235 protein-coding genes, 3 tRNA genes, 2 pseudogenes and 1 riboswitch (2 of these 241 running past the window's edge) are annotated in these 222133 nt (G+C 68.0%); of the genes and pseudogenes, 157 read left to right on the top strand and 83 right to left on the bottom strand.

Features of this window, described 5'->3' with window-relative positions; genetic code table 11:
• From rplD to MQH31_RS01550, 22 genes are all read left to right on the top strand, one after another.
• On the top strand, positions 1-359 hold the 3' portion of the coding sequence (gene rplD, locus MQH31_RS01445; RefSeq protein ID WP_134534171.1) for a 50S ribosomal protein L4. Its footprint begins 292 nt before the window's first position; the window shows 359 of its 651 coding nt (coding positions 293-651); its start codon lies beyond the left edge, outside the window; it ends in the stop codon at positions 357-359.
• Positions 359-661 carry a 50S ribosomal protein L23 gene (rplW, locus tag MQH31_RS01450; protein WP_104100968.1) on the top strand — a complete coding sequence of 101 codons (303 nt, stop codon included), beginning with the start codon at positions 359-361 and terminating at the stop codon, positions 659-661. The genes rplD and rplW overlap by 1 nt, the downstream gene beginning before the upstream one ends.
• A 25-nt stretch (positions 662-686) precedes the next feature.
• A complete protein-coding gene (gene rplB, locus MQH31_RS01455; protein WP_134449887.1) occupies positions 687-1526 on the top strand; it encodes a 50S ribosomal protein L2 in 840 nt (279 codons plus the stop codon).
• A gap of 9 nt (positions 1527-1535) precedes the next feature.
• Positions 1536-1817, top strand: coding sequence for a 30S ribosomal protein S19 (gene rpsS / locus MQH31_RS01460; RefSeq protein ID WP_134449888.1), 282 nt, complete (start codon positions 1536-1538; stop codon positions 1815-1817).
• 26 nt (positions 1818-1843) lie between these two features.
• Entirely contained in the window at positions 1844-2209 is a 366-nt protein-coding gene (gene rplV / locus MQH31_RS01465) for a 50S ribosomal protein L22 (RefSeq protein WP_134449889.1), read from the top strand.
• Complete coding sequence (gene rpsC, locus MQH31_RS01470) at positions 2209-2970, top strand: 30S ribosomal protein S3 (RefSeq protein ID WP_134449890.1); 762 nt, start codon at positions 2209-2211, stop codon at positions 2968-2970. The genes rplV and rpsC overlap by 1 nt, the downstream gene beginning before the upstream one ends.
• A 2-nt stretch (positions 2971-2972) precedes the next feature.
• Positions 2973-3392, top strand: a complete 420-nt coding sequence (gene rplP / locus MQH31_RS01475) for a 50S ribosomal protein L16 (protein ID WP_134449891.1) — start codon at positions 2973-2975, stop codon at positions 3390-3392.
• Positions 3392-3736, top strand: a complete 345-nt coding sequence (gene rpmC, locus MQH31_RS20515) for a 50S ribosomal protein L29 (protein ID WP_134449892.1) — start codon at positions 3392-3394, stop codon at positions 3734-3736. Before rplP ends, rpmC begins: the two co-directional genes overlap by 1 nt.
• A 2-nt stretch (positions 3737-3738) precedes the next feature.
• Positions 3739-4038 (top strand): 30S ribosomal protein S17, encoded by a 300-nt coding sequence (gene rpsQ, locus MQH31_RS01485; RefSeq protein ID WP_134449893.1) that lies wholly within the window; start codon positions 3739-3741, stop codon positions 4036-4038.
• A gap of 33 nt (positions 4039-4071) precedes the next feature.
• On the top strand, positions 4072-4440 hold the full coding sequence (gene rplN / locus MQH31_RS01490) for a 50S ribosomal protein L14 (RefSeq protein ID WP_134449894.1): 369 nt from the start codon (positions 4072-4074) through the stop codon (positions 4438-4440).
• A gap of 3 nt (positions 4441-4443) precedes the next feature.
• A complete protein-coding gene (gene rplX / locus MQH31_RS01495; RefSeq protein WP_134449895.1) occupies positions 4444-4803 on the top strand; it encodes a 50S ribosomal protein L24 in 360 nt (119 codons plus the stop codon).
• Positions 4803-5402 (top strand): 50S ribosomal protein L5, encoded by a 600-nt coding sequence (gene rplE / locus MQH31_RS01500; RefSeq protein WP_134534169.1) that lies wholly within the window; start codon positions 4803-4805, stop codon positions 5400-5402. The genes rplX and rplE overlap by 1 nt, the downstream gene beginning before the upstream one ends.
• Before the next feature lie 109 nt (positions 5403-5511).
• On the top strand, positions 5512-5910 hold the full coding sequence (rpsH, locus tag MQH31_RS01505; RefSeq protein ID WP_066597609.1) for a 30S ribosomal protein S8: 399 nt from the start codon (positions 5512-5514) through the stop codon (positions 5908-5910).
• Between the two features lie 6 nt (positions 5911-5916).
• Entirely contained in the window at positions 5917-6453 is a 537-nt protein-coding gene (rplF, locus tag MQH31_RS01510; protein WP_134449897.1) for a 50S ribosomal protein L6, read from the top strand.
• Positions 6454-6455: 2 nt separating this feature from the next.
• A complete protein-coding gene (gene rplR / locus MQH31_RS01515) occupies positions 6456-6827 on the top strand; it encodes a 50S ribosomal protein L18 (RefSeq protein ID WP_134449898.1) in 372 nt (123 codons plus the stop codon).
• A 35-nt stretch (positions 6828-6862) separates the two neighbouring features.
• Entirely contained in the window at positions 6863-7534 is a 672-nt protein-coding gene (rpsE, locus tag MQH31_RS01520) for a 30S ribosomal protein S5 (protein ID WP_104101028.1), read from the top strand.
• Positions 7534-7716, top strand: coding sequence for a 50S ribosomal protein L30 (gene rpmD, locus MQH31_RS01525; protein WP_174774564.1), 183 nt, complete (start codon positions 7534-7536; stop codon positions 7714-7716). The genes rpsE and rpmD overlap by 1 nt, the downstream gene beginning before the upstream one ends.
• Entirely contained in the window at positions 7716-8261 is a 546-nt protein-coding gene (gene rplO / locus MQH31_RS01530) for a 50S ribosomal protein L15 (RefSeq protein WP_134534167.1), read from the top strand. Before rpmD ends, rplO begins: the two co-directional genes overlap by 1 nt.
• A 94-nt stretch (positions 8262-8355) precedes the next feature.
• Positions 8356-9678, top strand: a complete 1323-nt coding sequence (gene secY / locus MQH31_RS01535) for a preprotein translocase subunit SecY (protein ID WP_134534165.1) — start codon at positions 8356-8358, stop codon at positions 9676-9678.
• Positions 9675-10286: an adenylate kinase gene (locus tag MQH31_RS01540; RefSeq protein WP_174775058.1), complete on the top strand. Its 612-nt coding sequence runs from the start codon at positions 9675-9677 to the stop codon at positions 10284-10286. Before secY ends, MQH31_RS01540 begins: the two co-directional genes overlap by 4 nt.
• Before the next feature lie 22 nt (positions 10287-10308).
• Positions 10309-11139, top strand: a complete 831-nt coding sequence (map, locus tag MQH31_RS01545) for a type I methionyl aminopeptidase (RefSeq protein ID WP_134534163.1) — start codon at positions 10309-10311, stop codon at positions 11137-11139.
• A 229-nt stretch (positions 11140-11368) separates the two neighbouring features.
• A complete protein-coding gene (locus tag MQH31_RS01550) occupies positions 11369-11698 on the top strand; it encodes a PTS sugar transporter subunit IIB (RefSeq protein WP_134534161.1) in 330 nt (109 codons plus the stop codon).
• A gap of 14 nt (positions 11699-11712) precedes the next feature.
• Here MQH31_RS01550 and MQH31_RS01555 read toward each other — a convergent pair whose 3' ends face one another.
• Positions 11713-13623 carry a BglG family transcription antiterminator gene (locus MQH31_RS01555; RefSeq protein ID WP_134534160.1) on the bottom strand — a complete coding sequence of 637 codons (1911 nt, stop codon included), beginning with the start codon at positions 13621-13623 and terminating at the stop codon, positions 11713-11715.
• A gap of 168 nt (positions 13624-13791) precedes the next feature.
• Here MQH31_RS01555 and MQH31_RS01560 point away from each other — a divergent pair, with 168 nt between their 5' ends.
• From MQH31_RS01560 to rplQ, 12 genes are all read left to right on the top strand, one after another.
• On the top strand, positions 13792-14094 hold the full coding sequence (locus MQH31_RS01560) for a PTS sugar transporter subunit IIB (RefSeq protein WP_243010662.1): 303 nt from the start codon (positions 13792-13794) through the stop codon (positions 14092-14094).
• 42 nt (positions 14095-14136) lie between these two features.
• The gene (locus MQH31_RS01565; RefSeq protein WP_134534156.1) at positions 14137-14445 is read left to right on the top strand and encodes an HPr family phosphocarrier protein; all 309 of its coding nucleotides are present in this window, start codon (positions 14137-14139) and stop codon (positions 14443-14445) included.
• Positions 14442-16142 (top strand): phosphoenolpyruvate--protein phosphotransferase, encoded by a 1701-nt coding sequence (ptsP, locus tag MQH31_RS01570; protein WP_279238315.1) that lies wholly within the window; start codon positions 14442-14444, stop codon positions 16140-16142. The genes MQH31_RS01565 and ptsP overlap by 4 nt, the downstream gene beginning before the upstream one ends.
• Positions 16143-16207: 65 nt before the next feature.
• Entirely contained in the window at positions 16208-17698 is a 1491-nt protein-coding gene (locus MQH31_RS01575; RefSeq protein WP_243010663.1) for a PTS mannitol transporter subunit IIBC, read from the top strand.
• A complete protein-coding gene (locus MQH31_RS01580) occupies positions 17695-18135 on the top strand; it encodes a PTS mannitol transporter subunit IIA (protein WP_134534150.1) in 441 nt (146 codons plus the stop codon). Before MQH31_RS01575 ends, MQH31_RS01580 begins: the two co-directional genes overlap by 4 nt.
• Positions 18132-19283, top strand: a complete 1152-nt coding sequence (locus MQH31_RS01585) for a mannitol-1-phosphate 5-dehydrogenase (protein ID WP_243010664.1) — start codon at positions 18132-18134, stop codon at positions 19281-19283. The genes MQH31_RS01580 and MQH31_RS01585 overlap by 4 nt, the downstream gene beginning before the upstream one ends.
• Before the next feature lie 229 nt (positions 19284-19512).
• Positions 19513-19734: a translation initiation factor IF-1 gene (gene infA, locus MQH31_RS01590; protein WP_022883252.1), complete on the top strand. Its 222-nt coding sequence runs from the start codon at positions 19513-19515 to the stop codon at positions 19732-19734.
• 67 nt (positions 19735-19801) lie between these two features.
• Complete coding sequence (gene rpmJ / locus MQH31_RS01595; protein ID WP_035834639.1) at positions 19802-19915, top strand: 50S ribosomal protein L36; 114 nt, start codon at positions 19802-19804, stop codon at positions 19913-19915.
• A 160-nt stretch (positions 19916-20075) separates the two neighbouring features.
• Positions 20076-20450 carry a 30S ribosomal protein S13 gene (rpsM, locus tag MQH31_RS01600; protein ID WP_134534147.1) on the top strand — a complete coding sequence of 125 codons (375 nt, stop codon included), beginning with the start codon at positions 20076-20078 and terminating at the stop codon, positions 20448-20450.
• Between the two features lie 44 nt (positions 20451-20494).
• Positions 20495-20893 carry a 30S ribosomal protein S11 gene (rpsK, locus tag MQH31_RS01605; protein WP_022883249.1) on the top strand — a complete coding sequence of 133 codons (399 nt, stop codon included), beginning with the start codon at positions 20495-20497 and terminating at the stop codon, positions 20891-20893.
• A 173-nt stretch (positions 20894-21066) separates the two neighbouring features.
• Positions 21067-22056, top strand: coding sequence for a DNA-directed RNA polymerase subunit alpha (locus tag MQH31_RS01610; RefSeq protein WP_134449911.1), 990 nt, complete (start codon positions 21067-21069; stop codon positions 22054-22056).
• Between the two features lie 47 nt (positions 22057-22103).
• Entirely contained in the window at positions 22104-22616 is a 513-nt protein-coding gene (gene rplQ / locus MQH31_RS01615; RefSeq protein WP_134534145.1) for a 50S ribosomal protein L17, read from the top strand.
• 70 nt (positions 22617-22686) lie between these two features.
• On the opposite strand, the gene MQH31_RS01620 is transcribed toward rplQ, so the two are convergent.
• Complete coding sequence (locus tag MQH31_RS01620) at positions 22687-24648, bottom strand: acyltransferase family protein (protein WP_243010665.1); 1962 nt, start codon at positions 24646-24648, stop codon at positions 22687-22689.
• Positions 24649-24709: 61 nt separating this feature from the next.
• On the opposite strand from MQH31_RS01620, the gene truA reads away from it, so the two are divergent.
• The 4 genes from truA to glmM all read left to right on the top strand — a co-directional run bounded on the left by truA (position 24710) and on the right by glmM (position 28163).
• Positions 24710-25621 (top strand): tRNA pseudouridine(38-40) synthase TruA, encoded by a 912-nt coding sequence (gene truA, locus MQH31_RS01625; RefSeq protein ID WP_243010666.1) that lies wholly within the window; start codon positions 24710-24712, stop codon positions 25619-25621.
• A gap of 179 nt (positions 25622-25800) precedes the next feature.
• Positions 25801-26247: a 50S ribosomal protein L13 gene (rplM, locus tag MQH31_RS01630; RefSeq protein WP_134449915.1), complete on the top strand. Its 447-nt coding sequence runs from the start codon at positions 25801-25803 to the stop codon at positions 26245-26247.
• 49 nt (positions 26248-26296) lie between these two features.
• Complete coding sequence (rpsI, locus tag MQH31_RS01635) at positions 26297-26782, top strand: 30S ribosomal protein S9 (protein WP_134449916.1); 486 nt, start codon at positions 26297-26299, stop codon at positions 26780-26782.
• A gap of 19 nt (positions 26783-26801) precedes the next feature.
• Positions 26802-28163 (top strand): phosphoglucosamine mutase, encoded by a 1362-nt coding sequence (gene glmM / locus MQH31_RS01640; protein ID WP_134534139.1) that lies wholly within the window; start codon positions 26802-26804, stop codon positions 28161-28163.
• Here glmM and MQH31_RS01645 read toward each other — a convergent pair.
• The 3 genes from MQH31_RS01645 to coaA form a co-directional block, all read right to left on the bottom strand.
• A complete protein-coding gene (locus tag MQH31_RS01645; RefSeq protein WP_243010667.1) occupies positions 28160-28918 on the bottom strand; it encodes a YidC/Oxa1 family membrane protein insertase in 759 nt (252 codons plus the stop codon). The genes glmM and MQH31_RS01645 overlap by 4 nt on opposite strands.
• A gap of 84 nt (positions 28919-29002) precedes the next feature.
• On the bottom strand, positions 29003-29296 hold the full coding sequence (locus tag MQH31_RS01650; RefSeq protein WP_243010668.1) for a DUF6412 domain-containing protein: 294 nt from the start codon (positions 29294-29296) through the stop codon (positions 29003-29005).
• Positions 29297-29367: 71 nt separating this feature from the next.
• A complete protein-coding gene (coaA, locus tag MQH31_RS01655; protein ID WP_134534134.1) occupies positions 29368-30324 on the bottom strand; it encodes a type I pantothenate kinase in 957 nt (318 codons plus the stop codon).
• Between the two features lie 33 nt (positions 30325-30357).
• Here coaA and glmS point away from each other — a divergent pair, with 33 nt between their 5' ends.
• The 10 genes from glmS (at position 30358) to MQH31_RS01705 (ending at position 38437) form a co-directional block, all read left to right on the top strand.
• Complete coding sequence (gene glmS, locus MQH31_RS01660) at positions 30358-32208, top strand: glutamine--fructose-6-phosphate transaminase (isomerizing) (protein WP_243010669.1); 1851 nt, start codon at positions 30358-30360, stop codon at positions 32206-32208.
• 37 nt (positions 32209-32245) lie between these two features.
• Complete coding sequence (locus MQH31_RS01665; RefSeq protein WP_134534130.1) at positions 32246-32602, top strand: holo-ACP synthase; 357 nt, start codon at positions 32246-32248, stop codon at positions 32600-32602.
• Complete coding sequence (alr, locus tag MQH31_RS01670) at positions 32599-33807, top strand: alanine racemase (RefSeq protein WP_243010670.1); 1209 nt, start codon at positions 32599-32601, stop codon at positions 33805-33807. The genes MQH31_RS01665 and alr overlap by 4 nt, the downstream gene beginning before the upstream one ends.
• A complete protein-coding gene (gene tsaE, locus MQH31_RS01675; protein ID WP_243010671.1) occupies positions 33804-34373 on the top strand; it encodes a tRNA (adenosine(37)-N6)-threonylcarbamoyltransferase complex ATPase subunit type 1 TsaE in 570 nt (189 codons plus the stop codon). The genes alr and tsaE overlap by 4 nt, the downstream gene beginning before the upstream one ends.
• A 9-nt stretch (positions 34374-34382) precedes the next feature.
• Positions 34383-35015: a tRNA (adenosine(37)-N6)-threonylcarbamoyltransferase complex dimerization subunit type 1 TsaB gene (gene tsaB, locus MQH31_RS01680; RefSeq protein ID WP_243010672.1), complete on the top strand. Its 633-nt coding sequence runs from the start codon at positions 34383-34385 to the stop codon at positions 35013-35015.
• Entirely contained in the window at positions 35016-35555 is a 540-nt protein-coding gene (gene rimI / locus MQH31_RS01685; RefSeq protein WP_243010673.1) for a ribosomal protein S18-alanine N-acetyltransferase, read from the top strand. It begins immediately after the preceding gene.
• Entirely contained in the window at positions 35552-36619 is a 1068-nt protein-coding gene (gene tsaD / locus MQH31_RS01690) for a tRNA (adenosine(37)-N6)-threonylcarbamoyltransferase complex transferase subunit TsaD (protein ID WP_134534122.1), read from the top strand. The genes rimI and tsaD overlap by 4 nt, the downstream gene beginning before the upstream one ends.
• Positions 36620-36762: 143 nt before the next feature.
• Positions 36763-37242 carry a DUF4190 domain-containing protein gene (locus MQH31_RS01695; protein WP_166792581.1) on the top strand — a complete coding sequence of 160 codons (480 nt, stop codon included), beginning with the start codon at positions 36763-36765 and terminating at the stop codon, positions 37240-37242.
• 88 nt (positions 37243-37330) lie between these two features.
• On the top strand, positions 37331-37987 hold the full coding sequence (locus MQH31_RS01700) for a hypothetical protein (RefSeq protein WP_243010674.1): 657 nt from the start codon (positions 37331-37333) through the stop codon (positions 37985-37987).
• A gap of 42 nt (positions 37988-38029) precedes the next feature.
• On the top strand, positions 38030-38437 hold the full coding sequence (locus MQH31_RS01705) for a hypothetical protein (protein WP_243010675.1): 408 nt from the start codon (positions 38030-38032) through the stop codon (positions 38435-38437).
• Positions 38438-38441: 4 nt separating this feature from the next.
• Here MQH31_RS01705 and MQH31_RS01710 read toward each other — a convergent pair whose 3' ends face one another.
• Positions 38442-39656 (bottom strand): class I SAM-dependent methyltransferase, encoded by a 1215-nt coding sequence (locus MQH31_RS01710; protein WP_243010676.1) that lies wholly within the window; start codon positions 39654-39656, stop codon positions 38442-38444.
• A gap of 150 nt (positions 39657-39806) precedes the next feature.
• On the opposite strand from MQH31_RS01710, the gene groES reads away from it, so the two are divergent.
• The 4 genes from groES (at position 39807) to MQH31_RS01730 (ending at position 43540) form a co-directional block, all read left to right on the top strand.
• On the top strand, positions 39807-40103 hold the full coding sequence (gene groES / locus MQH31_RS01715) for a co-chaperone GroES (protein WP_092339382.1): 297 nt from the start codon (positions 39807-39809) through the stop codon (positions 40101-40103).
• Positions 40104-40282: 179 nt separating this feature from the next.
• Positions 40283-41212, top strand: coding sequence for an EamA family transporter RarD (rarD, locus tag MQH31_RS01720; protein WP_243010677.1), 930 nt, complete (start codon positions 40283-40285; stop codon positions 41210-41212).
• 45 nt (positions 41213-41257) lie between these two features.
• Complete coding sequence (locus MQH31_RS01725) at positions 41258-42019, top strand: type 1 periplasmic-binding domain-containing protein (protein WP_243010678.1); 762 nt, start codon at positions 41258-41260, stop codon at positions 42017-42019.
• A 186-nt stretch (positions 42020-42205) separates the two neighbouring features.
• Positions 42206-43540, top strand: coding sequence for an ABC transporter substrate-binding protein (locus MQH31_RS01730; protein ID WP_134534110.1), 1335 nt, complete (start codon positions 42206-42208; stop codon positions 43538-43540).
• Positions 43541-43943: 403 nt separating this feature from the next.
• Here the strand turns inward: MQH31_RS01730 and MQH31_RS01735 are convergent, their stop codons facing one another.
• Genes MQH31_RS01735 through MQH31_RS01750 form a run of 4 tightly spaced genes read right to left on the bottom strand, consistent with a single transcriptional unit; the run spans position 43944 to position 48117 of the window.
• On the bottom strand, positions 43944-44726 hold the full coding sequence (locus MQH31_RS01735) for an ABC transporter ATP-binding protein (protein ID WP_134534108.1): 783 nt from the start codon (positions 44724-44726) through the stop codon (positions 43944-43946).
• A 2-nt stretch (positions 44727-44728) separates the two neighbouring features.
• Positions 44729-45724, bottom strand: a complete 996-nt coding sequence (locus MQH31_RS01740; RefSeq protein ID WP_243010679.1) for an ABC transporter ATP-binding protein — start codon at positions 45722-45724, stop codon at positions 44729-44731.
• A complete protein-coding gene (locus tag MQH31_RS01745; RefSeq protein WP_134534104.1) occupies positions 45714-46703 on the bottom strand; it encodes a branched-chain amino acid ABC transporter permease in 990 nt (329 codons plus the stop codon). Before MQH31_RS01745 ends, MQH31_RS01740 begins: the two co-directional genes overlap by 11 nt.
• Positions 46704-46716: 13 nt before the next feature.
• Positions 46717-48117 (bottom strand): branched-chain amino acid ABC transporter permease, encoded by a 1401-nt coding sequence (locus MQH31_RS01750; RefSeq protein ID WP_241976154.1) that lies wholly within the window; start codon positions 48115-48117, stop codon positions 46717-46719.
• A 252-nt stretch (positions 48118-48369) separates the two neighbouring features.
• Between MQH31_RS01750 and guaB the strand changes: the two genes are divergently transcribed.
• Positions 48370-49872: an IMP dehydrogenase gene (gene guaB / locus MQH31_RS01755; protein ID WP_243010680.1), complete on the top strand. Its 1503-nt coding sequence runs from the start codon at positions 48370-48372 to the stop codon at positions 49870-49872.
• A gap of 54 nt (positions 49873-49926) precedes the next feature.
• Here guaB and MQH31_RS01760 read toward each other — a convergent pair whose 3' ends face one another.
• The 3 genes from MQH31_RS01760 to MQH31_RS01770 all read right to left on the bottom strand — a co-directional run bounded on the left by MQH31_RS01760 (position 49927) and on the right by MQH31_RS01770 (position 53837).
• A complete protein-coding gene (locus MQH31_RS01760) occupies positions 49927-51069 on the bottom strand; it encodes a MalY/PatB family protein (RefSeq protein ID WP_243010681.1) in 1143 nt (380 codons plus the stop codon).
• Between the two features lie 129 nt (positions 51070-51198).
• Positions 51199-53133, bottom strand: coding sequence for a clostripain-related cysteine peptidase (locus MQH31_RS01765; RefSeq protein WP_243010682.1), 1935 nt, complete (start codon positions 53131-53133; stop codon positions 51199-51201).
• Positions 53134-53144: 11 nt separating this feature from the next.
• On the bottom strand, positions 53145-53837 hold the full coding sequence (locus tag MQH31_RS01770; protein ID WP_243010683.1) for a hypothetical protein: 693 nt from the start codon (positions 53835-53837) through the stop codon (positions 53145-53147).
• Between the two features lie 106 nt (positions 53838-53943).
• Between MQH31_RS01770 and MQH31_RS01775 the strand changes: the two genes are divergently transcribed.
• Positions 53944-55062, top strand: coding sequence for a GuaB3 family IMP dehydrogenase-related protein (locus MQH31_RS01775; RefSeq protein ID WP_134534095.1), 1119 nt, complete (start codon positions 53944-53946; stop codon positions 55060-55062).
• 39 nt (positions 55063-55101) lie between these two features.
• Entirely contained in the window at positions 55102-56862 is a 1761-nt protein-coding gene (locus tag MQH31_RS01780; protein ID WP_134534093.1) for a glycerol-3-phosphate dehydrogenase/oxidase, read from the top strand.
• A gap of 661 nt (positions 56863-57523) precedes the next feature.
• Here the strand turns inward: MQH31_RS01780 and MQH31_RS01785 are convergent.
• A complete protein-coding gene (locus MQH31_RS01785) occupies positions 57524-58507 on the bottom strand; it encodes a hypothetical protein (RefSeq protein WP_243010684.1) in 984 nt (327 codons plus the stop codon).
• A gap of 739 nt (positions 58508-59246) precedes the next feature.
• On the opposite strand from MQH31_RS01785, the gene MQH31_RS01790 reads away from it, so the two are divergent.
• The 7 genes from MQH31_RS01790 (at position 59247) to MQH31_RS01820 (ending at position 65877) form a co-directional block, all read left to right on the top strand.
• A complete protein-coding gene (locus MQH31_RS01790) occupies positions 59247-59774 on the top strand; it encodes a cation:proton antiporter regulatory subunit (RefSeq protein ID WP_134449944.1) in 528 nt (175 codons plus the stop codon).
• A gap of 3 nt (positions 59775-59777) precedes the next feature.
• Complete coding sequence (locus MQH31_RS01795; protein WP_243010685.1) at positions 59778-61553, top strand: cation:proton antiporter; 1776 nt, start codon at positions 59778-59780, stop codon at positions 61551-61553.
• A complete protein-coding gene (locus MQH31_RS01800) occupies positions 61550-62338 on the top strand; it encodes an SURF1 family protein (RefSeq protein ID WP_243010686.1) in 789 nt (262 codons plus the stop codon). Before MQH31_RS01795 ends, MQH31_RS01800 begins: the two co-directional genes overlap by 4 nt.
• A gap of 9 nt (positions 62339-62347) precedes the next feature.
• The gene (locus MQH31_RS01805) at positions 62348-62782 is read left to right on the top strand and encodes a DUF3817 domain-containing protein (protein WP_134534087.1); all 435 of its coding nucleotides are present in this window, start codon (positions 62348-62350) and stop codon (positions 62780-62782) included.
• Positions 62779-64398, top strand: coding sequence for a glutamine-hydrolyzing GMP synthase (guaA, locus tag MQH31_RS01810; protein WP_243010687.1), 1620 nt, complete (start codon positions 62779-62781; stop codon positions 64396-64398). The genes MQH31_RS01805 and guaA overlap by 4 nt, the downstream gene beginning before the upstream one ends.
• Positions 64399-64670: 272 nt before the next feature.
• Positions 64671-65066: a hypothetical protein gene (locus tag MQH31_RS01815; RefSeq protein WP_243010688.1), complete on the top strand. Its 396-nt coding sequence runs from the start codon at positions 64671-64673 to the stop codon at positions 65064-65066.
• A 148-nt stretch (positions 65067-65214) separates the two neighbouring features.
• Positions 65215-65877 (top strand): response regulator transcription factor, encoded by a 663-nt coding sequence (locus MQH31_RS01820; protein WP_243010689.1) that lies wholly within the window; start codon positions 65215-65217, stop codon positions 65875-65877.
• A gap of 149 nt (positions 65878-66026) precedes the next feature.
• On the opposite strand, the gene MQH31_RS01825 is transcribed toward MQH31_RS01820, so the two are convergent.
• Positions 66027-66833, bottom strand: a complete 807-nt coding sequence (locus MQH31_RS01825) for a Bax inhibitor-1/YccA family protein (protein ID WP_134534081.1) — start codon at positions 66831-66833, stop codon at positions 66027-66029.
• 77 nt (positions 66834-66910) lie between these two features.
• On the bottom strand, positions 66911-67486 hold the full coding sequence (locus MQH31_RS01830) for a hypothetical protein (protein WP_243010690.1): 576 nt from the start codon (positions 67484-67486) through the stop codon (positions 66911-66913).
• 36 nt (positions 67487-67522) lie between these two features.
• Here MQH31_RS01830 and MQH31_RS01835 point away from each other — a divergent pair, with 36 nt between their 5' ends.
• The 9 genes from MQH31_RS01835 (at position 67523) to MQH31_RS01875 (ending at position 77646) form a co-directional block, all read left to right on the top strand.
• A complete protein-coding gene (locus MQH31_RS01835) occupies positions 67523-68551 on the top strand; it encodes a glycerophosphodiester phosphodiesterase family protein (RefSeq protein ID WP_243010691.1) in 1029 nt (342 codons plus the stop codon).
• A gap of 90 nt (positions 68552-68641) precedes the next feature.
• On the top strand, positions 68642-71131 hold the full coding sequence (locus MQH31_RS01840) for an ATP-dependent helicase (protein ID WP_372488092.1): 2490 nt from the start codon (positions 68642-68644) through the stop codon (positions 71129-71131).
• Positions 71131-72243, top strand: coding sequence for an FUSC family protein (locus MQH31_RS01845; RefSeq protein WP_243010692.1), 1113 nt, complete (start codon positions 71131-71133; stop codon positions 72241-72243). Before MQH31_RS01840 ends, MQH31_RS01845 begins: the two co-directional genes overlap by 1 nt.
• 55 nt (positions 72244-72298) lie before the next feature.
• The gene (locus MQH31_RS01850) at positions 72299-73738 is read left to right on the top strand and encodes a ferredoxin reductase family protein (protein ID WP_243010693.1); all 1440 of its coding nucleotides are present in this window, start codon (positions 72299-72301) and stop codon (positions 73736-73738) included.
• The gene (locus MQH31_RS01855; RefSeq protein WP_243010694.1) at positions 73735-74265 is read left to right on the top strand and encodes an FMN-binding protein; all 531 of its coding nucleotides are present in this window, start codon (positions 73735-73737) and stop codon (positions 74263-74265) included. The genes MQH31_RS01850 and MQH31_RS01855 overlap by 4 nt, the downstream gene beginning before the upstream one ends.
• A 126-nt stretch (positions 74266-74391) precedes the next feature.
• Positions 74392-75795: a ferredoxin reductase family protein gene (locus tag MQH31_RS01860; protein ID WP_241976148.1), complete on the top strand. Its 1404-nt coding sequence runs from the start codon at positions 74392-74394 to the stop codon at positions 75793-75795.
• Positions 75792-76370: an FMN-binding protein gene (locus tag MQH31_RS01865; protein WP_243010695.1), complete on the top strand. Its 579-nt coding sequence runs from the start codon at positions 75792-75794 to the stop codon at positions 76368-76370. The genes MQH31_RS01860 and MQH31_RS01865 overlap by 4 nt, the downstream gene beginning before the upstream one ends.
• Positions 76371-76409: 39 nt before the next feature.
• Positions 76410-77219 (top strand): FAD:protein FMN transferase, encoded by an 810-nt coding sequence (locus MQH31_RS01870; RefSeq protein WP_243010696.1) that lies wholly within the window; start codon positions 76410-76412, stop codon positions 77217-77219.
• A gap of 148 nt (positions 77220-77367) precedes the next feature.
• A complete protein-coding gene (locus tag MQH31_RS01875) occupies positions 77368-77646 on the top strand; it encodes a hypothetical protein (RefSeq protein WP_243010697.1) in 279 nt (92 codons plus the stop codon).
• Between the two features lie 12 nt (positions 77647-77658).
• Here MQH31_RS01875 and MQH31_RS01880 read toward each other — a convergent pair whose 3' ends face one another.
• Positions 77659-78138, bottom strand: coding sequence for a MarR family winged helix-turn-helix transcriptional regulator (locus MQH31_RS01880; RefSeq protein WP_134534071.1), 480 nt, complete (start codon positions 78136-78138; stop codon positions 77659-77661).
• A 133-nt stretch (positions 78139-78271) separates the two neighbouring features.
• Here MQH31_RS01880 and MQH31_RS01885 point away from each other — a divergent pair, with 133 nt between their 5' ends.
• Both MQH31_RS01885 and MQH31_RS01890 read left to right on the top strand, forming a co-directional pair.
• Entirely contained in the window at positions 78272-78913 is a 642-nt protein-coding gene (locus tag MQH31_RS01885) for an NADPH-dependent F420 reductase (RefSeq protein WP_243010698.1), read from the top strand.
• Between the two features lie 200 nt (positions 78914-79113).
• Positions 79114-79716 (top strand): DUF6518 family protein, encoded by a 603-nt coding sequence (locus MQH31_RS01890; RefSeq protein WP_243010699.1) that lies wholly within the window; start codon positions 79114-79116, stop codon positions 79714-79716.
• 2 nt (positions 79717-79718) lie between these two features.
• On the opposite strand, the gene MQH31_RS01895 is transcribed toward MQH31_RS01890, so the two are convergent.
• Positions 79719-80120: a DUF3054 domain-containing protein gene (locus MQH31_RS01895; RefSeq protein WP_243010700.1), complete on the bottom strand. Its 402-nt coding sequence runs from the start codon at positions 80118-80120 to the stop codon at positions 79719-79721.
• A gap of 15 nt (positions 80121-80135) precedes the next feature.
• Positions 80136-80846, bottom strand: coding sequence for a VIT1/CCC1 transporter family protein (locus MQH31_RS01900; RefSeq protein WP_134534063.1), 711 nt, complete (start codon positions 80844-80846; stop codon positions 80136-80138).
• On the opposite strand from MQH31_RS01900, the gene MQH31_RS01905 reads away from it, so the two are divergent.
• On the top strand, positions 80845-81948 hold the full coding sequence (locus MQH31_RS01905) for an EamA family transporter (protein ID WP_243010701.1): 1104 nt from the start codon (positions 80845-80847) through the stop codon (positions 81946-81948). The two genes, MQH31_RS01900 and MQH31_RS01905, sit on opposite strands and share 2 nt — an antisense overlap.
• A gap of 12 nt (positions 81949-81960) precedes the next feature.
• Here the strand turns inward: MQH31_RS01905 and MQH31_RS01910 are convergent, their stop codons facing one another.
• On the bottom strand, positions 81961-84720 hold the full coding sequence (locus tag MQH31_RS01910; protein ID WP_243010702.1) for a hypothetical protein: 2760 nt from the start codon (positions 84718-84720) through the stop codon (positions 81961-81963).
• Between the two features lie 203 nt (positions 84721-84923).
• Here MQH31_RS01910 and sucC point away from each other — a divergent pair, with 203 nt between their 5' ends.
• The 9 genes from sucC (at position 84924) to MQH31_RS01955 (ending at position 97170) form a co-directional block, all read left to right on the top strand.
• Positions 84924-86093, top strand: coding sequence for an ADP-forming succinate--CoA ligase subunit beta (gene sucC, locus MQH31_RS01915; protein WP_243010703.1), 1170 nt, complete (start codon positions 84924-84926; stop codon positions 86091-86093).
• Between the two features lie 13 nt (positions 86094-86106).
• Positions 86107-86994, top strand: coding sequence for a succinate--CoA ligase subunit alpha (gene sucD, locus MQH31_RS01920; RefSeq protein ID WP_134449963.1), 888 nt, complete (start codon positions 86107-86109; stop codon positions 86992-86994).
• A 118-nt stretch (positions 86995-87112) separates the two neighbouring features.
• Positions 87113-88555, top strand: coding sequence for a cell division protein PerM (locus MQH31_RS01925; RefSeq protein WP_243010704.1), 1443 nt, complete (start codon positions 87113-87115; stop codon positions 88553-88555).
• Between the two features lie 9 nt (positions 88556-88564).
• The gene (purN, locus tag MQH31_RS01930) at positions 88565-89158 is read left to right on the top strand and encodes a phosphoribosylglycinamide formyltransferase (RefSeq protein WP_134534055.1); all 594 of its coding nucleotides are present in this window, start codon (positions 88565-88567) and stop codon (positions 89156-89158) included.
• Positions 89155-90831 carry a bifunctional phosphoribosylaminoimidazolecarboxamide formyltransferase/IMP cyclohydrolase gene (purH, locus tag MQH31_RS01935; RefSeq protein ID WP_243010705.1) on the top strand — a complete coding sequence of 559 codons (1677 nt, stop codon included), beginning with the start codon at positions 89155-89157 and terminating at the stop codon, positions 90829-90831. The genes purN and purH overlap by 4 nt, the downstream gene beginning before the upstream one ends.
• A gap of 82 nt (positions 90832-90913) precedes the next feature.
• Positions 90914-92116 (top strand): mechanosensitive ion channel family protein, encoded by a 1203-nt coding sequence (locus MQH31_RS01940; protein ID WP_243010706.1) that lies wholly within the window; start codon positions 90914-90916, stop codon positions 92114-92116.
• Positions 92117-92179: 63 nt separating this feature from the next.
• On the top strand, positions 92180-92968 hold the full coding sequence (gene ddaH / locus MQH31_RS01945; RefSeq protein WP_134534050.1) for a dimethylargininase: 789 nt from the start codon (positions 92180-92182) through the stop codon (positions 92966-92968).
• A 465-nt stretch (positions 92969-93433) separates the two neighbouring features.
• The gene (locus tag MQH31_RS01950) at positions 93434-95368 is read left to right on the top strand and encodes an ABC transporter ATP-binding protein (RefSeq protein WP_243011651.1); all 1935 of its coding nucleotides are present in this window, start codon (positions 93434-93436) and stop codon (positions 95366-95368) included.
• A complete protein-coding gene (locus MQH31_RS01955) occupies positions 95365-97170 on the top strand; it encodes an ABC transporter ATP-binding protein (RefSeq protein ID WP_243010707.1) in 1806 nt (601 codons plus the stop codon). Before MQH31_RS01950 ends, MQH31_RS01955 begins: the two co-directional genes overlap by 4 nt.
• 103 nt (positions 97171-97273) lie before the next feature.
• On the opposite strand, the gene MQH31_RS01960 is transcribed toward MQH31_RS01955, so the two are convergent.
• Both MQH31_RS01960 and MQH31_RS01965 read right to left on the bottom strand, forming a co-directional pair.
• Positions 97274-97768 carry a PTS sugar transporter subunit IIA gene (locus tag MQH31_RS01960; protein WP_243010708.1) on the bottom strand — a complete coding sequence of 165 codons (495 nt, stop codon included), beginning with the start codon at positions 97766-97768 and terminating at the stop codon, positions 97274-97276.
• Entirely contained in the window at positions 97765-97998 is a 234-nt protein-coding gene (locus tag MQH31_RS01965; RefSeq protein ID WP_134534046.1) for a PTS sugar transporter subunit IIB, read from the bottom strand. The genes MQH31_RS01960 and MQH31_RS01965 overlap by 4 nt, the downstream gene beginning before the upstream one ends.
• 264 nt (positions 97999-98262) lie before the next feature.
• Here MQH31_RS01965 and MQH31_RS01970 point away from each other — a divergent pair, with 264 nt between their 5' ends.
• The 4 genes from MQH31_RS01970 to nagA all read left to right on the top strand — a co-directional run bounded on the left by MQH31_RS01970 (position 98263) and on the right by nagA (position 102322).
• Positions 98263-99009: a GntR family transcriptional regulator gene (locus MQH31_RS01970; RefSeq protein ID WP_243010709.1), complete on the top strand. Its 747-nt coding sequence runs from the start codon at positions 98263-98265 to the stop codon at positions 99007-99009.
• Between the two features lie 58 nt (positions 99010-99067).
• Positions 99068-100312 carry a PTS transporter subunit EIIC gene (locus MQH31_RS01975; RefSeq protein WP_134534043.1) on the top strand — a complete coding sequence of 415 codons (1245 nt, stop codon included), beginning with the start codon at positions 99068-99070 and terminating at the stop codon, positions 100310-100312.
• A gap of 83 nt (positions 100313-100395) precedes the next feature.
• The gene (locus MQH31_RS01980) at positions 100396-101181 is read left to right on the top strand and encodes a glucosamine-6-phosphate deaminase (protein ID WP_134534041.1); all 786 of its coding nucleotides are present in this window, start codon (positions 100396-100398) and stop codon (positions 101179-101181) included.
• A gap of 4 nt (positions 101182-101185) precedes the next feature.
• Positions 101186-102322 (top strand): N-acetylglucosamine-6-phosphate deacetylase, encoded by a 1137-nt coding sequence (gene nagA / locus MQH31_RS01985; protein WP_243010710.1) that lies wholly within the window; start codon positions 101186-101188, stop codon positions 102320-102322.
• Between the two features lie 28 nt (positions 102323-102350).
• Here the strand turns inward: nagA and MQH31_RS01990 are convergent, their stop codons facing one another.
• From MQH31_RS01990 to MQH31_RS02005, 4 genes are read right to left on the bottom strand one after another with little or no spacing between them, the layout of a single operon-like run.
• Positions 102351-102788: a cupin domain-containing protein gene (locus tag MQH31_RS01990; protein WP_198415887.1), complete on the bottom strand. Its 438-nt coding sequence runs from the start codon at positions 102786-102788 to the stop codon at positions 102351-102353.
• A gap of 32 nt (positions 102789-102820) precedes the next feature.
• Positions 102821-103240, bottom strand: coding sequence for a cupin domain-containing protein (locus tag MQH31_RS01995; RefSeq protein WP_243010711.1), 420 nt, complete (start codon positions 103238-103240; stop codon positions 102821-102823).
• Between the two features lie 44 nt (positions 103241-103284).
• Positions 103285-103608: an MGMT family protein gene (locus tag MQH31_RS02000; protein WP_134534039.1), complete on the bottom strand. Its 324-nt coding sequence runs from the start codon at positions 103606-103608 to the stop codon at positions 103285-103287.
• Positions 103609-103633: 25 nt separating this feature from the next.
• Positions 103634-104086: a GNAT family N-acetyltransferase gene (locus tag MQH31_RS02005; RefSeq protein WP_134534037.1), complete on the bottom strand. Its 453-nt coding sequence runs from the start codon at positions 104084-104086 to the stop codon at positions 103634-103636.
• 143 nt (positions 104087-104229) lie between these two features.
• Between MQH31_RS02005 and MQH31_RS02010 the strand changes: the two genes are divergently transcribed.
• Entirely contained in the window at positions 104230-105444 is a 1215-nt protein-coding gene (locus tag MQH31_RS02010; protein ID WP_134534035.1) for an NADP-dependent isocitrate dehydrogenase, read from the top strand.
• A 69-nt stretch (positions 105445-105513) separates the two neighbouring features.
• Here MQH31_RS02010 and MQH31_RS02015 read toward each other — a convergent pair whose 3' ends face one another.
• Positions 105514-106308, bottom strand: a complete 795-nt coding sequence (locus MQH31_RS02015) for a putative protein N(5)-glutamine methyltransferase (protein ID WP_243010712.1) — start codon at positions 106306-106308, stop codon at positions 105514-105516.
• 120 nt (positions 106309-106428) lie between these two features.
• Here MQH31_RS02015 and MQH31_RS02020 point away from each other — a divergent pair, with 120 nt between their 5' ends.
• The 4 genes from MQH31_RS02020 to MQH31_RS02035 all read left to right on the top strand — a co-directional run bounded on the left by MQH31_RS02020 (position 106429) and on the right by MQH31_RS02035 (position 112466).
• On the top strand, positions 106429-107019 hold the full coding sequence (locus MQH31_RS02020; protein ID WP_243010713.1) for a hypothetical protein: 591 nt from the start codon (positions 106429-106431) through the stop codon (positions 107017-107019).
• A 148-nt stretch (positions 107020-107167) separates the two neighbouring features.
• The gene (locus tag MQH31_RS02025) at positions 107168-109090 is read left to right on the top strand and encodes an oxidoreductase (RefSeq protein WP_243010714.1); all 1923 of its coding nucleotides are present in this window, start codon (positions 107168-107170) and stop codon (positions 109088-109090) included.
• Positions 109091-109204: 114 nt separating this feature from the next.
• Complete coding sequence (locus tag MQH31_RS02030) at positions 109205-111106, top strand: heavy metal translocating P-type ATPase (RefSeq protein WP_134534028.1); 1902 nt, start codon at positions 109205-109207, stop codon at positions 111104-111106.
• A 133-nt stretch (positions 111107-111239) separates the two neighbouring features.
• Complete coding sequence (locus MQH31_RS02035; protein ID WP_243010715.1) at positions 111240-112466, top strand: MFS transporter; 1227 nt, start codon at positions 111240-111242, stop codon at positions 112464-112466.
• Positions 112467-112857: 391 nt separating this feature from the next.
• On the opposite strand, the gene MQH31_RS02040 is transcribed toward MQH31_RS02035, so the two are convergent.
• Entirely contained in the window at positions 112858-113214 is a 357-nt protein-coding gene (locus tag MQH31_RS02040; RefSeq protein ID WP_243010716.1) for a YrdB family protein, read from the bottom strand.
• 188 nt (positions 113215-113402) lie between these two features.
• On the bottom strand, positions 113403-114275 hold the full coding sequence (purU, locus tag MQH31_RS02045) for a formyltetrahydrofolate deformylase (RefSeq protein ID WP_243010717.1): 873 nt from the start codon (positions 114273-114275) through the stop codon (positions 113403-113405).
• Positions 114276-114430: 155 nt separating this feature from the next.
• Here purU and MQH31_RS02050 point away from each other — a divergent pair, with 155 nt between their 5' ends.
• Positions 114431-115897, top strand: a complete 1467-nt coding sequence (locus tag MQH31_RS02050) for an MFS transporter (RefSeq protein WP_243010718.1) — start codon at positions 114431-114433, stop codon at positions 115895-115897.
• Between the two features lie 143 nt (positions 115898-116040).
• Here MQH31_RS02050 and MQH31_RS02055 read toward each other — a convergent pair whose 3' ends face one another.
• The gene (locus tag MQH31_RS02055) at positions 116041-117654 is read right to left on the bottom strand and encodes an amino acid permease (protein ID WP_243010719.1); all 1614 of its coding nucleotides are present in this window, start codon (positions 117652-117654) and stop codon (positions 116041-116043) included.
• Positions 117655-117784: 130 nt separating this feature from the next.
• Between MQH31_RS02055 and MQH31_RS02060 the strand changes: the two genes are divergently transcribed.
• From MQH31_RS02060 to MQH31_RS02095, 8 genes are all read left to right on the top strand, one after another.
• Positions 117785-120754, top strand: coding sequence for a Na+/H+ antiporter subunit A (locus MQH31_RS02060; protein WP_243010720.1), 2970 nt, complete (start codon positions 117785-117787; stop codon positions 120752-120754).
• Entirely contained in the window at positions 120751-121293 is a 543-nt protein-coding gene (locus MQH31_RS02065) for a sodium:proton antiporter (RefSeq protein ID WP_243010721.1), read from the top strand. The genes MQH31_RS02060 and MQH31_RS02065 overlap by 4 nt, the downstream gene beginning before the upstream one ends.
• Complete coding sequence (locus MQH31_RS02070; RefSeq protein WP_243010722.1) at positions 121290-122858, top strand: Na+/H+ antiporter subunit D; 1569 nt, start codon at positions 121290-121292, stop codon at positions 122856-122858. The genes MQH31_RS02065 and MQH31_RS02070 overlap by 4 nt, the downstream gene beginning before the upstream one ends.
• Positions 122855-123529, top strand: coding sequence for a Na+/H+ antiporter subunit E (locus MQH31_RS02075; RefSeq protein WP_243010723.1), 675 nt, complete (start codon positions 122855-122857; stop codon positions 123527-123529). Before MQH31_RS02070 ends, MQH31_RS02075 begins: the two co-directional genes overlap by 4 nt.
• A complete protein-coding gene (locus MQH31_RS02080; RefSeq protein ID WP_243010724.1) occupies positions 123529-123792 on the top strand; it encodes an MrpF/PhaF family protein in 264 nt (87 codons plus the stop codon). Before MQH31_RS02075 ends, MQH31_RS02080 begins: the two co-directional genes overlap by 1 nt.
• Positions 123789-124145, top strand: a complete 357-nt coding sequence (gene mnhG, locus MQH31_RS02085) for a monovalent cation/H(+) antiporter subunit G (protein WP_241976138.1) — start codon at positions 123789-123791, stop codon at positions 124143-124145. The genes MQH31_RS02080 and mnhG overlap by 4 nt, the downstream gene beginning before the upstream one ends.
• 5 nt (positions 124146-124150) lie before the next feature.
• Positions 124151-124240: riboswitch (ZMP/ZTP riboswitch) on the top strand.
• 24 nt (positions 124241-124264) lie between these two features.
• The gene (glyA, locus tag MQH31_RS02090) at positions 124265-125563 is read left to right on the top strand and encodes a serine hydroxymethyltransferase (protein ID WP_308196403.1); all 1299 of its coding nucleotides are present in this window, start codon (positions 124265-124267) and stop codon (positions 125561-125563) included.
• A 170-nt stretch (positions 125564-125733) separates the two neighbouring features.
• Entirely contained in the window at positions 125734-126615 is an 882-nt protein-coding gene (locus MQH31_RS02095) for a bifunctional methylenetetrahydrofolate dehydrogenase/methenyltetrahydrofolate cyclohydrolase (RefSeq protein ID WP_243010725.1), read from the top strand.
• A gap of 214 nt (positions 126616-126829) precedes the next feature.
• Here the strand turns inward: MQH31_RS02095 and MQH31_RS02100 are convergent, their stop codons facing one another.
• Positions 126830-127366, bottom strand: a complete 537-nt coding sequence (locus MQH31_RS02100; RefSeq protein ID WP_243010726.1) for a gamma carbonic anhydrase family protein — start codon at positions 127364-127366, stop codon at positions 126830-126832.
• 210 nt (positions 127367-127576) lie between these two features.
• On the opposite strand from MQH31_RS02100, the gene MQH31_RS02105 reads away from it, so the two are divergent.
• On the top strand, positions 127577-128065 hold the full coding sequence (locus tag MQH31_RS02105) for a YbaK/EbsC family protein (protein ID WP_243010727.1): 489 nt from the start codon (positions 127577-127579) through the stop codon (positions 128063-128065).
• 111 nt (positions 128066-128176) lie between these two features.
• Here the strand turns inward: MQH31_RS02105 and galK are convergent, their stop codons facing one another.
• Both galK and galT read right to left on the bottom strand, forming a co-directional pair.
• Positions 128177-129337 (bottom strand): galactokinase, encoded by a 1161-nt coding sequence (gene galK, locus MQH31_RS02110; RefSeq protein ID WP_134533999.1) that lies wholly within the window; start codon positions 129335-129337, stop codon positions 128177-128179.
• A complete protein-coding gene (galT, locus tag MQH31_RS02115; RefSeq protein ID WP_243010728.1) occupies positions 129334-130494 on the bottom strand; it encodes a galactose-1-phosphate uridylyltransferase in 1161 nt (386 codons plus the stop codon). Before galT ends, galK begins: the two co-directional genes overlap by 4 nt.
• Before the next feature lie 97 nt (positions 130495-130591).
• On the opposite strand from galT, the gene MQH31_RS02120 reads away from it, so the two are divergent.
• A complete protein-coding gene (locus tag MQH31_RS02120) occupies positions 130592-131419 on the top strand; it encodes a DeoR/GlpR family DNA-binding transcription regulator (protein WP_243010729.1) in 828 nt (275 codons plus the stop codon).
• Between the two features lie 9 nt (positions 131420-131428).
• A complete protein-coding gene (locus MQH31_RS02125; protein ID WP_243010730.1) occupies positions 131429-132367 on the top strand; it encodes an aldose 1-epimerase family protein in 939 nt (312 codons plus the stop codon).
• Here the strand turns inward: MQH31_RS02125 and MQH31_RS20950 are convergent.
• A complete protein-coding gene (locus tag MQH31_RS20950) occupies positions 132279-132470 on the bottom strand; it encodes a hypothetical protein (protein WP_372488125.1) in 192 nt (63 codons plus the stop codon). The genes MQH31_RS02125 and MQH31_RS20950 overlap by 89 nt on opposite strands.
• Between MQH31_RS20950 and MQH31_RS02130 the strand changes: the two genes are divergently transcribed.
• Positions 132378-133808 carry a DUF445 domain-containing protein gene (locus MQH31_RS02130; protein WP_243010731.1) on the top strand — a complete coding sequence of 477 codons (1431 nt, stop codon included), beginning with the start codon at positions 132378-132380 and terminating at the stop codon, positions 133806-133808. The genes MQH31_RS20950 and MQH31_RS02130 overlap by 93 nt on opposite strands.
• A 158-nt stretch (positions 133809-133966) precedes the next feature.
• Here the strand turns inward: MQH31_RS02130 and MQH31_RS02135 are convergent, their stop codons facing one another.
• The 6 genes from MQH31_RS02135 to MQH31_RS02160 form a co-directional block, all read right to left on the bottom strand.
• Positions 133967-134428: a hypothetical protein gene (locus MQH31_RS02135; RefSeq protein WP_134533990.1), complete on the bottom strand. Its 462-nt coding sequence runs from the start codon at positions 134426-134428 to the stop codon at positions 133967-133969.
• A gap of 342 nt (positions 134429-134770) precedes the next feature.
• Entirely contained in the window at positions 134771-135949 is a 1179-nt protein-coding gene (locus MQH31_RS02140; protein WP_243010732.1) for a cation:proton antiporter, read from the bottom strand.
• Positions 135950-135991: 42 nt separating this feature from the next.
• On the bottom strand, positions 135992-136375 hold the full coding sequence (locus MQH31_RS02145; protein ID WP_243010733.1) for a hypothetical protein: 384 nt from the start codon (positions 136373-136375) through the stop codon (positions 135992-135994).
• Positions 136376-136453: 78 nt separating this feature from the next.
• Positions 136454-137215, bottom strand: coding sequence for an SDR family oxidoreductase (locus MQH31_RS02150; protein WP_243010734.1), 762 nt, complete (start codon positions 137213-137215; stop codon positions 136454-136456).
• A gap of 101 nt (positions 137216-137316) precedes the next feature.
• Entirely contained in the window at positions 137317-138015 is a 699-nt protein-coding gene (locus MQH31_RS02155; RefSeq protein ID WP_243010735.1) for a TetR/AcrR family transcriptional regulator, read from the bottom strand.
• Between the two features lie 69 nt (positions 138016-138084).
• A tRNA-Lys gene (locus tag MQH31_RS02160) sits at positions 138085-138157 on the bottom strand.
• 153 nt (positions 138158-138310) lie between these two features.
• Between MQH31_RS02160 and MQH31_RS02165 the strand changes: the two genes are divergently transcribed.
• The 4 genes from MQH31_RS02165 (at position 138311) to MQH31_RS02180 (ending at position 141569) form a co-directional block, all read left to right on the top strand.
• Entirely contained in the window at positions 138311-138955 is a 645-nt protein-coding gene (locus tag MQH31_RS02165; protein WP_134533981.1) for a DNA-directed RNA polymerase subunit beta, read from the top strand.
• A gap of 201 nt (positions 138956-139156) precedes the next feature.
• On the top strand, positions 139157-139741 hold the full coding sequence (locus MQH31_RS02170) for a sigma-70 family RNA polymerase sigma factor (protein WP_241976136.1): 585 nt from the start codon (positions 139157-139159) through the stop codon (positions 139739-139741).
• A complete protein-coding gene (locus MQH31_RS02175; RefSeq protein WP_243010736.1) occupies positions 139738-140661 on the top strand; it encodes an anti-sigma factor in 924 nt (307 codons plus the stop codon). Before MQH31_RS02170 ends, MQH31_RS02175 begins: the two co-directional genes overlap by 4 nt.
• 20 nt (positions 140662-140681) lie before the next feature.
• Entirely contained in the window at positions 140682-141569 is an 888-nt protein-coding gene (locus tag MQH31_RS02180; protein ID WP_243010737.1) for an aminodeoxychorismate lyase, read from the top strand.
• Positions 141570-141598: 29 nt separating this feature from the next.
• On the opposite strand, the gene pstB is transcribed toward MQH31_RS02180, so the two are convergent.
• The 8 genes from pstB to MQH31_RS02220 all read right to left on the bottom strand — a co-directional run bounded on the left by pstB (position 141599) and on the right by MQH31_RS02220 (position 150641).
• The gene (gene pstB, locus MQH31_RS02185; RefSeq protein WP_134533973.1) at positions 141599-142378 is read right to left on the bottom strand and encodes a phosphate ABC transporter ATP-binding protein PstB; all 780 of its coding nucleotides are present in this window, start codon (positions 142376-142378) and stop codon (positions 141599-141601) included.
• 37 nt (positions 142379-142415) lie between these two features.
• Complete coding sequence (pstA, locus tag MQH31_RS02190; protein WP_243010738.1) at positions 142416-143516, bottom strand: phosphate ABC transporter permease PstA; 1101 nt, start codon at positions 143514-143516, stop codon at positions 142416-142418.
• Complete coding sequence (gene pstC, locus MQH31_RS02195; RefSeq protein WP_243010739.1) at positions 143516-144460, bottom strand: phosphate ABC transporter permease subunit PstC; 945 nt, start codon at positions 144458-144460, stop codon at positions 143516-143518. Before pstC ends, pstA begins: the two co-directional genes overlap by 1 nt.
• Before the next feature lie 153 nt (positions 144461-144613).
• A complete protein-coding gene (pstS, locus tag MQH31_RS02200; RefSeq protein ID WP_134533967.1) occupies positions 144614-145711 on the bottom strand; it encodes a phosphate ABC transporter substrate-binding protein PstS in 1098 nt (365 codons plus the stop codon).
• Between the two features lie 158 nt (positions 145712-145869).
• The gene (locus MQH31_RS02205) at positions 145870-146820 is read right to left on the bottom strand and encodes an NUDIX hydrolase (RefSeq protein WP_243010740.1); all 951 of its coding nucleotides are present in this window, start codon (positions 146818-146820) and stop codon (positions 145870-145872) included.
• A complete protein-coding gene (locus tag MQH31_RS02210; protein WP_243010741.1) occupies positions 146817-148991 on the bottom strand; it encodes an RNA degradosome polyphosphate kinase in 2175 nt (724 codons plus the stop codon). Before MQH31_RS02210 ends, MQH31_RS02205 begins: the two co-directional genes overlap by 4 nt.
• Before the next feature lie 56 nt (positions 148992-149047).
• Positions 149048-149974, bottom strand: coding sequence for a mycothiol synthase (mshD, locus tag MQH31_RS02215; protein WP_243010742.1), 927 nt, complete (start codon positions 149972-149974; stop codon positions 149048-149050).
• Positions 149949-150641, bottom strand: a complete 693-nt coding sequence (locus MQH31_RS02220) for a winged helix-turn-helix transcriptional regulator (protein ID WP_243010743.1) — start codon at positions 150639-150641, stop codon at positions 149949-149951. Before MQH31_RS02220 ends, mshD begins: the two co-directional genes overlap by 26 nt.
• 73 nt (positions 150642-150714) lie before the next feature.
• Here MQH31_RS02220 and MQH31_RS02225 point away from each other — a divergent pair, with 73 nt between their 5' ends.
• The 4 genes from MQH31_RS02225 to MQH31_RS02240 all read left to right on the top strand — a co-directional run bounded on the left by MQH31_RS02225 (position 150715) and on the right by MQH31_RS02240 (position 153909).
• Positions 150715-150978: a hypothetical protein gene (locus tag MQH31_RS02225; protein ID WP_243010744.1), complete on the top strand. Its 264-nt coding sequence runs from the start codon at positions 150715-150717 to the stop codon at positions 150976-150978.
• Between the two features lie 191 nt (positions 150979-151169).
• Entirely contained in the window at positions 151170-151868 is a 699-nt protein-coding gene (locus tag MQH31_RS02230; RefSeq protein ID WP_243010745.1) for a heme-binding beta-barrel domain-containing protein, read from the top strand.
• Between the two features lie 67 nt (positions 151869-151935).
• Positions 151936-153117 (top strand): CAF17-like 4Fe-4S cluster assembly/insertion protein YgfZ, encoded by a 1182-nt coding sequence (gene ygfZ / locus MQH31_RS02235; protein WP_243010746.1) that lies wholly within the window; start codon positions 151936-151938, stop codon positions 153115-153117.
• Between the two features lie 45 nt (positions 153118-153162).
• Positions 153163-153909, top strand: coding sequence for a phosphoglyceromutase (locus MQH31_RS02240; RefSeq protein ID WP_134533955.1), 747 nt, complete (start codon positions 153163-153165; stop codon positions 153907-153909).
• Positions 153910-154001: 92 nt separating this feature from the next.
• Here the strand turns inward: MQH31_RS02240 and phoU are convergent, their stop codons facing one another.
• Positions 154002-154664, bottom strand: a complete 663-nt coding sequence (gene phoU, locus MQH31_RS02245; protein WP_134533953.1) for a phosphate signaling complex protein PhoU — start codon at positions 154662-154664, stop codon at positions 154002-154004.
• Positions 154665-154844: 180 nt separating this feature from the next.
• On the opposite strand from phoU, the gene MQH31_RS02250 reads away from it, so the two are divergent.
• Together MQH31_RS02250 and MQH31_RS02255 are read left to right on the top strand one after the other, a co-directional pair.
• A complete protein-coding gene (locus MQH31_RS02250; RefSeq protein WP_243010747.1) occupies positions 154845-155999 on the top strand; it encodes a sensor histidine kinase in 1155 nt (384 codons plus the stop codon).
• Positions 155996-156676, top strand: coding sequence for a response regulator (locus MQH31_RS02255; RefSeq protein ID WP_134533949.1), 681 nt, complete (start codon positions 155996-155998; stop codon positions 156674-156676). Before MQH31_RS02250 ends, MQH31_RS02255 begins: the two co-directional genes overlap by 4 nt.
• A gap of 82 nt (positions 156677-156758) precedes the next feature.
• Here MQH31_RS02255 and MQH31_RS02260 read toward each other — a convergent pair whose 3' ends face one another.
• Complete coding sequence (locus MQH31_RS02260; RefSeq protein ID WP_243010748.1) at positions 156759-157238, bottom strand: hypothetical protein; 480 nt, start codon at positions 157236-157238, stop codon at positions 156759-156761.
• A gap of 178 nt (positions 157239-157416) precedes the next feature.
• On the opposite strand from MQH31_RS02260, the gene MQH31_RS02265 reads away from it, so the two are divergent.
• The 4 genes from MQH31_RS02265 (at position 157417) to rlmB (ending at position 161778) form a co-directional block, all read left to right on the top strand.
• Entirely contained in the window at positions 157417-157899 is a 483-nt protein-coding gene (locus tag MQH31_RS02265; protein ID WP_035879449.1) for a CarD family transcriptional regulator, read from the top strand.
• Positions 157900-158012: 113 nt separating this feature from the next.
• The gene (gene ispD, locus MQH31_RS02270) at positions 158013-159272 is read left to right on the top strand and encodes a 2-C-methyl-D-erythritol 4-phosphate cytidylyltransferase (RefSeq protein WP_243010749.1); all 1260 of its coding nucleotides are present in this window, start codon (positions 158013-158015) and stop codon (positions 159270-159272) included.
• Positions 159269-160684, top strand: coding sequence for a cysteine--tRNA ligase (cysS, locus tag MQH31_RS02275; RefSeq protein ID WP_243010750.1), 1416 nt, complete (start codon positions 159269-159271; stop codon positions 160682-160684). The genes ispD and cysS overlap by 4 nt, the downstream gene beginning before the upstream one ends.
• Complete coding sequence (rlmB, locus tag MQH31_RS02280) at positions 160684-161778, top strand: 23S rRNA (guanosine(2251)-2'-O)-methyltransferase RlmB (protein WP_134450028.1); 1095 nt, start codon at positions 160684-160686, stop codon at positions 161776-161778. The genes cysS and rlmB overlap by 1 nt, the downstream gene beginning before the upstream one ends.
• Before the next feature lie 60 nt (positions 161779-161838).
• On the opposite strand, the gene MQH31_RS02285 is transcribed toward rlmB, so the two are convergent.
• On the bottom strand, positions 161839-163161 hold the full coding sequence (locus MQH31_RS02285) for a DUF4032 domain-containing protein (protein WP_134533939.1): 1323 nt from the start codon (positions 163159-163161) through the stop codon (positions 161839-161841).
• 147 nt (positions 163162-163308) lie between these two features.
• Positions 163309-164406: an ABC transporter ATP-binding protein gene (locus tag MQH31_RS02290; RefSeq protein WP_134450030.1), complete on the bottom strand. Its 1098-nt coding sequence runs from the start codon at positions 164404-164406 to the stop codon at positions 163309-163311.
• A 255-nt stretch (positions 164407-164661) separates the two neighbouring features.
• On the opposite strand from MQH31_RS02290, the gene MQH31_RS02295 reads away from it, so the two are divergent.
• Together MQH31_RS02295 and MQH31_RS02300 are read left to right on the top strand one after the other, a co-directional pair.
• Complete coding sequence (locus MQH31_RS02295) at positions 164662-165582, top strand: DsbA family protein (RefSeq protein ID WP_243010751.1); 921 nt, start codon at positions 164662-164664, stop codon at positions 165580-165582.
• 121 nt (positions 165583-165703) lie between these two features.
• Positions 165704-165779: transfer RNA gene (locus MQH31_RS02300), tRNA-Thr, on the top strand.
• 57 nt (positions 165780-165836) lie between these two features.
• Here the strand turns inward: MQH31_RS02300 and MQH31_RS02305 are convergent.
• Positions 165837-167081, bottom strand: a complete 1245-nt coding sequence (locus tag MQH31_RS02305) for a tyrosine-type recombinase/integrase (RefSeq protein ID WP_243010752.1) — start codon at positions 167079-167081, stop codon at positions 165837-165839.
• Between the two features lie 958 nt (positions 167082-168039).
• Here MQH31_RS02305 and MQH31_RS02310 point away from each other — a divergent pair.
• Positions 168040-168372 carry a PadR family transcriptional regulator gene (locus tag MQH31_RS02310; RefSeq protein WP_243010753.1) on the top strand — a complete coding sequence of 111 codons (333 nt, stop codon included), beginning with the start codon at positions 168040-168042 and terminating at the stop codon, positions 168370-168372.
• Positions 168359-168940: a DUF1700 domain-containing protein gene (locus MQH31_RS02315; protein ID WP_243010754.1), complete on the top strand. Its 582-nt coding sequence runs from the start codon at positions 168359-168361 to the stop codon at positions 168938-168940. The genes MQH31_RS02310 and MQH31_RS02315 overlap by 14 nt, the downstream gene beginning before the upstream one ends.
• Positions 168941-169273: 333 nt before the next feature.
• On the opposite strand, the gene MQH31_RS20520 is transcribed toward MQH31_RS02315, so the two are convergent.
• From MQH31_RS20520 to MQH31_RS02325, 3 genes are all read right to left on the bottom strand, one after another.
• Positions 169274-169408 (bottom strand): hypothetical protein, encoded by a 135-nt coding sequence (locus tag MQH31_RS20520; RefSeq protein ID WP_279238317.1) that lies wholly within the window; start codon positions 169406-169408, stop codon positions 169274-169276.
• Between the two features lie 352 nt (positions 169409-169760).
• Complete coding sequence (locus MQH31_RS02320; protein ID WP_243010755.1) at positions 169761-170432, bottom strand: hypothetical protein; 672 nt, start codon at positions 170430-170432, stop codon at positions 169761-169763.
• Positions 170433-170497: 65 nt separating this feature from the next.
• Entirely contained in the window at positions 170498-170803 is a 306-nt protein-coding gene (locus MQH31_RS02325) for a hypothetical protein (protein WP_243010756.1), read from the bottom strand.
• Between the two features lie 701 nt (positions 170804-171504).
• Between MQH31_RS02325 and MQH31_RS02330 the strand changes: the two genes are divergently transcribed.
• The 7 genes from MQH31_RS02330 (at position 171505) to MQH31_RS02360 (ending at position 176638) form a co-directional block, all read left to right on the top strand.
• Entirely contained in the window at positions 171505-171882 is a 378-nt protein-coding gene (locus tag MQH31_RS02330) for a hypothetical protein (RefSeq protein WP_243010757.1), read from the top strand.
• A 115-nt stretch (positions 171883-171997) separates the two neighbouring features.
• Complete coding sequence (gene murJ, locus MQH31_RS02335) at positions 171998-173572, top strand: murein biosynthesis integral membrane protein MurJ (RefSeq protein ID WP_243010758.1); 1575 nt, start codon at positions 171998-172000, stop codon at positions 173570-173572.
• Positions 173573-173799: 227 nt separating this feature from the next.
• Positions 173800-174393 (top strand): hypothetical protein, encoded by a 594-nt coding sequence (locus MQH31_RS02340; protein ID WP_243010759.1) that lies wholly within the window; start codon positions 173800-173802, stop codon positions 174391-174393.
• A gap of 4 nt (positions 174394-174397) precedes the next feature.
• Positions 174398-174646: a helix-turn-helix domain-containing protein gene (locus MQH31_RS02345; protein ID WP_134533929.1), complete on the top strand. Its 249-nt coding sequence runs from the start codon at positions 174398-174400 to the stop codon at positions 174644-174646.
• A 160-nt stretch (positions 174647-174806) separates the two neighbouring features.
• Positions 174807-175043 carry a hypothetical protein gene (locus MQH31_RS02350; RefSeq protein ID WP_243010760.1) on the top strand — a complete coding sequence of 79 codons (237 nt, stop codon included), beginning with the start codon at positions 174807-174809 and terminating at the stop codon, positions 175041-175043.
• A gap of 172 nt (positions 175044-175215) precedes the next feature.
• Positions 175216-175506 carry a DUF4287 domain-containing protein gene (locus tag MQH31_RS02355; RefSeq protein WP_243010761.1) on the top strand — a complete coding sequence of 97 codons (291 nt, stop codon included), beginning with the start codon at positions 175216-175218 and terminating at the stop codon, positions 175504-175506.
• Between the two features lie 199 nt (positions 175507-175705).
• On the top strand, positions 175706-176638 hold the full coding sequence (locus MQH31_RS02360) for a cytochrome b/b6 domain-containing protein (protein ID WP_243010762.1): 933 nt from the start codon (positions 175706-175708) through the stop codon (positions 176636-176638).
• 50 nt (positions 176639-176688) lie between these two features.
• Here the strand turns inward: MQH31_RS02360 and MQH31_RS02365 are convergent.
• Positions 176689-176969: pseudogene (locus tag MQH31_RS02365) on the bottom strand (mycothiol transferase); the annotation flags it as partial.
• 440 nt (positions 176970-177409) lie between these two features.
• On the opposite strand from MQH31_RS02365, the gene MQH31_RS02370 reads away from it, so the two are divergent.
• The gene (locus MQH31_RS02370; protein WP_243010763.1) at positions 177410-178705 is read left to right on the top strand and encodes a glycoside hydrolase family 16 protein; all 1296 of its coding nucleotides are present in this window, start codon (positions 177410-177412) and stop codon (positions 178703-178705) included.
• A gap of 47 nt (positions 178706-178752) precedes the next feature.
• Here MQH31_RS02370 and MQH31_RS02375 read toward each other — a convergent pair whose 3' ends face one another.
• From MQH31_RS02375 to msrB, 3 genes are all read right to left on the bottom strand, one after another.
• The gene (locus tag MQH31_RS02375; RefSeq protein WP_243010764.1) at positions 178753-179139 is read right to left on the bottom strand and encodes a hypothetical protein; all 387 of its coding nucleotides are present in this window, start codon (positions 179137-179139) and stop codon (positions 178753-178755) included.
• Positions 179140-179343: 204 nt separating this feature from the next.
• Positions 179344-179922, bottom strand: coding sequence for a nitroreductase family protein (locus MQH31_RS02380; RefSeq protein ID WP_243010765.1), 579 nt, complete (start codon positions 179920-179922; stop codon positions 179344-179346).
• A 3-nt stretch (positions 179923-179925) separates the two neighbouring features.
• Positions 179926-180327, bottom strand: a complete 402-nt coding sequence (gene msrB, locus MQH31_RS02385; protein WP_134533916.1) for a peptide-methionine (R)-S-oxide reductase MsrB — start codon at positions 180325-180327, stop codon at positions 179926-179928.
• Positions 180328-180577: 250 nt separating this feature from the next.
• Here msrB and MQH31_RS02390 point away from each other — a divergent pair, with 250 nt between their 5' ends.
• The 5 genes from MQH31_RS02390 to groL all read left to right on the top strand — a co-directional run bounded on the left by MQH31_RS02390 (position 180578) and on the right by groL (position 184888).
• Entirely contained in the window at positions 180578-180892 is a 315-nt protein-coding gene (locus MQH31_RS02390; RefSeq protein WP_243010766.1) for a DUF3263 domain-containing protein, read from the top strand.
• Between the two features lie 70 nt (positions 180893-180962).
• Complete coding sequence (locus MQH31_RS02395) at positions 180963-181544, top strand: LytR C-terminal domain-containing protein (protein WP_134533912.1); 582 nt, start codon at positions 180963-180965, stop codon at positions 181542-181544.
• Between the two features lie 225 nt (positions 181545-181769).
• Positions 181770-181973: a cold-shock protein gene (locus tag MQH31_RS02400; protein ID WP_134362230.1), complete on the top strand. Its 204-nt coding sequence runs from the start codon at positions 181770-181772 to the stop codon at positions 181971-181973.
• 158 nt (positions 181974-182131) lie between these two features.
• Positions 182132-183139, top strand: coding sequence for a DUF3048 domain-containing protein (locus MQH31_RS02405; RefSeq protein WP_243010767.1), 1008 nt, complete (start codon positions 182132-182134; stop codon positions 183137-183139).
• Between the two features lie 129 nt (positions 183140-183268).
• Positions 183269-184888 carry a chaperonin GroEL gene (gene groL, locus MQH31_RS02410; RefSeq protein WP_134450050.1) on the top strand — a complete coding sequence of 540 codons (1620 nt, stop codon included), beginning with the start codon at positions 183269-183271 and terminating at the stop codon, positions 184886-184888.
• A gap of 44 nt (positions 184889-184932) precedes the next feature.
• Here groL and MQH31_RS02415 read toward each other — a convergent pair whose 3' ends face one another.
• The 3 genes from MQH31_RS02415 to MQH31_RS02425 form a co-directional block, all read right to left on the bottom strand.
• On the bottom strand, positions 184933-185283 hold the full coding sequence (locus MQH31_RS02415; protein WP_243010768.1) for a WXG100 family type VII secretion target: 351 nt from the start codon (positions 185281-185283) through the stop codon (positions 184933-184935).
• A 118-nt stretch (positions 185284-185401) separates the two neighbouring features.
• On the bottom strand, positions 185402-187135 hold the full coding sequence (locus MQH31_RS02420; RefSeq protein ID WP_243010769.1) for a sensor histidine kinase: 1734 nt from the start codon (positions 187133-187135) through the stop codon (positions 185402-185404).
• 31 nt (positions 187136-187166) lie between these two features.
• The gene (locus MQH31_RS02425) at positions 187167-187859 is read right to left on the bottom strand and encodes a response regulator transcription factor (protein ID WP_134450053.1); all 693 of its coding nucleotides are present in this window, start codon (positions 187857-187859) and stop codon (positions 187167-187169) included.
• Positions 187860-188034: 175 nt separating this feature from the next.
• Here MQH31_RS02425 and MQH31_RS02430 point away from each other — a divergent pair, with 175 nt between their 5' ends.
• The 3 genes from MQH31_RS02430 to MQH31_RS02440 are packed head-to-tail and all read left to right on the top strand — an operon-like array spanning position 188035 to position 190984.
• Positions 188035-189366 (top strand): NAD(P)/FAD-dependent oxidoreductase, encoded by a 1332-nt coding sequence (locus MQH31_RS02430; protein ID WP_243010770.1) that lies wholly within the window; start codon positions 188035-188037, stop codon positions 189364-189366.
• Between the two features lies 1 nt (position 189367).
• Positions 189368-190264, top strand: a complete 897-nt coding sequence (gene folP, locus MQH31_RS02435; protein WP_243010771.1) for a dihydropteroate synthase — start codon at positions 189368-189370, stop codon at positions 190262-190264.
• A gap of 3 nt (positions 190265-190267) precedes the next feature.
• Positions 190268-190984: a pyrimidine reductase family protein gene (locus MQH31_RS02440; protein WP_243010772.1), complete on the top strand. Its 717-nt coding sequence runs from the start codon at positions 190268-190270 to the stop codon at positions 190982-190984.
• A gap of 23 nt (positions 190985-191007) precedes the next feature.
• On the opposite strand, the gene MQH31_RS02445 is transcribed toward MQH31_RS02440, so the two are convergent.
• Genes MQH31_RS02445 through MQH31_RS02455 form a run of 3 tightly spaced genes read right to left on the bottom strand, consistent with a single transcriptional unit; the run spans position 191008 to position 194923 of the window.
• Positions 191008-192684 (bottom strand): DNA repair helicase XPB, encoded by a 1677-nt coding sequence (locus MQH31_RS02445; RefSeq protein ID WP_134533899.1) that lies wholly within the window; start codon positions 192682-192684, stop codon positions 191008-191010.
• A 54-nt stretch (positions 192685-192738) separates the two neighbouring features.
• Positions 192739-194643 (bottom strand): helicase-associated domain-containing protein, encoded by a 1905-nt coding sequence (locus tag MQH31_RS02450; protein WP_243010773.1) that lies wholly within the window; start codon positions 194641-194643, stop codon positions 192739-192741.
• Between the two features lie 4 nt (positions 194644-194647).
• Entirely contained in the window at positions 194648-194923 is a 276-nt protein-coding gene (locus MQH31_RS02455; protein WP_134533895.1) for a hypothetical protein, read from the bottom strand.
• Positions 194924-195016: 93 nt separating this feature from the next.
• On the opposite strand from MQH31_RS02455, the gene MQH31_RS02460 reads away from it, so the two are divergent.
• Positions 195017-195397, top strand: coding sequence for a cold-shock protein (locus tag MQH31_RS02460; RefSeq protein ID WP_243010774.1), 381 nt, complete (start codon positions 195017-195019; stop codon positions 195395-195397).
• Positions 195390-195980: a DUF3027 domain-containing protein gene (locus MQH31_RS02465; protein WP_243010775.1), complete on the top strand. Its 591-nt coding sequence runs from the start codon at positions 195390-195392 to the stop codon at positions 195978-195980. The genes MQH31_RS02460 and MQH31_RS02465 overlap by 8 nt, the downstream gene beginning before the upstream one ends.
• A 25-nt stretch (positions 195981-196005) precedes the next feature.
• Here the strand turns inward: MQH31_RS02465 and MQH31_RS02470 are convergent, their stop codons facing one another.
• Together MQH31_RS02470 and serC are read right to left on the bottom strand one after the other, a co-directional pair.
• The gene (locus MQH31_RS02470) at positions 196006-196239 is read right to left on the bottom strand and encodes a DUF2530 domain-containing protein (protein ID WP_243010776.1); all 234 of its coding nucleotides are present in this window, start codon (positions 196237-196239) and stop codon (positions 196006-196008) included.
• A 9-nt stretch (positions 196240-196248) separates the two neighbouring features.
• Complete coding sequence (serC, locus tag MQH31_RS02475) at positions 196249-197367, bottom strand: phosphoserine transaminase (protein WP_243010777.1); 1119 nt, start codon at positions 197365-197367, stop codon at positions 196249-196251.
• A 70-nt stretch (positions 197368-197437) separates the two neighbouring features.
• Here serC and MQH31_RS02480 point away from each other — a divergent pair, with 70 nt between their 5' ends.
• The 5 genes from MQH31_RS02480 to MQH31_RS02500 all read left to right on the top strand — a co-directional run bounded on the left by MQH31_RS02480 (position 197438) and on the right by MQH31_RS02500 (position 201321).
• Positions 197438-198145: an iron-dependent transcriptional repressor DtxR gene (locus tag MQH31_RS02480; RefSeq protein ID WP_134533887.1), complete on the top strand. Its 708-nt coding sequence runs from the start codon at positions 197438-197440 to the stop codon at positions 198143-198145.
• Positions 198146-198417: 272 nt separating this feature from the next.
• Entirely contained in the window at positions 198418-199269 is an 852-nt protein-coding gene (locus MQH31_RS02485) for a C40 family peptidase (protein ID WP_243010778.1), read from the top strand.
• Positions 199270-199659: 390 nt separating this feature from the next.
• Positions 199660-200157, top strand: a complete 498-nt coding sequence (locus MQH31_RS02490) for an HNH endonuclease (protein ID WP_134450064.1) — start codon at positions 199660-199662, stop codon at positions 200155-200157.
• Positions 200158-200353: 196 nt separating this feature from the next.
• Positions 200354-201211, top strand: a complete 858-nt coding sequence (locus MQH31_RS02495) for a CHAP domain-containing protein (RefSeq protein WP_166792577.1) — start codon at positions 200354-200356, stop codon at positions 201209-201211.
• Positions 201212-201249: 38 nt separating this feature from the next.
• Positions 201250-201321: transfer RNA gene (locus MQH31_RS02500), tRNA-Arg, on the top strand.
• A gap of 129 nt (positions 201322-201450) precedes the next feature.
• Here the strand turns inward: MQH31_RS02500 and MQH31_RS02505 are convergent.
• The 3 genes from MQH31_RS02505 to MQH31_RS02515 all read right to left on the bottom strand — a co-directional run bounded on the left by MQH31_RS02505 (position 201451) and on the right by MQH31_RS02515 (position 203424).
• Positions 201451-202047: a GNAT family N-acetyltransferase gene (locus tag MQH31_RS02505; RefSeq protein WP_243010779.1), complete on the bottom strand. Its 597-nt coding sequence runs from the start codon at positions 202045-202047 to the stop codon at positions 201451-201453.
• A gap of 163 nt (positions 202048-202210) precedes the next feature.
• Entirely contained in the window at positions 202211-202495 is a 285-nt protein-coding gene (locus MQH31_RS02510) for a transcriptional regulator (RefSeq protein WP_308196404.1), read from the bottom strand.
• A gap of 38 nt (positions 202496-202533) precedes the next feature.
• Complete coding sequence (locus MQH31_RS02515) at positions 202534-203424, bottom strand: hypothetical protein (RefSeq protein WP_243010781.1); 891 nt, start codon at positions 203422-203424, stop codon at positions 202534-202536.
• A 117-nt stretch (positions 203425-203541) separates the two neighbouring features.
• On the opposite strand from MQH31_RS02515, the gene MQH31_RS02520 reads away from it, so the two are divergent.
• Entirely contained in the window at positions 203542-204252 is a 711-nt protein-coding gene (locus tag MQH31_RS02520) for an AAA family ATPase (RefSeq protein ID WP_243010782.1), read from the top strand.
• Positions 204253-204716: 464 nt separating this feature from the next.
• Here MQH31_RS02520 and MQH31_RS02525 read toward each other — a convergent pair whose 3' ends face one another.
• The 3 genes from MQH31_RS02525 to MQH31_RS02535 form a co-directional block, all read right to left on the bottom strand.
• On the bottom strand, positions 204717-205085 hold the full coding sequence (locus MQH31_RS02525) for a GntR family transcriptional regulator (RefSeq protein WP_243010783.1): 369 nt from the start codon (positions 205083-205085) through the stop codon (positions 204717-204719).
• Positions 205082-205978, bottom strand: a complete 897-nt coding sequence (locus MQH31_RS02530) for a hypothetical protein (RefSeq protein ID WP_243010784.1) — start codon at positions 205976-205978, stop codon at positions 205082-205084. Before MQH31_RS02530 ends, MQH31_RS02525 begins: the two co-directional genes overlap by 4 nt.
• Before the next feature lie 274 nt (positions 205979-206252).
• The gene (locus MQH31_RS02535; protein WP_243010785.1) at positions 206253-207104 is read right to left on the bottom strand and encodes an SDR family NAD(P)-dependent oxidoreductase; all 852 of its coding nucleotides are present in this window, start codon (positions 207102-207104) and stop codon (positions 206253-206255) included.
• Positions 207105-207209: 105 nt separating this feature from the next.
• On the opposite strand from MQH31_RS02535, the gene MQH31_RS02540 reads away from it, so the two are divergent.
• Complete coding sequence (locus tag MQH31_RS02540) at positions 207210-207803, top strand: TetR/AcrR family transcriptional regulator (protein ID WP_243010786.1); 594 nt, start codon at positions 207210-207212, stop codon at positions 207801-207803.
• A gap of 151 nt (positions 207804-207954) precedes the next feature.
• Here MQH31_RS02540 and MQH31_RS20955 read toward each other — a convergent pair whose 3' ends face one another.
• Both MQH31_RS20955 and MQH31_RS20960 read right to left on the bottom strand, forming a co-directional pair.
• A complete protein-coding gene (locus tag MQH31_RS20955; protein WP_372488126.1) occupies positions 207955-208692 on the bottom strand; it encodes a sugar O-acetyltransferase in 738 nt (245 codons plus the stop codon).
• Positions 208693-208749: 57 nt separating this feature from the next.
• A pseudogene (locus MQH31_RS20960) lies at positions 208750-209961 on the bottom strand (MFS transporter); the annotation flags it as partial.
• A gap of 147 nt (positions 209962-210108) precedes the next feature.
• Here MQH31_RS20960 and MQH31_RS02555 point away from each other — a divergent pair.
• Complete coding sequence (locus MQH31_RS02555; protein WP_243010787.1) at positions 210109-211125, top strand: LacI family DNA-binding transcriptional regulator; 1017 nt, start codon at positions 210109-210111, stop codon at positions 211123-211125.
• 98 nt (positions 211126-211223) lie between these two features.
• Here MQH31_RS02555 and MQH31_RS02560 read toward each other — a convergent pair whose 3' ends face one another.
• The 3 genes from MQH31_RS02560 to MQH31_RS02570 all read right to left on the bottom strand — a co-directional run bounded on the left by MQH31_RS02560 (position 211224) and on the right by MQH31_RS02570 (position 213790).
• Positions 211224-211931, bottom strand: a complete 708-nt coding sequence (locus tag MQH31_RS02560) for an SDR family NAD(P)-dependent oxidoreductase (protein ID WP_243010788.1) — start codon at positions 211929-211931, stop codon at positions 211224-211226.
• Between the two features lie 105 nt (positions 211932-212036).
• Positions 212037-212348 carry a Dabb family protein gene (locus MQH31_RS02565; protein ID WP_243010789.1) on the bottom strand — a complete coding sequence of 104 codons (312 nt, stop codon included), beginning with the start codon at positions 212346-212348 and terminating at the stop codon, positions 212037-212039.
• Positions 212345-213790: an amidohydrolase family protein gene (locus MQH31_RS02570; RefSeq protein ID WP_243010790.1), complete on the bottom strand. Its 1446-nt coding sequence runs from the start codon at positions 213788-213790 to the stop codon at positions 212345-212347. The genes MQH31_RS02565 and MQH31_RS02570 overlap by 4 nt, the downstream gene beginning before the upstream one ends.
• A 150-nt stretch (positions 213791-213940) precedes the next feature.
• Between MQH31_RS02570 and MQH31_RS02575 the strand changes: the two genes are divergently transcribed.
• The gene (locus tag MQH31_RS02575; protein ID WP_243010791.1) at positions 213941-214969 is read left to right on the top strand and encodes a ketopantoate reductase family protein; all 1029 of its coding nucleotides are present in this window, start codon (positions 213941-213943) and stop codon (positions 214967-214969) included.
• Positions 214970-215057: 88 nt separating this feature from the next.
• Positions 215058-216065, top strand: coding sequence for a ketopantoate reductase family protein (locus MQH31_RS02580; protein ID WP_243010792.1), 1008 nt, complete (start codon positions 215058-215060; stop codon positions 216063-216065).
• Positions 216066-216123: 58 nt separating this feature from the next.
• On the opposite strand, the gene MQH31_RS02585 is transcribed toward MQH31_RS02580, so the two are convergent.
• On the bottom strand, positions 216124-216342 hold the full coding sequence (locus MQH31_RS02585) for a hypothetical protein (RefSeq protein WP_243010793.1): 219 nt from the start codon (positions 216340-216342) through the stop codon (positions 216124-216126).
• 255 nt (positions 216343-216597) lie between these two features.
• On the opposite strand from MQH31_RS02585, the gene MQH31_RS02590 reads away from it, so the two are divergent.
• The 4 genes from MQH31_RS02590 to MQH31_RS02605 all read left to right on the top strand — a co-directional run bounded on the left by MQH31_RS02590 (position 216598) and on the right by MQH31_RS02605 (position 219472).
• Entirely contained in the window at positions 216598-217098 is a 501-nt protein-coding gene (locus MQH31_RS02590; protein ID WP_243010794.1) for an SDR family NAD(P)-dependent oxidoreductase, read from the top strand.
• Between the two features lie 426 nt (positions 217099-217524).
• A complete protein-coding gene (locus tag MQH31_RS02595; protein ID WP_134535347.1) occupies positions 217525-217773 on the top strand; it encodes a hypothetical protein in 249 nt (82 codons plus the stop codon).
• A gap of 516 nt (positions 217774-218289) precedes the next feature.
• Positions 218290-218883, top strand: coding sequence for a GNAT family N-acetyltransferase (locus MQH31_RS02600; RefSeq protein ID WP_243010795.1), 594 nt, complete (start codon positions 218290-218292; stop codon positions 218881-218883).
• A 115-nt stretch (positions 218884-218998) separates the two neighbouring features.
• Positions 218999-219472, top strand: a complete 474-nt coding sequence (locus MQH31_RS02605) for a DUF1990 family protein (RefSeq protein WP_243010796.1) — start codon at positions 218999-219001, stop codon at positions 219470-219472.
• Positions 219473-219599: 127 nt separating this feature from the next.
• On the opposite strand, the gene MQH31_RS02610 is transcribed toward MQH31_RS02605, so the two are convergent.
• Positions 219600-220538: an LLM class F420-dependent oxidoreductase gene (locus MQH31_RS02610; RefSeq protein WP_243010797.1), complete on the bottom strand. Its 939-nt coding sequence runs from the start codon at positions 220536-220538 to the stop codon at positions 219600-219602.
• Between the two features lie 53 nt (positions 220539-220591).
• Between MQH31_RS02610 and MQH31_RS02615 the strand changes: the two genes are divergently transcribed.
• Positions 220592-221011 (top strand): hypothetical protein, encoded by a 420-nt coding sequence (locus MQH31_RS02615; RefSeq protein WP_134535352.1) that lies wholly within the window; start codon positions 220592-220594, stop codon positions 221009-221011.
• A complete protein-coding gene (locus MQH31_RS02620; protein ID WP_243010798.1) occupies positions 221008-221571 on the top strand; it encodes a GrpB family protein in 564 nt (187 codons plus the stop codon). The genes MQH31_RS02615 and MQH31_RS02620 overlap by 4 nt, the downstream gene beginning before the upstream one ends.
• An 80-nt stretch (positions 221572-221651) precedes the next feature.
• Here the strand turns inward: MQH31_RS02620 and MQH31_RS02625 are convergent, their stop codons facing one another.
• Together MQH31_RS02625 and MQH31_RS02630 are read right to left on the bottom strand one after the other, a co-directional pair.
• Positions 221652-222053: a DUF6855 family protein gene (locus MQH31_RS02625; RefSeq protein WP_243010799.1), complete on the bottom strand. Its 402-nt coding sequence runs from the start codon at positions 222051-222053 to the stop codon at positions 221652-221654.
• 43 nt (positions 222054-222096) lie between these two features.
• On the bottom strand, positions 222097-222133 hold the 3' portion of the coding sequence (locus tag MQH31_RS02630; RefSeq protein ID WP_243010800.1) for a fructose bisphosphate aldolase. It continues 848 nt past the right edge of the window; only the last 37 of its 885 coding nucleotides appear in the window; the start codon falls outside the window, past its right edge; it ends in the stop codon at positions 222097-222099.

Raw genomic sequence — 222133 nt, forward strand, 5'->3', positions numbered from 1 at the left:
ACGAACAGCGCACCCCCAAGAAAATGATCGCGGCAGCACTGCGCGGATCGCTTTCCGACCGCGCTCGTGGCGACCGTCTCCACGTCGTCACCGCACTGTTCACTGCAGAGACGCCCAGCACCAAGGGCGCCATCACGCTGCTCAGCCAGATCGCCAGCAGCAAGCACGTGCTGGTCGTCCTCGAGCGCACCGATGAACTGACACTGCGCAGCATCCGCAACCTCCCGACGGTGCACGTGCTGTCCTGGGACCAGCTGAATGCCTACGACGTTCTCGTCAGCGACGACATCGTCTTCACCCTGGGCGCGTTCGACGCGTTCGTGGCGAGCAAGACCAAGAAGGAAGAGGTGTCCGCATAATGGCTACCCCGATCAACAAGGATCCCCGCGACGTCATCATCGCTCCGGTCGTCTCTGAAAAGAGCTACGGCCTGATCGACGAGGGCAAGTACACCTTCATCGTGGACCCGCGCTCGAACAAGACCGAAATCAAGCTCGCGATCGAAAAGATCTTCAAGGTGGAGGTCGCTTCGATCAACACCATGAACCGCATCGGCAAGACGCGTCGCACGAAGTTCGGTCAGGGCAAGCGCAAGGACACCAAGCGTGCCATCGTCACGCTCAAGTCCGGTTCCATCGACATCTTCACGGCCGTCGGCTAAGCGGCGCGGACTAGAGGAATAAGAAATGGCTATTCGTAAGTTCAAGCCCACGACTCCTGGTCGTCGCGGTTCATCTGTTGCGGACTTCGCAGAGATCACCCGTTCGACCCCGGAGAAGTCCCTGCTTCGCCCCCTGTCCAAGACCGGTGGCCGTAACAACCAGGGTCGCATCACCACGCGTCACATCGGTGGTGGACACAAGCGTCAGTACCGTCTGATCGACTTCCGTCGTAACGACAAGGATGGCGTCAACGCCAAGGTCGCTCACATCGAGTACGACCCGAACCGCACGGCGCGCATCGCGCTCCTGCACTTCGTTGACGGCACCAAGCGCTACATCATCGCCCCGAACAAGCTGAACCAGGGCGACATCATCGAGTCGGGTTCGGGTGCTGACATCAAGCCCGGCAACAACCTGCCGCTGAAGAACATCCCCACCGGTACCATCATCCACGCGGTGGAACTGCGTCCGGGCGGCGGTGCCAAGATGGCCCGCTCCGCCGGTTCGTCGGTTCGCCTCGTTGCGAAGGATGGCATCTACGCCCAGCTGCGCCTTCCGTCCGGAGAAATCCGTAACGTCGACGCCCGCTGCCGCGCCACGATCGGCGAGGTCGGCAACGCCGAGCAGTCGAACATCAACTGGGGCAAGGCCGGCCGGATGCGCTGGAAAGGCGTTCGCCCGACCGTTCGTGGTGTTGCCATGAACCCGGTCGACCACCCGCACGGTGGTGGCGAGGGTAAGACGTCCGGTGGACGTCACCCCGTCAGCCCCTGGGGCCAGAAAGAAGGCCGTACCCGGCACCCGAACAAGGAAAGCGACAAGCTCATCGTTCGTCGCCGTACTGTCGGCAAGAAGCGTAAGTAGGAGTAGACGATGCCACGCAGTCTCAAGAAAGGCCCTTTCGTTGACGACCACCTGCTTCGCAAGGTTGTCCGGGCGAATGAAGCCAGCAGCAAGAACGTAATCAAGACCTGGTCGCGCCGTTCGATGATCATCCCCGACATGCTCGGGCACACCATCGCGGTTCACGACGGACGCAAGCACATCCCGGTGTTCGTCACCGAGAGCATGGTCGGGCACAAGCTCGGCGAGTTTGCGCCCACCCGCACCTTCCGTGGTCACGTGAAGGACGACAAGAAGGGCCGTCGCCGCTAACGCGGTGACGTGAAGGAGGAGAAGAAATGGTGGAGTCGATCGCACGCGTGCGTCACATCCGCGTTACCCCCCAGAAGGCTCGTCGCGTCGTCAACTTGATCCGCGGCAAGCAGGCCCACGAGGCCCTGGGAATCCTGAAGTTCGCAGCGCAGGGCGCCAGCGACCCGGTGTACAAGCTGGTGGCCTCGGCCATCGCGAATGCACGAGTCAAGGCCGATGCAGCGAACACATACCTGGACGAGCAGGACCTTTTCGTCAGCCAGGCATTCGTTGACGAGGGTACGACCCTCAAGCGTTTCCAGGCCCGCGCACAGGGTCGCGCATTCCAGATCAAGAAGCGTACGAGCCACATCACTGTTGTGCTCGCCACTCCTGAGGAGGGTACGAAGTAATGGGTCAGAAAGTAAACCCGTATGGCTTCCGTCTGGGAATCACGACCGACCACGTGTCGCGTTGGTTCTCTGACAGCACGAAGCCGGGACAGCGTTACAGCGACTTCGTCGCTGAAGACGTCAAGATCCGCCGCCTGCTGAGCACGACCCTCGACCGCGCGGGAGTTTCGCGCATCGAGATCGAGCGCACCCGTGACCGTGTCCGCGTCGACATCCACACCGCCCGTCCGGGCATTGTGATCGGTCGTCGTGGCGCCGAGGCCGAGCGGATCCGCTCCGACCTCGAGAAGCTCACGAGCAAGCAGATCCAGCTCAACATCCTCGAGGTCAAGAACCCCGAAGTCGACGCCCAGCTCGTTGCCCAGGGCATCGCAGAGCAGCTCTCCGCTCGTGTGGCTTTCCGCCGCGCGATGCGTAAGGGCCTGCAGGGCGCCCAGCGCGCCGGCGCCAAGGGTGTTCGCATCCAGGTGTCCGGTCGTCTCGGCGGCGCTGAGATGAGCCGCTCGGAGTTCTACCGCGAGGGACGCGTGCCACTGCACACCCTGCGTGCGAACATCGACTACGGCTTCTACGAAGCCAAGACCACCTTCGGCCGCATCGGCGTGAAGGTCTGGATCTACAAGGGCGACATCACCAACAAGGAACTCGCCCGCGAGCAGGCCAACGCTAAGTCGTCCCGCCCCGAGCGTCGTGACGACCGACCCCGCCGTGCGCCCCGCGCAGAGGCCGCGGCGCCGGTTGCAGCAGGAGTTGAGGCATAACCATGTTGATTCCACGCAGAGTCAAGCACCGTAAGCAGCACCACCCGGGCCGTACCGGCCACGCAACCGGTGGCACCGAGCTGTCGTTCGGCGAGTACGGCATCCAGGCCATCACCCCCGCGTATGTGACCAACCGTCAGATCGAGTCCGCTCGTATCGCGATCACCCGTCACATGAAGCGCGGCGGCAAGGTCTGGATCAACATCTACCCCGACCGCCCGCTCACCAAGAAGCCGGCCGAAACCCGCATGGGTTCCGGTAAGGGTTCTGTGGAGTGGTGGGTCGCCAACGTGAAGCCGGGTCGTGTGCTCTTCGAAATCGGCGGTGTCACTGACATCGTCGCCAAGGAAGCGCTCACCCGCGCCATTCACAAACTGCCGTTGAAGGCACGCATCATCAAGCGCGAGGAGGGCGACGCATAATGGCGATCGGATCCAAGGAGCTCGCCTCAGTCGAGCTCGACACTTTTGAAAACGAACGACTGTTCGACGAGCTGAAGAAGGCCAAGGAAGAGCTGTTCAACCTGCGCTTCCAGTCGGCCACCGGTCAGCTCGAAAGCCACGGCCGCCTCCGCGCGGTCAAGCGCGACATCGCTCGTATCTACACGGTTCTCCGTGAGCGCGAGTTGGGCATTCGCCCGACGCCCGCACCGGTCGAAGCGGCCGTCAAGGCCGACAAGGCAGAGAAGAAGCCCAAGAAGGCCCCCAAGGCTGCAGAATCCGAAACGGATGCTGTCGCCGAGGCCGTCGAAACGAAGGAGGCCTAGTCATGGCGAAGACTGACGAAACGGTCGTCGCAGCCGAGGCAGAAGCTCTCGTTCGCGGCTACCGGAAGACGCTGCGCGGCTACGTGACCAGCGACAAGATGGACAAGACCATCGTTGTAGAGGTCGAAGACCGCGTGAAGCACCCGTTGTACGGCAAGGTCATCCGCCGTACGTCCAAGCTGAAGGTCCACGACGAGGCGAACATCGCCGGCGTCGGCGACCTGGTCCTGATCAGTGAGACCCGTCCGCTGAGCGCCACCAAGCGCTTCCGCCTGGTCGAGATCCTCGAGAAGGCCAAGTAAGCCTCGCGCTTACTTGATAGAAGGGTATAAAAAGTGCTTCAGCAAGAATCACGACTCAAGGTTGCCGACAACACGGGTGCCAAGGAACTGTTGACCATCCGCGTCCTCGGTGGCTCCGGTCGTCGTTACGCAGGCCTCGGCGACACCATCGTCGCCACCGTCAAGGACGCGATCCCGGGCGGAAACGTCAAGAAGGGCGACGTCGTCAAGGCCGTCGTCGTTCGCGTCAAGAAGATGACCCGTCGTCCAGACGGTTCGTACATCAAGTTCGATGAGAACGCCGCAGTGATTTTGAAGAACGACGGTGACCCCCGGGGCACCCGAATCTTCGGACCGGTCGGTCGCGAGCTTCGCGACAAGAAGTTCATGAAGATCATCTCGCTGGCACCGGAGGTTATCTAAATCATGGCCAGACTCAAAAAGGGTGACCTCGTACAGGTCATCAGCGGCCGCAGCCAGGCACGCGGCGGCGACCGTGGCAAGCAGGGCAAGGTCATCGCCGTGCTCGTGGAGAAGAACCGTGTCCTCGTCGAGGGCATCAACTTCGTCACGAAGCACGTGCGTGTCGGCCAGACCCAGCGCGGCACCAAGACCGGCGGCATCGAGACCATGGAGGCGCCGATCCACGCGTCCAACGTGGCCATCGTCGACCCGGAGACCAAGAAGCCGACTCGCGTCGGCGTCCGCATCGAAGAGGTAACGAAGGACGGCGTCACCAAGACGGTCCGCATCCGTTACGCCAAGAAGTCAGGGAAGGACCTCTGATGACCGACACGATCGTTGCTGCGGGCGAAGCGCCCGTCAAGACGCTTCCGCGTCTCAAGCAGAAGTACCGCGACGAGATCTCCGCCAAGCTCGCCACCGAGCTCGGTTTCACGAACGTTCACCAGATTCCGAACCTCGTGAAGATCGTCGTCAACATGGGTGTCGGCGAGGCAGCTCGCGACGGCAAGATCATGGATGGCGCCGTTTCGGACCTCACCAAGATCACCGGCCAGAAGCCGCAGGTCACCAAGGCCCGCAAGTCCATCGCGCAGTTCAAACTGCGTGAAGGACAGCCCATTGGAACCCACGTCACCCTTCGCGGCGACCGCATGTGGGAGTTCCTGGACCGGCTTCTGAGCCTCGCCCTTCCCCGTATCCGTGACTTCCGCGGCCTCTCGGACAAGCAGTTCGACGGTGCGGGCAACTACACCTTCGGTCTCACCGAGCAGGTCATGTTCCACGAGATCGACCAGGACCGGATCGACCGTCTTCGCGGTATGGACATCACTGTCGTGACGACCGCCAAGAACAACGAAGAAGGCCGCGCGCTGCTCAAGGCGCTTGGCTTCCCCTTCCAGACGGCCGAGAACACCAAGTAGTACCGGCTAGTTTTAAAACCCTGGGGCTGGACAACCGTCCAGCCCCACCACGACCAAGGTCGTCACCCGTGTAACGGATGAACGAAACCAGGCGAGAAAGGCACCACAAATGACAATGACAGATCCGGTCGCAGACATGCTGACCAGACTGCGCAACGCTAACTCGGCGTACCACGACACAGTGTCGATGCCGCACAGCAAGCTCAAAGCGCACATCGCAGACATCCTCAAGGCGCAGGGTTACATCTCCGCCTGGGATGTCAAGGATGCAGAGGTCGGAAAGACCCTCACGCTGAACCTCAAGTTCGGTCCGAACCGCGAGCGTTCCATCGTCGGCATCAAGCGGGTTTCCAAGCCCGGCCTGCGCGTGTACGCAAAGTCGACCGAAATCCCCACCGTTCTCGGTGGCCTCGGCGTTGCCATCCTGTCCACCTCCAGCGGTCTGCTCACCGACCGTCAGGCCGAGAAGAAGGGCGTAGGCGGAGAAGTTCTCGCCTACGTGTGGTAGTCGACAATGTCACGTATTGGAAGACTCCCCATCCCGATCCCCGCGGATGTCACGGTTGCCACTGAGGGTCGCCTCGTCAGCGTCAAGGGCCCGAAGGGTGAGCTCGCGCTCACCGTCGCCAACCCGATCCAGGTGTCGATCGAAGACGGCCACGTTGTCGTCACCCGTCCGGACGACGAGCGCGCATCGCGTTCGCTGCACGGCCTGACCCGCACCCTGATCGCCAACCAGATCATCGGGGTGACCGTGGGTTACACCAAGGGCCTCGAGATCGTCGGTACCGGTTACCGCGTCGCCCAGAAGGGCACCGCGGTCGAGTTCGCCCTTGGCTTCTCACACCCGGTCCTCATCGAGCCGCCCGTCGGCATCACCCTGACCGTCGAGGGCGTCAACCGCCTCACGGTCGGTGGCATCGACAAGCAGGCCGTCGGCGAGGTCGCCGCCAACATCCGTAAGATTCGCAAGCCTGAGCCCTACAAGGGCAAGGGTGTGCGTTACGCCGGCGAGATTGTTCGCCGCAAGGCCGGAAAGAGTGGTAAGTAACCATGGGTCTCGGAACTAGAGGTAAGAGCAAGGCCGCTGCCCGCGGACGCAGGCACACACGTCTTCGCAAAAAGGTCGTCGGTACGGAGCTTCGTCCCCGTCTCGTCGTCACCCGTTCGGCTCGCCACGTCTTCGTGCAGGTCGTCGACGACAGCAAGGGTTTCACCCTTGCGTCGGCATCCACGCTCGAGACGGACATGCGCACCTTCGATGGTGACAAGACCGCCAAGGCCCGTAAGGTCGGTGAACTCGTCGCCGAGCGCGCGAAGGCCGCCGGTATCGACGCCGTCGTATTTGACCGTGGCGGCAGCAAGTACGCGGGACGCGTCGCTGCCATCGCCGAGGGAGCTCGAGAGGGTGGATTGAACCTGTGACCGCTGAAACCAGTAACACAGCAGCCAAGGAGACCGTGGTGGCCGCTGAGGCACCCGTCGAAACCGCTGCGTCAACCGCTCCGGCACAGAACGAGCCTCGTGAGGCTCGTCGTGGTGGCCGTGAGCGCAACCCGAACAAGGATCGCGGAAGCCGCGACGCCGACAAGAGCCAGTTCCTGGAGCGCGTTGTCACCATCAACCGCGTTTCCAAGGTGGTGAAGGGTGGTCGTCGCTTCAGCTTCACCGCCCTCGTCGTCGTCGGTGACGGCAACGGACTCGTCGGCGTGGGATACGGCAAGGCCCGCGAGGTCCCGACCGCTATCTCCAAGGGCGTCGAGGAAGCGAAGAAGAACTTCTTCCGCGTTCCCCGCGTCGGCCTGACGATCCCGCACCCGGTCCAGGGCGAAGCCGCAGCCGGCGTTGTCCTGCTGCGTCCCGCCGCTGCCGGTACCGGCGTTATCGCCGGTGGCCCCGTCCGCGCCGTGCTCGAATGCGCCGGCATCCACGACGTCCTGAGCAAGTCGCTGGGTTCGTCGAACACCATCAACATCGTCCACGCCACCGTCGAGGCACTGCACCAGCTCGAAGAGCCGCGTGCCGTTGCCGCCCGTCGTGGCCTCGCGTACGAAGACGTGGCCCCGGCCCGTTTCCTGCGCGCCGACGCCGCGGCTGCTGCTGCAGCAGCGGCAGCAAAGGCAGGTGCCTGATGGCTCGCCTCAAAGTGACACAGATCAAGTCCAAAATTAGTGAGAAGCAGAACCAGCGCGACACGCTTCGCAGCCTGGGTCTCAAGCGCATTGGCGCTGTCGTGATCCGCGAGGACAACTCGCAGAACCGCGGCTATGTCAACACGGTTGCTCACCTCGTGAAGGTCGAGGAGATTGACTAATGGCTGACGAGAAGGACGCTGCCGCCAAGGCAGCAACCAAGCCCGCCACCGCAAAGAAGGCTGCCCCCAAGGCTGCCGCCGCGAAGACTGCACCCGCTGAGAAGCGCGAGCAGGTGCTGAAGGTCCACCACCTTCGCCCCGCTCCCGGTTCGAAGAAGGGCCGTATGCGCGTCGGTCGTGGTGAAGGATCCAAGGGTAAGACCGCGGGTCGTGGCACCAAGGGCACCAAGGCACGCTACAACGTGCGCATCGGTTTCGAGGGTGGGCAGATGCCTCTGCACATGCGCACCCCGAAGCTGCGCGGGTTCAAGAACCCGTTCCGCGTCGAGTACCAGGTCGTCAACCTCGACCGTCTTGCCGAGCTCTACCCGAACGGTGGCGATGTAACCATCGCCGACCTGGTCGCCAAGGGCGCCGTTCGCGACAACGAAAAAGTCAAGGTGCTCGGTAACGGTGAAATTGCCGTTAAGCTGAACATTGCGGTCGACAAGGTCTCCAGCTCAGCTGAGCAGAAGATCGTCGCCGCGGGTGGCTCAATCAAGTAAGTCCGTAGACGCTGATCGAGCTTGTCGGGCGTCGCCATCGTTTATTCGATAGCGGCCCCGGCAGGCTCGTTTCACGTTAGTAACTGGAGGCCTTTTGTTCAGCGCCATAGCGCGGATCTTCCGCACGCCCGACCTTCGCAAGAAAATCGGATTCAGCCTCGGTATCGTGGCTTTGTTCCGACTGGGCTCGTTCATCCCCTCTCCCTTTGTGGACTTCGGAAACGTGCAAGCGTGTCTCGCGGCGAACCAGGGCACCAGCGGCCTCTATGAGCTCGTCAACCTGTTCAGCGGTGGCGCGCTGCTGCAGCTGTCGGTCTTCGCGCTCGGCATCATGCCGTACATCACGGCCTCGATCATCGTGCAGCTGCTGCGCGTGGTCATCCCACACTTCGAGACCCTCTACAAAGAGGGCGCGTCCGGGCAGAGCACGCTCACCCAGTACACGCGTTATCTCACGATCGCCCTCGGCATCCTCCAGTCGACGACGCTCATCACGGTCGCCCGCAGCGGCGCGCTGTTCGGCACCTCGTCGAGCTCCGAGTGCTCGCAGCTCATCACCAACGACGCCTGGTACGCCATCATGCTCATGGTCATCACCATGACGGCAGGCACCGGCGTCATCATGTGGATGGGTGAGCTCATCACCGAGCGCGGCATCGGCAACGGCATGTCGCTCCTCATCTTCACGTCCATCGCGGCGCGCTTCCCGAACTCCCTCGGCTCGATCCTGAACCAGAAGGGCCTCGACACCTTCCTGATCGTCATCGCGGTCGGACTGCTCGTCGTCGCCGCCGTCGTGTTCGTCGAACAGTCGCAACGACGCATCCCGGTGCAGTACGCCAAGCGGATGGTCGGACGTCGCACCTACGGCGGCAACAACACGTACATCCCGATCAAGGTCAACATGGCCGGCGTGGTCCCCGTGATCTTCGCGTCCTCGCTGCTGTACCTGCCGGCCCTGATCGCGCAGTTCAACCAGCCATCCGCCGGACAGGCACCAGCGGCCTGGGTCTCCTGGGTCACCAACAACCTGACCAAGGGCGACCACCCGCTCTACATGCTGATGTACTTCCTGCTCATCGTCGGCTTCACCTACTTCTACGTCGCGATCACCTTCAACCCCGAAGAGGTCGCCGACAACATGAAGAAGTACGGCGGATTCATCCCCGGCATCCGCGCGGGACGCCCGACGGCCGAGTACCTCGACTTCGTGCTGACCCGGGTGACCCTGCCCGGTGCGCTCTATCTCGGGCTGATCGCGCTCCTGCCGCTGATCGCCTTCTCGGTGATCGGCGCCGACCAGAACTTCCCGTTCGGTGGCGCGAGCATCCTGATCATCGTCGGTGTCGGTCTGGAGACCGTCAAGCAGATCGACTCGCAGCTGCAGCAGCGCCACTACGAAGGGCTGCTCCGATGACCCGCCTGCTCGTGATCGGCCCGCCCGGCGCAGGCAAGGGCACGCAGGCCGTTCGCCTGGCCGCCGCCTTCGGGATCCCGGCCGTCTCGACCGGAGATATCTTCCGGTACAACGTGACCAACCAGACCGAACTCGGCCTGAAGGTCAAGTCCTTCATGGACAAGGGCGCATACGTACCCGACTCCCTGACCAACGAGATCGTCGCCGACCGGCTCGCCCAGGCGGATGCCGCAGACGGCTTCCTCCTCGACGGGTACCCGCGCACGCTCGACCAGGTGCACGAGCTAGACCGCCTGCTCGAATCCGACGGCGCCGCACTCGACGTCGTCGTCCAGATCTCAGCGGACACCGACGAGGTCGTCGCCCGTCTGCTCAAGCGCGCGGCCGAACAGGGCCGCGCGGACGACACGGCCGACGTCATCCGTCACCGTCTCGAGGTTTACTCGGAGCAGACTGCTCCGCTTATCGACGTGTACGGGGCCCGCGGGCTCGTTGTCACCGTTGACGGCCTCGGTGCCGTCGACGCGGTGACCGAGCGCATCCTGAGCGCCCTTGCGGAGCGCGAGCTCCGCGCCGTCGACAACCCGGACGCACCGAGCGCGTCCTGATCCGTTTGCGGGGAACCAGGCAATGAGCCTTCGTCGATCCATCTACAAGTCGCCGGCACAGTTGCGGCTGATGATCGCACCGGGCCTCGCGACCGCCGCGTCACTCGACGCTGCCCGCGCGTTGATGCGTCCGGGTGTCACGACCCTCGAGCTCGACGCGGCCGCTGAGGCTGCGATCGTGGCCCGCGGCGGCCTGCCGAACTTCAAGCTCGAGCACGGCTACTTCCACACGGTCTGCGCGAGCGTGAACGAGGACGTCGTACACGGCATCCCCGGTGCCCGTGTCCTCGGCGCCGGCGACATCGTGTCGATCGACAGCGGCGCGATCCTCGACGGCTGGAACGGCGACGCCGCGTTCAGCTACGTGATCCCGGACCCGACCCGGCCCGAGATCGTCGCCGAAAGGCAGAAGCTCTCGGACGTCACAGAACAGTCCCTCTGGCACGGCATCGCCCGCCTCGCCGAGGCGCGCTACCTCAACGAGGTCGGCGACGCCATCGAGGACTACGTCGAGTCCCAGGGCAGCTACGGCATCCTCACGGACTACGTCGGCCACGGCATCGGCCGGTCCATGCACGAGGCCCCTCCCGTGTTCAACTACCGGGTACGCCAGAAGGGCCCGGAGGTCAAGCCCGGTCTCGTCGTCGCCATCGAGCCGATGGTCGTGCTCGGCTCGATCGACACCTTCGTCCGCGACGACGAGTGGACCGTCGCGACGAGCGACGGCCTCGCGGCCGCGCACTGGGAGCACAGCGTCGCCGTGCACAAGGACGGCATCTGGGTGCTCACCGCAGAAGACGGCGGAGCCGCGCAGCTCGCCCCCCTGGGCGTCACCCCCGTCCCCATCCCCTAACCCCGCCCCTCGGCGCTCTGCTGCCCTCACCGCGCGCCCGTCCCACGCGCGTCTATCCCGCGAGAGTACGAATTTGGCCCTTAAACCGCGAGTTTAAGGGCCAAATTCGTACTCTCGCGGTGGGGAACGGTGGGCTGCGGCGCGCCGGGACGCGGCATCCGCTAGCCAAAGTCCCCGAATAGCGGGAGGATGGAAGTGGGCAGAGCCCGCTGAAGGAATGAGCAGGTCAATGAGGATTCTCGTAGTTTGCGGTGCCGGAGCGTCCAGCGCCTTCGTCGCACATCGCGTGCGCCGTACCGGTGAGGCCAGGGGCCTCGAACTGACGGTTCACGCCGGCAGCGAATCCGACCTTCCCGGGTCACTCGACCCGATCGACGTCTTGCTCGTCGGCCCGTACCTCGCGCCGCGTTACGCGAAGATCCGCGCCCAGGCGATCAAGCGGGGCGTCGGCGTCGCGCTGCTTCCCGACACCGTGTTCGCGTCCCAGGACGGCGACGAGGCACTCGACCTCGCCATTTACGCCTACAAGTCGCGCGACTGGGCGGAACTGACCGCCTGAGCTCGGTCGCCCGGCTACTGGTCCATCAGGTGCACGAGTTCGTCGATGAAGGATGCGAAGTCGACAGACCTGCGGACCAGGCGCTGAACATCGTTGCGGTCTGAGAAGACCTCGACGAACTGGTCGAAGACATCCTGGAAGCTCTTGCGACCCGCGGCGCTGAACGCGACGAGCGCGACGACGTTGACCCGGGCCTCTCCCCAGTCCATCGGGGTGTCGTTGATCACGATCGCGATCGACGTGCGGTTCGCGGTCATCGACATCGAGTGCGGCACGGCGAGGTTGTCGGTGAACGCCGTCGAACTCATCAGTTCGCGCTCGATCGCGCCGTCGATGTACTCCGGTTCGATGATGCCCTGCTCGGCCATCCGCTCGCCGAGCGCGCGGATCATGGCGTCCTCGTCGCTCGCGTAGAAGTTGTGTGAGAACAGCGAGGCGTCGAAGAACTGGAGCAGGTCGTCCTTGAGGTGCGCGCGCCTGCGCAGCCTGCGCACCCGGCTCGCGGCCTTCCGGATCCGCTCGATGTCGGTCTCGGTCAGGAACGGCTGGATCACGATGATCCCGTCGCCGATGCGGCCGGGGTCGATCGTCGTGAGCACAAGGTCGGCCTCGAGGCCGTTCCAGTCCACGTCGCTGCGCGTGACGACCGAGACGACCTCGAGCTCGTCGCCGAGGACCCGTTCGATGCGCTCACGCAGCAGGACGTGCATGTCGTAGTAGTTGGGGCAGACGATCGCACAGCTGACCAGGTCGACCCGGCGGGACTGCTGCTGCAGGTGCGCGCCGACATGCATCGCGATGTACGCGATCTCGTCGTCGTTGATCACGATCCGCTCCTGGCGCTGCAGCTGGCTCGCGATGTACACCGCGAGCTCGTAGATCATCGGGTAACTCGTCTTGATCGACCGGGTGAGGGGGTTGTGGGCGAACGACCGGTCCTGCGCGCGGTTGATCAGGTTGCGCACGTGCAGGGTGAGCCGCACGATGAACGTCTCCTCGGTGAGGTCGACGAGGAATTCCTCGCTCGCCCGCGTGACGATCTGCCGGACCGTGTCGAGGTCTTCCGGACGCACGAAGTTCTCGATCAACTTCGTAGCGGGCTGGTCGTGCCCGGGCGTGATCACGCGCGTGGTGAGGAGGAGCCCGATGTAGTCGAGGTCCCCGATCGCAAGCTCGACGTCGAAGTGCCGTTTGATCAGCACGGCGAGGGCCTGTGTCATCTCGTCCGGGGGAGTGGCCTGCGGCTCCGCGGGCAGCGGGGCCGCGCGTTTCGTGACGCGGTCGACGGCGATCGCCACGTGCAGCAACACGTCGTTGGTGCCGTACTCGTTCACGAAGTACCCCTGGGCGTCGAGCATGGCGATCAGGTCGGTCTTGAACGCGCTGAGGCTCTTCGACGCGAACTCGCGCTGGATCGTCTCGAGGTTGAGCATTCCGCGGTCGGTCTCCTCGCGGAACATCCTGCTGAGCAGCCGGCGTCGGTCGGTCTCCGAGCCGGCCAGGGTGACGACGCTACCGCGCCGCCCGAGGGTGAGCCCGGTCTCCGGCAGCAGCGACCGCACCCGGGCCAGATCGGCTTCGATCGTCGAATCGCTCACGAACAGTTCCGCGGCGAGGCTGTACACGTCGAGACCGTTGTCGGACTCGGTGAGCCGCCGGACGAGGGCGTAGAGCCGGTTCTGCTTGGAATCCGGGTCGGCCGGCTTGTGGCTCGACCGGAACGCGGCGTACGCCTCGAGGTCCAGCCGGTACCCGGCCGTCCCCGATTCGATCACATCGAGCGGATGCGCCGCCGCCTTCACGTTGGTCACGTAACTGCGCACGGTCCGAGGCGTGACCCCGAGGTGGTCCGCGAGTTCACCGGCGGTCACCCAGACCGGCGTCTGCGACAGATACTCCAGCATCCGCGTTTGTTTGTCGCTCATCGCACAAAACTCCACATTGTCGTCACTAGTCAATCACGTCGCACCCCTTCGGTATTCCCGAACCGTATTCCCGCGCCGTGTTTCCGGGGGTGCGGAAACAGCTCTACTGGCCGGCGCACGGCAACACGACGAAACTGAATTCAGTCGATACACCGAAAGGCCGAGTCAATGAGGATTCTTGTGATCTGTGGTGCGGGCGCGTCCAGTACCTTCGTGGCACTGCGGATGCGGCGGACCATTTCCGAGCGCGGCCTGACCATTGCGGTCGCGGCGGCGAGCGAAACAGAACTCCCCGACGCCCTCGACGGCATCGACGCACTGCTCGTCGGCCCGCACCTGGCCGGACGCTTCCCCGAGATCCGGGCGCAGGCGGCCGAACTCGGCGTGGGCTGCGCGCTCCTGCCCGACACGATCTTCACCGCCCGTGACGGATCAGAAGCACTCGACGCGGCGCTCGCAGCCGCGGCATGACCCAGTACAGCACTCCACTCTCCACCGGAAGGAACCCCACCGATGATTGAACGACAGGTTCGAATCGGCTCGGCAAACGGCCTGCACGCGCGCCCCGCAAAACTCTTCACCAAGGCGGCAGCCGACTCCGGCGTCAAGATCACCATCGAAAAGGCGGGCGGCAAGGCCGTCAACGCCGCCAGCATCCTCGCCGTCATCTCCCTCGGCCTCGCCAACGGGGACGAGGTCACGCTCGCGACCATCGACGACGAGGCCGGTGCCGCCCTCGACACCCTCGTCGCCCTGCTCGCCGCAGACCACGACCTGCCGGCCGCGGATGCCGCTCCCGCAGAGACGCGGGTCGCGGTATGAGCCTCGCACCGGCATCCGCCACGGCAGGCGTCGACCTGACCGGCACCGGCATCGGCCAGGGCGTCGCCATCGGCCGCGTTCTGCGGATGCCCGAACCGCTCCCTGAACCCACGGACACCCGCAGCGCACTCACCCCGGAGGACGAGGGCGCTCGCGCCGCGTCCGCCCAGCGTTTCGTCGCCGTCGACCTCGAGGCCCGCGCCGAACGCGCAGGCGGAGCCGCCCAGGAAGTCCTCGAAGCCCAGGCCATGATGGCCGAGGACCCCACCCTCGTCGACGACCTCACCGAACGGCTCGCGACCGGCAAGACCGCCGAGCGCGCCGTGTTCGAGGCCTTCTCCACGTTCCGCGACCAGCTCACCGAGCTCGGCGGCTACCTCGCCGAACGCGCCGCCGACCTCGACGACGTGTCCCAGCGGGTTATCGCCCAGTTGGGCGGCCGCGCCGCCCCCGGCGTGCCCGAGCAGGAAGAACCGTTCATCCTGATCGCCCACGACCTCGCTCCCGCGGACACCGCCCTGCTCGACCTCACCCGCGTGCTCGGCCTCGTCACGAGCGACGGCGGCCCGACGTCCCACACCGCGATCCTCGCCCGCGACAAGGCGATCGTCGCGATCGTCGGCGCCACCGGCGCCACCGACCTCGCCGACGGCACCCTCGTGATCGTCGACGCCGCCTCCGGCACCGTGACCGTGTCCCCGACCGAGGCCGAGGTCGAAACGGCCGAAGCCCGCATCCGTGCCCGTGCCCTGCGCGCCCAGGCCCCGACCGGCCCCGGCCGGCTCCGCGACGGCACCCCGATCCCGCTCCTCGCGAACCTCGGCTCCGCCGACGGCGCCGCCCAGGCCGTCGCCCTGGGCGCGGAAGGCGTCGGCCTGTTCCGCACCGAGTTCCTGTTCCTCCATTCCCACAACGCGCCGACGATCCTCGAGCAGGCCGAACAGTACGCACGCCTGCTGCACGCGTTCCCGGGCAAGAAGGTCGTCGTGCGCGCCCTCGACGCCGGCAGCGACAAGCCGCTCGCCTTCCTCAACGACGCCGAGGAGGAGAACCCCGCACTCGGCCTCCGCGGCCTCCGCGCCCTGCGCGCCTCCGAGGACATCCTCCGCGAACAGCTCACCGCGCTCGCCGAAGCGGATGCCGCGACCGACGCCGACGTCTGGGTGATGGCGCCCATGGTCGCAACGGTCGAGGAGACCGCCTACTTCGTGGAGCTCGCCCACAAGCTCGGCCTCAAGACGGCCGGCGTCATGGTGGAGATCCCGTCCGCCGCGCTCCTGGCCGACCGGATCCTGCAGCACGCGGACTTCGCGTCGATCGGCACCAACGACCTCACCCAGTACACCCTCGCCGCCGACCGTCTCCTCGGTTCCGTGGCGGGCTACCAGAACCCGTGGCACCCCGCGGTCCTGCGCCTGATTGCTGAGGTGGGGGCCGCCGGCCGCGATCTCGGCAAGCCGGTCGGGGTATGCGGAGAAGCGGCGGCGGACCCCCTGCTCGCCGTCGTGCTCGTCGGACTGGGGGCCACCAGCCTGTCCATGTCGTCAGCGGCACTTTCCGACGTCCGGGCGGAACTCGCCCGGTTCAGCGCGGAGGAGGCCCGGCAACTCGCCGCGGTCGCCCTCGCGGCAGACGGCGCGGCATCCGCTCGCGCCGCGGCGACGCACCTGGCCGCCACCTTCTCTCCCACGGACTAGTCCGTGCGAGTCGTTTCACCACTCACCCGCAATCACAACCCGAACACACAACGAAAGGCAGAGAAATGACGACGACGTCAACTGACACGAAGAGCGGAGGCGGCGCGCGCGTCCACGTGCAGCGCTTCGGCACCTTCCTCAGCGGCATGATCATGCCCAACATCGCGGCGTTTATCGCGTGGGGCCTCATCACCGCGTTCTTCATCCCGACCGGCTGGACCCCGAACGAGACCGTCGCCAAGATGGTCGACCCGATGATCTTCTACCTACTTCCGCTCCTGATCGCCAACACCGGTGGCCGCATGGTCTACGGCGTCCGCGGCGGCGTCATCGCGTCGATCGCCACCATGGGTGTCATCGTCGGCAGCGCGATCCCGATGTTCATCGGTGCGATGATCATCGGCCCGCTTTCCGCATGGCTGCTCAAGAAGCTCGACGGCCTGTGGGCGGGCAAGATCCGCCCCGGCTTCGAGATGCTCGTGGACAACTTCTCCTCGGGTATCCTCGGCGCCATCCTCGCCCTGGGCGCGTTCTTCGGAATCGCCCCGGTCGTGACCGGCTTCAGCACCATGCTGGAAGGCGGAGTCAACTGGCTCGTCTCCAACAACCTTCTGCCGCTCGCGAGCATCCTCGTCGAGCCCGGCAAGGTGCTGTTCCTGAACAACGCCATCAACCACGGCGTGTTCACCCCGATCGGTGTGCAGCAAGTTGCCGAATCCGGTAAGTCGCTCCTCTTCCTGATCGAGGCGAACCCCGGCCCCGGCCTCGGACTGCTCCTCGCGTTCTCGTTCTTCGGTGTCGGACTTGCCAAGGCCAGTGCACCCGGCGCGATCATCATCCAGTTCCTCGGTGGTATCCACGAGATCTACTTCCCGTACGTTCTGATGAAGCCGATCCTCATCCTCGCCACCATCGGCGGCGGCATGACCGGCGTTGCGATCAACGTCGCGTTCCACACCGGCCTCCGCGCCCCCGCCTCGCCCGGCAGTATCTTCGCCGTGCTTCTCCAGACCGCACCGGACAGCTACGTCGGCGTCGTCCTCTCGGTCCTCGGCTCCGCAGCCGTGTCGTTCCTGATCGCCTCCGTCATCCTCCGTGCCAGCCGCAAGCGCGACCTGGCCGCAGGCCTCGACGGCGACCTCAGTGACGCCGTCGCGAAGACCGAAGCCATGAAGGGCAAGTCCTCCAGCGTCCTCGGCAACCTCGCCGCTGCGGGCACCACGGATGCCGCGACCGCGGCCGCCGCTGGCCACCAGCTGAAGAACATCGTCTTCGCCTGCGACGCCGGCATGGGTTCGAGCGCCATGGGCGCGTCCGTCCTGCGGAACAAGATCAAGAAGGCCGGCATCGAAGGCATCACGGTGACCAACCAGGCCATTGCGAACCTCGACGGCACCGCCGACCTGGTCATCACCCACCAGGACCTCACCGCGAGGGCCCAGCAGAAGTCGCCGGCATCCGTGCACGTTTCGGTGTCGAACTTCATGAACAGCCCGAAGTACGACGAGGTCGTTGAATTGCTGCAGAGCAAGGCGGACACAGAGGCCACACTGTGACCGATCAGATCCTCGAGCCCGGCAACGTGGTGGCCGCGGGAACGGCCACCACGAAGAACGACGCCATCACGGAGGCCGGCGCGTTGCTGGTCGCCGCGGGCGCCGTGACCCAGGCGTACGTCGATTCGATGTTCGACAGGGAGGCGAGCGTGTCGACCTACATGGGCAACTTCCTCGCCATCCCGCACGGCACGAACGAGGCGAAGGAGTCGATCCTTCATTCGGCGCTGTCCCTCGTCCGCTATGACACGCCCATCGACTGGGACGGCAACCCGGTCCGGTTCGCAGTCGGGATCGCGGGGCTCAACAACGAGCACCTCGCGATCCTCTCGAAGATCGCCATCGTCTTCTCGGACGAGGACGAAGTACAGAAACTGATCGATGCAGGAAATGCAGGAGAGATTTACGCTCTCCTCGAGGAGGTCAACGCAGAATGAAAGCAATTCACTTCGGTGCAGGCAATATCGGTCGCGGATTCGTCGGCCTCCTGCTTCACGACGCCGGATACGAGGTGGTCTTCGCCGATGTGAATGCTTCCCTGATCGACGCCCTCAAGGCCGCGACGACCTACTCGGTGCACGAGGCGGGGGAGGAGTCGACCACTCGCGTGGTCGACAACTTCCGCGCCATCAACAGCGCGACCGACGAGGCCGCCCTGATCCAGGAGATCGCGACGGCCGATATCGTGACGACCGCCGTCGGCCCGACCGTGCTGCGCTTCGTGGCACCGGTCATCGCCGCGGGCCTCGCAGCCCGCGACGCGTCGCTGCCCCCGCTTGCCGTGATGGCGTGCGAGAACGCGATCAACGCGACCGACGTGCTCGCGGAGCAGGTCTGGCTCAACGTGGCGGAGGGAGACCGTGCGGCCATCAATGCACGCGTCGCCTTCGCCAATACAGCCGTTGACCGGATCGTTCCCGGACAAGCGGAGGGCAGCGGCATCGACGTCACCGTCGAGGCCTTCTACGAGTGGGTCATCGAGCGCGGCGCCTTCAACGGCGCCGTGCCCGTGATCCCCGGCGCGACCTTCGTCGACAACCTCGCGCCCTACATCGAGCGCAAGCTGTTCACGGTCAATACGGGTCACGCCACAGTCGCCTACCTCGGCTCCGTCGCCGGCGTCACGAAGATCTCGGACGCCCTCCTGGTGCCCGAGGTGCTTGACGGCGCCCGGCGCGTCCTGGAGGAGACCAGTGCCCTCCTGGTGGCCAAGCACGGCCTCGACGAGGCCGCCCAGCGCGCCTATCGCGAGAAGATCCTGGTTCGGTTCAAGAACCCGGCACTTCCCGACACCGTGCAGCGCGTCGGACGCCAGCCGCTCCGCAAGCTCAGCCGGCATGAGCGGTTCATCGGCCCGGCCGCGGAGATCGCCGAACGCGGCACCCGCCCGACGGCACTGCTCGAGGCGGTCGGCGCAGCCCTCCGCTTCGACGTGCCGGACGACGAGCAGAGCGTCGAACTGCAGTCGAAGCTCCGCGTTCTCGACGCGGAGGCCTTCGTGACGGAGGTCTGCGGCCTGGACGCGACGCATCCGCTGTTCTCGGACGTGGTCACCGTCGTCGCGGGCGTGCAGCGCACGCTCTAGGTCGCCGACGCTCAAAAGAGCACCATCGGCTCCACACGCAGAAAACTGGACGATTCCGCACTGAAACGGGCGGCGGCAGCAGTATTTGCCAAGGATTATAGGGAAGAATTGCCAAAAGGCAACTTCATACCATAGAGTAAATCCTTGGTGTCTGATGCCGTCGCCTGCGGCGTGTCTAGAGCACCACATCCCCGCACGACCAGCAATCAATACCTAGTGATAGTGAGTTATGGCCAAAAAAGACGGTGTCATCGAAATCGAGGGCGCAGTAGTCGAAGCTCTTCCCAACGCGATGTTTCGCGTTGAGTTGACGAACGGCCACAAAGTTCTTGCCCACATTTCGGGCAAGATGCGTCAGCACTACATCCGCATCCTCCCCGAGGACCGCGTGATCGTGGAGCTGAGCCCTTACGATCTGACTCGCGGCCGGATCGTCTACCGCTACAAGTAAGAAGTTGCTGTAAGTAACGGCCCGCGGCATTCCGCGGGTACGAAGACAGCGAATACAAGGACACACCATGAAGGTCAAGCCCAGCGTCAAAAAGATCTGTGACAAGTGCAAGGTCATCCGCCGTAACGGCAACGTGATGGTCATCTGCGAGAACCCGCGTCACAAGCAGCGTCAGGGTTAGCCGGTGTGAGTTTGTCATCCGACAGGCTCACCCTGGTGAACGATTCAACTGAATACAGAAAATAGCAGTGCCAAGAACCTCGCAAGGGGGGACACCATCGGTTGGAGGCCGATGAACGGGCACTGCTACAGACCTCCACTCATATACAGGAGAAGCCATAATGGCACGTCTAGCCGGCGTTGATATTCCCCGCGATAAGCGCGTGGAAGTTGCACTGACTTACATCTTTGGTGTTGGCCGCACGAGGGCACTCAAGACCCTCGCCGACACTGAAATCGATGGAAACATCCGAGTCAAGGACCTGACCGACGACCAGCTCGTCGCCCTCCGTGACTACATCGAAGGAACCTTCAAGGTTGAGGGTGACCTCCGCCGTGAGGTTGCCGCCGACATCCGCCGCAAGGTCGAGATCGGTAGCTACGAGGGAATCCGCCACCGCAAGGGCCTGCCCGTCCGCGGCCAGCGCACCAAGACCAACGCTCGCACCCGCAAGGGCCCGAAGCGCACCGTAGCCGGCAAGAAGAAGGCGCGCTAGGCCTCGGCCTGGCCCGTCTCGCCTTTAGGATTCAGGAGAAATTCATGGCAGCACCCAAGTCGGCCGTTCGGAAGCCGCGCAAGAAAGAAAAGAAGAACGTCGCCGTGGGCCAGGCCCACATCAAGAGCACGTTCAACAACACCATCGTCTCGATCACTGACACCACCGGTGCGGTCATCAGCTGGGCGTCCTCAGGTGGAGTTGGCTTCAAGGGTTCGCGCAAGTCGACCCCGTTCGCCGCACAGCTGGCCGCCGAATCGGCTGCCCGCCAGGCGCAGGAGCACGGTATGAAGAAGGTCGACGTGTTCGTCAAGGGACCCGGCTCAGGCCGCGAAACCGCGATCCGCTCCCTTCAGGCCGCCGGCCTCGAGGTTGGCTCGATCAACGACGTCACGCCCCAGGCTCACAACGGCTGCCGTCCGCCGAAGCGTCGCCGCGTCTAAGCACCCGCACTGGCCGGGTCCGTCCGTGTGACGGGCCCGGCCGACGCGGATCGCCGGGCCTGGTTCGCTCCTCACGGAGCGACCCAGGCCCCGCGCGATTCTCTTTTCTTTCACACTCAACACCTCGCCTCGCAAGTGTCATATAGCGGACACTTTGCCGAAAGGAATCAATAGTGCTTATCGCACAGCGCCCCACGCTCACCGAGGAGAACATCTCGGAGTTCCGGTCCCGGTTCATCATTGAGCCGCTCGAGCCTGGCTTCGGTTACACCCTCGGCAACTCCATGCGCCGCACCCTGCTCTCCTCGATCCCCGGAGCCGCTGTCACCAGCATCCGCATCGACGGCGTGCTGCACGAGTTCAGCACGGTCCCCGGTGTCAAGGAAGACGTCACCGAGATCATCCTGAACATCAAGGGACTCGTCATCTCGAGCGAGCACGACGAGCCGATCACGGCGTACCTGCGCAAGCAGGGTGCCGGCCAGGTCACCGCCGCCGACATCTCGGCTCCGGCCGGCGTCGAGGTGCACAACCCCGAACTGGTCATCGCCACCCTGAACGACAAGGCGAAGTTCGAACTCGAACTGACCATCGAGCGTGGCCGCGGCTACGTGTCGGCCACCCAGAACCGCAACGAGTACTCCGAGGCCGGCCAGATTCCGGTCGACTCGATCTACTCGCCCGTGCTCAAGGTGACCTACCGCGTCGAGGCAACCCGTGCCGGTGAACGTACCGACTTCGACCGCCTCGTCGTCGACGTGGAGACCAAGTCGGCGATTTCGCCTCGCGACGCCATCGCATCCGCCGGTCGCACCCTGACCGAGCTGTTCGGTCTGGCCCGCGAGCTGAACACCGCGGCAGAGGGCATCGAAATCGGCCCCGCGCCGGTCGACGCCGTGCTGTCGACCGAACTGTCGATCCCGATCGAAGACCTCGATCTGTCGGTTCGTTCGTACAACTGCCTCAAGCGTGAAGGCATCAACAACGTCAGCGAACTGGTCGCCCTCTCGGAGACCCAGCTGATGAACATCCGCAACTTCGGACAGAAGTCGGTGGATGAGGTCAAGGACAAGCTCGTCGAGCTTGGCCTGTCACTGAAGGACTCGGTGCCCGGATTCGACGGCGCCCACTTCTACAGCGGCTACGACGAAGAAACCATCTAAAAGCAGTCTCCCGACTGACTTTTGACTTTTGATACTGGAGATTACTAATGCCCACGCCCACTAAGGGAGCACGCCTCGGTGGCGGCCCGGCACACGAGCGCCTCATGCTCGCCAACCTTGCCGCCTCGCTGTTCACCCACAAGTCGATCAAGACGACCGAAACGCGGGCCAAGCGCCTTCGTCCGGTCGCCGAGCGACTGATCACGTTCGCGAAGAAGGGCGACCTGCACGCCCGTCGTCGCGTTCTGGCCACCATCGGCGACAAGACCGTCGTGCACGAGCTCTTCACCGAGATCGCACCCCAGGTCGCCTTGCGCGAGGGCGGCTACACCCGCATCACGAAGCTCGGCTTCCGTAAGGGCGACAACGCCTCGATGGTCCAGATGGAACTCGTTCTCGAGCCCGTCACGCCGAAGGTCAAGTCCGCGAAGACGACCGCCGCTGCAGCTGCTGTAGTCGCACCCGTCGTCGTCGAGGCCCCCGCCGAGACCGAGGCCGTCGTCGACGCCCCGGCCGAGGACGAGGTCGTTGTCGAGGCTCCCGTCGAGGAAGCCAAGTAACCCACGCTTCACCCGCAACACCTGGAAGGGCCCGACTTCGGTCGGGCCCTTCTTTCGTGTCTCCCCGGAGTTATGCCGCGGGACGGAGGAGGGCGGGGTCCGGGCCGATTCGGTAGGGGTCCCGGCCGTGCAACGGATGCTGGGGGGCGAGCACGTCCAGTGCCGCGGCGATGCAGTCGGCGTAGATCCGCCCACCGGTGGGGCCGGGGTGGATGTTGTCCCCGGCCAGGACGTCGGTGTGCGGCGCGATCGCGTCGTGCCAGCCGGCGATCCCCACGAGGCGGTGGTGGGTCGCGAAACCGGCGAGCGCCTCGTTCACGCCTGCTGTCCAGTCCCGGTCGGCGAACGCCGTCACGAGGACGAGCTTCCGGTCGGGGCCGATCACGGCCTCGATCGCGACCAGTTCGTCCGTGGTGATCGGCCCGTTGGTGCCGAGCCCGACGACGATGACCGGGCGGAGCGTTCCCGCACTGGCCTGGGCGGCGAGGATGTCGGGAGCCGCGCGCATCCCCCGGGACACCGCGGCGTCGATCAGGATCCCCGGGAACCGGTCTTCGAGTTCCGGAGCGGAGGCGAGCATGACGGAATCACCGACGGCCGTGATCAGGTCGCCCGGGGCGACCGGCGTCGGCGCCGCGGTCGGGTCGCTCCTGCGCTCGGCCTCCTCGCGCTTTCGGTCGGCCTGAGCGGCATCGAGCAGCTGGCGGCCGCGGGTGATCTGGGCCTGCGCGCTCGTCTCGGCGGGGGCGACGACGACGGCGGCCGTCGTGCCGCCGACGAGGACCAGCCCGAGCATCGCGGCGACGCCGACGACCCAGAGCCGCGACCTCGACTCGGTCGCGAAACCCGAGAGCGAGCGGATGCTGCCGCGCAGGCCCCTGCGCCGCACCGGCTGCTCGAGCCACCGGTACGAGGCCGCCGCCACGAGTACGGCAACGGCGGCGACGAGCAGTTCCACTCCGACGCCCGCGGCCGGCCAGGCCACGCCGGCGAGCACGAAGACGGGCCAGTGCCAGAGGTAGATGCCATAGGACCGTTCGCCGAGCCAGCGGAGCACAGGGGTGTCGAGCCACCGGCCGAACCTGGCGCCGCGTACGGCGGCCCAGATGACGACGCCGGAGAGCACGCTGATGCCGAAGAGGCCGCCCCGGTAGGCCAGGGGGCCTTCCGCGGGCAGCCAGGCCGCCGCAGCGCCGATGCCGGCGAGTGCGACGACGCCGAGCCAGGGGCGCAGCCGGCCGGGGGAGGGGAGCCGGGCCGCGAACCGGGTGAAGCCGCCCGAGCCGGCGCGGGCGACGGCGCCGCCGGGGTTCACCGCGCCCAGGCCGGTGGGGCGGCGCAGCAGGAGAGCGAGCGCCGCACCGGCGAAGAGCCCGAAGCTATGCGTGTCCGAGCCGTAGTAGACCCGGGTCGGATCGGCGCCCGGCTGGAACAGGAACCCCATCCACACCACCGAGCTGACGGCGAGGGCGCACACGAGCGCGAGCCGGAACCGGGCGGAACGCACGAGCATCAGGGCGAGCAGAACGAACGGCCAAACCAGGTAGAACTGCTCCTCGACGGCGAGCGACCAGAGGTTGCGGAACAGTTCGGGGCTCGTCGCGGAGAAATAGCTCGCCGAGCCTGCGATCGACGCCCAGTTGTAGCCGAACGTCACTGCGCCGAGCACCTGCCAGCCGAGGCCGACGAGCACATCGCCGCCGAGCAGCCAGGCCGCCGTGCAGCAGAGCAGCACGAGCGGCACGAGCGGCGGCACGAGCCGGCGCACCCGGCGCCCCCAGAAGCGACGCAGGGAGATCCGGCCCGACCGGGCGTACTCGTCCGCGAGGAGACCGGTGATCAGGAACCCGCTGATCACGAAGAACACGTCGACGCCGACGAAGCCGCCGGGGAGGATCCCCGGCAAGAAGTGGAAGACGAGCACGATACTGACGGCGATGCCGCGCAGGCCGTCGAGGCCGGACAACCGGCGCGCATCCCGGGTCCCGGAGTCCGGGCGCAGGGAGGCGGGGGTGCGGTAACTGAGTTTCATAGCGGTGAGCGGAGCCGGTCCGGGTTCAACGATACCCGGCCCGGCACTTACACTTACCTCCGTGAATCTTCCTGCCGCCCCCGTTGTCTCCCCGCTCCCGGAGAACACCCGGATCAGGCTGGACATCGCCTACGACGGCACCGATTTTTCGGGCTGGGCGATTCAACCGGAGCTCCGCACCGTGCAGGGGCAGATCGAGGCAGGGCTCGCGGCGATCCTGCAGAGCTACCCGCCGTATCCGTCTCTCGTCGTCGCTGGGCGAACGGATGCAGGGGTGCACGCCCTCGGCCAGGTCGCGCACTTCGACCTCACCCCCGAGCAGGTCGCGAGCCTGCTCCGGCGGGGCAGGGGCCGGACCCCGGCCTCGCTTGACGTGATGGTGCAGCGGAGGCTCGGCGGGATCCTGGTGACCCAGCCGGAGATCGTGATCAAGGCATCCGCTGTCGCACCCCCCGGATTCGACGCTCGGTTCTCGGCGAACTGGCGCCGCTACGAGTACCGGATCGCCGACTCTGTGCTCGGGCACAACCCGCAGGACCGGCTGCGCACGACCTGGCACGGCTTCGCGCTCGACCTGGAACCGATGCAGGTGGCCGCGGCGTCCCTGCTCGGGCTGCACGATTTCGCGACCTACTGCAAACCCCGGCCGGGCGCGACGACGATCCGCACCCTTCAGGAGTTCAGCTGGCGGCGGGACCCGGACGGCGTGCTCGTCGCCACGGTGCAGGCGGACGCCTTCTGCCACAGCATGGTGCGGGCGCTCGTCGGCGCGTGCGTCGCGGTCGGGGAGGGGCGACTCGCGGGGGAGCGGCTCGCGACACTGCGGATCAACCGGGCCCGCACGAGCGAGTTCAAGGTGATGCCGCCGCAGGGCCTGACCCTGCTCGCGGTGGACTACCCCTCGGACGACAAGCTCGCAGCCCGCGCCCTCGAGACCCGCGCCCGGCGCTCCCTCGACGAGGACGAAGAATAGCGCCCGCGCGCGATCGAATTGCGCCGACGCTCCCGGCGGACTAGCATTGACCCTTGGTGTCTGTGCGTTGCAGCCAGGCACGCGAACGTGAGCCCTCCATCGATCGTGTTCCCCGTCGGGGAACACACCCGGAGCGGGATTCACGAACACCTCCGTTCGAACAAGAAAGCAGCACAACAGTGACGCGCACTTATACTCCCAAAGCAAGCGAAGTCCAGCACGACTGGGTCGTCATCGACGCCACAGACATCGTGCTCGGTCGTCTTGCCAGCCACGCCGCCGTTCTCCTCCGGGGGAAGCACAAGGCAACGTTCTCTCCCCACATGGACATGGGAGACTTCGTCATCATCGTCAACGCCGAGAAGATCGCCCTCACCGGCAAGAAGCTCGAACTGAAGATCGCATACCGCCACTCCGGTTACCCGGGCGGCATTTCCGCCCAGAACTACTCGGAGATGCTCGAGAAGCACCCGACGCGTGCGGTTGAGAAGGCGATTCGCGGCATGCTGCCGAAGAACTCGCTCGGTCGCGCCCAGCTCGCGAAGCTCAAGGTCTACGCCGGCCCGGAGCACCCGCACGCTGCGCAGCAGCCCAAGCCGTACACCCTCTCCCAGGTCGCTCAGTAGCGCCGGCCACCAGACTTCTCGACTCTAAGAAAAAAGGATTCACACCATCGTGGCGAAGATCGCAGATCAGATTGACCAGGCTCCGGAGAGCTACTCCACCGAGACCCCGGCCGAAATCGTAACCAAGGCGCCCCGCGCCGTCCTCAACGTTCCCGGCGCAGCCGTGGGTCGTCGCAAGCAGGCCATCGCCCGCGTGCGCATCGTTCCCGGCTCCGGCACCATCACGGTGAACGGTCGCGAGTTCGGGGACTACTTCCCGAACAAGCTTCACCAGCAGCTCATCAACGACCCGTTCAAGGTCCTCGACCTGATCGGCAGCTACGACGTCATCGCGCGCATCACCGGTGGTGGCCCCTCCGGCCAGGCCGGCGCCCTGCGCCTCGGCATCGCGCGTTCGCTCAACCAGATCGACGAAGAGAACAACCGCGCCATCCTCAAGAAGGCCGGCTTCCTCAACCGTGACGCTCGCGTCAAGGAGCGCAAGAAGGCCGGACTCAAGAAGGCCCGTAAGGCGCCTCAGTTCTCGAAGCGCTAGATCGATAGTCGGCGCCGACATGCCTCGACTTTTCGGCACCGACGGTGTTCGGGGCCTGGCCAACCGTGATCTCACGGCTGGCCTGGCCCTGGGCCTCGCCCAGGCGAGTGCCGCCGTACTGACCCAGGGTCGCCGCGCCGAATCGCGCCGTGCCGAGGGTCGACGCCCCGTGGCCGTCCTCGCACGCGACCCCCGTATTTCCGGTGAATTCCTGGCCTCGGCCGTCGCCGCGGGCCTTGCCAGTTCCGGTGTCGACGTCCTGGACGCCGGCGTCATCCCCACGCCCGCCGCGGCATTCCTGATCGCGGACATCGGCGCGGACTTCGGCGTGATGATCTCCGCCTCGCACAACCCCGCCCCCGACAACGGCATCAAGATTTTCGCCTTCGGTGGTACCAAACTTCCCGACGACGTCGAGGATCGCATCGAGGCCCACCTCGACCACGACAAGCTCACGCCGATCGCGGGCGACGTCGGCCGGATCTCCCGCTTCGCGGATGCAGAAGACCGGTACGTCGTGCACCTCCTCGGCACCCTCCCGCACCGCCTCGACGGTATCCACGTCGTGCTCGACTGCGCCAACGGCGCGGCGGCGGGCGTGTCCCCGCAGGTCTTCACGGATGCCGGTGCGCGCCTGACCGTCATCGGCGCCAACCCGAACGGGCTCAACATCAACGACGGGGTCGGCTCGACCCACCTCGACAACCTGGCCAAGGCCGTCCTCGAGCACGGTGCCGATGTCGGCATCGCCCACGACGGCGACGCCGACCGATGCCTCGCCGTCGACCGGAACGGCAACATCGTGGACGGCGACCAGATCATGGCGATCCTCGCCGTGTCCATGGCCGAGCGGGGCGTCCTCAAGGACCGCACCCTCGTTGCCACCGTGATGAGCAACCTCGGCCTCCGGAAGGCCATGGCGGCCAACGACATCCGCATGATCGAGACCAAGGTCGGCGACCGCTACGTGCTCGAAGAGCTCAACGCGAACGGCCTGTCCCTCGGCGGGGAACAGTCCGGCCACGTCATCATGACGGAGTTCGCCACGACCGGAGACGGCATCCTCACCGGCCTGCACCTCGTCGCCGAGATGGCGCGCACCGGCAAGCCGCTCCACGAGCTCGCCTCCGTGATGACCGTCTTCCCGCAGATTCTGGTGAACGTGCGCGGCGTCGATCATCACGCGCTGAAGTCCGACGATGTCATCGCCGACGCCGTGCGCGAGGCCGAACTCGAACTCGGCGAGACCGGTCGGGTGCTGCTGCGTCCGTCCGGCACCGAGCCGATGGTGCGCGTCATGGTCGAGGCGGCCGACCAGGCCACCGCTGACCGGCTCGCGCACTCGCTCGCCGACGTCGTGCGCGAGCGCCTCGCCCTCTAAGACCCGGGTCCGGTCGCCGCGAACGAACGGTAGAGGATGCCGCGTTCGACGAGCGTCCACGCCGTGCTGACCGTGAGGTAGAGCGTCGCGGCCAGCGGGACCACGCTCGCGAACCCGACCGTGAGGAACGGCAGCCAGCTGAGGAGCGCGGCGAGCCGTGTCGCGGCGGGCTGCGCTGTCGGCACGACCGGCGAGGCGTATCTCGCGGCCAGCCGTCGGGAGAACGCTGCGGTCACGGCGATGACGGCCAGGAGCGCGACGAACAGCACGAGTCCGGGCCAGAAGGCCGGCGTGGCGCCCAGAAACGCCAGGAACGACGTGCCCAGCGGCACGCCGCCGAGCTCCTGCGCGAGCAGCGGGTTCGGCTGCCCGTTGATGCTGGCGAGGACGAAGAGCGCGTACACGGTCGACACGATCGGCGCCTGCAGGAGAGTCGGCAGGCATCCGGCCAGGGGCGACGCCTTCTCGGCCGCGTAGAGTTCGGCGGTCTTTCGGCTGAGGAGCGCGGGGTCGCCCCGGTACCGGCGTTGCAGCTCCCGGAGCTGGGGCGCGAGGCGTCGGCGGACGAACTCGGCGCGCACCTGGGCGCGACCGACCGGAACGAGTGCCGCCCGGAGGAGGAGCGTGACCAGGACGATCACGAGTGCGGTGCTGCTCGCGCCGGAGAGGGGAGCGAGCGCGGAGGAGAGGGCGGTGACGGCCGCGACGGCGGCCTGGAGCAGGGCTGCGACGGGCGCAACGGAATAGAGGTCCACAGAAGAGGTCCCAACGATCGGAGGAAGAGGGGGCGCGTCTGCGGTCGCGCGGCCTCGCCCTGCGTCGGGGCTGCCGGCTGAGGACTAGGCGACCGCGGGCTGCCCGGCCGGTGCTCGCGGGCGCGCACGCCCCGCGGTGTTGGGGTGGCTGGGTGCGGCGAGCCGGCTGAGCACCTCGCGGTGCTGGTGCGAGCGGCGGCCGACCGTGAGCTCGAGGGCCACGGTCGCCGTGAGCCGGTAGCGCGTCCCGATCACGACCGCGAGGCCGAGCACGGCGACACCGGCGAGGAACAGCATCCCCGGTTCGGCCGGCACGAGGATGAGCGCGAGCAGCGGGCCGGTCAGGTACAGCACCAGCGCGGCATACGCGGCTCTCACGATCGCGCCTCCAGGCGGGTCGGCCAGAACGATGGGTGAGCCGACTCTACACCGCGGATGCTGCGCGCGGCTCAGAGCTTGCGGAGCAGCACCTTCGACACGGCGTGGTTCTCGTCCTTGCGCAGCACCAGGGTCGCCCGGGAGCGCGTCGGCAGGATGTTCTGCACGAGGTTCGGCTCGTTGATCTCGTCCCAGATCCGGCGGGCCTCGCGGCGGGCTTCGTCCTCCGTCATCGTCGCGTACCGGTGGAAGTACGACTTCGGGTTGCTGAACGCTCCGCGCTGCAGGCGCAGGAACCGCTCGACGTACCAGCGGGCGATGTCCTGGGTGCGGGCATCCACGTACACGGTGAAGTCGAAGAGGTCGCTCACGGTGAGTCCATGCCCCGTGGCCGGCGGCGCGAGCACGTTGAGGCCTTCGACGATGAGGACGTCCGGCTGGCGCACCACGATCTGCGCGTCCGGCACGATGTCGTAGTTCAGGTGCGAATAGAACGGGGCCCGCACCTCGGCGGCACCGCCCTTGACGGCGGACACGAAGCGGAGCAGCGACCGTCGGTCGTACGACTCCGGGAATCCCTTGCGGGCCATCAGGCCGCGCCGGGCCAGTTCGGCGTTCGGGAACAGGAACCCGTCGGTGGTCACGAGTTCGACCCGGGGGGTGTCCTCCCAGCGGGCGAGCAGCTCGCGCAGGAGCCGGGCGATCGTCGACTTGCCGACGGCGACGGATCCGGCGACGCCGATCACGAACGGGGTGCGCCGGGCGCGTTCGCCGAGGAAGTCGCTCGTCGCCCGATGCAGCTGACTCGCGCCAGCGGCGTAGAGGTTGAGCAGGCGGCTGACGGGCAGGTAGACATCGGTCACCTCGCCGAGGTCGAGCGGCTCACCGAGGCCGCGCAGCTGCACGATCTCGGTCTCACGAAGGGGGAGCTGGGTCGTGGGTGCAAGGGCCGCCCAGTCCGCTCGATCCAGCTCGACGAACGGTGTGGTGTGGCCGTTGTTCCAGAGGCTCGCGGCTGGATCGGACATTCCACACAGTTTAGTCGGACTAAAATCGAGGCCATGTGCGGAATCGTAGGTTATGTAGGGGAAGACAAGAGCGTCGAGGTCCTGATGAGGGGGTTGCGGAGACTGGAATACCGCGGTTACGACTCAGCGGGCATCGCCGTCATCGACGATGACGGCGTGCTGAACACCAGGAAACGGGCTGGAAAGCTTGCCATCCTGGCCGGAGACCTCGAGGCCAATCCGATCAACAATGGGCGGACCGGTATCGGGCACACCCGCTGGGCCACCCACGGCGGACCGACCGACGCGAATGCGCACCCGCACCTCGGCGACAACGGCAAGCTCGCCCTGATCCACAACGGAATTATCGAAAACTTCTCTGTCCTCAAGGACGAACTCCTCTCCGAGGGCTTCACCTTCGAGAGCGAGACCGACACCGAGGTCGCCGCCGTGCTCCTCGGCCGTGAGTACCAGCGCCTCGGCGACCTGAGCGCCGCGTTCCTGAGCGTCGTCGGCCGCCTGGACGGCGCCTTCACCCTCCTCGCGGTGCACCAGGACCAGCCCGGCGTCGTCGTCGGCGCCCGGCGCAATTCCCCGCTCGTGATCGGCCTCGGCGACGGGGAGAACTTCCTCGGCTCCGACGTCGCGGCGTTCGTCGAGTTCACCCGCCGCGCCGTCGCGGTCGGCCAGGACCAGATCGTCACGATCACCCCGCAGGTTGTCACCATCACCGACTTCGAGGGCAACCCCGTCGAGTTCGAGGAATTCGACATCGCCTGGGACGCCTCCGCCGCCGAAAAGGGCGGTTGGTCGAGCTTCATGGCCAAGGAAGTCTCCGAGCAGCCCGACGCCGTCGCCAACACGCTCCTCGGCCGCATTCACGAGGGCCAGGCCGTCGTGCCCGAGCTCGAGGCGTTCGGAGACGACGTGCTCGCGAGCATCCGCCGGATCGTCATCGTCGCCTGCGGCACCGCCGCGAACGCCGGCTACGTCGCCAAGTACGCGATCGAGAAGTGGACCAGGGTCCCCGTGGACGTCGAACTCAGCCACGAGTTCCGTTACCGCGACCCGGTGCTGAACGCCGAAACTCTGATCATCTCGATCAGCCAGTCCGGCGAGACCATGGACACCCTGATGGCGGTCAAGTTCGCCAGGGAGTCCGGCGCCAAGGCCATCTCGATCTGCAACACGCAGGGTGCGACCATTCCCCGCGAGTCCGACGCCGTGATCTACACGCACGCCGGTCCCGAGGTCGCCGTGGCCTCGACGAAGGGCTTCACCGCCCAGATCGCCGCCCTTTACCTCTTCGCCCTGCACCTCGCCCGGGTGCGCGGCAGCATCAACGCAGCGGATGCCGCGGCTCAGGTCGTCGAGCTCCAGGCGATTCCCGCGAAGATCGCGACCGTGTTGCTCCAGGAGAGCGCCGTGCACGAACTCGCCGCCTGGATGTCGGACACCCGCGCCGTGCTGTTCCTCGGCCGCCACGTCGGTTTCCCGATCGCGCTCGAGGGCGCACTCAAGCTCAAGGAACTCGCGTACATCCACGCGGAGGGCTTCGCGGCCGGCGAGCTCAAGCACGGCCCGATCGCGCTGATCGAGCCGGGCCAGCCCGTGTTCGTCGTCGTTCCGAGCCCGCGCGGTTCCGCGCACCTGCACCCCAAGGTGATCTCGAACATCCAGGAGATCCGGGCCCGCGGCGCACGCATCATCGCGATCGCCGAAGAGGGCGACGTTGCCGTGCTGCCGTTCGCGGACACCGTGCTGCGGATCCCGCTCGCCGCGCCGCTCTTCGAGCCGTTCCTCGCGGTCGTGCCGATGCAGATCTTCGCGATGGAACTCGCAACGGTCAAGGGCCTCGACGTCGACCAGCCGCGCAACCTCGCGAAGTCGGTCACGGTCGAATAGGCACGGGCGGAGTGAGGACGGGCAGGCGGGCGCCGGCGTGATTCGCGGCATCGGTGTCGACATCGTCGACCTCGACCGGTTCGACCGGCAGGTGCTGCGCACGCCCGGACTCGTTCCCCGGCTGTTCGCGGCCGGAGAACGTGGCCTGCCCACCCACTCCCTCGCGGCCCGGTTCGCGGCCAAGGAAGCACTGATCAAGGCGCTCGGCGACAGTGCGGGCACCAGCTGGCAGGAGATGGAAGTCGTGAACGACGCCCACGGTAACCCCGGGTTCCGGCTCAGCGGGGTCATGGCCGACGTGCTGCGCGCACGCGGCGTCGATTCCGTGCACCTCACGATGACCCACGACGCGGGCGTCGCCTGCGCCTTCGTGGTGCTCGAGGGCGCGTCGTGAGCGAGTTCCGCGAGGCGGTCGTCGACCTCGGCGCGGTCGCCGCGAACGTCGCCCACCTGCGCGCCGTGATCGGCACTCCGCATTTCATGGCCGTCGTCAAGGCCAACGCGTACGGCCACGGCGTGGTCCCGGTCGCCCGCACGGCCCTCGCCGCCGGTGCCGACTGGCTCGGCGTCGCCGACCTCACCGAGGCGCACGCGCTCCGCGACGCCGGCATCGAGGCCCCGCTCCTCGCCTGGCTGCACGGCCCCGACACCGATTTCGCCCCCGCGATCACCAGGGACATCGACCTGGGGGTGTCCTCCGCGCGCCAGCTCCGCGCCATAGCGGATGCCGCAGGCCGGCTCGGCCGCGTCGCGAACGTCCACCTGAAGCTCGACACCGGCCTCAGCCGCAACGGTCTGAACGCGCCGGACTGGGCCGAGGTCTTCGCGCTCGCAGCCGGCTTCGAACGGGACCGCCTCGTGCACGTCCGCGGCATCTTCAGCCACCTCTCCAACGCCTCGCCGGCCGCGGACGACGAGGCCGTCGCCCGCTTCTGCTCCGGTCTCGACCTCGCCGCCGCGGCGGGACTGGCCCCGGAGCTCGCGCATCTCGCGTCGACTGCGGCGGCGCTGCGCCTGCCCGCCGCCCGGTTCTCGATGGTGCGCATCGGCATCGGCCTCTACGGGCTGTCGCCCTTCGACGACGCGACCCCGCGAGAACTCGGCCTCGCGCCGGCGATGACCCTCCGCGCGAGCGTCGCAGCCGTGCGCCGGGTGCCTGCGGGAGCCGGCGTCTCCTACGACTACCTGTGGCGTGCCCCCGAAGACGGCAACCTCGCCCTCGTCCCCCTCGGCTACGCGGACGGCGTGCCCCGCGCGGCGTCCGGCTCCGCCCGGGTGAGCATCAACGGCCAGGGCTACCCGATCGTCGGCCGCATCGCGATGGACCAGTTCGTCGTGAGCGTCGGCCAGGACAGCGTCGAGGTCGGCGACGAGGTCGTGCTCTTCGGCGACCCCGACGCCCGGCCGGTACCTTTCCGGTCGAGAGTTACCGGCATACCGGCCACTCTCGACCGGAAAGGAACCGGGGCGGACAAGTGGGAGCCGGTGCCGAGTGCGGCCGACTGGGCGGATGCCGCTGGCACGATCAACTACGAGATCGTCACCAGGATCGGGCACCGGGTGCCGCGCAGCTACCGGAACGAGGAACCCGCCGGATGAGCGGTCGGGTGGTCCGTCGGGTGATCCCCGATGCCGCTGCGATGCACGAGTTCGGCGTCGCCGTGGCCGCGGAGCTGCGCGCGGGCGACCTGGTCGTGCTGACCGGCCCGCTCGGCGCGGGCAAGACCACCTTCACCCGTGGCCTCGGCGCGGGACTCGGCGTGCGCGGCGCGGTCACGAGCCCGACCTTCGTGCTCGCCCGCGCGCACCCGAACCTCACGGGTGGACCGCCGCTCGTGCACGTCGACGCCTACCGGCTGCAGAGTGCGCTCGAACTGGACGATCTCGACATCGATTTCGAACACTCCGTCGTCGTGGTCGAGTGGGGGCGGGGCCTGCTCGACGGCGTCGCCGAGTCCTGGCTCGACATCGAGATCGAGCGGCCGACCGGCGCGCTGCAACCCCGGCCCGCGGGCGCGGGCGAGCCGGGACAGGCATCCGCTACGCCGGGCGTCGGTGCCCCCGGCCTGGACCTCGACGTGGATCTCGACGAGCCGCGCACCGTGACGATCACCGGATTCGGCCCTCGCTGGCCCGGGTTCGAGGGCGGTCTGCGCGGGGAATAGGCTGAACGGGTGCTTCTCGCCATCGATACCTCCGCCGGAACCAGCGTCGCGGTCGTCGACGGGGTCCACGGCGTGCTCGCCGACATCGACACCGCGGACACCATGCGGCACGCCGAAGTGATCGGCAGCCTCATCAGCGAGTGCCTCGAGCGTGCGAACGTGCGCGTCTCCGACCTGACCGGCGTCGTCGGCGGCATGGGTCCCGGCCCGTTCACCGGCCTCCGCGTCGGCATCGCCGCCGCCCGCGTCTTCGCGCTCGGCGCCGGCCTGCCCTTCCTGCCCGTGATCAGCCACGACGCCATCGTGCTCAATCGCTACCTGGCCGGCCACACCGGCGGCCTCGTCGTCGTGACCGACGCCCGCAGGCGCGAGGTCAACTGGTCCGCGTACAGCGGGGTGGATGCCGCGGGTCTGCCCGTGCGCCTCGCCGCGCCCGGGGTCGCGAAACCGGCCGTCCTGCTCGAGCCGGACTGGGTCTACGCGGATCTCGACCGCGCGGACGCCGTGACCGTGCCCGCCGCCGACCTCGGCCGGGTCGCCGAGCTGCTGCTCGCCAACGACCGCGCCTTCGCGACAGACGCCGCCTTCTACCTGCGCTCACCCGACGTCACGCTGTCTGCCGGGCCGAAACGGGTGAGCTGAGTGACCTGGCAGCTGCGTCGCGCCCACGCGGGAGACCTCGACGGCATCATGGCCCTCGAGATCCGCCTCTTCGAGAACGACGCCTGGTCCGCGGAGGGCATGCTCCGGGACATCACGGACCCGGACTGCTACTACCTCGTCGCGGTCCCGCCGGACGAACCCGACCGCATCGAGGCATACGCGGGGCTGCTCGCCCCGCGCGGGGCCCTCGAGGGCGACATCCAGACCATCGCCGTCACCGAGACGGTCCGCCGCCACGGGCTCGGCGGCACCCTGGTGCAGAGCCTCGTCACCGAGGCCCGCAAGCGCGGCATCCGCGAGGTGTTCCTCGAGGTCCGTGCCGACAACCCCGGCGCCCAGCGGGTCTACCTCCGGCTCGGCTTCGAGGAGATCGGCGTGCGCCGCGGCTACTACCAGCCCGACAACGTCGACGCGCTCGTCATGCGCCTCGCGGTCCCTCCGGCGGAGGCGGCGCTCGCCGCGCCCGACCCGGTGCAGCCCCCGACCGACCCGACGGATGCCGCGGAGGCGACCGAATGAACCGCGACAACCCCCTGGTGCTCGGCATCGAAACCTCGTGCGACGAAACCGGCATCGGGATCGTCCGCGGCACCCGGCTGCTCTCGAACACGATCGCCTCCTCGATGGACGAGCACGCCCGCTACGGCGGCGTCGTCCCCGAGGTCGCGGCGCGCGCCCATCTCGAGGAGCTCGTCCCGATGATCCGCGCCGCAACCAGCGACGCGGGCATCCGCCTCGAGGACGTCGACGCGATCGCCGTCACCTACGGACCCGGCCTGTCCGGCGCCCTCATGGTCGGCGTCGGCGCAGCGAAGGCCCTCGCGATCGCCCTCGGTAAGCCGATCTACGCGGTCAACCACCTCGTCGGCCACGTCGGCGCCGACGTGCTCCAGACCGAGGCCGACCCGGGAACGGAGCCCCTCGAATACCCGACGATAGCCCTCCTCGTCTCGGGAGGGCACACCTCGCTCCTCCTCGTGCGCGACCTCGTCTCCGACGTGGAACTGCTCGGCGAGACCATCGACGACGCGGCGGGGGAGGCCTTCGACAAGGTCGCCCGCATCCTCGGCCTGCCCTACCCCGGCGGTCCACAGATCGACCGCGTCGCCGTCGGCGGCGATCCGGCGTTCATCCGTTTCCCGCGCGGCCTCAGCCACCACAAGGACATGGAGCACCACCGCTACGACTTCTCCTTCTCCGGGCTGAAGACGTCGGTGGCCCGCTGGGTCGAGCAGACCCGCGACGCGGGCGAGACCGTGCCGCTCGCGGACGTCGCGGCGAGCTTCCGCGAGGCCGTCATCGACATCCTGCTCACCAAGGCCGTCGCCGCGTGCACCGACCTCGGCGTTCCGCGCCTCCTCCTCGGCGGCGGGGTGATCGCGAACGCGCGACTCCGTGAGCTCGCCGTCGAACGCACGGATGCCGCCGGCATCGCCCTGCGCATCCCGCCGCTCTCCCTGTGCACCGACAACGGCGCCATGATCGCCGCGCTCGGGGCCCAGCTGATCATGGCAGGCCACGAGCCGTCAACCCTCGTCTTCGGCGCGGATTCGACGCTCCCCGCTTCCGTCATCCAGGGGTGAAAACCGCGCCCCATCTCAGGTTCCTGTGCATCCGCGATACGCTGGGCACAACAGACATGGCGAGTCATGGGCGTTGACACCCGTTCAATGAGGGTGCCACTATGGCACCGCCAGCTGATCGAAGCCCAAAGGAGCCGTTAGTCATGACCGACCCGAACCAGCCCCCGGTTACCCCGCCCCCGGTGAACCAGCCCCCGATCTACCAGGCTCCCGAAGCGCCGGCATATCAGGCGCCCGCCGCACCGGCGTACCAGGCTCCCGAAGTTCCGGCATATCAGGCCCCCGCCGCACCGGCGTACGGCGCACCCGACGCATACGGCCAGCAGCAGCCCTACGGCCAGCAGCAGTACGGTCAGCAGCCCTACGGCCAGCCCCTCGCCCAGGACAAGTACAACGTCCTCGCGATCGTCTCACTTGTCTCGGCGTTCTTCATTTCCCTCGCCGCGATCATCACCGGCCACATCGCGCTCAGCCAGATCAAGAAGACCGGGGAGAAGGGTCGCGGCCTCGCGATCGCCGGCCTCGCGCTCGGCTACGTGCGCCTCGTCGCCGAGATAGTCCTGATAATCCTCTTCATCGTCCTGATCGCCACGACCTCGAACAGCGGATACTCCAGCTACTGAGGCCCCAGCGGCCCGTCATCGCTGACCCGTCGTTGACGCTGACCTGTCGTGGCCACCGGCCCGCCAATGCAGTGGAAAGGAACAGCTCATGAGTGATGTGAATGCTCCGCGCGCCTCGGGACTCCCTCCGGTTCCGGAGGTCCCGCAGGTGCCCGATGTGCCGCACGTGCCCGAGGTGCCCGAGGTCCCACAGATTCCGCGTGGCGAGTCCGCCGGAACGCCCCCCGCGGATTCTGCCTCCGGCCCGCCCGCCGGCCCGCCCTTCATGGGTTCTGCCGCCGGCCCGCCGCTCGGGGACTCTTCCGTCGGCCCGCCTCCCGTCGGCCCGCCTCCCGCCGGTCCTCCCGTCGGCCCGCCTCCCGCCGGTCCTCCCGTCGGCCCGCCGGAGTCCGGCCCGTCGTCACCGCAGCCTCTCGGTTCCGGGTACCCGTACCCTCCCGCCCCGGGGGCGCAGGCGGCGACCCGCCAGCCGGTGCTCAGCATCCTCTCGCTCGTCTCGGGCGTCGTCGGGCTGCTGGGCCTCCCCGTCGCCTTCATCCCCTTCGTCGGCGGGGTGCTCGCCCTGCTGCTGCCGGCCGCGGCGATCGTGCTCGGGGCCCTCGGACGCACCAAAGAACCATACGCCAGGGGGCTCTGGCTGACCGGCCTGATCACCGGCATCGTCGGCGTCGCCCTCGCCCTGTTGAGCATCGTCGTCTGGGTGCTCATCTTCGCAAGCATGCCGAGTACCAACTACTATCGCTGAGAGCCCGTTCCCTGGGCGCAGTGACCGGACCGGGAGGCCGCAGTGACGGATGCACGACACCCGGCCGCCGGCGACGACCTCCGGTTCGCGCTGACGCGCCCGCCGGAGGAGGTCACCGGCGAACTCGACTACGCGTCAACCGTCACGGCCCCCACCGAGTGGGTGCCCTACGTCTATACAGAGTCCGAGCTGCGCGCCCTCGCCAGACGGCGCGCGCTCTCCGTCGCGTCCCTCGGGTTCGGCGCCGTCGGCCTGGCCGGTGCCGTTTTCGTGGTCTGGACCGCGCCGCTCTCGCTCGCCGCCGTCGTGCTCGCCATCTGGGCGAGCCGCACCGAACGCCCGGCCGTCTCGATCTGGGCCTGGGGCCTCGGTACCGGCCTCGCCGGCCTCGTCATCGCCGCGGGCTGGATCGTGCTGATCAGCCAGGGCATCAGCCCCGTCCCGCACTGAGCGCTCAGCGCGGCGGCTGCACCCGCTCCACGAGCAGGGCGAGCCTGCGCCCGCCCGCCCGGGTGAGCACCAGCGTCGCCGACTCGGGGCCGTGCAGCTTCAGCCGGGTGCGCAGCACGGCCGGATCCACGTCCACGCCGCGCTTCTTGATCTCGAGCGTGCCGATCCGGCGCTCCTTGAGCGCGAGCCGCAGCTTCTTCTCGTCCACCGGCAGCGACTCGAGCACCCGGAACGCGGTCGCGAACGGGGTCTCGTGCAGGGATTCGGAGCTGAGATAGGCGATGCCCTCCCCGAGCATCAGCGCGTCCATGCTGCGGGCCAGATCACCGATCAATCGCGCCCGGATCACGGCCCCGTCCGGTTCGTAGAGGTAGCTCCCCGGAACGCCCGCCGCGCCGGCCACACTGTCGACGTCGACGCTGTCGGCCGCCGCGGTGAGCTCATGACTGCCTGCCCTGCCCAGAAGCAGCGCCGAGCGGCGGATGCCGTCGCGAGCGAGGGCGCCGAACCAGAGTCCCATCTCCACGAGCTTTCCGTCCACCGACACCCACTGTGCTTCCGCGGCTGCGGGAATGGCGTCGCGGTCGTGGCCCGGACCGAGTTTCACGCCGATCGGCATCCGCTCGCTCAGGCCGAAGACGAAGTCGAGATTCGGCGAATAGTCTTCCGGACGGGTCAGCCGGGAGGTGTTGCTGTGCCCGGCCGTGCGACGGGCCGGGTCGAGCCAGGCCGCGTCGAAGCCGGTCAGGTCGAAGGTCTCCGCGTCACCGTGCACGACGCTCGCATTGTCGAAGGGAGCGAGGTTGTAGCTTGCGACCGCTGCCGTGACCTCGTCGGTGTCCACGGCGGTCACCCGGATGTCGAGGGCGGCGAGGGCCATCGAGTCGCTGCCGATCCCGCTGCCGAGATCGGCGACCCGGTTCAGGCCGGCCGCGGCGAACCGGCCGGCGTGCAGTGCGGCGACGTTCAGGCGGGTGGCCTGTTCGAGACCGGCCTCGGTGAACAGCATCCGCCCGGCGAAGTCGCTGAACTTGGCCACGGCCTTCGCGCGCAGCCGGGACTGGCCGAGCACCGCGGTCACAAGACCCTGCGGGTGGCCGGCCTTCCGCAGGTCGCTGACCAGGCGCACCACATCGGAGGCGTTGTCCCAGGGCGGAAGCGAGTCCAGCAGGCGCAGCCCATCGGGGGACAAGAGGTCGACAAGCTCGGAGCGTTCCATTGTCCAAACGATATCAAGCCGCGGCCGCCGCGCCCGGAACGCCCGAGTCTGGCACTCACATTGCGTGAGTGCCAGATGCGCCCTAAACTCGCTGTTAGCACTCTCGCTGTGAGTCTGCCAACCAAGTCTTAGCTAAGAAAGAGGTCAACCGTGTCGGTCTCCATCAAGCCGCTCGAGGATCGCATCGTCATCAAGCAGGTCGACGCCGAGCAGACCACCGCATCAGGTCTGGTCATCCCTGACACTGCCAAGGAAAAGCCCCAGGAGGGCGAAGTTGTCGCCGTCGGCCCCGGCCGCATCGACGACAACGGCAACCGCATCCCGCTCGACATTGCCGTGGGCGACAAGGTCATCTACTCCAAGTACGGCGGAACCGAGGTTAAGTTCGGTGGCGACGATCTCCTCGTCCTCTCCGCACGCGACGTGCTCGCCGTCGTCGTCCGCTAGGGAATCCTCCCAGGCGCCACGCACGATCGCAGTATAAGTACGAACAACACAAAATCCCGGATGGCCTGTTCATCCGGGATTTTGTGTTCCCCAGGCCCGCTTCGACGCGGCACGCAGCACCCAGGGCACGCCAACGCAGGGCACGCCAACGCAGAGCACGCCCGTGAAGGGGAATCGTCGTGAGCAGGACACGGAACCAGCCGGTCGAGCCGACCAGCGGACTCGGATTCGCGATCGCAGCGTACGGCCTCTGGGGCCTGCTCCCGCTCTTCTTCCTGCTGCTGCACCCCACTGGACCCTTCGAAGTCGTGGCCTGGCGGGTGCTCTTCTCGCTCGTCTTCTGCCTCGCCCTGATCACTGCCACCCGGGGCTGGCCCGCCCTGCTCGTGGTGCTCCGCCGCCCGAAGACGGTCTGGGTGATGGGCCTGGCCGGCCTCCTGATCTTCGTCAACTGGCAGACCTACGTCTTTGCGACGCTGACCGGGCACGTCGTCGAGGCCGCCCTCGGCTACTTCATGAACCCGATCGTCACGGTGCTGCTGGGCGTGTTCGTTCTGCACGAGCGCTTGCGGCGCATCCAGTGGATCGCGGTGGCGATCAGCGCGGCCGCCGTGCTCGTGCTCACCATCGGCTACGGGGCGCTGCCGTGGATCTCGCTCGTCCTCGCCCTGTCCTTCGGGTTCTACGGGCTGATCAAGAAGAACGTCGGCCCCGGCGTCGGGGCACTCACCGGCCTCACCCTCGAGACCGCCTGGCTGATGCCGATCGCGATCGCGGAACTCCTGATCGTGGGCGCCATGACCGGGCTCACCTTCGGAACGGTGTCGCCCTGGCACACCGTCGGCCTCGTGTCGACGGGCGTCGTGACGGCCGTCCCGCTGTTGTTCTTCGCCGCGGCCGCCCGCCGCCTGCCGCTCAGCCTGCTCGGCCTCGTGCAGTTCGTGGCGCCGGTGCTGCAGTTCCTCGTCGGCGTGTTCATCCTGGGCGAGCCCATGCCGCCGGAGCGCTGGGTCGGCTTCGGGCTCGTCTGGGTCGCGCTCGTGATCCTCACGGTCGACATGGTCGCCACCGGACGCGCCCCGCGGCGAGCATCCCCCGAACCCCTCTGACCGGCGATACGCTCGAGGCATTCCCCACCTGTGAAAGGACCACGGATGCCCTTTCCGCCCACGACCCTCACCTCGCGCCCCCGGGGCCGCACGTCTGCCGGCCTCACGCTCACCGTGGCCGCCGCGCTGCTGCTGACCGGCTGCACCGCGAGTGGCGCCCCTGCCGCCGTGACGAGCACCCCGAGCGTCGCTGCAACGATTGCGCCCACCGGCGACGGCACCCTGTTGATCGGCACGCTGTTCCCGATGACCGGGGAAGCGGGAGTCGCCGTGACCGGTGCCGCGCAGGTCGCGGGCACCGAGCTGGCCGCCCGTGAGATCCTCGAACAGGCCCTGCCCGGCACCCTGCCGATCCAGCTCGTGCATCGGAACTCGACCGGCAATGCCGCGGTCGCGGTCGCCGACCTGGTGGCCCGACACGTCGACCTCGTTCTCTGGGACGCGACGAGCGCCGTGCCCGCCGAGGTCTCGGCATCCGTGGTCGCCGCGGGAATCGCCCTCCTGCCGCTGGACGATTTCACGAACGGCGGCACTCCGCTCGCGGCGGACGAAGCCTTCGCGGTGCGCCTGCGCACCTCGGATCCTGGGCTCGCCGACACCGCCGGAGGCGGGGAAGCCTTCGACGGGGTGGTGCTCGCGGCGCTCGCCGCGGCCGAGGCAGGCGACGATGGCGGGCCCTCGATCGCCCCGGCCCTCGATCGGGTCAGCCACGGTGACTCGGTGTGCACTTCTTGGGCAACATGCCGCACCGCGCTCGGTGAAAAGAAGCAGATCGCCTACCAGGGCGTGACCGGACGACGCTCTTAGTACAGGACCTCGTCGGAGGGCGTCCCCCAGAGCAAGTGCCGGTGGTGTCACGAATCGCTAACGATGTTCTCTTTGCACGGCAAGAAAACATCCTCGAAACAAAGTGATCCTAGGTTGGAGCCTAATAACGCGAGTGGGCCTCACCCGGAGGCGTACTGACGCGTGCAAGATGAAAGGGTACCCAGGATGATTAAATCCAAGCACGCCCTCCGGACCGCCATCGTGGCGGGAGCAGGCGTCATCGCCGTCATGCTCTCCGGTTGTGCATCCGGCGGCGGTTCTACCGCTACCACGACCTCGGCCGCGGCCTCGTCCTCGTACACCGACGCAGCTTGTGCGAGCGGAGCGTCCACGGACAAGTCGCTGGTCGTCGGCTCGATCCTCCCGATCACCGGTAGCCTCGCCTATCTCAACCCGCCGGAACTCGCCGGAGTTGGCCTCGCCGTCTCCGACATCAACGCCGCCGGCGGCGTCGACGGCAAGGACGCCTGCGTCCTGGCCACCGACTCCGGTGACAGCACGGACCTGACGATCTCGACCGCATCGGCCCAGAAGCTCATCGCGGCCAAGGTTTCCGTCGCCATCGGCGCGGCGTCCTCGAGCGTTTCGCTCAACGTCGTCGACTCCTTCGCCTCCGCGAAGATCGTCCAGATCTCCCCGGCCAACACCTCGGCCAAGCTCAGCGGCTACGGTCCGTTCTACTTCCGCACCGCACCGCCGGACTCGGTCCAGGGTTCCGCGCTCGGCCAGCTCATCACGGGTGACGGCAACGCCAAGGTCGCCTTCCTGGTCTTCAACGACTCCTACGGCACCGGCCTCCGCGACTTCACGCAGAAGAGCATCGAAGCCTCCGGCGGAACCGTCGTCTACGGCGGCAAGGGCAACGGCCAGGAATTCCCCCCCGGCCAGACCACGTTCTCGTCCGAGGTGACCGCCGCCAAGGCGACCACCCCCGACGCGATCGTCATCCTCGCCTTCGACGAGACCAAGTCGATCATCCCCGAGCTCAAGGCCCAGGGCGTCGACCTCTCCAAGGTCTACCTGTCCGACGGCAACACCGCCGACTACAGCAAGGACTTCGAAGCCGGCACGCTGACCAGCGCACAGGGCACGATCCCCGGCGCATACCCGGCCGACGAATTCAAGGGCAAGCTCGTCTCCTGGTACAAGGACACCCAGAACGCAGCCCTGGGCGACTTCTCCTACGCTCCTGAGGCCTACGACGCGACCACCCTCTCCGCCCTCGCGGCGCTGAAGGCCAAGTCCACCGTCTCCGCCGACATCCAGGCGCAGCTCGCGGCCGTCTCCGGCGCGAGTGGCAAGGGCACCAAGTGCAAGAGCTACGCCGAGTGTGCACCGCTCGTCACCGCCGGAACGGACATCCAGTACGTCGGACAGTCCGGCGTCGGCCCGTTCAACTCGCACAACGAGCCGTCGAGCGCCTTCATCGGCATCTACAAGTTCGACAAGGACAACAAGCCCGTCTGGCAGTCCGCCATCGAAGGACAGACCTCCTACTAGTCGGAGAGTGCTGATCTTCGGCTGAGGCCGTAAGAACACAGGGAGCGGGGTCGGGCGAAAGCCCGGCCCCGCTCTTTCGTGCGCCCGCCTCCGCGCGTGCGCCGGTGCGGCAGCATCCGCTCGTCTGCTGAGGTGTCGCACATCGACGTTCGCCGGGCGCACGAACGTCGATCTGCGACACCTCAGCGACGCCAGCCGCGCCCGCGCCGGTTTCGGCGGTCCGCGCCCGGTTGACGTCGAGGTCGCGCCGGTTTCGGCAGGCCGCGTCCGCCGTTTCGGGAGCGGGCTGCGCAGACGGGCGCGGTTGCAGGCGGATGCTGGCGGGGACGTGAAAAGGCCCGTACCGGCCCTCAGTGGGCTGGCACGGGCCTCTCGGTCGTGCGGGTGGGTCGGAAGACCCGGGTCAGGCGATGGTGACGGGCTTGTCGTCCTTCTCGGCGTCAACATCCTTGGCGAGGGTGCCGAGGTAGAGCTCGATGACCTTCGGGTCGTCCGCGAGTTCGCGGCCGGTGCCCGTGTACGCGTTGCGGCCTTGGTCGAGCACATAGCCGCGGTCGCAGATCTGCAGGCAGCGGCGGGCGTTCTGCTCGACCATCACGATCGTCACGCCGGTCTTGTTGATCCGGCGGGTGCGGATGAAGGTCTCGTCCTGACGCACGGGGGACAGTCCGGCGGACGGCTCGTCGAGGAGCAGCACGGAGGGGTCCATCATGAGTGCGCGCGCCATCGCGACCGACTGGCGTTCACCACCGGAGAGCGAACCGGCCCGCTGGGTGCGGCGGTCGGCGAGGGCGGGGAACAGGTCGAAGATCGCGTCGAGGCGTTCGCTGAGCAGTCGGGGCCGCAGGTACAGGCCCATCTGCAGGTTCTCCTCGATCGTGAGGGAGGGGAACACGTTGTTGTTCTGGGGGACGAAGCCGACACCGGCCTGCACGAGGCGGTTCGCCTTGAACCCGGTGATGTCCTCGCCCTTGAGCGTGACGCTGCCGCTGCGGACGGACACGAGTCCGAACAGCGCCTTCAGCAGCGTCGACTTGCCGGCGCCGTTCGGGCCGATGATTCCGATGAGCTCACCCGGGTAGACATCCAGGTTGCAGCCATTGAGGATATTGACCCCGGGAACGTAGCCGGCGACGAGATCCGTCGCCTGCAGGACCGGAGCGGGGGAGCCTGTGGGTACAACCATGACTACGCGTCGCCTTCCGTGCGGTTTTCGAGTTCGACCTCTTTGGCCAGTTCCTCCGCGACTTCGTCCGTGAGGAGAGAGTCGTCGCCGAGGTCGGTGTCGTGGTGCGCGCCGAGGTAGGCGTCGATCACGGCCTGGTCGTCCATGACGGTCGCCGACGGGCCTTCCGCAACGACCTTGCCTTCGGCCATCACGACGACCCAGTCGGAGATGTGCCGCACCATGTGCATGTCGTGCTCGACGAACAGGACGGTCATGCCCTCGTCGCGGAGCGACTTGATGTGGCCGAGCAGCGACTGGGTGAGCGCGGGGTTGACCCCGGCCATCGGCTCGTCGAGCATGATCATGGTCGGTTCGCTCATGAGCGCCCGCGCCATCTCGAGGAGTTTCTTCTGGCCGCCGGAGAGGCTGCCGGCCATGTCGTTCTTCTTCTCGAGAAGCTTGAAGCGCTGCAGGAGGTCCTCGGCCTGCGCCGTGATCTCCCGTTCGCGGGCCGCCCAGAGTGGCTTGATCACCGCGGCGAAGAGGTTCTCACCCGGCTGGTCCTTCGCGCCGAGGAGCATGTTCTCGAGAACGGTGAGCCGGGACAGCGCCTTGGTCAGCTGGAAGGTGCGCACCATGCCGCGTTGGGCGACCTTCGCGGCTCCCATGTTGTTGACGGACCGCCCATTGAACATCGAGCGGGCGGCATGGTCGGACTTCGGCCCGCCGATGAGGCGCGGGGCGGAGCTCGGCTTGTCGAAGCCCGTGATCAGGTTGAAGAACGTGGTCTTACCCGCGCCGTTCGGGCCGATCAGGGCCGTGATGATTCCGCGCTGCACCTCGAGGTGCGGCACATTGACGGCGGTCATGCCGCCGAACTGACGCACGATGTTGTCGACGACGAGGATCGGGTCCGGCTTGGGGACGCCGGGCAGGGGCGAGACGGCGGCGACGCTCGCCGTGGCGGCGGCCGCGGCTTTCGTCGGGGCGGGGGTGACTCCGAGATCAGTTGACATTGAAGCTCAGCTCCTTCTTGTTGCCGAGTACGCCCTGGGGTCTGAAGATGACCACGAGCATGAGCACCACACCGATCAGAATCCAGGAGAACTGTTCGGCCTGCTGGCCGTTCATGATGCTGTCCGGCACGAATTGGCCGGCGATGCCCTGCACGAACAGGCGCAGGGCGAAGAAGATGATCGAGCCGAGCACGGGCCCGAACACGGTCGCGGCGCCGCCGAGCAGCAGCGCGGTCCACACGAAGAAGGTCATCGACCGACCCATGCTGTCCGCCTGAACGGATGCCGGCAGCACGTAGATGATGCCGCCGAGCGCTCCGATGGTGCCGCCGAGGATGAGCGCCTGCATCTTGTATGCGTAGACGTTCTTGCCGAGGCTGCGGATCGCATCCTCGTCTTCGCGGATGCCGCGGAGCACGCGACCCCACGGGCTGCGCATCAGCAGGAACACGAAGAGGCAGAGGATCCCGACGATGGACCACGCCACGAGGCGGACCCACCAGCCGTTCGACCCGGTGTTGTCGTAGGTGAACGGGCCGAGGGTGGTCTGGCCGTCGCCGAGGAAGGAGAGGTCGGTGAACGGGCCGCGGTAGCTCTGGCCCGTGAGGCCGTTGGAACCGCCGGTGATGTCGGTGAGGAGCGAGGAGCGCCCGATCATCCGGACGATCTCGGCGGCCGAGATCGTCACGATCGCGAGGTAGTCACCGCGCAGCTTCAGGGTCGGGACACCGAGGACGAGCGCGAACACCGCCGCGGCGACGAGTGCGATCAACACGGCGGGGAACAGCGGGATCCCCGCGACGATGGAGATGGCGAAGGCGTATGCGCCGACGAGCATGAACCCGGCCTGGCCCATGTTGAGCAGCCCGGTGTAGCCGAAGTGGATGTTGAGTCCGATGGCGGCGATGGCGAGTGCCGCCGTCGATGGCGAGAAGGCGGAGGCGGCGATCGCCGTCAGGGTCGTCAGAAATTCATTCACGGTCTTGTCCTTCCTAACCGATGCGCTCTCGGCGCCCGAAAATGCCTTGTGGCCTGACGAGCAGGACGAGGATGAGAATGAGCAGTGCCGTGGCGTACTTGAAGTCGCCCGGCAGCACGAGGTTCGTGAGCTCGACGACCATGCCGATGATCATTGCGCCGGCGAGGGCGCCGAACGCGGTGCCGAGCCCGCCGAGGGTGACCGCGGCGAACATCAGCAGCAGCAGCTGCAGGCCGGTCTGCCAGTTCACGCCGTTGAGTACGAGTCCGAGCATCACTCCGGCGAGGCCGGCGAGGCCGGCAGAGGCCGTCCAGACCAGGCGGATGATGGCGTCGACGTCGATCCCGGAGGCCGCGGCGAGCGAGGGGTTGTCCGAAACGGCGCGGGTGGCCCGGCCGATGCGGGAGCGGAGCAGGAACAGCCCGACGAGGATGATGACCGCGACGGCGATGCCCATCGCCCAGAGCGATTGCACCGAGAGGGTGATCGGCCCGATTTCGACGGTGACCGGGTTGGCCTTGTCGATCCGGACGGTCTTGGCGCCGATGAAGAACTGGAACGCGTACTGCAGCGCGATCGAGAGCCCGATGGTCACGATCATCAGCTGGGTGTTCGGCAGGCCGCGCTTGCGCAGCGGTTTCCAGATCAGCGCGTCCTGGAAGTACCCGGTCGCCGCGCAGACGACGACGGTGAGGAAGGCGGCAAGGAAGAGGTTGAGGCCGAGCTGGTTGGCCAGCACGAAGGCCAGCAGTCCGCCGAGGGTGACCTGCTCGCCGTGGGCGAAGTTGCTCAGCCCGGTCGTGCCGTAGATCAGCGAGAGGCCCACGGAGGCGAGGGCGAGCAGCAGCCCGAGGCGGATGCCCGACGCGGCCTGCTGGAGGAAACGCTCCCAGGTGACGGAGCCGCCGGTGGCCGCGCTCGTGTCGCCCGTGGTCGGCGCGGAGGTCGAGCCGCTGGAACTGCCGCCGCTGCCGCTGAGCTTGAAGATGGTGCCCGTGTTGCGACCCAGACCGCCGGTGACGGTGGCCGGGTTGGTGACGCTCGGATCGAGCGTCTCCCCGCTCGGCAGGGTCGTGGTGTCGAGGGTCACGGTGTAGGGGCCGGCGACCGTGATGGCCACGCCCCACTTGCCCGCGGCATCCGTGGTGAGCGTCTCGGGGGCGTCACCGCCGGCGATGGTCAGCTTGACGCCGACAGCCGGGTCACCGTTGGACTGCTTGATGGTGCCCTGGATGCAGCCCGTCGTCGCGTCGGCGACGCACTTCGTCGTCGGCGTGGCCGTCGCGGCCGAAGCACTGGTCGCGCCGAGGCCCATCAGGCCCAGACTGGCGACTCCGATGAGAAGGAGACCGGCGAGCATCCGCCGGGACGACAGGAGGCCTGCCGTGCGGGTTCGCTGCGTGAATGGTGTCAAAACGTAACCTCCGTGAACGGGCGGGGCCTCGGGGTGGTCGAGGGGAAAAAACTCGGGTAAACCGGCCCCTGCCAACTTCTTCGTCGACAGTACGTCCCGATTATGTCGCAAATGTTTCGGACTGGTCTTGGGAATCGGTTCGGTCATCAAGGAATGCGCATGCGGAGAAGTCGCTTAACATTGGTAAACCGGTCGTTTCGACGAATTCCCGGACTTTTCTGTAATTACTCTGCACCAGTTAAAAGGGGTTCCATGGATCAGCCAGATCCGTTCGGTTTCACCGGGCTTACCTACGACGACGTCCTGCTTCTGCCGGGCCACACCGACGTCATTCCCAGTGAAGCAGTGACAATGTCGCGGTTGACCCGCAGAATCAGCGTCGCGACGCCGCTGCTCTCGAGCGCCATGGACACGGTCACCGAGACCAGGATGGCCATCGCCATGGCCCGTGAAGGGGGGCTCGGTGTTCTGCACCGCAACCTGTCGATCGCGGACCAGGCCGAACAGGTCGATCTCGTCAAACGCAGCGAATCCGGAATGATTACCAATCCGGTAACAACTTCGCCGGAGGCCACTGTTGCGGACGTCGACGCGCTCTGCCGGCAGTTCCGGATCAGCGGACTCCCCGTCGTCGACGGTGACGGTGTGCTCGTCGGCATCATCACGAACCGCGATATGCGCTTCGTCACGGCCACCCAGAAGCACACCATGCGGGTGCGCGAGGTGATGACGCGGATGCCGCTCATCACCGGCAAGGTCGGCATGGCCCCGATGGACGCGGTCGCCATCTTCGCCACCCACAAGATCGAGAAGCTTCCCCTCGTCGACGACGCCGGCAGGCTCACCGGCCTGATCACCGTCAAGGACTTCGACAAGAGCGAGGAATACCCGCACGCGACGAAGGACGACGCCGGCCGGCTCCGGGTCGGAGCGGCCATCGGCTTCTTCGGCGACGCCTGGCAGCGCGCGACCGCGCTGCTCGAAGCCGGGGTCGACGTGCTGGTCGTCGACACCGCCAACGGCGACAGCGCCGGCGTGCTCGAGATCATCCGCCGGCTCAAGACCGACCCGGCCTTCGCGGACGTGGACGTCATCGGCGGCAACGTCGCGACCCGGAGCGGAGCGCAGGCACTCATCGACGCCGGCGCGGACGCGATCAAGGTCGGGGTCGGTCCCGGCTCCATCTGTACGACCCGCATCGTCGCCGGTGTCGGCGTCCCCCAGATCACGGCCGTCTACCAGGCCTCCCTCGCCGCCCGCGAGACCGGGATCCCGGTCATCGCCGACGGTGGCCTGCAGTACTCCGGTGACATCGCCAAGGCGCTCGTCGCCGGCGCGGACACCGTCATGCTCGGCTCGCTCCTCGCCGGCTGCGACGAGAGCCCGGGAGAGCTCGTCTTCGTCAACGGCAAGCAGTTCAAGACCTACCGCGGCATGGGCTCGCTCGGCGCGCTGCAGACCCGCGGCAACAAGACGTCCTATTCCAAGGACCGGTACTTCCAGTCGGACGTGCCCTCCGACGACAAGCTCATCCCCGAGGGCATCGAAGGACAGGTCCCATACCGCGGCCCGGTGTCCGCCGTCGCGTACCAGCTCATCGGCGGCCTCCGCCAGTCGATGTTCTACGTCGGGGCGCGCACGATCGACGAACTCAAGCAGAAGGGCAAGTTCGTGCGGATCACCTCCGCCGGACTCAAGGAATCGCACCCGCACGACGTGCAGATCGTGGTCGAGGCCCCGAACTACCGCCGCTGAGCCTCCCGGCGGGTGGCGGGTGGCGGATGCCGCGGCGCGGGGCCCGCGCGCGGCTCAGGTCGCGGCGGCGATCCGCGACACGGCCTCGCTGAGCACCTCGGGTGAGCAGCCGAAGTTGAGCCGGGCGAAACCGGCGCCGGCAGCGCCGAAGAGCAGTCCGGGCATGAGTGCGACTTTCGCGCGCTCGAGGGCGACGGCCGCCGGGTCGTCGCCCCAGCCGAGGGAGCGCAGGTCCAGCCAGGCCAGGTAGCCGGCCCGCGGTTGTTCGTAGCCGACACCGCCGAGGTGTGCGTCGAGGAGCCCGGCCAACAGGCCGCGGTTTTCCTCGAGCGCCGTGCGCGCCGCGTCGAGCCACGGGCCGCCGTCCCGGAACGCGGCGGTGCTCGCGAGCAGCCCGAGGTGGCCGGTGCGCTCGCGGATCCCGGGCGGCAGGGCGGAGGTGAGCAGACGCATCCGCTCGGAGGCCGTGACGATGAGCGCGCAGGTGAGGCCGGCGAGGTTCCAGGCCGTGCTCGCGCTCGTCACGCAGACGCCGTGCCGCGCCGCGGCGGGGGACACCGTGAGGTACGGCGTGAAACTCTCGGCGCCGTAGGTGAGCGGGGCGTTCACCTCGTCGCTGACCACGAAGGCCCCGTACCGTTCGGCGAGCTCGGCGAGTGCCGTGAGGTCCTCGATGCCGTGCGGGTGGCCGAGCGGGTTCTGCGGATTGCAGAGCAGCACGGCGCGGGCGCCCCGCCGGAGCGCGGCCTCGAGGCCGTCGAGGTCGAGCGTCCAGCCGGTCTGCCCGTGCAGCAGCGGCACGTCGATGACGCGGCCGCCCGCCTCGGGCACGAGGTCGAAGAACGGCGGGTACACCGGCGGAGTGATCACGACCTCGTCGCCGGGCGCGAGGATCATCCGCAGCACCTCGACGACGGCCGAGCCCACCTCGTTCGTCGCGACGACCTGCCCGGGGTCGACGTGCCAGCCCCAGCGCCGGGCGGCGAAGGCGGCGAACGCGTCGGCAAGCGGCGCAGCGGATGCCGCATAGCCGGTGTCGCTCCGCCGCACGGCTTCGAAGAGGGCGTCCCTGATCGGCTCGGCGAGCGGGTAGTCGAGTTCGGCGACGAAGAGGGGCAGCACGTCGTCGGGGAATGCGCGCCACTTGAGGCTCGTGCGTTCGCGCAGCAGGGACAGTGGTTCGGCTTCGATGTCCATGACAGCAGCTTGCACCTTCTGTGCGCCGCGCGCACCGATCGATTGCCTCGCTGAGGTGTCGCAGATCGAGGTTCGCGGGCGCAACGAACGTCGATCTGCGACACCTCACGACAGCGCGGGCCGTGCGGGTCAGGGGACGGTGGCCGTGCCGCTCACGCTGGCGCTGTTGCCGCCGAAGTCGGTCACGGTCAGGTCGATCCGCAGTCGGCTGCCGGAGGGGAGCCTGGCGAAGGCGTAGTGCAAGGCAGGGAGGTCGGCGTAGAGGCCGTAGTCGCTCGTGCCGACCCAGCTCTCGGTGCCGTCGCCCTGCACGTTGAGCCGCTCGGGCACGATGATGCCGGTCGGGTCAGCGGTGAGCTCGCCGTAACTGCCGAGCTTGTCGTCGTACGCGAAGTAGGTCTCGTTGCGGATCTCTCCACTCGCGCCGTCGAGGGTGAGGCTCAGGAGCACGTCCTGGTAGGTCTCTCCCGCAACGTCACCGGGCGAGTAGTACGCCATCGGCACGTCGACCGTGACGGATCCGGATCCGGGTCCGGACGCGGCAGCGCCCGTGTCGTCGCCGAACTGCGCGTATGCGGGCGTCGTGTCGGTGCCGTCGCCCAGGGTGAGCTGGGTGAGGTCGTAGCCCCCATGCACCCGCCCGGACCCGCCCGTATCCACCGTCGCCGGTCGCTCGCCGAGGTAGGTGACCGAGCCGTCCGCCTCGATGAGGCCGTATCGCACGGATGCGCTCGCCGCGTTCCCGAGCCCGGCCGGGTCGAGCGTGGCGCTGATGCTCAGGCCGTCCGCGCCGAAGGAGACCTCGGCGCCACTGTCGGTGAACCGGGCCTTCTCTCCGCCGGGGATGGCACCGCCGGCCGCGTAGTAGGAGGTCAGGAAGTCGAGCCAGCCGCCCGCGGTGCCGAGTGCCCGGTAGTCGTCCGCGAAATAGGCCTTTTGGGGTGGGAAGTAGATCGACAGCCCGGTGGCACCCGCGGTGGACTGGCCGTCGACCTTGTCGACTGCCGCTGAACTGATCGCCCGCACGAGTGTCCCGGCCGCGTCGGTTTCCGCGGTGTCGCCCTGGCCGATCTCGCCGGCGAGGATGCCGAGGTCGGCCATGAAGGAGTCCTCGGCCGGATCGGGGCTGCGCCCGAAGCCGAGGGTTCCGGCGAGGGTGCGGCCCACGACGGGGGCGATGCCGGACCCGCGCTCGACCAGGCCGTTGCTGAAGGCCGCGAGTGCGGCATCCACTGCCGGCAGCTTGCCGAGGTCGACGAGCGAGAGGGTGATTTCTGCCGCGTCCCCTTCGGTCTCTGCCTGGGACTGGAACCCCTGGATCAGGGCTGACCCGAGTTCGTCGACGGTGGCGCCTTGTGCGGCAGGCTCGAGGGCGGTGTAGTTCCAGCCGTGACCTGGCTCGAGCTCCTGGGAGGCGAGCAGGCGGTCCGCGCGCGGTGCGAGGGTGCTGGCGACCTCGTAGGTCGCCATCAGGCACGCGTCGAAGCCGAGCAGGTCGAGCTTCGCGACGCCGGCGGCGCTCAGGCCGCTGCCGATCGCGTCGTTCAGCTCGGCGAGGCTCAGCGGGTCACCGTCGGCAGACTCGTCGCCGCCGACTCCCGGCCAGGATGCGCCGTGGTCGGAGACGATCACGGCGTAGTGTTCCGCGGGGAACGCCGTGATGCCGCGCGTGATGAAGGAGGAGAGCACGGCGGGGTCGCCGGTGTCGACGGGGCCGAGGTCGTCCATCACCTCGGCGCCGCCTGGCAGCACGTGCAGGAGCTTCCCGCCGGTCCAGTCGGCCTGGCCGAGCACGGGTTCGGTGCTGTAGTCCGCCGAGCGGTCGACGAGGGCGACGAGGTTGAGCCCGTCGTGCGAGCCGACCTCGCCCATCTCACCGAGGTCGGCCATCATGAACGGCTCGAGATCGGTATCGGCGATCGAGTAGGTGAGCACGGTCCAGCTGCCGGCCGCCGGGCCGTCACCGCCGTTCGGGGCGACCGGGCCGCCGGTCGTGCACGCGGCCAGGCTCGCCAGGAGCGCCAGCGCGGCAACCGCCGCGACAGCCTTACGTGCAGCTCGCACGGCTCGCGCCGCTACAGGCCGACGTAGGGGATCACCGCGGTCAGCGCGGCGGCGGCGAGGAAGATCACCACGCCGGTCGACATCAACACGAGCTGCACCTTGAACTGTCGCACGAGGGCGGCGATGCCGAGCAGGAAGAGCGAGATGGACATCAGCACGGTGTTGAGCGTGAGCCGGTCGCTGAGGCTGTTGTACTCGTCGCCCTGGCTGATCGTCGCGACCGACTTCGCCTGCCCCTCCGCATAGCTACCGAACAGGGTGCTCTGGTATTCCTCGTCGTCGAGCGGGCTGTGGTAGACCGTGGCGTCGGCCGTGTTGGCGGCGTCGGCCCGGGCGATGGCCGCGGCGAAGTCCGTCGAGACCGCCTGGAAAGTCAGGGTGTCGTACTTCCCCGTCGCGTCCGCGGCGATCGCGGCATTCGTGCTGTCCTTCTCGATATCGAGCTCGGCGAGGCGGTTCCAGACCTGGGTGTCCTCCAGGAACTGCTGGTTGGCCTCGAGGTAGAGCGACTCCGCCTCGGTCGACTGGGTCGACCCCTTGGTGTACGCCCCGGCCATCTGGCTGTCGTAGAGGGCCGCCTGGAATGACGCGTACGCCGTGGCGATCGAGACAAGGCCGAGGAGCACCGCGATCACGAGCTCCAGGTTGCTGAACATCAGGTTGAGGCGGGGCTTCGCGGACTCGGTGGGTTGTTCGGACGACATCGGGTGCTCCTGGTGCATCGGGCAGGTTTGCGGGTCTCACCTGCAGGATTTGCGCCAGCTTAGTGGTTCACCTCCTCCGGTTACGGGCTGCGCCTAAGCTGGGGGTATGGAAATCGAGATCGGCCGCTCCAAGCGCGCTCGCCGCGCGTACGCCTTTGATGACATCGCGGTCGTGCCCAGCCGGCGCACCCGCGACCCGGAAGACGTGAACGTCAGCTGGACGATCGACGCGTACGAATTCGCGATCCCCTTCCTCGCCGCTCCGATGGACTCCGTGGTGTCGCCGACGACGGCGATCATGATGGGCCAGCTCGGTGGCATCGGTGTGCTCGACCTCGAGGGCCTCTGGACCCGCTACGACGACCCGGAACCGCTCCTCGCCGAGATCCGCGAGCTGCCGGCCGACCGTGCGACCGCCCGTATGCAGGAGATGTACTCCGAGCCGATCAAGCCGGAGCTCGTCACCGCGCGGCTCGCCCAGATCCGCGCCGCCGGGGTCACCGTCGCCGGAGCCCTCTCCCCGCAGCGCACCCAGGAACTGTACGAAACCGTCGTCGCCGCCGGCGTCGACCTCTTCGTCATCCGCGGCACCACGGTGTCCGCAGAGCATGTCTCGCTCAACCAGGAGCCGCTCAACCTCAAGAAGTTCATCTACGAGCTCGACGTTCCCGTCATCGTCGGCGGTGCGGCCACCTACACGGCGGCCCTCCACTTGATGCGTACCGGTGCTGCCGGTGTGCTCGTCGGCTTCGGGGGCGGCGCGGCCTCGACCACGCGGGCCTCGCTCGGCATCCACGCCCCGATGGCCACGGCCGTCGCCGATGTCGCCGGCGCTCGCCGCGACTATCTCGACGAATCCGGCGGACGCTACGTGCACGTCATCGCCGACGGCGGCCTGAGCACCTCCGGCGACATCGTCAAGGCGCTCGCCTGCGGCGCGGACGCCGTCATGCTCGGCACCACGCTGGCCAGGGCGACGGATGCCCCCGGCGGCGGATTCCACTGGGGCGCCGAGGTACACCACCCGCAGCTGCCCCGGGGCAAGCGCGTCGAGGTCGGCACCGTCGCCCCGCTCGAGACCATCCTCTACGGGCCGACTCCGATCGCGGACGGCACCGCCAACCTGGTCGGCGCACTCCGCCGGTCGATGGCGACCACCGGGTATTCGACGTTGAAGGAATTCCAGCGCGTCGAGGTGGTTGTCGCGCCGTACCGAACGAACTAGCGTCGAGGTACGCACCACCATCTCGATGGGAGTACCCACATGGCAACAGGGAATTCGGTCACGCGGTCGAACAAGCTGGGACCGGCGGAACGTGCCGCGGCCATTGAACGGCTGAAATCCAAAGAGGTCGACATTCTCGTCGTCGGCGGCGGGATCGTCGGCGCGGGCAGCGCCCTCGATGCGGTCACCCGCGGACTGAGCGTCGGCATTCTCGAGGCACGGGACTGGGCCAGCGGCACGTCGAGCCGGTCGTCGAAGCTCGTGCACGGCGGCATCCGCTATCTCGAGCAGCTCGACTTCCGCCTCGTCCGGGAGGCGCTCACCGAGCGGGGGCTGCTCCTCCAGCGGATCGCCCCGCACCTGGTCAAACCGGTGCGCTTCCTGTACCCGCTGAAGAAGCGAGTCACCGAGCGCTTCTACGTCGGCGCCGGCATGCTGCTCTACGACATCTTCTCCTACACCGGCGGTCGCCCGCCCGGCGTTCCGCACCACCGGCACCTGTCCAAGCATCAGGTGATGGGCATGATCCCGAGCCTCGACGCCGACGCGACGGTCGGCGGCATCACCTACTACGACGCGCAGGTCGACGACGCCCTGTACACGGCGTCGCTCGTGCGCACCGCGTCGTTCTACGGCGCGCACGCGGCGAACCGGGTGCGGGTCGAGGGCTTCATCAAGGTCGGCGAACGGGTCGTGGGGGTGCGGGCGCACGACCTCGAGACCGGCGAACGTTTCGAGGTACGCGCGAAGCAGGTCGTGAACGCGACCGGCGTCTGGACGGACGACACCCAGCGGATGGTCGGTGAGCGCGGCACGTTCAAGGTGCGGGCGAGCAAGGGCATCCACCTCGTCGTGCCGCGGGACCGGTTCCAGTCGGCGATGGGGCTGCTGCTGCGCACCGAGAAGAGTGTGCTCTTCGTGATCCCGTGGGGCAGGCACTGGCTGATCGGCACCACGGACACCGACTGGCACCTCGACAAGGCGCACCCCGCCGCGACGGCCGCCGACATCGACTACCTGCTCGAGCACGTCAATGCGGTGCTGCGCGTGCCGCTGACCCGCGAGGACGTCGAGGGTGTCTACGCGGGCCTCCGGCCGCTGCTCGCGGGGGAGTCGGAGCAGACCTCGAAGCTGTCCCGTGAGCACCTGGTCGGGCACTCCGTTCCGGGTCTCGTCGTGATCGCCGGCGGCAAGTGGACCACATACCGGATCATGGCGAAGGACGCCATCGACGCCGCCGTGGACGCCCTCGACGGGAAGATCGCCCCGTCGACGACGCACGAGATTCCGCTGCTCGGCGCGGAGGGATACAAGGCCGCGTGGAACAAGCGCACCCGGATCGCCACCGCCTTCGGGCTGCACACCGTGCGGGTCGAGCACCTGCTCAACCGGTACGGCACCCTCACCGACGAACTGCTCGACCTCATCCGTGAGCGCCCTGAGCTGATCGAGCCGCTGCCGGGAGCCGACGACTACATCCAGGCCGAGGTCGTGTACGCGGCCGGTCACCTCGGTGCCCTGCACCTGGACGACGTGCTCGCGCGGCGCACCCGTATCTCCATCGAGGCGTGGGATCGCGGCGTGTCCGCGGCGCCGGTCGCGGCCCGACTGATGGCCGGGGTGCTCGGCTGGGACGCCGAACACGAGGAACGCGAGGTCGCGGTCTACCTCAAGCGCGTCGCCGCGGAACGGGCCTCGCAGCTCGAACCCGACGACGAGTCCGCCGACCGGGTGCGCCTCGAGGCTCCCGACATTGTCCTGACCGAGCGGTCGGCGATGGGCGACGCCGTCACGAACTGACGCGGCAGCACCACCCCCTGGCGGATGCCGGGCGCACGACGTGCGCCCGGCATCCGTTTGCGCCCCGGCTCCCTGCTCGGTCGTTCGCGCCCGCGCCGGTTTCGACAGCGCGCGCCGGTTTGTGTTCACGCCCGCGCCGGTTTGGGCAGGCCGCGCCCGCCGTTTCGGGTGCGGTTTGCGGAAACCGGCGCGGCGGTGCCGGCCGGGTGCGGGGCCTGCCCGGGTTTCCGTGGCCGCCCGGCGGGGTGTGAGGTTCAGGCTCACGCTCGTGCCGGCGCTGGTTTGTGCTCGCGCCCGCGCCGGTTTCGGCAGCGCGCGACGGTTTGTGTTCGCGCCCGCGCCGGTTTGGGCAGGCCGCGCCCGCCGTTTCGGGTGCTGCTTGCCGAAACCGGCGCGGCGGCGGGGCCGGTATTGCAGCGCGTGAGCGGATGTGGGGCATCGGCCCGTGTCTGGCATCCGTTCGGCCCGTGGCCTGGCCTGTGGCCGTGCCATTCCCGCGCCGGTTTCGGCTGGCCGCGCTGGTTGTATTCGTGACCGCGCCGGTTTGGGCAGGCCGCGCCGGCCATTTCGGGTGCGGCTTGCCAAAACCGGCGCGGCGGCGGTTTACGGATACGTGCCGGACCCGATGTCGCGACCGTACTCGCGTCGTCGTGCCGGGCCGTCAGCGCACCTGCGGAACACCCCGGGCAATGAGGAATCGGCCGAATGCGGAAGGCTCCCTGAGTAGGTCCCAATCCCAGCGAGAGACCGTCGGGCCGCAGGCTCGCACCCGGTCTTCGCGGCGTTTTTCGTCCATGATGACCTCGACCGTCGTGCGTCCCTTGGTGAATTCCTCTTTGACGTACTTGCCGAAACCGTCGAACTCGCCGACTTTCGAGATTTTGCGCCAGAAGAAGTCGACGAAGGCGATGAAGCCGGCCTCATCGTCGAAGCGCACCTGCAGTTCTGGCATCAGGAAGCCCAGCATGAATATCAGCGCGCGGCTCACGGATTCGCCCGCCGAACCCGATTCCGGGCTGGCGAACTCGACCGCCCGGAATGCCGCGGACCGCCCGTTCACCCGCGCACGGTGCGGAAGCCCCGCGAGGGCGACTTCGAGTTCCTCACGGGTAGCCAGGGCCGTGCCGTGTCGTGGTGTGTGGATCGCCTTGTCGACGATCGCGACGGCGGCAGGAAAGGAGACCACTCGCGCGAGCGCGACGGCGGTGTCAGCCGGGGAAGTGACGAGGAGACCGTCGTGTTCGACTATGGAGACCGGTCCGTCCTGGAACCGCCGGAATGTGCCGTGTTTCGACCGGCCGCCGCTCGCCGTAGCTGTCAGGACCTCGATGCCCGCCGGCCAGCGGCCCACGACGGGGAGATCCCAAATCGCGGCGGCCGAGTGGTGCGAGAAGACGACCGGTGCTTCGCTCATCGCGGCCAGCGCGCGAACGCGGAGCAGGTATTGCTTCTCCGGCTTGAGAAGTCTCCATTCGACGGCGAGCGTGTAGGCGCCCCACCGTAGCCGAACGAGCTGACCTCGCTCGATCTCGGAGCGCAGTTCGCGCTGCAGGCCAACCGCCCGCGCGTCGCGGCTGAGGATAATCCCGTCAGGACGGGCGATGGCAACAAGGAGGGAGAGGGGCGTCACGGCTGAGATTGACATGTGCCGAGGTTCCACCTGGGAGGCCAGGCCCGAGGGCGTGAGCTCCGGGACTGTGCAGAAACTCCCCGTCGGCGACCCTGTTGAGGGGAGCCGGGCCGGCCTCGCATCGCCCGAGCCGCGGCATCCGCGCCGCCACTGGCTCGTGCCCGCGCCGGTTTCGGCAGGGCGAGCCAGTTTGCGTTCGCGACCGCGCCGGTTTGCGCAGGTCGCGCCCGCCGTTTCGGGTGCGGCCAGCAGAAACGAGGGCGGTGGTGGGGCCGGGGCTGCAGCGCTTGAGCGGATTTTTGGTGGCGGCCCGAGACTGACATCCGCTGCCCGCGCCGGTTTCTGGAGGCCGCGCCCGCTTGTGTTCGCGCCCGCGCCGGTTTGCGCAGGCCGCGCCCGCCGTTTCGGCCGCGGCCTGCCGAAGCGGGGTGGTGTGACCAGTGGAATGTGGGGCGGTGCTGCCGCGCCTGAGCGGATGCTTGGCGCGGCACCGTCGCCGCGCATCCGTTCGCGCTCGCGTCGATTTCGGCGGCCCACGCCCGACATCCGTTCGTCTCCGCGCCGGTTTCGGCAGGCCGCGCCTGGTTGCGTTCGTGTCCGCGCCGGTTTGCGCAGGCCGCGCCCGCCGTCTCGGGCGCGGCTTGCCGAAACCGGCGCGAGCGCGTGGGCGGATGCACGGGGCCGCCCCGGCCGGGGCCACGGACGGCATCGGTAGACTGGGTCCACTTGCCCTTAATCTTCAGGAGTCGTAACCATGGTTGACGTTCGGCGGGTCAAGCTTCCCGGAGTGGGTGTGCTGCACACCTTCATCACCGATGACGGCGGCAAGGTCGGCGTCATCGCCCACCGCTCCGGACACAGCGACCTCATCACCTTCGCGGACGACGAGGGCGGCCCCGACGCGAGCAAGGTCTCCCTGCGCCTCAACGAAGACGAGGCGCACACCCTCGCCGAACTCCTCGGCGGCACCCAGATCACCGAGTCGCTCACCGCGCTCGACCAGATCCCCGGTCTCAGCATCGACTGGTTCACGGTCGACTACGAGGACCACATCGCCGGCCAGACCCTCGGCAATCCCGCAGACCGCGGCATCGCCGGCCTCACGGTCGTCGCCGTCGTCCGCGGCGAGTCTGCGAACCCAGCACCGGCCCAGGACTTCCGGGTCTTCCCCGGTGACACGCTTGTCGTCGCCGGGTCCCCGGAGAAGGTCGCCAAGGCGTTCACGTTCTTCCGCACCGGTGAGCTCAAGGCCAAGACCGTCGACGCGCCCCCTGGGGGCTAACGGATGAACCTCGGCACGGACCTGATCACACTCGGCATCCTGCTGGTCGTGGCCTATGTGCTCGGTCGCGCCGCAAAACTGATCGGCCTGCCGTCCATCCCGATCTACATGATCGTCGGCCTGTTCGCGAGCCCGTACACCCACTGGTTCCCGCTCGATTTCCACTCCGCCGACATCGAGCTCATCGCCGTCTTCGGGCTCATCCTGCTCCTGTTCAGCCTCGGCCTCGAGTTCGACCAGGAGGAATTCTTCAACGATGCCGGGAAACTGCTGCTCTCCGGCGGCTCCTACGTCGTGATCAACATGGGCATCGGCTTCGCCTTCGGCATGATGGTCGGCTGGGGTACCCGCGAGGCCCTCGTTATCGCGGGCATGACCGGCACCTCCTCGAGCGCGATCATCACCAAACTCCTGATCGAGCTGCGCCGCCTCGCCAACAAGGAAACGCCGATGATCCTCGGCGTCACCGTCGTCGGCGACATCTTCATCGCGGTGTACCTGTCGATCGTCTCGGTCGTGCTGAGCGGCAAGACCGAGATCTGGCCGATCGTGCTGCAACTCAGCATCGCGTTCCTCTTCCTCGTCGTGATGTTCTCCCTCGCCCGCTGGGGCGGCCGGGTCGTGTCCCGCCTGGTCCGCACCAAGGACGACGAACTCTTCACGATCCTGTTCTTCGGGCTTGCCGTGCTCTTCGCCGGCATCGGCGAGATCATCGGGGTGACGGATGCGATCGGCGCGTTCCTGATCGGCGTCGTCCTCGGCGCGAGCACCTACCGCACCCGGCTCGAACGTGTCGCGGTCCCGTTGCGGGACATCTTCGCCGCCTTCTTCTTCCTCAACTTCGGCCTCGCGCTGCACATCGCGGAGTTCGGTTCGGTCATCCTCGTCGTGCTCGCGGCGGTCGTGATGACCTTCGTGCTCAACCTGATCTCGGGGATGCTGCTGGCCCGGTTGCACTCGATGGGAATCTCCGAGGGGCTCAATGCCGCCGCGATCCTGGTGAACCGCGGAGAGTTCACGCTCATCCTCGCGACCCTCTCGGTCGGGGCGGGCCTGAACGGCCTGCTCCAGCCGTTCGCGGGCCTCTACGTGCTCACCATGGCCATCCTCGGTCCGCTCTTCGCCGCGAATTCGGAACGGCTCGGCGCCCTGCTGCCCGGTCGTCGCCGGAAGCGCGCGGCAATCCGGCCCGACCGCGACCCGATGCACGCCGAGGAGTTCCGGCTCGTCGACGCGGCGACAGCCGGCGCACTGAGCGACCAGGACGCGCAGCGCGCCGCCGCCCACCTCGGCGAACAGCCGCTGCCGCCCGTGCGGCCGGAGCCGCGGAAGCGCACGGACCACGACCGGCGTGCCGACCACGACGAGCGGGCGGAACAGGCCGAGCGCGGCGAGTACGTCAAGCACGTTGTGGACGACGGCATCGACGAACTCGACGGTCCGACGCCACTGCCGACGCAGGGACGCCCGAACGTCGCCGCGCGCCCAGGCGCGAACCCGAATGCAAACGCACACCCGGACGCCGATGGCGGTGCCGATGCCGGTGCCGGTGCCGATGCCGATGCCGGGACGCAGGCGCACTCTCCTGCCGACGTGCACTCGTCTCTCGGCGTGGACTCGGACACAGATCCCGGCCCAGGCCCCGGCACCGACTCCGGCTCCGAGTCCGGCCAGGCCTCAGGCGCCGACCCGATGGCCGAATACGCCAAACGACTTTCGCGCACTCGCGCCCAGAGGGACAAGCCGGCACCCGACGCCGGGACAGGTGACTACCAATGATCCGCATGATGTTCCGCCCCCGCTGGATTCTCGCGCTCCTCCTCGCTCTCGCCGTCGCGGCCGGCTTCGCGGCACTCGGGCACTGGCAGCTCGAACGCGCCGTCGCATCCGGCGTGGTCGTGGAGCGGAGCACGGAGACCGTGAAACCCCTCGACGAGGTCGTGACCCCCGGCGGAGCTCCGCGCGATTCCGCGACCGGCCAGCTCGTGACCGTCGACGGCAGCTACGTGCCCGGCGACGAGCAGCTGATCAGCGACCGTTCCAACGACGGGACGAGCGGGTACTGGATCGTGAGCCACTTCATCGTCGGTGCCGGCGGCGGCAGCAGTGCGGGAGCGAGCATCGCCGTCGCGCGCGGCTGGGTGGCGGACGAGGCGGCGGCCCGGTCGACGATGGGCAGCCTCGCGGCGGTCCCCGCCAACCAGGTCATCACCCTGGCCGGCCGGTTCCTCCCCACCGAAGCCCCCGTCGTTCCCGCGGACGGCCGAGACCCGCACAGCATGACGACGGTGTCCACTGCGGCCCTGATCAACCTCTGGGCCGGCTTCGACGGCACCGCGGTCTACCCGGGCTACATCGTCGACGGGGCCGCGGCATCCGGTCTCACCGCAATCGATTCGCCCGCACCGCTCACGGATGCCTCCCTCAACTGGCTGAACATCTTCTACGCCGTCGAGTGGGTCGTCTTCGCCGGCTTCGCCGTGTTCCTCTGGTACCGCCTCGTGCGGGATGCCTGGGAGCGCGAGGAGGAGCTCCGCGAGGAAGCGGCAATATCCGCCGGTTAGAATTGGCGCATGCCACTCGAACCCAGACCCGCTGATGTTCCCAGCATCCCGGGGGCGCTGAAGCTCTACCAGACCTCCTCGATCATCACCGGCGTCTTCCTGCTGCTGCTCTGCGCCGAGGTCGTCCTGAAGTTCGTCTTCCAGTACGAGCTCGAGCTGGGCGGTCCGTACGGGCTGCTCGTCCCGAGGGACACCGTCACCGCGTTCAACCTGAGCACCGCGATCCTGATCATGCACGGCTGGTTCTACGTGCTCTACCTGTTCGCGGACTTCCGGCTCTGGAGCCTGATGCGCTGGCCGTTCACCCGGTTCCTGCTGATCGCCCTTGGCGGCGTGATCCCCACCCTGTCCTTCTTCCTCGAGGGCCGCGTCGCCCGCGAGGTTCGTGCCTGGCTTGCCGCCAGGGCGCTTTCCGACGCCGAGGGTGCGGAGGCCCATTCATGACTTCAGTTGCCGACCCGACCGCGGTCGTGACCCCGACGGAGGCGTCCGGCATCGACCGCCCCGTTCTCGTGGTGGACTTCGGTGCCCAGTACGCCCAGTTGATCGCGCGCCGCGTGCGTGAGGCATCCGTCTACTCGGAGATCGTCGCGCACTCGATCACCGCCGCGGAGGTCGCCGCGAAGAACCCGGTCGGGATCGTGCTGAGCGGAGGACCTTCGAGCGTCTACGCCGAGGGCGCCCCGACCTTCGACCCGGCGATCTTCGACCTCGGCATCCCCGTGCTCGGCATCTGCTACGGCTTCCAGGTGATGGCGACCGCCCTCGGCGGCGAGGTCGCCCACACCGGGCTCAGCGAATACGGCTCGACCCCCGTGACGGTCGCGACCGGGGAGAACGTCCTCCTCGCCGGGCAGCCGAACGAGCAGACCGTGTGGATGAGCCACGGCGATTCCGTCTCGCGCGCCCCCGAGGGCTTCGCGGTGCTTGCCTCGACCGATTCGACCCCGGTCGCCGCGTTCGCGAACGACGACCGCCGCCTCTACGGCGTGCAGTGGCACCCCGAGGTCAAGCACACCGAATTCGGCCAGGACGTGCTCGAGAACTTCCTGCACCGGGCCGCCGGGATTCCCGCCGACTGGAACAGCGGCAACGTCATCGCGGAACAGGTCGCGAAGATCCGCGCCCAGGTCGGCACCGGAAAGGTCATTTGCGGGCTCTCCGGCGGCGTCGACTCCGCCGTCGCGGCCGCCCTGGTGCACAAGGCCATCGGCGACCAGCTCGTCTGCGTCTTCGTCGACCACGGCCTGCTCCGCCAGGACGAACGTCGCCAGGTCGAGGAAGACTACGTCAAGGCAACCGGTGTGCGCCTCGTCACCGTCGACGTGCGCGAGCAGTTCCTCGCCGCGCTCGAGGGCGTCAGTGACCCGGAGACCAAGCGCAAGATCATCGGCCGCGAGTTCATCCGCACCTTCGAGCAGGCCCAGGCCGAGCTCATCAAGGAAGCCGCGGAGCTGGACGGCGACCCGATTCGCTTCCTCGTGCAGGGCACCCTGTACCCCGACGTCGTCGAGTCCGGCGGCGGCAGCGGCACCGCGAACATCAAGAGCCACCACAACGTGGGCGGCCTGCCGGAAGACCTGAAGTTCGAACTCGTCGAACCGCTCCGCACCCTGTTCAAGGACGAGGTGCGCGCGATCGGCGCCGAACTGGGGCTGCCGCCGGAGATCGTGCAGCGCCAGCCGTTCCCCGGACCCGGCCTGGGCATCCGCATCGTCGGTTCGATCACCTTCGAACGGCTCGAACTGCTGCGCCACGCGGATGCGATCGTGCGCGCCGAACTCACCGCCGCCGGCCTCGACGGGGTCATCTGGCAGTGCCCGGTCGTGCTCCTTGCAGACGTCCGCTCCGTCGGCGTGCAGGGCGACGGCCGCACCTACGGCCACCCGATCGTGCTGCGCCCGGTCTCCTCTGAGGACGCGATGACGGCCGACTGGACCCGCCTCCCGTACGACCTGCTCGCCCGCATCTCGAACCGCATCACGAACGAAGTGGATGGCGTCAACCGCGTCGTTCTCGACGTCACGTCGAAGCCGCCGGGAACCATCGAGTGGGAGTGACCCTCTCCCGGTGAAGTACGGACGAAGCACCCTCGTTGTCACAATGAGGGTGCTTTTTCCGTACCTCGGGAGACGGGGTCGCTCCGAGGTGACAGCTGTCATGGGGGAGCGGTGACAGCGGGTACTTCCCGCGCCGCGGCATCCGCGTGAGGATGAGGGGGAAGCGTCGACGGGAGCCGCTTCGGCTCTCCGGCGATCCCGCGGAGGTCTTTCCGCGGCATCGGCCGGCCGGGTATTCCGGCCGGGGCGCCGTCCCGACGAAGGTGACGCCCATGAATTCCACGGTTTCGGAAACGTACGGGTTCGATGATGAGCCAGGCCCGTCGTTCACTGCGCCCCGGAGCGGCCCTGCCGAAACGTCCGCTCCCCGGCATCGCGTCGCCGCCGATGGCGACGAGATCGCACCGGAGGCCCTCGCCCTGTTCCGGAACGCGGCGGCCCGGCCGCGTGTCGAAGCCGTGTACACCGGCGTCGACGGCTGGGTCGACGTGCCGGGCCGCGCCGTGTTCACCCGCGCGCTCGCCGAGCACTACCGGCAGTCCGGCATCGCGATGGTCCGGTTGTCCTGGCGGTTTCGCACGCGCACCTTCTCGATGAGCCGGGCGAGCTCGCGCTCCCGGGGGCCGGACGAGCAATGGCGCGTGGAGGCCTCGTCATCCCAGCGCTGACCGCTCCGTCTGTGATCGGGACTTCTCTGCAGATTCTCACCCCGTTCGGGGGGTTTTTCGGCGCCAGGGTTTGCTAGAGTCCATACGCGACCTTCCACCTCACAACTGCCGTGATCGCGGGCAGTCGACCGACGTGGGGAGGTACTGGATGAGCTTCGACCCCACCGAGCCCGCGCATCCTGCCCCGGCACCGGTGCCTGGCTCGCTGATCCGGGTGCTGCTCGTCGAGGATCACGTCCTCCTGCGTACGGCGCTCGTGGCGGTCTTCTCGCTCGAAGCCGATATCGAGGTCGTTGCCGCGATCGGCGACGGCGCTGAGGTCCTGTCGACGGTGCGCCGCACCGCTCCCGACGTCATCGTCCTCGACATCCACCTGCCCGGGATCGATGGCCTCGGGCTGCTCCCACTGATCCAGGCCGCCGACCCGCGGGTCAAGGTTCTGCTGCTCGCGAGCCATCCGCGGCCCGGTGACGTCCGGCGCGCCATCCGGGGCGGCGTGGATGGCTTCCAGCACACGGACCTGGCCTCAGGACGCCTGCTCGCCGTGATCCGGGAGATCCAGGCCGGCGAACGCGCGATCGACCCGCAGCTCGCGATCAACGCGATGATGTACGGCGAATCGCCGCTCACCGCGCGGGAGACCGAGGTCTTGCTCCTCGCGGCCGAGGGGCGGAGTGCCCCCGAGGTCGCGCGTTCGCTGCACCTGAGTCCCGGGGCCATCCGGAATTACCTCTCGGCGGCATCCGCCAAGCTCGGGGCGCGCAACCGGTCAGAGGCGATCCGCACCGCGACGGACAAGGGCTGGATCTGAACCGGACTCCGTCGCCACGCCGCCCGCTTTAACGACGTGAAGTCGGGGATCTTCCCGACACACCCTTCATCCGGCCTGCGGATGCGGCGTGTCGCGAGAATCTCCGACTTCACGTTCTGTGCGGGAGCTCGCGCCCGCGCGGGTCCTGCTTAGTTTCGCGAGATCGCGAAGAGGCGGAGCAGTTCGACGTAGAGCCAGACGACGGTGACCATGATGCCGAACGCGCCGGACCAGCCGTACTTGCGTGCGACGCGGTTGTTGACGCCGCGCTGGATGAAGTCGAAGTCGAGAACGAGCGAGTACGCGGCCATCAGCACCGCGAGGATGCCGATCGCGACGCCGAGGGGGATGCCGAAGATCTTCACGTTGCTGCTGAGGCCGAACGGGCTGTCGACGGCTCCGAAGGCGACGAGGCCGAAGTTGAGCAGCGAGAACACGAAGTAGCCGACCATCGCGACCATGAACACCTTCGTCGCGCGCTTGGACGCGCGTACCTTGCCGCTCGCGAACAGCGCGAGGGTCACGCCGACGACCACGAGGGTCGCGAGCACGGCCTGGACGACGACGCCCGGGTAGATCGCCTCGAAGATGTACGAGATACCGCCGACGAAGAGGCCTTCCGCCGCCGCGTAGCCGAGGATCAGGCCGGGGGACGGCTCCTTCTTGAAGGCGTTGACGAGGCCGAGCACGAGGCCGACGATCATGCCGAGGAACGGCAGGAACGGCATCGTCGGGGTCAGCAGCCAGGATGCGGCCGCCGCGACGAGCAACAGGGCGAAGCTCAGCGTGGTCTTCACGATGGTGTCTTCGTAGGTCATCCGGCCGGTGTCCTGTGAGCCTGCGGACGGCGCTTCGTAGATGCGCTGCAGGTCAGCTTCGGTCAGGCTGGTCGCTGCCGCTGATCCTTGTGCGGCAAAGGCGGGATTGCGCGAGAATGCGGGGTTTGAGGATGCCATGTTCCTAAGATCTCAATCAGGTCGGATATTGTCAACGCCGGGGATCCGGCAACGCGCCGGTGGGCGTTTCTGAGAGTCTATTCAGCCCTGCTGGGCGTCTGCCGAGTAGATCCTGAGGGATTGTCCCCGGCGTCACCCGGTCCGGCCGTTTCACCGGCCGGCGGCGGATTGAGCCGCGCCCAGCGCCGCTGCGCGAGCCACCGGGCGAGCCACGCCGAGGCGATCACGGTGACCGAGCCGGCCACGTCGCCGACCCAGTTCTGCGAGGAGTTGTGCAGCGACAGCTTGAGGATGAAACTCACCACGACCGGGACGAGCAGAACCAGGTAGCTGATGCCCGGCCGGTGCCGCACGAACAGCCAGCACGCGAGGAGCACGGCGAACGCGCCGGTGAAATCGGGTCCGGCCAGCAGCGTGAGCGCGGCGATCTCCGCGGGGAGGATCACGAGCAGCCGCCGCCAGAGCGCACCGGGCATCGCGAGCCAGCCGAGCAACTGCAGGGCCGGACCGAGGGCGAGGAAGAAGAGACTGTACGTGCTCGTGAGGTTCGTTGCGGCCACGCCGAGCGCGACCAGGGAGACTCCGACTGTCAGGCGGGCGCGGTACACGCCCGGCGTGTGGCGCCGGGTGTCGGGTTCGCTCCAGAGTGTCATCGCTTCGAGTCTGCCAGCAGCGCGTATGGTCAGGGCATGCAACCGATCGTGATCGGTCACCGCGGGGCGAGCGGTTACCGGCCGGAACACACCCGCGGCGCCTATGAACTCGCGGTTGCCCTCGGCGCTGACGCGGTCGAACCGGACGTCGTCGTCACCCGGGACGGTGTACTCATCGTGCGGCACGAGAACGAGATCTCCGCGACGACGGATGTCGCGGCGCACCCCGAATTCGCCGACCGCCGTACCCGGAAGGTCATCGACGGCATCCGCATGACGGGCTGGTTCACCGAGGACTTCACCTGGGCCGAACTGCGCACCCTGCGCGCGAGGGAACGACTGCCGGCCCTGCGCAAGGCCAGCGCGTCCTTCGACGGTCGTTTCCCGCTGCTCCGGTTGCGCGACGTGTTCAAGCTGATGGACCGGGTGTCCAGCCGGGCGAGGCGCCCCGTCGGCGTCGTCGCCGAGATCAAGCACGCGAGCTACTTCGAGTCGATCGGCTTCCCCATTGACGAACTCTTCGCCGCAGAGGTCAACACCGCAGGCTGGAACGCGGGCGACGGACGACTCACGATCGAGAGCTTCGAACGCACCCTGCTCGACCAGGTCTATGCGCGCGGCATCTACGGAAAACGGATCTTCCTGCTCGAGGCGACGGGGAAGCCCGCAGACCAGGTTCGCCTGGTCGGCCGGGCCGCTCCCGACTATGCGGACTACCTGACCGACCAGGGCCTATACGGGCTGAGCGGACTCGTCGACGGGGTCAGCGTCCCGAAATCGCTCATCCTCGAGATCGGGCAGGACGGGCACGTCACGGGCGCCTCGGACCTCGTCGACGCCGCCCACGCCGCCAACCTCGAGATCTACTGCTGGACCCTGCGCCCGGAGAACGTGTTCCTCGCGAAGACCTTCCAGCGCGGGCGGTTCCGCGCCGACTTCGGCGACTGGCAGACCGAGTTCCGCACGATCATGGGCACGGGGATCGACGGAGTCTTCGCCGACCACCCCGACCTCGCCGTCGCGGTCCGCGACGAACTCGCCGCCGAGGCCCGCGAGGACCGCTGAACCGGGCGGCATTCAACTGAGCTGCGGTCGGTCACGCCCGCCGGGGCGCCTCGGCCGGTGTCAGGGGCACCGCTTAGACTTGGAGGCGAGATGATGACGCCCTTCGACCCGGACAACACCCCCGTACGCACTCCTTCGGCAACGCCGATAATCCTCGACGGCTATGGCGCCGGTTATGGCGCCGGCCCCGGCGGCCCCACCGGAGATACCGGCCACCGGCAGAGCCCCCTGCTCGACGGGCTCAACCCGCAGCAGCTCGAGGCCGTCGAATACCGCGGGCCGTCCCTCCTCATCATCGCGGGCGCGGGCAGTGGCAAGACGAGTGTGCTGACCCGCCGCATCGCGAGCCTTCTCGAGACCCGGGAGGCCTACCCGAGCCAGATCCTCGCGATCACCTTCACCAACAAGGCCGCCGCCGAGATGCGCGAGCGCGTCAAGGTGCTCCTCGGCGAGGGTGCCGAGGGAATGTGGATCTCGACCTTCCACTCCTCCTGCGTGCGCATCCTGCGCCGCGAGGCCGAAAGCGCCGGTCTCTCGTCGAGCTTCAGCATCTACGACTCCGCGGACACGAAGGTCACCCTCAAACGCATCATCAAGTCGCTCGACGCCGACAGCTACGGATTCACCCCCGGCAACGCCGCCGCGAAGATCTCCAAGCTCAAGAACGAGCTCGCGGACGTCGATTCCTACGCCCGCAACGCCAACCTCAGTGACCCGCAGGAGGTCATGTTCATCGAGATCTTCCGCCAGTACACGCAGCGGCTGCGTGCGGCGAACGCCCTCGACTTCGACGACCTGATCGGCGAGACGGTCTACCTCTTCCGCGCGTTCCCCCGCGTCGCCGCAACCTACCGGCGCCGCTTCCGGCACATCCTCGTCGACGAATACCAGGACACCAACCACGCCCAGTACTCCCTCGTGCGCGAGCTCACTCTCCCCGTCACGCCCGAGCTCGCCGACGAGCTCGAGGCGACCGGCGTGCACGTGCGCAACCTGCGCGAACCGAGCGGCGGCATCCCCGGTGCGTCCCTGACCGTCGTCGGCGACTCCGACCAGTCCATCTACGCCTTCCGCGGTGCCGACACCCGCAACATCAGCGAATTCGAACGCGACTTCCCCGGCACGAAGGTCATCCTGCTCGAGCAGAACTACCGCTCGACCCAGAACATCCTCTCCGCGGCGAACGCCGTGATCGGCCACAACTTCGACCGCAAGGAGAAGAAGCTGTGGAGCGCGGGCGGCGACGGCGAGAAGATCGTGGGCTACACCGCGTACAACGGGCACGACGAGGCCCAGTTCGTCGCGGACGAGATCGAGACCCTGCACGGGGCGGGCATGGCCTACCGGGACATGGCCGTGTTCTACCGCACCAACGCCCAGACCAGGGCGCTCGAGGAGATCTTCGTCCGCGCCGCCGTGCCGTACCGCGTCGTCGGCGGCACCAAGTTCTACGAGCGCGCCGAGATCAAGGACGCCCTCGCCTACCTGATCTCCGTCGCCAACCCCGACGACGAGCTCGCCCTGCGGCGCATCCTGAACACCCCCAAGCGCGGCATCGGCCCGGCCACCGAGACCGGGCTCAGCAGCTTCGCCGAAGCGAACCAGATCAGCTTCCGCGAGGCGATGCGCGACTCCGCATCACTCGGACTCGGCCCGAAGGTCACCGGCGCCATCCTGCAGCTGGCCGGCGTGCTCGACGAGGCCGCCCTCAAGATCGACCCCGCGTATCCCGGCGGGCCGGTCAACGTCTCCGAGCTGCTGACCTTCGTGCTCGAGGGCAGCGGGCTGCTCACGGTGCTGCGCAACAGCCGCGACCCCCAGGACGAAGCGCGAGCGGAGAACATCGAGGAACTCGTCGCGCAGACGAAGGACTTCAACCGGGAGAACCCCGACGCGGGCCTCGTCGACTTCCTCACCCAGGTGTCGCTCGTCGCTGCGGCCGACGACCTCGACGATGCCTCGGGCACCGTCTCCCTGATGACCCTGCACACCGCGAAGGGCCTCGAGTACGAGGCCGTGTTCCTGACCGGGGTCGAGGAGGGGCTGCTGCCCCACCAGATGTCGGCGAATGAGCCCGGTGGACCCGCCGAGGAGCGTCGCCTCTTCTATGTGGGCATCACCCGGGCCCGGCAGCGTCTCTACCTCTCGCTCGCTATGACCCGCGCCCAGTTCGGCGAGATCAACGTGGCCATGCCGAGCCGGTACCTGCAGGAGATCCCGGCCACGCTGATCGACTGGAAGCAGTCGCCCGGCATGGCCAATTCGCGGAACGGCACCCAGTCGCGTGCGCTCAACCGTCGCGACGGTTTCGGCGGCGGCTTCAACTCCACGCGCAGCGGTTTCAGCGAGCTGCCGCCCGCCCCGAAACCGAAGACCGAGTGGGCGAACACCGTCACCCAGGTCCGCGACAACGGCGACCTCGAGCTCGCTGCCGGCGACCGGATCCGGCACTCGAGCTTCGGCGACGGCCGCGTCAACCAGGTCACCGGCGAAGGCACCAAGCGGGTCGCCCATGTCCAGTTCGACACGGCGGGCGCAAAGAAGCTCCTGATCAAGATCGCGCCGATCGAGAAGATCTAGTGCCGGGAGCGCTCGCTCCCGAGATTCCGGAGACTCCGGAGACCCTCCTCGCCCGGCTCAGGTCCCTGCGCGCACTCGACGTCGAGGTCGCGCTGCGGGCCAGCCTCGCCGTGGCCATCCCCCTCATCGTGCTCATCATTGCCGGGCGGATCGACTGGACCGCATACGCATCCTTCGGGGCGATGACCGCTCTCTACGGCCGCGGAGAGCCCTACCGGCTCCGGGCGCGCACGATCACGATCGCCGGCGCCTTCCTGCTCGGCAGCATCGCCCTCGCCCTCGGCGTCGCCGTCGCCGGGCTTCCGCTCCTCGTCGGCGGCCTGCTGCTCGTAGTCATCGGCGGCATCCTCGTTGCGACGACGGCCGGGCTCGTGCCCGGTACCCCGCTGTTCTTCGTCTTCGCGTTCTCCGTGTGCGCGCAATTGCCGACTCCGCCCGGCGAGGTCGGCGAGCGGATGCTCGTCGCCGTCGCCGCGGCCGTGCTCGCCTGGCTGCTCACCATGTCCGGCTGGGGCCTCCGCCGGATGTTCGAGCCGCATTCGACCGGCCTGTTCAAGGACCTGCCGCGCGCTCCGCGGCTTCGCCCCGCCACCTACCGCGACCCGCAGGTCTGGCTCGTGATCCTGCAGAATGTGGTCGGCGTGCTCCTGGCCGGTGGCCTCGCCATGATCGTGGGCATCGGGCACCCCTACTGGGCCGTCGTCGCCGTCGTCGCGGTGCTGCCACCGCCCCGGGCAGCCCACTCGATCTCCCGCGCGGTGCACCGCGTGGTCGGGACCGCACTCGGCGTGGTGGTGACCGGTCTCGTGCTGCTGCCTGGGCCATCCGTCGCCTGGCTCGTCGTCGTGATCACGGTCAGCCAGTTCGGCGCCGAGATCCTGGTCGGCAAGCACTACGGTGCCGCTCTGCTCTTCATCACCCCGCTCGCGCTCTCCGTCGTGCACCTCGGTAGCCCCGTTCCGGTGCCTGCCCTGCTCGTCGACCGGGTCGTCGAGACCGCACTCGGGGCCGGGGTCGCGATCCTGCTCGTGCTGTTGTTCCGGTTCGGGGCCGGAGCCGCCGCCCAGCGTCGCGAACGTCGGGGACCGACGGAAGCGCCCAGCGGCTCATAGCCGGTTCATAGGCTATCGAAAGCCTCCGCATGGGAGGTGGCCCGATGCTCGGAACATGAGCCTCGACACCAGACCCCTGCTCCTCCAGCAGCGTCTCCCCGAGACGACGCACATCCGCCGTCGACCCGCCCCGCGCGTCAACCCGAACTACCCGAGACGGATGCGCCTCGCCGACACCCTGCAGGTGCTCTGCATCGTCTCGGTCGCGCTCGCCGTCGCCCTCTTCCTCGGCTCCGGCGGGCCGGCCCGCTTCGGCACCCTCGCGGACACGCTCACCTCGATCGGCATCGTGACCGGCCTCGTCGGCACCGACCTGCTCCTCGTGATGCTGCTGCTCGCCGCCCGGCTGCCCGCGATCGACCGGGCCTTCGGCCATGACAGCGCCATGGCGCTGCACCAGTCGCTCGGCAAACCTGCCCTGTACCTGCTCTTCGCCCACGCGGTGTTCCTGATCATCGGCTACGCACTCTCGAGCGGGGTGAACGTGTTCGCCGAGACCTGGAGCATGCTCACCGGGATGCCCGACATGCTCCTGGCCTTCATCGCCCTCGGCCTGCTCGTCGTCGTAGTCGTCACCTCGCTCGTCATCGTGCGTCACCGCCTGCCCTACGAGGTCTGGCACATCGTGCACCTGCTCTCGTACGTCGCCGTGCTCGCCGCGCTGCCGCACATGCTGACCGCGGGCACGGTCCTGGTCGCCGGTTCGCCGCAGTGGTACTACTGGCTCGCCCTGTACGTCGGCGTGGCCGGATCCGTAGTGGTCTACCGGGTGGTGCTCCCCATCGTGCGGTCGCTGCGCTCCCGGCTCGTCGTCGCCGGCGTTGATCGTGAGGCGCCCGGTGTCGTGTCGATCCGCCTCTCCGGACGCAAGCTGCACCACCTGCAGGCGACCGCAGGCCAGTTCTTCATCTGGCGGTTCTGGACGCCCGGGCAGTGGTGGCAGGTGCACCCGTTCTCGCTCTCCGCCGCGCCGGCCCACAACTCCCTCCGGGTCACGGTGCGCGCCCTCGGCGACGGTTCGACCGACCTCGCCTCGGTGCCGGTCGGGACCCGGGTGAGCTTCGAAGGCCCGTACGGGTTGTTCACCGACCGGGCCAGGACGAGCCCGCGGATCGTGCTCGTCGCGGCCGGCATCGGGGCCGCTCCGATCCGCGCGCTCCTCGAAACGGCGACCTTCGCGCCGGGGCAGGCGACCGTGCTGCTGCGCTCGCACTCCGTCGCCGACAGCTACCTCGTCGAGGAGATCGCCGAGCTCTGCCGCCTCCGGGGTGCCGAGTTCCGCATCATCACCGGCACGCGTGCTCCCGGAGCCCACAGCTGGCTGCCCGGAGACGCCGTGAACGCGCGGATCTCCCTGAACACCCTCGTTCCGATGCTCAGCGAATCGGACGTCTACATTTGCGGTCCACGGCGGTGGACCGACGAGGTCGTGCGGGATGCCCGCTCGGCCGGACTCCCCACGCAACAGATCCACTTCGAAAGGTTTGACTGGTGAGAAAACGAGCAGCGGCTGCGGCCGCAACAGCGTCCCTGTCCGTACTGGCCATCGGCTGGCTGGTCGGCACGCCGGCCATCGCCTCCCTGCAGGACACCCTGGGCGGGACCGCGACGGATGCGACGGTGTCGGCCGCAGCATCCGCCCCCGTCGCGTCGACCCCGGCGGCCGCGGCAACCGCGACCGCCACCGCGGCGCCGGCAGCGACGGCGACCCCGACCCCGACGGCGACCCCCGCGGCGGCCGGAATCACCGGGACCTTCACCGGCTCTGTCGTGGCCACCCGGTTCGGCAACATGCAGGTGTCGGTCACCCTCGCCGACGGCACGATCACCGACGTCACGGCGCTCCAGCTGACCGACAAGGACTCCAGGTCGGTGCAGATCAGCAACCGCGCGGCCCCCGTGCTCAAGGCCGAAGTGCTGCAAGCCCAGTCCGCCGCGGTGGCGAATGTGAGCGGCGCAACGTACACGACCCAGGGGTACCTCACCTCGCTGCAGGCGGCGCTCGACGCCGCCGGGTTCTAGCCGCGGGCATCCGTTCTGCAGCGGACGAGGGGAACCTGTGAACTCGTGCAGCGCACATTGGCGACACACAGGTTACTCTCAGGTGCTCGATAGAGATTCACTGGATTCTCCGGGGATGCTCACCGTATGAGCCTCGACACGCGTGCACGACAGCACAACGCCCCGCCGCGCATCCACCCGAATTACCCGCGGCGGATGCGTCTGGCCGACAGCCTGCAAATCCTCGCGGTGGTCTCGGTGGCGCTCGTCGTCGCGGTCTTCCTCGCCGACGGGGGAGCGGCGAGGATCAGCACACCGGCCGACGCCATCACGGCACTCGGAATCGTCACCGGCCTGGTCGGCACCGACCTGTTGCTCGTGATGATGCTGCTCGCCGCGCGTCTGCCCGCAATCGACAGGGCCTTCGGCCACGACAGCGCGATGGCGCTGCACCAGTCGCTCGGCAAGCCGGCGCTCTACCTGATCCTCGCCCACGCCGTGCTGCTCACCATCGGCTACGCGCTCGTGCAGCCCGCCGGGTTCTTCGACGAGGTATGGATCATGTTCTCGTCGCTGCCGGACATGCCGCTCGCGTTCCTCGGGGTGGGCCTGCTCATCGCCGTGGTGATCACCTCGCTCGTCATCGTGCGGCACAAGTTCCGCTACGAGGTGTGGCACCTCGTGCACCTGCTCTCGTACGTTGCGGTGCTCGTCGCGATTCCGCACCAGCTCAGCGTCGGCACCCTGTTCCGCGAGGGGTCGCTGCAGCGCTACTACTGGCTGGCCCTGTATGCCGGCGTTGCCGGGTCCATCATCCTCTTCCGCTTCATCGTGCCGATCGTGCGCTCGCTGCGGGCTCGCCTCACCGTGGTCGGAGTCGACCAGGAGGCTCGCGGGGTCGTCTCGATCCGCCTCTCCGGCCGCCAGCTGCGCAGCCTCAAGGCGAAGTCCGGCCAGTTCTTCATCTGGCGGTTCTGGACCCCCGGGCTGTGGTGGCAGGCGCACCCGTTCTCGCTCTCTGCCGCGCCGACCCACAATTCCCTCCGCATCACGGTGCGCGGGCTCGGCGACGCGTCCTCCGCGCTGCCCCGCGTGCCCGTCGGCACCCGGGTGAGCTTCGAAGGCCCGTACGGACTCTTCACCGACTTCGCCCGCACCTCGCCTCGGATCGTCCTGATCGCCGCGGGCATCGGGGTCGCCCCGATTCGCTCGCTGCTCGAGACCGCCACGTTCGCACCCGGGCAGGCGACCGTGCTCCTCCGGTCGAGCACGGTCGACGACACCTACCTCGTCGATGAACTCGCGGCCCTGTGTCGGGCCCGCGGCGCCGAACTGCGCATCATCGCAGGCAAGCGCGCCCCCGGAACCAGCAGCTGGCTCCCCGGCGACGCCGTCCAGGCCCGGATCACCCTCGCGACTCTCGTGCCCAAGCTCCGTGAAGCGGATGTCTACATCTGCGGGCCACGCAAGTGGACGGACGAGGTCGTGCGGGACGCCCGGTCAGCCGGCCTGCCGACCCGGCAGATCCACTTCGAAAGGTTCGACTGGTGAGGGCCCGCGCAGTCAGCCTGGCCACCCTGGCATCCCTGTCCGTGCTCGCCGTCGGCTGGCAGGTCGGCGCCCAGGCGAATGCGTCGATGCAGGCGCTCTCGGCGCCGCAGGCGGCGCCAGCGACGATCCCCGCGCCGAGCGCCGGCCCGGCAACGCCGACGCCGACCGCCTCCGCACCGGCCGTCTCCGGCCCGGCGACGGTGTCCGCGGGCTCGACCGCGCCCGCAGCGGCACCCGCCCCTGCGGCACCCGCCCCGGTAGCGCCGGCCCCTGCAGCGCCAGCCCCGGCGGCCCGGCCGACCGGAACCTTCACGGGGTCGACCGTGCAGACCCGTTTCGGCCCGGTGCAGGTCTCCGTCACGATCGCCAATGGCACGATCACCGAGGTCACCGCCCTGCAGCTGACCAATGACGGCGGCCGCTCCGTCGCGATCAGCGCGCAGGCCGCCCCGATCCTCCGGTCCGAGGTGCTCTCCGCCCAATCCGCGAAAGTCAGCAACGTCAGCGGCGCCACATACACCTCGAAGGGGTACACCACCTCCCTGCAGGCGGCGCTCGACACGGCCGGGTTCTAGATCGTGCTTCCGGCAATCGGCGCCGCTAGCGTGGGTGCCATGGACGTGCAGACCTTCGAGACCATGGGCACCGTCGTGAGCCTTCGGATCGGCGGCGCGGCAGGCGGGACGTCCGGTGCGGCGGTCGGTCGCGCGGCGGCAGACGGAGGCCGCGCAGGAGTCCCCGTGCCGGAAGAGGCCCTCGCCGCCGTCCGAAACGTGTTCACCCGCTGGGACGAGCGGTTCAGCCTGTACCGGCCGGACTCGGAGATCAGCAGGATCGCGCGCGGCGACATCCGCCTCACCCAGGCGAGCGCCGACCTGCGCGACTGCTACGCGATCGCGCTCGACTGGCGCGACCGCACGGACGGCGTGTTCACACCGCACCGCGCCGACGGCGTGCTCGACCTGTCCGGGGTCGTGAAGAGCCTCGCGATCGCGGAAGCGGGGGAGGCCCTGCTGGGTCTCGGCCTCTCGGCGTGGTCGGTCAACGCGGGAGGCGACCTGCTCGTGAGCGGCGACCAGTCACCCGGCCAGGACTGGGTCGCCGGCATCGTCGATCCGGCGAACCGGCAGGAACTCCTGGCCTCCGTGCCGCTCGTCGCCCCGGTGCGGGCCGTCGCGACCTCGGGAAGCGCCGAGCGCGGCGAGCACATCTGGACGAGCGCGGGCGGCGGAACCGCACCGTACCGGCAGGTCAGCGTGATCGGGCTCGACATCGTGACCGTCGACGTGCTCGCCACGACGATCGTGGCCGGAGGGGAGGCGGCGCTGAACCGCAGCATCGAGACCTTCCCGATCGAGGTGCTCGCCGTCCTGCGGGACGGCTCGCTCGTCGCCACCGCAGGGCTGCGCTCCGGCCCCGGCTGAGCAGGCCCGGCACCGTTCGCGCCCGATTCCCGCCGGTTATGAACAGGGTCCATCCGGCCCTTGTCGGTGGCGGGGCGGTGGCGTACCGTTGCTCGCGCGGGGGGCACCCAGCGGGGGACGTCCCTCTTCCGACGAGGAGGCAGCGACTATGAGAATTGACCCGGACGGGCTCTGGCCACGGCGAACGGACTCCGGCAGCGACGGCCTGGACGAAGATCGCGACATCGACGACGTCGGGCTCACCCTCGAGGACGACCTGGTTCCGGAGGACGACCCGGACGATGATCTCGATTGGACGATCGACGCCGACGATCGCGCCGTCGAACAGGACGACGAGGACGAGGACGACCGCGGCGTCGACGAGCACAGCATCATCGACATCGATGATGCCGACGATTTCGACGACGTCGACGACTACGAACGGTAACCCGGGGCGCGCTCAGCTCGGGCGGAGCAGGCGGTGGTCGGGGTCCAGGGTTCCCAGCAGGCTGCCGCAGATCTCGGAGAGCTGGCCGACCTGCCCGGGGGTCAGGGAGTCGAAGACCACCGAGCGCACCTCCTCGACATGGCCGGGCGCGCTCGCGACGACCTTCGCCCAGCCCGCCTCGGTCAGCTGGGCGATCGAGGTGCGACCGTCGCTCGGCGAGGCGCACCGGGTGAGCAGGCCCTGGACTTCGAGCCGGGCGATCACGTGCGACAGGCGGGACAGCGACGAGTTCGTGCGCGCGGCGAGCTCGCTCAGGGCCAGCGACCGGTCGGTGCTCTCGGAGATCATCGCGAGCACGTAGTACTCGAAGTGGCTCAGCCCGGCATCCCGCTTCAACTGCGTCTCGAGTCGTCCCGGAAGGAGCATGGTCACGGCCATCAGGCGCAGCCACGCTTCGCGTTCGTCATCTGTCAGCCAGCGCGGTTCGGTCATGACGAGAATTCTACCGGTTAACTTGACGGTTCAACTAAAAAGTCGTAACCTTTAGTTGTTGCTTCAAGTAATTGTGACGGGGATCCCGCCGGAGGCAGCATCCACTCGACACTTTTCCGGAGGAAGAACGACTATGACGAACATCACGATCATCGGCAGCGGCAACATGGCTCGCGGCATCGGCACCCGTGCCGTCGTCGCCGGAAGCGGCCTCCAGATCCTCGACCGTGACCCCGCCAAGGCGGCGGCGCTTGCCACCGAGCTCGGCGCCGAGGTCACCTCCGGGACGCTGACCAGCCCGCTGACCGGCGACATCGTGGTGCTCGCACTCCCGTTCGACGCCGCCAAGGACGTCGTCACCGCCCTCGGTTCCGCACTGTCCGGCAAGACCGTGATCGACATCACCAACCCCGTCGATTTCAGCACCTTCGACTCCCTCGTCGTCGCCCCCGGCACCTCCGCCGCCGAAGAGCTCGCCGCACTCGCCGCACCCGGAGCGACCATCGTCAAGGCCTTCAACACGACCTTCGCAGGCGCCCTCGTCGCAGGCACCGCCGCCGGCCTCCCGCTCGACGTGTTCATCGCCTCCGACTCCGACGAGGCCAATGCGGCCGTGGCCGCCTTCGTCACCGATGCCGGCCAGCGCCCGATCGTCGTGGGCCCGCTGCGTCGTGCCCGCGAGCTCGAGGGCTTCCAGTTCCTCGTGATGACCCTGCAGGTCAACCCGGCATTCGAAGACTTCAACTGGAACACCTCCCTCAAGGTTCTCGTCTAACCGACCGCCCCTGCCGCAGCCAGCGTCCGCACCCGCGGGGCGCTGGCTGCGGCATTTCGTCGTTGCCGAGGCATAACTCCTGCACATTCTGCCGGAGGGACTCCCGAGGCCCGGAAACACGCGGCGGCTATCCCGCCGTCTGGAGATGTGCAGGAGTTATGCCGACCAGGGCGGGTGGGTCGGGGACCTAGGCTGGGGCCGTGACCTCCCGAGAGCCCGTACCGCGCCGCCGGGGTGCCGGGTACCTCTGGGCCGCCGCCGCGGGAGTCGCGGCCGGGCTTCTCGCCCGGCTGTCGTTCGCGGTGCTGCCCGCGCCGTGGGACACCCTCGCGAACACGAGTGCGCTCTGGGGCCTCGTGCCGTTCCTCGTCACCGCAGCGCTCCGGGTGCGCGGCCGGACCGCGGCCGGAGTCGGGGCGCTCGCCCTGCTCACGATGGTCTCCGCGTGGGTGCTCCTGGCGCCGCAGCCGGCATCGCCGCGCATCCTGCTGCTCTGGGGCGTTGCCGGCGTCGCCGCAGGGACACTCTGCGGTTGGGCCGGCGCGCTGGCCCGCAGCGCCCTGCCGCGGCAGCGGATCGTCGCCGCGGCGATCGTCGGAGGACTCATCCTCGGCGAGGGCCTGTACGGCATCGTGCTCATCGGCGGCCCGCAGTGGTGGTGCGAGGCCCTTGCCGGGGCCGGGTTCGCCGTCGCCTTGGGCCGCAGCCCGATGGAGCGGATGCGCGCGCTCGCCGCAGCGGCGCTCGTCGCGGCCGTGCTCTTCTCGGCCTTCCTCGGCTACGACGCGATCGCGGCCGGCTGAGGCTACCGGACCGGCGTCGCGGTCTGGCGACGCGCACGGATCCGGCGCACCAGCACCGCGATGCCGCGCCAGCCGACCAGGAACAGGCCGAGCACGATCGCCGTCACGACGATGAAGCTCGGCTGAATGCCCTGACCGCTCACGACCCGGAGGAGCAACCCGCCCGCGACCGTCCACAGCCAGACGCCGAGCCCGGTGTAGACGATCCGCTGCGGGGCGTGCCAGGCGCGCATGATCAGCCAGCCGATCGTGAGGCCGCCGAGGAACGGCCACCAGGTCGTCAACACTCCCAGCAGGTCCTCTCCGTGGCTCGCGCGGCCGATCGCGGCGAAGACGAGCACGAGGGCGGCGTCGATGCCCGCCGCGAGCAGAGCGGATGCGGGGAGCGTGCGTGGTGAGGACATGGCACCAGCCTACGGTCAGATCGAGGTGCCGATCAGGGCGCCGATCGCCCAGGTCACGGCGAGGGCGAGCAGGCCGCCGACGAGGACCCGGGCGATCGCACGGCCGCGGGGGCTTCCGCCGAGGTACGCGCTCAGCCAGCCGGTGATCGAGAGCGCGACCGCCACCGCGAGGAAGGTGGCGGGCAGCCGCCACGCAGGCGGTGGCAGCAGCACCGCGAGCAGCGGCAGGATCGCGCCGACGGTGAACGCGAGTGCGGATGCGAACGCCGCGTGCCACGGGTTGGAGAGCTCCTCGGTGCCGATGTGCAGTTCGACCTCGAGGTGCGCGGCGAGGGCATCGTGCGCGGTGAGCTCGTCCGCGACGCGGCGGGCCGTCTCAACGCTCAGCCCCTTCGCCCGGTACATCTCGGCGAGTTCGGCGAGTTCCTGCTCGGGCAGGTTGGCGAGCTCCCAGCGTTCCTTGGCGATCAGGGCGCGTTCGGTGTCGCGTTGGCTGCTGACCGAGACGTATTCGCCGAGGGCCATCGAGATCGCCCCGGCGAGCAGGCTCGCGACTCCGGCGATCAGGATCGCCGCGGCATCCGGGGTGGCCGCGGCGACGCCGACGACGAGTGCCGCGACGGAGACGATGCCGTCGTTTGCTCCGAGCACGCCGGCGCGCAGCCAGTTGAGCCGTTCGGCGTGGCCGGGGGCGTGCGGTTCGATGCCGTGATCGAGTTCAGTCATGCCCGAAGTCAAGCAGCCCCGGGGCGTTCGCGCTACTCACGCCAGCCCGGCCCCGGCCCGGTCCGGCCATGCCCCGACCCTGGCCCCGACCCGGGCCCGACCCGACTCCGCCGTCCTTCGCCGTCCCCGGGTCCGCCGTCCCGGCTCTGCCGGCCCGAACGAACGCGGTGCGTCGGCCGCGCACGCGGCATTGCCGCGCCGGGCCGTCGTGCTGGAGGATGGTCTCGTGATTCTGGTGGTCGTGCTGACGCTCGCGTCCGCGCTGTCCTATGGCATTTCGGATTTCTTCGGAACCCTCGGCGCACGGCGGTTCGGAGTGCTGCCCGCGACGACCCTGACCTACCTGTGGGCGACGGTCGCGCTCAGCGCGGGCCTGCTCGTCGTGGGCGGAACCTGGTCGGAGGGCGCGGTGTTCTGGGGTGCGGTCTCGGGGGTGGCCGCCGTCGTCGGCTTCGTGCTGTTCTACCAGGCGCTCACGGTGGGTCCCGTGAGCGTGCTCTCCCCGGTGATCGGCCTCCTCGTCGCCGGGGTGCCGGTCGGCGCCGCCACCGTGGCGGGCACGCAGCTCTCCGGCGCCGCCTGGGTCGCCGTCGGTCTCGCCCTCGCGAGCGCCGTGCTGGTGTCGACCTCGCGCCGCGAGGGAAGCGCACGGGTGTCCCGCCAGGCCTGGATCGTCGGCATCGGATCCGGGATCGCGTTCGGCCTGTCCACGGTCGCGCTCTCCTTCGCCCCCGGGTCCGCCGGGCTCGTCCCGGCCTTCGTGGAGATCGGCATCGGCCTCCTGCTGCTGCTGGCGCTCGGGATGTGGCGCAGCAGGTCCGCCGGTGGACGCCCGTTCGTGCTGGGCCGGCTGCGGTCGGCCGGGCCGCGCTGGATCGCCGGGAGCATGGTCGCCGGAGTGCTGCTCGGCGTCGGGGACGCCCTCCTGCTCGTCGCCCTGTACTCCGGCAACCTCGCCGTGGTCGGCGTTCTGGTCGCCCTGTATCCGGTGGCGACGATCCTGCTGTCGATCGCGGTCCTCGGGGAGCGCCTCACGCTGCCGCAGTCCATCGGCGTCGGCACCGCGCTCGCCTCCTCCGCCCTCTTCGCGCTCGGCAAGTGAGTCTCGCGGAGGCTAGGCAGGGAGGGTAGTGCCGGCGAGGTCGGCGAGGGCGTCGTGGTACTGGCGGGTGCGGTAGTACTCGCCGTGGGTGCCGACCGCGCCCGTGTACCCGCTCGTGTCGATCTCGTCGGCGAAGCGGTCGATCGGGTTGCCCGGCGCCCGGTTCGACCAGGCCGGGAATCCGAGCGGATCGGTCGCCCGCCACAGGCTGATCCAGCGCCGCACCGGGAGCGCGGCAGCGGGCGAAGCCGGTTCCGGCGGCAGCGGGGTCGCCCGGGCGTCGGCCAGCCACGGGTCGGCGCTCCACAGTCGCGGGCGCTGGCACGGCAGGGTGCCGAGCACGTCCGGCCCGAGGATCTCGGGAAAGAACCGTCCGAAGAACGGCCGCACCTGCACGCCGAAGCTCAGCAGCGAGACCCGGTCCCGCCGCGCCGACCAGTCCGGGTGCGCGGCCAGCGAGAAGAGCGCGGCGATCGCGACGACCGTGCCCATGCTGTGGGCGGCGAGCACGACCTCCCGCTGCCGCGGCGGCGTGCCGTCCGCCCGGCCGTCCAGCCACCAGAGCACCCGGCGGCAGACCTCGGGCACGGCCCGCTCGGTGTAGCAGGGAGCGCCGAGCGGATGCCCGGCACGCGGCAGGAAACAGGCGAGGTCCCAGACGATCGCGAGCGGCCTCGTCGCCCGCCCGGGGGCCGGACGAAGGACGAGCCCGGCGAGCACGATCACGGCGACGCCCGCCCAACCGGCCATCGACACGTCGAGCCAGGCGAGCAGCCCGGGCGGGGCGGTGATGCCGTCGGTCGGGACGGACCCCGGTGCCGGTGTCGCGGCATCCGCCGGCACCAGCCGGGGCACGACGAGGGTGAGGACCTCGGTCGCGAGGAGGGCGAGGAAGCCGGCCCCGGCGAGGATCCCGGTGACCGGTTCGACGAGGTGCAGGCGAGCCGCGAGCGCCCGCTTCCGGTCGCGCACGGGACGGAGCAGTGCCACGAGTTCGGCCTCTGATCCCGCCGGCATCGGGGTCTCGCCACCGGGGGCGCCCGGGCCGCCGGGTCCGCCGAAGCCGGGCTCTCCCGCGTCGTCGCCGGTCGTGGCGGGGACGGCTCCCGCCGTGCCGCCTCCGGCGCCGACCGTGCTCGCCGGACCCGGTCCGACGCCGCCGGACCCGGGCGGGCTGTCGTCCGGGCTCCACTCCGCGACGCGCGGGCCCACCCGGCGCGGTCGGATCATGGCGCAGGCAATGGAGAGCGCCGCCGCGGCGAGGAGCGCGAATGCGAGCCCCCCGAACCACGGGTACACGCCAGGCACGGTCAGGACGGGCGTCGCCGGCGACCCGGCCGCGTTCGCCGGCGCACCGAGCAGGGCGCTCGCGCCGGCCCCGCCGTTCAGCCAGGTGCCGACCCCGACCGTGAGGAGGCTCGACAGGATGAGCCCGACGGTGAGGGCGATGGTCAGGAACACGGCCGGCGCGAGGCCGTGCCACGCCTCGAACCGAAGTCGGCCGTGCGGGGCGGGGTAGCGGAACGCGGCGCTCGCCGCGATGCAGGCGAGCATGCCGCCGAGGAGCGCGAGCAGCGTGATCGAGGAGATCGAGGCGACGGAGGCCGCCGCCTCCCCGGTCGGTCCGGGGCCCGCCGCGCCGCCGTCGCCGGGGAAGGGCGGGGCAAGCCCGAGGACGACGAGCGCCGCGAGGTGCGTCACGATGCCGAGCAGGACGAGCGCGGTGTGCCACCGGGCCGCCGTCGTGCGTGCGATGGGTTCGACGGGAAGAGTGCGCGTGCAGAACGCGGTCACGAGGGCCGCCAGGAGCAGGGCCCCCGCGACCAGGACGACGACGCCCGCCGCCGTTCCGGACGCGCCTGCGCGCACCGCGGCTCCTCCAGCGCCGCCGGCGAGGGCGGCGCACGAGAGCAGCGAGCTGAGGCTCAGCCCGGCCGCGAGGTGGGTGAGCGAGAGCCGGTGCGTTTCGCCGCGCCGATTCCAGAGCTGCGGCGACTCCAGCAGCGGCGGGGGCGCGACGGTCGGCGTGCCGGGTCGCCCGTCCGCCGGTCGCACGCCCGGTCGTGCCGCCGCCGGCCGGGCAGCGAGGTAGCGGTCGGCGACGTCGTACCGCAGCCGTGCCCCGTTCGAGAGCTGCCAGATGCCGAGGATCATCGCGATCGGCGCGAGCGAGAAGACGGCCATCCGCTGCCCGGTCGTCCACGCGCCGAGGCCGCCGAGTGCACCGGGCAACCCGGAGCAGACCAGCGCCCCGTCGACGTAGCACTGCCGGGCCAGCAGGTCGACGCCGAGGTTCGCGACCGTCGCGACGAGCAGGAGCGTGAGCAGCACGCCGAACAAGCGGATGACCCCGGCCCGCACGCTGAGTCCGCGCGGCACCGCCTGGGTCGGGAGCCGCCAGCACCAGGCGGCAGCGTTGGCGATCGAGAACGGGAGGAGCAGCGCCCAGCCGATCCGGGCGAGCGCGGCGAGGACCGCCCAGACCGGCCCGGCCCCGCCGGGGGTGCTGCGCACCAGCCCGCCCCAGGAGTACGCCTCGCGGCGGATCCGGCGAGGGACGTAGCCGCGCTGCTCCGCGGCATCCGCTGCCCGGCGATGACGCCGGAGGGAGTCGTCCGTCGGCGTCCAGAAGCTGCCGAGCACGTCGCCGGCGGCGAGCTCGACCTCGTCCGGCGGCAGGTCGAGCAGCGCGAACGGCGAGGTGTTGTTGATGCCGTGCACCCGCAGTTCGAGAATATGCGGGGGAGCGGATGTCCTGAACGGTCCGGCCATGCGCGGTCCCTTCCGGGTGTCGGGGGGTGTGGCTGGCATGGTACTGCCGCCCTGACGGTTTGGCGAGGCGGGGGTTACGTGTGACGCTAGAGTTTGAACTGGTCAGATTGTCTCGACGTCGAGCTACATTCGATGCCGGACGCTGTGCCGTCACACCCCTCGTACCCTGCAGGAACGCTCAGTCGTGGATTGGAAAGAGCAGCGTGGACCTTTACGAATATCAGGCAAGAGACCTGTTTGAGCAGTATGGAGTCCCGGTTCTGCCGGGCATCATCGCGGACACACCCGAGGAGGTGCGCGCCGCTGCCGAGAAGCTCGGCGGTGTCGTCGTCGTCAAGGCCCAGGTGAAGGTCGGCGGTCGCGGCAAGGCCGGCGGCGTCAAGGTCGCCAAGACCCCCGACGACGCCTTCGCGGCAGGCCAGGCGATCCTCGGACTCGACATCAAGGGGCACACCGTCAACCGGGTCATGGTCGCCGGCGGTGCGCGCATCAAGCAGGAGTTCTACTTCTCGGTGCTGCTCGACCGCTCCAACCGCTCCTACCTCTCGCTCGCGAGCTACGAGGGCGGCGTCGAAATCGAGGTTCTCGCCGTCGAGAAGCCCGAAGCGCTCGCGTACGTCGCGATCGACCCGAACCTCGGGATCGACCTCGACACCGCACGCCGGATCGCCGTCGAGGCGAAGTTCCCCGCCGAGCTCGTCGAGAAGGTCGCCCCGGTCTTCGTGCAGCTCTACAACGTCTTTAAGGGCGAGGACGCGACGCTCGTCGAGGTCAACCCGCTCGTCCTGACCGAGGAGGGCGACATCATCGCCCTCGACGGGAAGGTCACCCTCGATGAGAATGCCGGCTTCCGCCACCCGAAGCACGCCCTGCTCGAGGACGCGGCCGCCGCTGACCCGCTCGAGGCCAAGGCCAAGCTCAACGACCTCAACTACGTCAAGCTCGACGGCGTCGTCGGCGTGATCGGCAACGGCGCCGGTCTCGTGATGTCCACGCTCGACGTGGTCGCGTACGCGGGCGAGAACTTCGGCGGCGTCAAGCCGGCCAACTTCCTCGACATCGGCGGCGGAGCATCCGCTGAGGTCATGGCGGCCGGACTCGACGTCATCCTCGGCGACCCCCAGGTCACGAGCGTCTTCGTCAACGTCTTCGGCGGCATCACCGCCTGCGACGCGGTCGCCCGCGGCATCGTCGGCGCGCTCGCCGAGCTCGGCAGCGCCGCGAACAAGCCCCTCGTCGTGCGCCTCGACGGCAACAACGTCGAGGAAGGCCGCCGCATCCTCACCGAGGCCAACCACCCGCTGGTCACCTTGGCCGCCACCATGGACGAGGGCGCCGCCAAGGCCGCCGAGCTCGCCTACGCCGCGAAGTAAGGGATTTTCGAACATGTCTATCTTCCTCAACAAGGACTCCAAGGTCATCGTCCAGGGCATCACCGGCGGTGAGGGCACCAAGCACACCGCCCTCATGCTCAAGGCAGGCACCCAGGTCGTCGGCGGCGTGAACGCCCGCAAGGCCGGCACCACGGTCGTGCACGGCGACGTCGAACTCCCCGTCTTCGGCTCGGTCGCCGAGGCCATCGAGAAGACCGGGGCGGATGTCTCGATCGCCTTCGTCCCGCCGGCCTTCACCAAGGACGCCGTCATCGAAGCCATCGACGCCGAGATCCCGCTGCTCGTCATCATCACGGAGGGCGTCCCGGTCCAGGACTCCGCCGAGTTCTGGGCGTACGCCAAGGCCAAGGGCAACAAGACCCGCATCATCGGGCCGAACTGCCCCGGCATCATCACGCCGGGCGAAGCGCTCGTCGGCATCACACCGGCGAACATCACCGGCAAGGGCCCGGTCGGCCTCGTCTCCAAGTCGGGCACCCTGACCTACCAGATGATGTACGAACTGCGCGACCTCGGCTTCTCGACCGCGATCGGCATCGGCGGCGACCCGATCATCGGCACCACCCACATCGACGCGCTCGAGGCCTTCGAGAACGACCCGGAGACCCTCGCGATCGTCATGATCGGCGAGATCGGCGGCGACGCCGAGGAGAAGGCGGCCGACTACATCCGGGCGCACGTCACCAAGCCCGTCGTCGGTTATGTCGCCGGCTTCACCGCGCCGGAGGGCAAGACCATGGGCCACGCCGGTGCGATCGTCTCCGACGGAGCCGGAACCGCCCAGGGCAAGAAGGAGGCCCTCGAGGCCGCCGGTGTCAAGGTCGGCAAGACGCCGAGCGAGACCGCGACCCTGCTGCGCGAGGTGCTCGCCGCGCTGTAGCCCGGCATCCGCTCGCAGAGCCCAAAGGGGGCCCGCCACCACGGCGGGCCCCCTTTTTTTCGCGCGTCGCGGCGGGGGCGCGGGGACCGGTCAGCCGGGCGAGGTAGGCTCCCACCGGATGAACCGCTTAACGACAGCCCTGCTCGCCGCACTCGAGGCGCTCATTGTCGTAGCCATCGGAGTCGGCGTCTCCCTCGTGCCCCTGACCATCCTGTGGGCCACCCAGTACGGTCTCGCGGTCGACTGGCTCGTCTTCTGGCGCGCCGCCGTCAACGTCTGGCTGCTCGGCAACGGCGTCGACCTCGCCGTCCAGCTGGACCCCACGGTCGTCGCCGCGCTCGGCCTGCCCGGCGCGGAGGCCCCGTTCTCGCTCACGATCGCGCTCCTCGGGTTCGCCGTGCTCGCCCTGTTCCTCGGCAGGCACACCGGCCGTCGTGCGGCGGACTCGCCGCACCGCTGGACCGGCGTCCTGACCGCGATCCCCGTCTACGGGCTGCTCGCGACCCTGCTCACCCTCACCGTCGGCACGGATGCCCTGCAGCCGTCGATCCCGCAGGGCGTGCTCCTGCCCACAGCCGTGTTCGCCGCCGGGGTGTTCATCGGCGCGCGTCATCGGACCGAGTCGCCGGAGCACCCGGTCTCCGGCCAGGCGCCTCACCTTCCCGGGGCATCCGCGCACCCGGCACCCGGTCGCGGGGCCACCGGCCGCCCCGCAGCGGCCGGCACCGGTGGGGGATCCGCGGGCGCGGCATCCGCTTCGCGCACGACGCGCCCGGCCTGGCTGCGCGCCCTTCCCGCGTTCCCCGCGCTTCCCGCCCTGCCGCGACTGCCCCGGCCGCCGGAGGTGCCTGCCGAATGGCGCTCGATCCTGGCCGGCGCCCTCCGTGCCGGCTTCGGTGCCGCGACCGGGACGATCGGCGTCGCGGCCCTCGCCGTCTTCGTGCTCGTGCTCAGCAACTTCGCGACGATCATCGGACTCTACGAGACCGTGCAGGCCGGCGTGATGGGCGGCATCACCCTGACGATCGCCCAGCTCGCCCTCATTCCCAACCTCGTGATCTGGGCGGCGGCCTGGTTCGTCGGACCCGGCGTCGCCGTCGGCCTGGGCTCGAGCGTGTCCCCGGTCGGCACCGTCCTCGGCCAGGTGCCCGGCCTGCCGCTGCTCGGGGTGCTCCCGCACGGCAGCCTCGCCTTCGGGTATCTCGGGTTGCTCGTGCCCGTGCTCCTCGGCTATCTCGCGGCCGTCGCGACCCGGCAGCGCCAGTACCGTGCGGGCGGGGCCGGCGTCGGTCGCGGCCGGCTCGCGCTCACCGGCGTCTTGGCCGGCGTCGTGGCCGGAATTGTCCTCGGAGTGCTGGCCTGGTGGTCCGGCGGGGCGCTCGGACCGGGCCGTCTCGTCGACGTCGGACCGAACCCGATGCTGGTCGGCGCTTTCGCCGCGCTCGAGGTCGGCGTCGCCGCGGTGCTCGGTATGCTGACGCCCCCGATCCGGACGCGCGGGGCCACCTCCCCTGCCTCGGCCCCCGCCCCGGCCTCACCGGCGAGGACCGGCAAACGATAGGCTCGACCAGTGCTGTCATTGGTCGTATTGATTTCCGGCGGGGGATCCAACCTCCGTTCCCTCCTGGAAGCGTGCCAGGATGCCGAGTACCCGGCGCGGGTCGTGGCGATCGGCGCCGACCGGGACGCGGACGGCCTCGACCTCGGTGAAGAATTCGGCGTGTCCACCTTCACCGTGCCGTACAGCTCCTTCGACTCCCGTGAGGCGTGGGGCGACGAGCTGCTCGCCGTCATCCGGCAGTGGTCACCCGACCTCGTCGTGCTGAGCGGTTTCATGCGCCTCCTGCCCGCCCGGGTCGTCGCCGCGCTGTCCCCGAACCTGCTCAACACGCATCCGGCCTACCTGCCCGAGTTCCCCGGAGCCCACGGGGTGCGCGACGCGCTCGCCGCGGGCGTTCCCGAGACCGGAGCCAGCCTCATCGTCGTCGACACCGGTGTCGACGACGGCCCCATCGTCGCGCAGGAACGGGTTCCGGTGCTTCCGGACGACACCGAGGACTCCCTGCACGCCAGGATCAAGATCGTCGAACGGCGCCTGCTCGTGCAGGCCGTTCTCGACATCGCCAACGGAAACACGAACCTCAAGGAGCACTCCCAGATATGAGCGGGCACAGCAACGACCAGAGCCTTTACCGCGAACGCGACGTCGTCCCGGTGCGGCGGGCGCTCATCTCGGTGAGCGACAAGACCGGCCTGGTCGAGCTTGCGGCCGCCCTCGTGGCGACCGGCGTCGAAATCGTGTCGACAGGGTCGACCGCGGCGAGCATCCGTGCCGCCGGCTTCGCCGTGACCGATGTCGCCGCCGTCACGGGCTTCCCCGAGTCCCTCGACGGCCGGGTCAAGACCCTGCACCCCGGAGTGCACGCCGGCATCCTCGCCGACCTGCGCCTCGCCGCCCACGAGGCCCAGCTCACCGAGCTCGGCATCGCGCCCTTCGAACTCGTCGTGGTGAACCTGTACCCCTTCGTCGAGACCGTGAACTCCGGCGCCCCCGCAGCGGAGGTCATCGAGCAGATCGACATCGGCGGCCCCGCACTCGTGCGCGCTGCGGCGAAGAACCACCCGAACGTCGCGATCGTCGTCGACCCCGAGAACTACGGCGAGATCGTCGCCGCCGTCGAGGCAGGCGGCACGACGCTCGAGCTGCGTCGCAAGCTCGCTTCCCTCGCCTTCGAGCACACGGCCGGCTACGACCTGAGCGTCTCCGCCTGGTTCACCGAGAATGTCTACGACCAGTGGCAGGACGACACCGAGGCCCTCGACGAGGCCATCCTCGACGAGTTCGACGCCGTGATCGGCACCGCATTCGACGACGAGGGCCCCTTCCCCGCCGCCCTCGCGATCGAGGCCACCCGCGGCAGCGTGCTCCGCTACGGCGAGAACTCGCACCAGGCCGCAGCGCTGTACCTCGGCGACGGCGGAGAAGGCATCGCCCAGGCCGTGCAGCGCCACGGCAAGGAGATGTCGTACAACAACTACGTCGACGCCGACGCGGCCGTGCGCGCCGCCTTCGACTTCGCCGAACCCGCCGTCGCCATCATCAAGCACGCCAACCCGTGCGGCATCGCCGTGGCCAACCCCAAGGCACCGGATGCGATCGCCTCCGCCCACAAGCGGGCTCACGACTGCGACCCGGTCTCCGCGTTCGGCGGGGTCATCGCGGCCAACCGCATCGTGACCCTCGGCATGGCCGAGACGGTCAGCCAGATCTTCACCGAGGTCCTCGTCGCACCCGGCTTCGAACCCGCCGCGTTCGAACTGCTCAGCCAGAAGAAGAACATCCGCCTGCTCGAGCTTCCGGAGAACTACGACCGGTCCTCGCTCGAGCTGCGCCAGATCTCCGGCGGGCTGCTCGTGCAGGAGACGGACTCCTTCGAGGACTTCGACTCCTCGACCTGGACCCTCGTCGCCGGCGAGGAGGTCGACGCGGCCACCCGCGCCGACCTCGAGTTCGCGTGGAAGGCCTGCCGCTCCGTGAAGTCGAACGCGATCCTGCTCGCCCGCTCCGGGGCATCCGTCGGGGTCGGCATGGGCCAGGTCAACCGGGTCGACTCGTGCCACCTCGCCGTGCTGCGCGCCGGGGACAGGGCCGCCGGCTCCGTCGCGGCGTCCGACGCGTTCTTCCCGTTCGCCGACGGCCTCCAGGTGCTCCTCGAGGCCGGGGTCACCGCGGTCGTTCAGCCCGGCGGTTCGGTGCGCGACCCCGAGGTCATCGCCGCGGCCACCGAGGCCGGCGTCGCGATGTACTTCACCGGGGAGCGTCACTTCTTCCACTGAGCCGCGGAGGCTCCTGCCAGCGGGATCTGGCACGATGGAAGTGTCCGGGTCGCTAGCCGGTGTTCCGGGCGAAGGGACACCCGTGCCATTCCTCGATGGTTTCATCGAACCCGCCTTCTTGATCGCGATCGTCATCGCGGTGGTCGCCGCGCTCGCGATCACCGCGATCGCCGCGTTCGTCTTCCGGATGGCCGCGCGCAAGCGGGCCTGGGCGCGCACGTTCATCCGCCTGTGCCGGCGCCCGTTCCGGATCGTGATCCTGATCGGAGCCCTCTGGATCGCGACGTCCGTGTATCTCGTGACGACGCCCGAGCTGTCCCGCGCGGTCGACTTCACCATGCGCGCCCTGTTCATCGCGGCGGCGACCTGGCTCGTCGCGGCGCTGATGTACTTCTTCGAGGAGGTCATCGCCGCGCGTTACCGCATCGACGTGCGGGACAACCGGGTGGCCCGGCGGGTCCGCACCCAGTTGCGCATGCTCCGCCGGATCAGCGTCGTGGTGGTCATCGTCTGCGCGATCGGCACGGTGCTCCTGAGCATCCCGGGGGCCGCGGCGGTCGGGGCGAGCCTCTTCGCCTCGGCGGGATTGCTGAGCGTCGTCGCCGGCCTCGCCGCCCAGTCGAGCCTCGCCAACGTCTTCGCCGGCATGCAACTGTCGTTCAGTAACGCGCTGCGCGTCGACGACGTCGTCATCGTCGAGAACGAATGGGGCAGGATCGAGGAGATCACCCTCACCTACATCGTCGTGCACATCTGGGACGACCGGCGGATGGTGCTCCCCTCGACCTACTTCACGACCACGCCGTTCCAGAACTGGACCCGTCGCACGAGCGAACTGCTCGGCTCCGTCGAGTTCGACGTCGACTGGCGGGTCAGCGCGGTGGCCATGCGCGAGGAACTCAACCGGATCGTCGCGCAGACCGAGCTCTGGGACCGGCGCGTCGCCGTGCTCCAGGTGACGGATGCCGTCGGCGGTTTCGTCCGCATCCGCGTGCTGGTCTCGGCGGGGGATGCCGCCATGCTCTGGGACCTGCGCTGCATCGTGCGGGAGAACCTGGTCGCCTGGCTCGTCGCCGAGAACCCCGAAGCCCTCCCGCTCGGCCGCGTCGAGGTACGGCAACCGGGCCGCCGACCGTCCGGGTCCGCGGCGCCCAGGCCCGCAGGGGCCCAACGCCCGGTCACCGAGGCGCCCGGCCTGTTCTCCGGTGACTCCGAGGCCGTGCACCGTGGCGAGGAATTCACCCGCTCGATGCCGATCCAGGAAGTCAACGACCAGAAATTCTGACCAGGCGGGCACGGCGGCGAGCACCCGGCGAACCCACACCCGGCGGACCCATACACTGTCGGGATGGACATCCCCGCACTCGACCCCGCCGCCCGCCGGATCGCCCTGGTTCGCCGCCCCGCCGACAACCTCGCCGAGGGCCAGCTCACGCACATCGAGCGTGTGCCCGTCGACCTCGGTCTCGCGCGCACGCAGTGGGACGGCTACGTCGCGGCACTCGCCGCGGAGGGGTGGGACATCGTCGAAGTCGAACCGGCCCCGTCGCTGCCAGACTCGGTCTTCATCGAGGATGCCGTGATCTCCTTCGGCGACGTGGCCGTCCTGACCAGCCCGGGTGCCCCGACCCGCAGGGACGAGACCTCGGGGGCCGAGGCCGCCGTGCGCAGCCTCGGCGTCCCGGTGCACCACCTCGTGCTGCCCGGCACCCTCGACGGCGGCGACGTGCTCAAGATCGGACGCGACGTCTACGTCGGCCGCAGCCTGCGCACGAACGACGCCGGAATCGACCAGCTCCGCGACATCCTCGCCCCGCTCGGTTACACGGTCGTCCCTGTCCCGATCAGCAAGGTCCTGCACCTCAAGTCCGCCGTCACCGCCCTCCCCGACGGAACCGTGATCGGCTATCCGCCCCTCGTCGACGACTCCACGGTGTTCGATCCGTTCCTGCCCGTCCCCGAGGAATACGGCACCGCCGTGGTCGTGCTCGCCCCGGACGCCGTGCTGATGTCGAGCGCGGCTCCGCTCTCCGCCGCCCTGTTCGCCGCCCGCGGCTACCGCGTCGTCACCGTCGACATCTCCGAATTCGAGAAGCTCGAGGGCTGCGTCACCTGCCTGAGCGTACGCATCCGCTGACCCGAAGCCTGCCCCTCAAACGGGTGCTTGCTTCCAGACGCGGTGTGGTCGTAGTCTGGAAGGCTGCCTGACCCGGGGAGCACCACGAGAATCGACGCGCTCAGGAGGCCGACATGACACAGACAGCACAGCCACAGCTCGCTCAGGATGCGATCACCGGCGCTGGCTCTGCCGTGGGCCTCCGCGACAGCGCGGCCTAGCCACTCGATCCGCACCGCGCGCCGGCTCCCTCCTCCAGCACCCCGCCCGTAACCCGCAGCCCGCGACCGGCATCCCGCCGTCGCGCTCGTATGGAAGCGCCCAGCTTCCCGCCCCACTGTCGATCGCGACCCTGACGCGACGTCTTCGACTCCTCGACGCCCACCGCAGCCCGGTCGGCTACCTCGGCACCATGTATCCGAACAGGCTCCACTCGTGACCCAGATCACACCCACCACTCCTCTCGACACCACCCCGCACACTCCCATGGACACGACCCCGAACCCGGCAACCGCCTCCACGACCCCGGCCGCGGCCCAGACCGCGTCTACCCGCAAGCGTGCGAGCACGCTGCGCACCCTGCTGCGCCTGTTCCCCTACGTGCGCCCCGCGCTGCCCCGGCTCGTCCTCGGCATGATCGCGGCCCTCCTGGCCGCCGTCGTCGCCCTCGCGATCCCGCAGGTGCTGCAGGGCCTCGTCGACGGCGCCCTTTCCCGGCAGGATCCCGCCGGGATCTGGCCTGCCGTCCTGCTGATCCTCGGTCTCGGCGTGCTCGAGGCGATCCTGATCGCGCTCCGCCGCTGGTTCGTGCTGGTTCCGGGCACCCACGTCGAGGCGAGCATGCGCAACGCGCTCTACGCGCGCCTGCAGGACCTGCCGGTCTCCTTCCACGACCGCTGGCCGAGCGGGCAGTTGCTGTCCCGTGCGGTGAGCGACCTCAACCTGATCCGGCGCTGGATCTCCTTCGGCCTGGTCCTCCTCGTCGTCAATATCGTCACGATCGTGATCGGCGCCGCTGTGCTCGTGTCGATGAACTGGATCCTCGGCGTCGTGTTCATCGTCTGCTCGATCCCGCTCTGGATCGTCGGGTACCTGTTCGAGGAGAAGTACTCCGTTGTGGCCCGGCGCAGCCAGGACCAGGCTGGCGACCTCGCGACCGCCGTCGAGGAGTCCGTCCACGGCATCCGTGTGCTCAAGGCCTTCGGGCGCGGCAGCTTCGCGCTCAAGAACTTCTCCCAGCAGGCCGAGGACCTCCGGGGCACCGAGATCGAGAAGGCGCGTGCGATCGCCGGCATCTGGCTCTGGCTCCTGATGGTGCCCGACGTCGCGTTCGCGCTGTGCCTCGTGGCCGGGGTCTGGCTCGCCGCCCAGGGCGAGCTCAGCGTCGGCGGCCTCGTCGCGTTCTTCGCGACGGCGACGGTGTTGCGCTGGCCGGTCGAGTCGATCGGGTTCCTGCTGTCGATGACCTTCGACACCCGCACCGCGACCGACCGGTACTTCGACGTGCTCGACGCCCCGAACAGCATCACGGACCCCGCCAGGCCGGTCACGCTCGCCGCGCCCCGCGGCCGGCTCGCCTTCGAGGACGTGCACTTCCGCTACCCGGACTCGCCCGCGCGTTTCCCCGACCTGCTCGACGGCGTCAACCTCGTGCTGCAGCCGGGGGAGACCATGGCGCTCGTCGGCCTGACCGGGTCGGGCAAGTCCACCCTCACCGCGCTCACCACCCGCCTCTACGACGTCACCCAGGGTGCGGTCACCCTCGACGGCGTCGACGTGCGCGCGTTCGGCCGCGAGGAACTGCGCGGCCATCTCGCGATGGCATTCGAGGACGCGACACTGTTCTCGGCGTCCGTGCGCGACAACGTGCTGCTCGGCCGGCCCGAGTTCGCCGAGCGGTCGCCGGCAGCGGATGCCGCGCTCGACGAGGCCCTCCAGGTCGCGCAGGCCGGTTTCGTGCGTGACCTGCCCGACGGTGTCGACACCCTCGTCGGCGAGGAGGGCATGAGCCTCTCCGGCGGTCAGCGCCAGCGGATCGCGCTCGCCCGCGCGGTCGCGGCGAAGCCGGCGGTGCTCGTGCTCGACGACCCGCTCTCCGCGCTCGACGTGGACACCGAGTCCCTCGTCGAGGCCGCGCTCCGCGAGGTGCTCGCCTCGACGACGGCGCTCATCGTCGCGCACCGGCCGTCGACGGTGACGCTCGCCGACCGGGTCGCCCTGCTCGAGGACGGCCGGATCACCGCGGTCGGCCGGCACTCCGAGCTCCTGCGCACCAACGAGCACTACCGGTTCGTGATCTCGAGCCTCGAAGACGAAGAACGGCGCGACGCCACCCGGCAGGTCGCCAGGGACGAATCGACCGCACGCGCAGAGCGGATCGCACGAACAGAACAGATCGCACGAGAGGAGGCCGCACGATGAGCGTCACCGGAGTGGAAGGCGAAGAACGCAACAACTTCACCACGGCCGAGAGCAAGCAGATCCGCGCGCGCTCGCTGCGCCTGCTCGGTTCGCTGCTCCGACCGGTGCGCTGGCGGGTCACCGCGGCGATGCTCGTCGTGGTGCTCTCGACCGCGGCGCAGGTCGCAGGTCCCGCCCTGATCGCGTACGGGATCGACCGGGGGCTGCCTGCCCTCCTCGCCCAGGACTGGTTCCCGCTCGCGGCGACCGGCGGGGTCTACCTCCTCACCGGCGTGATCGGGGCGATCCTGATCGCCTGGTACACGATGATGTCGGCCAGGATCAGCCAGGCGGTGCTGATCGACCTCCGCAAACGGGTGTTCCTGCAGACCCAGCGGCTCAGCCTCGAATTCCACGAGTCGTACACCTCCGGGCGGATCATCTCCCGGCAGACGAGCGACCTCGACGCGATCCGCGAGCTGCTCGACTCGGGCATCAACCAGCTCGTGCAGGGCCTGTTGTACATGACCTTCACGGCGATCGCGCTCGTGACCCTCGACGGCATCAGCGGCCTCGTGCTTCTGGGCTCCCTGATCCCGTTGTTCGCGCTCACCCGCTGGTTCCAGGTGCGCTCGCAGACGCTGTTCCGTCGGTCCAGGACCGCATCGGCGAGCCTGATCGTGAAGTTCGTCGAGACCATGACGGGCATCCGCGCCGTCAAGGCGTTCCGCGCGGAGAAACGCAACGAAGAGGTCTTCGGCGGCCTCGTCGAGGACTACCGGAAGGTCAACGGCCGGGTCATCCAGCTGTTCGGCATCTTCGATCCCGGGCTCATCCTGATCGGTAACATCGCCGTCGCCGTCGTGCTCCTCCTCGGCGGGTTCCGCGTCGTCGACGGGCAGCTCGCGATCGGCGCGCTGCTCGCGGCACTGCTCTACACCCGGCGGTTCTTCGACCCGATGGAGGAGATGGCGATGTTCTACAACTCGTACCAGTCCGCCGCCGCTGCGCTCGAGAAGATCTCCGGAGTGCTCGAGGAACACCCGGGAGTGCCGGACCCGGTCGCCCCCGTCGACCTGTGGGAGGCGCACGGCGCCGTCACGTTCGAAGGGGTGCGCTTCGAGTACCAGGCAGACCGCGTGGTGCTGCCTGCCTTCGACCTCCGGATTCCGGCCGGCCAGACCATCGCCCTCGTCGGTTCGACCGGGGCGGGCAAGTCGACGCTCGCCAAGCTCATGGCGCGATTCTACGATCCCACCGACGGCACGGTGCTGCTCGACGGGGTCGACCTGCGCCGGCTGCACCCGAAGGACCTCCGCCGCGCCATCGTGATGGTCACCCAGGAGGCCTACCTGTTCAGCGGGTCCGTCGCAGACAACATCGCGATCGGCAAGCCGGATGCGTCCCCCGCCGAGATCGTCGCGGCGGCGAAGGCCGTCGGTGCGCACGAGTTCATCGAGAACCTCCCCGGCGGCTACGACACCGACGTGAACAAGCGCGGCGGCCGGGTGTCCGCGGGGCAGCGCCAGCTGATCTCGTTCGCACGGGCCTTCCTCGCCGACCCGGCGGTGCTGATCCTCGACGAGGCGACGTCCTCGCTCGACATCCCGAGCGAGCGGCTCGTGCAGCAGGCGCTGCAGACCCTGCTCGCCGACCGCACGGCCGTCATCATCGCGCACCGGCTGTCCACGGTCGCGATCGCCGACCGGGTGCTCGTGATGGAGCACGGGATCATCGTCGAAGACGGCGCCCCCGACGACCTGATCGACGGCACCGGACGGTTCGCCCAGCTGCACGCGGCCTGGCGGGAATCACTCGTGTAGGAGCATCCGCCCGCCTGACAGCGGATGCGTGTCCGCGAGAGTACGAAAACGGCCCCTTCACTGCGCGCGAAGGGGCCGTTTCTCCGCTCTCGCGGGCCCGCCGTCAGGAGGTGACGGTGAGGAAGAGGTCGCCCGCTGCGAGGTCGGCGCCGGCCGTGACGGTGTCGGCGAGGGTGATGTCGTGCGGCGTGCGCTCGAGGATGATGACCGGCACGATCGGATCGCGCCCGCCGGCCGCGACGGCCGCCGCGTCCCAGCTCACGATCACGTCGCCGGCCGCGACCTGGTCGCCCTGCTTCGCCCGCAGGGTGAAGCCCTCACCGCGGAGCTCGACCGTGTCGATGCCGAGGTGGACGAGCACTCCGATCCCGTCGGGGGAGACGATCACGTAGGCGTGCGGGAAGACCTTGAGCAGCCTGCCGCCGATCGGCGCGATCGCGTCGATCATGCCGCGGGGCGGGTCGATCGCGGCGCCGGGCCCCACGATCGCCTGGGCGAACGTGGGATCGGGCACCGCGGTGAGGTCGACCGCACGACCGGGGACCGGCGCGAGGATCACGACGGGTGTCACGAGGACGACGGGAGCACCACGGCTCACAGGAGGTCTTCGATGTCTTCGGCGAGGTTGTCCGCCTCCGGGCCGACGACGACCTGGACGATGGTGCCGGACCGGAAGACGCCGTGGGCGCCCGCTGCCTTGAGCGCCGGCTCGTTGACGAGGGCGGGGTCCTTCACCTCGGTGCGCAGCCGGGTGATGCACGCTTCGATCTCGACGAGGTTGTCCGATCCGCCGAGGCCGGCGAGGATTTGCTCCGCTTTGCTGCTCATGGTGTTTCCTCCAGTGATGGTGGGCCGGGAACCGGTCACACGGGTCGGGGTACGCGTGAAGCGTTCCGGCCGTGAGCCAAGTCTGCGCCCTGTCTGATTCGGTTTCGGGTGTTCTCGGAGAACCCGAGCGGCTGGGGGTCTTGACAAGCAGGGTGCCGCGGCTTCATCATCGAACTATTGGATCGTACCAGTACGGACCATGAAGCGGAAGTGGTCCTATGCTGGTATCGACAACACCCCAACTCTTCCGGAGGACGCAGCGAGATGACCGACATCGATGAGGCCCCGGTCCTGGAATCAGGACCGGTCTCCAAGCACGCTCAGCTGCGCTCCATCCTGGCGGAGCTGGTCGAGTCCAGCCTCGCCCCCCACGCGGCGATCCCGCCGGAGCGCAAGCTCATGACGCGCTACGGCGTGAGCCGCTCGACGGTGCGTGAGGCCATCCGGCAGCTCGTCGAGGAGGGCGTGCTCTACCGGGTGCAGGGCAAGGGCACCTTCGTTGCCGGCGAACGCGTGCAGAGCGACCTGCACCTCGCGTCCTTCACCGAGGACATGCGCAGGCGCGGCCTCGTCCCTGCGACGATCGTGCGTTCGGCCCGGCTGGTCGAGGCGCCCCTCGCGGTGCGGGCGGCGCTCGGACTCAAGGCGGATGCCCTCGTGCTTGAGATTGAACGCCTCCGGCTCGCCGATGGCGTGCCGATGGCGCTCGAGCGCGGCTACTACCCGGCGGAACTGCTCCCCGAACTCGGCGAGAAGGACCTGACCCGGTCGCTCTATGCGACGTTCGCGACCGAATACGGCCTGCGGATCGACAATGCGGAACAGGCCGTCTGGGCGGAGGCCGCCGACCCGAAGCTCGCGGACACCCTCGGCATCGTCGCCGGCGCGCCCCTCATCGTCTTCCGCCGGACCTCGTCCGCCGGGTCCGCGTACCTCGAACACGTCACCTCGTGGTACCGCGGCGACCGCTACCAGATCCACATGACGCTCAACCTGCAACACCAGCCCTGACCCCCACGATTTCCACGCAGCATCCACGCACCACTTAGGCACCATCAGGAGGAGATCCATGTCCAGCATCACCGTAGACGCCGGGACGAAACGCAGGTTCCCCGGCCTCGCCCAACTCCAACGAGTCGGTCGAAGTCTTATGCTTCCGATCGCGGCACTGCCGGCGGCAGGCCTGCTGCTGCGCCTCGGCCAGCCGGACCTGCTCGGGCGGATCCCGGGCTTCGAGACCGGAGCGGCCGTGATCGCCTCGGCGGGCGGCGCACTCTTCGACGCGCTGCCGCTGCTCTTCGCGGTCGGCGTCGCGATCGGCTTCGCGAAGAAGTCCGACGGATCGACCGCCCTCGCCGCCGTCGTCGGCTACCTCGTCTTCTCCAAGGTGGGCGAGGCGATGTCGCCCCTGGTGCTCGGGGCGCCGACCGGTGACGAGAAGCAGGTGCTCGTCAACTACAGCGTCCTCGGCGGCATCCTGATCGGCATCACGTCGGCCCTGCTTTGGCAACGCTTCCACCGGATCTCCCTGCCGAGCTACCTGGCCTTCTTCGGCGGCCGCCGGTTCGTCCCGATCATCACGGCAGGCACGGCCCTCGTGCTCGGCGTGCTGCTGGCCTTCGTCTACCCCGCGTTCGCGACCGGCCTCTCCGCCTTCGGCGAATTCGTCTCCTCCAACAACATCTGGGGCGGGTTCCTCTACGGCACCACCAACCGCCTGCTGATCCCGGTTGGGCTGCACCACATCCTCAACTCGGTGATGTGGTTCGTGATCGGCGACTACAACGGAGCGCACGGCGACATCGCCCGGTTCTTCGCCGGCGACCCGACCGCCGGTTCCTTCATGACCGGGTTCTTCCCGATCATGATGTTCGCGCTGCCCGCAGGCGCTCTCGCCATCTGGCACGAGGCCAAGCCGTCCCAGAAGAAGATCGTCGGCGGCATCATGCTCTCCGGCGCCCTGACGGCCCTCCTCACCGGCGTGACGGAACCCCTCGAGTTCTCCTTCATGTTCGTCGCGTTCCCGCTCTACCTCATCCACGCGGTGCTGACCGGGTCCTCGCTCGCCCTCGTGAATGCCCTGGGCATCCGGGACGGGTTCACCTTCAGCGCGGGCACGTTCGACTACGTGCTCAACTTCGGCCTGGCCGAGAAACCGCTGCTGCTCATCCCGATCGGGCTCGCGTACGCCGCCATCTACTACTTCCTGTTCCGCTTCGTGATCCGCAAGTGGAACCTCAAGACCCCGGGTCGCGGCGAGGACGAAGTCCCCGACGCGACCGTGCCGGACTCCGCGTCGTCCACGGCGGTCTGACCCCACCCGTGCCGGGGCCGCGGGTTCGCCCGCGGCCCCGGCCGCACCACCCCGAATCAAGATCGTGAATCTGGAGCACCACATTGGCTGAAGTAATCGTCCTCGACAGCGAGACCGCAGCGGGCACGCTCGCAGCGGCATCCATCCGCGCCCTGATCGCGCGCAAGCCCGACGCCGTCCTCGGCCTCGCGACCGGCTCGACCCCGCTCTCGGTGTACGCGGCGCTCGCCGCGTCCCTCGCGGAGGACCCCCTCGACATGTCCCGGGTGCGCGGCTTCGCACTCGACGAGTACGTCGGGCTGCCGACGGGACACCCCGAGAGCTATCGCGCCGTCATCACCCGCGACGTCGTCGTGCCCCTCGGGCTCGACCCCGCGAACATCCGTACCCCCAACGGCGACGTGGCCACCCTCGAGACCGCGGGAATCGACTACGAGGCCGCCATCTTCGCGGCCGGCGGCGTCGACGTGCAGATCCTCGGCATCGGGCAGACCGGCCACGTCGGGTTCAACGAGCCCGGTTCCTCGTTCGCGTCCATCACCAGGATCAAGACCCTGACCGAAAAGACCCGGGTCGACAACGCGCGCTTCTTCGACTCTCCCGACCAGGTGCCGATCCACTGCATGACCCAGGGTCTCGGCACGATCCGCCGGGCCAGGCACCTCATCCTGCTCGCCTTCGGCGAAGAGAAAGCGGATGCGATCGCCGCGGCCGTCGAGGGACCGGTCAGTTCGAGCAAGCCGGGTTCTGTCATCCAGCTGCACCCCCACGTGACGGTCCTCGTCGACGAGGCGGCGGCATCCCGCCTCGCCAACCGGGACTACTACGCGTACGCCTACGCGCACAAGTACGCCTGGCAGGGTATCTAAACCCGTGGCCGACTCGATTCTGCTCAGCGCCGACACCGTCGTCGCCGCGGACGCCGTGCACACCCCGGGCTGGGTCGAGGTCAGGGCCGGACGGATCGATGCCGTCGGGGCCGGCGTCCCGCCGCGGGTCCCGGATGCCGCGTTCCCGGACGGCATCCTCGCCCCCGGCTTCGTCGACGCGCACAACCACGGCGGCGGCGGCTACAGCTTCAACGACGCCGACACCGCCCTCGCGGCGGCCGGGATCGCGGCGACCCACCGGGAACACGGCACGACCACGCTGATGGCGAGCCTCGTCACGGCGCCACTGGACGAGATGGAACGCCTGGTGTCCGACCTCGCCGACCTCGTCGATTCCGGCCTGCTCGCGGGCATCCACCTCGAAGGACCCTGGCTGAGCCCGATCCATCGGGGTGCCCACACGGCGGAGCTGCTGCGGGTGCCCGACCCGGAGAGCATCGACCGACTCCTGCGAGCCGGCCACGGCACGGTGCGCATGGTCACGATCGCCCCCGAGCTTCCCGGCGGCCTCGACGCCGTCCGTCGGATCGTCGGATACGGCGCGGTCGCCGCGATCGGGCACACGGACGCCAATTACGACATCACCAGGCAGGCCATCCAGGCCGGGGCCACGGCGGGGACGCACCTCTTCAACGCGATGCGTCCGCTGCACCACCGGGAACCCGGGCCGGCACTCGCGCTGCTCGAGAACCCCGCCGTGTTCGCCGAACTGATCGCCGACGGGGTGCACCTGCATCCCGCCGTCGTCCGTTTCATCACGGAGAGCCCGTCGCGGCCGGTGTTCGTGACCGACGCGATGGCAGCTGCCGGTGCCGACGAGGGCGAATACACCCTCGGCGGCCTCCCCGTCAGCGTGCTGGACGGTGAGGCCCGCCTCGCGGACGGGACGATCGCCGGGAGCGTCCTCACCCTGAGCGAGGCCGTCCGGTTCGCGGTGCACACGGCCGGGGTCGACCTCGCCGCAGCGGTGCGAGCGGCCACGCAGAACCCGGCCGACATGATCGGCCTCAACGACTGCGGCCGCATCGCCGCGGGGCAGCCGGCCGACCTGATCGTGCTCGACGCCGGACTCTACGTCACCGCGACCATGCGGTCAGGCGACTGGTGCCTGCCGGCCTGAGCCGGCAGGGCAGGCAGGGCCGGTCGGCTCAGGCGAAGCCCCAGGCCTTCTCTTCGTCGCTCGAGGCGTCGGACAGCGGGATGCCGATCAGCGGACGCGGCGCCGGGCCGAGCGGGTGCACGCTGGGATCGGGGGCCCGCACGGCCTGCTCCTTGAGCTCGACGAAGATCGCGTGGGTCGGTGTCGTGCCGATGTTCACGCCGGCGTGCTCCTGGGCGGGGAGCCAGGCGGTCTCGCCGGCCGGGAGTTCGACGTCGACCTCGCGGCCCTCGAAGGAGAGCCTCCTGGCGTAGGCGCTCAACGTGATCATCACGCTGTCTGGATGCTCGTGCGGGTTGGTGGTGTCGCCGGGGGCATCGAGGAATTCGAGCACGCGAACGCGGTCGTTTTCGAGCAATACCCGGTAGACGCCGGGATCCGTCACGAGCGGATCGAGGGAATGCGTGGCGTTCTGTTCACTGGACATGCCGCACGCTAACACCGTTTGCCTGCGACGCGCTAGGAGAAGCCCCAGACGTTCGCCTCGTCGTCGGTGTCCGGCGCGGACGGCGCCGCGGACTGCGGGCCGAGCGGCTGCTCGTCGGTGAGTCCGCGAGGATGCCGCGCCGGCTCCTTGAGCTCGATGAAGATCGAATGCGTGTCGGTATGGCCGGTGTTCGCACCGGTGTGCTCCTGGGCGGGAAGCCAGCGCGCGACCCCGGCGGGAAGCTCGACGTCGACGGAGCGACCGTTCGACGAGATCCGCCGGCTGAACTCGCTCAGGGTGACCATGACGCTGTCCGGATGGCGGTGCGGTGCGGTCGCGGCGCCGGGCGTATCCCGGTATTCGAGCACGCGTACCCGCTCATTCTCGAGGATCACCCGGTAGAGGCCGGGGTTGGTGACGACGGGGTCCTGAAAGCCTTCTTCGCTGTCCATGCGGGGCACGGTACCCGCTGCCGCCACCGCCCGCGAGGTGCGGTTCAGGACGGTGACCAGCGCGCCGCCCTGTAGTCGACCCGGTAACCGGCGTCCGCCGTGCTCAGCAGGACGAGCGGCGTTCCCTCCGCACGGTAGTGCGGCAGCGCCCTGGCCTCGTGCGCGACCGGCGGGTGGCCGCCGGCCCGGATCACCCGCCACCAGGGGACATCCGCCCCGTAGTGCGCCATGATCTGGCCCACGACCCGGGCGCCGCGGGAGCCGAGGACCGCCGCGACGTCGCCGTACGTCATCACCCGCCCGGCGGGAATCGAGTCGACGATGCCGAGGACGTGCGTGACGAAGTCGCTGTCGGGGGAGAGGCGCATGACCCGCTGCTGAACCGGCGGCCCGCTACAGCTTGAGCGAGCCGATCGTCTCGCCGTATGCCGTCTCGCCGATGTCGACGAAGCCGATCCGGTGGAAGAAGGACTCCGGTCCTTCTGCGCCGGGTTCCCAGATCACGGTGATGTGGTCGAAGCCCCGTTTGCGGGCCTCCTCGGCGAGGGCCTCTGCAGCGAACTTGCCGACGCCCCTGCCCTGGGCATCCGCGTCGACGTTGATCCGCCAGATGCACGCCCGGAATTCCTCGTGCACGGAGTCCGGCTCGAAGTTGCCGTGGATGAAGCCCGCCACCTCTCCGTCGAGCAGCACGACCCGCTGCCACGACGTCGCGGGGTTGATCACGGATCCCGCGACCGAATAGGAGACCGGAGCGACGTACTGCTCCTGGCCCGGCTTGAGACTGAGGCTATTGGCCGCAACAATGTTGCGTGCGGACAGTTCTTCCAGACGTAGTTCACCCATGGCAACAGGCTAACCTGCGGCCGAGCGGCGTGGTAGTCGGGTTTTGTGCGCCGGGCCTTAACTGTCTCGATGTCGAGACAGTTGCGGGGGTCTTGTAGAATTGCCTCGGCCAAGCGGCCGCGCACCATTCTGAGGAGAATTCATTGGCGAAGATCAAGGTTGAAGGCACCGTCGTCGAGCTCGACGGCGACGAGATGACGCGCATCATCTGGCAGGCCATCAAGGACACGCTCATCCACCCGTACCTCGACATCGACCTCGAGTACTACGACCTGTCGATCCAGAAGCGCGATGAGACCGACGACCAGATCACGATCGACGCCGCCCACGCCATCCAGAAACACGGCGTCGGAGTCAAGTGCGCGACCATCACGCCTGACGAAGCCCGGGTCGAGGAATTCGGCCTCAAGAAGATGTGGGCGTCGCCGAACGGCACCATCCGCAACATCCTCGGCGGCACGATCTTCCGTGAGCCGATCATCATCTCGAACATCCCGCGCCTCGTTCCCGGCTGGAACAAGCCGATCATCATCGGCCGCCACGCCTTCGGCGACCAGTACCGGGCCACCAACTTCCGCTTCGAGGGTGAGGGCACGCTCAGCATGACCTTCACCCCCAAGGACGGCTCAGAGGCGCAGACCTTCGAGGTCTTCCAGTCTCCCGGCAGCGGCGTCGCGATGGGTATGTACAACCTCGACAGCTCGATCCGTGACTTCGCCCGTGCCTCGCTCAACTACGGCCTCGTGCGGAACTACCCTGTCTACCTGTCCACCAAGAACACCATCCTCAAGGCATACGACGGCCGGTTCAAGGACATCTTCCAGGAGATCTTCGACACCGAGTTCAAGGCCCGCTACGAGGCTGCCGGCCTCACCTACGAGCACCGCCTGATCGACGACATGGTCGCATCCGCCATGAAGTGGGAAGGCGGCTACGTCTGGGCGTGCAAGAACTACGACGGCGACGTGCAGTCGGACACCGTCGCCCAGGGCTTCGGCTCGCTCGGCCTCATGACGAGCGTGCTCTCCACCCCCGACGGCAAGGTCGTCGAGGCCGAGGCGGCCCACGGCACGGTGACCCGGCACTACCGCCAGCACCAGCAGGGCAAGCCCACCTCGACGAACCCGATCGCCTCGATCTACGCCTGGACCCGCGGCCTCTCGCACCGGGCCAAGCTCGACGGCAACCCGGCGCTCGCCGAGTTCGCCGAGACCCTCGAGGATGTCGTCATCAAGACCGTCGAAAGCGGCCAGATGACCAAGGACCTCGCTCTGCTCGTCGGCCCGGACCAGGGCTACCAGACGACCGAGGAATTCCTCGCCGCCATCGCCACGAACCTGCAGACGCGCCTGGCGTAACCAGGGCAGGTTCCGAGAAAGGCCCCGACCGTACGGTCGGGGCCTTTCTTCGTGCCTGCGGTCTTCCGGTCAAGCGCGGGGGCGCGCGCCGATCACGACGGTTCCGTCGACGTCCTCGTGGTACGCCGTGCGCGGAACCAGGCCGTTCCTGGCGAACAGCGCGCTCGTGACCGGCGCCTGGCGCGCACTCGTCTCAATCAGGAGATGGCCGCCGGGGGCGAGCCACGCGGCCGCCGCCGCGGCGACCCGTCGCTGCACGTCGAGCCCGTCCGAACCGCCGTCGAGTGCCAGTCGGTGCTCGTGCTCCCTGGCCTCCTGCGGCATCCGTTCGATGGAGCCGGTCGGCACGTATGGCGCGTTCACGAGCAGGAGGGCGACCCGGCCGCGCAGGGCCGTGGGCAGGGGGGAGAAAAGATCGCCCTCGACCACGGTCCGCCCCGGCAGGTTGACGCGGGCGCAGCGGACGGCGACCGGGTCGAGGTCCGCTGCCAGGAGGTCGAGCCCCAGTTCCGGCCGGACCGCGAGCAGGGCGGCGCCGACCGCTCCCGTGCCGCAGCAGAGGTCGACGACGATCGCGCCGGGACCGGCGAGCTCGGCGGCCTCGCGTACGAGCGCCGCCGTGCGTCGCCGGGGCACGAAGACTCCCGGTTCGACGCGGACCCGCAGCCCGCAGAACTGCGCCCAGCCGAGGACGTACTCGAGCGGCTCTCCGCCCACCCTGCGTTCGAGCAGGACCTCGAGTTCGGCCGCCGACCGGGCCTCGCCGAGGAGGAGGTCTGCCTCGTCCTCGGCGAAAACGCACCCCGCCGCCCGGAGGCGCGCGACGACGCCGGGCAGGGACGTGCCGGGATCGAGCGGGGACATCGGGACCTTTCCCGTCGGGTATTGCGCGCGGCATGCGCACTGCTGTCGAATGCCCATAAAATTGCGGTGAGAGACATAGTTTCTCACCCGGACGAGAAAGCGACGCGGCATGGCAGCTGAATGGCATTCGGTGTCCAGCGACCGACCCGCGCTTCCGATGCGGTGCCGCGGATGAACGCGATGGAACGGATCATCGACGAGGGCCTCCTGATCGCCCTCTCCGCGGTGCGGATGGCCGTGAAGAACCACATCATCGTCGGGGCACTCCGCGAGCACGACAACTTCGACGAAGCGTCCTACGCGACGGTCGCACGCGACGAATTGCTGCTCCTGGCCGTGCAGAACGAAGAGGATGCCGCCCGCGTCGCGAAGGAACGGCGCGAACTCGCGTCGCGGCGCTGGTCGCAGGGCTTCACCGAGGACGAACGGCTCGACCTCGGCAGGCTCGCCCGCCGCCGTCGCGCCCACAAGGGCCTCGCCCTCATCCTGCACGCGGTCGCGGACGACGACGAGAAACTGGCCGCGATCGTCGAGAACGCCCAGCACGACGCGAGTTACGAGATCCGGAAGGCCCTCGCCGCACGCCTGATCCGCCAGACCGTCGACGGCCATGCCCCCGGCTATGCGCGGATGCGCGAGGAGCGGATCAAATACCTGCTCGCGATCGACTTCGCGATGCTGAGGGACCGAACATCCGGAACGAATCCATAGCGTTTCTTCGGTTTTGACTCCGGCGGCTCACCTAGGATTGAAACAATTCAGGTCGTTGCTCTTGCTCCATCTTTCCCGCCCGATTTCCCGCCCGGGGTTGCGCTCCAGGTCGACGACGACCTTCGGACATCGCACGGGAAAGTACACCATGACAGGCTTCGCACACGTCCTCAAACCGGGTCGCATCGGCACCCTCGAGCTCCCGAACCGGGTGATCATGGCGCCGATGGGCACCGAGATGGGCACCCACGAGGGGCTCTTCACCGAGAAGGAGATCGCGTACTACACCGAACGTGCCCGCGGAGGCACCGGGCTCGTGATGACCGGCATCAGCGCCGTCTCCGAGGACTACGAGACGCTCAACGCCGGTCTCTGCTGCGTGCACACCGACGCCGCGCTTCCGGGCCTCACCGCGCTCGCCGAGTCGATCCACGCCGTCGGCGGCCTCATCTCCCTCCAGCTCACCGCAGGCCTCGGCCGCAACATCAACGTCATCGACCCGGACCGGCTGCCGATCTCCGCCTCCGACAACCCGCACTACGCCGACCCGAGCGTGCTCTGCCGGCCGCTCGAGATCGACGAGATCCACGTGCTCGTCAAGCGCTTCGGCGAAGCCGCCGCCCGCGCCGCCGCCGCGGGAATTGATGCGATCGACATCCACGGCCATACCGGCTACCTGATCGACCAGTTCATGAGCGCGTGCTGGAACCGCCGCACGGATGTCTACGGCGGCAGTGTCGAGAACCGCTGCCGGTTCGCGACCGAGATCATCGCCGCCGTGAAGGCCAACGCGCCTGGCCTGCCCGTCAGTTTCCGCCTCTCGGTCAACCACCGCTTCCCCGGCGGACGCACGACCGCGGAGGGCCAGGCGATCGCCGTCGTGCTCGCATCGGCCGGCCTCGACCTCATCATCGCCGACGACGGCTCGTACGAGGCCATGGACTACGTCTTCCCGCCGTACTACCTCGGCGACGCGTGCATGGTCCCGGCCGCCCGCGCACTCAAGGACGTCGTGTCCATCCCCGTGATGGCCGTCGGCAACCTCACCCCCGAGAACGCCGAGGCGGCACTCGCCGCGGGCGACGCCGACTTCGCCGGCATCGGCCGCGGACTGATCGCGGACCCGGAGTGGGCGGGCAAGCTCACCGCCGGCAATCGCGCGGACATCCGCCCGTGCATCCGCTGCAACTCGATGTGCGTCGGCAACGCCTTCTTCGCGCTGCCGCTCGGCTGCGCCGTGAACCCCCAGGTCGGCTTCGAACGCGAACGCCGCGTCGAGAAGGCGGATGTCCTCAAGCACGTCGTCGTGATCGGCGGCGGCCCCGGCGGGCTCGAGGCCGCCAGGGTCGCGGCGCTCCGCGGACACTCCGTCGACCTCTACGAGGCCGGATCCGCGCTCGGCGGCGTGCTGCTGCCCGCGGCGACGCCGGAGTTCAAGAAGGAGCTGCGCGCGATGATCGGCTGGTGGGAACGCCAGTTCACCCACCTGCCCGTGTCCGTACACCTCGACTCGACCGTCACAGCGGACTCGCTCGCGACCTTCGAGGCCGACGAGATCATCGTCGCGACCGGGTCCATTCCGCTGATGCCGCCCATCCCGGGCCTCGACGGCCCGAACGTGATCGACGTGCTCGACTTCCACCGCGGCGCCCCCGTCGGCCATGACGTCGTCATCGCGGGCGGCGGGCTCTCGGGTTCCGACGCCGCGCTCGAACTCGCCGGCCAGGGCTGCAACGTCACGATCGTCGAACTCGCCGACGAGCTCGCCCGCGACATGATCGTGATCAACCGGATCACCCTGCTGCGCGAACTCGCCGAGAAGGGCGTCCGGATCCTCACCGGCCACACCGTCACCTCCGTCGACGCCGACGGCCTGACCGCGACCGGCCCGGACGGCGCCGTGCACGTCGCCGCGTCGACCGTGATCGCGGCCTTCGGGGTGCGCCCCAACACGGCACTCACGCTCGCGCTCGCGGGACGCGCCAACGTGCATCCGCTCGGCGACTGCGTGCACCCGGCCAAGGTCGGCGAGGCCATCAACGCGGCCTTCATGACCGCGCTCGTGCTCTGAGTCGTCCCCCTCGAAACGGATGCCCGGCCCGCCGCGCGCGGGCCGGACATCCGTGCCTGACAGGGGAGCCTCACCTTGCTGGCGGTGATCGGGGGATGGGACGACACTTGAAGCATGTCCCGTCTGCTCGCCGCCGCACGGCGGTATCCGCTTGTCGCCGCGACCATCGTGCTCGGGCTGGTCGGAATCGGGCTCGCGCTCTGCGGCCTCGCCGACAGCCTGGTCTGGCTCTTCGGCGGCTTCGGCCTGTTCGTCGCCGCGATCTCCGCCGTCGGCATGGTCAAACAGCTGCGCCGCGGCAGCTTCGGCGTGGACCTGCTCGCGATCACGGCCATTGTGGCCACGGTGCTGGTCGGCGAGTACGTCGCGACCCTCCTGATCGTGTTGATGCTCACCGGGGGAGCGGCCCTCGAAGACTTCGCGGTGAACCGGGCCAAGCGGGAACTCAATGCGTTGCTCGACCGGGCGCCGCAGAACGCCCACCGGATCCCGTCCGGGGGAGACCAGGCGGACGTCGAAGACGTTCCGGCCACGGACGTGCAGGCCGGGGACCTTCTGCTCGTCCGCCCGGCCGAGATCGTCCCGGTCGACGGGGTGCTCGAATCCGCGAGCGCGGCCTTCGACGAATCGTCCCTCACCGGGGAGAGCCTGCCGGTGGAGCGGAACGCCGGCGACGCCATCCTCTCCGGGTCGATCAACGGCCAGGCGGCCGCGACGATCCGCGCAACGGCGACCGCTGCGAACAGCCAGTACCAGCAGATCGTCGCGCTCGTCGAGGAAGCCTCGGCGAGCAAGGCCCCCGTCGTGAGGCTCGCCGACCGCTACGCGGTGCCGTTCACCGCGGTCGCGCTCGCCGTCGCTGGGCTCGCCTGGTTGCTCACCGGGGACCCGCTGCGCTTCGCCGAGGTGCTCGTCGTGGCGACCCCGTGCCCGCTGCTCATCTCCGCGCCGATCGCCTTCATGGGCGGCATGAGTCGTGCTGCGCGCAACGGCATCATCGTCAAGGGCGGCGGAGTGCTCGAGTCCCTCTCGACCGCCCGCACGGCCGTCTTCGACAAGACCGGCACGCTCACCCACGGCACCCCGACGATCGCCCGGGTGCTGCCCGCGGCCGGGTTCGACGCCGACGAGGTTCTCGCGCTCGCCGCGTCGGCCGAGCAGTACTCCTCGCACGTGCTCGCGGCGTCCGTCATCGCTGCGGCCAAGGCCAGGGACCTCGACCTCACGGCGACCGACACGGCGAGCGAAGTGCCGGCGCACGGCGTCGTCGCAACGCTCGACGGCCGGGAAATCGCCGTCGGCAAGTTCTCGTACATCGCAGGGATGGCTCCGGACGCCGCCCAGGCACGCCTCGACGGCGGTGAGCTCGCCATCTACGTCGCCGTCGACGGGCGCTTCGCCGGGAGCATCGTCGCGAGCGACCGGCTGCGTGATAACGCCCGCCAGACGATCGCCGACCTCGGTGCCCTCGGTATCCACAACACGGTCATGCTCACCGGAGACGCCCGGCCGACGGCCGAGCACATCGCCGGGCTCGTGGGTATCGACAATGTGCAGGCAGACTGCCTGCCGGTCGACAAGGTCAACGCCGTTCGCGCGATCACGCAGCGCCCGGTGATCATGGTCGGCGACGGGGTGAACGACGCGCCCGTGCTCGCGGTCGCGGACGTCGGCGTCGCCATGGGAGCGCGTGGAGCGACCGCGGCGAGCGAGTCCGCCGACGTCGTCATCCTGATCGACGATATCTCCCGCACGGCCAGGGCGGTCGCGATCGGCAAGGACACCATCCGGATTGCGCTGCAGAGCATCTGGCTCGGCATTGCGCTCAGCCTGGTCCTGATGGGTCTCGCTGCTTTCGGCCTGATCCCGGCGACGATCGGGGCGCTGCTGCAGGAACTCGTCGACCTCGCGACGATCCTCAACGCGCTGCGGGCCATCGGCGGGCGGCGGGATGCCGCGCTCGCCGCCGAGGTCAAGACCCCGCATCCCGAACCGGAGACTGTGCTCGCCGGCTGAGCTGCGGCATCCGCCTGGCCTGGTAGCCCTGGTAGCCCTGGTTGCTCCGGCAGCCCGGCAATCCAGCACCCCGACAGCCGTGTGGCCCGGCGGGCGGCCACCCGGCCGTGCTCCGACCGCTTAGCCTGAGGAGATGCGATTCTTCCGCCCCCGAACCCCGACCTCGGCGGCGGATGCGCAGCCGCGCCTCTCCCGGGATGTGCTCGTCCTCGGCGTGATCGCCTTCTTCGTCATGGTCGGCTTCGGGGTCGTCGTCCCGGTGCTGCCCGTCTACGTGCGGAGCTTCGGCGTCGGCAACCTCGAGATCGGCGCGGTCGTCTCCGCGTTCGCGCTGATGCGGTTCGTCGCGAGCCCGTTCTGCGGGCGCCTGATCGACTGGGCGGGGGAGCGGACCATCCTCGCGGCGGGCATCGGCATCGTCGCCCTCTCGAGCGGGCTCGCGGGCATCGCCCAGAACTACCCGCAGCTGCTCCTGCTGCGCGGGGCGGGCGGCATCGGCTCCGCGATGTTCACCGTCTCGGCGATGACCCTCCTGCTCGGCTCGACCGCTCCGGGCATCCGCGGCCGCGCCATCGGTTTCTACCAGGGCGGGTTCTTGCTCGGCGGCATGGCGGGACCCGCGCTCGGCGGCCTCCTCGCGACGATCTCGCTCACCGCGCCGTTCTTCTTCTACGCGGGCACGCTCGCGATCGCGGGCGTGCTCGGGCTTCTGCTGCTGAGCCCGGGCTATCGCAACGCGCCGGCGGATGCCTCCGGCACGTCGGCGCCCCGGGTCCCGTTCCGCACGGTGCTCGCCGACCCCCGGTTCCGGGCCGCGTGCCTGGCCAACTTCGCGCAGGGCTGGACCTCGTTCGGCGTGCGCAACGCGTTGATCCCCGTTCTCGTCGTCGAGGTGCTGCGCGGCCCGAGCTCGTGGACCGGCGTGGCCTTCGCCGTCGCTGCGGTCGCCCAGACGCTCGCACTCGCGCCCGCCGCCCGTTTCGTGGACACCGTCGGACGCCGGCCGGCGATCATCGGCGCGTGCCTGCTCGCGGCCGTCACCATCTTCGCGGTCCCGTTCGCGCCCAATATCGTGGTGCTGACCGTGCTGCTCTGCGTCTACGGGGTCGCCTCGGCGTTCCTCGGCACGGCCCCCGCCGCCGCGGTCGGCGACGCAGCGGGGGCCGGCGGCGGACGCCCGGTCGCGGTCTTCTCGATGTTCTCGGACTTCGGGGCGATCATCGGCCCGCTCGCGGCGGGCCTGCTCGCCGACTCCGTCTCGTACCCGGTCGCGTTCGGTGTCGGTGCGCTGTTTTTCCTCGCGACGAGCGCCCTCGCCCTGCGGATGCCGCGCGAGACCCGCGCGGTCCGTCCCGCCTGACCGCCGGCACCCGCCGGCGGGCAGCAGCCCGCGCCCGCGCCGGTTTCGGCAGCCCGCGCCTGCCGTTTCGGGAGCGGCTTGCGGAAACCGGCGCGGCCTTCAGCGCAAACGGGAGCGGCTTGCGGAAACCGGCGCGGCCTGGTCTGCGGGTGTCGCCCGCGGCATCCGCTACTGTTTCGGCAGCCCGCGCCTGCCGTTTCGGGCGCGGCCTGCGGAAACCGGCGCGGGCGCCAGGGGAAACGGGCGCGGCTTGCGGAAACCGGCGCGGGTGTGGTCGTGGGCGTGAGTGGTCCGTCCCGGCTGGCCGCGGGCATCCGTTCCTGCGGGCGCCAGGGGAAACGGGCGCGGCTTGCGGAAGCCGGCGCGGGCGCGGGTGCGAGCGAGGGGCTAGCTAGCGGAGTTCGGCGCGACCGGAGAGGACGCCGCTGACCGTAGCGACGACCGCGAAGACGCCCCCGATGATCGGCAGGCCCATGTCCCACCAGGCGATCGCGGCAGCGCCGACGACGGCGATCTCGATGATCGCCTTGCCGAAGGGGTCGAGCCGGAAGACGGCCTTGGGCGACCGGAACAGCGCCCAGAGCGTGATCGCGAACGCGGGCGCGACGACGCCGACGAGGAGCGCGGGCCACGGGAACGGCCACGTCGTGAAGCCCCACACCGCGAGTGTGACGAAGGCGAACAGTTCGAGCAGGAACCGCAGGATGTCGTTGAACCCGATCTTCGGCAGGGCACGGGAGTCAGTCACCCGCCTATCCTATCGAGCGCACCTCGCGGCATCCGCTGCCAAAGCCACGGGCGGCCCTGTCCCGAATTCAGGAGTTGAGCCCCGATCGGGCCCGATTAGCCCGGATTCAGCCCGGTTTCGGCGTCAACTCCTGAATTCGGAACACCCCGGCGGGGTCGGGGGTCGGGGGGCTGGAGGATGCCTGCGGCCTACTTGAAGATGATCGTGCGGGCGCCGTCGAGCAGCACGCGGTGCTCGGCGAACCAGGTCACCGCCTGCGTGAGGGTGCGGCTCTCCTCGTCCTGGCCGATCGCGACGAGCTCGGCCGGCGTACGGGAATGGTCCACCCGGACCACGTTCTGTTCGATGATCGGCCCCTCGTCGAGATCGCTCGTCACGAAGTGCGCGGTCGCGCCGATCAGCTTCACCCCGCGCGCATGGGCCTGCTTGTACGGGTTCGCACCCTTGAACCCGGGCAGGAACGAGTGGTGGATGTTGATAGCCCGGCCCTCGAGGACCGCGCACAGCTCCGGGGACAGGATCTGCATGTACCGCGCGAGCACGACGAGCTCGATGTCGTTGTCCTCGATCGCCTCGATGACCCGGGCTTCGAAGGCGGCCTTGCTCGCGGCATCCGTGATCGGGAGTGACTCGAACGGCACCCCGTAGAAGCCGACGAGGTCGCGCAGGGTGCCGTGGTTGCTCAACACGAGCGGAATCTCGATCGGCACCTGGCCGCCGCGGTGCCGGAACAGCAGGTCGTTCACGCAGTTGCCCGCGGTCGAGGCGAGGACGAGGGTGCGAAGCGGCCGGCCGACGAGGTCGATGACCGAGACCATCGCGTAGCGCTCGGCGACGGGCGCGAGGGCGGCCGTGAGCTCCTCGCGGGAGGCGGGTGACTCGATCTGGAGCCGCATGAAGAACCGGCCGGTGTCGGCGCTGGTGAACTGCTGGCTCTCGGTGATGTTGCCCTGGGCCTGCACGATGGCGCCGCTCACGGCGTGGACGATGCCCGGCTGGTCGACGCAGACGAGAGCGATGACCCAGTGGTGATGTGCGGGCAGCGGAGTGGAACTAGTCATCCGTCTAGGCTATCGGCTGCCGCCGGGCCGTCGGTTAGGCTGGATGCGGCCGGCACAAGCGACAGGCCCCGGGCGCGCACGCTGCGCGCACACGATCCGGCTGGCGCCGGCCCGGCCCGCCCGGGCTGCAGGCCCAGCCCTCTGTGAGCACATCCATGTCCCTGACTTCGCCGATCGAGCTGCCCCGCTTCGATCCCGCCAACGGCGCGACCGCGCACTCCGACCGCCCCCGCACCGGCTCGGTCGCCTCGACTCCTCCCGCCCGGTTCCCCTGGATCGGGCTGCTCGCCCTCTCCGGCGCCGTGTTCCTCTCCGTCACCTCCGAGATGCTGCCGACCGGCCTGCTCCCGGAGATGAGCGCTGACCTCGGCGTGCCGCAGTCGCAGACCGGCCTGCTCGTGAGCTGGTTCGCGTTCACCGTCGTGCTCACGAGCACCCCCCTCGCCCTGCTCACGAAACGGCTGCCGCGGCACGGCCTGATCGTGTTCGTGCTCCTCGTCTTCGCGCTCAGCAACGTGCTCACCGCGCTCGCCCCCAGCTACGAACTCGTCGTCGCCACCCGCGTGCTCGGCGGCCTCGCCCACGGCCTGTTCTGGGGCGTCGTCGGCGCGTACTCCGCCCACCTCGTGCCCAAGGAACAGATCGGCCGGGCGATCTCGATCACGATCTCCGGCGGCACCCTCGCCTTCGTCTTCGGCGTGCCCCTCGGCACGGCGGCCGGGCACGCGCTCGGCTGGCGGCTGTCCTTCGTCCTGCTCGCCGTGCTCATGCTCATCGGCGCGGCCCTCGTCTGGCGGTTCCTGCCGAAGGTCGAGCACTACGTGGCCCCGCCGCGCAGCGACCGGGGTGCTCCGGCGCAGGCGACGGATGCCGCGGCATCCGCCCTCGACGCCTCGAACGCAAGCGCGGCGTCGGTCCAGCCCGCGTCAGCATCCGGTTCCGACCCGGCGTCCGTGACCGCCCCAGCATCCGTGCCCGACCCGGCATCGGCACCTCTGACGGTCCCGGCCCAGGCAGCAGCCCCCCGCCCCCAGGCCCCCGCGCGCCGGGACCCGACGATCGCACCCGTCGCCCTGATCTGTGTCATCGCGGCCCTGATCATGATCGGTCACTACTCCTTCTACACGTACATCGCGCCGTTCCTGATCGACGGGCTCGGGGTCGATCCGTCCGCGATCGCCCCGTTCCTGTTCGCGTACGGGATCGCCGGTGCCGTCGGACTGCTCCTCAGCGGCACGGTCTTCTCCGCGCGACCCCAGCTCGGCATCGTGCTCGGACTCGTCGTGAGCGCGGTCAGCGTCTCGGCGCTGAGCATCTGGAGTGGCATGCTCCCGGTCGCGATCGTCGCATTCCTGCTCTGGGGCATCGCGTTCGGCGCGCTCCCCGCGCTCCTGCAGACGCGACTGATGCACACGGCGTCCCGGCGCATCCGCGACACCGCGAGCGCCTTCTACACGACCGCGTTCAACACCGGCATCGGCGGCGGCGCCCTCCTCGGCGGAATCCTGCTGGAACGCTCAGGCATCACCTCCGTGCCGTTCGTCTACGTCGGGATCCTCGTCGCCGCGCTCGTGCTCGTGCTGGTGAGCCAACTGGTGATCCGCCGCCGCTCGGCCGCGTAACGCGGCCGCGGGGCACGGGTCGAGGCTCGACCGTCGCTCGTCGCTCGTCGCTCGTCGCTCGTCGCTCGTCGCTCGTCGCTCGTCGCTCGTTGAACCCGGTCGCCGCGACCACACCCGTCGGTGAGAGCGGCGCCGGCCTGTCCCTAGTGCGGGGACTTCCCGTTCCCCTGCTCGTCGGCGAGCGGCCGGTTTGCCTTGATCGGGAAGGCCCCGGTCTTGCCGTCGCGGGCGAGCGCGATCTGCAGGATCCGGCCGCGGCAGGCATACCAGCCGACGATGAGCGCGGGAATGATGACGATCAGGGAACTGATCGTGAGCGTGCCGACCGGCCAGTCGAAGGCCATCAGCACGAGAACCGTCGCCAGGAAGCCGAGGCTCGCGTACCCGGTGTACGGCGCGCCGAACAGGCGGAACGCCGGACGCTTCAGGATCCCGCGCTTGGCCCACGCCTGCAGGCGCAGCTGGCAGAGCACGATCATTCCCCACGCGCTGATGATCCCGATCGCCGCCATGTTGAGCACGATCTCGAACGCCTCATCCGGCACGATCGCGTTGAGGCCGACGCCGAGCAGGGTGACGACGCCGGTCAAGAGGATGCCGCCGAACGGCACCCCGGTGCGGCTCACCTTCCCGGCGAAGCGCGGCGCCGATCCCGCGAGCGACATCGACCGGAGGATCCGTCCCGTCGAGTAGAGGCCGGCATTGAGCGAGGACAGGGCTGCCGTCAGTACGACGAGGTTCATGATCACGTCGACCCCGCCGACGCCGATGCTGCCGAAGAAGGTCACGAAGGGGCTGACGCCGGCCTGGTACGCGGTGTACGGCAGCAGCAGCGAGAGCAGCAGGATCGAGCCGACGTAGAACACCGCGATGCGCACGATCACGGTGTTGATCGCCTTCGGCATCACCGTTTCGGGGTGGGCGGTCTCGCCGGCGGTCGTGCCGACGAGCTCGATCGAGGCGTAGGCGAAGACGACGCCCTGCACGACGACGATCGAGGCGAGCACCCCGTTCGGGAACCAGCCGCCGTTGTCCGTGATCAGGCTGAAGCCGGCCTCCTGGCCGGGGATCGGGGTGCCGAAGATCACCATCCAGGTGCCGACGAGCAGGAAGGACACGATCGCGACGACCTTGATCAGCGCGAACCAGAACTCGAGTTCGCCGAACACGCTCACCGACAGCAGGTTGAGGCACAGCACGACAGCGAGGGCCGTCAGCGCGTAGAGCCATTGCGGCACGCTCCCGAAGGGCGCCCAGTACTTGGCGAAGAAGTTCATGTAGAGCGCGACGGCCGTGACATCGACGATCGCCGTCATCACCCAGTTGATCCAGTACAGCCAGCCGGTGACGAACGCGGCCTTCTCGCCGAAGAACTCACGCGCATAGGAGACGAAGGAGCCGGACGACGGGCGGTGCAGCACGAGCTCGCCGAGCGCGCGCAGGATCAGGAACGCGAAGAACCCGCAGATCGCGTACACGAAGACGAGGGAGGGGCCGGCGGATGCGAGCCGGCCGCCTGCGCCGAGGAAGAGCCCGGTGCCGATCGCTCCGCCGATGGCGATCATCTGCACCTGGCGGCCCTTGAGCCCCTTGTGCAGGCCGGCGTCCTCGTGCACGCTCGTCGCGTCGTGGATGTGCTCGAGCGGCGTCTCGACCGGCAGGCCGTGGTGCTCGTGCCCGTGCTCGTGGCCGGGCTGCTGCCCGGGTTCTGACCCGGTCGGATCGGGGCGTTGTGGCCCCCGGATGGCACTTGTCATGGGGGCACTTCCGATCCAGTTGCTTTCGCCCACCCTACCGGCGCGGCGGCGGTGCCCCCTAACAGGGTTCGTCCATCGGGCACTAGGTAGACTTGATCACCCCTGACCCCAGATCAGAGCCGGAGGCCGCATGACGACGATCCTGCTCGCCTTCCTGGTGCTGTCCGTCCTGACGCCGGCCCTCACCCGCGTGCTGTCGACCCGGGTGTTCTATCTGATCGCGCTCCTGCCCGCCGCGGCGTTCGTCGTCACGCTCACCCAGACCGCGACGGTCACGCAGGGCGGCTCGGTCACCGAGAGCGTGCCATGGATTCCGCAGCTCGGCGTCGCGCTGTCCTTCCGCGTCGACACCCTCGCCTGGCTGCTCGCCCTCGTCGTGACCGGGGTCGGCGCGCTCGTGCTCCTCTACTGCGCGAGGTACTTCGACGCGGACGAACCGGCACTCGGCCGCTTCGCCGCCTGCCTCCTCGCCTTCGCCGGCACCATGTACGGCCTCGTGACCGCGGACGACGTGGTCGTGATGTTCATGTTCTGGGAGATCACGAGCGTGCTCTCCTACCTGTTGATCGGCCATTACACGTTCCGCAGGGAAAGCAGGGGCGCCGCGCTGCAGGCACTCATCGTGACGACGTTCGGCGGACTCGTCATGCTCGTCGGCGTCGTGATGCTCAGCGTCGAGGCCGGGACCACCTCGCTCGCCCTGCTCGTCACGCACCCCGTCACCGGCCCGGTCGCGACCTGGGCCGTCCTGCTCATCCTCGTCGGGGCGTTCTCCAAGTCGGCACTCGTCCCGTTCCACTTCTGGCTCCCCGCCGCGATGGCCGCCCCCACCCCGGTGAGCGCCTACCTGCACGCCGCGGCCATGGTGAAGGCCGGCATCTACCTCGTCGCCCGGCTCGCCCCCGGGTACGCCGACACCGAGGGGTGGATGCCGGTGCTCATGACGATCGGCATCTGGACGATGCTCGTGGGCGCGTGGCGGTCCCTGCGCCAGCACGACCTCAAGCTCGTGCTCGCCTACGGCACCGTGAGCCAGCTCGGCTTCATCATGGTCGTCGTCGGCTTCGGCACCCGCGACGCGGCGCTCGCCGGGGTTGCGCTGCTCCTGGCCCACGCGCTCTACAAGGCCGCGCTCTTCCTCGTCGTCGGGATCATCGACCACCGTGCGGGCACCCGCGACCTCCGGAAGCTGTCCGGAATCGGCCGCAGTGACCCGGCGCTCGCCGCGATCGCGCTCGTCGCCGTGGCCTCGATGGCCGGCCTCCCGCCCCTGCTCGGCTTCGTCGCCAAGGAGGCGGTCTTCACGGCCTTCCTCGAGGCGGGCCTGCACGGCGACGGCTGGGGCTGGGCGGCCCTCGCCGGCACCGCGGTGGGCTCGGTCCTGACCGTGGCTTACAGCATCCGCTTTTTTCACGGCGCATTCGCGTCCCGGACCGGGCGTGCGCCGACGGCCTTGCACCCGAGCCGCTGGGACATCCTGCTCGCGCCGGGGCTGCTCGCCGCCGCGACGATCGTGCTCGGCCCGCTCGCCGGGGCGCTCGATCCGCTCCTCGCGCCGTACGCGGACACCGTCCCCGGCGGCGGGCACGCGCACCTCGCCCTCTGGCACGGGTTCGAACCGGCCCTGGGCATCACCGCGGTCGTGCTCACCCTCGGCGCCGCGATGTTCTGGAGGCGTCGCCGGGTCGCTGCGCTGCAGGAGCGGGTGCCCGGCACCGTCGACGCGGGCCGCGGCTACGGGCTGCTCGTGCGCACTGTCGACCGCACCGCGGCGCGGCTCACCCATTTCGCACAGCACGGCGGGCTGCCGCAGTATCTCGGCACGATCCTCGTGGTCTTCGTGCTCGCCCTCGGCCTCGCCGCCACGGTCAACCGCACCTGGCCCGACACGGTCGTGCTCTGGGACTACCCCGGCCAGGTCATCATCGCCGTGATCATGATCCTCGCGGCGATAGCCGCCTCCCGGTCCGGGCAGCGGATGACGGCGGTGCTGCTCGCGGGGGTGACCGGCTATGGCATGGTGGCCCTGTTCGCGTTCCACGGTGCACCCGACCTCGCCCTGACGCAGGCGCTCGTCGAGACGATGACGCTCGTCGTCTTCGTGCTCGTGCTGCGCCGACTGCCCGTGAACGTCGCCCGGCCGCAGGCACCCCTGCACCGCCGGCGTCGCGCGCTGATCGGCATCCTCGTCGGTCTCACGATGGGCACGATCGCGGTGATCGCCCTCGGCGCCCGGCAGGACCCGAGCATCGCCCTCGACCTGCCCCGCCTGACGCTCGAGGCGCACGGCACCAACATCGTCAACGTCGCCCTCGTGGACATCCGGGCCTGGGACACGATGGGGGAGGTATCCGTTCTCATCGTCGTCGCGACCGGCGTCGCGAGCCTGCTCTTCGTTTCCGGGCGCACCGAGACCCTGCCGCGGCTGAAGGGCTCCCGCACCCAGCGGTCGCCGCGCAACCGCCGCCGCGTCGTGGCCGACCCGCAGGCCTCCTCGGCCGGCCACGCCGTCACCCGGCAGTCCTGGCTGCTCGCCGGGCGCACGATCAGGCCGGCGGACCGGTCGATCCTGATCGAGGTCATCGTGCGGCTGCTCTTCCACCCGGCGATCGTCGTGTCGGTGTTCCTGCTCTTCGCCGGGCACAACGCGCCAGGGGGCGGCTTCGCCGGGGGTCTCCTCGCCGGTCTCGCCCTCGTCGCCCGCTACCTCGCCGGAGGACGCTACGAACTGGGGGAGGCTGCCCCGATCGACCCGGGCAAGATCCTCGGCCTCGGCGTGATCCTCGCCGTCGGTACCGCGGTCGCCTCGCTGTTCGTCACCGGCATTCCGCTGCAGTCCGGGTACGCGAGCATCGACGTGCCCCTGCTCGGCCACCTCTCCTTCGGCACCTCGACCATCTTCGACATCGGGGTGTACCTCGTCGTGATCGGCCTCGCCCTCGACATCCTCCGCAGCCTCGGCAGCGAGATCGACCGGCAGAGCGACGCCGGCGAGGCCCCGCCCGCCGGGTCGGACGCCTCGGCGACCGCGGACGGGGCCGCCGCAGCGGCGCCCGGCGCCGGGCCCGGCGCTGAGCCCGTCCCCGAGGTGGTCCCGTGAGCGCCTCGCTGACCCTGGTCCTGATCATGGCCGCGCTCTACGCGACCGGCGTCTACATCATGCTCGAACGCAGCCTCACCCGGGTGCTGATCGGGTTCGTCCTCGTCGGCAACGCGACGAACCTGCTGATCTTCATCATGAGCGGCCGGCCGGGCAGCTCGCCGATCATCACCGGCACCGCGAGCGATGCCGACATGGTCGATCCCGTGCCGCAGATCCTCATGCTCACCGCGATCGTGATCAACTTCGGCATCACCGCGCTCATCCTCGCCCTCGTCTACCGGGCATGGTGGCTCGCCCAGCTCGGCGACGAGGGCGACACCCTCACCGACGAGCACGCCACCGAGACCGCGTCCTCGGCGGAGCAGGACTTCCGGTCGTCCACCGACGACGATGCGGCCGTGCGCGCGTCCCTCGACGCGAGCGATCATGACGACGCGAGCGATCATGACGACCCCGACGATCACGAGGACCCGGACGACTACGACCACGACGACGGGGCGCACGCCCGCCCCGGGAACACGGATGCCGCCCGATGAACCTCGCGACTGTCCTCGTCCCCCTTGTCGTCGCCATCCCGTTGCTCGGCAGTGCGATCACGCTCGCCCTCGGCCGGCGCACCGTGACCCAGATCAGCGTCGGCGTCGCCTCGCTCACCGCGGTCGCCCTGATCAGCGCCACCCTGCTCGTGCTCGTCGACCAGCAGGGACCCGCCGTCGTGCACGTCGGCGGGTGGCAGGCGCCGTGGGGGATCGTGCTCGTCGTCGACCGGCTCTCCGCACTGATGCTGCTCGTCTCGGCCGTGATGCTCCTCGGAGTGCTGCTCTTCGCCGTCGGCCAGGGCATCGTCGACGGCGACAGGGAAACCCCGGTCTCGATCTTCCACCCGACCTACCTGGTGCTCGCCGCCGGACTGTTCAACGCGTTCATCGCCGGGGACCTGTTCAACCTCTACGTCGGCTTCGAGATGCTGCTCTCGGCCAGCTACGTGCTGCTCACCCTCGGCGGCACCGGTGCGCGCATCCGTGCCGGGGTCACCTACATCGTCGTGAGCCTGGTCTCCTCGATCCTCTTCCTCAGCTCGATCGCCCTGATCTACGGCGCGACGGGGACCGTGACCCTCGCCCTCCTCGCCGAGCGCATCCCCGCCCTGCCCGGAGACGTGCAGGGCATCCTCGGGCTGATGCTCCTCCTCGCCTTCTCGGTGAAGGCCGCCGTGTTCCCGCTTTCGTTCTGGCTCCCGGACTCCTACCCGACGGCACCGGCCCCGGTCACGGCGGTCTTCGCGGGACTGCTCACCAAGGTCGGCGTCTACGCGATCCTGCGCACCCAGACCCTGCTCTTCCCGAGCAACCCGTTCCAGGTGCCGCTCCTCATCGTCGCCGCGCTCACGATGCTGATCGGCATCCTCGGAGCGCTCGCCCAGGCTGACATCAAGCGGCTGCTGTCCTTCACCCTGGTCAGCCACATCGGCTACCTGATCTTCGGCATCGCGATCGGCACCCCGCTCGCCCTCGCGGCGACGATCTTCTACGTCGTGCACCACATCAGCGTCCAGACCACCCTGTTCCTCGCTGCCGGGCTCATCGAGCGCGTCGGCGGCACGACCTCCCTCGCTCGGCTCGGCGGCATGCTCAAGGCCGCTCCCGTTGTCGCGGTGCTGTTCTTCATCGGCGCGATGAACCTCGGCGGCATCCCGCCGTTCTCCGGCTTCCTCGGCAAGTTCGCCCTGTTCCAGGCCGGGGCACAGCTCGGCACCCCACTCGCGTGGGCGGTGATCGGGGCGGGAGCGGCCACCTCGCTCCTGACCCTCTACGCCCTCGCGCGCGCATGGAATATGGCCTTCTGGCGCCCGCGCCGCGAGGTTGAGAACTACGACTCGGCCATGCTCGACCGCCTCACCGACGACCCGCACGACGACGGCACGGTCGTGACCAAGACCGTCTCCCCGCTCATGGTCGGCGCCACGGCCGGCCTCCTCGCGCTGACCATCGGGCTTACGGTCTTCGCGGGTCCCGTGTTCGACTTCGCGGCGCGGGCCGCCGCCGACATCGAAGCCCCGAGCGACTACGTCGACGCGGTCTTCCCGGGTGGCGCACCGTGACGACCCGCGCGGAACGCCGCGCCGCCCTCCTGAACCAGCTCCCGCTCTGGCTCGGGCTCGTGTTCCTCTGGATGCTGCTCTGGGGCAGTTTCTCCTGGCTCAACCTCGTGACCGGGGCCGTGCTCGCCTCGCTCGTCTCCGTCGTGTTCTACCTCCCCGCCGTGCAATTGAGCGGCCGGATCAACCCGGCACGCACCCTCGGCTTCCTGCTCCGACTGCTCGGCGACATCGTGCGCGCGTCCGTGCAGGTCGCCTGGCTCGCCCTGAGGCCGTTCCGAAGGCCGGCAGGCCCGGACAGCGCGATCATCGCGGTGCCGCTCCGCACCCGGAGCGACCTCATCCTGACCTGGACGGCCGTTGCGACCTCGATCGTGCCCGGATCGATCGTTGTCGACACCGACCGGGTGAGTTCCACCCTCTACCTGCATGTGTTCGGAGTGCGGACGCACGCCGAGATCGACCACTTCCGGGCGAGCGTGCTCGCGACCGAGCGGCGGATCGTGGGCGCGTTCGGCTCCCGCGAAGACCTCGAACGGCTCGCGCTCGGCGATACCGTGGCGGCCGTCGCGGCGGCAACGGGCGCCGCGGCCGGGGACGTGAGCCGGGCATCCGCTCGGGACGGCGACGACCGCGACCGCCGGAACCCGGACGACCCGGGAAAGGAAGCCTGATGGGAATCGTCGTGATCGTTGCCGCCGTGCTGTTCGGCGCCGGGGGACTGTGCGCGGTGTACCGCATCATTCGCGGCCCCTCCGTGCTCGACCGGGTGATCGCCTCCGACGTGCTCGTCGCGACCGTGATCTGCGCCCTCGGCGCGGAGATGGCGATCAACCGGCACGTCGACACCCTGCCGGTGCTGCTCGTGCTCGCCCTGTTCGCGGTGCTCGGCTCCCTCGCCGTCGGCCGCTTCCTCGGCGGGAAGGAGCACTCGTGACCGACGTGATCGGCGACGTGGTGACGGCGGTGCTCGTGCTCTCCGCCGCACTGATGTGCCTCGCGGCCGGTGTCGGCCTGCTGCGTTTCCCGGACGTGCTCAGCAGGCTGCACGCGGCGACCAAGCCGCAGATCTTCGGCCTCATCGCCGTGACGGCGGATGTCGCGGTCAACAACTTCACCCTCGGCACGGTCACGCTCTCGGTTGCGATCGTGGCCTTCCAGGCGCTCACCGCCCCGATGGCCGCGCACCTGATCGCGCGGGTCGCGCACGACACCGACCGGTTCCGGCCGGAGCTGCTCATCGTCGACGAGCTGGGACGCGCGAACCGGCGCGGGGACCGCGGCGCCTGATAGGATTTGCGTGTCGCAACTGGCGTAGCACGAAAGATGGGTCACCATCGGGGAGCGACTGACACGGTTAGTGGCCGCACGCCTGGGCCACGACGATTAATTCAAGTCTGAGGAGACCCGTGTCCGAATCTGTGTCTGGTACCACGCTGCATTCCACATTCAACGAGCCGCTCGAGGTCGTCGACCCCGAGATCGCCGCCGTTCTCGAACTCGAACTGGGTCGCCAGCGCGACTACCTCGAGATGATTGCGAGCGAGAACTTCGTGCCCCGCGCCATCCTGCAGTCGCAGGGTTCCGTGCTCACCAACAAGTACGCCGAGGGCTACCCCGGTCGCCGCTACTACGGCGGATGCGAATTCGTCGACGTCGCGGAGGAGCTCGCGATCGCGCGGGCCAAGTCGCTCTTCGGCGCCGCGTACGCGAACGTGCAGCCGCACTCCGGCGCCACCGCGAACGCCGCTGTGCTCTCCGCGATCGCGACGCCCGGCGACACCATCCTCGGCCTCGAGCTCGCCCACGGCGGCCACCTCACCCACGGCATGAAGCTCAACTTCTCCGGCAAGCTCTACAACCCGGTCGCGTACGGCGTCGACCCGGAGACCTTCCTCGTCGACATGGACGTCGTCCGCGACAAGGCCATCGAGCACAAGCCGAAGGTCATCATCGCCGGCTGGTCGGCGTACCCGCGCCACCTCGACTTCGCCGCGTTCCGCGCGATCGCCGACGAGGTCGGCGCCCTGCTCTGGGTCGACATGGCCCACTTCGCCGGGCTCGTCGCCGCCGGCCTGCACCCGTCGCCCGTGCCGTACGCCGACGTCGTGTCCTCGACCGTGCACAAGACCCTCGCCGGTCCCCGCTCCGGGTTCATCCTCTCCCGCGACACCGCGCTCGCGAAGAAGCTCAACTCGAACGTCTTCCCCGGCCAGCAGGGCGGCCCGCTGATGCACGTCATCGCCGCCAAGGCGACCGCGTTCAAGCTCGCCGCTGAGCCGGAATTCAAGGAACGCCAGGAGCGCACCCTGCGCGGTGCCAGCATCCTCGCCGCCCGCCTGACGGCCGACGACTCACGCGCCGCCGGCATCGACGTGCTCACCGGTGGCACCGACGTGCACCTTGTGCTCGCCGACCTCCGCCACTCCGAGATCAACGGCCAGCAGGCCGAGGATGCCCTCCACGAGGTGGGCATCACGGTCAACCGCAACTCGGTTCCGTTCGACCCGCGCCCGCCGATGGTCACGAGCGGCCTGCGGATCGGCACGCCGGCCCTCGCGACCCGCGGCTTCGGCGACGCCGAGTTCACCGTCGTGTCCGACGTCATCGCAGAGGCCCTCAAGCCCGGCGCCGACGTGCAGGCGCTCCGCGCCCGGGTGAAGACGCTCACCGAGGCCTTCCCGCTCTATCCCGGACTGCAGCAGTAGCCCTCGCCGCTCATCCTGCACCACCACCCCCTGACGAATTCGACGGAGATTCTGAGAAAGAACTGCGTGGGAGGCCCGATTCCGGGTCTTTCACCCAGAATCTCCGTCGAATTGGTTCGGCGAACGCGGAGATCAACCGCGCTCGAAAGCACCAAACGATTGGATCACGCATGACCGCAATCATCCTCGACGGCGTCGCGACCGCGTCCGCCGTGAAGACCGAACTCATCGCCCGGGTCACCGAGCTGCGCGCGCACGGGATCGTTCCCGGCCTCGGCACCCTGCTCGTCGGCGACGACCCGGGCTCACGCTCCTACGTCGCGGGCAAGCACCGCGACTGCGCCGAAGTCGGCATCGAGTCGATCCGCATCGACCTGCCCGCCTCGGCGACCACGGCGGATGTCCGCGCCGCGATCAAAGACCTGAACTCCAGCCGCGAGGTGACCGGCTACATCATCCAGTTGCCGCTGCCGGTCGGCCACAACGAGAACGCCATGCTCGAACTGATCGACCCCGCGAAGGACGCCGACGGCCTGCACCCGACCAACCTCGGCCGGCTTGTGCTCGGAATCGAAGGCCAGCTCAGCTCGCCGCTGCCGTGCACGCCCGCCGGCATCGTCGAGCTGCTGCGCCGCTATGAGGTGCCGATCGTCGGCCGCAAGGTCGTCGTGATCGGCCGTGGGCTCACCGTCGGACGGCCGCTCGGCCTGCTCTTCACCCGCAAGGGCCTCGACGCGACCGTCACCCTCACCCACTCGCGCACCGTCGACCTGCCGGAGGAGGTCCGCCGCGCGGACATCGTCGTGGCCGCGGTCGGGGTGCCGCACCTGGTCCAGGCAGACTGGATCAAGCCGGGCGCCGCGGTGCTCGACGTGGGCATCACCCGCCTGATCGACCCGCTCACCGGCAAGGGCGTCCTCACGGGCGACGTTCACCCCGACGTCGCCGAGGTCGCCGGCCACCTCTCCCCGAACCCGCGCGGCGTCGGTCCGATGACCCGCGCCATGCTGCTCAGCAACGTGGTCAAGGCCGCCGAGCGCACCCTGCTCTAGCCCGGCGCCCGGCGCCCGGCACCCGTTGCCCGGCACCCGCTACCCGGCACCCGACATCCGTTGCCCGGCACCCCGGCATCCGGTGACGGGTGTTCCGAATTCAGGAGATCCGGGCATCCGCGCCCCGAAGAGCGCATTCCGAGCGGCTTTCCAGCCTCAACTCCTGAATTCCGAACGGGGCGGGGCTGGTCTGGCGAGGGGAGAACGGGGCGGGTCAGGCGAGGGCGGCCGCGTGCAGGGCGCCGTGCCCCAGATAGTTCGCGGCGTTCTGGCGGATGCCCGCGACCTCGGCATCCGTCAGGGGTCGGCGCACCTTGGCCGGGACCCCTGCGACGAGCGAGTGCGGCGGCACGATCGTGCCCTCGAGCACGACGGCCCCGGCCGCGACGAGGGAGCCGGCCCCGATCACGGCGCCGTTGAGCACGGTGGCCTGCATGCCGATCAGGGCGCCGTCCTCGACGACGCAGCCGTGCAGCACCGCGCCGTGCCCGACGGACACGTCCCGGCCCACGATGAGCGGGAACCCGTGGTCGACGTGGCAGGAGACGTTGTCCTGCAGGTTCGAGCCCGCGCCGATCCGGATCGGTTCGGCCTCCGCGCGCAGCACGGAGTTGTACCAGACGCTCGCCTGATCGGCGAGGATCACGTGCCCCACGACCACGGCTCCCGGGGCGACGAACGCGGAGTCCGCGATGCTCGGGCCCGGCCGGTCGGGCAGGGTGATGATGCGGGCGGCGCTGTCGGCAGTCATACGCGCCAGCCTAGTGCGGCATCCGTGCCTGTGCCCGTGCACGTGTCCGCTCCCCGTGCCCGTGCTGCGCGCCCGCTCCCCGCACCCGTGCCCGCCGTGCACCAGACCTGTGTCGAATTCAGGAATTGCGCCGCGTTAGCCCCGGGAAAGCGCTTGTACGAGCCGAAACGGGCCGCAACTCCTGAATTCGGGACGGGCTAGGCTGACCGGATGGTGAACACCGCACACCCCGCCGTCGACCGCGTGCGGGAGGCGCTCGCCGCCTTCGGGCTCTCGCCGGACATCCGCTGGCTCGACGACGCGGCGACGACCGCTCAGCAGGCCGCGGACGCCCTCGGCATCGAGCCGGGCGCGATCGCCAACTCCCTCGTCTTCACCCTCGACGGCGACCCGTTGCTCGTGCTGACGTCGGGCGCGCACCGGGTCGACACACTCTGGCTCGGCACCCGCCTCGGCGGCACGATCGGGCGCGCGTCGAAGGAACTGGTGAAGAGCGCGACCGGGCAGGTCATCGGCGGCGTCGCGCCGCTCGGGCACCCGCAACCGCTGCGCACGCTCGTCGACGTCGCCCTCGCCGGGTATCCCGAAGTGTGGGCGGCCGCCGGCCACGCCCACACCGTCTTCCCGACCAGCTACGCCGAGCTGCTCCGCATCACGGGCGGTACGCCGACTCCCGTCGCCCCGCCCGAATCTGCATAGCTCCGGCAGATTCCCGGCCGGCTGCCCAGCCGCCCAGTGTTTCACTGGCGGCGCCGGGGCGGCCGGACGAATCTGCAGGAGTTATGTCCAGAGACGAGGGGACGGGGTGGGTCAGCCCTCGCGGCCGGCGCCGTTCGCCGCGCGCACCACGAAGGTGTCCGGGGCGGCGAAGCCGGCGTCCGCGAACGCGGAGCGCACGGCAGCGGTGACCGTGGGAATGAGCTCGTGCGGGGTGAGCGCGATCGCGGCGCCCCCGAAGCCGCCGCCCGTCATCCGCGCGCCGAGGGCGCCGGCCCCGCGCGCCGCGACGACCGCGAGGTCGAGCTCGGGCACGGAAATCTCGAAGTCGTCGCGCATCGAGGTGTGCGAGGCGTCGAGCAGCGCGCCGATCGCGGCAGGGCCGGACTCGCGCAGCGTGCGCACGGTGTCGAGCACTCGCTGGTTCTCGGTGATCACGTGCCGCACCCGGCGGAACGTCTCGTCGTCGAGCAGCTCGGCGGCACGCGCGAGGTCGACGACCCCGAGGTCGCGGAGCGAGTCGACGCCGAGCAGCCGGGCGCCGAGCTCGCAGGATGCCCGGCGCGAGGCATACCCGCCGGTCGAGTGCGCGTGGCTCACCTTCGTGTCGATGATCAGCAGTTCGAGTCCGGCGGCGTCGAACCCGAGCGGAATCACCTCGGACTCCAGGCTCCGGCAGTCCAGGAACACCGCGGCGTCCTTCTCACCGAGCAGGGAGGCGGACTGGTCCATGATGCCCGTCGGCGCCCCGACGGCCCGGTTCTCGGCGAGCTGGCCCACCCTGGCCAGGGTGCGCCGGTCGAAACCGAGCGCCCACACGTCGTTCAGCGCGACCGCGACGGCGCTCTCGATGGCCGCGGATGACGATAGCCCAGCACCGATGGGCACGTCGGAGACGATGTAGACGTCGAAACCGGGCTCCGTCGCGAGCGGGGCCCCGAACTCGCCGAGCGCCCAGGCGACGCCGAGCGGGTACGCCGACCAGCCAGAGAGGATGTCGGGGGTCAGCTCGTCGAGGGAGATCTCGACGATCTCGTCGGAGAACGAGCTCGCCACCCGCACCAGCCGGTCGGTCCGCGCTCCGAGCGCGATCACGGTGCGCCGGTCGATCGCGAACGGCAGCACGAAGCCGTCGTTGTAGTCGGTGTGTTCCCCGATCAGGTTCACCCGGCCGGGCGCGGACCAGAGGCCGTCCGGCTCGCCGGCGAAGCGCTTGGCGAAACCGGCGGTCGCTGCGGAATCGAGGGCGCTCATGCGCGGGCCTCGCTCGCGGCATCCGCGGCCATCGACCGCTCGACGGCCGCACGGATGCCCGCCGCGGCCTGCTCGGGAGTGACGTCGCCGATCCAGGCGCCCATCGCGGCTTCGGAGCCGGCGAGGAATTTGAGCTTGTCCTCGGCCCGGCGGGGGCTCGTCACCTGCAGCATCAGCCGGATGTCGTCCCGGTGGGTGTGCACGGGGGCCTGGTGCCAGGCCGCGATGTACGGCGTCGGCGTCGAGTAGATCGCGTCGATGCCGCGGAGCAGCCTCCGGTAGAGCACCGCGAGCTCGTCGCGCTCGGCGAGGCTCGTCGCCGCGAAGTCGGGGATCTGGCGGTGAGGGAGCATGTGCACCTCGATAGGCCAGCGGGCCGCGAACGGCACGAACGCCGTCCAGTGCTCGCCGCGGATGATGACCCGGTCCGCGGCCTGCTCGCTCGCGAGCACGTCGGCGAACAGGGACGGGCCGTAGGTCTCGAGCGAGGCGATCACACGCTGGGTGCGCGGGGTGATGTACGGGTACGAGTAGATCTGGCCGTGCGGATGCCGCAGCGTCACGCCGATCGCTTCGCCGCGGTTCTCGAAGGGGAACACCTGCTGGATGCCCGGCAGCTGCGAGAGCACGTGGGTGCGCTCGGCCCAGGCCTCGATCACGGTGCGCGCCCGGGTGACGGACAGGCTCGCGAAGGAGCCCTCGTTCTCGGGGCTGAAGCAGACGACCTCGCAGCGCCCGACCGAGGTGCGGGTGCGCCCGAGGCCGATCTCGGCGAGTTCGGCGAGCCCGGCCGGGGCGTTCGGGTCGGTCAGCAGCGGCCCGAAGGACGGCGACTTGTTCTCGAACACGGCGACGTCGTAGTTGCTCGGCACCTCGCTCGGGTTCTCCGGCGTCGAGGGGGCGAGCGGGTCGAGGTTCGCCGGCGGCAGGAACACCCGGTTCTGGCGAGCGGAGGCGATCGAGACCCATTCGCCGCTGAGCGGGTCCTGCCGCATGCTCGCCGTCGGCGGGCGCGGATCGAGCATGCGGGTGTCGGCGGCACGTTCGGGCGAGAGCCGCGTGTCCGGGTCGTCGAAGTAGATGAGGTCCCGGCCGTCGGCCAGGGTGTGGTGGTGACGGGTGATGCCGGGTGCGGCGACGAAGCCTGCGGTGTCCATGACGGTGTCCATAACCCTCCCCACGTTAGCGGATCTGCGCAACCGAAACCAGTGGTTTCTGATTGATAACCAAAAGAAAGTAAGCGAAGATGGGGAGATGACATCCGACGTGCCGTCCGACCGCGAACTGCTCCCGCAGCACCAGCGCAGGGAGCAGATCCGCAGGCTCGTCGACGAGCGCGGCTTCGTGCGGGTGAGCGAGTTGCGCGAGGCCTTCGGGATGTCCGGGGTCACCGCGCGCGCCGACCTCGACGCCCTCGAGACGGCCGGCCTCGTGCACCGGGTGCACGGGGGAGCGGTGCCCGCGCTGGCGCCGGGTTCGACGCCCGCCGCGGACACCGAGGCGTCCTTCGAGGAGTCGCTCGGGGCATCCGTGATCCCGAAGCAGCAGATCGGCGCGCTCGCCGCGTCCCTCGTGGTGAGCGGGCAGAGCCTGATCCTCGACGTCGGCACGACCACCCTCGCCATCGCCAGGGCCCTGCTCGCCCGCACCGAGCTGACCGACGTCGTGGTGATCACCAACGGCCTCAGCATCGCCCTCGAACTCGAGCCCGCCATTCCGCGCTTCACCGTGATCGTCACGGGCGGGTCACTCCGGCCGCTGCAGCACTCCCTCGTCGAACCGCTCGCCGCGACGGTGCTGAGCCAGGTGCACGCCGACCTCGCCTTCATCGGCTGCAACGGCGTCGACGCGGCCGGCGGTGTCACGAACATCAACCTGCCGGAGGCCGGGGTCAAGACGCTCATGCTCCAGGCGGCGACCCGGGCGATCGTCGTGGCCGACGGCTCCAAGCTCGGCCGGGTGCATCTCGGCAGGGTCGGACCCCTCGAATCCTTCGATTCCCTGCTGACGGATGCCGCGGCGCACCCCGACGCGCTGGCCCGGCTCCGCGAGGCAGGACTGACCGTGCTCCAGGGCGAATAGGCTGGTCCCATGCGCGCAGCCACCGGAACCCAGTACGAACTGACCCACGAGACCCCGGACGGGCGGGCCACCGCGACGATCACCGAGGTCGCGGCCGGGATCCGGGCGTATGCCCTGAACGGCATCGACCTCGTCGAGTCCTTCGCCGCTGCGGTCGAGCCACCGATGTCCGCGGGCATCGTGCTCGTGCCCTGGCCCAACCGGATTCGGGACGGGATCTGGCGGAACGGTGACGACTGGCAGCAGCTCAGCATCACGGAGCCGCTCCTCAACAACGCCATCCACGGACTCCTCCGCTTCACGCCGTATCGCCTCGTCGAACGTGACGCGGCGGCCGTGACCCTCGCCGCGACCGTGTTCCCGCAGTCCGGCTTCCCCTTCCAGCTCGACACGAGCGTGACCTATGCACTGACCGACACCGGCCTCGAGGTCACGCACACCGTGCACAACGTCGGCACCGAGAGCGCCCCCGTCGCCATCGGCGTGCACCCCTACCTCAAGATCGGCGACGTCCCCACCGAGGACCTCGTGCTGCGCGTCGACGCGGCCACCCACCTCGAAGTGGATGCCCGGCTCAACCCGACCGGCGTCGACACCCCGGTCGACGGCACCCGCTACGACCTCCGCGCCGGCGCGGGCGTCGCCGACCTCGCCCTCGACGATGCCTTCGGCGGCGCCGGACGCGAGCATTCGCTCACCGCGCCGGACGGCCGCAGGGTCACCGTCTGGGGCGACGAGAACATGCGCTACGTGCAGGTCTTCACCCCCACGGAGTTCCCCGTCACCGCGAGCGAGGGCGATGTCCCCGTGCCCGGCCGCGCCGTCGCGATCGAGCCGATGACGGCGCCTGCCGATGCGTTCAACTCGGGGGCAGGCCTCCGCTGGCTCGCGCCGGACGAGTCCTGGACCGTGCGCTGGGCCATTCGCCCGACCGGATTCCAGGCCTAGGCTCACATCCATGGCGCTGACGCGCGAACCGCAGCCCGGCGAACCGACACCCGGCCAGCCGACACCCGGCGAACCGACACCCGGCCAGCCGACACCCGGCCAGCCGACACCCGGCGACCCGACACCCGGCCAGTCGACACCGGGCCGGCCGAAGCCTCGCGGCACCCGGCAGCGCCGCACCGCCGTGCTCAGCCCCGCCGACGCCGCCCGACTCGTCGCCCTCGTCCGGATGAAGCGGCTCGCCCTCGCCCTGCTCCTGCTGATGGCGATCGTCTTCGCGGTGTCCTTCGCGCTGCAGGATCGTATTCCCGCACTGCAATACGTGCGGGCCGCCGCAGAGGGCGGCATGGTCGGCGCCCTCGCCGACTGGTTCGCCGTGACCGCGCTGTTCCGGTATCCGCTCGGGCTGCGCATCCCGCACACCAACATCATCGCGAGCCGCAAGGACGAGATCGGCGCGAGCCTCGGCGAATTCGTCGGCACCAACTTCCTCTCCGAGCAGGTCGTCCGCGGCAAACTCGACTCGATCGGGGTGTCCCGGCGGCTCGGCACCTGGCTGAAGCAGCCGGACAATGCCAGGAGGCTCACCGATGAGATCGCTGTCGCCGGCACGGGCCTGCTCACTCTCCTGAGCGACGACGCGATCAAGGACCTCATCGAGACCGTGGCCCGCGAACACCTCGTGCGCCCGGAGTGGGCGCCTCCGATCGGCAGGGTCGGCGCGCGGCTCCTCGCGTCCGGGCAGCAGCACGCCGTCGTCGACCTGCTCCTCGACCGGGCGGAGGGCTGGCTGATCGCGCACCCCGAGGCATTCGGAAAAGCCGTATCTGCGCGACTGCCCAGCTGGCTCCCCGGCTTCGTCGACCGCCTCGTCGACGACAGGGCGCATCGCGAGGTGCTCGGGTTCGTCGCCTCCGTCCGGGCGGATGCCGCGCATCCGCTTCGCGAGGCCATCGACCGCTATCTCGTCGAGCTCGCCGACGACCTCGAGCACGACCCGGCGATGATCAACCGCGTCGAGACCCTGAAACTCGAGCTCCTGGACAGTGCCCGCCTGCGCGAGTTCGCGAGCGAGACCTGGGAGGCCGTGAAGGTGTCTCTCGCGGCGTCGCTCGGCGACCCGGAGAGCGACCTGAGGGACGGCATCCGTGCCACCGTGATCGAGGTGGGCGAGCGGCTGGCCGGCGACGGAGCACTCGGCGGGCGCATCGATCGCTGGATCGCCGACTCGGTGAGTTACCTCGTGCGCACCTACCGCGACGAGATCGCCGGGGTCATCACCGAGACCGTCGAACGCTGGGATGCGGCGGAGACGAGCGAGAAGATCGAGCTGCAGGTCGGTCGCGACCTGCAGTACATCCGGATCAACGGCACGGTCGTCGGCTCCCTCGCGGGGCTCGCGATCTTCGCCATCGCCCAGGCCGCCGTCACCCTCTTCTAGGCCGAACGCCTGGGCGGAGCCCGGGAGCCGGACGTCTCGGCCGAACGTCCGAGTCGATCGTCGAAGCCGAGCTCACAAGCCGCGTGGAGCCTCCGCAGCCCGACGCGGCGAGGCCCCGACCGGTATCACCCGGTCGGGGCCTCGGTCACGGTCGCTGCTCAGGCGGCGCGGCGCAGGCGGGCCGGCGCGTCCGCTTCGAGCGGATGCCGCGTCGCGGCCGTTCGTGCCTGCCCGCGCACGGCGGCGGTCACGATGCCGCCCGCCGGGATCCGGATATCGCGGTCGACGACCGCTCCGCTCTGTACCCGCGCGCCGTCCCCGATCCGGGAGTGGCTCCCGAGACGTGCGGCCCCGCCGATCACGGCGTCGACGCCCACGTGCACGTTCTGGCCGATGAAGGCCCGTGCGCCGACGAGGGCGTTGTGGTCGATCCAGCTGCCCGGTCCGATCCAGGCCTCCGCGCCCACCCTGGCTCCGCTCTCGACGTATGCCGTTCCGGAGATGAAGGCGGTCGGGTCGACCCGTGCCCCGCCGGAGACCAGTCCGCGTCCGTTCGCGTGCCGACGGTACTTCTCGATCGTGCCGGTCTCGGTCTCGACTTCTTCGTTGATTCTTTCCACGTGCGACCTCCTTGAATTGTCGCGTCACCCCGCAGCTCCCGCTCCGCTGTGTGCCCGCAGCGCGCGTGGCGCGACTGCGGAGCGACAAGTCTCGCGGCTGAGCCCGAGTGCTGACCGTGTCAACGCTGTGTGCTCCCCGAGAATTCCCCGGGCGCTCGCCCTGCCCCGGTGCTCTGCCCCCCTGCGCCCGGCGCGTGGTGCCGATGCGGCGACCGCGGGTGTTCCGCCGCTACGCTGGTGGTCCGCCACCCGCGTAGCGGCGCAAGTCCCGCGCTCGTCGGCCTCAGTCGCACGTGGTGCGCGAGCGGAAGCGTCCGCTCGGGGTCAGGCGGGCGCGGTCTGTCAGGCGGGCGTTCCTGGTGCGGCGGGCGCTCCCGGTGCGGCGGGCGACCCGGCGGCCTGCCGCCGGGAGGCGACGCCCGCGGCCACGGTCGCCACCCCGATCGTGATCAGCGCGCCCAGGATCAGCGCGGCCGCCTCTCCAGGCGCGAGCAGGTGCAGCTGGGTCCCGATCGTCGCTGCCGCAACCGGCACGCCGAGCTGGGCGGCCGCGAGCAGGCCGTACGGCAGTGGGAGACCGAGCAGCCGGGCCGAGGCGTGCGCAAGGAGGGCGCCGAGGCCGAGGGCAACTCCGAGCAGGATCATTCCGGGCCGGGATACCAGGTCGACCACGTTGAGCGAGGCGCCGAGCCACACGTAGAAGAGCGGCCCGAGGAACCCGTCGGCGATGGCGAACAGTTGCCGGGCCAGGCGCCGCGGTTCCCCGACCATGGCAACGGCGAGCCCGAAGGAGAACCCGGCGAGCATGATCGAGACGTGGCTCACAACCGCGAGGGCGGCGAACGTGAACAGGATCGTGAGCTGCACCCGCAGCTCGAGGGCGAACTTGCGGTCCTCGGACAGTTTATGGACCCGCAGCCGGGCGCCACTTCGCTCGAGCCGCGACAGCACGAGGTACAGCAGCACCGCTGACACCCCGACGGCCACGGCACCGAGCGAGGCCCGGCCCGCGTTGGCCGGGTCGATCACGATCGGCAGCGCGACGATCGCCGCGACGTCGGCGATCGCAACCTGTGCCGTGACCTGCAGCACCGAAGGCCCGGTCAGCTTCAGCGAGTCGATCACCGGAAGCACGAGCGCCGCGGACGACGAGGCAAGCAGCACCGCATACAACGGTGCGTGCCCGGTGCCGAACAGCACAGCGGTCGCCACGCCGAGCACGACCGCGATGACGGCGGCGAGGCCGGCCCTGGCCGTTCCCCTGCCGAGCGCCGAGCGGATGCCGGCATCACGCACCGGGACATGGGTGCCGGCCACGAACATGATCAGTGCGAAGCCGACGTCAGCGAGGAGGGTCAGGGTCGGATCGCTCGAGTCGACGAGGCCGAGTACGGAACGGCCGACGAGGATCCCGGCGAGGAGCTCGCCGAGCATGACCGGAACCCGCCACCGCGGCGGGGTCGCGAGCAACGGACCGAGCAGGCCGACCAGGGAGATGATCGCAAGGGTCTGGAACGTCATCGGGGTATCCGGACATTCGACCGGCAGTGCACCATGGCGCGCTTAGAGCGTCAGGTCCGCCAGCTGCACCGGGATGTCGGAGTTCTCGTTCGTGAGGTACGTCGCGCAGACCCGGTGGTACCCGTCGGCGATGTGCAGCGGAACGGCCGAGGGGAGGTTGCCGCGCACGAGCAGGATCGGCGCGAGCCGGCCTCCCTCACGGATCAGCTTGAGATACCTGGCGACGTGCGGGTTCTCCGGCGTGAGCAGGGGGAGCCCGGCGGCGCGCAGGATGTCCTTGGCCTTGTGGAAGGTGATGGGCGCCGCCTCGAGGGCGAGCGTTGTCGCCTCGACGGCGTGCTCGTTCACCAGCAGCCGCAGGTAGTCGCCCGCCTTCGGGTAGTTCTCCGGGATGGGCTCCTCGAGCCACTTGACCTTCTTGGGCATTTCGACTCCTCGTGCCGGGTATCCGTTGGTTGGGCGATAGCCCGAGCGTAGTACGAACGGGCTCGCTCTCGGCAGCTGTCAGGCGAGCCCGCCGTTGGTGAAGACGACCTGGCCGTTGACCCAGCGGGCTGGACCGGCGAGGAACGCGACCGTCTCGGCGATATCGTCGGGCTGGCCGAGTCGCTCGAGGGGAACTGCCGTGGCGAGGGTCGCGATCGTGGCCTCGTCCTTTCCGTTCAGGAACAGCGGGGTCGCGGTGGGGCCGGGGGCGACCGTGTTCACGGTCACGTCCTTGCCGCGCAGTTCGCGGGCGAGGATCAGCGTGATGCTCTCTATCGCGGCCTTGCTCGCGACGTAGGCGCCGTAACCGGGGAACTGGGCGCGGGTGACGGAGGTGGAGAAGTTGATGATCGCCCCACCGGGGCGGATGCGGCGGGCGGCCTGCTGGGAGACCACGAAGGTGCCGCGGACGTTGGTTCGGTAGATCCGGTCGAGGTCCGCGAGGTCGAGCGTTGCGATCGGGGAGAGGAGCATGATGCCCGCCGTGTTCACGACGACGTCGATCCCGCCGAACTCCGCCTCGACAGTGTCGAAAACGGCAGACATGGTCTGTTCGTCCGCGACGTCGCCGCCGGCTGCGATCGCGCGGCCACCCGCGGCGACGACCGCTGCAACCGTCGCTTCGGCCTGCGCCCGGTTGCCGGCGTAGTGCACGCCGATGGCGAACCCGTCGCGCGCGAGCCGATCGACGACGGCGCGTCCGATGCCGCCGGACCCTCCCGTGACGAGGGCGACGCGCGGGATGCCGGTGGCGGGGTGGGTGCTGATGGTGCTGCTCATGGTGAATCGCTTTCTGTACAGAGGTGGTCCGCGCCGGGAATCGGGCGCGACAGATAACGCCCCGGTGGGGCGCGTGCTGAACGTCGGTGTGGCTGGGGCGGTCAGTCGGTGGGCGACGACGACTGGATGCGTCCCAGCCATTCGTCGAGCAGCCCGGCCTCGCGGTCGCTGAAGAGTTCGCCGGGCAGGGTCGGAAGCGTGGTTCGGAGGGTGATCGCGGCGATGCGACCCGATTCGCCGGCGCCCGGGGTCGGCGTGGCGCCGGAGACGAGGGAACCGAGGACGATGTCGCGCATCGTCGACGACAGCGAGGCATCCGGATAGAGAGCGGGGTGCAGGATCAGCGCGAGCGAGACCCCGGTGTTCGCCGCCATCACCACCCGGGCTGCGATCTCCGGGGCGACCAGCAGTCGTCCCTCGGCCGCCAAACGGTCGAGCACGAGGCGAAGCAGGCGCATCGCCTCGTCGGCGGACTCCGCCTTGGCGACGCCGCCGGAACCGAACAGTAACCGGTAGGCGTTCGGGTGGGCGAGCGCGAACGCGGAGTGACTATCCCAGCCCGCCCGCAGGTCGGTCAGTGGATCGGCGGATTCCTCGGCGGCGCGCTTCATGCCGAGGTACTGGTCCCAGACGTGATCGACGGTGGCCGCGAGGAGGCCGTCCTTGTCACCGAACAGCCGGTAGATGACCGGCTGTTGCACGCCCGCCGCTTCGCACACGGCGCGCGTGGAGATGTCTCCGCTCGGGGACCGTGCCAGCAACCCGGCCGTCGCCTCGATTATCACTGATCTTGCGCTCATGTGATTGACGATAACACGGTGGTGTTATCGCCGCAACCGTCCGGAGAATATTGCCGATAACACAACGAGTGGGCCCCGTCGGGCTCGAACCGACGACCCAAGGATTAAAAGTCCTTTGCTCTACCAACTGAGCTAGAGGCCCGCGGTAAATAATCTACCGTGGATTCGCGCGAGGTTTTTCTGGGTACCGTGGGGGAGACGTTCGGACCGGGAAGAATCGGCCAACAATGGCACCATCGGACACGCACGAGACACCGAACACGCACGAGACACGCAGGAGACACGGAGGATTCGATTGGCAGAGGACTTCCACAAGCCCACCCAGTTCTCGGGCAGCAAGTTCGAATCCTTCGAGGGCGGCCAGGACCCGGCCACGATCAGCCGGGTCGCGCACGAGACCGCGCACGCGCTGCTCGCCCGGGTGCGGAGCGACCCTGATCCCGAGGTCGTCGAACGGCTCGTCGCATACACCGACGAGCACGGCATCGACGCGGTCGCCGAGCTCTGGTCGCGTGCAACGCCGCGCAGCCTGCCCGGCGCGCTCTGGCGGATCTACCTCGTCCGCCTGCTCATCCGCCAGGACCCAGAGGGCACCGCGTTCCTCTACCAGCGCGGCACCGAGGTCACCGTGGCGATCGACCCCGTGATCGCCGGGGCGGCCGCGCCGACGGGACCCGCCGAGATCATCGTCCTCGCCGACCAGATCCTCCGCGGCATCTTCACCGGCGACTTCGCCGTCGCGCTCGACCGTGCCGCGGCCTTCTGCCGGGTGATCGCGAGCGGATGCGCGAGTGTCGCCGACGATCTCGACGCGACGGAGCTCGCCGCGTCCGGGGTATCCCGGGCCTCGGAACTGACCACGCGCGCCCTGCGTTTTTCCACGACAGCCCAGGAGTTCGGATCGTGCGCCCGGTTGTGGCGCAGCGATTCGCTCGACTAGGAATAAACATCCGCCTTCGTCGTTTACACTGAATGCTGGTCGGGCCGCAGTAACCCCGGGCTCCAATATTCGCCGCTCTGAGCGGCCTCGCGCCGAGAGGCGTTCTGCGGCCCGGCCTTCAGCCTTTTCTGACCAATCCATTTCGTGTTCGGCGCCGAACACTAGTCATGGAACGGGATAAGACCTGACATGCTGGTTCTCATGACTGCTGACTTCGCCGCCGACACCGAGTCGACAGCGCCTCCCTCAAAAGAGGAGCTGCTTGCCCGAGTTGCCACGGGGGACCAGACGGCCTTCGGGGACCTGTACGACCAGATGGCCCCTCGGGTGCTCGGTCTGGTCAAGCGTCTGCTCATCGACCACGCCCAGTCGGAAGAAGTGACCCAGGAGATCTTCCTGGAGATCTGGCAATCGGCGACGCGGTACGAGCCGGCGCGTGGCGGGGCTTCCACCTGGATCATGACCATGGCGCACCGTCGTGCGGTCGACCGGATCAGGTCGTCGCAGGCCGGACGCGACCGGGACACGAAGATCGGCATCCGCGACCTCGCGGTCGCCTATGACGACGTGTCCGAAACCGTCGAGACACGAATCGAGCATGAAAGGGTGGAGAAGGCGATGTCCAGACTGACCGAACTGCAACGCCAGGCGATCAGTCTTGCCTACTACGGGGGCTTCAGCCAGAGCGAAGTCGCCGCCCAACTGCATATCCCGCTCGGGACCGTGAAGACCCGGCTCCGGGACGGTCTCATCCGCCTGCGCGACGAACTGGGCGTGGCCTCATGACCGGCACGGAGAACACCGGAGCAGGCACCCCGGAGCGCAACGCCGGCGAACTGACCGGCGCATACGCCCTCAACGCCCTGGACGCCCGAGAGCGTGCGGCGTTCGAGGCACACCTCGAGTCGTCGGAGGAGGCCCGCATCGAGGCCGCAGAGCTCAGCGACACCGCTGTGGCGCTCGGCCTCGCCACGGCGCCGGTGCAACCCTCAGCGGCCCTCAAGGCCTCGCTGATGGCAAAACTGGCCTCGACCCCGCAGCTCGCGCCCCGTGCGGAGGCCGTGAACGCACCCGCAGCGGATGCCGCCCCCGCGGCCCCGCGGCTGGCTGCGGTCCCGCCGGTTCCCCCGCCCGGTATTCCCTCCCCGTCCACTGCGGCGGAGCCGGCGACCGCGGCCGGTTCCGGGTCGGCTTCCGGCCCGAGCGCGGCCGAGCGGGCCCGCAAGCGCTGGTTCCAGCGTCCGGCCAGCCTCCTGCTCGCCGCGGCCGCCGCCGCTGCACTCTTCGTCGGGGGCACGTTCTTCGGCCAGGGCATCGCAGGAACGTCCGATTCCTTCGTGGCCCAGCAGGCGGCCTCCTTCGCCCAGCTCAACGCCGCGCCCGACGTGCAGCGCACGTCGGCGACGACCGCGGACGGCCATCAGGCCACCCTGGTCTGGTCGGACACGAGCAGTCTCTCGGCGCTCGTCGTCGACGGTCTGCCCGCGCTTTCCGGCGACAAGGACTATCAGCTCTGGTACATCGGAGCCGGGGGAGCGGTTTCGGCCGGCCTCCTCGACACGAGCGTCAGCGCGAGTGGCGGTACCGCCTGGCGGGTCCTGGACGGCAGCCTCACCGCGGGAGACACGATCGGCCTGACCGTCGAGCCCAAGGGCGGCTCGACACAGCCGACAACGACCCCGGTCCTGGCCATCCAGAGTTCCTGATCCGCAACTAGGCTCGGGGCATGACGCTGCCATTCACCCTGCTGATCGACCCGGTGCCCGCCGATTCCGCCCAGACGGAGTTTGCGGGCACCTTCCACGAGATGGACTCGAGCGCCCCCGCGCTCCGGGTGGGGGAGCTGAGCACCCAGCGCGGCGACGGCATCTTCGAGACCCTCAGCGTCGTCGACGGGCACCCGCAGGAGGTCGAGGCGCACATCGATCGGCTGCGGCATTCGGCGGAGATCTGCGACCTCCCGGTGCCGAACGCGGAACAATGGCGTGAGGCCATCGCCTACGCGGTGTCCCGGGTGCCCCACGAGGGCGAGCTCGCCCTCAAGTTCGTGCTCAGCCGGGGTGTCCAGTCCGGGCAGGCACCGACAGCGTGGCTGCACGCGACCCGCGCCCCCGACCACTCCGCCGTGCGCGACACCGGGGTGCGGGCGATCACCCTCGACCGCGGGTACCCGCGCGGCGTTGCCGAGGTCGCCCCCTGGCTGCTGATGGGCGCGAAGACGCTCAGCTACGCGATCAACATGGCCGCGCTCCGCGAGGCCAGGGGTCGCGGCGCCGACGACGCGATCTTCCTCACCCACGACGGCTACGTGATGGAGGGGCCGACGTCGAGCGTGGTGATCCGCTCGAACGGTGTGTACGTGACGCCGGCGCCGAGCGGTGCGATCCTGCACGGCACCACCCAGCAGAGCCTCTTCGAGTACCTGAGGGAGCAGGGTGAACCGGTGGAATACCGGGACATCACGGTCGCGGAGCTGCGGGCAGCGGATGTCGTCTGGCTGTTGTCGAGCATCCGCCTGGTCGTTGCCGTGACCGAACTCGACGGCCTGCCGCTCGCGACCGACCTGCCGCGTACCCGCGCGTTCAACGCGTACCTGCTCGGCCGCACCGACTAGAACGGCCGAAACGGTCAGGGGGCTCGGGTTTAGCCGAAGCGGCCGGAGACGTAGTCCTCGGTCGCCTGCACGGACGGGTTCGAGAAGATCGTCGTGGTGTCGTTGTACTCGATGAGCTTGCCCGGCTTGCCGGTGCCGGCGATGTTGAAGAAGCCGGTGCGGTCGGAGACCCGGGATGCCTGCTGCATGTTGTGCGTGACGATCACGATCGTGTACTCCGCCTTCATCTCCTCGATGAGGTCCTCGATCGCGAGGGTGGAGATCGGGTCGAGGGCCGAGCACGGCTCGTCCATCAGGATCACGTCCGGCTGCACGGCGATAGCGCGGGCGATGCAAAGCCGCTGCTGCTGGCCACCGGAGAGGCTCGATCCTGGCTTGTCGAGGCGGTCCTTGACCTCGTTCCAGAGGTTGGCGCCCTGGAGGGACTTCTCGATCAGGGCGTCCGCGTCGGGCTTGGAGATGCGGCGGTTGTTGAGCTTCACGCCGGCGAGGACGTTGTCGCCGATCGACATCGTCGGGAACGGGTTCGGCCGCTGGAACACCATGCCGACCTGGCGGCGCACGAGCACCGGGTCGACGCCGGGGCCGTAGAGGTTGTTGCCGTCGATGAGTACCTCGCCCGTGACGTAGGCGCCGGGGATGACCTCGTGCATCCGGTTCAGGGTGCGGAGGAAGGTGGACTTGCCGCAGCCGCTCGGCCCGATCAGGGCGGTCACCGTGCGGGGCTCGATCGTCAGCGTGACGTTCTCGACCGCGAGGAACTTGCTGTAGTAGACGTTGAGGTCGTTGACTTCAATGCGCTTGGACATGTGATCCTTCGAGTTGCGGCCAGCGGCCGGGTGGGGCCTAGCGGCCGAGCTTTGGGGAGAAGATTCTGGCGATGAGCCGCGCGAGGCCGTTGAGGAGCATCACGATGAGAACGAGGGTGAGTGCGCCGGCCCAGGCCCGGTCGAGGTACGCCTGGGTGTCTGTGCCCTGGTTCGCGTACTGGGTGTACACGAATACCGGAAGGGTCATCATCCGCTGGCTGAACAGGTCGTAGTTCATGCTCGCCGTGAAGCCGGAGATGATCAGCAGCGGGGCCGTCTCGCCAATGACGCGGGAGATCGAGATCATGATCCCCGTCACGATACCGGCGATCGAGGTCGGCAGCACGACCTTGAGAATGGTCAGCCACTTCGGGACACCGAGGGCGTACGCGGCCTCGCGCAGTTCGTTCGGCACGAGCTTGAGCATTTCCTCGCTCGAGCGCACCACGACCGGGATCATCAGCACCGACAGTGCGACGGCACCGCCGAAGCCGAATCGGATGCCCGCATCGTGGAACAGCAGCGAGAAGAAGGCGAACGAGAACAGGCCGGCCACGATCGAGGGGATGCCGGTCATCACGTCCACGAAGAAGGTGATCGCCTGGGCGAGGCGGCCGCGTCCGTACTCGGTGAGGTAGACCGCGGCGAGCAGGCCGATCGGCACCGAGATGAGCGTGGCGACGCCGGTGATCTCGAGGGTGCCCATGATCGCGTGCAGGGCGCCACCGCCCGCACCGACGACGTTGCGCTGGGACTCAGTGAAGAACGTCGGGGTGAGGAAGGCCGGGAGCCCGTTGACGACGGTCGTGAAGACCAGGGAGATCAGCGGGAGCAGCGCGATCACGAAGGCCGCGGTGACGAGCGACGTGACGAGGCGGTCCTTGGCCCTGCGGGCGCCTTCGACGGCGTAGGAGAGCGCGTAGATGGCGATGCAGTAGAGCACGGTGCCGAAGAAGATCGTGCCGACGATGTTGAAGCCGGAGGTGGCCCCCGAGAGCTGGAGCACCAGGAAGACCGCTCCGGTGACGATCCAGCTCGCGAGCAGCACGTAGAGCGTGGAGTTCTTGGGTAGTTTGCCTGCGGCGTATGCGTTGGCCTGGGGTGCGTTCGCGGTCCGGGTGGCGGTCGTGCTGCTCATCAGTTCGCTCCCGAGAATGCCTTGCGGCGGTTGATGATGTAGCGGGCGATCATGTTGACCCCGAGGGTGATGACGAAGAGGACGAGGCCGGTCGCGAGCAGGATGTTCACACCGACGCCGTGCGCCTCCGGGAAGTTGAGTGCGATGTTCGCGGCGATCGTCGTGGGGTTCTGCGACGTCAGCAGCTGGAAGAGCACCGTCGGGCTCGGCGAGAGCACCATCGCGACCGCCATCGTCTCGCCGAGGGCGCGGCCGAGGCCGAGCATCGATGCGGAGATGATGCCGGAGCGGCCGAAGGGGAGGACCGCCATCGAGATCATCTCCCAGCGGGTGGCGCCGAGGGCGAGGGAGGCTTCCTCGTAGAGCACCGGGGTCTGCAGGAAGATCTCCCGGCAGAGCGCGGTGATGATCGGGAGCACCATGACCGCGAGCACGATGGCGACGGTCAGGATGGTGCGGCCGGTTCCGGAGACCGGTCCGGCGAAGAGCGGGAACCAGCCGAACCAGTCGACGAGGTTCGCGTAGAAGGGCTGGACGAGCGGGGCCAGCACGCCGATGCCCCAGAGGCCGAAGACCACGGACGGAACGGCGGCGAGGAGGTCGATGACGTAGCCCAGGCCCTGGGCGATCCGCCGCGGGGCGTAATGGGAGATGAAGAGGGCGATGCCGATCGCGAGCGGGATCGCGATGATCATCGCCAGGAGTGCCGACCAGAGCGTGCCGAACGCGAGGGGCCAGACGTAGGCCCAGAAGTTGGTGAATCCACCGCTGAAGTCGGCGGGTGCCGCGACGAACGCGGGCAGGCTCTGGATCAGCAGGAACCCGGCGACGGCGGCGAGCACGGCGAGGATGAGGCTGCCGGCGACGACGGTCGCCGTGGAGAAGATCACATCGCCGGGACGTTGCGGGGCTCGGATTCGATCGCGGGCAACTACGGAGGTCATGCCGGGCGTCTCCCTGAGGTTCGGGTGGTGGAGCGAAAACGGTGTGCGGTCCGGGGGCCGTACACCCCAGTCTGCCCGGTCCGGGCCGCTGATACGACGCGGACCCTGGCCGGGCAGACTTCGGCGGTGCTGGTGATGCCGGTGAAGCGGGTGTTACTTGACGGTCGCGAGAACCGCGGCGACCTTGTCGGCCAGGTCGGTCGAGAGCGGTGCGGCGCCGCCGGCGGATGCGGCGACCTTCTGGCCGTCTGCGCTGGCCATGTAGGTCACGTAGGCCTTGGCGAGCTCGCCCTGGGCGGGCTTGGCGTATTCGGTGCAGACGATCGCGTAGCTGACCAGAACGAGCGGGTAGTGCGTCGCGTCGGTCGTGGTGCGGTTGATCTTGATGGCGAGGTCGCTCGCGTCGCGGCCCGTGACGAGCGGGGACTCGGCGACGACGGCGGCCGCGGCTTCAGCGGTGTAGCCGACGAACGAGTCGCCGACCTTGATCTTCGCGACGCCGAGCTTGCCGGCCTTGGATGCGTCCGCGTAGCCGATGGTGCCGACGCCGTTGGTCACGGCGTCAACGACACCGGAGGTACCCTTGGCGCCTTCGCCGCCCTGGATCGGGAAAGCGTCGGCTGCCTTGTCGGTCCACACGGTCGGTGCGGTCTGGAAGAGGTAGTCGGTGAAGTTCTTCGTGGTGCCGGAGTCGTCCGAGCGGTGCACGGCGGTGATCGCCGTGGCCGGGAGGGTGACGCCGGAGTTGAGCGCGGCGATGGCCGGGTCGTTCCAGGTCTTGATCTCGCCGCGGAAGATGTGTGCGAGGGTCGCGGAGTCGAGCTTCAGGTCCGTGACTCCGGCGACGTTGAAGATGACCGCGATCGGGGAGATGTAGACGGGCAGGTCCACGGCCTTGGCGCCGGGGGCGCAGGCGGCGAAGGTTCCGGCGAGCTCGGTGTCGTTGAGCGCAGAGTCGCTGCCGGCGAAGTCGGAGCCGCCGGCGATGAAGGTGGAGCGGCCAGCGCCGGAACCGGTCGGGTCGTAGTTGACCGTGACGTTCGGGTTGGCGGTCTGGAACGCTTTGATCCAGGCTTCCTGGGCCGAGCCCTGGGCGGACGAGCCGGCGCCGGTGAGCGTTCCGGTGAGGGTGCTTGTGGTCGCTGCGGTGGTGCTCGAGCCGGTTCCGGCTTCGTTGGAGGCACACGAGGACAGAGCGAGAGCGGCGGCGACGGCGATGACTGCGGGTCGGCCAAAACGCTTGAGATTCACGAATTTTCCCTTTCGAGGGTTGACAGCAGTGAAACTGACTGCAGGGTGGAGCCGGTGCTGGCCCCGGTCAGACGATAATCCGACGGCTTAACGACACCCCCTCCGGAAGATGAACGGAAGGTTAACGTGAACGGGCTGTTCAACGGGCCTGCGGGCGGTCAGACGCTGGGGCGGTAGGTCTCGATGCCGAGGATCCCGGCGCTGGGGTTCTCGTGGGAGAGGTGTACGACCGAGAACGAGCCGATGTCGAGGTGGGAGGCGTCCTCGACGTACGAACCGAAGGTGCTCCCGGTGGCGAGCGCGATCTCGTGCAGGATCTCGGGCAGCACCGGACCGTGGCTGCAGATGACGGCGGTCTTGCGGGAGCGGATGCGCTTGCCGATGCCGGCGCGGACATCCGCAACGCCCTGTTCGAAGGCGTCCTGGCTGAACAGCTCCGTGCGCTTGATCGGGATGCCGGTCGCGGCCGCGAGCGGGGCGACGGTCGTGATGCACCGGGTGGCCGTGCTCGACACGATGCGGCGCGGGCGCCATGCTGTCACGGTCGGCACGAGTTCGACGGCCTGGGCGACGCCGCGTTCGGTGAGGGGCCGTGTGCTGTCCGGGCCGGCCCAGCTCGACCCGGTGACCGCCTTGCCGTGCCGGAGAGCGATGAGGGCGAAGGTCGTCGTCACTCCCCGGTCGACGAGTTCGGCGAAGGCGTCGATGATCTCGACGTCCTGGGCATAGCTGAGGTAACTGCGGGCCTTCTTGATCGTGACCCATTCGATCGCCGCGATCTCGCTGTTCGGCACGAAGGTCGAGCGCTGGATCTCCGCGGGGTGCACTTCGGCAGCCCAATACTGCACGACCTTCTCCCGGCCGTTGCCGATCGAATACCGTGATTCGCCGAGAGGCACGCCGAGGGCGACCGCGAGGCCGGTCTCTTCCTCGATCTCCCGCACCGCCGTCTGCGGCATGGTCTCGCCGGGGTCGACCTTCCCCTTGGGGATGGTCACGTCGCCGTACACCGTGCGGTGCACGAGCAGGATGTGCATCTTGCCGTCGATCAGGCGCCAGCAGACCGCACCGGCGGCGTAAATCGCTCCGTTCGGCAGGACCGCACTCATCGGCGACCCGTCGGCCGCACGCGTCGGGAGATCTGCTGCATCAATCGGTCCTGCATGTCGTCGAGCGGCTTTCCGGAATCATCGAGGTGGTGGCGGGTCCATTCGCCGGTGTTGTCGAGCCACCAGGACGCCGTGCGGTCGTCCATGGCCCGGTTGAACAGCCCATCGATCTCGATCAGGTGATCGGGGTCGACGAGGCGCACGAGTGCTTCGACGCGTCGGTCGAGGTTGCGGTGCATCATGTCGGCGCTGCCGATATACACCTGGGTGTCCCCGCCGTTGTGGAACGAGAAGATCCGGGAGTGCTCGAGGTAACGGCCGAGGATCGACCGCACCTTGATCGTCTCGCTGACCCCGGGGATGCCCGGCGTCAGGCTGCAGATGCCGCGCACCCAGACCTCGACGGGAACCCTGGCCTGGCTGGCCCGGTAGAGCGCGTCGATGATGGCCTCGTCGACCATCGAGTTGACCTTGATGCGGATGCCGGAGGGCTTGCCGTCGAGGGCGGCCTGCGTCTCCAGGTTGATCGCCTTCAACAGCCCGCGACGCAGGTGCAGGGGCGCGACGAGGAGCCGCTTGAACTTCTTCTCGATCGCGTACCCGGACAGCTCGTTGAACAGACGGGTCAGGTCCTTGCCGACCTGGGGGTCCGCCGTCAGAAGGCCGAGGTCCTCGTAGAGCCTGCTGGTCTTCGGGTTGTAGTTGCCGGTGCCGATGTGGCTGTAGTGCCGCAGCACGCCGTTCTCGTTGCGTACGACGAGGGCGAGCTTGCAGTGCGTCTTGAGGCCGACGAGGCCGTAGACGACGTGCACGCCGGCCTTCTCGAGCTTGCGCGCCCAGGAGATGTTCGCCTGCTCGTCGAAGCGGGCCTTGATCTCGACGAGGGCGAGCACCTGCTTGCCGGATTCGGCGGCCGCGATGAGCGCCTCGACGATCGGGCTGTCGCCGGAAGTGCGGTACAGGGTCTGCTTGATCGCGAGCACGTCCGGGTCCGCGGCGGCCTGTTCGAGGAACGCCTGCACGCTCGTCGCGAAAGACTCGTACGGGTGGTGCAGCAGGATGTCGCGGCGCGCGATCGAGCTGAAGATGTCGGGCTCGGCGTTCGGCTCCGGCGCGAGCAGCTGCACGGCCGTCGTCGGGACGTGCTTGACGTAGCGCAGGTCCGGGCGGTCGACGCGCAGGTCGAACAGCCCGCCGAGGTCGAGCGGTGCGGGCAGCCGGTACACCTCCTGCTCGGTGACGTCGAGCTCGCGCACGAGCAGGCCGAGGGTGACCTCGTCCATGTCCTCGGTGATCTCGAGGCGGATGGGCGGGCCGAACCGGCGGCGCAGCAGCTCCTTCTCGAGGGCCTTGATCAGGTTCTCGGTCTCGTCTTCCTCGATCTCGACGTCCTCGTTCCTAGTCACCCGGAAGACGTGGTGTTCGAGGATGTCCATGCCGGGGAACAGGTCGCCGAGGTGATTGGCGATCAGGTCCTCGAGCATGATGAAGCGCACACTCTCGAAGCCCTCACGGCGGTCGACGCGCACGAAGCGCGGCAGCATCGTCGGCACCTTGAGCCTGGCGAACTCCTGCTTGCCGGTCTTCGAGTTGCGCACCCGCACGGCGAGGTTGAGCGAGAGGCCCGAGATGTAGGGAAACGGATGCACCGGGTCGACCGCGAGGGGCATCAGCACCGGGAAGATCTGGTTGGAGAAGTAGTCGCGGAGCGATCGGTGGTCGGCCTCGTCGAGGCTGTCCCAGGTGGCGATGTGGATGCCGGCGTCCATCATGGCCGGGCTGACCAGGTCCTGGAACGCGCGGGCGTGCCGGTCCTGGAGCACGTGCGCCATCGCCGAGATGTCGGAGAGGGCATCCTGCGGGGCGGTGCCGATGTTCGTCGGTACGGCGAGTCCGGTCAGGATGCGGCGCTTGAGTCCGGCGACGCGGACCATGAAGAACTCGTCGAGGTTGCTCGAGAAGATGGCGAGGAAGTTCGCGCGCTCGAGCACCGGGAGCAGCGGGTCCTCGGCGAGTTCGAGCACCCTCTGGTTGAACGCGAGCCAGCTCAATTCCCGGTCGAGATACCGGTTGGTGGGGAGTGCCGGGTCGTCCTTGCCGGTCAGGGGATCGAAATCGTCATCGAAGTCGCTTCCGAGACCCGATTCGTCCTGAATGTTTTCGCCGTCCATGTGTCCATCCTGACACCGTGGGACCTGCCGGTGCGACGGTTCCGGGTGAACAGTGCCTATCGGGTTCGGCGGCGGTACTGCACGTCGACAGCGCGGTCCGTGAATCCGAGGGAGTGATACAGCCGCACGGCGGGCACATTGTCGCCTTCGACATAGAGCGTCGCGCTCGTCACCCCGCGCAGACGCAGTCGCTCGAGTCCGGCGGTCATCAGCCGGCGTCCGAGCCCGTGCCCGCTCCACTCGGGGCTCACCCCCACCACGTAGACCTCCCCCTCCGCTGCTCCCGGCTCGATCTTCAGCCAGTTGTAGCCGACGAGGGCGGCGCCGTGGCGGGCGACGAGGAAGTCGCCCGCGTCGAACCAGTCCTCGTCCATGCGGTCGGCGAGGTCGGCCGCAGTGATGCCGCCCTGCTCGGGGTGCGTGGCGAAGGTGCGAGCGTTCAGGGCGATCCAGGCGTCCGCATCCGTGTCGGAGTCGAAGGCCGTGATCACGATGCCGTCGGCTGCCGTCACCGCAGCCTCCGTCGTCGTCGCGACAGCGGATGCCGGGGGAGCGGCTGCGTCGAGCGTCAGTTCCAGCTGCAGGAGGCGCCGGACCGCGTCGAAGCCGAAACGCTGAGCGAGGGCGCGGGCCGCCGGATGATCGCCGTGCGCCCAGGCGGTCAGGCCGTCCGGAACATCCGCCGCGTACGCGGGGTCGCCGAAGAGCTCGGTCAGGGCCGCGGTGGCGTGGCCGTTCCTGCGGACGTCGGGGTGCACGACGAGGTCGAGTTCTCCGGCGCCGAGGACGAGCGCCCCGACGACGGGGTCCCCGATCGCCTCACCGTCCCGGAGCAACAGGGGAGTGCGGCGCCCGGCCGCGACGTCGAGGGTGGCCTGCTCGTTGAGCGGAGCGTACCCGTCGACGCGGGCGGCGGCATCCGTCACCGCGGCCCAGGAGAGCGCGAAGCTGCTGTCGTCAGGCCCGTGCGACGGACGGATCACGGACGACCTCTGGTTCCTGCACGTTGAAGCGGTATCCGACGTTGCGCACGGTGCCGATCAGCGATTCCTGGTCGCCGAGTTTGGCGCGGAGGCGTCGGACGTGCACGTCGACCGTGCGGGTGCCGCCGAAGTAGTCGTAGCCCCAGACCTCGCTGAGCAGTTGCTCGCGCGTGAAGACGCGGGAGGGATGGGCCGCGAGGAAGCGGAGCAGCTCGAATTCCTTATAGGTGAGGTCGAGCGGCCGGCCGTAGACCTTCGCGGAATAGCTGGCCTCGTCGATGACGACGCCGGCGGCGCGGATCAGCGCGGATTCCTCGGCCCGCGGCGTGCGTCCGGCGGCGAGGCGGATGCGGGCATCGACCTCCGCGGGACCGGCCGTGTCGAGGATGACGTCGTCGATGCCCCAGCCGGGGCTGACGGCGGCGAGGCCGCCCTCGGTGATCACGAGCAGCAGCGGGACCTGGCTGCCCGTCGTCTGCATGATCTGGCACAGCGACTTGGCAGCCATCAGGTTGGTGCGGGCATCGACGAGGATGACATCGGAGTCCGGGGCGGTGATGAGCTGGTCCGGCTGGGCAGGGATGACACGGATTCCGTGCGAGAGCAACGCCAGTGCCGGCAGGACCTCCCCGCCGACCGCGGAGGTCAGGATCAATAATTGCGCCACTCGGGCCCTCCAACCATTGTTGGCCAATCCTAGCGTGCAGCCAATTGCTCTCAGGGCAGGGCAGAATGGGAGAGTGAAGTGGCAGTGGAGAAGCATCGGCCTGGTCTGGGCGTTCGCTGTCGTCTGTTCGGTGCTCACCGGGGCGCTCGCGGCGCCCGGACACTCCATCGTCTGGATCGGCCTCTCCCTCGCGGGCTGCACCATCGGTACCCTCTCTATCCAGCTCGCGACCGGCCAGAAAGAGGGCTACGTGCACCGGGTGACCGTGAGCCTCGTCGGCGTGGTCGTCGTCCTCGCCGCCGCGACCGGGATCTTCGCGCTCGCCGGGCTTCTATAACGAACTGATAAAGCTGTCGCGGCGGTCGTCGCACAGGCAGTTCGACCCCCGCCGGGAGCTAAGGTGGTGTCATGTCAATCCTCGCGCTCGAAATCTTCTTCCTGGGCCTCCTCGCGCTCGCGAGCCTGTCGATCGCCTGGGTCTCCGGCGTCGTGTTGTTCAAGCTGTTCCGGGGGCAGCGGTAACCCTCGATGTTCGAGCTTCCGACCCAGCTCCCGTCCGAACTGGTTCCGCTCTCGTGGCTTCTCGGCGTCTGGGAAGGGTCCGGCGTCATCGACTACGTCCTTCCTTCCGGGCGATCGGTCACGCGTGAATTCGGCCACCGGCTGAGTTTCAGCCACGACGGCCTTCCGCACCTGAACTACAGCTCCTATACCTGGCTCGAAGCGGATGCCGCAGCGAACGCCGGCGAGGACGCCGCCGATGCTGCCGACACCGCCGATGCTGCCGACACCGCCGCTGCCGCAAACAGCACCGCGGCCGCCCTCGGCGGTAAGACCCCGCTCATGACCGAGACGGGGTACTGGCGTCTGAGCCGTCCCCAGGGCGCAGGCGACCCGGGGCCCGGTCTGCTTCCGGCAGAGGGCACGCATCCGTTCACGACGGCGTCCGCGGTCGAGACCCTCCGCAACGCCGACGGCGGCTTCGACATCGACGTGACCCTCGTGCACCCCGGCGGTGTCGCCGAGATCTACCTCGGCCAGGTCAAGGGGCCACGGATCGACCTCGCGACCGACGCGGTGATGCGCACCCAGGGCGCGAAGGCGTACTCGGCGGCGACCCGGCTCTACGGCCTCGTCGACGGCCACCTGCTCTGGGCCTGGGACATCGCCGCCCTCGGGCAGAGCCTGCGCACCCACGCCTCCGGCCGGCTCAAGCGGGTCGAATAATCCCGGCGGTTCCCGCGTTGTCCCCGATGCGCGCCTTCGCGTTAAGCAAACCCCGGAAGAAGTCCTCATGACCCCGCAGACAGCATCCGCTTCAGCCCTGCTCGACCTGCCCGGCGCCGTGCAGGCCACCGGCCTCGATGCCGGCGTCGCCGCCCACTACGGCAACCCCATGATCGAACAACGGCACCTGCTCGCCGGCGAGGCCATCGTCGACCTCTCCCACCGTGCGGTGCTCGGCGTTTCCGGCCCGGACCGGCTGACCTGGCTCAACTCGATCACGAGCCAGGAACTGCGGTTCCTCAAGCCGGGGGAATCGGCGGAGACCCTCGTGCTCGACCCCACCGGCCACATCGAGCATGCGGTGCGGCTCGTCGACGACGGCACGGAGGCGTGGCTCATCGTCGAGGCCGCCGAACTGCCCGCGCTGCAGGCGTGGCTCGACCGGATGCGTTTCATGCTGCGGGTCGAACTGCGCGACCGCACCGACGAGTACGCCGTGATCGGCACGATGGGCAGCATCGACGACCTCGCCGGCGCCGTGCCCGCGCTCGAACCCGCGGCACCGAACGGAACCCCCCTGGTCTGGCACGACCCGTGGGCTGCCGTCGTCACCGGTGGCTTCCAGTACGCGGAAGACCCGGCGCATCCCGGCGCGGACTGGCACTGGACCGAGTCGCTCGTGCCCCGGCCCGCGCTTCCCGCCGTGACGGGCGCCGTCCGCCGCGGCGCCGTGCGCGCGGCCGGCCTGCTCGCCCTCGAGGCGCTTCGGATCGCCGCCTGGCGGCCCCGCCGGGCGACGGAGGTCGACGACAGGACCCTCCCGCACGAGCTCGACTGGCTGCGCAGCGCCGTGCACCTGAACAAGGGCTGCTACCGCGGCCAGGAGACCGTCGCGAAGGTGCACAACCTCGGGCACCCACCGCGGCGGCTCGTGCTTCTCCACCTCGACGGCTCCCAGGGCGTGCTGCCCGTGCACGGCGACGAAGTCCAGGCCGTCCGCCGGCTCCCCGACGGCGACACCGAACGCCGCGGCGTCGGCACGATCACCTCGAGCGCGATCCACCACGAGCTCGGGCCGATCGCCCTCGCCGTCGTCAAACGCACCGTACCGGCCACCGTGGTGCTCCAGGTGCTCAGCGAGGAGATCGCGGTCGCCGCGACCCAGCAGGTCATCGTTCCGCAGTCGGCCGGCTCTGTCGCCGAGATCCCCCGGCTGCCGCGGCTGGGCATCCGCACCCCCGGGCACTGAACCCAGCCGATCAACACCGCCCCGGCTCTCGATAGAGTTGGAGTCATGTCATACAATCTCATCCTCCTTCGCCATGGCCAGAGCCTATGGAACCAAGAGAACCTCTTCACCGGTTGGGTCGACGTTCGCCTGAGCGAGCAGGGAGCCGCGGAGGCCAAGCGCGCCGGCGAGCTCCTCGCCGAGTCCGGCCTCCTGCCCGACGTCCTGCACACGTCACTCCTTAGCCGTGCCATCCAGACCGCGAACATCGCGCTCGACGAAGCCGACCGCCTCTGGATCCCCGTGAAGCGCTCCTGGCGCCTCAACGAGCGCCACTACGGCGCCCTGCAGGGCCTCGACAAGGCGGAGACCCTCGCCAAGTTCGGCCCGGAGCAGTTCCAACTCTGGCGCCGCTCCTTCGACGTGCCGCCGCCCGTGCTCGCCGACGATTCCCCCTGGTCCCAGGCGCACGACCCGCGGTACGCCGGCCTCGGCGACGAGCTGCCCCGCACCGAGTGCCTGAGCGACGTCGTCGACCGGATGCTGCCCTACTGGGAGTCCGACATCGCGACGGACCTCCGCGCGGGCAAGACCGTTCTCGTCACCGCCCACGGCAACTCGCTGCGCGCCCTCGTGAAGCACCTCGACAACATCAGCGACGCCGACATCGCCGAGCTCAACATCCCGACCGGAATCCCGCTCGTCTACCGCCTCGACGAGAACCTCGTCCCGATCGGCGCAGGCCAGTACCTCGACCCCGAGGCCGCAGCCGCCGGCGCCGCGGCCGTCGCGGCCCAGGGCAGCAAGAAGTAGCACTCCCCCTCAATTAGCCCACTCTCGACCGTCCCAACCGAAACGGCCCCGGAAGCATTCGCTTCCGGGGCCGTTCCGTGTGGTTCAGGCGGTTACTGGACGCCGGTCGTGCTCTGCTGCCAGGCGCCGGTGCCGAGGTACTGGATCTTCTTGGCGATCGAGACGGCGTGGTCAGCGAAGCGCTCGTGGTACCGGCTTGCGAGGGTCGAGTCGACCGTGTCGGCCGCCGCGCCGTTCCAGGTCTCGGCGAGGACGGCGTCGAAGACGCTGAGGTGCAGTGCGTCGACCTTGTCGTCCTCGTTGCGGATGACCTCGGCGAGTTTGACGTCCTGCGTGGTGAGCAGCTCGGTGAGCATCGTCGAGATGGTCACGAGCAGGGCGCCCATCTCACCGAAGGTGCCGCGCAGGCTCTTCGGAACCACCTTGTCCGGGAAACGGTAACGGGCGAGCTGGGCGATGTGCGTGGAGAGGTCGCCCATCCTCTCGAGGGACGAACTGATCCGGAGCGCGCTCACCACAATGCGCAGGTCGCGGGCGACCGGCTGCTGGCGAGCCAGGATCGTGATCGCGAGTTCGTCGAGTTCGATGGTCAGTTCGTCGATCTTGTCGTCTTCGCTGATGGCCTCTTCGGCGAGGTTGACGTCGGATTCGTTGAAGGCCCTCGTCGACTTGGCGATCGAGATGCCGACGAGACGAGAAATCTCGACGAGGCGGTCCTGAACCTCGGCGAGTTCCTGCTGGAATACTTCACGCATATGTCTGTGTTCCTTCCTGGGCGCGCGGTACGCGCAGAAACGTGGCAGCCACCTGGCCCCCAGCGAATCTTCGTCGACTGAGGTTAACGGCAGGTGCCGGAGTGTTGAATACTACCTAAAGTAGCCGCCCAGCGGCCCGGCACGGTTCGTTCCGCTTTTTTGTGTCAGTAATCTGGGGGAATGGAATCATCGTGGCTCGTGCTGGTGTCTCTGGCACTGGGCCTCATGGTCGGTGCCGGGTTCATCAGCCTGCTCCAGATCGCGGAACGCCATGGCCGTCGCGCCTCCGAGGTGGTGAACCCCGCCGTGCCCGACGGCATCGACCAGGTCCTCGACGCGCTCGACACCGCAGCCGTTGTGCTCGACCCGTCCAACAACGTGATGAAGACGTCCCCGGCTGCCGTGTCGATGGGCATGGTCTGGAACCGACAGATCGTGCATCCGGAACTCCTCGATCTCGCCGCGAAGGTGCGGCGTTCCGGCGAACCGATCGCCGAAGACCTGATCCTCTCCCGCGGCCCGTTCGGCGATGCGAGCATGCGGGTGCGCGTGCGCCTCGCGACGCTCGGCACCCGGTACGTGCTGCTGCTCGCCGAAGACCGCACGGAGGCCTTCCGTCTCGACGAGGTGCGCCGGGACTTCGTGGCCAACATCAGCCACGAGCTCAAGACCCCGATCGCCGCCGTCGGCCTGCTCGCGGAGGCACTCAACCAGGCGGCGGACGAACCCGCGCAGGTGCGCAGGTTCGCCAGTCGGCTTACGACGGAGTCCGGGCGTCTGACCCGGTTGACGCAGGAGATCATCGAGCTCTCCCGCCTCCAGGCGCAGGATGCGCTCTCCGAGCCGGAGGACCTCGATATCGACGACATCGTCGCTTCGGCCGTCGACCAGAGCAGGGTCGTCGCGGATGCCGCACGCATCACCCTCGCCGTCGGCCAGCCCTCTGGCGCCCTCGTCACGGGCGACGAACGCCTCCTGGTGATGGCCGTGCACAACCTCGTTGCAAACGCGGTGCACTACTCCGCTGAGGGCTCCCGGGTGGGTGTGGGGGTGCGGCACCACGACGGCGTCGTCGAGGTCACGGTGACCGACCAGGGCGTCGGCATCCAGGAGGCCGACCTCGACCGCATCTTCGAACGATTCTTCCGGGTCGACCAGGCCCGGTCCCGTCACACCGGTGGAACGGGCCTCGGTCTCTCCATCGTGAAACACATCGTGCAGATCCACGGTGGCGACATCCGCGTCTGGTCCCAGCCAGGGAGCGGTTCGACGTTCACCATCCGGCTGCCTGAGGCGAGTCACACCGCCCTGGCCAAAACAGGAGAGACCCCGTGACCCACATTCTTTTGGTTGAGGACGAACAAGCGTTGAGCGAACCGTTGAGCTTCCTGCTCGAACGCGAAGGCTACGAGGTCACCGTCGCCGAGGACGGGCCGAGCGCCATCAGCGAGTTCGACCGGCTGGGCCCTGACCTGATCCTGTTGGACCTGATGCTGCCCGGCATCCCCGGAACAGAGGTGTGCCGCGAGATCCGCACCCGTTCCCAGGTTCCGATCATCATGCTCACCGCGAAGGACTCCGAGGTCGACATCGTCGTCGGGCTCGAGCTCGGAGCGGACGACTACGTCACGAAGCCGTACTCGACCAGGGAGCTGCTCGCGCGCATCCGTGCCGTGTCACGTCGGCGTATCGACCAGACCGAGGACGACGAGAACATGCTCACGGCGGGGACTGTGCGGATGGACATCGAACGCCACACCGTCGCGGTCAGCGGCACCGTGGTGAACATGCCGCTCAAGGAGTTCGAACTCCTCGAGTTCCTGCTGCGGAACGCCGGCCGGGTACTGACCCGCGGCCAGCTGATCGACCGGGTCTGGGGCACCGACTACTTCGGCGACACGAAGACGCTCGACGTGCACATCAAGCGGATCCGTTCGCGCATCGAGGCGACGCCGTCCGAGCCGACCATGCTCGTTACCGTGCGCGGCCTCGGCTACCGCTTCGAAGCCTGACCCGCACGGACGGACCCGGTCGGACGGACCCGGTCGGTACGGACCCGGCGGTGGCGCCCCGACCGGCTCGTGCCGGCGGGCGCTACGGGGCCGTGGTCGGCAGCAGGGTCGAGTACTGGGGGAGGGTGCCGTCGAGTACCGGCGCGAGCAGCTGCAGGCCGGTCTCGGTGCCGTACTGGAAGTAGACGGGGAACAGCGAGCCGAGCGGGGCGTCGATGTTCTCGAGGGTGATCACAGGACCGCCGGTCGTACCGATCGCGGTGCTCGACTGCGGCTTCAGGGTCACCTGCTGGGTGACCTTGCCGGTCACGGCCGTGTACTGCACGGACAGGCTGTGCGCGGAGTCGCTCGCATTGACGACGGTGACGAGGAGGCTGCCGGTCTTTCCGTCCGTCGAGAGCACGATCGCGTTGCGGACCTGCAGGTCGCCGACGTTGCCGCTGACCCCGTCGCTCGCGTCGTAGTGCTTGGTCGTCGACTGCGGGGCCAACAGGTTGCATCCGCTGGTACCCAGCAGGATCCCGGCCGTCAACAACACGGACAGCAAGACTCGAGCCCTCACAAGACCTCCAACGGTTCGACGGTGCGCCTGAAGGCGCGAACGCCGCAGATTTCGCTTCGAGCCTAGCGTATCGGGGAGTCGGGCCAGACGGCAGTTCGAGCCCAGGCGCCGGTCAGGGTCGCAAACCCTATCACCCCTCGCTGTGGTATCCTAGACGTTGCTGAAGGGATATCCATACATGCTTTTTGAAGTAGGCGAAACCGTCGTTTATCCCCACCACGGTGCCGCGACAATCACGGAAGTGAAAACGCGGATCATCAAAGGTGAGGAAAAACTGTACCTGAAGCTCAACGTGACTCAGGGCGACCTCACCATCGAAGTTCCCGCCGAGAACGTCGACCTCGTCGGCGTGCGCGACGTGATCGGCCGTGAGGGCCTCGACAAGGTGTTCGAGGTGCTGCGCGCCCCGTTCACCGAAGAGCCCACCAACTGGTCCCGCCGGTACAAGGCCAACCTCGAGAAGCTCGCGTCCGGTGACGTCATCAAGGTCTCAGAGGTCGTCCGCGACCTGTGGCGCCGTGACCAGGACCGCGGCCTGTCCGCCGGCGAGAAGCGGATGCTCGCCAAGGCCCGCCAGATCCTGATCAGCGAGCTGGCCCTCGCCGAAAAGACCGACGAAGAGAAGGCCTCCACGGTCCTCGACGAGGTCCTGGCCTCCTAGCCCACCCCACTGTCATTCACACGCTGAAAGGCGGCGCCGCGAGGTGCCGCCTTTCGCACGTTCCGGTGTGACGTATCCCGCAGCATCCTCCCTCCAGCAGATAGCCTCCAGACATGACTGAATACGCAGCCCCCGCGGTCGCGGTCATCGTCGTCGCCGCAGGCAGCGGGGCGAGGCTCGGCGCCGCGGAACCCAAGGCCTTCGTGCTGCTCAAGGGCCGCACGCTCCTCGAGCGGGCCCTCGGGTCCGTGTTCGGCATGGTCGAACCCGCGCAGGTGATCGTGGTCGCCCCGCAGAGCCACCTCTCCGAGGCCCGGGCGATCGCGGCATCCGCTGCCGGGGCCGCGGCTGAGTACGTCGACGTCGTGGTCGGCGGGGACACCCGCGCGGACTCCGTCGACCGGGGCCTCGCCCTGCTGCGCCCCGGCGTCGAGACCGTGCTCGTTCACGACGCGGCCCGCGCCCTCACCCCCTCCGGCCTGTGCGACGCCGTCGTCGCCGCCGTGCGCCGGACCGGGCACGGCATCGTTCCCGGTCTCGCCCTGGTCGACACCATCAAGCACGTCGACGCAGACGGTACGATCCTTGCGACGGTCGACCGCTCGGCCCTCTCGGCCGTGCAGACGCCGCAGGGCTTCCCCCGCGGGGTACTGCTCGCAGCCATGAGCGCCGCCGACCCGGCGGGGACCCCCACCGACGACGCCGAGATCGTCGCGGCCGCTGGGAATTCCGTCGGAGTCATCCCCGGCGACCCGCTCGCGTTCAAGATCACCACCCCCTGGGACCTGCACCGGGCCGAAGCGCTCCTCGACGAGCTCGCCCGCACGGATGCCGCAGCGGCCGGCCGGCAGGCAGCCGCCACCTCGCCGCGGATCGGTTCGGGTCTCGACGTGCATGCGTACGCCGAGGACGCGCCGCTGTGGCTGGCCGGCCTGCACTGGCCGGGGGAGCGCGGCCTCTCCGGGCACAGCGACGGCGATGCCGCCGTGCACGCCATCTGCGACGCGCTGTTGTCCGCCGCCGGCCTCGGCGATGTCGGCGGCGTCTTCGGCGTGGCCGATCCCCGGCTCGAGGGGGCGCACGGCGACGTGTTCCTCCGCGAGACCCTCCGCCTGGTCACCGCTGCCGGGTTCCGGGTCGGCAACGTCACCGTGCAGATCATCGGTAACCGCCCGAAGGTCGGCCCGCGCCGTCTCGAGGCCGAGGCGTACCTCAGCGGGATCCTGTCCGCGCCGGTCAGCGTGTCCGCGACGACGACGGACCGGCTCGGCTTCACCGGACGCGGCGAGGGCCTCGCTTCCCTCGCGACGGCCCTGCTCATGCCCCAGTTCCCGCTGCCGGAAACCGGCCCTGTTCTAAGCTGGGACGTGTGACGATCCAACTGTACGATTCCCGGGCCCAGGCCTTACGCGACTTCATTCCGACGACCCCCGGTGCGGTCGGGATCTACGTGTGCGGACCCACCGTGCAGTCGTCTCCGCACATCGGCCACCTGCGCAGCGCACTGGTCTACGACCAGCTCCGTCGCTGGCTCACCTATCGCGGCTTCGACGTCACCTTCATCCGCAACGTCACCGACATCGACGACAAGATCCTCGCCAACGCAGCGGGCACCGCGGAGGAGTGGTGGGCGCTCGCCTACCGCTACGAGCTCGAGTTCACTGCCGGTTACCAGCGCCTCGGCATCCTCGCCCCGACGTACGAGCCGCGCGCGACAGCGAGCATCCAGCAGATGCAGGACCTGATCACCCGCCTGATCGACCGCGGCCACGCCTACCCGGCCGACGACGGCTCCGGCGACGTCTACTTCGACACCCACAGCTGGGCGGAGTACGGGGCGCTCACCCGTCAGGGCCGCGGCGACATGGAAGCGGCGGCGGACGCCGACCCGCGCGGCAAGAACGACCCGCGCGACTTCGCCCTCTGGAAGGGACACAAGGCCGACGAACCGGCCTCGGCCTCCTGGCCGTCCCCCTGGGGACCCGGCCGGCCCGGCTGGCACATCGAGTGCTCCGCGATGGCGAGCCGCTACCTCGGCGCGGGCTTCGACATCCACGGCGGCGGCCTCGACCTGCGCTTCCCGCACCACGAGAACGAACTCGCCCAGTCCACGGCGGCCGGCGACGCGTTCGCGAAGTACTGGATGCACAACGGCCTCGTGCACGTGCACGGCCAGAAGATGTCCAAGTCCCTCGGCAACTCCGTCTTCGCGGCCGAGCTGCTCGACCAGGCCAGGGCCATCGTCGTGCGCTACTACCTCGGTGCCGCACACTACCGCTCCACGATCGACTACACCGACCATTCCCTCGCAGAGGCCGAAGCCGCCCTCGAACGCATCGAGAGCTTCCTCGACCGGGCGGACCGCCGCCTCGCCGAGACGCGTTTCGCCTCGAGCGGCGTCGAGCTCGTCCCCGACGAGTTCGCGATCGCCATGGACGACGACCTCGCCGTGCCCCAGGCCCTCGCCGTGCTGCACGAGACCGTGCGCACCGGCAACGCGGCGCTCGACGCCGAAGACCTCCGCGCCGCCGCGGCCGCCCGCGGCCAGGTGCTCGCCATGAGCGAGGTCCTCGGCATCAACCCCCTGTCGCCCGGCTGGGCCGTCTCAACGGACGAACCAGCCATGGTCGCGCTCACCGCCCTCGTCGAGCGCCTGCTCTCCGACCGGGAGACCGCCAGGGAAAGCCGCGACTACAAGGCCGCAGACCGTATCCGGGACGAGCTCGTCGCCGCCGGAATTACCATCGAAGACACCCCCTCGGGTGCGCATTGGAGTTTTGACTGATGAAGAACACAGACCGTAAGGCTCGCACCGGGTCCGTGCGCAAGGGCAGCCGCGGCCCCCAGGTCGGCTCCGGCGGCCAGGGCCGCCAGGCCCTCGAGGGCAAGAAGCCCACGCCCAAGGCCGAAGACCGTCCGTACCATCCCGCGGGGAAGCGCAAGGCAGCCCAGGACCGCTTCGCAGCGGCCGGCGGCGGCCGCAGCCGTCCCACGACGGGTTCGCAGGGCGGGCAGCGCTCCACCGCCAACTCCGGCGGCGGCGGCACCTCAACGCGCAAGGCCAAGTCGATCGACGAGCACGAGATCGTCACCGGGCGCAACTCGGTGCTCGAGGCCCTGCGCGCGAAGATCCCCGCGAGCACCCTCTACATCGCGACCCGCATCGAAATGGATGACCGGGTCAAGGAAGTCCTGACCCTCGCGACCGGCCGCGGCATCCCCGTGCTCGAAGTGATGCGCCCGGAACTCGACCGCCTCGCCGGTCGCGACGCCGTGCACCAGGGCCTCGCGCTCAAGGTGCCCGCGTACGAGTACGCGCACCCGATGGAACTGCTCGAGCTCACGATCAGCCGCGGCTTCAAGCCGTTGTTCGTCGCCCTCGACGGCATCACCGATCCCCGCAACCTGGGTGCCATCATCCGCTCGACAGCGGCCTTCGGTGGCCACGGCGTGATCGTGCCCCAGCGCCGGTCCGTCGGCGTCACGGCCTCCGCGTGGAAGACCTCCGCCGGTGCGGCCGCGCGCACGCCCGTTGCGATGGCGAGCAACCTCACCCAGACGCTCAAGTCACTCAAGGAGGTCGGTGTGCTCGTGATCGGCCTCGACGGCGGCGGAGACACGTCGCTGCCCGAGCTCGGCCTCGGCTTCGCGGAGCGCCCGATCGTCGTCGTCGTCGGCAGCGAGGGCAAGGGCCTGTCGCGCCTCGTCACCGAGACCTGCGACGCGATCGTCTCGATCCCGATCAGCGCGAGCACCGAGTCCCTCAACGCCGGCATCGCCGCGAGCGTCACGCTCTACGAGATCTCCCGCCTGCGTGCCGCAGCGAAGGTCGCCAAGGCCGTCAAGCTCGCCGCCGCCAAGGCAGCAGCCACCGCCTGACCCTGACCCTGAACCGGATGCCGCGAGTCGCGGCATCCGGACGTCGCCCGGAGCGGTCGACTAGACCTTGAGGCGCCAGTCCTGGGCGTCGTCGGCGCTCGTGTCGCCGGCGGCCGCGGCGACGTCGTCGTTCGTGACGTCGATCGGGATCGTGATGGACCCGGTCGCGGGTTCGATCACGGTCGCCTCGTCGCGGCGGTGACGCAGCACATCCTGCACGTAGGACGTGACCGCTTCGGCGAGCGGAATGTCCCTGGACTGGTTCTGGGCCATGTACCAGCGGTGGTCGAGCAGCTGGTGGAATACCTCTGCAGGCTCGAGCTTGCCCTTGAGATCACGGGGAATCGCGCGGATCACCGGTTCGAAGACCCGGACGACCCACTCGTGGGCGAGGGCTTCCTCGTCGCTCGCCGGGTCACCGTACGCGAGGCGGTAGGCGTCGAGGTCATTGAGCAGTCGCCGGGCTTGGTTCTCCTCGGCGTCGAGGCCGGTCAGGCGCAGCAGGCGGCGCTGGTGGTGCCCGGCGTCCACGACCTTCGGCTGGATGCGCACGGTCGAGCCGGTCGCATCCGTCTTGATGGCGAGTTCCTCGATATCGAAGCCGAGATCGTTCAGACGCTCGACCCGCTCGGTGATGCGCCAGCGCTCCGAACTCGCGAACGATTCGGAGCCGGTCAGCTCGGTCCAGAGCAGCCGGTAGGCGTTCACGATGCCGTTGCTGACCCGGATCGGGTCGAGCTCGTCTGCGGCACGGCCGCCGGCCTCGAGGTCCATCAGCTCGCCGGCGATGTTGACCCTGGCGATTTCGAGGTCGTTCTCGCGCTGGCCCTTGGACAGGCCGCCCGGGTAGAGCTGCCCGGTCTCCGCATCGACGAGGTACGCGGCGAAGGCGCCTGCGTCGCGACGGAACAGCGTGTTCGAGAGCGAGACGTCGCCCCAGAACAGGCCGGCCATGTGTACGCGGACGAGCAGCAGGGCGAGGGCGTCGACGAGGCGGGTCGCCGTCGTCGGACGGAGGGTCTGCGAGTAGAGGGCGCGGTAGGGCAGTGAGAACTTGAGGTGCCGGGTGACGAGCACCGAGTTCAGCGGCTCGCCGTCCTCGTTGGTGCGGTTCGTGATCACGGCGAGCGGCTCGACGCAGGGGATCTCGAGTCCCTGCAGGGTGCGGAGCATCTCGTACTCGCGCTTGGCCATTTCGCTCGTGGTTTCCTTGATCGCGACGACGCGACCGCTCAGGTGGGCGAAGCGCACGAGGTGACGGGAAAGGCCCTTCGGCAGGGCCGCGATGTTCTCATTCGGCCAGGCATCCAGCGGCAGATGCCAGGGCAGGTCGAGGAGGGCCGGGTCGGCCGTGGCCGAGGTGATATTGACAGAACCGCTCATGGATTGAGCCTACCGGTGCGGGTTGGCGGCCGGTGCCCGGATGCCCCGCGGACAGGGGCTATGCGGACAGGGGCTATCCCGGGCGGCGGAACGCAGAACGGCCGGGCGGAATGAATCCGCCCGGCCGTTCGTGTGCAGCTGTGTCGACTAGTCGGCGACGGCGCCACCGAGGCGGAGGCCGCTCTCGGCGTCGAAGACGTGCAGGTGGTGCGCGGTCGGCGTCAGGTAGACCGTCTCTCCGGCGTTCGGGTGTGAACGGCCGTCGACGCGGGCGACGATGTCGGTGCGCTTGCCCTCGACCGTGGAGTGACCGTAGAGGTAACCGTCGGCGCCGAGCTCTTCGACCAGGTCGACGCTCACCTCGAGGCCTTCGCCGTGCGTGGTCGAGAGGTGGATGTCCTCGGGGCGGACACCGATGGTGACCTTCGGGCCGGTCGCGCCGGCGATGATCTCGCGGGCGACGGGGATCGTCGCGGTGCCGAACTTGATGCCGCCCTCGACGGTGTCCGCGAGGAAGAGGTTCATGGCCGGGCTGCCGATGAAGCCGGCGACGAAGACGTTGTTCGGCTTGGCGTACAGGTCGCGGGGGGTGCCGACCTGCTGGAGCACGCCATCCTTGAGCACCGCGATGCGGTCACCCATGGTGAGGGCTTCCGTCTGGTCGTGGGTGACGTAGACCGTCGTGACGCCGAGGCGGCGCTGCAGCGACGCGATCTGGGTGCGGGTCTGGACGCGGAGCTTGGCGTCAAGGTTCGACAGCGGCTCGTCCATGAGGAACACCTGGGGCTGACGCACGATGGCACGGCCCATGGCGACGCGCTGACGCTGGCCACCCGAGAGGGCCTTCGGCTTGCGGCTCAGGTAGGGCTCGAGGTCGAGCAGCTTGGCTGCCTCGAGAACGCGGGCGGCGCGCTCGTCCTTGTTGACGCCGGCGATCTTGAGCGCGAAGCCCATGTTCTCGGCAACAGTCATGTGCGGGTACAGAGCGTAGTTCTGGAAGACCATCGCGATGTCGCGGTCCTTCGGGGGAACATCCGTCACGTTGCGCTCACCGATGAAGATGTTGCCGTCGTTGACCTCTTCGAGGCCGGCGAGCATGCGCAGGGAGGTGGACTTTCCACAGCCGGACGGACCGACGAGGACGAGGAACTCACCATCGGCAACCGACAGGTCGAGGTGATCGACGGCGGGGCGGGTGGAACCCGGGTACAGGCGAGTTGCTTTGTCAAAGGTGACTGAAGCCATTATTGGTATTCTCCTTCACCGGCAGGTACGTGCCGGACGATCCGTTGTGATGGGATTTACTGTCGACCTGCGCATCATGGCAGGAGCCGACTGTTCCAGTATGACACGCCCGAACAGGGGGTCTGCGGCGCTTTTATCAAGCGGATGCCTCACAAGACCGCCCCTGTCTGGTCATTTCCCAGACTGGAGTCCTATTATCTGGAGGGCATTTATTTAGGAAATGTCGGTACGTAGACCTACCCGAAGCGAGCATTCATGACAATTGGCGGATCTGGCGAGAGTCGACCTTCCCGAAATAAGCGACGCGACGCGGTCCGCACGAAGGCTACCCAGCTGCGTGTCGAGCAGAAGAAGAAGAACCGGCGCAACCGGTTCCTCCTTCAGGGCGGGATCCTGGTCGTCGTACTCGCGATCGTCGCTGTCGTCGCGCTCGTCGTCATGAATTCCATCCGCCCGGCCGGCCCCGGCCCCGCGAACATGGCCAGCGACGGCATCCTCATCGGCGAGGGCATGAAGGTCACCGAGACCACCGCGCTCAAGGCCGGCGCCGACGCCGTGCCGTCCACTCCGGACGCGACCGGAACCGTCGCCGACATCCGTGTGTACGTCGACTACCTCTGCCCCTTCTGCGGCCAGTTCGAGACCACCAACAGCGACCAGATCGTGAAGTGGGTCACCGCGGGTGCCGCAACCGTCGAGATTCACCCGATTTCGATCCTGACCAGCAAGTCAGCTGGAACCCAGTACTCGCTCCGCTCGGCGAATGCGGCCGCGTGCGTCGCCAACTACTCCCCGAACGACTTCTTCGCTTTCAACGCCGCACTGTTCGCCAACCAGCCCAAGGAAGGCACAGCAGGTCTCGACGACGCCGCCCTCATGGGGCTCGTGACGAGCTCGGGAGTGTCGGCATCCGTTGCCGAGATCGACGCCTGCATCACCGACGTGAAGTACAAGGCCTGGGTCGTCGCGGCGACCAACCGGGCGTTGTCCGGGCCGCTGCCGAACACCACCGTCGAGGCGGTGACGGGCACACCGACCGTGCTCGTGAACGGCAAGCAGTACTCGGGTGCGCTCGACGACCCGAAGGAGTTCGCCGCATTCGTGCTGCAGTCCGCTGGCGAGACCTACTCGACGTCGACACCGACTCCGACGCCCACGCCGATACCCGCGGGCTGACCCCCGGCCGGTCCGCAGTAGTTCGTTCCTGACCGGTCCCGGTCGGCGGATGCTGCCGGTCTGGCCCCGCAGACCCCGTTCGTCATTTAGGATGGGGGACCGAGGCGGGAATCCGCCTCATGCCGGCCTGGCGCAATTGGTAGCGCACCACTCTTGTAAAGTGGGGGTTACGGGTTCAAGTCCCGTGGCCGGCCCCACAACCCTTGAAAACACTGGGATCCACGCCGATCCGGTTCCCACGGAATCGCCCGCAGTCATGATTTAGTCATGATGAGAAACGACGGCCGGGCCGCAAGCGCCGCATCGCGAGCGCGGCCGACGGCATCCGTCACCTCGTCGAGGCGGTCGGGCCAGAGATGCCCATAGGTGTTCAACGTCTCGGCCGCGTCGCGGTGTCCGAGCATTTGCTGCAGGACGAGCACGTCGGCACCGGCGGCGACGGCGGCAGACGCGGCCGTGTGGCGCAGCTTGTGCGGGGTCAGGCCGGGAATGTCGAGGCCGGAGGCTAGGACCGCCAGGCGCCACGTGCGGCTACGCCAGTTGTGGTCGTGGATCGGCCCACCCCGTGGCCCCTGGAAGACGTAGGCGACGGGGGAGCGGCCCGTGGTCAGCGCTCGCAGCTCGTCGACGAGGAAGGGCTGCAGGGGTACGACACGGGTCGATCCGGTCTTGGGTGTGCCCGTGACGCGCTCACCGGCCGCGTTGAGCGACCAGGTGGCCTTGACCGTCGCCCGGCGCGTCTCCAGGCGCAGGTCGCCGACGGTGAGCGCAAGCGCCTCGTTGATACGCATGCCCGTGTACGCAAGCGTGTGGATGAGCACCCGGTCGGTCTCGTCGGTCGTCGCGGCGAAGGCGGCGTCGGCGAGTAGCTCGACCTCGGCGTAGCTCAGGTAGATGTGGTGCGCGCGAAGGATGGTCGGCAGCTCGACGCCGTTGGCCGGGTTGGTCGGCAGCCAGCCGGCCTTGTGGGCGTAGCTGAGCACGGCGCTCGTGATCGCGAACAAGCGGTCGATGCTGGCGGCGCTGAGACCCGATGCCTCACGCGGGTGCTCGCCGAGGAAACTGACGGGTGCGGTACCGTCCTGCAGCTGAGTCACCCAGGTCTCGATATCGTGCCGTGTGATCGACCCGATGGCGACCGCGCCCCAGCGGGGCAGGATATGCGTGCGCAGATCACGGTCGTAGCTGTGGCGGGTCGAGGGCTTGATCTTCTTCTTGCCGGCCAGCCACGACTCCGACGCCCGCACGAAAGGCTTGCGGCCGAACTCGACCGGCCGGTAGCTGCCCGCCCGAGTCTCGTGGTCCGTGCGGGTCGCGAACTCTTCTGCGCCCGCCTTGATCGGGAAGGTGCGCGAACGGAGTCGCTTCGTTCCATCGGGCTGGAGCTCATACCAGTCGACTCGCCACCGTGAGCCACTGCCGAATCGCTCGGTCCGGATCTTCTTACCGGTCTCGGGATCGATCTTCTGCCACAGATCGACTACCCAGGCTCTGGCCATTCGGCTCCTCCTTGATCGCTTGCGCACGAGCGTACATTTCACGTCCGACAGCGCAGGCAGGCAGGTCGCATGGTATTCAATTCGGCGGCCAACACGGTCGAAAGACGTGCCAGGCAGGCCGGCGAACCTGCCTGAGCGCGTACTCCAAATCGTCCCCGCCTGTGGCCGTCTACGCAGACAACGCGTCGACATTCTGCTTAGGCCCGAACGACATCATCCGCTGCTATGCCGAAATGTGTGACGACGATTTGGGGCGTTCGAGCAAGCGAAGATGATCCGAATTCGTCGGCGCGAAGGACCTCGCGGCGTCGCTCCGAGACGGCTGCCTATTCGTTTGGGTATTCGTTTGGCTATTCGTTGAGAGCGAATACCCAAACGAATAGGTAAGGGGCCTCTTTCCCTGTCCCACCGCGACCCCCTCGCTGCGCTCGCTTCCCAACCCCCCACACCCAACTGCATTGTGTGGGGGGTTGGGAAGTAAAGGGGTAGCGGTGGGACAGGGAAAGAGGAAAGAGAGTTTGAGAGAGGGATATGTATAAGGAGAAAGAACAAGAACAAGTGCAAGAACGAAAAACGAATAGGACGAGCAGTGCGCGTTCGGTCAGCGAATCAAGGTTTTAAGGCAGCCAGAGATTTTGATTCTGGCGCTGTAGACGGACCGTGATGAGACGAAAGTCGACTTGCTGAAGTTTGTGCGACTGGCTGGAATGGATGCAATCCGGTCAGCCCGCGGGCCGCTGTGTGGGCCAGGGTTCCCATCAGCACACCGAAAGCGCAGCGGTCGGTGGGTTGCATCTTGTTTCGGGTTGTTTCGTGCGCACGCAAACAGAGACCAGAAGCTTTGGCGACGGCCGACACGAAGTGAGTGCTCAGCGCCGACGGCAGCAGGAATCGGAAAAGCAAACGAGCACCTACGCAACGTTTGCTTTGACCTTTCGCGGGAGGTAACTTGTTAAGCATGATAGCGGATGCGCAGTTGCGGAAGGGCGTGGTCGAGTCATGTATTCTCGGCCTGCTCGCTCGCGAGCCTATGTACGGGTGGCAGCTGTCGGAGAAGCTCACGAACCTCGGCATGATCGCTAGTATCGGGACCTTGTATCCCGTTCTGGGGCGGCTGCGCGCCAAGGGGTACGTGGTGTCAGTCGACGAAACATCAGAACTCGGACCGACGCGCAAGTATTACCACCTCGCGCCCTCCGGGAAAGAACAACTCGCACGGTTCAGACAGCAGTGGGTACCTTTCACCTCTGTCGTTGCCGAAATCATTGGGGGAGACGATGAGCACAGCTGAAGCACCGAAAATTGTCAGCAACTATTTGGCGCAACTCGCACGCGCCCTCGTCGATGTGCCGGCAGGTATCGCTCAAGACATCCTTGAGGGAATCAGCGAAGAGCTGGCGGGCCTCGACGAGAAATCCGCTTCTGAAAAGATCGCCCTGCTCGGGGATCCGAGGTTCATTGCGACCGAGGCTCGAGGGGGATCTGAGGTAGCGCCCAGCGCCGATGGCACTTCTTCACTGGGTAGGACGCGCAGCTCCGCGACACGATCCCGCGGCTTCGCGCTGGCTGCGGTTGTCCTTATCGCGGTAGGTGGAGTTCTGGTCCCAGTCGTTGGATGGGTAGTGGGCGTTTTCCTGGTCTGGCTGTCTCAGAGCTGGCGCGTGTGGGAAAAGCTGGTCGCGACGCTGGCCGGTCCGTCGGCGTCGGTGGCAATCATCATCCTTGCGGCGGTTGCAAGCCATGGCGTTATCCACGGGCAAGCCCTTCTTGGTGCCCCCGTGCTCGCTACGACGTTCGCCCTCATCATTCCCAATGTCGCCGTCGCGCTCTGGCTCCTCTGGAGAATTCGCGGAAACTGAATTGCTACGCGCTCACGAGCCCGATTATGCACAGCGCCGCCAGCGCTGCGTTCAGGGCTACGAGCGTGATTCGCCCAACGGCAGGGCCGGTAACGGAGATTCCTTTGACGAGTCGAAGGATGCTGAAGACCGCCAGCGCTAACGGTAGGAACAGCCCCCAGGGGGCGAACAGGCCTGCTAACACGAGGGCGACGACGATGGCTGCAAGCGGTGTGAGCAGCGCGAGAAGGGCTTGCGCAGCCCGACTCCTATTCAACGGACCTTTCGACGATTGACCAGCTACTTCCCCCATAAGAGAAGCATGTCGTACGCAGAGTCGTCTGGCGCATCCGCTTAGGTATCGATGTGCTTGCTGTTCGCGGGCCTGTTCGGATAGGTCGCAGTTGCACCTTCGGGCGTCGGTTCGTCTTTGGTCGCGTCCGCCTCCTTGGCTACCTGTTCCACTACCTTCTTGATGTCACTGGCCATGAGTTGCTCCTCCTCGTAAAAGAGCTTATGAGGCAAAGCGCACTCCCGCCCAGAGCGGATTCGAGGACACTGGTCAGTCATGATTTAGTCATGATGCCGAGAGAAACACGGCAGTTTCGGCGCGTGCCGTGGTGATCCCCAACAGCCCCGGATCCCAGTCATAGCAAGGAACTGAGGGTTCTAGCGCGTTCCCGTGATCGGGCCGAAAAGGGCCAAAATGCAAGTGGGGGTTACGGGTTCAAGTCCCGTGGCCGGCCCCACAACCCTTGAAAACACTGGGATCCACGCCGATCCGGTTCCCTCGGAATCGTCCGCAATCCTTGTGCAGCCATACCGTCCTGAGGGTGTGGTGTCAGGCTCGTGTCTGGAACGCGAGGGTGACGTACGGAAGGTGGTCGCGCGCCACCACGGCAGTCAGGATGCGATCACCGAGATCGGCCCCTATCGAGTAGACGTGTGGGTCGGAGTCGATGCGCAGGCCCGGCACTCTAACGCCATCGAGCGGAACCCTGACGCGCTGGATGTGACGCTCGGTCACGGGTGAATCAAGATTCCCAGGGAACTCGCCCAAGACCCGTTGCTCGCGGAACGTATTCATCAGAATGTGGTTTGTGTGAGCGACCAGAACCGACTCGGGCGTTTGCCCTTCCGTGTCGATGACCCTCGTAGTCATCACGCCCTCCCACAGGGACGGGTAACGCATCAGCTTCCGGAACTCCAGCATCCAGTCGGGCAACGGCTTGCTCGGCTCCCGCTCGAGTGAGTCGCGCTCTTGTCCATCAACGTCCGCAAAGTTGGCGGGATCGTCATGATCCTGGGGGTTTCTCCACAGGGTGTAGCTGATAGCCACTGATTCAAGGATGGACGGGCTACCGTTTGTCGATGTGCCGACAGTCCCTACGCCAAGTTCGGAAAGGGAGGCCTGCGGAAGAAAGCCAATCACCGGCGTCCCAAACATCTTGGCGGCGGTGTCGACGGTCGGCGGCGGGGGAACGTCCATCGGCTCACGATCAGTGAAGTACATGGGACCAACCTAGTCAGGCGACATTCTTTTGCGCCGACCCTGAACCAGATGGCTCCGTGTCGACGTCAGGCGACGAGCTCGCGTAATCGCTGGATGTCCGCGGTGACTCTGTCTAGTGCGGTGGCAACGGACTCGTCACGGTGAGCCGCGAGGGCATCCAGAATCCAGCCGCGCAAGAGTCTGGACATCGGCACGTCAAGCTTCTCGGCAAGGGCCTCGATCGCGGCGACGTCGTCGGGCGCGAGCCGAACGGCAACCGGAACGGACTTGTTGGGACGGGACGGGGTCGGTCCGGCCGGCATCGGTTCATTCCGTGTGGCATCTGCCTCGGCGGCCGCTTCGTCAACCAACTCGTGGAGGTTGCTACTCACCCTTCGGTCCCTTCTCGGCAGATGCAATCATCGAAGTTTACGATTGTAAACAACGGGTAGCAAGAGGTCAGCGAGGCTGCGCGGCAGTCATGATTTAGTCATGATGCCGAGAGAAACAGGGCTGGTTCGGCGCGTGCCGTGGTGATCTCAAACTGGCATGGATCCCAGTCATAGCAAGGGACTGAGGGTTGTAGCGCGTTTCGGTGATTTGGCCGAAATGGGCCAAAATGCAAGTGCGTTGCGGGTTCACGTCCCGAAGCCGACCCCACAGCCCGTGAAAACACTGGGACCCGCGCCGATTCAGTGGCGCTGGATTGTGGCTGGACGTGCGTCTCGCCGCAACGTCAGCCAACGCACGACGGCGGCAACGAGCGCCCACAGTGCTACGCCGAAGCCGACCGCTGCGCCAAGGATCCGAAGTCCCGGCGTTGACAGGGTCAAAGCGAAGATTCCGGACATCATGAAGAAAACGCCTATCCCAAGGGGCGGTGAGAGTCTCAAGAACCAGCGCACGCTCGCACCTTACCTGTGTATGTGACCCTGACCAAGGGGTAAACGTCGAGGAATCATTCCCCAGTTCACGGCGAAATTTCCACAAAGTGCTCAACTGTCGGGGACGGTGCGTCGGACTCGAGCCGCGCGCGCCACTCAGGGGGCTGCGGTGACTGCAGCGCGCCACTGGGGTGGATACGCTAGCTGGCATGAATGCAGAGGAGCGCGCGCGGGAGCGTGATCGGTTGGAGCGGCTGAGAGCGCTGCTCGCGGCCCGGAACCGCATCGAGGACGTTGCTCGGGAGGTCGTTGCCGCGTCGAGTGATGAAGATGCCGCGGACCGTGTGCGTCGCCTGCTGGGCTGCTCAGAGATCGCAGCGCATCATGTCATCTCGACACCGTTGCGCATGTACCGTCGCGGTGACGCACTCGAACGGGAAATCGCGGACATCGAGCAGTACTGGAATGGCGTAGTGCTGCTGGACCCGGCGGCGTCCACTCGCGATCCGGCTGACGATGCCGCGGACGTGGCCGCCCATACGGAGCTGGACGCGGGCGAGCAAGGTCCGTCCCGGAATCTTCCCTGACCGGGCGATATATTTCGTCCTGATTCGCGTCATATGGCCGGATGCTGTGGGAGCGTAGGCCAATGGGGGATTTCGTGTCGGCCAGCCGACTTTGTTCGACCAGTTCGGAACGCGGATGAGCGCGCGCAGCGCCATCGGGTCGATGATGGCGGCCACACTTGTCTCCCGGGGCTTGGGGTTCCTCAGGGCGATCCTGCTCGTGGCTGCGATCGGTGGGACGAGCGCTGCTGTGGGCGGGCAGACCTTCGAGAACGCCAACTCGGCGCCGACCTACCTGTTCGCTCTGATCGCCGGCGGCGTCCTGGGGGCGGTACTCGTCCCCCAGATCGTTCGAAACCTGCACGGTGGCCCGACGGGCCAGGAGAATACCGATCGGCTCCTCACGGTGGTGCTTCTGGGCGGCGCCCTGGCCACCGTCGTCCTTACGCTGTGCGCTCCTGGGATCGTCTGGATCTTCGCGACGGGCTGGTCCGCGGAGTGGCGGGATCTGGCCACGTCGATGGCGTACTGGTGCCTGCCGCAGATCTTCTTCTTGATCGCCTTTGCCGTCCTGTCGCAAATCTTGAACGCGCGTGGCGTCTTCGGCGCCCCCGCGTGGGCACCCGCGATTTCCAATCTGGTGGGAATCGGCGGGATCCTGGTGTTCCTTGCGCTGCTGCCGTCCGGGCGGGGGGACGCGGACACCTGGACTCCCGGGATGGTCGCGGTGTTGTGCGGGTCCGCGACTCTGGCCATCGCGATCCAGGCCCTCCTGCTCCTGGTGCCACTCCGGCGAATCGGTTTTCGCGTTCGATTTCGGTGGGGTTTCACCGGCCTCGGGCAGACGTCGACGCTGGCGGCGTGGACCTTCCTCGGGGTCGTCGCAGGTCAGGCCGCCTACCTGGTCACGTCCAACGTCGCCAGTAACGCAGGAAAGACCCTCAAGATTCTGGGCATCGACGGCCCCAGTCTCAATTCCCTCTCGATCGCGTACCTGCTGATGCTCGTTCCCCACGGGATCGTCACCGTGTCCGTGACGACGGCTCTCTACACGCGGATGAGCGCGGCAGCCGCACGGAAGGACCTCGCTGAGATCGGTGCGCTCTCACAGCGGGCCACGAAGCCGGTCGCGTACGTGTCGATCGCCGCCACGGCCGTCTTCGTCGTGCTCGGCCCGCTGATCACGCAGGTGCTGTTCGGCAGTCCCATCATCGGGCATGTGCTCCAGGTTCTCGCGATCGGACTCGTCGGCTTCAGCCAGGCCTACGTGCTCAATCGCACCTCCTTCGCGCTGCAAGACGCCCGGGGACCTTTCGTCACCCAACTCGTCATCGCCGGGATCTCGACCATCGGCTCCCTGTTAGCGTTGCTCCTTCCGCCCGAACTCACTGTGATCGGAATCGCAGCAGGAATCGCCCTCGCGAACTACGCCGGCTGGGTAACCGCTCATCTCATGTTGAGACGGATGCTCCAGAAGCACGGCCAACTGCCCGCTGGCGGGCCCGGTGCGCTCCTGGTCGCCGCTCGCCTGCTCGCCGCGGTTTTCGTGAGTATCGGCGGCGGGGCTGCCATCGTAAGCTGCATCGGCACTCCGACCGGATTCCTGAGTCAGGTCGCCCTCCTGGCCACAGCAGGCATCGGAGTGGTGGCACTCTTCGTCGCGGTGAACTGGATACTGGGAGATCGGACGCTGGACCCATGGCACGGGTAGCACCGCCGTGCGCGGCTCGATGCGCGACCAAGACCAGTGACGGCGGCGCTTATCGGGGCTCGCGGGCGGTTTCGTTGCGCGGGCCCGGGCCTCGATGTATCGTTTATCAATAATGTTGATTATCGATACGGGGGTATCCGATGAAGCACCTGTCTGAGTCGTCACTGGCTTCGTCCACACGCTCAGTGCGTCTTCCACGAACGGGTCGCTTCGCCGAAGGCGCGATCATGATCGTTCTGGTTCTGACGCTCCTGAACGATATTCCGCAGGTGATCACGATCAGCACGGGGCGGGTGCTTGTCGCGCTGGGCGGCGCAGACGCGCGGCTTCCCCTCAGCCATTTGCCGCAGCTACTCCAGGCGGAGTTGCGTGAAGGCACCCAGGGGACTCTTGCCGATGCGGACCTGGGCCTGCGCTTACTCGCTGCCCTACCGACGCTCCTTCACGCCGTAACGGTCACGGCCGCCGCCATTCTGCTCATCGGTATCTTGTACCGCGTCGCGCTGGGGCGGCCGTTCTCCGGTGGGGTCTTGGTCCGGTGGCGCTGGTTGACGACCGTGCTCCTGGCCGGCGGCGTCCTCCAATCGCTGGCTGACACCGGAGCCAACGTCTACCTGAGCATGCATATCGGCCTATTCGGTACCGGACCTGTATCGCGGGAGGGGCTGGCGTCATTCCTGGGCGGGGACTATTCAAGTATCGGCACCAACGTGCCGCAGTGGCCGATCCCGATCCTTCTGGGTGGGATCATCGCCCTGGCCCTGGGCGTCGCCTTCCGGGCCGGTGCCCGACTCGTCGAGGAGGCCGATGGTGTCGTCTAGGGAAATGCCCACGACCGACGGTGAGGCCGATTCCGGTGCGTCAGCGCACCGCATCCGCTGTCATCTCGACGCCGTGCTCGCTGAACGCGGCATGACGCTCACCGAGCTCTCGGCCCGCACGGGCATCACGATCGCGAATCTGTCCATCCTGAAGAACAACCGGGCCAAGGCCGTGCGCTTCACGAGCCTCACCCTGATCTGCGACGCCCTTCAGACGCAACCCGCAGAGCTCTTCACCATGGACGAGGAGTGAGATGTCGGTCGACGAAACGGCAGAACGAGGATCAGGCTCTGAGGATGCCGCGTCCCGGGGTAGGGCGCACAGCTCCGTGACACGATTCCGCGGCTTCGCGCTGGCTGCGGTTGTCCTTATCGCGGTAGGTGGGGTTCTGGTCCCAGTCGTCGGATGGGTAGTGGGCGTTTTCCTGGTCTGGCTGTCTCAGAGCTGGCGCGTGTGGGAAAAGCTGGTCGCGACGCTGGCCGGTCCGACGGCGTCGGTGGCAATCATCATCCTTGCGGCGGTTGCAAGCCATGGCGTCATCCACGGGCAAGCCCTGCTGGGCGCCCCCGTGCTCGTGACAACGTTCGCCCTCATCGTTCCGAATACCGTCGTCGCGCTCTGGCTCCTCTGGAGAATTCGCGAAAACTGACCGCACCGGGCGGGATCGACGCGACCGGGATTCGACCCGAGGGGGCGGATTCGGGCTCCAGAATCCGCGAGTGTGGGAGGCATCCGGTCGAATCAATTGCGACCCGGGCGCGAAGGAGATTTGATGGACTGGATCGGACGGGATTCCGGATCCCAGCAATGAAGGAGCAGAGATGTCGTTCCAGGCGTACCTCGACAACATCGAGGACAAGACCGGACTGACGCCGCGCGAGTTCATCACCCTCGCCCACGAGAAAGGGTTCGACGCCCCGTCCACGAAGGCAGGGGTGATCGTCGACTGGCTGAAGGCGGACTTCGACCTGGGCCGCGGCCACGCGATGGCGCTCGTGCACGTGATCAAGAACGGCGAGAAGATCGACGCCAAGCATGTCGGCACCGGGACTACGCACAGCGACGCTTCCGACACGCTCTGGCTGGACGGGAAACAGACCCGCCCCGAGTGAGCCTTCGGCGCAGCGCCCTTGTGAACATGTCGCAGTTTGACAGAGTGGGCAGACGCCGGGCGTGAAATGGTCGATGATGGCATAGGCGGGCTTCAACGCGCCATGATGCCGACGGATGCCGCCAGTCCGGTGCCAGACCGGCCAGACCAGAAGGATGCACGCCCATGCCGCACGACGCGATCGCCGGAGAGGGCGACCGGTGACAGCAGAGCGCTCCGGGCTGCTCGGCTCCGGTCGAACCGCCTGGTTCAGACTCGCCGTTGCCGTGGTTCTTGCGATCGGCCTGCTCGCTGCAGCAGTGCTCGCCGCGAAGGGCATCCGCTCGCTTTCGGCAGTGCAGTCCTTCCTGACCGACTTCCCGGGGGCGTCGCCGCTGCCGTCCGGGGCGCCCGTTGGTTTCCCGGCCTGGCTTGCCTGGCAGCACGGGCTCAACGTCTTCTTCCTCCTCTTCATCGTGCGTTCGGGCTGGCAGGTGCGCACGGCTGGGCGGCCGACGATGTTCTGGTCCCGGCGCAACACCGGCCTGATCCGCACGAAACGGCCGCCCAGCCGGATGGGCATCAACGTCTGGCTGCACCTCACGGTCGACGTGCTCTGGGTCGTGAACGGGCTGCTCTTCTACGTGCTGCTCTTTGCCACCGGCCAGTGGGTGCGGATCGTCCCGGTGAGCTGGGACATCATTCCCAACTCCGTGTCGGCCGCGCTCCAGTACGTCTCGCTGGGCTGGCCCGTCACCGACGGCTGGATGAACTACAACGCCCTCCAGACCCTGAGCTACTTCACCATCGTGTTCGTGGCCGCTCCGCTCGCGCTGGCCACCGGCATCCGCCTGTCACCGCTGTGGACATCGCGTCGGCTCAGCGAACTCGTTCCGCTCCGCCCGACCAAGGCGGTGCACGTCGGCGTGATGGTCGCCTTCCTGATCTTCGTCGTCGTGCACGTGACCCTGGTCTTCGCGACCGGGGCGCTGCGCAACCTCAATCACATGTACGCCGTGCAGAGCGACGACGGCTGGACCGGATTCTGGATCTTCGCCGCCTCCCTCGCCGCGATGATCGTGGCGTGGTTCGCCGCCGGCCCCCGTCTCCTGAGGGCGATCGCCTCGCTCGGCGGCACCGTCATCTCGCGCTGAGCCGCTCTGGCAAGGCTTCGCTGCATCCGCTCGGTCGTAAAGTCGGAGATTTTCGCGACACGCCGCGAATCCGGGCAGCGGATGCACCGGGTCGCGAAAAACTCCGACTTTGCGTTCTCGGGTGGTCCCCTCAGCCGGCCGAAGACGAGCCCGAGATATCCGGCTTCGACGCCGGCCATGTGCTTGACCAGCCCGAGCAGGTTGGTGCCGGTCGGAACGAGCGGACGTCGTACTCGCTGAGCCCGTCGAGCTTCCAGATCAGGGCCTCCCGCCCCGACACGAGGTACCGCTTCAGATCGGTCTTGGCCGCAGCGTCCGATGCATCACTCATTCCGTCAGCCTCGCAGATTCGGTGCTGCGGGCCAAGCGATCCGCTGCTGATGGGCCGATCGGCAGGGAGCCTACGCGCATATTGGACACCATTGACGGCTTATGCGGGCGGGTCCCGGCTGGCACCCGGCCGGTTGTGAGTAGGGGGCGGGCGGAGTTCCCATCATCCACGCGGGGCGACGCGGCAAGAATTGGCTGGACACGGGTCAGTGTCGCGGGTGTAGCCTCAAGGGATCCAGTTGCCCTGATAAATACTCAGGTTACAGCGCACTGACGTAACGGTACACACGGTGCATGGCTCTTAACTATTTTGTATGCATTGTGTGGCCGAGATCCGAGTTCCAAGTTCCCATGTTCCAAAGCTCCACACCCCTGTCCTTTTCCGTCCCAGCTGGAGACCAACGGAGGCAGTCGGCCCCATCGCGTCACCGATCGAAGTCCGTGCTGATCCTGGTCCTGGCCGCCCTGGTAACCGGGGGAGTGGTGTTCTCACCCGGCACCCCGGCGAGGGCGGCAACGACGACGATCGTCAGCGAGTCGTTCGAGACGGGTGTCGGCGCCTGGGCCGGCTGGCAAGCGACCGTGTCCCGGGTCCGTGCGAGCAACGCCCCGAGCGGCGCGTACGTCGCACGGGTGGTGCGTTCGGCCGGCTCGGCGTATTCGATCGACGACCGCACCCCCAGCGTGGCCTCGACGGATGCGGCGGCCACGTACGCCGCCACGGCGTCCGTCGCCGCGGCATCCGCCTCTGCCGCGGGGAAGCAGGTCGTGCTGGTGCTGCGCGAAAACACGGCGGCGGGCACTGGCGTGAAATGGACGACGTCCGCGCCGGTCACCCTCGCGGCCTCCTACCAGCGACTGCAGGTGGCCGCGACGGCGACGGCGGCGGGCGACACGCTCGAGGTCTACGTGCTGCAGGCCCGAAACGCCGTCGCCGGGGACGGGTTCTACGTCGACACCATCACGATGACCGCGTCGATCCAGGCGCCGGACCCGACACCGACACCGACCCCGACGCCGTCCCCGACGAATCCCGCCGGGTGGACGCCCCTGTACACGCAGGACTTCACGACACCGGCAGCGCTGGGGCAGTTCGGCCGCATCTACGGCGCCGCCTGGAACGGCTACGCCGGCCTTCGGGACACGTCGGGCCAGGGAACCTACGCGCCGGACAAGGTCCTCTCCGTGCACGACTCCGCCCTCGACATCTACCTGCACACCGAGAACGGCGTCCACCTCGTCGCGGCACCGCTCCCGAACGGCTACAGCGGCACCAGCTACGGCCGGTACTCCGTCCGCTTCCGGACCGATGTCATCCCGGGATACAAGATCGCGTTCCTGATGTGGCCGACGTCGGACGTCTGGAACGACGGCGAGATCGACTTTCCGGAAGGCAACCTCGGCGGCACCACGTTCTACGGGGCCTCGGCGATCGCCGGCTCGTACGGTTCCGGACGGATGTCGTGGGATCCGGCCAAGCCGTACACCCCTACGAATGCGGCGAGCTGGCACACCGCCACGACGGAGTGGACCCCGGGTTCCGTCGCCTACTACTGGGACGGAGCGCTGATCGGTCGCACCGCGATTCCGAGCGGCGTTCCCACGAAGCCGATGCGCTGGACGCTGCAGGCCGAGACGAACCTCGACGGTGTCGCCGTTCCGGCCGGCTCAGCCGGACACATCCTGGTCGACCAGGTCAGGGCCTGGTCATACACCCCGGGCACGCCGGCGAGTTGAGCGGCGAATCGACCTGACCCGGGGCGGGAACGACACGGGTGATCCGGTCAGTGGATGCGGCCTGCGCGCGTCAGCCCCACAGCCGGGAGTCCCACAGCGGGGTAGTCCGCCTGCGGCCAGACGATCGGTTCGAGCTCCCGGCTCGCGGAGCGCGACGGCGGTCCTTTGACGAGCAGGACTACCCAGACGTACACGCCAACGAGCACCCAGAGGAGTCGGAGCACGACGTCGACGAGTGGTTCCAGCGTCGCGGTCGCGGGAATGCCGGCGTCCGGGCGCCGGGGAGGTGCCGCCGCAGGAGCGACCGAGGTCAGGCCGGCGGTCGGCCCGGCGGCCGGCCCGGCAGTCCGGCCGGTCGTTGCCGGACTCAGGATGGTGAGTGTTCCGAGGTAGACGGAGTCGGGCTGGACGAGTGTGCTGATTTCTACGCTCACGCCACGAGGATACGACCCGCGCTCGCCGGATCCGGGACATTCCGCCGACGCTGAGGTGAAGAAACGGTGAAGCTTGCGGGCACCGGGGCGCCACGCGATAAACGCGCACCAGTTGCGCCGTTTCGCGCCAGGCCTGCCGGGCGCGAAACGGCGCAACTGGCGCGTCACGCATGAGAGACCGAAAAGGGGCGCTCAGGGCGCCGGTCAGAGCGCGGTCAGGTGGGCGGCGGGGTCGATCGGGAGCCGGGTGCCCGGCTTCGCGCCCGCGGGCACTCCGCCGACATAGAGCCAGCCGAGCAATGCTTCGGAGTCCGTGAGACCGTGCATCCGGTGTACCTCCGGGGTGCGGGTGAACGTGCCCGTTCGCCACATCACGCCCCAGCCGGCGTGTGACAGCAACAGGCTCAGGGCGTGCCCGACCCCCGCCGCGGTGACGTCCTGCTCCCAGTCCTCGACCTTGTCGCTCAACCGGTGGCTCGCGACCACCGCGATCAGCAGGGAGGCCCGGAGCGGCTTGCCCGCGAGCTTGGCCAGCTCAGCAGCGGACGGCGGTTCCGCACCGGCCTCCGCGGCGAGCCGGGCGGATGCAGCGGCGAACGCCGCCCCGAGCCGCGAGCGGGAATCGCCGCGCACTTCGATCAGGCGCCAGGGTCGCAGGGCACCGTGGTCGGCCACCCGCGCGCACGCGGCAACGAGAGGGAGCAGCTCCTCGTGCGTGGGGGCATCCGCTGTCACGGCGGACAGCGAACGCCGCCCGCCGATCGCCTCGAGCGGCGTGGACACCGTCTAGTCGACCGGCTTGAACTCGAGCGAGATGGAGTTCATGCAGTAGCGGTCTCCGGTCGGGGTGCCGAAGCCGTCGTCGAAGACGTGCCCCAGGTGGGAGCCGCAGTTCGCGCAACGAACCTCGGTGCGGACGACGCCGAGGGACGTGTCCTCGATGAGTTCGACGGCCTCCGGGCGTACCGACTCGTAGAAGCTCGGCCAGCCGCAGCCGGAGTCGAACTTCGTGCCGCTCTTGAAGAGCTCGGCGTGGCAGGCGCCACAGGTATAAACGCCGGAGCGGCTCTCGTCGAGCAGCTCCCCGGTCCAGGCGCGCTCGGTGGCGGCCTGCCGAAGTACGGCGAACTTCTCCGGCCCGAGTTCCGCGGCCCATTCAGCGTCTGACTTCGTGACTTCGTAGTCCATGGTTCATCCTTCCCATCGGGCGAGGGCGCAGCTGAGCGAACACGGCGACCCTCCCAGCAATCGTAAACTCAGCCGGGTCGGGCCGTATTCCGGATCCCGAGGCCGTTCAGCACTTTCACACCGGACGCCGGACACTGACCCGCCTGCCGCGGCACTTTCCTGCACGACCACGGTGCGGCCCGCGTGGCCCAGCGAATCCATAGCCGACGCCAAATAGGATTCGACCAGACGACGACGGTGGAAGAGGTGGATGGTGGACGGCGCACGTGACCCGGATCCCGCCGACTCCCCGGGCGGCCTGACCGACCGGGACCTCGGCATCCTGAGCTTCGAACGGCGCTGGTTCACGCATGCCGGTGCCAAAGAACAGGCGATCCGCTCCGAGTTCGGTCTGTCCTCGGCCCGGTACTATCAACTATTGGGTGTTTTGATCGACTCCCCGCTTGCCCTGGCTCACGATCCCATGCTGGTGAAACGCCTGCAGCGGATGCGTGCGGCCCGCGCGCAGGCACGGGAACGCCGAACGGTACGCGCTCCGGAGCACCGAACCAGCCCCGCCCCATAAACGCAGCCGGATGTCCGACCCCGACGTTCCACCCATTCGCCCGCAACAAGAGGATCGACTCAGCCCCACAATGCCTCCCACCTATCCGAAAGACCGCTTCGACCACCTGCCGCACTCCCTCGACAGAGTGGGCGCCCATCGCGCCCCCGGTAAGAAGGGGCGCCACTGGGTCGCGTTCTGGTGGGCACTCGGAGCCACGGCCGTCTTGATCGGTCTCGGAGTCTTCGGAATGGCGTCCCTCAACAACAAGCTGAACATCGCGATCCCCGGCCTGTCCTCCAGCTCGGCGACCGACACGGCAGCGGCAACGGATGCCGCGACCGGCGTCCCGGCGGCCGTAGCGACGGTCGATCCGGGCCTCACCGTCACCGTGCTCAATGGGACCAAGGGCACGGGCATCGCCAAGGACGTAGGAGACCTGCTCTCCGCAGCGGGGTGGACCGTCGGCGCGCTCAGCAATGCGAGCACCGAAGACGTGACCAAGACGACCGTGTACTATGCCGACGCGACCCTCGAGGGTGCCGCGCGCGGGGTCGCGGCATCGTTGCCGGGAGCCACGGTGCTCCTCGCCACCGACTTCGCCACCTCGGGGGCCGACCTCACGGTCGTCGTCGGATCCGACTTCGTCCCCAGCACCACACCGACGTCCTGACCCGCGATTCGACGGCGGTTCTATAACGCCATTCCGGGCTATTCGTCAACCCCCTTTTCTTCTTTCTCGGCTTCAGTACTCTTTGTCTCAGGTCGCTCATCGGGTTCGTCCGGTTGTCCCTCGGGGCATCCGACCGGTCGGATCAGATGGACGCAGTCACATGCGCCAGGCCCGGTACGGCCAACGGGCGGGTGCCGAAAATATCAAAGCACTGGGGAGTTACACATGGCGAACGGAACCGTCAAATGGTTCAACGCTGAAAAGGGTTTCGGCTTCATCACCGTCGATGGCGGCGGACAGGACGTCTTCGTCCACTATTCCGCCATCGACATGCACGGGTACAAGGTTTTGGAAGAGGGACAGCACGTCATCTTCGAACTGGGAACCGGAGCAAAGGGCCCACAGGCCGAGTCGGTACGTCCCGTCTGACCTGAAAAGGCCGGGCGCACCCACGTCGAGCGCACCAATCTCGGGCAAAGCCCCGAGCCGCGCGGCATCCGCGAGTTTGCCGCGTTAGTGTGTGGGGCGTGACAGCGAAAAGAACTGAGACACGATACGGGCGAAGCACGGCACGGTTTGTGGGTGCCGTGCTTTTTCCGTGCCTTCTTCTCGTGATGACGGCGTGCACCGGAAGCGAGGCGCCGACGGCGACGCCGACGGCGACCGTGGAGCCCTCCGCGGCTGCGGTCGACGCCCCGGCACCGCTGGCGATCGCGCCTTTGCGTGGCACGATCGTGCCCGCGGGGAAGACCGCGAACCCGTCCCTGGCGGTGAAGATCGACAACCACGAGGCAGCCAGGCCCCAGATCGCCCTCGAGCGCGCGGACATCGTCTTCGAGGAACTCGTCGAGGGCGGGCTGACCCGCTACGTCGGCGTCTGGCAGTCCGACATCCCCGACGCGATCGGCCCGGTGCGGTCGATCCGGCCGATGGACCCCGACATCATCACGCCGTTCGGCGGGATCGTCGCGTATTCCGGCGGACAGCAGGTCTTCGTCGACATGATGAAGGCCACCCCCGTCATCAACTCGGTCTTCGACTACGACACGACCGGCCTGTTCTCCCGTGTTGCCGACCGGGATGCGCCGCACAACGTCGTGCTGAAGGCGGCCGAACTCGTCGGACGGAACGCGTCCGTCGCACCGCCGGTACAGCAGTTCGCGTACGCGGGCACGATCGCGGCATCGAGCGCGGGGACCGACGGCAGTCCGATCACCCAGATCAACGCACGGTTCTCCTCGGCGCGGTACCCCGGCTGGAGCTGGGACGCGGCCTCACAGGCCTACCTGCGTTCGCAGGAAGGCGCCCCCGACCTCGATACGACCGGCGCCCGCCGGGCCGCGACCAACGTGCTCGTGCTCCGGGTCGACATCGACGGCACCTACGGCGAGGTGCCGAAAACCGTCATGATCGGCTCGGGAGAGGGCTGGGTGTCCGCCGGCGGCAAGACCGTGCACGCCGCCTGGTCGAAGGCCGGACAGGCCGACCCGATCCGGTTGGTCGACGACAACGGGGTCACCATTCGCCTTGCCGCCGGCAATACCTGGATCGAACTCGTGCCGAACGGCACCGGCTCCGTCGAACTCGTCCCGTAGCCTCCCGACGCTTCCCGGCGCTCACTTGCACTCTCGACCCCTGAGTGCCAGAATCGACTTGGCACTCTCTCCTTTTGAGTGCCAACCCATCACCGTTTTGGTAACGTCCGGGAGGGACGAGAAACACATATGGCAAAGATCATTGCTTTCAACGAAGAGGCCCGTCGCGGCCTTGAGCGTGGCCTGAACATCCTCGCTGACACTGTCAAGGTCACCCTCGGCCCGCGCGGACGTAACGTCGTATTGGAGAAGAAGTGGGGCGCCCCCACGATCACCAACGACGGTGTTTCCATCGCCAAGGAAATCGAACTCGACGACCCGTACGAGAAGATCGGTGCGGAGCTCGTCAAAGAGGTCGCCAAGAAGACCGATGACGTCGCCGGCGACGGAACGACCACCGCGACCGTCCTCGCCCAGGCGCTCGTCCGCGAAGGCCTGCGTAACGTCGCAGCCGGTGCAGACCCGATCAGCCTCAAGCGCGGCATCGAGAAGGCCACCGCTGCGGTTATCGCAGAGCTGATCGCGAACGCCAAAGAGGTCGAGACCAAGGAAGAGATCGCGGCCACCGCATCCATCTCTGCCGGCGATGCTGAAATCGGCGCGATCATCGCCGAAGCCATCGACAAGGTCGGCAAGGAAGGCGTTGTCACCGTCGAGGAGTCCAACACCCTCGGCACCGAGCTCGAGCTCACCGAAGGCATGCGTTTCGACAAGGGCTTCCTGTCCGCGTACTTCGTGACCGACCCCGACCGTCAGGAAGCTGTCTTCGAAGACCCCTACATCCTGATCGTCAACTCCAAGGTCTCCAACATCAAGGACCTCCTCCCGATCGTGGACAAGGTCATCCAGACCGGCAAGCAGCTCCTCATCATCGCCGAGGACGTCGACGGCGAGGCCCTGGCCACGCTCGTTGTGAACAAGATCCGTGGCATCTTCAAGTCCGTTGCCGTCAAGGCTCCCGGCTTCGGCGACCGTCGCAAGGCTCAGCTGCAGGACATCGCCATCCTCACCGGTGGCCAGGTCATCTCCGAGGAGGTCGGCCTCAAGCTTGAGAACGTCACCCTCGACCTGCTCGGCAACGCGCGCAAGATCGTCATCACCAAGGACGAGACCACCATCGTCGAAGGCGCCGGAGACCCCGAAGCCATCGCCGGTCGCGTTCAGCAGATCCGCAACGAGATCGAGAACACCGACAGCGACTACGACCGTGAGAAGCTCCAGGAGCGTCTCGCCAAGCTCGCCGGCGGCGTTGCCGTCATCAAGGCCGGCGCCGCGACGGAGGTTGAGCTCAAGGAGCGCAAGCACCGCATCGAGGACGCCGTCCGCAACGCGAAGGCAGCCGTCGAAGAGGGCATCGTCGCCGGTGGTGGCGTCGCCCTCATCCAGGCCGGCAAGACCGCATTCGAGAAGCTCGAGCTCGTCGGAGACGAGGCAACCGGCGCGAACATCGTCAAGGTCGCCATCGACGCCCCGCTCAAGCAGATCGCCCTCAACGCGGGCCTCGAGCCCGGCGTCGTCGCCGACAAGGTGCGCAACCTGCCGATCGGTTGGGGCCTCAACGCCGCGACCGGTGAGTACGTTGACATGCTCCTCGCCGGCATCAACGACCCGGTGAAGGTCACCCGCTCCGCGCTGCTCAACGCCGCGTCGATCGCCGGACTGTTCCTCACCACCGAGGCCGTCGTCGCCGACAAGCCCGAGAAGAACGCTGCTCCGGTCGGCGACCCGTCCGGCGGAATGGACTTCTAAGTCCACCCTGCTCGATAGGTAGACCGCTTCACCGCTTCACCGCTTCACCGCCAACAGGGCGTCTCCTCCGGGAGGCGCCCTGTTTTCGCGTCCGGTGCACGCCACTCCCGGGCGAAGAGCCGCGCGTTCGCCTGCTCGATCTCGGCGTACTGCTGACCGGCCTGATTGAGCGCCTGGCCAAGGCTCTCTGCGCTCTGCGCAACTTGGTGCTGGGTCGCCCGCCAGTCCGTCACGGCGGCCTGGAACGCGGCCGCCGCCTGCCCGGTCCACGATCCCTCCAGCCCGGTCAGTTGACCGAGCAGCGCGGCGACCTCCGCCTGGATCCGACCGAGGGTCGCTCTGGCCGTCGTTGTGGTGCTGAGCACGAGTTCACTGTCTACCTGGTACCGGGGCATCCGCAGTCCTTTCGAGTGGTGTGCTGCCACCGTAAGGCGGATGCCGAGCGCGGCCCGGCCAGTACGCCCCGCTGTGCACAACTCGCCCTCACCCCTGCCCGGTGAGGCGGCGGCGGGGCTACGGGGCCGGGGTGATCGCGAGGCGCTGCGGAGCGTTCGGGGAATCGGCGAGCGGGAACCAGACCCGGAAGGTCGCTCCGCCACCCGGCGTCTCGACGACCTGGACGGTGCCGTTGTGGCTCGCGACGATCGAAGCCACGATCGCCAGTCCGAGTCCACTGCCGCCGGTCTCCCGGGCGCGCGATGTGTCGGCGCGCCAGAAGCGCTGGAAGATCTTGTCGCGGATCTGCGGCGGGATGCCCTCGCCGTGGTCGATCACGGCGACGGAAGCGCGCTGGTTCCGCCGGTCGACGGCGACCTCGAGCTCGATGGGACTGTCGGCCGGACTGAACCGGAGGGCGTTGCCCATCAGGTTGGTGATGACCTGGCGGATCTTGTTCTCCTCGGCCATGACGACGGCCGGGATGGCGGTGGTCTGCGCCTCGGCGGGCACCGGCTCGGGGAGGGTGGCGACAGCATCCGTTTTCCGGGGGCGGCGGGTACGCAACCGCGCGAGGGTCGCGCCGGCGAAGGAGACGGTGGTGGTGTGCGGAACGGCCACGGCCTCGCCGACGCGTTCGGGGACCGTCACGAGGGTGGAGGTCGGGACCTCGCCGGTAGAGTGCGCGAGATCGATGGCGGAGGCCAGCGGAACGACGGGCTCCTCGTCGGTGTCGGGAGCCTTCGTGACGACCGTGATGGTGCGACCGGGGGCGGAGGCCATCGCGTCGAGGGCGGCATCGCGGGCGAGGGGGAGCAGGTCGACGGGAGTGAGGGCGAGCGGCTTCGTCTCGTCGAGACGGGCGAGTTCGAGGAGGTCTTCGACGAGACCACCCATCCGGATCGCTTCCTTCTCGATGCGTTCCATCGCCTGGGCGACCTCTTCGGGCGTCTGCAGGGCGCCCATCCGGTAGAGCTCGGCGTAGCCGCGGACGGAGACGAGGGGAGTGCGGAGCTCGTGGCTCGCATCGCCGACGAAACGACGCATCTGGTCGATCGTGCGGGCCCGTTCCTTGAACAGCCGGTCGATCCGGCTGAGCATGGTGTTGAGGGAACGGTTGAGCCGGCCGACCTCGGTATTGGGCGTGGCCCCGCCGAGCCGCTGGCTGAAGTCGCCGTCGGCGATCGCCGCGGCCGTGCGCTCCACTTCCCGCAGGGGAGCGAAGGTGCTCGTCACAAGCAACCGGGTGATCAGGCCGCCCAGGAGCACGACACCCAGGCCGAAGCCCAGGAAGATCGTGAGATACGTGCCGACGGTATTCTCGGCCGTCTTGAGCGAGACCGCCATGACGAGCGTGCCGTATGTGCCGTGGACGTTCGTGACCAGCGGCACCGCGACCGCAAGGAACTCGGTGTCATGCGAGGCGTCCTGCAGGCGCATGGTCTGCCCGTTGAGCGCGTTGACCGACTGCAGGTCGAGCGGCATGGTGATCTGCGGGAGCTCCCGCGCGGGAACGTCGGTCCAGGACTGGTACCGGAGATCACCGTTCTCGTCGTACAGGGCGACGTAGTAGTCGGACGGTACGACGGTGCCGGTGTTCTGCCCGAGGGCGTTCGCGGTGTACGCGACCGACGTCGTCTGGGCATCCGCCTGGAGTTGCGCGTCAACCTGCTGGATCACGTACTGCCGGAGCATGGCCATCGTGCCGATCCCGGAGACCAGGAGACCGAGCGTGAGCATGAGAACGGTCACGCCGGTGATCTTGGACCTGAGGGATATGCGGTTCCACCGCTCCGTGAGTGACTGATGCATCAGGCTGCCAGTCTATTTGCGCAGTCTGGGACTATGCCTTGGCAGCCTTGAGCATGTAGCCGAAGCCGCGCTTGGTCTGGATCAGCGGCTCTGAGGAGTGGGCGTCGACCTTGCGGCGCAGGTACGAGATGTAGGACTCGACGATGCCGGCGTCGCCGTTGAAGTCGTACTCCCAGACGTGGTCCAGGATCTGCGCCTTCGAGAGCACCCGGTTCGGGTTGAGCATCAGGTAGCGGAGCAGCTTGAACTCGGTGGGGCTGAGCTCGATGGGTTCTTCGCCGACGAGCACCTCGTGGGTGTCCTGGTCCATGGTCAGTTCGCCGGCGCGGATGACGGCGTCTTCGTCGGCGTGCATCGTGCGGCGGAGGATGGCCTTGATCCGGGCCACGATCTCGTCGAGGCTGAACGGCTTGGTCACGTAGTCGTCGCCGCCGACCGTGAGGCCGGTGATCTTGTCTTCGGTGTCGTCCTTGGCGGTGAGGAACAGGATCGGCGCCGTGTAGCCGGCGGAACGGAGGCGTTTGGTCACGCCGAAGCCGTTCATGTCGGGAAGCATGACGTCGAGGATGATCAGGTCGGGTTCCTCTTCGAGCACGGCCGAGATCGCCTGGGCACCGTTGCCAACGGCCCGCACGGCGAAGCCGGCGAAGCGCAAGCTGGTGGTGAGGAGGTCCCGGATGTTGGGCTCGTCGTCGACAATAAGAATGCGGGGGCCATCAGTCATTGGACCAGTATCTGCGCGTTAGCTGGACCTTCGCTGGGAGTGCCCGGTGTGGTTAAGGCGTGGGTAGATTGTTGGTGGGGTGTGAAGCTGCCGGGGCGACTCGGACGCGGAGGTCGAAGCCGCTGCCGAGTCGGATGTCGAGCGGTTGTCGACACGGATTCGAATGGAGAACGCCATGAAAAGCGAAACATATGTGATCGTCGGAGCCGGCCTCGCCGGGGCACGCGCGGCCGAGGCGCTCCGGGCCGAAGGCTTCGACGGACGAGTCGTTCTGCTCGGCGAGGAGGCTGAGTACCCGTATATCCGGCCGCCGCTGTCCAAGGACTACCTCGCCGGGACATCCGCTCGCCACTCGATCGACGTGCACCAGGCCGAGTGGTACGCGGGGCAGGACATCGAGGTCCTGCCGGGGCGAGCCGTGACGGCACTCACGCTCGATGCGCGGCGCCTGACCTTCGCCGATGGCGGGACGCTGCGCTACGACCGGCTCCTGCTCTCGACCGGGGCGGCAGCGCGGCCGTTCCCGGGTGACGGGGGAGACCTGGCCGGCGTGCACCTGCTGCGGACGGTCGGTGACTCGACCCGGCTGAAGGAAGCGCTCGAGCCGGGCCGACGCCGGGTCGTCGTGGTCGGTGCCGGCTGGATCGGCCTCGAAGTCGCGGCGGCCGCCCGCGGCTACGGCAATGACGTGACGGTGCTCGGGCAGGGGGCTGTGCCGCTGGAGCGCGCCGTCGGAGCAGAGATCGGCGCCATCTTCGCCCAGCTGCACCGCGACAACGGGGTCGACCTGCGGATGGAGACCGGCGTGGCCGAGATCCTCGGTGCGGACGGACGGGTCACGGGTGTCCGGCTCGAGACCGCTGCTGGCCGAGCCACCGCAGGCGAGGCGGCGGCGGAGGGCGTCGGATCCGGCACGGACGAGGAGCGCGGCGAGGTAGTCCCTGCGGACGTTGTTGTGATCGGGATCGGCGCGACGCCCAACACTCGGCTGGCCCTCGACGCGGGGCTCGAGGTCGCCGATGGCATCGTCGTCGACGCGGCCTTCCGCACGAACGAGCCCGGTGTCTACGCGGTCGGCGACGTCGCGAGCGTGTTCCACCCCGTGCTCGGACACCACCTCCGGGTGGAGCACTGGGCGAACGCCGAGAATGCCGGCCGGGCCGCCGCGCTCTCGATGTTGGACCGCGCGGTGAGTTACGAGGAGATTCCCTACTTCTACACCGATCAATTCGACCTGGGAATGGAATACTCGGGGTATGGCGAATTGGCGAGGGATGCGGAACTCGTGTTCCGCGGTGACCGGTCGGCCCGCGAGTTCCTCGCGTTCTGGGTCGCCGACGGCCGTGTGGTCGCGGGCATGAACGTCAACGTGTGGGGCGTCAACGACTCGGTCCAGACCCTGATCCGGTCGCGCATCCGCGTTGATCCGTCCGTGCTCCGCGACGGGACGCGCAGCCTCGAGAGCATCATCGGCCAGGCGGTCGAAGCGCCGGGCGCAGGCTCCTGACATGACGGGCGGCACCGCGGCGTTACCCGTTCTGATCCACCCCCGGCGCACGATCGGCGGACGCGAATTCGATTTCGACCGTGAAGTCGCGGTCATGGCGATCATCAATCGCACTCCGGACTCGTTCTTCGACCAGGGCGCAACGTTCGCGCTGGACAAGGCCGTCACAGCCGCGCTCCAGGCGATCTCCGACGGTGCCGACTGGGTCGACATCGGCGGGGTGAAGTTCGCGCCCGGTCCGCCGGTCCCCGTCGACCAGGAGATCGACCGGGTCGTCCCGGTCGTCCTGGCGCTGCGCGGCGCCGGCGCGGTCATCTCCGTCGACACGTTCCACCCGGCCGTTGCACGGGCGGCCATCGAGGCCGGCGCCGACGTCATCAACGACACCACCGGCATCCACGACCCGCTGATGGCGGACGTCGTCGCGGACAGCGAGGCGACCCTCGTCGTGACGCACAGCCTCGCCCGCCCACGGATGCCGCACCCGGCCCCGCGCTACGGCGACGTCGTGAGCGAGGTCGCCGCGTTCCTCCGGGAGCGCACAGACCTGGCCCTGTCCCACGGGATCCCCGCGGAGCGGATCATCATCGATCCCGGCCATGACCTCAACAAGAACACCCGCCACTCGCTCGAACTGACCCGGCGCCTCCCCGAGATCGCCGCGCTCGGGTACCCGACCCTCGTCGCGGTGTCCAACAAGGACTTCATCGGCGAGACTCTCGATCGCCCGAGGGGGGAACGCGTTGAGGGTTCCCTTGCCGCCGCCGTGTTCAGCATCATGCAGGGCGCCCGGATCGTGCGGATGCACAACGTGCGCGCCGCCGTGGACGCCGTCCGGATGACCGAGGCGATCCTGGGCTTCCGCGAACCGGCGTACGAGCGCCACAACCTGGCCTGAGCGATGACCGACTTCAGCCAGGCAGCTCTCCTCAACGCCTATCGCATCGAGGACAGGGCCGACCCGCGGGTGCGCGTCAACTTCATCGCGAGCCTCGACGGCGCCGCGACCCACGACGGCCTGAGCGGAGGCCTGAACAACGCCGACGACAAACTCGTCTTCGACACGCTCCGGTCCCTCACGGACGTGATCCTGGTCGGGGCGGGCACGGTCCGCGCCGAGGGCTACGGCGGCATCCGCCTGGACGCCGCCGCCGAGGCCTGGCGCGTCGCACACGGGCTCCCGCCGCAGCCGCGGATCGCTGTCGTGAGCGGGCGCCTGGACCTGGACGCCGGGCATCCGCTGTTCACCGACGCCGCGACGCGCCCGATCGTCATCACGCACGCGGGGTCACCGGCCGGCAGGCGCGTCGACCTCGAGGACGTGGCCGACGTGCTCGTCTCTGGGGCGGCGTCGATCGATCTCCCGCTCGCGCTCCGCGGGCTCGCCGCTCGGGGCTTGCGCCAGGTGCTCTGCGAGGGCGGGCCGAGCCTGTTCGGGGCCCTGCTCGCCGTCGATGCCGTCGACGAACTCTGCTTGAGCCTGAGCCCGGTGCTCGAGGCGGGCACCTCTGGCCGCATCGCCCGCAGCGCAGAGACCACGTCGCGACCGATGCACCTGGACCACGTGCTCACCGCCGGAGACATGCTCTTCCTGCGCTACACCCGCCCGGCGGTCTGACCGATTCCGTCGGATCGGTTCGGTCAGCGGATGCCGGCGGCGGCCTCGCCGATGAGGGCGTCAGTGTCGAGGTTGTTCGCGTCGAGGATCGTGTAGCTGTACCCCTGCTCCGCGAGGAAGCGCTGGCGGTTCTGCGCGAAGTCCTGGTCGACGGTGTCTCGGGCGACGAGCGTGTAGAAGTTCGCGGCGAGGCCGGATTCCTTGGGGCGGAGCAGACGGCCGAGCCGCTGCGCCTCCTCCTGGCGGGACCCGAACGACCCGGAGACCTGGATGGCCACGGTCGCCTCCGGCAGGTCGACGGAGAAGTTCGCGACCTTGGAGACGACGAGCAGGTTCTCCTCGCCGACCCGGAACGCCTGATAGAGCCGTTCGCGTTCGTCGACGGGCGTGGCCCCGGTGAGTTTCGGCGCGTTGAGAGCATCGGCGAGTTCGTCGATCTGGTCGAGGTACTGGCCGATCACGAGGATGCGCTCGCCGTGGTGCTTCTCGACGAGGCGCTTGACCACGTCGAGCTTGGCCGGGGCGGTCGCGGCGAGCCGGTACCGCTCGTCGTCCGCAGCGGCGGCATAGGTGAGGCGCTCGGACTGCGGCAGGTCGATCCGCACCTCGTAGCACGAGGCGGGGGAGATGAAGCCCTGGGCCTCGATCTCCTTCCAGGGTGCGTCGAACCGCTTGGGGCCGATCAGACTGAACACGTCGCCCTCGCGACCGTCCTCGCGGACGAGCGTCGCGGTGAGGCCGAGGCGGCGGCGGGCCTGCAGCTCGGCCGTGAGCTTGAACACCGGTGCGGGTAGGAGGTGCACCTCGTCGTAGATGACGAGGCCCCAGTCCATCGCGTCGAGGAGTTCGAGGTGGGCGTATTCGCCCTTCCGCTTCGCCGTGAGGATCTGGTACGTCGCGATCGTGACGGGCTTGACTTCCTTGACCTGCCCGGAGTATTCGCCGATCTCGTCCTGGGTCAGGGTGGTGCGCTTGAGCAGTTCGTCGCGCCACTGCCTGGCCGAGACCGTGTTGGTGACGAGGATGAGCGTGTTGGTCTTCGCCGTCGCCATCGCTCCGGCGCCGACGAGGGTCTTGCCCGCTCCACAGGGCAGCACGACGACGCCGGAACCGCCGTCGAAGAAGCTCGCGACGGCCTTGTTCTGGTAGTCGCGCAGGGCCCAGCCGTTCTCGAGCAGGGCGATGTCGTGCGGGGTGCCCGGCGTGTACCCGGCGAGGTCCTCAGCCGGCCAGCCGAGCTTGACGAGCTCCTGCTTGAGCTGCCCGCGGGCCCAGGGTTCGACGAGGAAGGAATCAGGGGTCGGGTGGCCGATCAGCAGGGGAGCGATCCGCTTGGCGCCGGAGATCTCCATCAGCACGGCCCGGTCGTTGCTCTGCAGGACGAGCTGGCCCTCGTCGTCGCGCTCGATGATCAGGCGGCCGTAGCGCCCGACGGTCTCCTCGATGTCGATCCGCACGGTCTGCGGGATCGCGAACTTTGAATACTTCTCGAGGGTCGCGAGCATGTCAGAGGCGCCGTGTCCCGCTGCCCGGGCATTCCAGAGTCCGAGCCGGGTGATCCGGTAGGTGTGGATGTGCTCAGGGGCCCGTTCCAACTCCGCGAAGACGGCGAGGTCATGGCGCGCATCTTCGGCGAGGGGGTGGGCGACTTCGAGCAGAACCGTGCGGTCGCTCTGGACAATCAGTGGACCATCAGACATAGCCGCTAATCCTACGCCCGCGCGGCTGAGAGCCTCCCATCGGCCGACCCCCGCTTAAGGGGCGGGGGTGATGCTGATGATGCTCGAGAGCGGGAGGGTCCGTTCGATGTCGGCCCGGCGGTCCCTGGCCCGGAAACGGCCGCCGCCGACGCTCGCCGGTTCGAGCAGGTAGTCGACGACGACCCCGCCCGGCATGGCGATGCTGACGATGACGGTCTGCTTGGACTTGATCGCCGAATCGAGCTGGCGGGCGAGCCAGGCGTCGGCGGCGACATCTTCGCCGCCGTCGGCGGCGCGAAGCTTTTCGACCAGGATGAGGGCGAGGTCGGGGGCATCAGGGGGGAGGACCCTCGCGAGCTGGTGCCGGCGGAGATGCAGGATCTCGCCGTCGGCGTTCTCCGCGGCGACGGGATACTTGGCGTCGTTGAGCGCCCAGAACACGACGTCCGAGGTGAACCGGCTCGTGAGACGGTGGGCGTCCGCGCGGACGAGTCCGAGCGGGCTGAGGGTCTGGTCGACGGCGAGGGTGCCGAGGAGCTCCTCATCGTCCGATCGGACGTAGCTCCGGCTGAGCGCGGTCGGCGCGGCCGCTTCGCCGACCCGGATCCGTCCGTACCGGCCGGCGGACTCCCGGATCAGGTACTCGATCGGCTGCGGGATGCCCGTCAGCGAGATCGCGCGCAGGAAGTCGAGGAGTGACTCGGCGGTTTCACCCGCGGCGAGTGCCCGGTTGACCGAGGTCGCCGAGATTCGGTAGCTGAGAGCGAGTTCGCGGCTCTCGACGTCGGCGAGACCGCGGAGCCGGGCGTCGATCGAGGGGGCGAGGGGGCCGGGGGAGACGATCGAGAGGTCGTTCTGCAGGTAGACGGCCCCGACTTCTGCGGGCAGTGACGCCCCGATTGTGGCGATGGCGCCCTCGAGGTCTTCGGCGAGGACCGCGGCACCGGCCGGGCTCGTGGTCTGGTGCGCCGTGATGCCGATCAGCTCGGCGTCGCGGGCGAACTCGGTGACGCGGGTGTCCATCCACTCGCCGCCGGCCGGGTAGAGCCAGGTCACGAAACTGCGCAGGCCCTCGCCCCAGGAGACGCCGGGGCGGTGCGCCAGGATGCTGCGCACATCGGCGGGCAATGCCGCCTGCCAGGAGCCGGCCAGGGCCGCCCAGCGGTGCGCGGTGCCCTCGAGGAGCCAGGCCTCGCCGGCCTCCGTCTCGTTCCAGTAGCCGGTGGAATGCGCGATCAGCTGCGCCCTGGCCGCTGTGGCGACGTAGGTGGCGACGGCGTCGAGTTCGACGCCCATGACCGTGGAGAGGCGCTTGGTGTCCGGCAGGCCGAGTCCGCCGCGGCTGAGCTCCCGCACGGGCTCGCGGGAGAGCTCTGTGACGAGCTCGGCGATGGAGGAGACCGCCGAGAAGGCGCGTTCCGCGGCGAGGCGGTCCGTGAAGCGGCTGTCGGTCGCGATCACGGTCGCAAGTGCGGAGGGCGCTGGTATCGAGGCGAGCTCGAGGGCGGACGGCAAGCCGAGGTCTGGCCAGGTCGCCAGGTGTTCGGCGACGGCCGCATAGACCCTGAGCCCGTCGTCGGACAGGTGTGCAAGCATCAGCTCGTCGAGGACGGCGGCGCGCGCGGCGACATCCGCTCGGGTGACGGTCACGCCGCCGAGCTCGGTGAGTCGGGTGGCGAGCGCATCGAGGCCGAGCGACCCGCCGGTCGTGGACGTCGGGGTTGACGAGGTGGCAGAGTCGGTCGGCTCGGCCGGTGCCTCGGTGGCGGTGATCGCCAGCACGGCCAGGGTCGACCGGTCGAGCCGGGAGAGCGCTGCCTGGACCGCGGTCGGGTTCAGCAGGGCTTCGGCGAGGTCGAAGAAATCCCGGATGCCGTGGGCTGAGATCGCACGGATCTCGATCGTGCGGCGCAACGCCGCGTCGTCGAGTGCACGAAGGCGAGAGGCGAGCGTCAGCACGGCGTTACTTCCCGTTCTGTCGTGCCTCGCGAGCGCGGCGGACAGTGGTCGTCACCAGGAGAACGATGATCAGGATGAATCCAATCGGCAGCCCGACGAGCGGGAGCGCGAGGATCGCGGGCCAGACACCCTGGCCGAAGCCGTTGTTCGCGCCGGCGCCGAGCCAGGTGCCGATGATGACGGCGAAGAACGCGAGGATCGACAAGCCGACGGTGGCGGCGACCATATAGGCAAGGATGCGTTCCGGCCGGCCGGCGGCATGTGGAGTTTGATTGGTCACAGTGTCAAGGATACGGGGCGGCGACGGGTGCAACCGAATAAGCTGGGTGCGGTTGGCGCGCATGTCGCGCGCCCGGAATTCAGCGAGGTCCAGATGCCCACCGGCAAGGTCAAGTTCTACGACGAGGAGAAGGGTTTTGGCTTCATCAATTCCGATGACGGCCAGGAGGTCTTTCTCCACGCTTCTGCGCTGCCCACCGGAGTGACGGTCAAGCCAGGAACGAAGCTCGAGTTCGGCATCGCCGATGGCAAGCGTGGCGCCCAGGCGCTCTCCGTGCGCATCATCGAAGCGCCGCCGAGCCTCGTCAAGCTCAGCCGCAAGCCCGCAGACGACATGGCGATCATCATCGAGGACCTCGTCAAGGTCCTCGACGGCATCGGTGCGAGCCTGCGGCGCGGCCGTTACCCCGACAGCGCCCACAGCCACAAGATCGCCGCCATGCTTCGCAAGGTCGCAGAGGAACTCGATGCCTGAGCAGACCGAAGACACCACACTCGACGTACTGACCGTCGACGCCGTGACCGATGCCACCGATTCCTCGGCAGCGGATGTCGTTCCGACCGACGAGACACTCGTCGCGGCCGTCGAGGTGGCCAGGGCGGCCCTGCTCACCTTCACTCCGGAAGACACCATCGGTGAACCCCTCGGACACATCGTCGAGGGTGACCGGGTCGTGTCGTTGCTCTTCGACTGCACCATGACCGGGTATCCGGGCTGGCGCTGGACTGTGACGCTCTCGCGCATCGATGGGGAATCCGTGCCGCAGGTGCTCGAGACCGAGCTCACTCCGGGAGACGAGGCCCTCGTCGCGCCCGAGTGGGTGCCGTGGTCCGATCGCCTCGCCGACTACCGCACGGCTCAGGACCTGGTCGCCGCGACTGCGGCCGCCGACGCCCTCGGCGACGACGACGCTGATGATGATGATGATGATGATGACGACGACAGCGACGACGACGACGATGACGACGACGACAGCGATGACGACGACACTGACGACGATGACGACGAAGAAGAAGACGACGACATCGACCCCGACGATGTCGACGAAGACGAATAGCGCCTAGCGCCGAACGAACGAAGAACTACCGGCGCCTCAGGCGCAGCCAGGCCAGCCCCGAGATGCCGAGGCCGACCCCGGCAACCGCGCACCACATCCACCAGCTCAGCCCGCGGGCCGCGAGCTCGCCCTGGAAAACCAGGGCGAGACCCGCGGCCACGAGCCAGGCGAGGGCTCCGATCAGGATCGGCGTGCGCGCATCCGCTTTCGACGGCTCAGGATCGGGCCGGCGCTCGCTGTCTTTCAACCAGAGGCGCACGCGAAACCGCTATTTGCCGAGGTTCGCGACGACGAATTCGATGGACTTGACCAGCTGACGCACGTCGTCCGGCTCGATGGCCGTGAACGTCGCGACGCGCAACTGGTTGCGGCCGAGCTTGCGGTACGGCTCGGTGTCGGAGATACCGTTCGCGCGCAGCGCCTTGGCCACGGCGGATGCGTCGATCGCGTCGTCGAAGTCGATCGTCGCGACGACCTGCGAACGGTGGTCGGGGTTGACGACGTACGGCGTCGCGTAGTCGACGGTTGCGGCCCAGTCGTAGAGAACCGAGGAGGACTCGCGGGTACGTGCGGAGGCCCATGCGAGTCCGCCATTGCCGTTGATCCAGTCGAGCTGGTTCTCGATCAGGAGCAGGGTGGCCACGGCCGGGGTGTTCAGGGTCTGGTTGAGACGCGAATTGTCGATCGCGTTCTTCAGGCTGAGGAATTCCGGGATGTACCGGCCGCTCGCCGCGATCTGCTCGACGCGCTCGATGGCCGCGGGGGAGAGGAGCGCCATCCAGAGGCCGCCATCGGAGGCGAGGTTCTTCTGCGGGGCGAAGTAATAGGCATCCGCCTGGTCGGCGGCGTAGTCGATGCCGGCGGCCGCGCTCGTGGCGTCGATGACGGTCAGGGCTCCGGCGTCGCCGTGCACGCGGGTGACGGGAGCCATCACGCCGGTCGAGGTCTCGTTCTGCGGCCAGGCGTACACGTCGACGCCCTCGGTCGGGACGGCCTCGCTCAGCGAGCCTGCCGGCGCCTTGATGACGTCGGGTGCTTCGAGGAACGGTGCGCTCGCCGCGGCGGCGAACTTGCCGCCGAACTCGCCGAAGACGAGGTTCTGGGCTTTCTTGGAGATAAGGGAGAACGCGGCTGCATCCCAGAAAGCGGTGGACCCGCCGTTGCCGAGGACGACTTCATAGCCTTCCGGAGCGCGAAGCAGCTCCGCCAGGCCGGTGCGGACCCGGCCGACGAGGTTCTTCACCGGCGCCTGACGGTGGGAGGTGCCGATAATGGACGTGCCAGATTTAAGGAGGTACTCAAGCTGTTCCTGACGGACCTTGGACGGGCCGCAGCCAAATCGTCCGTCAACGGGCAAGAGTTCGGAGGGAATTATCAGATTCGACATGAGGCGATTCTAACGACCCCTAACACGGCGATAAGGTTGTGACGCACACGGAGGCACTGGGAGGCCGGCGATGACTGATCTGATCGACACGACCGAAATGTATCTCCGCACCATCCTCGATCTGGAGGAGGAAAGCATCGTCCCCCTCCGGGCCCGGATCTCCGAACGCCTGGGCCATTCCGGCCCGACCGTTTCGCAGACCGTCGCGCGTATGGAGAGGGACGGGCTCGTCGTCGTTTCCGGCGACCGCCACCTCGAACTCACGATCAACGGCCGCCGTAAGGCCGTGCACGTGATGCGCAAGCACCGCCTCGCCGAGCGCCTGCTGAGCGACGTGATCGGCCTCGAGTGGGAGTTCGTCCACGACGAAGCCTGCCGGTGGGAACACGTCATGAGCGAGCAGGTCGAACGCAAGATCCTGGAGATGCTCGGGCACCCGACCGAGTCGCCGTATGGCAACCCGATCCCCGGGCTCGACGAACTGGGCGACTCGCCGGCCGTCGCATTCATGGCCGGAGTGACGAACCTGGTCGAGGTCGTCGCAGGGTCGACGGCGCCGGTGACCGCGGTCATCCGCCGCCTCGGCGAACCCGTGCAGTTCGACCCGGAACTGCTCGCACAGCTCAAGAACGCCGGCGTGATGCCGGGCAATTCGGGGGTCTTCTCCGCGCTGGGGTCCTACGTCCTCGTCGAGGTCGCGGGGTTCGACGAGGGTCTCGAACTGCCCAACGAAGTCGCGAGCCACATCTTCGTCACCACTCCCGTCGCCGAGCTCTGACCGCCGATTTCGAGGCTCCGAATCCGAGCGGATGCCGGGTTTTCGTCGATCGGAATATGACCGTTTCGTTACGCGTTCGTTATTAAATCGTCACCAAGGGGTGACAAACGGAGAAACCTCACGTACTGTCGGACGAGTCCCACAGGCCAGAACCGGCCGCCGGGCTCGAAACAGGACGTCTCTCTTCCCGTCTCCTGGTTCGGTAACACATGCGACCAACGCATTGGACGGGGCAACTACCTAGTGTTGTCGAGGCGCCGGAGGTACACACTTTGGCCGAAGAATTAGGTAGAAGACTGTCCCGTCGAGGTTCCGCCCCGACTCCCGCACTGCCGGCCCCGAAGCCGGCGCAGCGTGAAGAGGCCCCCGCGCGCGGGATCTTCACCCGCCCCTCACGCCGGCACGGAGCCATCGCCAACATCGTGATGATGACCCTGGCCGGCGGGCTCGTCGCCACCATGGCGATCCCGGCGTACGCGTTCGCGCCGAGTGCTCCCGGCACGGACACCGCGCACGGCACGACGGCATCCACAGCCCTCACCCGAGCGGGTGCCCAGTCACTCACCGTCGCCGACCAGGCCTCGACCGTCAGCGTCGCCCGAGACGGATTCACCGCCACGACGCCGGAAGAGATCGCCGCCGCCAAGGCGGCAGCAGCTGCCGCGGCCGCCGCCGCAGCAGCCGAAGCACGCCGCGTCGCCGCGGCCGCCTCCATGACGACGTACGCATCCGCATACTCCGGACCGTCGGTCTCCGACTTCCTGGCCAACCCGTCCTACCCGACGTTCAGCCTCGCATCCGTCTACAACGTCGGCCTGCAGTACCAGGGTGTTCCCTATGTCTACGGCGGGTCAACGCCCGCCGGCTTCGACTGCTCCGGTTTCGTCATGTACGTCTACGCCCAGTTCGGGATCAGCCTGCCGCATTCTTCCGCAGGCCAGGGCGCAGCGGGCACCCGGATCTCCGTCGCCGACGCGCAGCCGGGTGACCTCGTCATCATGGACGGTCACGACGGGATCTACGCCGGCAACGGCAACATCCTGCACGCACCCTACGAGGGGGCTGCCGTGCGCGTGCAGCCGATCTGGACGAGCTCGTACTACATCGTTCGCCTCGGGATCTGAAGCACTGCGACGGAGGTCGCCCGGCAGGAACGACTGCTGCCTCGCCGGGCGGGCCGATGTGAACAATGCGTAACAGCTTGCCCACGAAGTGTTGCGGGTGCTGCGCGGCGTGTCGCTTGTGAGTTAACCTGATGCTCTGTAGTACTGCGAGTTTTTTGGGAGAGCCAATGCGCGAGCGATGCACGATCCACACCATGGATGTGCGCTGCCGCTTTGCGCTGCGGCACGGCAGTCAAACATGTCTGAGTTGCGCGTGTTCTCGCGTTGCAGCCCGTAGGGCGTTGTCATTGTGACAGCGCCCTTTTTGTTTGCCCGTTTGCCCCTGACTCTCGGTGCGAGGGAGTAGATCGAATGGCTGGAAGCCGTCCAGCCCTTTTCGAAAGGGAACGCATGCGCACACTTGTTCTGAACGCGGGCTACGAGCCCCTCGCCGTGGTCTCGTTCAAACGGGCCATCGTGCTCGTCATGAACCAGAAGGCCACCATCGTGGCCGCCGACCAGGCCCACCCGGTCTGGGCGACGACCGGTTCCTGGGACCGGCCCAGCGTGATCATCCTCACGCGGTACGTGCACCTCCCGCGGTCGCGTTCGCTGCCGGTGAGCCGGCGCGGCGTCCTCCGCCGGGATGACCATCGCTGCGCGTACTGCGGCCGCACCGCGAACACGATCGACCATGTGCAGCCGCGTTCGCGCGGTGGCCGCGACAGCTGGGACAACCTCGTGGCCTGCTGCCTGCGGTGCAACAACATCAAAAGCGACCGCACTCCCGCGGAGATGGGTTGGGACCTGCTCTTCCACCCGAAGATCCCGATCGGGTCCAGCTGGGTCGTGCGCGGTGTCGAGCGACCCCTGCCGCAGTGGGATGAATATCTTGCGCCTGCCGCCTGATCAGGAAATGTAACGGATGTGTAACGCCGGGGGTGACTTCTTCGGCGGTTTCCCCTAGGGTGGGATGAACCCGAACGATACGCCACGATCCAGAGGAAAACTTTTGCCCGAGTCTGGCGTGTCCGATTCCGCAGCGAGCCCCGAGGTTTTTCTCACTCGCCGCGAACTCCGGGCTCAGCGCGAGGCGCTCCCGGCTTTGAGCCCGGCCACGGAGCAGTTCCTGGCCCCGAAGCCCGAGCCCGTCGTCGTTCCCACCGTGCGCTCGCGCGGACGTCTTCCGGCCTCGCCGTCGAAGCCCGTCGGTCGTTTCCCGCGCAAGCGGCGGCATCCGGTCAAGATCGCGATCGCCGTGCTCGCCATCCCGGCCATCTTCCTCACTGCGGCACTGCCCGCATACGCCTTCACACCGCGCGCAGCCGGCGATCTGACCAGCGCCACCCATTCCTCAGGGAACAAGGTCGTTCAGGGCCTCACCGTCGCAGCAGCCGCGACAGCGGTGACCGTATCGCGTGACGGCTTCGCTGCCACCACGAAAGAGCAGCTGGCGGCTCAGGCACTGGCCACGAAGAAGGCACTCGCAGCCCAGCAGGCGGCAACCGCCCGTGCCGCTGCGGCTGCCTTCGCCGTCTACGGCGTACGGGCAGAGGGCGACGACTACCCCTGGTACAACATGCCCACCGAGTCGCAGGGCGGCGGCCTGTCCCCGCTCAGCTACTACTACCGCGAGTGTGTCGACTTCGTAGCCTGGCGCCTCAACCGCGACGCCGGTTCGACCGGTTCCTCCTGGCGCTGGACCTGGAACAGTCTGACCCCCGGCGGCGGCAACGCGAGCGCCTGGGCGAGCGCCTGGTCCAACCACGGCTGGACCACGAGCAAGACCCCCGTCGTCGGCGCGGTCGCCTGGTTCAACTACAACCACGTCGCCTATGTGCAGTCGATCGGCGGTGACGGATCCGTCGTACTCGAGGAGTACAACTGGATGGGCAGTCACACGTATCACAAGCGCACGGTCTCGCCGAGTGACGTCGCGCTGTTCCTGTACCCGCCCGCGTAATCCCGAACGGGCTCGCACCAGCTAAACTTTGACAGCCAGCCTCTGTAGCTCAACGGAAGAGCAGTTCCGTCCTAAGGAAACGGTTGGGGGTTCGAATCCCTCCAGGGGCACACTTTTTCGGGCCGAAACGGGCCTAATCGGATTTTTCGGTTACTCGGGCGGTCGATGGGCGCCGTCTCTCTCTTTCTGTCTCTGTGTGTACCAAAGGGGAATGATTTGCGCCTCCCCTATTCTTCGTACTACTGAGGCGGAGCGAGGCTGAGCCATCGTTCTTCGATGACGTATCCGAGGTGTTCGTTCATGCGGATGCTGCCGGCGTTGGACTGAGCGCCGCCCGTGCCGAAGGTCCTGATGCCATCGGCCGCCAGGGCATTGATTGACGCGGCCTTGACAGCCACGGCGAGCCCTAGGCGCCTGCAGGAAGGGTCGACGGACGTGAATTCAGTTTCCGCGCGCGCCAGGGTCACGCCGATGACGCTGACGGCGACGAGCTGTCCGGCCTTGATGGCACCAAAGAATCGGTGGCCGGATTTCCAGAGTTCGCGCACGTCGGATTCGTCGCGGTCCGGTACTGCTGTGGCTGGTGTGTTGGGGTAGTCGGCGTGGTTCAGGGTTTCGAGGGCGGTGACCTGTGGAGCCCACCTGGCGTCGAGCTCCTGAACGATGAACGCTCGTTGCCGTGCGGCGACGATTGCCGCGGTGCATGCAGAGAGGTCGGGTGGATCGCTCAGGCGCAGGCGGGCGCCCCATGATTCGCCGACTACAAAGTAGCCGGCCTGCATGAGCTGCTGCACCCGCGGATCATTGAACTCGAGTACCTGGATGTCCCCCGCCATGAGGACAGTGTGTCAGAAGGACTCAGCGGACTCGGGTGATGAGTCGCTGAGGGGTAATGGTCCCGGCTGGTTCGATCCGCTCGCTGCGCGAACGAACACGAAAAAGCGTCACCGCTGCGAGTTGCTCGGCACGATGAGCGGAGTATCCCTGACGGGGTTCCGCTTACTGCACGATCTGGACATTGGTAATGGCTTGGAGCGCTTCGATATGGATGCGCAGCGCTTTGAGTCCGGCCGGTGTTGCTCGGAGCCAGGTTCGTGGTTTGTTGGCGACATATCCTTTTCGTACGGCGATGTAGTGGGCCGCTTCGAGGCGGGAAATGGCCTTGCTGAGGGCGGAGTCGTCCGTCTCGATGAGGTCGCGGAGGGTTGCGAAGTCGACTTCAGATCCATTGCCGAGTGCAGCCATCGTGGAAAAGCGCACCGGGGTGAGAAGGGTCTCATCCAATCGGTGCCGTGGGTGGATACGGGCGGGCTGTCGAGCGGTCATTGCCAGCGATACGTTCTGATCGTGGAGCACGCCAGGGGTGCAGCGATGACGATGCCGCTGATTGTTGCCACTAGTGGTGTGTTCCACTCTGTTTTGGCGGCGATGATAGTGATCGCGAACAGCAGGGTGAATGTGATTCCGAACGCGGCCCACTGGGGTTGTCCCCATTCCGAGCCGACACGGGGTAGTCCCCACCGCGCACTCCAGCCGACCAGCTGCACCAATAGCGCGAGGAAGAACAACATGGCGGCCAGGGGGAACCACGAATAGGGCGTCACTGCGGCGATGACGCCGAAATAGGCTCCCAAGCCCGCTGTCACGACTGCTGCTGTTCTGCTCAGTGGCGGCCGGGGTGAGGCGTCAGATGGGTGAGAAGTGGTTTGGCGTGCTTTTCCGGATGTGCCGATCGCGAGGCCACCGAGCGGGACCGCCACAGCTGCTGCGACAAGCAGGCTCATCCACCACGGGTATTCGACACCGAGAAGGGTGGCCGTTCCCGCGGCCAGGAAGACGATCGTGCTCCACAGAATCAACGGCAGCTGAATTCCGCGGCGCAGGGGTGCGGAGGAGACCGGCAACCGATTGCGGGCACCCTGAACAAGCTGGATGAGTACGAGGAGTGGAATCATCAGCACATTGGCGTGAGCGTACCCGCTGCCAACTGCAGACGCGCTGGAGTTCGGATTGCCAAACAGCAGTAGGAACGTGGCGACGTAGACGAAAAGCCCAGCCGCGGACCAACCTTGAATCACAGCATGGGCACGAAAATCAGTTCGCGCGAGTGATCGAGCGCCCACCCGTTCCGCCTCATTCAGGAGCCGGGCGGCGGTGGATGCATCATAATTCTGACCGCTATGTGCATCACCATCGAACTCGGAATCATTCACGGTGTCAGATTAGCATTTACTTTCCATTCGGCAAGTAGAGCTGATCGTGATCAAGTTTCGGCACCGCAAACCTTTCCCTATCGGGCTTTCTTCGGAGGGCATGGGAGAGTGAGTTGCATGATTGTTGAGCGCATCTATGTGCCGGACGCGTTGGTCATTGAGTCAACGACTTGGCCGTGGTCGATTCCGGCGGTGAGTGACTTAGTCGGCGACGGGGTAGCCCTGAGCGCGCCAGTGACATTTCTCGTCGGAGAGAACGGTACTGGCAAGTCGACCATTGTCGAAGCTGTTGCGGAGGCCTGGGGAGTGGACGTGCGCGGTGGCCAGAGCGGTCGCAAATATTCGTCCGAGTTGCGGAAATCGGTGCTTGGCCAAGCTGTGAGATTCGACCGTGGACTTGGAGGGTCGACAATGGTGAAGACCCAAGCCAAAGGATTCTTTCTCCGTTCGGAGACCGCGTTGGATGTGTTCCAACGCCTCGGTTATGGCGATAGCTACACGGCTGTTAGCCATGGTGAGAGTTACTTGCAGGTCTTCGAGGATTGGTTCTCGGTCAAAGGGTTGTATCTCCTCGACGAGCCCGAAGCTGCGCTCTCTTTCACCGCGTGCCTGAGCCTGATTGCCTCGATGGACCGCGTTGTCAGGGCTGGCGGCCAGGTCATCTGCGCCACCCACTCACCGCTGCTTGCGTCCATGCCGGGCGCCGACATCCTCGAACTCACCGAGGACGGCCTAATTCGATCTGAGTGGGCCGATCTGGAGCTCGTGCAACATTGGAAACGGTATCTGGATGACCCGGGACGCTACCTCAGGCACGTCCTTGAATGAGGACGGGGCCGCTGACGATTCACTTGACTTGACATGCCCTGTAGCCGTGGGTGCCTCAGCGGTCTGTGGACCAGACTATTTTTGATCGGGTAACGGCTATGTGTGCACTTCTGTGAGTACCTGGAAAAATTCAGAGTTCTTATATCCTGATCAGAGACATTTTTGTATCGAAAGTGATGGCGCTTTCGGTTGTGTCGCAAGGAAACGGTTGGGGGTTCGAATCCCTCCAAGGGCACACTTTTTCGGGTCGGAACGGCCCTAATCGGCGTTTTTGGTTACCTAGACGGTCAACATGGACCGTCTCTCGCCTTGTCGATGTGTGTCCGCCGCGGCGCTTGCTGACGTAATTTGCGAAGCAATAGATGGCGTACTTGAGAACTTCATCGTCGAGACGAATCCGCCGAGTAGCGCCTCGCGTAACTTGCCACCGTGGACACGAGTGCCGGAGTTTCGGCCTCACACGATCAATGAGCCGGGATGCCGTTTCCGAGCGCAGCCTCGATGAGGGCGATGGCGCTGCTGCGATTGACACCAAGTTGTGCCATACGAGTGGCGAACTCGAGGGCGGCGGCATGCGCCTCTTGCCGAACACTGTCTCCGTTGGCCGCGACGAACGTGCCCGCGCGCCCGCGGGTAAGGACGAGACCGACTTCTTCAAGTTCTTTGTAGGCCCGGGCGACCGTGTTGATGGCAAGTCCAAGGTCGCCAGCGAGTCTGCGGACCGTAGGCAGCCGCATTCCGGCGACAAGCTCGCCGTTCACGATCTGGGTAAGAAGTTGCACGCGAACCTGCTCGAAAGGCGGGGTCGCGGATTGAGTGTCGACTTCAATCATCGCGCGGCTTCTCCCGGCTTGCTTGAGCGATGGATCTTCGGAGATGGCAACACCCTGGCGCGAAATGAGAAAACAATTGAGATCGCGACGCAGATGACCGCCGCGGACTCGATGAGCGCAGATATGGCTGGGCTCGCTAGGGCGAGAACCTCGGTTCGAGGGTCGATCGCCGCTACGAGCTGAGGCATGGAGATGATGAAGGCCAGCACTCCGAGGCTCAGTGCGGAGCCGGCGCCGTCGCGCACGATACGCACTCGCTGAAGATCTTGACGGCGCAGAGCATTAACGGATCCGGCCGATGAAGGACGGGTGATGAGGACCCGGGCTCCGACCTCGGTCAGGATGAGAACGAGCAATGCGGGCGCAACAACAAAAGCGGAGACCTGAGGATAAACCGCTGGGGAATCAGATGTTGTCGTCCGCGCCGCGATCACGTACAGCAGGATTAGCGCAATCGTGGCCGATAGGACGAGAATCCGCGCGGCCCACATTGCGGGCGACGACACGTAGTCACGTAGGGAAACGGCCTGCGAATGTCCGACTCGCCGATTGATCTGCTCACGTCCCATCTCGCCGGCGATGGCACCTGCTGCGGCTTGCCCGACCAGGCCGCCGGCTACGGCAGGTAGCACGATGAAGTCGGTCGCAGGCGAGCCTCGGTCAGCGCCAACGTAGAAGACGAAGAGCGAACCGAATAGAGCGCCACTGGCCAAGCCAACACCGAGGCCTCGTAGGCGCCACACTCTCCACAACTTCGCATACTTGTCATTGGAGGTTGAGGACCAGGGTGCAACCAAGACGAAAAGCAGGCCGAGACCGAGACCAACGCCGAGAGCTATCCAGGTAGACGTGGCGACGAATGGGATATCACTAATCAGCAGTGACCAGTCCATGCGACTCCTTTGTGTTTGGTTTTTGTCTCATATTGTCAAGACAAAGAGTGACACACAATGCGCGTTCAAGCAATCTCGCAATCCATTGAGTTTGACCGCTGAGAACAAGACAAGCTGACGAAATTGACGCCCGACGTCGTCGACGCGGTGCGGGAGTCCTTGCTTATCGGCCATTGACCGGCGCGAGCGGTCGGCCACTTGGTGGGGCGACTCACATCTGTGTGCGTACCTGTGTGTGTGCAAAATAGAGAATGGTTTGATCCATGCGGCAGCGTCAACCCGGGCAATTGACTGCCTTGCGCTTTCTCGCCGCGGCGGTGTGGTTGCGGCGTGCGGGATCGGTGAGTCGGTGCATCATCCTGACGGTTCCGCGTCGGCTCATCACTCGGCCGATGCTAGCGCCGATCCGGTTGGAGGAGCCATCGATCACACTCGGGCCCGGGTTGCGTCTGTCGAGGTGGGCGAGCGCGGTGGCCACCACGTCCTCAGGTGTGCGCATTCGCGCTCCCGCAGTGGCGTCGTCGGTGCCGACGACGGCGTTGAACTCGGTGCTCGTCGCGCCGGGCGAGAGTGCGAAGACCGTGACTCCTGATGTGCGGGTCTCTGCCCAGAGGGACTCGGTGAAGCTCAGCACGAACGCCTTTGCCGCCCCATAAACGGCCATCCTCGGGGTGGGGGTGTACGCGGCCATGCTGGCGACGTTGATCAGGAAGCCGGTGCCCGCCTTGACCATGTCGGGCAGGAAGGCGGAGCTGATCTGGACGGGTGCGCTGATGTCGACGGCGATCTCTTGGGCGAGGCGGTCGGAGTCCTCGTCGACGAAGTCGCCGAATGTACCGAAACCGGCATTGTTGATGATGCCCGTGACGTGGAGTCCTGCCGCTGCCACCGCAGCTGCGAGCTCGACGCCCACCGCTGGCGAGCCGAGGTCCTGGGTGATCGCGGTGGCCGTCACGCCGTGGGCCGCAGTCAGCTCGGTCGCGAGTGCGTCGAGGCGATCTCGGCGTCGGGCGACCAGCACCAGGCTGGCGCCTCGAGAAGCCAGAGCGCGGGCAAAAGTCGCGCCGATGCCGGATGACGCTCCCGTGATCAGGATGGTGTGGTTGTGGTAGTCCAATGCGGGCATAAGCGGCTCCAATAAACGTGAGGGTGGGGCGCGAACTGCGCCCGAAGAGAACGTATGCTTAACTGGCACTGGGTGTCAAGCAGGCATTTAGGCTACGATTCTGGCATGAGTACTGAATCGACCTTGTGGCAGCGATCGCGTCAGGCGGCCTATGCCGAGATCACGAGCGTCGCTATGCGGCTGTTCCTGGATCAGGGTTTCGAGCGGACGACGATCGATCAGATCGCGTCGACGGCCGGCATCTCGCGACGCTCGTTCTTCCGCTACTTCGGCACCAAGGAAGACATCGTGCTGGGCGATCTGGCGAGCCAGGGCGAACGCATGCGGGATGCGCTCGAGAAGGTACCACTGACCGTTGGACCTTGGGAGGCTCTTCGTCAGGCCTTGCACGCCGTGGATGCGCTCGAATTCGACCCCGGTGTCACGTTGAAGATAGCGACGATGATGTACGGGACGCCGTCGCTACGGTCACGCAGTATCGAGAAGCACCTGCATTGGCAGTCACTGCTGGTACCCGACATCCGGAGGCGCCTCGGACTGGCCGACGATGACGCGTCCGACCCGGCGCCCGCCGCGATCGTCGCAAGCTCGATCGCCTGCCTGGATGCAGCAGGAGAGCTCTGGGTCACCGGCGGCGGCGTGGGCGATCTCGCGGCTCTCTACGACCGCGCGGTCGCCGCAGTGCGCCTTCGCGCGTAATTCCCCCGAGGTGCGACCAGCTTCGGTGACAGTGCGTTGCACGATACGGGACGGCGGTGACCTTGTCCTGCACGCTCACGACGTCGTCGCGGTGACGTGGGTTTCCTTGTTCGAAGAGATAGGAGCCAATCCTTCGGCTCGACGGGTTGGGTCAGAGTAGACCGCGCGGTGGGCGGTACTGGTACTGCAGATCAGCGTCTTGGATATGCCGAATGATGCGCGCCGGCGACCCAGCGACGACCACTCCCGCGGGCACGTTGGCGGTGACCACGCTCCCCGCCCCGACTATCGAGCCGGCACCGATGGACACCCCAGGCAAGATGATGGCACCCGCTCCGATCCAGACGTCGTCGTCGATGTACACGGGCGCCGAGAATTGCGATCCGTCGCGGCGAAGATCGGGGTGCACGGGATGTCCGGTCGTGGTGATGAGGACGTTGGGTGCGAACATGACGCGGTCACCGATGTGGATATCCACGTCGTCAACCAGGGTGAGGTTGAAGTTGACGTAGACGGAATCGCCGAGGTGCACGTGGTTTCCGTAGGCCACCCGTAGAGGCGGCTCAACCCAAACGTCGTCTCCCATACTTCCGAATAGTTCGCGCAGGATGAGCTGACGACCTTCATCGTCGCGTGCTCGCGTTGCATTGAAATCGTCGGCGAGATCCTTGCCGCGAAGGCGCTCCTCCGTGAGCTTTTCGAGGCCGGCTCCGGAGTCAGTGTAGAGGTGGTGGTGGTCCATCCGGTCGCGTACGTCGCGTTCCCGGGGGTCCAAGTTCTCGTCGTCAGTCCCGATTGTGGTGTGGTCATTCATTTCTTGGATCCTTTGCGTATGAGAGTCGGGCGGTACAGGATGCTCGATGCTCGATGCTCGATGCTCATCGGCCATCCAAACGGGAGTATCCGAGAGGAAGTAAAGGTCTGCGGCAGCCTCACATTCGGCGCATGTCGAGAACTTATGACTGGGCGCCTCGTTGCGTGCGGTCTCGTGTTGGATGCTCGGCGATGGTTTTGAGGACAGCGCGGAAGCGAAGATGAACACGAGGACTCCCGCGGCGGGCACGATCAACAGGCCGAACCGAACGGTGGATGCGTCGGCTATCGCGCCGACAATGGGAGGTGACAGGAGAAAGCCGACGCGTAGCAGCCAGCTCACAATGGTGAGTCCCGTGCCGGGGCGGAATCCCGGCAGCTCGTTTGCGGCGTGCATCGCCGCCGGGATAAGCGTGGCGACGCCGAGACCGGCGAGACCGAATCCGATCACGGTGCCGAGAACGGTGGGAAAGGCCAGGGCGAGGCCCATCCCGACGAAGGCGATGGTGCCGCCCGTGCGTGCGACCAAGCGCTGCCCGAAGCGGTCTACAAGTCGGTCGCCAACAATCCGACCGATGAACTGCATCCCCTGCAGAGCGATAAACCCGGCACCGGCTATGAAAGCCGATGCTCCTAGCGAACCTGACAAGTAGATTGCCGCCCAAGAACTTCCCGCGTCCTCGACGATGGCACCCGATGCTGCGATGACAACAAGAGCGAAGAGAATTCCGTAGCGGCTCAACAACCTCGGAGGCCGCACCAGCTTCTGGGTACCGGTTCCTGCTTCCACGCCCGCCTCAGCAGGAATCTCGGCAGTGATCGGCTCAACACCTGGGAGCAAGAAACGGTACGCGAAGGCTGCCATGAGACTGAAAGACACGGCCGAAATGGTCAAGTGCGTGACAACAGGCACCGCAAGTTGCGCGGCGACTGCGCCGAGAATTCCTCCGAGAACAGCACCCACACTCCACACCGCATGGAAAGAGTTCAGAATCGACCGTTTGTACAGCCTCTGAACGCGCAGCCCATGAGAGTTCTGGGCTACGTCGGTGATCGAATCCATGGCGCCAGCGAGGAAGAGTCCCGCAGCAAGAACCGTCCAGACCGGTGCTACCCCGGCAAGCACGATCCCAGCCGCCGACAACACGGTTGCAAGAATGGCTACTCTGGCCGATCCGAACCTCCGCACCAACGATCCGGCCGTCAACCCGGCGAGCAGCGCTCCCAGAGCAAAGGCCGACACTGCAAGACCAAACGCGCCATTGGTTAGGTCGAGTTGGGCCTTGATCTCTGGGTACCGCGGCAGAAGGTTGGCGAAGATTGCGCCGTTCGTAAAGAACAACATCGCCACACCAACGCGAGCGCGGGCGGCCTCCCGAGGTGGATGCTGCGATTCATTCGTCGGAGAAACGATGGGAGAGATTCCTTTCTTTCCTGGTGCCGTGAACGTTCACGTGAACGTTCACGGCGACGCTACCAGTAGTCTGTGGTCATGGCAAACAGCGGTTCACAGATCACGATCCTGGACGTGGCGCGTGTTGCCGGAGTCTCTCGGCAGACGGTGACGAGAGCCCTCAACGGCCTTCCCGATATCAGTGCCGCCACTCGGGAACGCGTCATCGGCGTTGCGCGCCAGCTGAATTATCGGCCAAATCGTGCGGCACAGGGCTTGGTACGTGGCCGCGATGTCACCATCGGCTTTGTCGTTGATGACCTGAGCAACCCTTTTTATCCTGAACTCGCATCGGCGCTCAGTCGGATCGCTTCGGAGCACGCCTGGAGTGTCATCTTGTCCGATCTCGGTGATGATCAGGAAAAGGCTCGTGCTCGGCTTGAGTCTTTGACGCATCGTGTTGACGCGCTCGTGCTCACCGGGTGCCGCACGGATACCGTCGGGTTGCTTCCCGATGACGCTGTCCGTGGCCGTGCCCTGGGCATCCCCATCATCATGCTTGATGGCTCCGCGGCGGATAGGGTCGATGCGTTCGTCGAGATCGACTATCAGGCCGGGGTTCGCGCGGCACTGGATCACTTAACGGCCAACGGAAGACACCGCATTGCGATGATCGACTCCAGTCATATCGCGTCTTCGCGGCGGCATGCGTATCGTGAGTACCTCCACGAACACGACCTGCCTTGGACCGAAGGATCTGAGTTTCGCGACGACGAGACCCATCAGGGTGGCGTACAGGCGGCTGCCGAACTCATCCACGGATATCCCGATGCGGATGCCGTGCTCGTCTATAACGACGTGATGGCAATTGGCGCCCTGAAAGAATTCGCGCGGTCCGGCGTTTCTGTGCCCGATGATATAGCCGTGATCGGAACGGACGGTCTAGCTCTTGGTGCCCTCGTTACTCCGGAACTGACGAGTCTCTCGATCGACAAGGTTGAGCTAGCGCAGTACGCCGTTGAACTCGTCGACAACATCCTGTCCGGGCGCGCCCCAGGTGGAACGCGAGAGAGTCGGAGTTCCGGGCTCACGCTCGTGGTACGCGAGTCCGCCTAGCCGGCGCACATGGCGGCGGCAGGTGAAGATTCTCGTCGACTCGTGCAATGTGTGGATTGCTGCAGAACTTCCGGATGACATCGGCTGCACTCGAGCGCTCAGGTAATGCGCCAGCCGCGGTCGACGGCGATACTCGTGCCCGACATGCCGCGGTTGTCGAGCAGGAAGCGCGCAGCATCCACGACGTCCTGCATCGTGGCGAGCGTGCCGCCGGGGGTGCGGGCCTCGTAGCCCGTGAGCACGCCCACGGGTTTGCCGGCCCAGAACGGGCTGTCTCCGATGATGCCGGGATGCAGTGCATTGACCCGGATCGGTGCGAGTTCGAGCGCCATCGCTACCGTCAGTCCCTCGACGCCGCCGTTGATCGTTGAGACGGTCACCGAACCGGGGTACGGCAGGTCTTTGGCTCGCCCGCCGAAGAGCACGATGCCGGTGTCGGGGGAGGGGTCGAGCCGATCGAGCAGGGTGTGGACGACCTCCGTGTAGCCGACGAGTTTGAGGGTGACGAGCCGGGTCGCTCGGGCGATGTTGTAGTCCCGGACGGTGTTGGCATCCCGCTCGATCGCGGCAAGCACGAGTCCGTTCACGGTTCCGATGCCCGCCAGCTGGGCCGCGATGCCCTCCGGTTCGGAGATATCGAGCGCGATGCCGGTCGCCGAGTCCCCGATCGACGCGGCGACCTCCCTGGCCTTGGTCGCGTCCCGCCCGGTGAGCACGACCCGATCACCGTGCGCGACGACGTCCTTCGCGATCTCGAAACCGATGCCGGAGGTTCCGCCGATGACGACGATGGTCTTCTCGCTCAACTCGTTCTCCCTTTGCTTGATGTGATCCAGACGCGACTGCTCAGCTGTAGTCGCGACCTGTGATCTCCTCGATGCCGCCGTGGCGCACGACGGCGCGGATAGCGGTCACAGCGCCGCGCCGGGCCCGACAGGCAGCTGCGCGGCGGCCCGGTCGGCGATCATGCGCCCGAGGAGTCGCTCGTAGACGGAGGCATGAGCCTCGGAGTCGAGGTACGCGGAGAGTCCGGCCTCGTCGTCGACGATCGCTGCGACGCCGAAGTCGGCACCGCCCGGCCGCAGCCGGAGGCTCTCTCCGCACTCGTATGAGCGCAACTCCGGAATGCCCGCGGCCATGTTGCGCAACTGGGTGGTGAGTTCGGCGACATCCTCCTCGGTCACGGTGTCCCGCCAGCGGAAGGTCGCGATGTGCAGGATCACTTGGTGTCGTCGTCCTGGTAGTGGTACGGGTTGTCGATCGGCTCGTTCGGAGCGAGCGCGGGGTGCATCCCCTCGACCCATGCCTGCTCGCCGAGCTTGGAACGCACGAACTCGACCGACTGGGCGACGGCATCCCGTGCCGGGGCGAGGTCGAGACCGATGCGCTTGCCCTCGTATTTGAGCACCCGACCGTTGACGACGACGCTGTGGATGTCGGCTGTGCCCGCTTGGTACACGACGTGAACGTTCGGGTTGAGGATGGGCGTCATCGCGGGTGACTGGTCGTTCATGACGAGCAGGAGGTCCGCCTTCTTGCCGGGCGTGATCGAACCGATCTTGTCCTCCATGCCGAGGGACTTCGCGCCGCCCATCGTCGCCATCCAGACGACGTCCTCGGCGCGCAAGCGGTTCGCGTTGACGGTCTCGCCCTTGGCGTGGGCCTCGAGGTGTTCGCGTGAGCGGTCGGCGCTGAGCGTCGCGCGCATGGCGGAGAAGTAGTCGGCGCTCCACCAGACGCTCGTGTCCATCGACAACGACGCCGAGATGCCGTACTTGCGGAGCTGCCACGTCGAGGGGTAGCCCTGGCCGGCGCTCTGCTCGCTCTCGGTGGCGACCGAGACCGTTCCGCCCGTGGCGGCGATCTTCTGGTAGCTCTCGCGAGAAAGCGTCGTGCCGTGCACGTAGCAGATCTGGTCGGTCATGAATCCACCGCTGTACATATGGTCGATGGCGTTGTCCGTCGTTGCGCCCCACACGCCGGCGTGGGTGGTCACGCGCAGGCCGTTCTCCCGTGCGAACTCGAATGCCGCCTTCTCAGGGAAGTTCTCCGAATCGGGCACGTCGAAGGCGATCTGCAACCCGTGCATGTCGGTCGGGGAGTGCGATGCGACCCAGGAACGGAATTCGGGCGCCGCGGTCCACTCCCACGGTGCTCCGAGGTAATTGCCGTAGCCGAGTACGAATCGGCCGGGGATCTCCTCGAAGGCCTTCATCGCCGCGTCGGCGTACTCGGGGGTGCGGAGCGCATGCGACCAGTCGAGCGTCGTCGTGACGCCGGTGTCGACCGATTCGAGTGCGCTCAGGAGGTTCCCCGCGTAGATGTCCTCGGGCCGGAAGACCTCGCCGTGCTGCAGGTAGTAGAAGACGAAGTACTGGCTGAGCGCCCAGTCGCCGCCGTAGCCGCGCAGCGCCGTCTGCCACATGTGACGGTGGGTGTCGATCATGCCGGGCATGAGGATGCCGCCGCTCGCGTCGATCTCGAGCGTGCCCTCGGGCACCTGGAGTTTCGACCCCACGGCCTCGATGGTCTCGCCGTTAACCAGGACGTCGGCGTTCTCGAGTACTCCGGGAGTGTCGACGGTGATGACGATCGCATTGCGGAAGACGAAGGGCCGGCCCGCAACGAAGTCCTCGGGATGGGGCGCGGCAGTATTGATGCTCATGGCTCTCCTCGTTGAGAATGTCCAGCGACGCTGCACACTCTCTCGCTCAATCGGTCAGTTCGCAAGCCCGAACGTTAACTCATAGGAAACTAGGCAACATGTTCTTTCAGGCGGTAGCCTCCCTACACCTGGAGTGTAAGGAGAGCCCGCATGACCCCTCGGATCGCGGTGCTGGGATCCGGCGCGAACGGTTCGTCGATCGGAGCGGACCTCACGCTCGCCGGCGTCGACGTCACGCTCGTGGAGCAATGGCCCGCGCACGTCGAGGAGATGCGGGCGACGGGCCTCACCATCCGGATGCCCGACGAGCAACTGCACGTGCGGCCGCGCACGATGCATCTGTGCGAGGTCGCCACGCTGCGCGAGAAATTCGACATCGTGCTGATGCTGATGAAGGCCTACGACTCGCGGTGGGCGACACAACTCATCGCGCCCCACCTCGCGGACGACGGGCTCGTCGTTGGCGTGCAGAACGGCATGACGACGGAGACGATCGCCGAGGTCGTCGGGGCGCACCGCACCATGGGCGCCGTTATCGAGATCTCCTCGACGATGAATGATCCCGGCCTCGTGCTGCGACATTCTGGTCCCGCGCGCTCCTGGTTCGCGGTCGGGGCCCTCGAGGGCGGGCCTGTCGGGCGCGAGGAGGAGGTCGCCGCTGTGCTGCGGCACTCGGGCACCGTTGAGATCGTCCACGACATTCTCGCCACCAAATGGATGAAACTCGTCAGCAACTGCACGACGCTCGTGACGACCGCGAGCCTCGGGCTGCCGATGCTCGACGCCCTCGCCGTGCCGGGCATGCGGACGATCATGCTGCGTTCTGGTCAGGAGGCGCTGGATGTCGGCGCCGCCCTTGATCATCCGATCCTGCCGATCTTCGGCCTCCAGCCCGCGGATCTCGAGCGCTCCGACGAGGTCGTGGAGACACTCCTCGACACTCTCTACCGGGACTTCGTGCTACCGGGCGCGACCACGACGGTGCTACAGGACTGGAGCAAGTCGCGGCACAGCGAGGTGGACGATATCAACGGCACGGTCGTTGCCGAGGCGGCGCGGCTGGGCCGTTCGGCGCCCGTCAATTCGGCGATAGTCGAGGTCGCCCACCGCATCGAGCGCGGAGAACTGCGACCCTCGCCGGAGGTCGTCGAGGTGCTGCGTCGCCAAATCGGTGACTGAACCGAATTGATCTATAGTGCTTAACGATTTGTACAGTAGGAACGTACAGAAGCGGAGGAACCCAATGGCGGGTAAGAGAATCGCATTCGTGGGCACCGGAGCACAGGGGGCCGGCATCGCCGCAGACCTCACGCGAGCCGGGCTTGACGTCACCTGCATCGAGCAGTGGCCGGCCCACGTCGAGGCCATGCGCGAGCACGGCATCGAAATCCGTCTGCCGCTCAAGACCGAGGTCACCACGGTGCGCGCCCTGCACCTCTGCGAGGTGGCGACCCTGCGTGAGAAATTCGACATCGTCTTCGTCGTCGTCAAGGCCTACGACACGCGCTGGGCCGTCGAGCTCATCAAGCACGCGCTCGCACCAGACGCACTCGTCGTCGGACTTCAAAACGGGATGTCCCTCAACGACGTCGCCGACATCGTCGGCCCCGAGCGCACGATCGGCGCGGTCATCGAGATGGCTTCAAACATGTTCGAACCGGGCATCGTCACGCGGCAAAACGCCCCCGAGAATTCCTGGTTCACCGTGGGGGCCTTCGACGACTCTGCGCGCGGCCGGGAGCCCGAGGTCCAGGAGGTGCTACGCCACGCCGGCACGGTCGAGATTTCACCCGACATCCGGTCGTCGAAGTGGATGAAGCTCGTCGCCAACGCCGGCGAGCTCGTGCCGTCCGCGATCCTCGACGAAGCACTCGCCGACGCCGTGAAGATGCCGGGGGTGCACGAGTTCATGGTGCAGTGCGGCAAAGAGGCCGCCCGCGCCGCGGTCGCAGACGGCTGCAAGCTCGTGCCGATCTTCGGGCTCACCGAGGACCAGGTCAGCGGGCCTGACCAGTACGCGAAGGATCTGCTGGGCGAAGTGCTCGAGAAGTACTCCCTGCCCGACACTCGGACGACAGTGCTGCAGGACTGGATGAAAGGCCGCCGTGCCGAGGTCGACGAGGTCAACGGCTTCGTCGTCGAAGTGCTCGCCCGTGTCGGACAGTCCGCACCGTACAACGCGCACACGGTCGAGATCGCGCGCCGCATTGAGGCCGGCGAGCTCGAGCGGGGTCCACAGAACCTCGAGCTGCTCCTGACGCTCCCGGTCGCCTAGCACCAGGGTCAGTGGGGCTGCCTGGCGTGCGTTGGAGCGCCATCCAGGCTTTGGAGTCTCACTTGCTCGTGCCGCCGTGCCCTGGCCGGCGCAGGCCGAGCATGATCAGGATGACGCCGACGATGGCGACGATGAGCCCGATGGAAAGCCACATGCGGCTACCTGTCATGAAGCTTCCCGGGATCAGATTCATGCCCTGCCCGGCCCACACTCCACCAAGGATCACGGCGATCACGCCGACGGTGATCAGGGCGATGCGCCCATTTCGACTAGTCACGTCCCCCAACGTACCCTCGACCGATGCACCCGTCGCTCGGCACAAGTTCCCCCTGTGGACAGGTCGCGCGGGTCCTTGTGAATCGTGGCCCGCGGGACCCTTGCGGCAGCCATCTCCGCGATCGACTTCGCAGCCCGCTCCGGCCGAACAACCGTGCCATCATGGACGCGAAAGGGGCACTAACCGTCGCGTCACGAGCAGGACCAAAAACCTCTCGTTAGTTCTCCTGCGGTAACGGCTTGAGGAGAAGCATGGATGCCCAGCAGGGCACCCTTCGCGGGCCAAGGCCACGGCGACCTCGTCAACCTCTACGGCCAAGGCGACCAAGGCCCGGTCGCAATGCAGAACGCATACGCGTCAAGCAAGCGTTGGGTCCGCCAGTTCACGGAGACTCTACGGCTCGAAACCAAAGGAACCGGAGTCCGCGTTCACGGTATGAACCCCGGGTTGGTGACGACAGCCCTGCTCAGGCACATCACGTCCCAGCCAGGATACGAAGGACGTCTAAGTGCACTCCAGGTCGTCGTTGGGCTGTGGGGGCAGGCGCCGGAGGCGGCCGCGCGTCCCCTCGTGAAGCTTGTCACGTCGGACGCTGGCGAGTTTCGCAGCCTGACGAAGTTGGCCCTGGTGACCCGCGGTCTTCATAGCGTTCTGACCGGACGACTCCGCCGCCGCAATCGCATGCCCCTGGACATCCGCGTCCTGGATGCGAACGGCCAAGAACGAACGATCGGGCCCGATGCAACTACGCGGTGAGTGTGCGGGCAACCGCATCACATCCGGACGGGGCCGTAGGAGATAGGCCTGGATCCACAGGGACACCACATTCAGGCGGCAGAGCACAGGACGACGGACGATGGCTGGGGTGCCATGGGAGGTCATGTCCTTGAACCTCGAGGTTCGAGGTCGTCGCTCCGACGCGGAATCGCGTCCACACAATGACGCCTTCCCGTCTCGCCAGAACGGCGCTACCCGATGAGGCGACGCGCTAACATTCAGGATCTGTCTTGTAGCCGCAGGGTTGCCTAGATGTTCTGGTGCTGCGGTCAGCGGTCAGCGGTCAGCGTTCGGTGGTCTCTGTGGTGGCCATTCCGGCCTTCCCGGCGGCGGCCATCGAGTTCGATCACTATACGGGAGCGCAGTTATGCCGCCGGAGCAGGGGTTTTTGGGCACAATAGGACAGTGAAGAATTTACGTGTCTTTTGGAAACGATCGGGTCCGGTATTGAAGGCCACGCTCGTCTTCACGTCGATGCTGATCTTGTTCGGAGTGGCCGTGCTCGGCGTATCGTGCTTCGGGACTGTTCCTGGATCCGAAGCCTTCGACTCCGGAATGACTCTTTCCCGGACACTCTTCCAGATCAGCGCGGTACTGAACATGGTCATGTTATTTGTGATCCAGGCCCGGCTCCGGCGCGAGAAGAAGATGTAGCGCGAGCACGAAGCGTCTTGTCAGAGCCTCGGGCAGATGCCGGCACGGGACGATCGTTGCCCCTGGCCTGGCCTGGCCTGGAGGAGTGCTTTGCGCCGGGCCTTGCCACCGGCAGGCTTTTCTTCCTGCGGCACACGGAGGCCGCGCGCCTGAGCAAGGCCCTGCGGAACGCCGGTTAGCGCTTCTGGTCGGGACCGGGCCGTGCTGTGAATCCCAGAACGGACCGGTTTCGACCGCTCTCCTCGCTGTCCCAAGGGCCGCGAACGGAGACCGCGATGAGAGTGAGACCGACCAGAATCAGAACCCACGAGTAAACAGTTGCTGATCGGAGCAATAAAGGGAACACGCCGGTGAAGATCGACATGGTGCCCAGGGCGAAGAGAGCTCGCGTGACCCGCCACGGGAACCACCCTCGATCATTGCGCATGGCCTCACCCTACTGTCAGCTCCCGTCGAAAGGTAAGAACGATTCTCTGGCCTCGTCGACAGAGCACCGGGGAGACTAGCCTCGACGACATGGGGACTGCGATGATCCGCCGAGCGACGGCCGAGGATCTGGTCGCCCTCCAGGAGATCGAAGATGCGGCCGACGGTCTCTTCGCATCCGTGTTTTCGATCGCTGACTGGCAGCCGGCTCCTTCTGGCGTCGAGCGATCACGACATCCTGGTTTTATTCTTGTGGCCAGTACGGAGCCGGATTCCAGGCCTGTCGGGTTTGCCCACGTCATCGAGATCCCGGGCGGCAATCACCTCGAGCAGTTGTCCGTAGTGCCGTCCCAGACAGGCCACGGGTATGGGCGTGCGCTCGTGGAAGCGGTCAAGACCGAGTCAACGCAGCTCGGTCGCACACGTGTCACGCTGCGAACTTATGTTGACGTTGCGTGGAATGCGCCTTTCTATGCGACTTGTGGTTTTGCAGAGTCTGTCCCTGACAACGATTTCCTTCGCAACCTGCTGAGCGTGGAACGCCAGAGTGGACTCGGGTATGCGCGCCGAGTTCAAATGACGTGTGACCTCAGTTCCGTACGCTCCGGCATGCCCGCAACCATGCGGAATTCTTCGCGCGGAGGTTACGCTGAGGATCATGACCGGGGGCGCATGGGTGGTTGATCCTGTTACGCAGGTGGAGCTCTGGGTGCCGGATTACGCAACGCCCGATAGCGCAGTCCGGCGAGCGGCTGTGAAGCGTGAGGTGCTTCTCCGCAGTGTGGCGAAGGAGTGAGGCATGACCCGCCCCGAACTGCGTGAATGGCCGGCGAGCGACCGTGGATACCGGCGTTCGGAGGTGTCGGCACTCGTGGGGCATGGTGACGCCGTCTGGGAGCGTGCCACCAGGGACGTGCTCCGATGGCGGGTGAAGACAGAGAGTGGGTTTGCCGTCGACTCGACCGGCCCGGTGTCACCGGGCGACCGTGTCATCGTCACCGCACGCGTGCTCACGGTGACCGTTGTCGAGCCCGTGCAGGTCGTCGCGGTCATCGCTGAGTCCGACCGGGTCGGCTTCGCCTACCGGACCTTGCCGGGGCACCCGGTCAGCGGCGAAGAGGCGTTCATCGTGCACCGACGTGGCGACGAGGTGCGTCTCACCGTGCGCTCGCTCACGAGCCCCGCGCCGCAGCAGCCGTGGCGAGCCCTCTACCCACTGCTTCTCATCGCCCAACGAATCGTGCGTAGACGCTACCTGCGGTCACTTCGCTGAGCTGCGGGCCTGCCAGCGCCATCCGCGGCGCCGGCGGTGCTGTCAACCCGAGTCGGCGCGAAATCGCGGATGCCCGGAAGATCGCTGACTCCGTCTCAGGACGCCGCGACAGCCGCGGATTCGCGTACTACTGACGTACCAGCGGGGCGAGTGCCTCACCGAGTGCCGTCACGACACCGGGCACATGGCCGTTGAGCGGGGCGTTCACGATGACACCGTCGACACCTGCATCGAGGATCTCGGTCTGAATCCGGTCCGCCACCGTGGTCGCCGTCCCCACGAAGGCGCGGCTGCGTCGTTCCTCGGGCAGGGACTGCAGAATGGCGTCGGCTTCTGCCTGCGTCTCCACGATCACCGCGCTGGCGAGATAGCTCGTCTTCAGGGTGGACGGGTCCCGGTCGATCTCCTCGGCGCGCTGCTTCAGAACCTGCAGCTTGTGTGGCAGGTCTTCGATGGCGCAGATGATATTCATGTGGTCGGCGTATCGCGCCGCCAGGCGGAAGGTCTTGCGCTCGCCCTGGCCGCCCAGCATGATCGGGATGCTCTCGCGGAACCGTGGCACGTTCATGGCCCCGTGCGCCCGGTACCACTTGCCCGTGATCTCGGGCCGCTCGTCGCGCAGCATGGGGTGGATGATCTGGAGCGCCTCGTCGAGCTTCTCGAATCGCTCCGTGAAGGTATCGAAATCGAAACCGAGCTGTTCGTGCTCGAGCTCGAACCAGCCCGCCCCGATGCCGAGGATCGCCCGGCCGTGACTGATGACATCGAGGGTGGTGACGGTCTTGGCGAGCAGGGTCGGGTTGCGGTAGGTGTTGCCGGTCACGAGCGCGGAGAGCTGGATGGTGCTGGTCGACACGGCCAGGGCGGCCAGCGTCGAGTACGCCTCCATCATCGGCTGATCGGGCGTGCCGATTCCGGGCAGCTGATAGAAGTGGTCCATCACCAGAACCGTGTCGAATCCGCTGGCCTCCGCTTCGCGCGCCTGAGCTGCGACGGTGTCGAACAGCGACTCGACGCCGCCCGGATAGGTGAAATTGGGAATCTGATATCCGAGCGAGATCGTCATATCGCCTACGCTACGACACTCCTCGGTCCGGACGCTATCGATATACTCGCTGGATGCGGATCCGCCCGATAGATCTCGTCGACGTGCTGGTCTATCTCGTCGTGCTCGGGGTGTTCATCCAGCTGTTTCCCGTCGTCATCTCAGAGAATTTCCTGCTTGCCCTCTTGACGGCGATCCTGCTCAAAGCCGTCCTTGAAATCGTGCTCTGGGCCAAGAAGAACATCGTTGCGCGGATTCGCTCGGCGGAAACGCGGTGGGTTCGAATCGTCAACGCGGTCACCCTGGTGCTGCTGCTACCGGGCAGCAAGTTCCTGGTGCTCGAACTGGTGGCCCTGGCATTCGGAGACGCCGTCCGTCTCGGCGGCTTCTTTCAAGTCACGGCACTCATCATCGTCCTCATGCTCGCGCGAGGCGGCATCCGCTGGGCGTTCAAACGTCGTCCGGGCAAGCCCGAAGCGCCGATGATCGCATGACCATGGACTGTGTACCGCGTCGACCAGACGTTGTAACGGTCGAGCTTGTCGGCGGATCAGAGAAGCGCGAGCTGAAACTCGTTGCCTATGACGAGCGCTGGCCCGTGATCTTTCGTGCCCACCGGAATCGTCTGCGGAAGGCACTCGGAACGACGGGCGTCGAGGTTGAGCACATCGGATCGACCTCGGTGCCCGGGCTGGCAGCCAAGCCGATTATCGACATCCTGGTCACGGTCGGCGATATCACCGCGGAGGAGGACTATCTCGCACCTCTGTTATCCGTGGGATACGAGTTGCGCGCTCGTGAGCCCGGCCATCGCCTGGTGCGAACGTCAGCACGCGATGTGCACATCCACATCCTGCAAAGCGGAGATCCTGCTATCGACAGGTACCTCCTGTTCCGCAACCGTCTTCGTGCGGATGCGGACGACCGGTCCTTATATGAAGCGACGAAGAGCGCGTTGTTGAGTGACGGTTTCGACGACATGAATGCATACGCCGAAGCCAAGACCGACGTCATCGAGGCGATCATTGCGCGTGCTCTCGCGTCCGGAACCTAGCCTCCCCAGAACCTTGCAAGAAAGCTGCGGTCCTGTGGATCCGACGGCCCGTTGTCATACGGGACCGCAGAGAGGGAGTTCTAGAGTGCGCGCATGCTGTTGTTGCGGGGGTCGTGGGTGAGTTCGGCGAGGCCGAGCGCTTCGAGCAACGGCGGAAGGTATATGCCGAATCGCCCGCGGTAGCCGTTCCGGAGCCCGTACCAGCCGCCGAGCGGGTTGGACTCGGACCTGCCCCACGCCTCGACGCTCCCCTCAGCCGGGACCTTCTTCTCGTCCGCGGCACCCAGCGGTACCCAATCACCCTGTTCCGTGAGCCAGGCGTGCAGGTCCTCAATGGCGCGGGCGTCGTAGCTGAGCTTGGTCGATCCGACCTGGCAGACCAGGCTCGGTGGGGTCGTCGACGCGTCGCGGTACATCGTGTACTGGCTCGTACCCGGCGCGGTGGACAGAATCCACGGTTCGTCTTTGCTTCCAAGGGTCATGAGCTACGTCTACCACGCATGTCGCGCATTGGGAATGCCGGGTTCAGGTCGTAGATGCCGCGTAGATCCGCTCGACGGAG

This window comes from Cryobacterium zhongshanensis (assembly GCF_022760445.1).
Lineage (GTDB): Bacteria > Actinomycetota > Actinomycetes > Actinomycetales > Microbacteriaceae > Cryobacterium > Cryobacterium algoricola.

Coding starts and splice junctions, on each gene's coding strand:
- rplW (WP_104100968.1), top strand. CDS start 359: ATGGCTACCCCGATCAACAAGGATCCCCGCGACGTCATCATCGCTCCG.
- rplB (WP_134449887.1), top strand. CDS start 687: ATGGCTATTCGTAAGTTCAAGCCCACGACTCCTGGTCGTCGCGGTTCA.
- rpsS (WP_134449888.1), top strand. CDS start 1,536: ATGCCACGCAGTCTCAAGAAAGGCCCTTTCGTTGACGACCACCTGCTT.
- rplV (WP_134449889.1), top strand. CDS start 1,844: ATGGTGGAGTCGATCGCACGCGTGCGTCACATCCGCGTTACCCCCCAG.
- rpsC (WP_134449890.1), top strand. CDS start 2,209: ATGGGTCAGAAAGTAAACCCGTATGGCTTCCGTCTGGGAATCACGACC.
- rplP (WP_134449891.1), top strand. CDS start 2,973: ATGTTGATTCCACGCAGAGTCAAGCACCGTAAGCAGCACCACCCGGGC.
- rpmC (WP_134449892.1), top strand. CDS start 3,392: ATGGCGATCGGATCCAAGGAGCTCGCCTCAGTCGAGCTCGACACTTTT.
- rpsQ (WP_134449893.1), top strand. CDS start 3,739: ATGGCGAAGACTGACGAAACGGTCGTCGCAGCCGAGGCAGAAGCTCTC.
- rplX (WP_134449895.1), top strand. CDS start 4,444: ATGGCCAGACTCAAAAAGGGTGACCTCGTACAGGTCATCAGCGGCCGC.
- rplE (WP_134534169.1), top strand. CDS start 4,803: ATGACCGACACGATCGTTGCTGCGGGCGAAGCGCCCGTCAAGACGCTT.
- rpsH (WP_066597609.1), top strand. CDS start 5,512: ATGACAATGACAGATCCGGTCGCAGACATGCTGACCAGACTGCGCAAC.
- rplF (WP_134449897.1), top strand. CDS start 5,917: ATGTCACGTATTGGAAGACTCCCCATCCCGATCCCCGCGGATGTCACG.
- rplR (WP_134449898.1), top strand. CDS start 6,456: ATGGGTCTCGGAACTAGAGGTAAGAGCAAGGCCGCTGCCCGCGGACGC.
- rpmD (WP_174774564.1), top strand. CDS start 7,534: ATGGCTCGCCTCAAAGTGACACAGATCAAGTCCAAAATTAGTGAGAAG.
- rplO (WP_134534167.1), top strand. CDS start 7,716: ATGGCTGACGAGAAGGACGCTGCCGCCAAGGCAGCAACCAAGCCCGCC.
- MQH31_RS01540 (WP_174775058.1), top strand. CDS start 9,675: ATGACCCGCCTGCTCGTGATCGGCCCGCCCGGCGCAGGCAAGGGCACG.
- map (WP_134534163.1), top strand. CDS start 10,309: ATGAGCCTTCGTCGATCCATCTACAAGTCGCCGGCACAGTTGCGGCTG.
- MQH31_RS01550 (WP_134534161.1), top strand. CDS start 11,369: ATGAGGATTCTCGTAGTTTGCGGTGCCGGAGCGTCCAGCGCCTTCGTC.
- MQH31_RS01555 (WP_134534160.1), bottom strand. CDS start 13,623: ATGAGCGACAAACAAACGCGGATGCTGGAGTATCTGTCGCAGACGCCG.
- MQH31_RS01560 (WP_243010662.1), top strand. CDS start 13,792: ATGAGGATTCTTGTGATCTGTGGTGCGGGCGCGTCCAGTACCTTCGTG.
- MQH31_RS01565 (WP_134534156.1), top strand. CDS start 14,137: ATGATTGAACGACAGGTTCGAATCGGCTCGGCAAACGGCCTGCACGCG.
- ptsP (WP_279238315.1), top strand. CDS start 14,442: ATGAGCCTCGCACCGGCATCCGCCACGGCAGGCGTCGACCTGACCGGC.
- MQH31_RS01575 (WP_243010663.1), top strand. CDS start 16,208: ATGACGACGACGTCAACTGACACGAAGAGCGGAGGCGGCGCGCGCGTC.
- MQH31_RS01585 (WP_243010664.1), top strand. CDS start 18,132: ATGAAAGCAATTCACTTCGGTGCAGGCAATATCGGTCGCGGATTCGTC.
- infA (WP_022883252.1), top strand. CDS start 19,513: ATGGCCAAAAAAGACGGTGTCATCGAAATCGAGGGCGCAGTAGTCGAA.
- rpmJ (WP_035834639.1), top strand. CDS start 19,802: ATGAAGGTCAAGCCCAGCGTCAAAAAGATCTGTGACAAGTGCAAGGTC.
- rpsM (WP_134534147.1), top strand. CDS start 20,076: ATGGCACGTCTAGCCGGCGTTGATATTCCCCGCGATAAGCGCGTGGAA.
- rpsK (WP_022883249.1), top strand. CDS start 20,495: ATGGCAGCACCCAAGTCGGCCGTTCGGAAGCCGCGCAAGAAAGAAAAG.
- rplQ (WP_134534145.1), top strand. CDS start 22,104: ATGCCCACGCCCACTAAGGGAGCACGCCTCGGTGGCGGCCCGGCACAC.
- MQH31_RS01620 (WP_243010665.1), bottom strand. CDS start 24,648: ATGAAACTCAGTTACCGCACCCCCGCCTCCCTGCGCCCGGACTCCGGG.
- glmM (WP_134534139.1), top strand. CDS start 26,802: ATGCCTCGACTTTTCGGCACCGACGGTGTTCGGGGCCTGGCCAACCGT.
- coaA (WP_134534134.1), bottom strand. CDS start 30,324: ATGTCCGATCCAGCCGCGAGCCTCTGGAACAACGGCCACACCACACCG.
- glmS (WP_243010669.1), top strand. CDS start 30,358: ATGTGCGGAATCGTAGGTTATGTAGGGGAAGACAAGAGCGTCGAGGTC.
- tsaE (WP_243010671.1), top strand. CDS start 33,804: ATGAGCGGTCGGGTGGTCCGTCGGGTGATCCCCGATGCCGCTGCGATG.
- tsaD (WP_134534122.1), top strand. CDS start 35,552: ATGAACCGCGACAACCCCCTGGTGCTCGGCATCGAAACCTCGTGCGAC.
- MQH31_RS01695 (WP_166792581.1), top strand. CDS start 36,763: ATGACCGACCCGAACCAGCCCCCGGTTACCCCGCCCCCGGTGAACCAG.
- MQH31_RS01700 (WP_243010674.1), top strand. CDS start 37,331: ATGAGTGATGTGAATGCTCCGCGCGCCTCGGGACTCCCTCCGGTTCCG.
- MQH31_RS01710 (WP_243010676.1), bottom strand. CDS start 39,656: ATGGAACGCTCCGAGCTTGTCGACCTCTTGTCCCCCGATGGGCTGCGC.
- MQH31_RS01725 (WP_243010678.1), top strand. CDS start 41,258: ATGCCCTTTCCGCCCACGACCCTCACCTCGCGCCCCCGGGGCCGCACG.
- MQH31_RS01730 (WP_134534110.1), top strand. CDS start 42,206: ATGATTAAATCCAAGCACGCCCTCCGGACCGCCATCGTGGCGGGAGCA.
- MQH31_RS01735 (WP_134534108.1), bottom strand. CDS start 44,726: ATGGTTGTACCCACAGGCTCCCCCGCTCCGGTCCTGCAGGCGACGGAT.
- MQH31_RS01740 (WP_243010679.1), bottom strand. CDS start 45,724: ATGTCAACTGATCTCGGAGTCACCCCCGCCCCGACGAAAGCCGCGGCC.
- guaB (WP_243010680.1), top strand. CDS start 48,370: ATGGATCAGCCAGATCCGTTCGGTTTCACCGGGCTTACCTACGACGAC.
- MQH31_RS01760 (WP_243010681.1), bottom strand. CDS start 51,069: ATGGACATCGAAGCCGAACCACTGTCCCTGCTGCGCGAACGCACGAGC.
- MQH31_RS01770 (WP_243010683.1), bottom strand. CDS start 53,837: ATGTCGTCCGAACAACCCACCGAGTCCGCGAAGCCCCGCCTCAACCTG.
- MQH31_RS01775 (WP_134534095.1), top strand. CDS start 53,944: ATGGAAATCGAGATCGGCCGCTCCAAGCGCGCTCGCCGCGCGTACGCC.
- MQH31_RS01780 (WP_134534093.1), top strand. CDS start 55,102: ATGGCAACAGGGAATTCGGTCACGCGGTCGAACAAGCTGGGACCGGCG.
- MQH31_RS01785 (WP_243010684.1), bottom strand. CDS start 58,507: ATGTCAATCTCAGCCGTGACGCCCCTCTCCCTCCTTGTTGCCATCGCC.
- MQH31_RS01790 (WP_134449944.1), top strand. CDS start 59,247: ATGGTTGACGTTCGGCGGGTCAAGCTTCCCGGAGTGGGTGTGCTGCAC.
- MQH31_RS01795 (WP_243010685.1), top strand. CDS start 59,778: ATGAACCTCGGCACGGACCTGATCACACTCGGCATCCTGCTGGTCGTG.
- MQH31_RS01800 (WP_243010686.1), top strand. CDS start 61,550: ATGATCCGCATGATGTTCCGCCCCCGCTGGATTCTCGCGCTCCTCCTC.
- MQH31_RS01805 (WP_134534087.1), top strand. CDS start 62,348: ATGCCACTCGAACCCAGACCCGCTGATGTTCCCAGCATCCCGGGGGCG.
- guaA (WP_243010687.1), top strand. CDS start 62,779: ATGACTTCAGTTGCCGACCCGACCGCGGTCGTGACCCCGACGGAGGCG.
- MQH31_RS01815 (WP_243010688.1), top strand. CDS start 64,671: ATGAATTCCACGGTTTCGGAAACGTACGGGTTCGATGATGAGCCAGGC.
- MQH31_RS01820 (WP_243010689.1), top strand. CDS start 65,215: ATGAGCTTCGACCCCACCGAGCCCGCGCATCCTGCCCCGGCACCGGTG.
- MQH31_RS01825 (WP_134534081.1), bottom strand. CDS start 66,833: ATGGCATCCTCAAACCCCGCATTCTCGCGCAATCCCGCCTTTGCCGCA.
- MQH31_RS01830 (WP_243010690.1), bottom strand. CDS start 67,486: ATGACACTCTGGAGCGAACCCGACACCCGGCGCCACACGCCGGGCGTG.
- MQH31_RS01835 (WP_243010691.1), top strand. CDS start 67,523: ATGCAACCGATCGTGATCGGTCACCGCGGGGCGAGCGGTTACCGGCCG.
- MQH31_RS01840 (WP_372488092.1), top strand. CDS start 68,642: ATGATGACGCCCTTCGACCCGGACAACACCCCCGTACGCACTCCTTCG.
- MQH31_RS01850 (WP_243010693.1), top strand. CDS start 72,299: ATGAGCCTCGACACCAGACCCCTGCTCCTCCAGCAGCGTCTCCCCGAG.
- MQH31_RS01860 (WP_241976148.1), top strand. CDS start 74,392: ATGAGCCTCGACACGCGTGCACGACAGCACAACGCCCCGCCGCGCATC.
- MQH31_RS01870 (WP_243010696.1), top strand. CDS start 76,410: ATGGACGTGCAGACCTTCGAGACCATGGGCACCGTCGTGAGCCTTCGG.
- MQH31_RS01875 (WP_243010697.1), top strand. CDS start 77,368: ATGAGAATTGACCCGGACGGGCTCTGGCCACGGCGAACGGACTCCGGC.
- MQH31_RS01880 (WP_134534071.1), bottom strand. CDS start 78,138: ATGACCGAACCGCGCTGGCTGACAGATGACGAACGCGAAGCGTGGCTG.
- MQH31_RS01885 (WP_243010698.1), top strand. CDS start 78,272: ATGACGAACATCACGATCATCGGCAGCGGCAACATGGCTCGCGGCATC.
- MQH31_RS01895 (WP_243010700.1), bottom strand. CDS start 80,120: ATGTCCTCACCACGCACGCTCCCCGCATCCGCTCTGCTCGCGGCGGGC.
- MQH31_RS01905 (WP_243010701.1), top strand. CDS start 80,845: ATGCCCGAAGTCAAGCAGCCCCGGGGCGTTCGCGCTACTCACGCCAGC.
- MQH31_RS01900 (WP_134534063.1), bottom strand. CDS start 80,846: ATGACTGAACTCGATCACGGCATCGAACCGCACGCCCCCGGCCACGCC.
- MQH31_RS01910 (WP_243010702.1), bottom strand. CDS start 84,720: ATGGCCGGACCGTTCAGGACATCCGCTCCCCCGCATATTCTCGAACTG.
- sucD (WP_134449963.1), top strand. CDS start 86,107: ATGTCTATCTTCCTCAACAAGGACTCCAAGGTCATCGTCCAGGGCATC.
- MQH31_RS01925 (WP_243010704.1), top strand. CDS start 87,113: ATGAACCGCTTAACGACAGCCCTGCTCGCCGCACTCGAGGCGCTCATT.
- purH (WP_243010705.1), top strand. CDS start 89,155: ATGAGCGGGCACAGCAACGACCAGAGCCTTTACCGCGAACGCGACGTC.
- ddaH (WP_134534050.1), top strand. CDS start 92,180: ATGGACATCCCCGCACTCGACCCCGCCGCCCGCCGGATCGCCCTGGTT.
- MQH31_RS01950 (WP_243011651.1), top strand. CDS start 93,434: ATGGACACGACCCCGAACCCGGCAACCGCCTCCACGACCCCGGCCGCG.
- MQH31_RS01955 (WP_243010707.1), top strand. CDS start 95,365: ATGAGCGTCACCGGAGTGGAAGGCGAAGAACGCAACAACTTCACCACG.
- MQH31_RS01965 (WP_134534046.1), bottom strand. CDS start 97,998: ATGAGCAGCAAAGCGGAGCAAATCCTCGCCGGCCTCGGCGGATCGGAC.
- MQH31_RS01970 (WP_243010709.1), top strand. CDS start 98,263: ATGACCGACATCGATGAGGCCCCGGTCCTGGAATCAGGACCGGTCTCC.
- MQH31_RS01975 (WP_134534043.1), top strand. CDS start 99,068: ATGTCCAGCATCACCGTAGACGCCGGGACGAAACGCAGGTTCCCCGGC.
- MQH31_RS01990 (WP_198415887.1), bottom strand. CDS start 102,788: ATGTCCAGTGAACAGAACGCCACGCATTCCCTCGATCCGCTCGTGACG.
- MQH31_RS01995 (WP_243010711.1), bottom strand. CDS start 103,240: ATGGACAGCGAAGAAGGCTTTCAGGACCCCGTCGTCACCAACCCCGGC.
- MQH31_RS02000 (WP_134534039.1), bottom strand. CDS start 103,608: ATGCGCCTCTCCCCCGACAGCGACTTCGTCACGCACGTCCTCGGCATC.
- MQH31_RS02005 (WP_134534037.1), bottom strand. CDS start 104,086: ATGGGTGAACTACGTCTGGAAGAACTGTCCGCACGCAACATTGTTGCG.
- MQH31_RS02015 (WP_243010712.1), bottom strand. CDS start 106,308: ATGTCCCCGCTCGATCCCGGCACGTCCCTGCCCGGCGTCGTCGCGCGC.
- MQH31_RS02020 (WP_243010713.1), top strand. CDS start 106,429: ATGGCATTCGGTGTCCAGCGACCGACCCGCGCTTCCGATGCGGTGCCG.
- MQH31_RS02025 (WP_243010714.1), top strand. CDS start 107,168: ATGACAGGCTTCGCACACGTCCTCAAACCGGGTCGCATCGGCACCCTC.
- MQH31_RS02030 (WP_134534028.1), top strand. CDS start 109,205: ATGTCCCGTCTGCTCGCCGCCGCACGGCGGTATCCGCTTGTCGCCGCG.
- MQH31_RS02035 (WP_243010715.1), top strand. CDS start 111,240: ATGCGATTCTTCCGCCCCCGAACCCCGACCTCGGCGGCGGATGCGCAG.
- purU (WP_243010717.1), bottom strand. CDS start 114,275: ATGACTAGTTCCACTCCGCTGCCCGCACATCACCACTGGGTCATCGCT.
- MQH31_RS02050 (WP_243010718.1), top strand. CDS start 114,431: ATGTCCCTGACTTCGCCGATCGAGCTGCCCCGCTTCGATCCCGCCAAC.
- MQH31_RS02055 (WP_243010719.1), bottom strand. CDS start 117,654: ATGACAAGTGCCATCCGGGGGCCACAACGCCCCGATCCGACCGGGTCA.
- MQH31_RS02060 (WP_243010720.1), top strand. CDS start 117,785: ATGACGACGATCCTGCTCGCCTTCCTGGTGCTGTCCGTCCTGACGCCG.
- MQH31_RS02070 (WP_243010722.1), top strand. CDS start 121,290: ATGAACCTCGCGACTGTCCTCGTCCCCCTTGTCGTCGCCATCCCGTTG.
- MQH31_RS02080 (WP_243010724.1), top strand. CDS start 123,529: ATGGGAATCGTCGTGATCGTTGCCGCCGTGCTGTTCGGCGCCGGGGGA.
- MQH31_RS02095 (WP_243010725.1), top strand. CDS start 125,734: ATGACCGCAATCATCCTCGACGGCGTCGCGACCGCGTCCGCCGTGAAG.
- MQH31_RS02100 (WP_243010726.1), bottom strand. CDS start 127,366: ATGACTGCCGACAGCGCCGCCCGCATCATCACCCTGCCCGACCGGCCG.
- MQH31_RS02105 (WP_243010727.1), top strand. CDS start 127,577: ATGGTGAACACCGCACACCCCGCCGTCGACCGCGTGCGGGAGGCGCTC.
- galK (WP_134533999.1), bottom strand. CDS start 129,337: ATGAGCGCCCTCGATTCCGCAGCGACCGCCGGTTTCGCCAAGCGCTTC.
- galT (WP_243010728.1), bottom strand. CDS start 130,494: ATGGACACCGCAGGCTTCGTCGCCGCACCCGGCATCACCCGTCACCAC.
- MQH31_RS02120 (WP_243010729.1), top strand. CDS start 130,592: ATGACATCCGACGTGCCGTCCGACCGCGAACTGCTCCCGCAGCACCAG.
- MQH31_RS02125 (WP_243010730.1), top strand. CDS start 131,429: ATGCGCGCAGCCACCGGAACCCAGTACGAACTGACCCACGAGACCCCG.
- MQH31_RS02130 (WP_243010731.1), top strand. CDS start 132,378: ATGGCGCTGACGCGCGAACCGCAGCCCGGCGAACCGACACCCGGCCAG.
- MQH31_RS02140 (WP_243010732.1), bottom strand. CDS start 135,949: ATGACGTTCCAGACCCTTGCGATCATCTCCCTGGTCGGCCTGCTCGGT.
- MQH31_RS02145 (WP_243010733.1), bottom strand. CDS start 136,375: ATGCCCAAGAAGGTCAAGTGGCTCGAGGAGCCCATCCCGGAGAACTAC.
- MQH31_RS02150 (WP_243010734.1), bottom strand. CDS start 137,215: ATGAGCAGCACCATCAGCACCCACCCCGCCACCGGCATCCCGCGCGTC.
- MQH31_RS02155 (WP_243010735.1), bottom strand. CDS start 138,015: ATGAGCGCAAGATCAGTGATAATCGAGGCGACGGCCGGGTTGCTGGCA.
- MQH31_RS02170 (WP_241976136.1), top strand. CDS start 139,157: ATGACTGCTGACTTCGCCGCCGACACCGAGTCGACAGCGCCTCCCTCA.
- MQH31_RS02175 (WP_243010736.1), top strand. CDS start 139,738: ATGACCGGCACGGAGAACACCGGAGCAGGCACCCCGGAGCGCAACGCC.
- MQH31_RS02180 (WP_243010737.1), top strand. CDS start 140,682: ATGACGCTGCCATTCACCCTGCTGATCGACCCGGTGCCCGCCGATTCC.
- pstB (WP_134533973.1), bottom strand. CDS start 142,378: ATGTCCAAGCGCATTGAAGTCAACGACCTCAACGTCTACTACAGCAAG.
- pstA (WP_243010738.1), bottom strand. CDS start 143,516: ATGAGCAGCACGACCGCCACCCGGACCGCGAACGCACCCCAGGCCAAC.
- pstC (WP_243010739.1), bottom strand. CDS start 144,460: ATGACCTCCGTAGTTGCCCGCGATCGAATCCGAGCCCCGCAACGTCCC.
- MQH31_RS02205 (WP_243010740.1), bottom strand. CDS start 146,820: ATGAGTGCGGTCCTGCCGAACGGAGCGATTTACGCCGCCGGTGCGGTC.
- MQH31_RS02210 (WP_243010741.1), bottom strand. CDS start 148,991: ATGGACGGCGAAAACATTCAGGACGAATCGGGTCTCGGAAGCGACTTC.
- MQH31_RS02230 (WP_243010745.1), top strand. CDS start 151,170: ATGTTCGAGCTTCCGACCCAGCTCCCGTCCGAACTGGTTCCGCTCTCG.
- ygfZ (WP_243010746.1), top strand. CDS start 151,936: ATGACCCCGCAGACAGCATCCGCTTCAGCCCTGCTCGACCTGCCCGGC.
- MQH31_RS02240 (WP_134533955.1), top strand. CDS start 153,163: ATGTCATACAATCTCATCCTCCTTCGCCATGGCCAGAGCCTATGGAAC.
- phoU (WP_134533953.1), bottom strand. CDS start 154,664: ATGCGTGAAGTATTCCAGCAGGAACTCGCCGAGGTTCAGGACCGCCTC.
- MQH31_RS02250 (WP_243010747.1), top strand. CDS start 154,845: ATGGAATCATCGTGGCTCGTGCTGGTGTCTCTGGCACTGGGCCTCATG.
- MQH31_RS02265 (WP_035879449.1), top strand. CDS start 157,417: ATGCTTTTTGAAGTAGGCGAAACCGTCGTTTATCCCCACCACGGTGCC.
- ispD (WP_243010749.1), top strand. CDS start 158,013: ATGACTGAATACGCAGCCCCCGCGGTCGCGGTCATCGTCGTCGCCGCA.
- rlmB (WP_134450028.1), top strand. CDS start 160,684: ATGAAGAACACAGACCGTAAGGCTCGCACCGGGTCCGTGCGCAAGGGC.
- MQH31_RS02285 (WP_134533939.1), bottom strand. CDS start 163,161: ATGAGCGGTTCTGTCAATATCACCTCGGCCACGGCCGACCCGGCCCTC.
- MQH31_RS02290 (WP_134450030.1), bottom strand. CDS start 164,406: ATGGCTTCAGTCACCTTTGACAAAGCAACTCGCCTGTACCCGGGTTCC.
- MQH31_RS02295 (WP_243010751.1), top strand. CDS start 164,662: ATGACAATTGGCGGATCTGGCGAGAGTCGACCTTCCCGAAATAAGCGA.
- MQH31_RS02305 (WP_243010752.1), bottom strand. CDS start 167,081: ATGGCCAGAGCCTGGGTAGTCGATCTGTGGCAGAAGATCGATCCCGAG.
- MQH31_RS02310 (WP_243010753.1), top strand. CDS start 168,040: ATGATAGCGGATGCGCAGTTGCGGAAGGGCGTGGTCGAGTCATGTATT.
- MQH31_RS02315 (WP_243010754.1), top strand. CDS start 168,359: ATGAGCACAGCTGAAGCACCGAAAATTGTCAGCAACTATTTGGCGCAA.
- MQH31_RS20520 (WP_279238317.1), bottom strand. CDS start 169,408: ATGGCCAGTGACATCAAGAAGGTAGTGGAACAGGTAGCCAAGGAGGCG.
- MQH31_RS02320 (WP_243010755.1), bottom strand. CDS start 170,432: ATGTACTTCACTGATCGTGAGCCGATGGACGTTCCCCCGCCGCCGACC.
- MQH31_RS02330 (WP_243010757.1), top strand. CDS start 171,505: ATGAATGCAGAGGAGCGCGCGCGGGAGCGTGATCGGTTGGAGCGGCTG.
- murJ (WP_243010758.1), top strand. CDS start 171,998: ATGAGCGCGCGCAGCGCCATCGGGTCGATGATGGCGGCCACACTTGTC.
- MQH31_RS02340 (WP_243010759.1), top strand. CDS start 173,800: ATGATCGTTCTGGTTCTGACGCTCCTGAACGATATTCCGCAGGTGATC.
- MQH31_RS02345 (WP_134533929.1), top strand. CDS start 174,398: ATGCCCACGACCGACGGTGAGGCCGATTCCGGTGCGTCAGCGCACCGC.
- MQH31_RS02355 (WP_243010761.1), top strand. CDS start 175,216: ATGTCGTTCCAGGCGTACCTCGACAACATCGAGGACAAGACCGGACTG.
- msrB (WP_134533916.1), bottom strand. CDS start 180,327: ATGGACTACGAAGTCACGAAGTCAGACGCTGAATGGGCCGCGGAACTC.
- MQH31_RS02390 (WP_243010766.1), top strand. CDS start 180,578: ATGGTGGACGGCGCACGTGACCCGGATCCCGCCGACTCCCCGGGCGGC.
- MQH31_RS02395 (WP_134533912.1), top strand. CDS start 180,963: ATGCCTCCCACCTATCCGAAAGACCGCTTCGACCACCTGCCGCACTCC.
- MQH31_RS02400 (WP_134362230.1), top strand. CDS start 181,770: ATGGCGAACGGAACCGTCAAATGGTTCAACGCTGAAAAGGGTTTCGGC.
- groL (WP_134450050.1), top strand. CDS start 183,269: ATGGCAAAGATCATTGCTTTCAACGAAGAGGCCCGTCGCGGCCTTGAG.
- MQH31_RS02415 (WP_243010768.1), bottom strand. CDS start 185,283: ATGCCCCGGTACCAGGTAGACAGTGAACTCGTGCTCAGCACCACAACG.
- MQH31_RS02420 (WP_243010769.1), bottom strand. CDS start 187,135: ATGCATCAGTCACTCACGGAGCGGTGGAACCGCATATCCCTCAGGTCC.
- MQH31_RS02425 (WP_134450053.1), bottom strand. CDS start 187,859: ATGACTGATGGCCCCCGCATTCTTATTGTCGACGACGAGCCCAACATC.
- MQH31_RS02430 (WP_243010770.1), top strand. CDS start 188,035: ATGAAAAGCGAAACATATGTGATCGTCGGAGCCGGCCTCGCCGGGGCA.
- folP (WP_243010771.1), top strand. CDS start 189,368: ATGACGGGCGGCACCGCGGCGTTACCCGTTCTGATCCACCCCCGGCGC.
- MQH31_RS02440 (WP_243010772.1), top strand. CDS start 190,268: ATGACCGACTTCAGCCAGGCAGCTCTCCTCAACGCCTATCGCATCGAG.
- MQH31_RS02445 (WP_134533899.1), bottom strand. CDS start 192,684: ATGTCTGATGGTCCACTGATTGTCCAGAGCGACCGCACGGTTCTGCTC.
- MQH31_RS02460 (WP_243010774.1), top strand. CDS start 195,017: ATGCCCACCGGCAAGGTCAAGTTCTACGACGAGGAGAAGGGTTTTGGC.
- MQH31_RS02465 (WP_243010775.1), top strand. CDS start 195,390: ATGCCTGAGCAGACCGAAGACACCACACTCGACGTACTGACCGTCGAC.
- serC (WP_243010777.1), bottom strand. CDS start 197,367: ATGTCGAATCTGATAATTCCCTCCGAACTCTTGCCCGTTGACGGACGA.
- MQH31_RS02480 (WP_134533887.1), top strand. CDS start 197,438: ATGACTGATCTGATCGACACGACCGAAATGTATCTCCGCACCATCCTC.
- MQH31_RS02490 (WP_134450064.1), top strand. CDS start 199,660: ATGCGCACACTTGTTCTGAACGCGGGCTACGAGCCCCTCGCCGTGGTC.
- MQH31_RS02505 (WP_243010779.1), bottom strand. CDS start 202,047: ATGGCGGGGGACATCCAGGTACTCGAGTTCAATGATCCGCGGGTGCAG.
- MQH31_RS02520 (WP_243010782.1), top strand. CDS start 203,542: ATGATTGTTGAGCGCATCTATGTGCCGGACGCGTTGGTCATTGAGTCA.
- MQH31_RS02525 (WP_243010783.1), bottom strand. CDS start 205,085: ATGATTGAAGTCGACACTCAATCCGCGACCCCGCCTTTCGAGCAGGTT.
- MQH31_RS02530 (WP_243010784.1), bottom strand. CDS start 205,978: ATGGACTGGTCACTGCTGATTAGTGATATCCCATTCGTCGCCACGTCT.
- MQH31_RS02535 (WP_243010785.1), bottom strand. CDS start 207,104: ATGCCCGCATTGGACTACCACAACCACACCATCCTGATCACGGGAGCG.
- MQH31_RS02540 (WP_243010786.1), top strand. CDS start 207,210: ATGAGTACTGAATCGACCTTGTGGCAGCGATCGCGTCAGGCGGCCTAT.
- MQH31_RS20955 (WP_372488126.1), bottom strand. CDS start 208,692: ATGGCCGATGAGCATCGAGCATCGAGCATCGAGCATCCTGTACCGCCC.
- MQH31_RS02555 (WP_243010787.1), top strand. CDS start 210,109: ATGGCAAACAGCGGTTCACAGATCACGATCCTGGACGTGGCGCGTGTT.
- MQH31_RS02570 (WP_243010790.1), bottom strand. CDS start 213,790: ATGAGCATCAATACTGCCGCGCCCCATCCCGAGGACTTCGTTGCGGGC.
- MQH31_RS02575 (WP_243010791.1), top strand. CDS start 213,941: ATGACCCCTCGGATCGCGGTGCTGGGATCCGGCGCGAACGGTTCGTCG.
- MQH31_RS02590 (WP_243010794.1), top strand. CDS start 216,598: ATGCCCAGCAGGGCACCCTTCGCGGGCCAAGGCCACGGCGACCTCGTC.
- MQH31_RS02600 (WP_243010795.1), top strand. CDS start 218,290: ATGGGGACTGCGATGATCCGCCGAGCGACGGCCGAGGATCTGGTCGCC.
- MQH31_RS02605 (WP_243010796.1), top strand. CDS start 218,999: ATGACCCGCCCCGAACTGCGTGAATGGCCGGCGAGCGACCGTGGATAC.
- MQH31_RS02610 (WP_243010797.1), bottom strand. CDS start 220,538: ATGACGATCTCGCTCGGATATCAGATTCCCAATTTCACCTATCCGGGC.
- MQH31_RS02615 (WP_134535352.1), top strand. CDS start 220,592: ATGCGGATCCGCCCGATAGATCTCGTCGACGTGCTGGTCTATCTCGTC.
- MQH31_RS02620 (WP_243010798.1), top strand. CDS start 221,008: ATGACCATGGACTGTGTACCGCGTCGACCAGACGTTGTAACGGTCGAG.
- MQH31_RS02625 (WP_243010799.1), bottom strand. CDS start 222,053: ATGACCCTTGGAAGCAAAGACGAACCGTGGATTCTGTCCACCGCGCCG.